Consider the following 221,528-nt stretch of genomic DNA (forward strand, 5'->3'; position numbering starts at 1 on the left):
GCGCTGGCATGGCTGTGGTCGGTGGACGGCGTGCGCCCAAGCAGCTGGGATGTGGCGGGCGTGGCCGTGACCTTGGCGGGCATGGCAATCATTGCGTACCAACCACGAACATGAGACCCGATACGATGCGACCGCCAGGGCGGCCATTCTGAAACGCCTTTCGCCTTTCGCCTTTCGCCTTTCACCTTTGGCCATTTGACATGTTGGGGAATTACGCATGACGCGCCGTCACCTTGTTTTTTTGTCGGCACTGGCTGCCCTCGCGGTATTTGCCGCCGCCGTCTTCCTGTACCAGCGACACATCCTGCAGCTTGCGACCGTTCAGGCCTCGGAGCAGGCCGGAGCAATGGTTCGGCCGCACTCGCCCATCATTGGTCCGGTGGCAGCGCCGGTCACGATCGTGGAGTTTTTTGACCCTGCATGCGAAGCTTGCAAGGCGTTCCATCCCCGGGTCTACGACATTCTCGCGGCATTTCCGCGCGAAACGCGCCTGGTGATTCGGTACACGCCGTTTCACAGGAAGGCTTCCGTGGAAGCGGTGAAGATTCTTGAGGCGGCGCGTGCGCAAGGAAAGTTCGAACCCGTGCTCAAAGCGTTGCTGGATGGTCAACGCGCGTGGACGGGTCAAGGCGCAAACGCATCACCGCGTGCATGGGCAATTGCGCAATCGGTGGGTCTCAATGTTGAGGAGGCACGCAGGTACACCGCCGCTGGTTCGGTGGACGTTCTGCTGGCGCAGGACGTGATTGACTTGAAGACGATCGGGGTTCGAGCCACCCCGACCTTCTTCGTCAATGGGAAACCACTCGCTTCGACGGACCCGGACCTGCTCTACGAGATGGTCAAGAGCGAGGTGGAGCGGTTTCGAAAGTAGAGATGGCTCTGGGTGTTACCGGTCCTGTCCGATGTCTCGTACATCCGGCGCTGCACCCGTGGCCAGTGATCGTCGTCGCTTTGAACCTCAATTGCTGTGTCCCTTGTTCAACAGAGAACTCAGACGCGCAACTTCGTTGCCCATCGTCGTGATGCTTTTGCCATCGGCGGTCTGGACGACTTGACCCTTGCTAAGGTGAGTCACGCTTCCAAACTTGCTTTCCTTGGCCATCAGTCCGTCCTTGAAGACGTAGAGCGTCTCACCGTTCTGCAGTGCGATGACCTGCTTGGCCTCGGACCTGGCTGCGTCCATTGCGAATGCCGGGGCCAATGCTGCCAATGAGAGGACGAGGATGCTGAGCTTGCGAATCATGGGGTGTCTCCTTCAAGAACAAATCACATTGTTCGACTGAATCAATGCGGTACGAGGTACAAGTTCAATGTAGTGAGATGCCCATGACCGGCAGCTTGCGAATGCATTACATCTTGGTCAGCGCAAAGTCAGCAGACCCTCTCGCAACCCGATTGGTCTCCTCCTTGAATCGGTGGACATGGCACCGTTCCGTAACTGCAGAACACGCAGCAGTCACCCGTCTTCGGCCGAAGTACCACGTGGCATGCTTTGCACTCATAGAACCATTGGCAAGCATCGGTGGGCATGACTTCAGCCCTGCCGTGTCCACACTCAGGACAGGTCAGCACCGACGTCAGGAGCACTTCGGTCAAGGCTTGACTCCCGTGACGGTTGACGGGAAGCCAGCGTCCTTGGTCGCCCGGGTCAGAGCGTCCAATGAAACCTGGGTGTCGTCATAAACCACCGAGGTCTCCCGCCTGCCCAGATTGGACTTCACGTCGACCACGCCACCCAGTTTCGTCAACGCCTTCTTGACCGTGATCGGGCAAGTGGCGCAGGACATACCGGGGATAGATAGAGTGACGGTTTTCTGCGCTGCCCATGCAAGCGGACTCAGCACAAATCCGACAGCAATCAAGATGTGTTTCACACCCAGGCCTTTCATCAATAGAACCAGTGAGCTATCAGCGGGAATGCCATTGCGGTGGTGAGCAGCAGCACCACGACACCGAACAGCAGTTTGTAGATGCGGTTGATGCGGGGAATCGCACACACCTGACCTGGTTCGCAGGCAGCCGCTGGCCTCCAGATGCTTCTTGCCGCAAAGAACAGCGCCGCCAGCGATACACCCATGAACAGCGGTTGATAGGGCTCCAAGGCCGTGAGATGGCTGATCCAGGCGCCCGAGATGCCCACCAGGATCAACACCAGTGGGCCCAGACAGCAGGCCGATGCAAAGAGGGCTGCAAGACCACCGGCCAGCAGGGCTTTGCCGCCCTGTTCGGTAGCGGGACTGGGGGTGGGTGTGTTCGGGGTGGTGGAGTGCGCTGACATGAGATAACCTTAACGCCGTACCCAAGTACGGAGTCAAGCGACATGAGCGATATCCACACACCTTCCGACCCCAACATGACGATTGGCGGATTGGCCAAGGCAGCCGAAGTCAATGTGGAGACCATCCGCTTCTACCAGCGAAAGGGATTGATGCCTGAGCCGCTCCGCCCATCCGGCGGGATTCGGCGCTACGCAGAAGCTGACCGTTTTCGTATTCATTTCATCAAGTCGGCGCAGCGACTCGGATTCAGCCTGGACGAGATAGCCGAGCTGCTGCAACTCGACGATGGCACCAGCTGTGTTCAAGCCCGAACCAAAGCACAGGCCAAGCTTGCGGATGTGAAGAGCAGGCTTGAGGACCTGCACCGGATTGAAGGAGTGCTTGAGGGATTGATTCGACTCTGCGGAGCATCCAGTGGCAAGGTGCGATGCCCGCTGATTGCAGCCTTGAAGACCGACGCTTCGTTGAGTGCCTGAGCCAGCGCTTATGCCTATGTCAGCAGCACCGCCGCTTTGCCCTTGCCACACAGATCACTTCTGCTTTGCAAGCCACTTGTCGAACTGAGCGATCTCTTTCTTCTGCGCCACGATGATCTGCTTTGCCATGGCCTTCATCTCGGGTGACTTGCCGGTCTTGAGCTGCATCTCGGCCATGTTCAAAGCTTGCTGGTGGTGAATCTTCATCATCATCGCGAAGTCCTTGTCGGTGTTGCCCGACATGGGCATCTTTTGCATTTCCTCCATGCCCATCATCATGGAACCTTTCATGTCGTGTGCACCTGTGGCGCCTTTGTGCATATCGGACATGGGCACCGTCGCTGGGCCTGTGGCTGGCGTGGACTGAGCATGCGCCGACATCGACATGAGCACAGTCAGCGAAACGGCGCACAGAGCCTTGACAGGGACAGTGGTGAAGCGTTTTGTGGTGGATTGATGATTCATGTGACTTCCTAGAAGCTACCCGAAGGCGGGTTCATCATCATCGACAACGATGCTCGGATTGACTGTGCGCCAACGTACGCCTGCCCATGGGTTGCGAGACTGTGTCGGATCTGTTTCACACAGCAGGGAGGACGTCACCCATGCAAAAAAGGGATCGGTCATCACAACCGATCCCTTGACCACAACCGACCCATAGGGTCCGATTGGCTAAATCACTTCATCGCTTTGATATCGGTGACCACCATCTTGCCGGCGTCCTGAATGACGATGAACTGGATCTTCTCGCCCACCTGGACTTTGTCCAGCATGGCCTTGTCCTTGACGTTGAACACCATAGACATCGGAGGCATGTCCATGTGCTTGATCTCGCCATGCTTGATCGTGACCTTGCCGTTCTCCTTGTCTATCTTGCGAATTTCGCCGTCGGTCATGCTGGGTGTCGCCGCCATGCCCATCTTGCCCTGATCCATTCCCATCTTTCCTTGGTCCATGGTCATTTGAGCCAGCGCGGGTCCAGCGAAGGCAAAGGAAAGGGCGACCGCTGATGCGGCCAGACTCAGGTTCAGTGTTTTCATGAAATATTCCTTCAATCAGGTGTGTCTGTGGGTTGCAAGAATGGTGGTTTGTCAGCTTATTTGGTGGTCACTTTGATCTGCCCCTTCATGCCGGCGTCGTAGTGCCCGGGGTGAAGGCAGGCGAAATCAACGACGCCTCCTTTGGTGAAACGCCAGATGACCTCACCCTTTTGCCCTGGCTTCAAGGAAATCTTGTTGGCCTCATCGTGTTCCATGCCGGGAAACTTTTTCATCACTTCGTAGTGCTCCTTCAACTCCTTCTCCGTGCCGAGGCTGAACTCGTGCGGCACCTTGCCGGAGTTGGTGACGACGAAACGGACGGTTTCCCCCCTCTTGACGTCCACCAGTGCTGGCGTGAACCGCATGCTGTCGGCAGCGTCTACCTGAATGGTGCGGGAAGCTTTACTGGCGACGCCGGGCTCACCGATGGGCGATTCGTTGTGGCCGCCGCCGTGCGTGCCCGCCGCTGTGGCGGCCGAGGCGGCCAGAAGGGCGGCAACGAACAAAAGGCTCGAACGCTTGGAAAGAGGGGAATGGGTGAAGATCATGTGAACTCTCTGGTTTGGTGGGTTGAGAAAGCAAGCGGGGAAAAAAGTGTGTTCAGACGCACGGTTCAGTGCTGCATGCCCTTGCCCATGGGTTTGACCGCTGTGCCTATCGCCGGGGTTGTGTCTGCACTTGCCTTGGGCCTGACGGCGGGCAACGGCGCACCGGTCCATTCGTGCGCAACTGTGCCTTCGGGGAACTTGTAGGGGCCAGGGTCCTTGTAGTCGCCTGGCTTCTGGTCCTTGCGAACCTTGAAAACGGTGAACATGCCACCCATCTCCAGAGGGCCAAACTGCCCGGTGCCGGTCATCATGGGCGCTGTGTTGTCGGGGATGGGCATCTGCATTTCGCCCATGTCGGCCATGCCGCGCTCGCCCATCAGCATGTAGTCGGGTACCACTTTCTGGATCTTGTTGACCAGGCCTCGGTGGTCCACACCGATCATGGTGGGCACATCGTGGCCCATGGCGTTCATGGTGTGGTGGCTCTTGTGGCAGTGCATGGCCCAGTCGCCTTCCTCGTCGGCAATCAGCTCGATCTGGCGCATCTGTCCCACGGCTACGTCGGTGGTCACTTCATACCAGCGCGTGCTCGGTGGTGTCGGGCCACCGTCGGTGCCAGTCACCAGAAACTCGTGTCCGTGAAGGTGGATCGGGTGGTTGGTCATGGTGAGGTTGCCCACACGAATGCGCACGCGATCGTTCAGTCGCACGTTCAGCGTGTCGATGGCAGGGAACACCCGGCTGTTCCAGCACCAGATGTTGAAGTCGGTCATCGTGGCGATCTTGGGCGTCTTGCTGCCCGGCTCGATGTCGAACGCGTTGAGCAGGAAGCAGAAGTCGCGATCCACCTCGCTGATGTGGGGATGCTTGCCCTTGGGGTGGGTGACCCACATGCCCATCATGCCCATGGCCATCTGGACCATTTCGTCCGCGTGCGGGTGGTACATGAAGGTACCCGGACGGCGCGCTTCAAATTCGTAGACGAAGGTCTTGCCCACGGGGATGGCGGGTTGGTTCAGACCACCCACACCGTCCATGCCGCTGGGCAGGCGCTGGCCGTGCCAGTGGATGGTGGTGTGCTCGGGCAGCTTGTTGGTGACAAAGATGCGCACGCGGTCGCCTTCGACCACCTCGATGGTTGGGCCAGGACTCTGGCCGTTGTAGCCCCACATGTTGACCTTGAAGCCCGGCGAGACCTCGCGCACCACGGGTTCTGCCACCAGGTGGAATTCCTTGACACCGTTGTTCATCTTCCAGGGCAGGGTCCAGCCGTTGAGCGTGACCACCGGGTTATAAGGGCGACCGGTGGTGGGCACCAATGGAGGCGCTGTGTCCACCGAGGTTTGGTACACCGGCTCAGGCAGGGCGGCCATGGCGGAGCGCGCAACCGCCAGCCCGGCCACCGAAGCGGCAGCACCCGCGAAAAACTGACGACGTGAATTGAGGAGACTCATGTTGGTTTTCTTTCTATGCGTTCGATGCGATCAGTGGCCAGCGGCAGCTGCGGGCTCACCGCCTCCACCACCCAGAGAGACAAAGCTGTCGGGCGCACCTCCTTGGAGGACCCACTGCAGATCGGTCTCTGCGATCCAGAAGTCGCGCTGCGCTTCGATGGCGCTGGCCACCGCTTGTGACTGGCTGGAAACCTCACCCAACAAGTCCCACACACTCTTGAGCATGCCGTTGTAGTGAAGAACGGTTTCTTCGGTGATGAACTCTCGAACCTTCAGCACTTCTTCGCGCGCACTCACGGCCAGTGCGTGGCTGGAGAGGTAGGCCTGGCGAGCGAGGCGGGCGTTGGCGCCATTGCGCATGCCCTCGGCGCGCGGCAGTTGTGCAGCAATGGCCGCAGCGCGCTCGTCCAGCACTTGTTGCGACAAGGCTTGGACCGGCACATCGGGCAAACGGTCAGGCAGCGCAACAGCGCTGTGCATGCCGGTGAGGCCCAACGTTTTGACGAGTGAGGCTTCGGCCTGCGTGGCGGTGTTCTGTGCGCGTCGCACGTTCATCTTGGCGGATGACTGAGCCAGTTGAACCTGGGCCTGCTGGAGCTTGCTCCAATTGCCCACACTCACCATGCGGCGACCCAGCTCGTTGCCGGCCTCGGCGGCGTCCAGCGCATCGCGGTGCTGTTTGAGAACCTGTCGCGCAGCCACTGCCTGAAGCCACGCCTTGCGACCTTGAGCGGCGACTTCCAGCAGCTCGTCCATGTCGTCTACCTTGCGCTGATGGATGGGATCAAGCTCGGCCCATTGGCCTTTGGCAATCAAATCCACGTTGGCCGTACCGATCCTGTTCATGGGTTTGACCAAATCCAGGTGGGCCCGCCAGGCCTGGCGAACGGCGTCTTCAGCGGTCATGAGGCTCAAGCTGGGAGATGCCAACTCCTGACCTGCTGCAGCGGGAACGTTCTCTTTTTCCCACTTGAGGATGTCGGCATGGCCGCGTTTGAACTGCCCCACGGCGTCGTTGGCTTCGCGCCAGTTCTTTTCGGCAGGGGCCGGTGCGATCTGGGCGGAAACGACCATGGGGAGCGCCAACACGCCCAGAACAATGGCCCGCAGTGCAGAGGAAGGGTAACGTCGATGAATCACTGATTTGCTCCTGTTCAACTGTTTCAAGCTGGGGGCAGTGTGCAAAAGGCCACCCGTCACGAACCTGTCGGTTTCATTACAAAGTTGTCAGGTTCGGTTGCAATGGGCCGCTGGCAGTGAAAATCGCCGCAGGAGTGAACGTGAAAATCTTAATTGTTGAAGACGAACGCAAAACGGGTGAGTACCTGTGCATGGGACTGCGCGAGGCGGGCTACGCGGTTGAGCTGCTCAACAACGGCGTGGACGGATTGCACCAGGCCCTGGAGGGCGACCACGATCTCGTCATTCTGGACGTCATGCTGCCCGGCATGGACGGTTGGCAAGTTCTCAAGGGTCTGCGTGCCCAGGGTCGAGAGATGCCGGTGCTCTTCCTGACCGCTAATGATCATGTGGACGACCGCGTCAAGGGTCTGGAGCTCGGAGCGGACGACTATCTGGTCAAGCCGTTTTCGTTCTCCGAGCTGTTGGCCAGGGTGCGCACCATCTTGCGCCGTGGGCGCTCGGGTATGGAGCCAACCACCCTGCAGGTCGCGGATTTGGAGCTGGACCTGCTGCGCCGTCGGGTCACCCGCGCGGGCAAGCGCATCGACCTGACCGCCAAGGAGTTCGGATTGCTCGAATTGCTGATGCGCCGCAAGGGTGAGGTGTTGCCACGCTCGCTGATCGCCTCCCAGGTGTGGGACGTCAACTTCGACAGCGACACCAACGTCATCGAGGTGGCCATGCGAAGGCTTCGTGTGAAGGTGGACGACGGGTTTGAGTGCCGCCTGTTGCAGACGGTGCGAGGCATGGGTTACGTGCTGGAAGTGCCGGAGCACTCCTGATGATCCGGCGCTTGACCCTCACGGCACGGCTCACCTTTCTGTACACCCTGGTATCGGCTGCGGTGCTTCTGGGCCTTGGCGTCTTGGTTGCGTGGGCCACCCATCTGCACTTCATCGACCTTGACCGCGACTACCTGCTGGACAAGGTTCAGCTCATCGAGAAGATCGTCGATGAAACGCCAGAGCCAGCCGAGCTGTCTGCCAAGCTGGACGAATCGCTCAACAGCCATCAAGGCCTTTTCATCTCAATTACGCGCGGTGACGAACAGCTGTTTGGAAAAGGCGGCATCACATTTCCAACAGAACTCGCTGCACGAAGCGCCGCAGATCAGCCCTTGGACTGGACCGATGGTGAGCGGCAACTGCGAGGCATGGGCACAGAGCTCTCCAAAGCGCAGATGCCCGGCGGATTGACCAGTCCTGGTCAGAGCATGCGCCTGACGCTCGCGCTGGACACGCAACACCACACCCATTTCATGCAGATGCTGCGCCAGCAGTTGGCGATCTATGTTGTCCTGGCCACCCTGCTCAGCGGCCTGCTGGGGTGGTGGGCAGCACGCAGCGGTCTGGCCCCGCTGCGGACCATGAAGGAGCGAGCGCTCAAGGTCACGGCCCACAAGCTCGACGAGCGCATGCCGATCGACGCCGTGCCCGTGGAGATGGCGGAGCTGGCCAATAGCCTCAACACCATGCTGGAGCGGCTGCAGCAGGATTTTGCGAAGCTGATGGAATTCTCAAGCGATATAGCCCACGAACTGCGCACCCCTATCAGCAACCTGCTGACACAGACCCAGGTGTCGCTTTCGCAGCATCGCGATCCAGACACCTACCGCGACATCCTCGCCTCCAACGCCGAGGAGTTCCAGCGCCTGGCGCGCATGGTGGCCGACATGCTGTTTCTGGCGAAGACGGACCACGGTATCCAACTTCCGAATCGCGAAGATGTCGCGCTGGAAGACGAGGTGAGGAGTCTTCTGGATTTTTATGATGCGGTGGCTGAAGACAAAGAGCTTCGTCTTCGGGTGGTGGGGGCGGGCACCGTGGTGGGTGATCGCCTGATGCTTCGGCGGGCCATCAGCAACTTGCTGTCCAACGCGCTGCGGCACGCACACCCTCGCACCGAGGTTGCGCTGACCGTCGAGTCTCAGGGAGATGGCATCAACCTGTGTGTCACAAACATCGGCGACCCGGTTGATGCTGTCGATCTGCCGCGTCTGTTTGACCGGTTCTATCGCGTGGACAAGGCACGCGCGCACCCCTCATCCGATGGCGCGGGCTTGGGTCTGGCCATCACCAAGGCCATCATGCTCGCTCATGGCGGCAGCGTTGCTGTCACATCGGTGGCAGGAAGGACGCAGTTCTGTTTGCACTTCGTATCTCAGCCGTGACCTTTCTGGCTGCAGCGCTGTAGCACTTCGAGGTAGGTTTTTCCCAGGCCAGTTCTCAGCTCAAGTGTTCAGTGCGATTCGATACACCGAGGCGGGTGGCAAGTTGAGAAGCGAGCTTCCGATGCGTTCTGCCCTCAGGTTCATTCGGGTCAGTATCTCGGGTGCAATCGGGCATCGGGTCATGTAGGTGAACTGGTACAGCGCTGCCCCAGCTTGCAAGCTTTGCATGCAGGCGCCGACCACGTTCCACTGTGCGCGCATACCCATGGTCAGCAGTGGCAAGCCGGAAATCACGGCCTGCGCCTGCATCGACTGCCATGGGTCTCGCCGCCTCCGCATGCGTGTCACATCCATGTCGAGCAGGCGTGCTGCGGGGAATCGTTGGCGCAGCAACGCCGTGAATTCTGGGCAGTTCTCCACCAGCGTGAGATCGCACTCGGGTACTCCCTTGGCGAGGATGCAACGTGTGAAGGCCCCGGTTCCCGGGCCCAGTTCGATCACGGGTCCTGCGTTTGGGAGGATGTCGCGCGTAATGAGACGCGCCAACGCGTTGCTGGAGGGTGCGACTGCTCCGGTCCTCATGGGTCGTTTGAGCCAACTCTTGAGGAAGACGCTTTGGTCGGTAGATAAAGACACAGCTGGCTCCGTTTGTTTGGACATCAACCACCCTCAGTTCCTACATTGCTCGGAACAGTGGGTGAGTGAACGCATTCTGGTGAGCCACTTGCAGGGCGTCTTGTACAGAGGCGCCATTTCGCGATGGGTCGCGCGGTTCTGCAGGTGGCCCGATTGCAGGGGAGCTGCCGAGGCGCTGCAGCTCCCCGCTTCAGGTCACTGAACCTGTTTGATATCGATGTACTGGCCGCGTGTCCGGAGCACGACCTTCACATCCGATTGACCACGGTTGCGCCAGTACCAGCCATGGTTGCCGGTGAACGCTGCCACCAGCTCACCATCGTCGGTTGGCACGCTGCGGCCTTTCTCGTAGCTGATGGAACGCCCGCCACCGTCGCCGTGCGTGTCGTAGTTGACCGAACCGCCATTGACGATCCACTGGAATTCGGCCTTTTCGCCCTCAGCCATGCGCAATTTGATTTCTTTGCCTTCGCCCGGGGTCAGGGTGAACGTCAATTCGTCGCGCCAGTTTGACTGGGCTGCAGGCGTTACCGCAGCCTTCGGGATCACGGTGGGTGCGCCGGGGGTGCTCGAGACTGCCGCACTTGCCTTCGCCGGGACGGCTGCAGCCGGTGACGCGGGACTGCCAGTGGGCGCAGCAGTTGCGTCCGCAGCGGCCTCCGCCGCCAGCTGCTGCTTGATCTCGCCCATCTCGGTCATTCGCAAGACCCGGCCGATGCCGGTGGGATCGACGCCGTATTCGGCCGGCAGCACAACGGCAACGAGGAGGACGACGGCCGAGATTGCGGCCAGAACGGTGGAGCGGAAAAGCTGCTTCGAAGAGGGCAGTTCTGCGCGGATGGGGGAATCGCTGTTGTACATGTTGAATATTCCTTGGGTGTTCACGACACGAAGTAGCCGGTGAGCTGCATGCCCACCAGAATGAAGCCCGCGCTCATCATGGCGACGTTGGCTGTGTAGGCATGGCGAATGAAACTGGGTGTGCGACGCCAGTAGCTCATGCCGATGAGGATGACGGCCAGCGCCAGCAGCTGCCCGATTTCCACACCGACGTTGAAGGCCAGCAGGTTGGGCACCAGGCCGTCGGGCGAGATCTCGTACTCGATGATCTTGGTGGCCAGGCCAAAGCCGTGGAACAGACCAAACACGAGGGTGGCGACCTTGGTGTTGGGCTGGAACCCCAGCCAGCGCTGGAAAGCGCCGATGTTGTCCAGCGCCTTGTAGACCACCGAGAGACCAATGATCGCGTCGATCAGGTAGCTGTTGATCCCGACGTTGAAGTACACGCCCAGGATCATGGTGGTGGAGTGACCCAGCGCAAACAAGCTCACATAGATGCCGATGTGTTTGATGCGGTAGAGAAAGAAGATCACGCCGAACAAAAACAGGATGTGGTCGTAGCCCGTCATCATGTGTTTGGCGCCCAGGTACACAAAGGGCAGCAGGTTGACGCCCGAGATTTCCTGGATGTAGCCCTTGTCACCCTCGGTGACGGCGTGGGCAAAGACCTCTGTCGTGCCCAGGAGCAGGCACAAGAAGAAGGCAAAGAGCAAGAAGAGACGGGGATGCCCGATCGCCCATGGCGAACGTGGCAGCCTGTCGTGAACATGGCTGTGCATGAAGACTCCGATGGTCTGAAAGAAATGAAGCGCTGCTTGGCGCAGCGAGAGATTCAAGGCGAGAGAGGGATCAGCCCATGGGAGGGCGTTCCAGCCGAGACACCCGAATCATTTCAATCAATTGCCGCACATGCCCAAACCAAGCCGGTAACTGCGGCGTAGCCATGCGCCATGTAGTGGGCAGGGCATGGGCTTTGTCGTGCGAATGGTCAACTCCGTGGTGAGGGTGGTCGCTAGCTGCACCATGACTCACCATCACAACCCCGTCGACTCCATCCTCGTGCTCGTGTCCCAAGTCACGCTGCGTGTCCGGGGTCGTTGGACTTGAGTGAAGCGCCTTCGCAATTACGGCAATCCCGTGGGAGTTGATGCCGCCCACCGACGAGGTGATCGTCCCGAACATGATCACCAACAAAACCAACCATCGCATACCCAATGTTGCCCGGTCAGGGCGTAGGGAATGTGAGAGGCGCGAGGTCATGGGAGGTTTTTTTCGTTCGGTGCGGTTGCACAGATTATAGTAACCTCCCTAGGGGATACGAACACCATGACACAACCGCACACACATGAATCCCATCCCGCCATCATCAAACGTCTGCGCCGAGCGGGTGGGCATCTGAACAGCACGATAGACATGGTGGTCCAGGGGCGTAGTTGCTTGGACATAGCGCAGCAGTTGCAGGCGGTGGAGAAGGCGATCCAACAGGCCAAAAAGGCCCTGATTCAGAGTCACCTTGATCACTGCCTGGAAGACCTCGTGGGACCGCTGGGAGCAGGCCAGCGTCACGCGATGGACGATTTCAGAGAAATCACCCGCTACCTCTGAGCCTTGCGCCCACGGATGCCAGGCCATTGACGCCAAGAACAACATGCTGGACATCCTCTCCCACCGCACCTACCGTCACCTGTTCGCCGCGCAGGTGATCGCCCTGATCGGGACCGGGCTGGCCACGGTGGCGCTGGGCCTGCTGGCGTTTGAGCTCGCTGGCGACAACGCGGGCATGGTGTTGGGCACGGCCCTGGCCATCAAGATGATCGCGTACGTGGGGGTGGCGCCGGTGGCTGCGGCGTTTGCCGATCGCCTGCCCCGGCGCACCATGCTGGTCGCGCTGGATCTGGTGCGCGCGGTGGTGGCGCTGCTGCTGCCGTTTGTCTCCCAGATCTGGGAGGTGTACGTGTTGATTTTTGTGCTGCAGGCGGCCTCGGCCGCGTTCACGCCCACCTTCCAGGCGACCATCCCAGATGTGTTGCCGCTGGAGAAGGACTACACCAAAGCCCTGTCGCTCTCGCGCCTGGCCTACGACATGGAGAGCCTGGTCAGCCCGATGCTGGCGGCCGCCCTGCTCACGGTGATCGGGATTCACGATCTGTTTGCCGGCACGGTGGTGGGCTTCCTGGCCTCGGCTGCGCTGGTGGTCTCTGTGGTGTTGCCCGCGCATCCGGCGCCGCAGCGCCGGGGTATCTACGACCGAACCACACGCGGGCTGCGCATCTACCTGGCCACGCCGCGGCTGCGTGGTCTGCTGGCGATCAGCGCGGCCGTGGCGGCGGCGGGCTCCATGGTGTTTGTGAACACGGTGGTCATCGTTCAGGCCGGCATGGGACTGGGCCAGAGCGCCGTCGCCCTGGTCTTGGCCAGTTTCGGCGCAGGCTCCATGGTTGCCGCGCTGGCCCTGCCTCGGTTACTGGAGAAGCTGCCCGATCGCACCGCGATGCTCGGCGGCATCGGGCTGATGGTGGTGGGCTTGCTGGCGGGCACCTGGGTGTCGGGACACGCTTCACTGATGATCTTGTGGTTCGTGCTCGGCCTGGGCTACTCGACTGCGCAGACGCCTTCCGGGCGCCTGTTGCGGCGATCCTCGAACCCGGAGGATCGCCCGGCGCTGTTCGCTGCTCAGTTCGCGCTGTCGCACGTCTGCTGGTTGCTGTTTTATCCCCTGGCGGGATGGCTGGGCACGCGCTTCGGCATGCCGGCTAGCTTTGTGGTCCTCGGTGTTGCAGGTGCACTGGCTGCATGGGCGGCTTGCAAAGTCTGGCCATCACAAGATCCCGACGTGGTGGAGCACGAACATCCCTACTTGCCGGTCGGTCACGCCCACACGAAGGCGGTTGTCGGTGGTGGTGATGGAGTTCGTCATGCACACGCTTTTGTGGTGGATGACCAGCACCCCCATTGGCCCAGTGTGGGCTGCTAACGGCGATGTCGTTTCGCTGGATCAAGTCGCTTTCCTGCAGGTCTGCATCAGCAGATCGAAGACAAATGGCGAGAACCGTTGGCACACCCTGTTTGGGCAAAGCTCCAGCAACCACCCGTTTCTTGACAGAGCAATGACAGCCAGCAACCTACGAAACAGTTCGCAAGGTTGCACGCATATTCGCGTAGGCAGAGTTGATCGTTGCGTGAGACGCAGCCTAAGGTCCGGTGTGGCGCCTAGGTGATGCCTAAGTCATGGGCGGAATGGTTCACCGTCGGTTGGCAATACCGCCCTGTCGCAACTGGTGGCCATTGGCGGCATTCCGACCCAGCCCGAGACCGGGCGCGCCAAACGCGAGCTGGACCGCGTGGACGCATCCTTGGTGGCGCTGGATGGCTACGCCGGCCAGGTGCTGGGCTAGTGGCGGCTGGACGATCCGCGCCTGAGCATCCGGCACCTGGCGTGGTACACGGTGTCCGGGAGCGTGGGGATTGCCTTGCAGGCCGAGCACGAGACGACGCGCAGTCGCGGCAGGCCGCGCCGGTGTTGGTGGTTTGGGACTGCCGCAGCCTGCAGGTCGCGCGAGCAGCCTGAGTTTGCCGGCTGCGGTGGCGACATCTGCGCACGACCAGGCGGTGGTTTTCTGGTGAGCTGCACGCGAGCCCACCACGTGGCCTGGTTTGATGCGCGCGGCGCCTGGCAGCGCAGCGAGCCGCTGTAGGAAGCCTGCGCGCTGGGCAACGCGGACACTGGCTGGTGGGTGGCCGGCTGTGCCCATGCGCTGAGCAACACCACAACCGACCCGCTCGGCCTGCCCGACGGGGTTCGGCTGGACAACCACTGGCTGGTGGTCAATGCTCGCAACTGACTCTCCTTTACGACAATGAATTGGTGGTCAGAATCTTCATCGCCGCAGGCGCACACCCCCTAGAATCGAGCCATGCGTTGTCTGCTCGTCCTCGTCCTGTGTCTGCTGCTGCCCCTGCAGGGCTTTGCGGCGTGGCAGGTGCCTGCGTCACCATGCCCCATGCAGGGCATGATGGCCATGGCGGACGAAGCCGGCGAGATGGAAGAATCCCTGGCCGAGGCCATGGACGATTGCTGCAACGACATGGCCACCTTTGAGCGCACGGGCCAGCCCTGCAAGAGCGTTCAGAGTTGCGTCGCATCCGCCGTAGGCTTGCCGTCTTTCCCATCCCTCGTGGCCCAGACCCCGGTCACCCAGGACCCTCAAGCGCCAGCCTGGCGCAGCCTTCCTCCGGGCGCGACTTCGCGCCTCTGGCGCCCTCCAACTTCCGTCTGATTCCCCGCAAAGCGCAGCCCACCCGCCGGTGGCGCTGCTGTCGCGCGCTGTCAGGGCTTTTGCGCCCGGGCGTGCCTGCTCCGGAGCTCAGAGATGGAACACCCTTCGCTTTTTCTTGCACGCGCCGTGCTCGCCCTCGCTGGCCTGCTCGCGCTGATCACACCCGCTGCCGCCGATGAACCCCTGAGCCTGGGCGCTGCGGTGAGCGCCGCCGTGGCACGCTCGCGCAGCCTCGACGCATCGACCGCCGCTGCGCAGGGCGCGCGAGAGATGGCGGTGGCGGCCGCGCAGCGACCCGACCCGGTGCTGCGCCTGTCGCTGGACAACCTGCCGGTGAATGGGCCTGAGCGCTTCAGTACCACGCGCGATTTCATGACCATGCGCTCCATCGGGCTCATGCAGACGCTGCCTGGTGCAGACAAGCGCCGCGCGCGGGGCGAACGCTTCGAGCGCGAGGCCGAGGCGGCGCTGAGCGAACGCGCGCAGCGCGTGGCCATGTTGCAGACCGAGGTGGCGCAGGCCTGGCTGGAGCGGCGCATGCAGGAGCAGCGTTGGTTGTTGCTGCAGGCGCAGATCACCGAGGCGCGTGTGCTGGTGCAGACCCTGGATGCCGCTCTTCGCGGCGGTCGCGCTTCTATTGCCGATGTCTTCAGCGCGCGCGAGGCGCTGGCCCAGCTGGAGCAAGGTTTGATCGGCGCGCAGGCCGAGCGCACCAACGCCCGCCTCACGCTGGCGCGCTTCACCGGTGGGCCGCCCGACCAGCCGCTGGCCGATCCACCGCCGATGCGGCAGACCACCGCAGCGGTGGGTGAAGCGGACCCATGGCGCAACCTGCCCGATCTCGTTGCGCTGCAGGCCCGCGAGGCCGTGGCCCGGGCCGAGGCCGAAGTGGCCCGCCAGGAGCTCAAGCCCGACTGGAGCGCGGAGATCATGTTCAGCCAGCGCGGCTCGCAGTTCTCCAACATGGTGTCGGTCGGCGTGTCGGTGCCGCTGCAATGGGACCGGCCGCAGCGCCAGCAACGCGAACTCGCCGCGCGCCTGGCGCGTGTGAACGAACTGGAGGCCGAGCGCGAGGAGCAGACCCGTGAGCGGACGCTGCAGGTGCAGCGCTGGCAGCAGGACTGGCGCGCCGGGCGGGACCGGTTGGTCTACCTGGATGCGCAGCGCCAGCCGCTGGCCACGCAGCGCGTGGATGCCGCGCTGGCCGCCTATCGGGGCGGGCGCGAAGGCCTGGGCGCCGTGCTGCAGGCGCGCCGCGATGCGCTGAACCTGGCACTGGAGCGTCTGGCGCTGGAGCGTGAAACCGCCGGCCTGTGGGCGCAACTTGAATACCTCATCCCCGACAGCTCGACCGGAGTGAAACCATGAACAAAAAAACATCCTTCGTCGCGCTGGCCGCTGTGGCCCTGCTCGTTGCCGTGGGCGCGGGTGCCTGGTGGCTGGGCATGCAGCAGGGCATGGGCCACACCACAGGGACGCCTCAGTCGGTTGCGGCCACCACCGCCAGCGACGACCCGTCGCTCTGGACCATCCCGCAAGGCGAAGACGCCACGCGCCGGCACATCCGCGAATCGCTCAAGGCCGGCGACGTGGACCCGGTCACGGGCCGGCGCATCCTGAACTATCACGACCCGATGGTGCCGGGCAAAAACTTCGAGGCACCGGCCAAGTCGCCCTTCATGGACATGATGCTGGTGCCGCGCTACGCCGGCAGCGACGCGGCCGATGCCAGTAGCGTCACGGTGAGCCCGCGCATCCAGCAGAACCTGGGGCTGCGCACAGCGCCGGTGGTGGAGGGCTCGCTGGTGTCGGAAGTGACGGCGGTGGGCAACGTGGCCTGGAACGAGCGTGAGCGGGTGGAGCTGAGTTCGCGCGCCATGGGGTTTGTGGAGAAACTGCATGTGAAAGCGGCGCTGGACCGCGTGGCCGCTGGCGCACCACTCGCAGAGCTCTACGTGCCCGACTGGGTGGCCGCGCAAGAGGAATACCTGGCGCTGGCCCGCCTGAGCGGCGAAGGCACCGACGCATTGAAGGATGCCGCACGACAGCGTATGCGCCAGGCGGGCATGACACCGGCGCACATCCAGCGCGTGGTGAGCTCGGGCGTGGTGCAGCCTCGCTTCACGCTGACCGCTCCGATCGCCGGCATCGTGAGCGAACTCATGGTGCGCGAGGGTGCGACCGTGATGCCAGGCATGACGCTGATGCGCCTGCAGGGCACACGCACCGTGTGGGCCGAGGGGGCCGTGCCCGAGAGCCAGGCCGCGCTGCTGCAGCCGGGTGCGCGGGTGCGCACCACCAGCCCCGGCGCGCCGGGCCAGACGTTCGAGGGCCAGGTGCAGGCGCTGCTGCCCGAGGTGGACGCGGTCACGCGCACCATCCGCGCTCGGGTGGAGCTGGCCAACCCGCAAGGCCGGCTGGTGCCCGGCATGCTGGTGAGCATGCGGCTGGACCGGCCCAAGGCCGCAGCCACGCTGCTGGTGCCCAGCGACGCCGTGATCCACACCGGGCGGCGCAGCGTGGTGATGGTGGCCGAAGACGGCGGGCGCTTTCGCCCGGTGCAGGTGACCGCGGGCCTGGAAGTGGGTGGCCAGACCGAGATCAGCGCTGGCCTGCAGATGGGGCAGCGCGTGGTGCTCTCGGGTCAGTTTTTGATCGACTCCGAAGCCAGCTTGCGTGGGCTGGAGGCGCGTCTCAACCAGGAGCCTGCGCCCACAGCTCAGCGTTACACCACCGATGCAGTGATCGACGCACTCAGCGGAGACACCGTCACGCTCACACACCCGCCCATTGCGGCGCTGAAGTGGCCGCAGATGCAGATGGACTTCAAATTGCCGCCGCGCGCGCAGCAACCCCGCGATCTGGCAGCCGGCGACCGGCTGCAGATCGAGTTTGAAATGCAGGACGGCGATGTACCGCGCATCACCAGCCTGCAGCGCGTGGCACCGGAGCCGCGCCAATGATCGCCGGGCTGATCCGCTGGAGCATCGCGAACCGCTTTCTCGTGCTGCTGGCCACCGCGCTGCTCAGCGCCTGGGGCGTGGTGGCCCTGCAGCGCACGCCGCTGGACGCTTTGCCCGACCTCTCCGACACGCAGGTCATCATCCGCACCACCTGGCCCGGGCAGGCGCCGCAGATCGTGGAAAACCAGGTCACCTACCCGCTGACGACCACCATGCTCTCGGTGCCGGGGGCCCGCGCGGTGCGCGGCTTCTCGATGTTCGGCGACAGCTTCGTGTACGTGTTGTTTGAAGACGCGGTGGACCCGTACTGGGCGCGCTCGCGCGTGCTGGAGTACCTCAACCAGGTGCAGGCGCGCCTGCCGCGCGGCGCCTCCTCATCCATTGGACCCGACGCCACGGGCGTGGGCTGGATCTACCAGTACGCGCTGGTCGACCGCACCGGTGGGCAGGACGTGGCGCAACTGCGCGCCCTGCAGGACTGGTTCGTGCGCTTCGAGCTCAAGACCGTGCCGGACGTGGCCGAGGTCGCCAGCGTGGGCGGCATGGTCAAGCAGTACCAGATCGTGCTCGACCCCGACAAGATGGCCGCCTACCGCGTGACGCAGGCCATGGTGGCCGAGGCGGTGGCGCGGGGCAACCAGGAGGCCGGGGGCTCGGTGCTGGAGCTGGGCGAGGCCGAGTACGCGGTGCGCGCCAGTGGCTACCTGAAGACGCTGGACGACTTTCGCGCCATCCCCCTGATCACCAGCGCCAGCGGTGTGTCGGTGCGCCTGGGCGATGTGGCGCGGGTGCAGACCGGGCCCGAGATGCGGCGCGGCATCGGTGAGCTCAACGGCGATGGCGAGGCCGTGGGCGGTGTGGTGGTGATGCGCTCGGGCAAGAACGCGCTGCAGACCATCGAAGCGGTGAAGGCCCGCCTGACCGAGCTGCAGCGCAGCCTGCCCGCCGGTGTGGAGATCGTGCCGGTGTACGACCGCTCGGGCCTGATCGAGCGCGCGGTGAAAAACCTCGGCGAGAAGCTGCTCGAGGAGTTCATCGTGGTGGCACTGGTGTGTCTGGCCTTTTTGTTCCACCTGCGCAGCGCGCTGGTGGCCAGCGTGTCGCTGCCGTTGGGCGTGCTGATGGCTTTCATCGTGATGCAGCAGCAGGGCATCAACGCGAATGTGATGTCGCTCGGCGGCATTGCGATTGCCATCGGCGCCATGGTGGACGCGGCCATCGTGATGATCGAGAACGCCCACAAGCACCTGGAGCGCTGGGCCCACCATCACCCGGGCGAAACGCTGCAGGGCGAGCCGCGCTGGCGCGTGATCGGCGACGCTGCGGCCGAGGTGGGGCCGGCGCTGTTCTTCTCGCTGCTCATCATCACGTTGAGCTTCATCCCGGTGTTCACGCTGGAGGCGCAGGAAGGCCGGTTGTTTGCACCGCTGGCTTTCACCAAGACCTATGCCATGGCGGCGTCCGCTGGCTTGGCGGTCACGCTGATCCCGGTGTTGATGGGCTATCTGATTCGCGGGCGCATTCCGGCCGAGACCGCCAACCCGCTGAACCGCGCGCTCATTGCGCTGTACCGCCCGGTGCTCGACGCGGTGCTCAAGGCGCCCAGGCTCACGCTGGTGGTGGCGGCGCTGGTGCTGGTGGTCAGCATCTGGCCGCTGCGCCAGCTGGGCAGCGAGTTCATGCCGCCGCTGGACGAAGGCGATCTGCTCTACATGCCCACGGCACTGCCTGGCCTCTCGGCGGCCAAGGCGGCCGAGCTGCTGCAGCAGACCGACCGGCTCATCAAGACCATTCCCGAGGTGCAGAGCGTGTACGGCAAGGCTGGGCGCGCCGAGACCGCCACCGACCCGGCACCGCTGGAGATGTTCGAGACCACGATCCAGTTCAAGCCGCGCAACGAATGGCGCGCCGGCTTGACACCCGAGGCGTTGATCGAAGAGCTCGACCGCACCGTGCGCGTGCCGGGCCTGTCCAACATCTGGGTGCCACCGATCCGCAACCGCATCGACATGCTGGCCACCGGCATCAAGAGCCCCGTGGGCGTGAAGGTGGCCGGGCCGGATCTCGCCACCATCGACCGCCTCACCGGCGAGATCGAGCGCGCGGTGAAAGACGTGCCCGGTGTGAGCAGCGCACTGGCCGAGCGGTTGACGGGCGGGCGTTACATCGACGTGGACATCCGCCGCAGTGACGCCGCGCGCTACGGCCTGAACATCGCCGATGTGCAGGATATCGTGGCCGGCAGCGTGGGTGGCATGAACATCGGCGAGACGGTGGAGGGCCTGCAGCGTTTCCCGATCAACCTGCGCTACCCACGCGAGCTGCGCGACTCGCTGCCCGAGCTGCGCGCGTTGCCCATCGTGGCGCCGGGCGGTCAGCGCCTGGTGTTGTCCGACGTGGCCGACCTGCGCATTTCCGAGGGGCCGCCCATGCTGCGCAGCGAAAACGCGCGCTTGGCCGGCTTTGTGTACGTGGACATTCGCGGGCGCGACCTGCGTGGTGCGGTGCTGGACATGCAGCGCGCGGTGTCCGAGCAGGTGGCGTTGCCCGCCGGGTACTCGGTGTCGTGGTCGGGGCAATTCGAGTTCCTGGAACGGGCCACGGCCAAGCTCGAGCTGGTGGTCCCGGTCACGCTGCTGATCATCTTCGTGCTGCTGTACCTGATCTTCCGCCGCTTCGACGAAGCCTTGCTGATCATGTCCACGCTTCCGTTCGCGCTGGTGGGTGGGGTGTGGTTCCTCTGGCTGCTCGGGCACAACCTGTCGGTGGCCAGCGTGGTGGGCTTCATTGCGCTGGCGGGTGTGGCGGCCGAGTTCGGCGTGATCATGCTGATCTACCTCAAGCAGGCCTGGCAGGAGCGGCTGGACGCCGGGCGCACCGATGAACTGTCGTTGCTGGAAGCCATCCGCGAAGGCGCGGTGTTGCGGGTGCGGCCCAAGGCCATGACGGTGGCCACCATCGTGGCCGGCTTGCTGCCGCTGTTCTGGGGCATGGGCACCGGCAGCGAGGTGATGCAGCGCATCGCAGCACCCATGATCGGCGGGATGATCAGCGCGCCGTTGCTCTCGCTGCTGGTGGTGCCCGTGATTTACCGGTTGATGCGGCGTCCGCGTTGAGGCGCCACAACCTAAGAGTCAGCTTGATGCACTGAAAATCCAGTGGAATGGCCCGCCATTTACGACTGCTTTGTACGTAAGCAGCCGTCTAGGAGACGCTGATGAGCGACCGCCTTTGACCTGACATGTATTTGAAACCGGATGAACCCAAAGGCTGCAATCGCTGCACAACGGACTCACACTGGCTAGGCAGCGTCACGACTAGACGCCCCTTATGGCCGTCTCCGAATAGCTGGCAAAGCTCTGGTTCCGTTGATGAGTGCTGAGTGACGGCTCGGCGCGTCGATCACCCAGTCCTTAAGCTTCTTCGGGTTTTCCGCACCAGTCGGATCGGGAAACGCTTTGGTCATGTGGAGCCAACATCCAGGTGTTGGCTCGGAGTCGCATGCTGCCGACTACGACTCGGTTGAATCATCGACGAATTCAAACAGCTGCCCCACGTCGACATCGAAGAACTTGCACAGTGAGTTGATCGCGTCGAGATCAACTCGCGTTGCAGTCTCTTGGTACAGCAGCGTAACGGTGTTGCGGTGGAGGCCGGTGTCGCGCGCCACATCGCTGATCTTGAGCTTTCGCTCTCCCATCAGGCGGGACAGGTGGCACTTGATCAAGACATGCTCCGAAGAAAAAAATCATTCAAGATGACAAAAAACACTTGAAGGTGGCATTTATTCCTTCATAATGCCATTCAGGATGACAAAAAAGACGTTTGGATGCTCTTTTGTTGTTCTGATTGTCCCATTAACCTGAAGGAGTGAGAAGTGTCCACATGCACCTACCTGACAACTGATGAGTTGTCGTCCCGCATCAAGTACGACAGCAGAACCATCCGAGATCGACTGAAGGACAGCGTATTGCTTGAAGGCCGTCATTACATCCGTCCATTCGGTGGACGCAAGACGCTCTACATCTGGGAGCACATCGAGACTGATATGGCGCACCACTCGGCCATGGGCTCCGAGGCGATTCCTTTGGCCAATGGGGGTGTGCTCCATGGGTAGCATTCGCCGGCATGAGAGCAAAGGCACGCTCTTCATGGACTTTCGTCATGCGGGACAGCGACTGCGCGAGTACACATCGCTTGCGGACAATGCGGCCAACCGCAAGCGCTTGCAGAAGGCTCTCGATCGCGTCGAGGCGGAGATCGCCCTCGGCACCTTTGACTACCAGAAGACCTTCGGAAAACCGCTGCCATCCAGCCAGCCGGTGTCTGAGGCCGCAGCAGATGAGGGCACGCCTGAACTACAGCGCAACCCCATGTCCCGCACCGGCACACCCACATTCAAGGAGTTTGCCGACATGTGGTTCTCGGAGTCGGAAGTCTCCTGGCGCCGCAGCTACAAGGTGACGCAACGTGGGTCGATCGACCAGTACCTCATCCCCTACTTCGGGGAGAAGGAGGTCGGCCAGATCACCAAGGCAGACGTACTGGCATTTCGGGCAACACTCGCCAAAGTAACCACCCGAAAATCCCAGAGCACATTGTCCAACCGTCGCATCAACTCCGTGATGAAGCCGTTGCGCCAGATCCTTAACGAAGCGGCCGACCGCCTTGAGTTTACTTCTGCGTTTCGCAACATCAAGCCGCTCAAAATGAAGCGCAGTGACGTGATGCCGTTCACCCTGGACGAGGTGCAGCAGATCCTCACCACCGTGCGGGCGGACTATCGTCAGTACTTCACCGTGCGCTTCTTCACCGGCATGCGAACGGGTGAGGCCCACGGACTCAAGTGGAAGTACATCGACTTCGAGCGCCGGTTGATCCTGGTGCGCGAGGCCATCGTGCTCAAAGAAGAGGACGAGCTCAAGACCGACGGCAGTGTGCGCGACATCCAGATGAACGACCTGGTGTTCGATGCGCTGCAGGCGCAGTTCAAGGTGACGGGCAAGACCTCCGAGTTCGTCTTCTGCAACCGCAACGGCACGCCCATCGACAACCAGAATTTTCTGAACCGGGTGTGGTCACCGCTCTTGCGACACCTGGACATCCCGCACCGCCGGGCCTACCAGATGCGCCACACCGCGGCCACCTTGTGGCTGGCCTCGGGCGAAGCGCCGGAGTGGATCGCACGCCAGCTCGGCCACACCAGCACTGAGATGCTGTTCCGCGTCTACAGCCGCTACGTGCCCAACCTGACGAGGCGCGACGGCTCGGCGATGGAGCGCCTGCTCAAGCAGCACATCTCGGTGACACCGGTGCAGGGGAACGTTATCCGCTTGCCCGAAGAAGCTCAGACAGTGGAATTGGTGGAGCACGAATGTGCGGAAGCTGTTCAACCCGACAAGAGTGCCGCGTCTCAGGGGGTGGACCACGCAAGTGCACCGTACGCCCCTACCGCGTCGCATCAGCACGCAGATGACACAGCAAAGGGTGAGGCGCGCAGCAACGAGCAACTCGTTGAGGTCTTGTTCCCCCGGTCAACTGCGCGCCGAAAGCACACGCCCAAGGCGCAATCACTGAGTCCGCTGTCCTTCCTGCGTTCAGCCACATCCGCCGAACGTTCTCCGCAGGACTAGCAAACCCAACCACGCAGATCCCCCCAACTGCCGCAGCCCGAACGTTCGCTCGGGTAAGCAGGAGAGGCGGAGCTTTGCCCAGACCTTTTCAGAAGTTGACGTCTTGACCCTAATTCGCGATGCCTGCGGGCATCCACCTCAAGGACCACACCATGCAAGTTCGCACCCTCATTTTCTCGAGCAAACCTCCGCTGATCCGTGTCAACGGCAAGCCTCGCCTGATTTGGCGCAAGCACCCCACGCCCAAGACCCGCCGCTTGATTCCCGGCCGAGTCCACCGTGTGTCGACTTTCGCCTTTGTCGCGCTCCCCGAGGCCGCCACGCAAAGCCTCAAACCCTCAGCGCGCGCCGCCCTGGTGGACTGGTTCAGCAAGGAGCGCATTCAGGTGGTCATGGACCACAAGGGCCACCACTTCAACGTGACCTTGCGCTCGACCGTCCTGATCGACCGCAAGGACGCCCACACCGAACAGAAGCCCGCTGCGGGGAATCCGCAAGAACCCTCTGGCCGAGCGTGAAGCCTTCGCAAGTGGTCTCAGCCGGCTGAGCCAGCTTGTTCGTCGGTGCAGCAGGCCGCGTCCGTGCACCGAGGCCTCGCCGCCACATCCGTCTCCTCCCGATCCGAATCGCAGTCCCACACAACGCAGGATTTCAAATGAACAAACCTACCCGCAACCGCATCGTCACCACTTCCTTCAACCAGGCCGAGTTCGCCGCGTTCATGAAGAATTCCCCCAGGGAGGTGACCTCGCAGCGCCTGAGCCTGGGCCGTCTGTTCGACCCGAACTGGGCCAACGCCGATCTGTGCGCTTCGGTGCACGCGCAGTTGCCCCTGCACATGCCGCCGATGCTGATCGAATTCATCAAGACCGCGCTCAGCGACGCGACGGTCCGCCGTGCCTACCTCCAGCCGCGTCTGCATGCGAGCCAGCTGGAGTTGCTCACGCCGTGGAAGGGTGCTCTAGACGCAGGCGTTCGTGCCTACCTCTCGCCCATGCTGTCTCCGAGCGAGGCAGACATGGCATTCACCGCTGCGTTCGTGGCGCCCGTCTCGCGCTTCACCGTGCTGCTCCCCGTCGCCGAGTCGGGCGGTGGAGAGCGGGGCGCTCAGGGCGGCGCTAAACATGCCATCGACCAAGGGATTGACCAAGGCGCTGATGAAAACACTGATGAAGGCACCGGCGAAGACGGAGAGGGTGATCGTCCCGTGGTGCTGCCGGCGGATCCGAACGCCTTGCGTGCCGACCTGCTGCACGACGCTCTGCGCCAGCTCGCCCGCCGCAGCACCGGCATGGCCGACACCCTCAGCGCGGTGCTGAATCTGGACCGCGCCGCCTTTGAGGTTGATCCCGAACAGGTGGCGCGCCTGACCGGCGTCGTGGCGCTGGCCGTCACCCCGTTGCACAACCTGTGGCCCGTCACCGTCCAGGAGCGCGCGCTGTCGGTCAAGTACCTGCGCCCCTGAATCGCAAGGCCGGGCCCGGCCGGAAGAACCTCAAAAAATCCTCGCGCCGCGCCCTTGACACGGAGCTCTTTCGTGAGATTTTGGATACGCGACCTCGCACATCACGAGGTCTCAGTACGGCATCAGAACGGCATCACGAAGAAATCGCAAGGAAATCACATGACTGAAACGACACCACCCAATCCGGACGGCGCGACGGAGCAAATCAAGACGATCGTCCAAGAATTGTGGCGAGGAAACATCCGCATCGAGCTGACCGGACATCTGAACATCTTTATCGGGCACAACCTAGAGCACATCACGCCGGCCATGCTGGCCTTGAAATCCGGCGTGCGTCCTGAGAAGGTCATCTGGGAAGCGTTTCCCAACTGGCAAACACAGCATTGGGGGCAAACAGTCCCTTTGACTACTCCACCCACCCCCATGTTGGCGGGTCCCGACGGCTCTCACATCCTGCTGCGTCCGGCGCAAGGCGAGTCGACTAGAAAGATTGATCTGATCAAAGCCTTTCACGATTGGATGCTGGCCTGGAAGGCGGAGGAACAAGCGATGGCATGCGCCGAGGAGGACGCGTTTGAAGACGAGGAGGAAGACGCGGCGCCAGACCCAGTGGAAACTCCTCGCCCCAAATCGAGCCGGTTCGGCTTGGGGTCCCTCGTGATCACCGCTGGGCTGCTGTTCCTGGCCTATGACGCATTCAAGATCTTCATTCCGGCGGACATCACCAAACGGGAGTCGATCGGCGTCCTGGTGTCTGCTCACTCCTCGAGCGACTGGAGTTATCCGTGGCTGTTGGAGACCGATCGTGGTGTCTATCCAGTGGCCAAGGTGCTGATGATTGACAAGGGTGCACCGCTCACGTTGATTGCACTGAGCAACGGCAGACGCGTGATCTGCGAAGAGCGGCTGGTCGTGTGTGCCCGCACCGTCGGGGAGGAGCGGCAGATTTCTGTCAAGGCGGAAGGGCAATGAAGGAGCTGAATATTCATACGCTGTACAGCGTATGAATGTTTTTTAGCGTATCAATGGTTCCGTCTCCCCCCGCGTCCTGATAAACGTCGCGGCGGCGCGACTTCCCACCCCCGCACCATGCTGGTAATGAGTCCTGTGAGTCGCGGCCATTTTTCATAAAGTTTGCGCGACACCGCATGCTCGTCGCTGTCCTATAGATGTGGGGGAGGAAATGAATGGCTTCGCGACGGAAGTTGCCAATGCCTGCTGCGAACACTGAAAACCGCAATGGGCCTTTCTGGGATTTTGAGAGGGATTGGTGCCGAGCCGAAAAGGCCGAGCTGGCATGGACTCTCGACTGCCACAATTCCGCCCCAATCCAGAATCGGCAAAGCCTGCCCAAGGCGGCGGCAAACGACACTCCAGGCGCGCACCTCGATCCAGGGGATGCAGGCAATCTGGTAGGCCTGTCGCTTGGACGTAGAGACCGCATGCGTGTGCCAGACTTCAATGGCCAAAACGAGCCTACCCGTGGTTCGGCAACGCACCACCAAGTCTGGGATGTACCGGCGGCCAGCCATCTTCAAGGGCTCCTCGGCCCGAACAGTGACCGACAGCCCTTCAGCAAACAATGGCTGCAGCGCTCGCCATTCCACCCCGCCATGGAATCGCCCGATGGTCACTTTCCCCGCCAGAAGCTCCTGCTGAATCAGGTCGATCGCCTTGCGGTGAATGCTGATCGTCTTGCGCGAACGCATTCTTTGCCGCGCGTTGTGCCGCCTTCGCGCATTACGCTTGGATCTGAAACGGCCCTTTTCCTGCTTGCCCATGTCGCACTCCTTGAATTGGTGTCGGTACGGGTAAGCTGACAGGCATGAACCTCGATGTGCAGTCCGCAAACATCCTCGTACCGTCCGAATCGGCAGAGCCGGAGCTTGTTCAGGCAGGTAAGGTGGCGCTTACATTCTTGGAAGAGACCGGCCAGTCATCCAGGAACCAGGCGGCTCAGATCTTTCATCTCATGGCCAAACTCGCTGTCGAGAGGGGGGACCGTCTGCCCTACATCGAATACGAGACTGGGCCGTTGAAGGATTTGGTGGCTCCCGCTTCGGCGAAAGGCGCCAGTGCATGGATGAGCCCCCTGTGGAAACAACTGGAGAAACTGCAGAGCGAGTGGGAGCCAGGCCTGAAGGCCACTGCGATTCAGCGTGGGTTTGCCTTCATGCCAAGACTCCAGAAGCTGCAGGGATCGCCCGTCAGATATCAGCTGGTTGCAGAACTCATTGGTGCGGACGAGGGTGAACTCCATCAGACACCTGCGCCTGAGGGCGGGCTGCGATACACGCCAGCTGCTGTGGCGGCTCCAGGGGCGCTGCTTTTGGCCGGGTTGCGCAACGGTGTCCTGCGCAACACACTTCCGCTGGTCATTTCGGCGGGAATTTCTGTTCTGCTGGTCCTGGCATTTGTCGTGCTGAGCGGTTGGTGGATATTTGTCTTGGGCCTGCGCTGGAACGCACCGCTCACCACTGCGCACATCTCGATCTTGGCCCTGTGGTGCTTCGCGGCATGGACGGTCATGCGCCTTTTCAATTTTCTGGGTCAACTAGCCGATCTGGGGATCGTGATGGCCCCGGAGTTCCTCGTGCCGTTCAAGGCAGATCACGTCACCTTGGAACTGCGCCCAAAACAAGGCGACAAGAAAGGTGAGTTCGCTTTCGTTCGCTACACCGCCTCATGTCCCTTGTGCGCTGGGCTCGTGTTGCTGCAGGACGGAGGTGATGAGTTCAAAGGCCGCATCGTTGGACGTTGTGACAATTCACCGAGGGAGCACGTTTACTCGTTTGATCAGAAGCTGCACGTCGGACGTTCCATGCGTGGACAATGAACGGAAAGCCTGCGTGTTGCGGCCGATGCGCCACACTCAGTTCGGTCTCTCTTGTATAGCGGAAACCGGTGCTAAACACGCAAACGCCATGGCCACATTGACTTCCCCTTTTCCTGTCGCCTTTGACTCGGTCAAACCACGCTGCTCAAGCAAGGCAGACCCCTACGCCAGTGAGGCGCAGACCAGTGCACTGTTGCACCGTGGTGCCGAATACAGGCTCCACCGAATCAATGCCTCGGACATGATCACAACCGGCGAAGCGGTTTTGCTGAGCGGCATAAGCCGCGTGACGATCAATGCTTGGATCAAGAGCGGCCGATGCATTGGAGTGAAGCATTTGCGCAGCAGCATCAAGATCCCGAAATGGCAGTTTGAGCCATACGTGTTCCCAGTGCTTCAGACGGTGTCCGAGGCCTTGGCCACCACAGACGGATGGCAGATGCTGTCGTTTCTGGAAACCCCGCACGTGGCGCTAGGAGGACTGGCACCACGTATCGCCTTAGAGCAGGGCGTGACGCGACAGCGCATCGTTGAACTTGCAGCGGCACAAGGGCATTGAGCTCGGCTGCATATGAAACTTAAAGATCTCGGGTTAGACAAAGCCCATCGTCATTCGACCTCGGTGATGAGAGCCAATGCCTCACGTTTGCCCAAGGAAAGCCGCTGGAGAATCTGAGGGACCCGTGAAGCCCGCGGCGCTGCACCGCCGGATTCCCACTTCCAGATCGACAGTGCAGAGACCTCCAGCAATCTGGCCATTTGGTCTTGCGTGAACCCCAGGCGAGCGCGGTTGGTTTTGAGGCGCTCGGCCGTGAAGACCGCCTTGCGGCCAGGTCTTCCTTTTTGTTCTGTACTGACAGGGAGCGCCTTCGAAGTCAGTGTCTTCAAGGGTTGCGTGCCCTGCACCTTCGACAACTTCTTGACCTGTGACTGCAGGGCGCTGAGCTGCTTCTTCAATACGGAAATGTCCGCGCGTTGAACCGCAGAATTCTTGCGAATGGCTGCGATTTCGTCGCGCAGCTCTTTCCGAGCCACACGTGCAATCTCACGTTTGAAGGAGTTTGCGAATGTAGTCATTGTGCAATGGTATGCGAACGGATCAATCTCACGCCCGCGTCCCTTATGCAAAGACGTCATACTGTTGCAGACCAACAATCACCAGCTGTTTCAAATAGCCAGAAGGGTGAAGTGCTACGTTGCAAGTGATCTTAAGCCATTGATTCTTCTGCATCGCCGCACACAAACGATCGTAAAAATCTGGATCTACCAGTGGTATCCAAGTCCCCTCAACTTCGGAATCGCGCAGCAGCAAACTCATACCCTTGGGGTGAGCGAGACGAAAATCCGCGCGATCATTGCCCACTTTGACGGGCAAGGCAACCAACTCCTGAATCTCATTGCTGGCGAGGCGAGGGCTGAGGGACCGAAGGTCGGCAGACCATGCAGTGCCGCAAGCGCCTTGAATTTTTGCTTTGTTGTCGTTGGCCGCAAGCTTCTTGCAAACTCTCATGAGCTCGCCCACGCTCAGGGTCCGGTTACCCACATCCTCAGCGACAAAGTTTGAAGCGGCTACACCGCTGAATTGTCGATTGACTTGTGTCAACAAATCCTGAAAACGTTCAAGAACCAACTTGACTTCGGCATCCACGTAGTTCGACGGGAGTGTCGGATCCATCTGTTTGAGGAAGTTGCGCTGCTTGGCTTCTTTCAACCAGATAGACAGCCCAAACTTGTTTCTCGAAGCATCGCATTCCGGACGAATCTCCACGTCTGACTGGAGCCCCAAGGTATCGAGCACCCGCTGTACGCTGCTTTCTAATGCCAAGAGGCGTTTTACAAAACTGCCCAGCTCTTGGTGCCCATCCACATCAAGTGAACACACAGAGAACGCTTTCTTTTCGATCATTGCATAGCCTTTATGTCTTTGAGCTGGTGAGTGACTGCCAAACAAAAGAAGAACCCGTGAAGCCCGCCCATGGGGGTGGATGCAGGAGATGCCGCCTCGCGGCCGCCGTGAGGGCGTGTCTTCAGAACCAAGTATTTCTCGGGACGCCCATAGCGTTTTTTTACCCATTCGACGGGACATTCGAATCCCATGACGTTGATCCATTCAGACGTGAATCGATCGAGCTCACCTTGCCATATCGCTTGGTCAGTGCCACACTTTTGGAGTCTTGCGATAAAGCACGAAGCGGGAATTTGGGTTGCCAACAAAAACTTGACGATGGGAGCCGCAAGATGGAGTTTCTCCAGAGAAATGCTCCCCGCACGTTTGCATCGTTGCCATGCCGCAGCGGCATCGGCAGTCATGGCGTCCATTGCACTTGAAGAAGCTTGCTTCACCAGGTTGATCACCCGTGGTGACTTGCCGAGATCCAACTGCAGTGCGTGTCTTGCCACAACCGCTCGTATCCATGTCGCACTCGCATTGGCGTCGGCACCCGGCGAGAGCGATGTCTTGATCAAGCTAGCGGTCAGTGGATCGAGCGACTCGGCAACAGCAGCAACAGCGCGACCGAGCTGCTCGATGTGTTGCGGCAAACACGACATCCGACTGCAGACGACATCGAGCTCATCGGTCAGCACGATGTTTTTCAGCGCCTGGATTACCCATTTCAAGGTGAAGTCAACGTTGACGGCGAGCGTCTGAACCTCCATCGATGGCGTCAGCTTGACGGCGTGTCCAGGTTCATGGCGCCAACTTGTAGAGCCGATTGCAAGCTGCTGTACCGTGTTGAAGTAGTAGCGAGCGCCGGCCTCTTCACCCAACACTATGGTGGCGCGGGATTTTGCCTTCCGCAGTGCTCCCGTTGAGCCATCGGTCCAGAATTCCGCTTCCCTCTCTTCCATCAGGTGCACGGCATGGGCGGCATCGATTGCATGCCGAATCGCGTACTCTGGGAAGTGGAAATAGGTGGCCCACTGTGTCCTTCGTGTGCGGTGTCCCATGGCGTTTTGAGACACATCGAGAGGTGAGATCGCGCACGATTTCTGTTCATTGCACATGGCAATACCGCTATCGCTGGCGCGTGTGTGCCGCAAAGTGTGGAACGACACAGAATCGTCACCTGTAACTTGCTTGAGCAGGCGATTGACGAGCAAGTTGCAATGTGCGAACCGGTAGAGACGATCCGGTTGATTGGGATCGCCAAATAGCAGTTCTTGGTCATCAAAGGACTCCTTGCGTCTCACTGTGAGCCAGGACTTGATGAGTTCGCACTCCCAGCCAGCAGGGATGTGGACGGATCTTCGCGCTCCTTTGCCTTTGCCCTTGTGCCACTTAGGTCCCGGGTTACAGGTCACCTGCAGGCCTGATGAAAGCGGAACGATCTGTGAGATACGCATCGGCATCAAGTCGCCGATGCGGAAGGTTCCCCCGCTTCCAAGTGCTGCCATCACCTGAACTTGCTGGTTCACTCGGTGGTCCAGCGATGCTGTCCCCGCTTTGATGAGCAGTGCCTCACGTTCATGGGGCCAGATCACGTTGGCGTGAACCTGGATCTCTTCCACCTTGTTGAAAATGATGCCGGGCATCGGATCGCAGCCATAGGTCTCAACTACCCAGAGGTGGAAAGTCGCCAGTGCAGGTCCGAAGACCTGGGAGCCTGAGTGCGCCGCGAGCTTGTTGAAGAACCGGTACCAATCCCTTGAGTCGAGCGCCACCAACGGCCTGTCCAATGCCACAAGGGTTTTGGCCAAGGGATCGATCAGAGCGTTGATGTAGGCCGAGATGGTTGAAATCGCCGGGTTGGCGCGCTGCAAGCTCCCCGCCGTGAAAAGGTGCATGACCCATCCCACCAGAACCGCGGCGACATGCCCCTCGTCTCGTATGACGTCAACAATGCCCACCAAGCGCTGACGCGCGTGGGCCCGCGCGATGTGGTCGGCCACCCGTATTGTCTGACCCTCTCGGCGCACGGTGGCAACACCTTTCAGCGATGCAATCGTCCTCGTGGGCATGCCTGCTGATGTTTTCTCAGAAGGCGCCAGCATCTGGTCCAGTGCATGCTCCGCAATGAGCGTGAATGTCCCATCACCTTCGGCGTCGATCTCGGTGTCGGCGCCAAGGCGGGTATCGGTGGACGTGTGTAGTGGGTTCAGCCGGTTGATCACGCCGGTGGGAAGCGCCTGTATGGGGAGTTCCTCTCGAATGTGGCTGTAACCAGCACTGGGCAAGCACGTGTAGAGCCAGGCGCTGGCATCCTGCAGAACCTTCTCCAGTATGGAGTCATCGACGAAATCGCTTGATGCAGGGTAGTGAGCGGACAACCAGTCTGAGACCCGCTTCGTGACCTTCGTGGGCTCGAAGGGCGCATTGAGACAGTGCAAGGACCGCAGCGTGCGAGCTGACAGCAACCGGATCTGGTTTCTCCCGGGCCGTTTGTCGTGGTCAGGTAGTACGACTCTTTTGCCCCCGGGCGCAGGTTCGGCGGCCAAGATCACGTTCAATAGCCCGTCATATTGATGCCGAGAACAGATGCCTTCGTAGGCCAAACCACACAGCGCCACTCGCAGAGACGGCTCCATCGCTGCCAACCTGGGCCCCAGGCTTCTCAAGAATTCATCAAACCGGTGTGCCTCAAGGGAAGACTGCGTACTCAGCGTGAAGACGGAGGTCGATCTCCTGCTGAGATGGCCGCGCGCAGCGTCTTTCACCGAGCCGCGCAACGTTATTGAATCGCCTGGAGGCTGCTTGCTCATTTGGATCCTTTCGAGAGACCCTTGACGGCAAAGACGCCGGTGCGAGTTGTGATCTTGTCGCAGGCTTGGCAAAGGCGGTCCATTCGACCTTGATGCGTCTCATGACCCAAGGAGCACTGCGAATTGATGTGGTTTCCCTGGTGCCGCAAAAAGCCTTGAACGTCCGCGAGGGTCTCGCCCGCGATGCAAAGCTCGGACGCAAAAAAGTGACGACCGAAATCGCGATTGATCGGCTGCGCACGATCGCAAAAAATGGCATCAGCAGTGATTTCTTCTGGCACACCTTCGCCGGAGAGGAAGAAGAGGGCGTTCACTTCGCGCTTGTCCAGAATGGAGTGGATGCGCGCAACGGCCGCTTTTGCCCGCGTTCCCAGCAACGTTTCAAGCCGCAACGACAAACTCTGCAGATGTGCCTCCCAGAGCTGCAGCTGAAAGTGGGTCATTGGGCTGATGTGCACGGGCGTTCTGCCACCAGCTATTCCGACATCCTTGTCATCGATATAGCCAAAGATGGATTTCGAGAACCACGAGCTGGCAAGGAAAGTGATCCGACTTGTTCGCCTCGCACCAGATACGAACTGGAGAAACAAGGCGACGTAGCTTGCATACATGTTGTGAAAGGTGATGAGCGCCTGAAGTGAGGAGCGTCGCTGAACTCGATGTGTGTCCACGAGCGTGCGCCGCTCATCAAAGATGGCGCACACACTCTCCGTAGTGGGGCAACGTTTCGATCCCACGTACTCGCCAGATTCATCCATCCGTTCACTGGGACCAAGGCCGAGGTCTTCGAAAACGTCGGACCGCAGGTGCCAGATCAAAGACTCGGGCAGTGCGATGTAGTGCAGGTCTGAAGCGTCCATGAGTTCAAAGGACAGAAAGGCGTACGCGGCGACCGCGCGTTGTTCCGACTTTCGCGCAGCGTGGGCACCCATCGACCGAATCAACGTGGCACGGTCCGATCTCTGGTTGAAATCACGTGCTTCAGAGCGTTGACCCGCGGTGTGCAGATCTCCCAGCTTGGCTGCCTGCGGACAATCGTGAATGGCTTGCCGCAATAGTCCCGAGAGTTTCAGGGGAAGGCAGAGTCGAAGTAAGGTCCTGTTCGGATGCGCGCCAGGAACAGCCTGTCCCAGGTCCCTCAACACGGGTTTCAGATCCACGAAAAGAACCCCCTGCCCAACATCCAACCAGAACATCCCATCAGACTGGTGTGCACCGTGGGCCAAGGGCATGTCCTGGGCGATGTTCCAAGGCAAACCTGTGGCCATGGCGATCAGAGTCGTGAGACTTTCCCATTGGCCGTCTTCGACCAATGCCAGATGTTCTGCGATCCGCTGTGAAAGCAGATCTGCAACCAAAAACATTCTGCCGTCCGCGGCTTGCTGCTGCGCAGGATGATCGCTGTAGATGGTCCCGCGCAGGTGGCTGCACATCCGCGCGCCTGTCAGGAACGAATCGTCGCTTTTTGATCTCTCTTTCAAGTCAAGCAGGGCGAGCAACTGAGAAGTGCTGTCCTTGAACAACTTGTCCAGTTGGTCGTTTTGTTCCGGAGACAAAGCTGGCTGCTTCTCAAGCGCGCGTTGCAAGACGAGCAGCTTGGACAACTTCCCCTTGTGCATCGGCTCTTGCCGCAACAACGTGCACATGATGAAGTTGCCCGCTACGGTGGTAACGCGTTGATCCCGTGCTTCCGTTGCTCGTAGAAAAAATTTCAGGGTGTCCGACCCAGTGTGTGTGAGCCTCGCATCAATGGGTGCTGTGCGGTCGTACTCGGCAAGCGCTGCATCGATGCGCTCTCGGTGGACTGAAAAGTGGCTTTTCAATCGGGCACTGTCGCCCATGGCAGCGCTCAGACACACTTGCACTGCCTTCATCACCCGGGTGAGGTCGACCTGAGAGGGCTGAATGCCCAGGAGCTGAAAAGTCGTGGCAATGCTCTCCGCAGCTTGTTCGGAGAGGGGACTTGTAATCATTGCAAATCTGGGGTGGAACGCGACTGTTGGCATGTCATTGCCCGGTGGTTGGTTTAGCGCTTGCCCGTTCAAGCGCCAACAGCGGCCAGAAGGACGCCACGAATGCGGGAATGTTTGTGAGCGCGGCAAAGGCACTCGAAGTCGATGCGCGCCGAGATCGGTCGCGATCAGATCAGCGCAGCCGGTGGTGGGCGCTGTGCAGCGGCGGGTGTGCTCAAGCTCGAAACGCCCGCATTCGCGGGGATTCGGCACGAGTGGCCACTGAAGTTTTCCTGGTCGTATAGATCAGGTGGATTTGAGGCTGCAGCCTGGGGGCTGAGGTGCACAAATCGTTGGGTCAAGTCTGACACTGGGTCAGAACGCACTCCAAATGAAGTGCGGTATGGGGGCTATGTTCTGCGAACTTGGGGAGCCGCGCAAGCGTTGGCGACCAGTCCGCTTCTGAGCCTAAAAACGAAACTGTTTGCTTCAGCTGATGTGAGCCTCACGGGAAGGAGTCCGGATCGTTGTGTCAAAAAGGTTGCCGTGGTCGCTTTCCAAGCGTGGATTTCGCACGATTCCCCCATCACCCAGCTTGCTATATACAATCGCCATATACATTGCGCTTGAAGGAGCCACCATGTCCATAGGTACCGTCTTCATCAACAACCGCACCCAGGCGGTTCGTTTGCCAATTGATGTGCGCCTGCCCGACGGGGTGCGCAAGGTCGAGGTGCGCGCCAAGGGCAACGAGAGGATCATCGCGCCGGTCGGCCAAACGTGGGACAGCTTCTTCTTGGATGGCCCGACTGTCAGCGAAGACTTCATGTCCGAGCGAGCATCTCAGCAACAGGCGGAACGGGAAAGCCTCTGATGCTGCGTTACCTGCTGGACACCAACATCGTTATCTACGTCCTCAAACGACGCCCCCCGGAAGTTCTATCTGTCTTCAACGCCAACGCCAGTCGCATGGGGATCTCGTCGATCACACTGGCCGAACTCATTCACGGCGCTGAGAAAAGCACGCGAATCAGTGAGAACCTTTCCGTCGTTGAGGATTTTTGTAGCCGCCTCGAGGTGTTGCCTTACACCAGCAAAGCCGCCCAGCATTACGGAGCTATCCGCGCTGGCCTGGAGAAGCTGGGGCAGCCGATTGGTGTGAACGATATCCACATCGCTGCGCACGCCCGAAGTGAGGGATTGGTGCTGGTCACCAATAACGTGTCAGAGTTCAAAAGGGTGCCAGCGCTTGAGATTGAGAACTGGGTGGGGTCGGTGGGGTGATCTGGGGAGGATCGATCGAGCGGCGTTCCAAAAAGCCAACTCCAACTCCAAACTCAACCAGCACCGTGGGATGTTCGTAACCCTCAAAGACGATGAGATCGTGCTGGCCTGCGCTTCAAACAAGCTTCAGGGTGGGGCTATGGTCACTTGGGCATTGATTGACCCACGAGGCACTTTTCGCCATCGACTTGCGGTTGGCTGTGACTTTCGGCGGCAATGGTCGCAAAGTGAATGTGATGAATAGTCACAGGCCACTTCAGAGAACTCTTTGTACATCAATGACTTATGGACAAATGCCGCCACTTGCTAGCTTGTGCTGGCTGATGCTGCATGCAGATGTGGAACGTCATCTCTGGCCTCCGAAGCCATCGTGGGTTCGATCCCCGCCAGCCGCACCAACACCTCATCGCCCCTGGCCCCTTCGCGCGGCCACCATCGGCGAATACCGCCCTCCGTGATCTGAAAAGTAGCCCGAAAAGCGGGCTGTCTGTCGTCGGCCTGGCCGAAGTTCAGGCTGTAAAAGCGGTGGTCGGTTCTCATGGCGATGCAATTCGTCAAGTCGTTCTACGTGCTCCAGGCCGAAGGAAAGAATGCTGAAAAACAGCAGGCACTTCTTTCCTTCAACCTCATGCCAGGAGACGCCATGGACCGGTCAGCAACACGCAGATTCGCGCAACAAAGACGCAGTGCCTCAAGCCCTTTCGCCGCCCGGCAGGCCGGCTTCACGCTGGTGGAAATGGCGGTGGTGCTGGTCATCATCGGCGTGATTCTCGGCGCCGTCATGATCGGGCGGGATGCGCAGCGCAACGCGGAGTACCTGCGCATTCGCCAGACGTTTGTAAACCAGTGGGCGGTGGCCTACAACTCCTATGTGCAACGGACGGGGGTGCCGCCTGGGGACGATGTTGGCGCGCCCCGGTTGATGGTGAACGGGGCTGCCATCCTAAATCCGCCGGGGGGGGATCTCTCCGCTTTCGTGGGTCCAGGCGCACTTTGTGGAGCCAATGCTTCCCCAGGGCTGGCCGCCGGCGCGCCTGCTCAAAATTCAACCATGCGCAATGTCTTTCTCACAGTGGGCATCGAATTGCCCAGTGGGCGGGGGTTGAATATGGAGGATCGCTATGTCTATCTGGACACGAATGGCATTCCCCAGGAACTCCAGGTGTGCTTCCAGTGGAATGCGCCCGGAACATTGTCAGGAGCCGGCAATGTCATGGTGATCTCCGGCTTGACCCCCGACTTGGCGCAGTCGCTGGATGCTGCCATTGATGGTCAGGGGGCCGCCAACAGAGGAAGCTTTCGACAGGCCAATGTCGCAATGGTCGCAGGGACTGCCGGCTGCAGTCGTCAAATCATCTTCGTAAGCCACGCTTGGCAGTAGGAAGGGCATCAAATGGCTGCTTGGTGCCATGAGTTGCTGGGCCAGCGGTGTCGGATGCGATTTCCCGGTACTTCAGGCCTCAAGTTTTTGAAGGGCGATTCATCCGGCTTTTGCGGCGTGGCGCGCCACCCCCCGGGCCACTCGTGCGACGAGGCGCGCGGCCACGCGGGCGGTCAGGCCATCGCGGTCGAAGGATGGGTTGAGTTCGGCGATGTCGGCGGCCACGAGGCGGCCAGACGCGAGCACCTCATCGACCAGCGTTTGCACCGCAGCCAGCGGTACCCCCAGCGGGGCCGGCGCCGACACGCCGGGTGCCTGGCCTCCCGGCAGCACGTCCAGACACACCGTGAGGTACACCGCGTCGCAGGCTTGCAGGTCGGTGGCCAGGGCCTGACGCGCGGCCTCCAGGCCAGCGGGGTGCTGCAGCTCGTCGTCGAGCCAGTGGCGAACGCCCATGGATTGCGCCCGCTCGAACAGCGCTTGTGTGTTGGCGTACTCGCTGATGCCGAAGACCCGGTAGTTGAAGGGCCTTGCGTGGGCGGTGCACCACGCATGCATCTGGCGGAAGGGCGTGCCGGAATTGCCCTGTGAGGCCTCGCGCAGGTCGAAGTGCGCGTCCAGATTCACGATGAGCAGGCGCTTGTGCGCGGGCAGTGCGCGCACGACACCCTGGAAGGTGCCCCAGGCCATTTCGTGGCCGCCGCCCAGCACCAGGGGCAGGCTCTGGCGCTCGAGGGCGCTGGCTACTCGCGTGGCCAGCGCTTCTTGCGCCGCTTCGAGCGCGCCGTTTTCGCAGTGCACATCACCCGCGTCGTGCAGCTCGGGTTCGCCCAGCACCGGCAGGTTGGCCAGGGCAGCACGCAGTGCGTGGGGACCTTCTGCGGCGCCGGTGCGGGCGGCGTTGCGGCGCACGCCTTCGTCCACCGCGAAGCCGATGAGGGTGACGCCTCCGTGCGAATCGACGGCGAGCGGGCGCACGTGTTGGTGCCATCGGGGGGTGGGCCCGCTGTCTTCGGCGTCGATGCGCCCCTGCCATTGAAATGCGGACGTGGTGTGTTGCGGGGTCATGCGCGCTCCTGTGCGCCGTGAATGGTGCGCATCACCGCATGATGACCGAACCAGTAGGCGAGTTCGTTGGGGTGGTCAAGGTTCCAGGCGACGAAATCGGCGCGCTGGCCGGGGGCGAGTTGCCCCCGATCGTGCAGGCCCAGGGCGCGGGCAGCATTCAGCGTGATGCCTTGCACGGCCTCCAGCGGTGTGAGCCGGAACAGCGTGCACGCCATGCTCGCCATGAGCAGGAGCGACAGGCTGGGCGAAGTGCCCGGGTTGTGGTCGGTGGCCACGGCCATGGGCACGCCGGCAGCGCGCAGCGCAGCCACCGGCGGCAGCTGGGTTTCGCGCAGGAAATAGAAGGCACCGGGCAAGAGCACGGCCACCGTGCCGCCGTGGCGCAGGAGCGGAATGTCGGCTTCGCTCAGGTGTTCGAGGTGATCGCACGACAGCGCACCCAGCGAGGCGGCCATGGCGGCGCCGTGCTGGTTGGAGAGTTGTTCGGCGTGCAGCTTGATCGGCAGTCCGAGCGCGCGGGCGGCGTCGAACACGCGGCGCGTGTTGGCCGGTGAGAAACCGACGTTGTCGCAAAAGGCATCCACCGCATCGACCAACCCTTGGGCGTGCAGGTCAGGCATCCAGGCGCACACCGCGTCGATGTAGTCGTCCGCGCGGCCCTCGAATTCAGGCGGCACCGAGTGGGCGCCCAGAAAGGTGGTGCGCACGCTCAGGGGCAGCTCGCGCCCCAGGCGGCGGGCCACGCGCAGGCACCGCGCCTCGGCTTCGAGCGACAGGCCGTAGCCCGATTTGATTTCCAGCGTGGTCACACCCTCGGCCATCAGCCGCCGGGCCCGTTGCCCAGCCAGCGCGAACAAAGCTTCTTCGCTCGCGGCGCGGGTGGCCGCCACGGTGGAGCGGATGCCGCCGCCCGCCTGCGCAATGGCTTCGTAGCTCGAGCCGTTCAGGCGCAGTTCGAATTCATTCGCGCGGTTGCCCGCGTAGACCAGGTGGGTGTGGCAGTCCACCAGCCCCGGCGTGATCAAGGTCTGGCCGAGGTCGTGCTCGGTGCCCACGCGCTGGCGGAACTCCACTGACATCTCGCTCGCTGGCCCCACCCATTCGATTTGCTCGCCCTGCGTGAGCAGGGCGCCGTTTTCGATCAGGCCCCAGCTGTTGTTTGCCAGGGTGGCCATGCGGGCGCTGCGCCAGAGCACCAGGTTTTTCATGCGGTCCACACGGCGTCGAACAGGTCGGCACAACCGGCGCTGGCCGCGCCCTGCATCACCAGCCGCCGCGCGGCCTCGATGTCGGGTGCGAAGAGGCGATCGCATGCGTAGAAGGGCACTTGCTCGCGCAGCGTGCCGTGGGCGCGTGCCAGCGTGGGCGAGGTGGCGAGCGGGCGGTGGAAATCGACGCCCTGCGCGGCGGCCAGCCATTCGATGCCGAGGATGGTGGCGGTGTTCTGCGCCATTTCGCCGAGCCGGCGGCCCGCGAAAGTGGCCATGCTCACGTGGTCCTCCTGGTTGGCCGAGGTGGGCAGGCTGTCCACGCTGGCCGGGTGCGCGTGCGACTTGTTTTCGGACGCGAGCGCGGCGGCGGTCACGTGCGCGATCATGAAGCCCGAGTTCAGCCCCGGGTTGTCGACCAGGAACGGCGGCAGGCCAGACAGGCTGGCGTCGATCAGCAGCGCGATGCGGCGTTCGGCCAGCGCACCGATCTCGGCAATGGCCAGGGCCAGCGTGTCAGCGGCAAACGCCACCGGCTCCGCGTGGAAGTTGCCACCCGAAAGCACTTCACCGGTGTCGGTGAACACCAGCGGGTTGTCGGTGACGGCGTTGGCTTCGATCAGCAGCGTGCGCGCGGCCTGCACGATGAGGTCGCGGCACGCGCCCATCACCTGGGGCTGGCAGCGCAGGCTGTAGGGGTCCTGCACGCGTTCGTCGTTTTCGAGGTGCGAGAGCCGGATGGCGCTGCCGTGCAGCAAGCGGCGCATCACGGCGGCCAGCGCGATCTGGCCCGGCTGGCCGCGCACCGCGTGGATGCGCGGATCAAACGGCGCGTCGCTGCCCTTGGCGGCGTCCACGCACAGCGCACCGGTGACGGTGCCGGCCTCCAGCAGCCGCTCGGCCATGAAGAGACCGTGCAAGGCAAGCGCGGTGGACACCTGCGTGCCGTTGATAAGCGCCAGGCCTTCCTTGGCGGCCAGCGTGAGCGGTGCGATGCCGGCTTGTCGCAAGGCCTGTGCCGCAGGCATCACCTCGCCATTCACGCGCGCATCGCCTTCGCCCATGAGGGTGAGCGTCATGTGCGAAAGCGGTGCCAGGTCGCCAGACGCACCCACCGAACCCTTGACGGGAATGAGGGGCACGATACCGGCGTTGAACACCGCCAGCAGCGTGTCGATGACGACCGGGCGCACGCCCGAGTAACCACGCGCCAGGCTGGTCGCCTTCATCGCCATGACCAGGCGCACCGTGGCATCCGACATGGGCTCGCCCGTGCCCACCGAGTGCGACAGGATCAGGTTGCGTTGCAGCAGCTCGAGCTGGTCGTCGGGGATGCGCGTGCGAGCGAGTTTGCCAAAGCCGGTGTTGATGCCGTAGGCCGCATCGCCTTGATCCACGATGCGCTGGATGGTGGACGCCGACGCGTCGATGCCGGCTCGGGCGCTCGCGGGCAGTGCGATCGGGAGCGCGTGCGTCCAGAGCAGGCGCAGGTCGGCCAGGGTCATATGGCCAGGGTTCAGGGTGAGTGGATTCTTGTTCATCGCTGTGGATTTTTCTTCAGGCCACCATGGGCAGTTTCAGACCGTGCTTCTTCGCCGTGGCCACCGCCAGTTCGTAGCCGGCATCGGCGTGGCGCATCACGCCCGAGCCGCAGTCGTTCACCAGCACGCGCGCCAGCCGCTCGGCGGCGGCGTCGGTGCCGTCGGCCACGATCACCATGCCCGAGTGTTGCGAGTAACCCATGCCCACGCCACCGCCGTGGTGCAGGCTGACCCAGCTGGCACCGCCTGCGGTGTTGAGCAAGGCGTTGAGCAAAGGCCAGTCGCTCACTGCGTCGGTGCCGTCTTTCATGGCTTCGGTTTCGCGGTTCGGGCTGGCCACCGAGCCGGTGTCCAGGTGGTCGCGGCCGATGACGATCGGCGCCTTGAGCTCACCGCTCCTCACCATCTCGTTGAACGCAAGGCCGGCCACATGGCGCTCGCCCAGGCCGAGCCAGCAGATGCGCGCGGGCAGGCCCTGGAAAGCGATGCGCTCGCGCGCCATTTCCAGCCAGCGGTGCGTGTGCGTGTTGTTGGGAAACAGCTCCTTGATCTTCGCGTCGGACTTGTAGATGTCTTCTGGATCGCCCGAAAGCGCCACCCAGCGAAACGGTCCCTTGCCTTCGCAGAACATCGGGCGGATATAGGCCGGCACGAAACCGGGGAAGTCGAACGCGTTCTTCACCCCCTGGTCGAACGCCACCTGCCGGATGTTGTTGCCGTAGTCGACCGTGGGTACGCCCATGGCCTGGAAATCGAGCATGGCCTGCACGTGCTGCGCGCAGCTGTGTGCAGCGGCGTCGGTCAGGGCCGGGTGCTGGGCCGGGTCGCGTTGCGCCGCGCGCCACTGCTCCAGCGTCCAGCCGGCGGGCAGGTAACCGTTGATGAGATCGTGGGCAGAGGTCTGGTCGGTCACGAGGCCGGGCTTGAAGCCGCTGGCCTGGCATCGGCGCACCAGCTCGGGCATGACTTCGGCGGCGTTGCCCAGCAACGCGATCGACATCACTTCTTTGCGGTCGGTGTGCTGCCGCACCAGCGCGAGCGCCTCGTCGATGTCTCGCGCCTGTTTGTCCACATAACGGGTGCGCAGGCGAAAGTCGATGCTGCTCTGCTGGCATTCGATGTTGAGCGACACAGCGCCGGCCAGCGTGGCCGCCAGGGGTTGGGCACCGCCCATGCCGCCCAGGCCGGCGGTGAGGATCCAGCGGCCTGCCCAGTCGTTGCCGTGGTGCTGGCGCCCAGCCTCCACGAAGGTTTCAAACGTGCCCTGCACGATGCCCTGGCTGCCGATGTAGATCCAGCTGCCGGCGGTCATCTGGCCGTACATGAACAGGCCCTTGCGGTCGAGCTCGTTGAAGTGTTCCCAGTTGGCCCACTTGGGCACCAGGTTGGAGTTGGCGATCAGCACGCGCGGCGCATTGGGGTGAGTCTTGAACACGCCCACCGGCTTGCCGGACTGAACCAGCAAGGTTTCGTCTTCTTCCAGCTCGCGCAGCGAAGCCAGGATCTGATCGAAGCAGGCCCAGTCGCGCGCCGCACGGCCAATGCCACCGTACACCACCAGGTGCTGCGGGTTCTCGGCCACTTCGGCGTCCAGGTTGTTCTGCAGCATGCGGTAAGCCGCCTCCGTGATCCAGTTCTTGCACGACAGCGTGCTGCCTCGGGGGGCGCGGATCACGCGGGTCGGGTCCAGGCGGGGGTCTGTGGGGGTGTTCATGGTGGAATTCAAAAAGCTGTACAAATGTATGGATAACAAACAAAGTTATCTATACATTATGCAGACCGGTGCATCGCCCCGTAAATACAATGGGGGGCATTTTTCACTGGTGGAAACCCTGCACGCCCGCCCAAGGAGCCGTTTTGTCCCGTACCCAAGAGCCTGCCTACCAGCGCATCAAGGCGCACGTGCTTGCCCACATTCACAGCGGGCACTGGAAAGAGGGCGACCTGATTCCAGGTGAAGAGGCGCTCGCGCGCGAGTTCGGTGTGTCGCGCATGACCGTGAACCGGGCCATCCGCGAACTCAGCGACGAACAGACGGTGGAGCGTGTGCAGGGCTCGGGCACGTATGTGGCGCAGCAGAAATACCAGTCCACATTGGTGGCCATCCGCAACATCGCCGAAGAAATCGCCGCACGCGGTCATGCGCACCGCAGCGATCTGCAGCGCCTGGAGCGGGTCAAGGCCACAGAGGCGCTGGCTCAGCAGTTCCGCCTGCCGCCGGAGCACCTGCTGTTCCATTCGGTGGTGGTGCATCTGGAAAACGAGAAACCCATTCAGGTGGAAGACCGATACGTGAATCCAACGGTAGCAGCCGAGTACATGCAGCAGGATTTTTCTTGCCTCACGCCCAATGCCTACCTGATGCGCGTTGCGCCTCTGCAGGGGGTGCAGTTTTCCATCGAGGCCCGCCTGCCGCCAGCCGACGTGCGCGAGATGCTTCAGATGTCGCGCGAGGAACCCTGCCTCGTGCTGCATCGGCAGACGCAGTCGCAAGGGCAGGTGGCCGCCGTCGCCACGCTGTGGCATCCGGCTTCGCGGTATCAGTTCACCGGCAGCTTCTGAGCGTTGCCCGAGGTGTGCAGCATTTCCCGGATGATTTCGCGCAAGCGAACCGGGCGCAGCGGCTTGTATTCGAGCCGAACTCCTTCAGCCAGACAGCGCGCCTGCAGGCTGTTCGCGAGGTCGCCGGTGAGGAGAAGTGCTGGTGCCTGGGCTGCTCCTGAGGTCTTGCGCAGCGTTTCGATGGCTTTCAAGCCGTTCTCCGTGCCCAGATGAAAATCCGCAATGATCAACTTCGGCTCCCAATCCATCGTTGTCAGCATGGATTGAACCTTGTGGGACGACGCGCCGGTCACGGGGTTGCAGCCCCAGGCACGCAGCATTTCCTCCATGCCGTTCAGAATTGCGACGTCGTTCTCGACCACGGCCACCACACCCAGCAGCGGATCGGCGTTCTCGGCACACTGAGCCATGGCCGGGGAGGCCACCACGGCTCGACCGAGGTGAACAGAAAAGCAGCTGCCTCGCCCGATTTCGGAACGCACCGACAGCTTGTGACCCATGAGTTCGACGCCTCGTCGCACAATGCCCAGCCCGAGACCGATGCCCTGGTCAAATTGCGAGGCTTTGGGGTCCGCAGTGACAAAGTCGTTGAAGACTTCGTCCAGTCGTTCTGGCGCAATGCCCACGCCAGTGTCCCGCACATGCAGCACCACTTCGTCGTCCAGTCTTTCCACCTCAATGTCGATCTCACCCTTGGCGGTGTACTTGATGGCGTTGGACACCAGGTTGAACAGCAGGCGACGCAGCAGGTAGGGGTCGGTGTGCACACAGACCATGGGAGCGGTGGCGTGCAGCTGCAGGCCCTTCTGTTGTGCCAGCGGCGCGTACATCCGGGCGGATTCTTCGATCAGGTCCTGCAAGGGTGTGGCTTGCATCCGGATTGGCAGCGATGCATTTTCCATGCGTGTGAAGTCCAGCAGATTGGTCATCATCTCGGAAAGCACAGCGACGTTCTCTGCCGCAAGCGTGTGAAACCTGCGCAGGCTGCGCGGATTCCTGGTCTGCTTGATGGCCTCCATGAGCAAACCCAATGCGTGCATGGGCTGGCGCAAATCGTGGCTGGCGGTGGCGAGCAGCATGGTTCTGGAGAGGGCCATTTGCTCCAGCGACTGGTTGCGCCTGGCCAGCTCCTCGACCAGTTGTTCGTTGCTCACCTGAAGTCTGAATTTTTCGCGCCGGTCAAGGTGAAAGTGTCTGGTCAAGAGGCCGAACGGGATCGTGAGTGCAACCAGGGTGGCCGCCACCGGAGGGCCCAGTGAGTCGTCGACCATCAACCACGCGTCGCAGAGAAGAAGCAGGGTCGGGGTCGCCAGTGCAACGACCTGGTGCATGGTGACCAGCCGCGGCGCCGCAGCGACCACCATGGCCAGGATCAAGGTCCAGAGCAACCGGAGCTCCAGCGGGGATTCGGGAAAGGCCATCAGCGCGGCGATGCCCACCAGACTCCCATAGATGAAGGCATTGGCGACCGCGGCGCGTCGCCAATGGTGCGCATCGGCCTTTCGCTCGGCCACGCTGAGCCGGGCGTACTGCGCGTTCATCAGCACGCGTGCGGCGAGGAAAAGGGCAAAGCCACCCGCCCACAGCACACAGCCCCACAACGGTGAATACGGCAGCATCAAACCGAGAAACGCAACCAGAATGAAGAAGTGAGGAGCGATAACCCCTCTGGAGAGGCTCATGGCCTGATCAATATCCAGGTACTCCAGTTCCAGTTCAAACGCTGTCCCTCTGTCGACAACAGCGGCGGGTTCTTCGGCTTCGTCAGCAGGGCTGGACGATGCATTGCGAGCGCTGATAGGCATTTGCCTTCTCGTGCCACCAGAGGCTGCCTCACTTTTCCGTGAGGTCACTCTGAAAACTATCACCCTTGCGTGGCAATGTAGTGCCGATTCTTCTCCGGGCCTAGTGGGGTAACACCTCACGGAGGCATCGACCGTGCAATAGGTCCATCCTCCATCGTCCCGTGTGGAGGTCGGCGCCTCAGGTGAGTTCGGCCAATTCCGGGTGGGTGCGTTGCTGGCCCGCCGCTGCACGGTCGGCGGAGACAGGGCTGACCGAAGCACCCAGCCTGGCAAGCAGGCGGCTCCATAGCCGCGCCGACGGCGTACCCTGAATCGACTCCGGGGCAGGGCGCCGGCGCAGCAGGCGGACTTCGAGCACGACATCGAGCGCATCACCCGCCGGCACCAGCAGGCCTTGTTCCAGCTCGCGGTGGATGTGGCTTTCTGGAAGGAATGCGATACCCGCGCCGGCCAGTGCCATGGCCTTCAGCGTGTCGAGCGAGTCGCATTCAAACACCCGGTGCAGGTGCGTGGTGTGTGATTGCCGCCGCAGTGCAGACTCCACGGTGCGCGCCAGTTCTGTGTCGGTCGCATGGGCCAGGTAGGCCTGGGGCTGGCGGGAATGCCCGGGCAGGGAATGGAGCGGCGCTCCGCTGGCCTGCGGACGTGAGCACGGCAGAAGCCGTTCATGGCCGAGTGAGAGAAATTCGCAGGCGGCTGCTTCGCGGGCCAGGGGCAGGTCGTCGCAGGCATGCACCAGGAGCAGGTCGCAGTGGCCGTCCACCAGGTGCTGCAGCCCTGCCCGAGGTTCGAGCACGGTCATGCGGGTACTGGTGGGGTTCAGCGTGTCGGACAGGTCGGTGATCCAGCCAGGAAAGAAGCCGCTGGCGAGCCAGGGCGATGCCGCGAAGGCAAGGGTGTCGTGGCTGGAGGGCGTGTGGCTTCGCAACATGGCGTGCGTGCGCTGGATGGATGCAATCAGCCCGGGCACCCGGGCGAGCAGCAGATCCCCTGCCGGCGTGAGCTGGGTCGGGTGGCAGCTGCGGTCCACCAGCGTGGCCTCGGCCCAGTCTTCCAGCGAGCGTATGCGCCGCGAGAACGCCGGCTGGGTGATGTGGCGCAGCCGCGCCGCGCGGCTGAAATTGCGCGTTTCGGCCAGCGTCCTGAAGTCAATCAACCAGTCGGTCTGCATGGGCTGGCCAGCTTATCGAGGCCCCTTCGCGTGCGGCCGCCGGTTCATGAGCTGCACACTGGAGTCCCCGAGGCAATGCTTTCGGGTCATGCGCCGTGGCCGGTCGGCCCACACGCGTCTGCCAGAATCGCCGTCTACCCATGACGACCTCCACATCCCTTCCCCAGGCCTCCCACGGGCCCCTCATCGCCAATCTGCTTGCCCAGCTGGCCTTCGGCCTGGTGGCCATGACGATCTGCATTCCTTCCATGCAGGAGTGGGGCGCCCAGTTTGGCTCCAGTCAGGCCGCGGTGCAGCTCACCTTCAGTGGCTACGTGGCGGCCTACGGCGGGTTTCAGCTGCTCTATGGCCCGTTGTCGGACCGGTTGGGGCGCAAGAAGATTCTGTTGTTCGGGCTGGCGCTGGCGGGCCTGGGCTCGGCGCTTGGCGCGCTGGCCACCGACCTCACCCAGCTCACCGCGGCCCGTGTGCTGCAGGGTGCGGGCAGCGCGGCGGGCATGGTGGTGGGCCGGGCCATGGTGCAGGACCTTTTCCACGGACCCGAGCGCACGCGTGTCATGGCGTACATCGGCATGGCCATGGGCTTGTGCCCGCCGCTGGCCACCATCATCGGCGGGCAGCTTCACGTGCAGCTGGGCTGGCAGGCCAACTTCGTGCTCATGACCGTGTTCGCTCTGCTGCTGCTGGTGGCGGCGTGGCGCGGCCTGCCCGACCATACGCCCGCCACCACCGTGCAACCGCACTGGCTGCGCGTCATGTTCTCTTCTTATGCGCGGCTGGCGCGCGAGCCTGCCTTTCTGCTGTACGTGACCATCCTGGCCATGACCACCGCCACGTTCTATGCCTTCCTGGCGGGCGCGCCGATCGTGCTGGGCAGCTACGGCGTTGGCCCGGACCGCATCGGCTACTACATCATGTGCGTGCCGCTCTCCTACATCGTGGGCAACTACCTCATCACCCACATGGCGCACCGCGCGGGCGACCGCACCATGATGCGGCTCGGCCAGGCGGCCACCGTGAGCGGGCTCTCGCTCATGCTCGTGCTGGGCATCGCCGGGGTGGATACACCGCTGGCGTTTTCGTTGCCGCTCATCCTGCTGGGATTGGGCCACGGCCTGCTGGTGCCGGCCGCGCTGGTGGGCACCGTGGGTCTGCTGCCCGCGCTGGCGGGCTCGGCCGCCGCTGTGGCCGGTCTGGCGCAGCAGGTGCTCGGCGCTTTCAGCGGTTATGCGGTGGGGCTGGTGCCGCACCACGGTGCGGTCAACCTGGGCTGGATCATGCTGGGCTTTGCACTGTGCGCGGCAGCGGCCCAGATCGCGCTGCACAGCCGGTCGGCGAGGCCTTAGCTCACTGCCATTCCAAGTCGAGCAGCTTCCAGTCGTCGCCTTCTCGGCGCCAGCGCAATGTGATGGCGTAAGGCGCGACGCGTTCGGGAATCAAGCCCTGCGCGCCCGAGAGCAGCACCTGCGCCTCGGTCTGCCCCGACAGGGGCGTGGCGGGATCCACCTGGCTGCGGCGTGTGACCGCCACCACCTTCACGTTCGGGTACCGCAGGAACAGCAGCGTCATGGTTTTCTGAGCCCATTCGCGGTCGAGCTCGGCCTGGGCGCGAAAGCGCGAGTGCAGCATGTCCATCACCGCGCTGGTTTTTTTTGCTTCGATGCGATCCTGCAATTGCTGCACCGCCGCTTCCAGCGAAACCTGCGGATCGTCTTTGGCGCAGGCAGCGAGAAGGAACGAGCTGCTCAAGGTCAACAAGGCGGATCGGCGGGTCAACGTCATCGAAGTCTCTTTCAGATTCAGCGGATGGCGGCGTGGCGTTGTTCCATTTCCTGCCGCATGGCTCGCCGCAACTCGGCCGCCGAGTGGCGGCGCTGCTCATCGGGCGTGGTCGGCTGCCGCTTGGGCACGGGCGTGGGCTTGCCCTGCGCATCCACCGCGACCATGGTGAAGAAGCAGCTGTTCACGTGGCGCTTGGCCTGCGTGCGGATGTTCTCCGCAATCACCTTGATGCCCACCTCCATCGACGACGTACCGGTGTGGTTGACCGAGGCCAGGAAGGTCACGAGCTCGCCCACGTGGATGGGCTGGCGGAACATCACCTGGTCTACGCTGAGCGTGACGACGTACGCGGCGGCGTAGCGGCTGGCGCAGGCGTAGGCCACCTGATCGAGCAGCTTCAAGATGGTGCCGCCGTGCACATTGCCGGAGAAGTTGGCGGTGTCGGGCGTCATCAGCACCGTCATGCTGAGCTGGTGGGTGGGCAGTTCCATGGCCGCTATTGTGTCGAGACCTGCGAGGTTAAGAATTCGTGGTTGCGAATATCGGCATTGTTCTTGCTAAATTACGGGCTCCCTTCCACCCTCTCTTTCAGGAGAACGCCATCAAACTCCGTCTACTTTCCCTCGCCGCCGTCGCGCTCATCAGCACCGCTGCTCTGGCTGGCCCGCAGGATCCGTCGCCCTTCGATGGCACCAAGTACGCGCCCCAGAAAGCGCTGTACGACTTCAACTTCGCCAAGCCGCTTGAAGGCAAGGCTGCGTTCGGGTACGTCAAGAACCACCTGCGTGCGATCAAGGAATACGGCGACCCGGCCAAGTCGCACATCGTGATCGTGGCGCACGGCAACGAGCTGCATGCGTTCTCCCGCCTCAACCGCGCGGCGTATCCCGACATGTACGAAGAGCTGAAGGCGCTGAAGGACGCGGGCGTCACCATCCGTGTGTGCAGCAACGCGGCCCGTTCGCGCGGCTACAAGCCCGATGAGTTCTACGACGTCATCACCGTGGTGCCCGCAGCCGTGATCGATCTCGCCAAGTGGCAGAACGAAGGCTACAGCTACATGTACGCCGAGATGTTCCCGCGCCTCACGCGCGAAGAACTGGTCAAGCAGACCATCGAGCTGCAGTAAGCCTGGCCGCTGGTTCAGGCTGGTTCAGCCTGGGCCAGCGCGTCGGTGGCGCGCAGTGCCTCGGCCTCGGTGCGGTACAGATGCAGCCGGGGGCTTTCGTCCAGGTGCCCGGCCAGCTTCAGCACGTTTTCCACCGGCAGCTTGATGCCCACCAGGTGCAGCTCGATGCGCTGATCGTCGAGTTGCTGGCGCAGCCGGCCGAAGGCTTCGGCGCCAGTGGCGTCGATCCAGTTGATCGGGTGGGCGATCAACATCACGTGGCGCGTGTCGGGGTGCGTGGCCACGTGTTCGGCCACCGCGCGCTCGAAGCCGGCGGCGGTGGCGAAATCGAGCGCGGCGTCCATGCGCAGCGCGTAGAGATGTGGCGCCAGTGGCGGCAGCTTCCACAGGTGGCGGTCGCGCAGGCTGCCGTCGGCGTGCAGGCCCACTTCAATGATGCGTGGGTGCAACCGCAAATACAGGAAGTGCGAGAGCGCCATGAGCACGCCCGCGATCACGCCCCAGTACAGGCGCGGCGCGGCGAGCACCGTCACGCCGAAGGTGATGGCGGCAATCACCGCCTCCACGCGCGAGAGCTTCCAGAGGAGCGTGAACGAACGCGGCTTGATCAGCCCCATCACCGCCACCAGCACGATGGCCGCGAGCACCGCCAGCGGCACGTGGTGCAGCAGCGGCGTGAGCAGCAGCAGCGCGAGAAGCACCACCCCCACCGAGAACACCGTGGCCCAGCCGGTCTTTGCACCGGCGTAAAGATTGAGCGCCGAGCGCGAGAACGACGAGCTGGTGGGAAACGCGCCACTGAAGCCCGAGGCCAGCTTGGCCAGCCCCTGGCCGATCAGGTCCTGGTCCTGGTCCCAGCGCTGGCCGCGCTGGCTGTTGTCCACCTTGGCGCTGGAGGCCGTCTCCAGAAAGCTCACCAACGTGATCACAAGCGTGGGCACCACCAGCTGGCCCAGCGTGGCCCACCCCGGCCAGCTCGGCAGGTAGGGCATGGGCAGACCCTGTGGCAGGGTGCCGATGACCGCGCCGCCCCGCGCCTCGAAACCCACCGCGTAGCTGATGGCCGCACTCCCGACCACCACGGTGAGCACGGTGGGAAACCCCGGGCGCAAGCGGCGCGCCAGAATCAGCAGGGCCAGGCTCGCCACACCGAACGCCAGAGCCGGCCAGTGCACCTGGGGCTGCGTGAACAGCGTGTCCCATTCCGAGAAGCCCAGCAGCGCCGGCAACTGCGAGGCGATGATGAGCACAGCGGCCGCTTGCGTGAACGCCATGAGCACGGGCGAATTCACCAGATTGAGCAGCCAGCCGAAGCGCGCGAACCCCAGCACGATCTGTAGCAGGCCACTGAGCAGGGCCAGCCACACCGCGAGCGCAATCCACTGCGCACTGCCCGGCGCGGCCAGCCCGCTGAGCGACGCGCTCACCAGCAGGCAGGTGAGCGCCGTGGGCCCCACCGAGAGGCGCGGTGAAGCGCTGAAAAGCACCGCGATGAGTGCCGGCAGCAGCGAGGCATAGATGCCCGTGATGAGCGGCATGCCGGCCAGCGCGGCGTAGGCCACGCCCTGCGGAATCACCATCAGGCCGACCGTGAGGCCGGCCATGGCCTCGCCTCGCAACAGGGTCGCGTCGGGGCGAGGCCAGGAGAGGAACGGGAACAGGCGTTGCAGGCGCGACATGCCTTGATCGTACCGGCAGGCGCTGCGTGCTCAGCGCTGGGGCATGTCCTTGGCGCCGTAGCCGAGGCTCACGGTGGCATCGGCGGGAATCGGCGGCACGCTCTCGTTCCACGCCAGCCATTGCGCGCGCATGCGTTCCAGCCGCTCGGGCTCGCGGCCGGCCAGGTTGGCGCGTTCGCGCTCGTCCTTCGCAATGTTGAACAGGTACTCGTGGCCGTCCACCTGCAGGTATTTCCAGTCGCCCTCGCGCAGCGCGCGTTGGCCGCGGTGGTTCATGCGCCAGTAGAGTGGCCGCTCGAAGCGCTGCGCCGGGTCGCGCAGCACCTCGAGCAGACTCACGCCGTCCAGCGGCCAGTCCGGGTCGGCCTGGCCGCCGCCGGCGTCCAGCAGCGTGGCCGACCAGTCCATCGTCATGCAGTGCTGGGTGCTCACCGTGCCGGGCTGAATGGCGGCGGGCCAGTGGGCGATCCACGGCACACGAATGCCGCCTTCGGTCAGGTCCATCTTGCCGCCCACCAGCGGCCAGCTGTCGGAGAAGCGCTCCCCGCCGTTGTCGCTGGTGAACACGATCAGCGTGTTCTCTTCCAGCCCATGAATTCGCAGCGCCGCCATGAGCTTGCCGATGCCTTCGTCCATGTGGTGAATCATGCGGCGGTAGGTGTGGATGTCGCCGCCGTGCAGATGGAACAGATTCTTCGCCACGTCGGGTGCCACGTGAGCATCGTCGCGCGTCTCCCACGGCCAGTGCGGCGCGGTGTAGTGCAGGCTGAGCAGAAAGGGCTTGCCGGCCTTCGCGTCGGCCGCGCGCTGGTGCACATGGTCCACCGCGCGATGCGACAGCACGTCGGTGAGGTAGCCCACCTCGTGGTGTTCGTTCTCGTCGATGTAGAGGTCGTGTTCGCCGCTGGAGGAGCAGTGCGTGAAGTAGTCGACCCCGCCGGCCATGATGCCGAAAAACTCGTCGTAACCCGAGCGGCGTGGCCCGAACGAGGGCGGGTAGCCCAGGTGCCACTTGCCGATGAGCGCGGTGTGGTAACCCGCCTTCTTCAGCAGCGAAGGCAGCGTGGGCACCTCGGGCGGCAGGCCCAGCGTGGTGCTGCCCTTGCTGCGGCTGTTGATGGGTTCTTCCATGGCGCCGCGCAGCCGGTACTGGTAGCGCATGGTAATGAGCGCGAAACGTGTGGGCGAGCACACCGGCGAGTTCGAATAGCCCTGCGTGAACTTCATGCCACCGGCGGCCAGGCGATCGATGTTCGGCGACACCGCACCGAAGTTCGCCTCGCGCCCGCCGTAGCAGCCGAGGTCGGCGTAGCCCAGGTCGTCGCAGACGATGTAGATGATGTTGGGGCGCTGGTCGGACATGATCGCGCTCATTCCACCTTCATGCCTGTGGCCTTCACGATCGGTCCGTAGCGGTTGTAGAGCGCGTCCATGCGCTGGGTGGCGGCGGCTCCGGTGAGGCCCTCGTAGAACAGGTCGAGCGTGGCCATGCGGGTCTGCAGGTCGGGCCGCTTGAGCGCGTCCACGATGCCCTTCTGCAGCGTCTGCACCACCGCGTCGGGCGTGGCGGCCGGCACCATCACGAGGTAGAGCACCTCCTGCTCGAGACTTTTCAGTCCGGCTTCGGCCACCGTCGGCAAATCGGGCGCCAGGCGCGAGCGCTGGCGGCTGGTCACGGCCAGCGCGGTGATCTTGCCGGTCTGCACGTGGGGCAGCATGCCCGGCGTGGCGAGCACGCCGCCATCCACTTCACCTGAAAGCACCGCGGTGACGGCAGGCGTGTTGCCCCGGTAGGGCACGTGCGTGATCTTCGCCTGCGTCGATTCCTTGATCACTTCCACCGCGAGATGCCCCGGACTGCCGCTGCCGGCTGAGCTGAAGTTGAGCCCTTTGCCTTTGGCGGCCTCCACCATGCCCGCCAGGTTCTTGATGCCGGTGCCCGGGTTCACGCCCACCAGCAGTCCCGAAGACGCCATCACCACCACCGGCTTGAAGTCGGTCCGCTTGAATGGCATGGCCGGGTACAGGTGCGGATTCACGGTGAACGTGGTGTCGATGCCGAACAGCACCGTGTAGCCATCGGGCGCGCTCTTGGCCACGTCGGCTGCGCCAATGTTGCCGCTGGCGCCGGCCTTGTTTTCCACCACGAATGGCTGCTTCAGGGTGTCCTGCAGCACGGCGGCCACCGAGCGCGCCAGCAGATCAGACGGGCCACCGGCCGGGAAGTTGTTGACGAAGCGCACCGGCTTGGACGGGTACGCGTCCTGCGCGGCGGCGAAGGGCACCACGGTGGCGGCGAGCAGGGCAACGGCGAGGCGGAGAGCGGAAATCTTCATGGAATAGTTCGATAGAAAGGAAAAGGGTCAGGGCTGATAGCCCGATTTCTGCACCACCGGTGCCCACTGCGCGCGGTAGGCCGCGAGCGAGGTGCGGGTCTGGGCCGGCGTGCTGGCCACCGGGCGCATGCGGGCTTCGTTGAAGCGCTGCACGGTTTGCGGGTCCTGCATCACCTCGCGAATGGCCTGGCCCAGTTGTTCCACGCGCGCAGCCGGTGTGCTGGCCGGCGCGAAGAAGGTGTTCCAGCCGTCGGCGCTCAGGTTCAGGCCGGCTTCCACAAAGGTGGGTATGGCCGGCGCAAAGGGTGAGCGTTTGGCGCTCGACACCGCGAGGATGCGGATCTTGCCGGCTTCGTGTTGCGGCAGCAACGTGTCGAAGGTGTCGAAGGCCACCGGCACCTGCCCACCCATGAGGTCGGTCAGCAGCGGGCCCGAACCCCGGTAGCCAATCACCTGCGCTTTCACGCCGGCCTTTTCGCCCACCATCAGGCCAAAGAAGTGCGGCAGGCTGCCGGTGGCCGGTACGCCGAAGTTGGCCTGCTCGGGGTTGGCGCGCAGCCAGGCCAGCAGGTGGTTGAGCTCGCGCACCGGCACGCCCGCGCCCACCGCCACGCCGAATTCGTAGGCGTTGGCCTGCGACACGGCCTGGAAGTCTTTCTCGGGGTCGTAGCCCGCGTCCTTGAACACCAGCGGCGCCACCACCATCACCGCCGGGTTGGCCATCAGCAGCACGTTCTGGCTGGCGGGTGCGCCGCGCAATTGCTGGGCGGCCAGGCGCCCACCAGCGCCGGTGCGGTTCTCCACCACCACCGTGGTGCCCAGTTTGGGGCCGAGCTTGTCGGCCACCAGCCGCGCCACGCGGTCGGTGGAGCCGCCCGGTGCATAGGGCACCACGATGCGCAAGGGACCATCCTGCGCCTGGGCGCGCAGGGGCAGGGCGGTGGTGGCGGCCATCGCGGCGGTGAGCGTGATCCACTGGCGGCGGGTTGTCATGGTGTCTCCTTGGAGGGACCGGGGTTTCCCGGTGCAGCCCACCATGCTATGCACGCACAATCAATTGCAGAAATCAATCATTGCGGGTGTTTTCCCCTACATGCCTGACCCAAGCCCCCACGACCGCCTGGCCGATCCGCGCCATCAGGCCGATCTGCTGCTCTACCGCCTCTACCGCATCCATGTCACGGCGGGGCGCATGGTGGTGCATATGTGCGAGACCGACTACGGCATCACCCGGCGCGAGTGGCGCATCCTGTCGTTCCTGGCCGAGCGGGAGGGCGCTCTCTCTTCGCAGCTCGCCGAGCACGCCATGCTGGACCGAGCCCGCACCTCGCGCACGCTGACCTCGCTGGCGGCCAAAAAGCTGGTGTCGCGCCAGCCGCGTCCCTCGGACCGGCGCGAGGTGCATGTGTTCCTCACCGACGAAGGCCGGCGGCTGTACGCCGAGATCTACCCGCGCGTGGCCGCCATCAACCGGGAGATCGTGTCCACGCTGAGCGCGAAGGAGCGTGAAATGCTCGATACGACGGTGGACATCTTGCAGGCCGAGGCCAGCCGGATGGTGGCGGCCCAGAAGGATTTGCCCCCGCCGGTGGACGGCGCGGAGTGACACGGGCGATAATGCATACCCTCATCGACGGCATGGCTGGCGCACCTTCAAGGCGCTGGTGGTGCCGGCCCTTGCTGACAGACCCGCTCCATTGCGGGGACACCTGACACATCGGGCCACCGCCGCCGTCGTTTCCCTCACCACCGATCCGGTGCACCCGCCTTCAGCTCGCGCCCTCGCAGGCCGGGGTGATCTTGACCGCTCACAAAAAGCGGCACATGGTGCTGGGCACCCCATTCCTGGAGGAGTCATCTCATGCAACTCATCGTCTCGGCCAGCCTCATCCTGGCCATCGTCATCTGGGGCGTTCTCGCCCCGGACTCATTGGCCTCGGTGTTCGACACCGCGCTGGCCGCCACCACGCGCGACTTCGGCTGGTTCTACCTCTGGGTGGTGCTCGGCCTCGTGGTCTTCGCGCTCATCCTGGCGTTCAGCCGCTATGGCGACCTCAAGCTCGGCGGCGAGGACGACGAGCCCGAGTTCTCGCTCGGCTCGTGGTTCTCCATGCTGTTCGCCGCCGGCATGGGCATTGGCCTGGTGTTCTGGGGCGTGGCCGAGCCGATCTCGCACTACGGCGGGCCGCCGCCCGGCATCGCGCCCAACACACCCGAGGCCGCCAACGCCGCCATGCGCTACAGCTTCTTCCATTGGGGCCTGCACCCCTGGGCGGTCTACAGCGTGGTGGCGCTCGCCATCGCGTTCTTCCAGTTTCGCAAGGGCGGCTCCGCGCTAGTGAGCACCTCGGTGCAGAGTCTGCCCTGGGCGCCCATGAAGAAGCTGGGCCCGGTGGTGAATGTGCTGGCGGTGATTGCCACCGCTTTCGGCGTGGCCGCCTCGCTGGGCATGGGCGCGCTCCAGATCAACAGCGGCCTCAACGCGATGTTCGGCCTGCCTGTGGGTGACGCGTCGCAAGTCGGCATCATCGTGGTGACCACCGTGCTGTTCCTCGCGTCGGCTGTCACCGGCGTCACCCGGGGCATCAAATGGCTTTCCAACATCAACCTCATGCTCGCCTCGCTGCTGGCGCTGGCAGTGTTCGCCTTCGGCCCCACCGTGGCCATCATCGATACCTTCACCACCACACTGGGCAGCTATGTGAGCGAGTTCGTGCGCATGAGCCTGCGCATGACGCCGTTCCGTGACAGCGGCTGGGTGAGCGGCTGGACCATCTTCTACTGGGCCTGGTGGGTGAGCTGGTCGCCCTTTGTGGGGCTGTTCATCGCGCGCGTCTCGCGCGGGCGCACCATCCGTGAATTCGTGCTGGGCACCATGCTCGCGCCCACGCTGGCAGCGTTCATCTGGTTCTCGGTGTTCGGCGGCACCGCGCTCCACCTGCAGATCATGCAGGGACTTCCGATCGCCGACGCGGTGAGCGCCGATGTGTCCACCGCGCTGTTCACCTTGTTCGACGCGCTGCCCATGGCGGGTCTGATGTCCGGCATCGCCACTATCCTCGTCATGCTCTTCTTCGTCACGTCGGGAGACTCAGCCACGCTGGTGCTGGGCATGATGAGCTCCGGCGGCAACGAGAACCCGAGCGCGCGCGTGAAGATCGTCTGGGGTGTGCTGATCTCGGGCATTGCCATCAGCCTGCTGCTGGCCGGTGGCCTGAAGGCCGTGCAGACCGCCACCATCGTGTTCGCTTTGCCGTTCACCGTGGTGATCGTGCTCATGGCCGTGGCCCTGTGGCGCGGCGTGCGCGACGACCACGCCGAAGACCAGCGCCGCGAGCGTGAGCTGCGCCGTCGCATGCGCAGCATGGTGGAACCTCCGCCCGCTGCATGACCATCGAACTGCTCCTCGCGCTGGGCAAGAGCTTTCTGTTCGTGTTTGCCGCGCTGCTGCCGATCCTGAACCCGGCGGCCACGGCGCCCATCTTTCTCGGCCTTACCGAGGGCGCGTCGGCATCCACGCGAGCTCTGCTGGCCCGGCGAATCGCCCGCAACATGATCTTCCTCATGGTGGGGTCCATGCTGGTGGGCAGCTACGTGCTGGATTTCTTCGGCATTTCGCTGCCCATCGTGCGCGTGGGTGGTGGGCTGATCGTGGCGTCGGCGGCGTGGCGCCTGCTCAACACCAGCCATGCCAGCGACGATCGTCGCACTGCGCTGGCCGAGGCCTTTACTCCCGATCAGGCGCGCAGACAGGCGTTCTACCCGCTCACCTTTCCCATCAGTTGTGGACCCGGCTCCATCGCAGCGGCCATCACGGTGGGCGTGGCCCTGCACGACCAGAAACTCGGCCTGTCCCTCGCCCGCATTGGCGGCGGCGTGCTCGCGGTGCTGGCCATCGGCGTCGTGCTGTACCTGGCCTTTCGCTACGCCCAGCGCCTGCTGCGGCCGCTGGGCGAGGCGGGCACGGTGATTTTCCTGCGCCTGTCGGCCTTCATCCTGCTGTGCCTGGGCGTGCAGATCGTGTGGGACGGCTTGAGTGAATTGCTCCGTGGTTTGCTGGTGATTCAGCACACGCCCCCACTTCCGGTGCGCGATGTCTCCCCCTAGACTGGGGGCTCGTTCCACCCAGGAAGGCCCGCATGAGAAGGCGAACCCGGTTGTTGCTCGCGCTCGTGGCGCTGATGACCTTGCTCTCGGCCAGTTTCCTCTGGTGGCAGTCGGAGCGCTCGCGCCACCTGCAGCGCAATCAGTTGCTCGCGCAGGCGGACCAGCGCAGCCTGCAGCTGGCCGATGCCATGGCCAACCAGGTGGGCGCGCTCATCAGCGTGCTCGACCTTGAACTGGGTGGCTTGCGCCGCGAGTGGGCGCGTGCCCCCGCGACCATCGACGTCGAGGCGCAAGCCCTGCTGGCCGCGCTGCCCACGGGCTTCGTCACGCACATCTCGCTGACCGACGCGCAGGGCTTCGTGGTCTACAACAGCCGCGGCGTGCCTGAACGGCCTTACGTGGGCGACCGCGAGCACTTTCAGTTGCTGCAGAAAACCGGTGTCGACCGGCTGGTGATCGGCAAGCCGGTGTATTCGCGGGTGGTCAACGAATGGGCTTTCGTGGTGAGCCGGCCGCTGCTGCGCGATGGCCGCTTCGACGGCACGGTGCAGTTCCTGGTGTCGACAGACTATGTATCCCGTCGGCTCGCCGCCTTGCAACTCACGCCTAAAGACGTGGTGGCCCTGGTCCACACCGACGGCACCTTCATGGCGCGCAGCCGCGACAACGCCGCCGCCATGGGCCAGCGTGTGCCGGCAGAACGGCCGTACCTTGCAACGGGCAGCAGCGAGCAGGCCGGCATCTTTCATGTGGACGGTCTGCTCGATGGCACGCCGCGCACCTACGGCTGGCGCCGCATACCCGACCATGGCCTCGTGGTGGCGATCGGGCTGGAGCGCGCTTCGGTGCTGGAGCCGGTGGAGGCGGGCCTGGCGCGCTCGCAGGCGATCACCGCCGCGCTCGCCTTGCTGCTGTTGCTGTGCGGCGGCTGTATCGTGTGGCTGCTGCTGCGGGCCGAGCGCTCGCAGGTGGCGCTGAAAGAGAGCGAAGCGCGCCTGAAGGAAGCGCAGAAACTCGCCCGGCTGGGCAGCTGGCAACTGGACCTGCACGACAACCGCCTGAACTGGTCCGACGAGATCTTTCGCATTCTCGAAGTCGACCCGACCGAGTCGCCTTCCTACAAGCACTTCATCGAGGCGGTCCATCCGGACGATCGCGCGCTCATCAACCGCACCTACAAGACCTCGGTGGAGGGCCGCCAGCCGTACGAGGTGGTGCACCGCCTCCTGATGCGGGATGGCCGGGTGAAACACGTGCGCGAGGCCGGCTTCACCCAGTTCGATAGCGAGAAGCCCGCGCGCAGCGTGGGCACCGTGCAGGACATCACCGAGGTGCACCTGGCCGAAGAGGCCCTGCGCAAGCTCAATGAAGAGCTGGAGACCCGCGTGGCCGAGCGCACGCGCGAGCTCTCGGTGGTCAACCGCGAACTCGAAGCCTTCACCTACAGCGTCTCCCACGACCTGCGCACGCCGCTGCGCACCATCGACGGTTTTGCCCGCCTCGTGGAAGAAGACGATGGCGACCGGCTGAGCGCGCAGGGGCGCAGCCACTTGCGCCGCATCATCACCGCCGTGCACCGCATGAGCCAGCTCACCTCGGACCTGCTGGCGCTGGCGCAGATCAGCCGCGCCGAGTTGCACCGCGAGCCGGTGGACTTGAGCGCCATGGCCCGCACGGTGGCCGACGAACTGGCGCGCAGCGATGCCGGTCGCACCGTGGCGTGGCACATCGAAGCGGGCCTGCAGGTGACGGCCGACCCCGGCCTGATGCGCGTGGTGCTGGAGAACCTGCTGGGCAATGCGTGGAAGTACACCAGCCAGACCGCGCAGGCCCGCATCGAATTCGTGCGCAGCTCGCGCACCGAAGTTGGCGGGCAGGAAGAATTCTGCGTGCGCGACAACGGCGCCGGATTCGACATGACCTACGCCGCCCAGCTCTTTGAACCCTTCAAGCGGCTGCACCGCCAGCATGAGTTTGATGAAGGCACGGGCTTTGGCCTGGCCACCGTCCACCGCGTCATCGAACGCCACGGCGGGCGCGTGCGCGGCGAAGGTGTGGTGGGGCAGGGCGCGGCGTTTTACTTCAGTGTGGCCGCGCCCGGCCGCTGAGGTTCACCTCAGGTCGTAGCGGTCCAGGTTCATCACCTTGGTGAAGGCTGCCGCGAAATCGCGCACGAAGTCCTTCTGCGCATCGCTGGCGGCGTACACCTCGGCGAGCGCCCGCAGCACCGAGTTCGAGCCGAACACCAGGTCCACGGCGGTGCCGGTCCATTTGAGCGAGCCATTGGCGCGGTCGCGGCCTTCGAGCACGCCGGGTGTGGTGGCGGATTTCGTCCACACCGTGCGCATGTCCAGCAGGTTCACGAAGAAGTCGTTCGTCAGCGTGCCGGGCTGGTGGGTGAACACGCCGTGCGCGGTCTGGCCGGCGTTTGCGTTGAGCGCGCGCAAGCCACCGATGAGCACCGTCATCTCGGGGGCGGTCAGCGTCAGCAGGTTGGCCTTGTCGAGCAGGCGCTCGGCCACCGAGCCTTCGAGCCCGGCCTTGGCGAAGTTGCGGAAGCCGTCGGTGGTGGGCTCCATCACGGCAAAGGCCTCCACATCGGTCTGCTCCTGCGAAGCATCGGTGCGCCCGGGCGAGAACGGCACCACCACCGCGTGCCCTGCCTTCTTCGCCGCTTCTTCCACCGCAGCGGAGCCGGCCAGCACGATCAGGTCGGCCAGAGAAATCTTCTTGCCACCCGACTGCGCGCCGTTGAACTCCTGTTGAATCGCCTCCAGTTTCTGCAGCACTTTGGCCAGCTCGGCCGGCTGGTTCACTTCCCAGTCTTTCTGCGGCGCCAGGCGGATGCGCGCGCCGTTGGCGCCACCGCGTTTGTCCGATCCCCGGAAGGTGGAGGCCGATGCCCACGCCGTGATGACCAGTTGAGAAACCGACAGGCCCGAGGCCAGCACCTTGGCCTTCAGCGCAGCCACATCGGCGTCGTTCACCAGCGCGTGGTCCACCGCCGGCACCGGGTCTTGCCAGATCAGCTCTTCCTTCGGCACCAGCGGGCCGAGGTAGCGGGAGAGCGGTCCCATGTCGCGGTGCGTGAGCTTGAACCAGGCGCGCGCGAACGCGTCGGCAAACTCCTGCGGGTTCTGGTGGAAATGGCGCGAGATTTTTTCGTACGCGGGGTCCATGCGCAGCGCCAGGTCTGCGGTGGTCATCATCGGCGCGTGGCGCTTCGATGGGTCGTGCGCGTCGGGCACCAGCGTGGCGGCCGCAGGATCTTTGGGTTTCCACTGGTGGGCGCCGGCAGGGCTCTTCGTGAGTTCCCATTCGTGGCCGAACAGGGTGTCGAAGTAGCTCATGTCCCACTGGGTCGGGGTGGGCGTCCACGCGCCCTCGATGCCGCTGGTGATGGTGTTCACGCCATGGCCGGCGCCAAAGCTGTTCTTCCAGCCCAGGCCCTGTTCTTCCAGCGTGGCGCCTTCGGGTTCCTTGCCCATGTACTGGCCCGGGTCGCCGGCGCCGTGGCTCTTGCCGAAAGTGTGGCCACCGGCCACCAGCGCCACGGTTTCATAGTCGTCCATCGCCATGCGGGCAAACGTGTCGCGAATGTCGCGCGCCGAGCCCAGCGGGTCCGGCCTGGCGTTGGGGCCTTCCGGGTTCACGTAAATCAGGCCCATCTGCACCGCGCCCAGCGGGTTCTCCAGATCGCGGTCGCCGGTGTAGCGTTTGTCGCCCATCCATTCGGCTTCGGGACCCCAGTAGATGTCTTCGGGTTCCCACACGTCGGGCCTGCCACCGGCGAAGCCGAAGGTCTTGAAGCCCATCGAATCCAGCGCCACGTTGCCGGTCAGGATCATCAGGTCGGCCCACGATAGCTTGCGCCCGTATTTCTGCTTGATCGGCCACAGCAGGCGGCGCGCCTTGTCCAGGTTGCCGTTGTCTGGCCAGCTGTTGAGCGGCGCGAAACGCTGCGTGCCCGAGCCCGCGCCGCCACGCCCATCGGCAATGCGGTAGGTGCCGGCGCTGTGCCACGCCATGCGGATGAAGAACGGCCCGTAGTGCCCGTAGTCGGCCGGCCACCAGTCCTGCGAATCGGTCATCAGCGCGTGCAAGTCCTTGATCACCGCGTCCAGGTCCAGCGTCTTGAATTCTTTGGCGTAGTCGAATTCATCCCCCATGGGGTCGTTCAGCGGCGAGTGCTGGTTGAGCAGCTTCACGTTGAGCTGGTTGGGCCACCAGGTGGCGTTGGTGGAAGCACCGCCGATGGTGTTGCGGGGGGCGCCCGAAAAGGGGCACTTGGCTTCGGTGGACATGGGTTTCTCCATTGAGGTTGTTGTTGATCGACAGGTGAACAGGCAGTCTAGGCGCTGCTCACGCATCGTTCAATGAAGTTTTCCCAATGGCGGCCATAGCCAGAGGGTGCGCCAGCACTGCCTCTCGGGGTTCAGTCGCGCAGCACGTCGCGGATCGAAGGGTCCTTGTCGAACTGTGACTTGGCAAACGGGCAGAGCGCGATCACCTTGGTCTTCGACTCGCGGGCCCAGGTCACCAGCGCATCCAGCAATTGGCGCCCCACACCCTGGCCCTTCAGGCTTTCGTCCACCTCGGTGTGGTCGATCACGATCAACGATTCGTTGACGCGGCTGTAGGTCATCTCGGCCAGGCGCTTTCCTTCGTGCTGGAACACGAACGCGCCTTTTGATCCTGTTTCCTGTTGCTGAATGGGATGGGTCACGGAGGGTCTCCTGGGTCAGGCCAGCACGTCGCGAATGGAGGCATCGCGATCGAACTGCACTTTCACATACGAGCAGACGGGCACCACCTTGGTGTGGTTCTCGCGCGCCCACGCCACCATCGCGTCCTGCAGCTGGCGCGCCACGCCCTGGCCGCGCAGGCTCGGGTCCACGAAGGTGTGGTCCACCACCACCAGTGAAGGATTGGTTCGGGTGTAGGTCATTTCGGCAATGCGCCGGCCGTCGCGCTGAATGACGAAAGCGCCGCGCGACGCGCTCTCCTGATGCTGGATGGGGAGTGTCATGGGGGTAGTTTGCCTCAGCAGAATGCATCGCACCTGCGCTCGCGCACGAGCCCTGTCAACGGGCCTGGGCTTTCTTGCGTGAGGCGCGCGGAGCCGCCTCGGCAGGCAACGACACCGTGTCAAAAAATGCCTTCACCATGCGCATGGTCCGCCGCTCCGCCAGGCACACCACGTGCGCGTAGGTGAAGATGTCCGAGTCGCTGATGCTCACCATGTGCAGGCCCGGGCCGGGCACGAACTCCACCGTGGACACCGCCGCGATGCCGATGCCTTGCGACACGGCTTCGCGGATCACCTCGCGGCTGCTGATCTCCATCACCACCTCGGCCTCCACGCCGGCCTTCTGCATCGCCAGCTCCAGCGCCTTGCGCGTGGTGGAACCGTGTTCGCGCAGGATCATGCGCTCGCCCTCCAGCTCTGCCAGGCGGATGCTGCGGCGGCGCGCGAAGCGGTGGCTGGTGGAGGTGAAGATGCCCACGGGGTGGCGGCTGAACGGCACCGAGAGGAAACGGTCGTCCTTCACCAGTTGCGCGAGCACGCCCACGTCGGCGCGGTAGTCGAGCAGGCGGTCCAGCACGTCCTGCGAGTTGCCGGTGCTCACGCTCACCTTGATGTCGGGGTAGTGCTGGCTGAAGTCGGCCAGCATCTGCGTGACGTGAAACGGCCCCACCGCCGCCACCCGCAGCAGGCCGGTGCGCAGCTCGCCCGCATCGCCCAGCAGGCTCACTGCATCCGATTCCAGACTGAAGATCTGCTGTGCCAGCTGCATCAGTTGTTCACCGAGTTGCGTGAGCTGCACGCGCCGACCGCTGCGGTGAAACAGCTCCACCTTGTAGGCCTCCTCGAGAAACCGAACCTGCGTGGTGATGGTGGGCTGGCTCACGTGCAGATGCTCTGCCGCCTTCGTGAAACTGCCCATGCGGGCCACCGCATAGAACGATCGGAGCTGGGTGAGTCGCATATAAAAAATGAATGGAAGTGGCGAAATCTTTGAATTGGTCGAATTGTGAATGAGGTGGTTTACTGCGTCCAGAGCGGTGCAGGAGTCATAAGAACCACCGTCCGCTCGTGGATTTTCATCAATGTCACAGGCGTGTCATGTCCGGCTGAAAAACTCCAAGCCGGGCAATTCCGCCCAGCCAAAGATGGAGAAATTTCATGACAGTACAACGCACTGGAGACAAGCTCATGATGAATCGCAGAAAGGTGCTGCTAGGCACCGCCGCCGCCGTGGCAGGCTCGCTGACCTTCCCGGTCCGCGCACAGCAAGTCCTCACCGTGGGGCTCATCCCCTCTGAAGACTCCCGCGCCATGATCGCCAACAGCCAGAAGATGATGGACATGCTCGCCAACGCGCTGGGCATGCCGGTGAAGCCCTTCGTGGCGGCCGACTACAACGGCGTCATCGAGGCCCTGCGCTCCAAGCGCCTGGATGTGGCCTACCTGGGGCCGTTCTCGTATGTGCTCGGCGCCACCATCGCCCCCATCGAGGCGTTCGCCGTGGCCGAGACCAAGAAGGCCGGGCGCACCTTCTACCACAGCCAGATCATTGCCCACAAGGACAGCGGCATCAAGACGGTGGCCGATCTCAAGGGCAAGAACTTCGCCTTTGTCGATCCCAGCTCCACCTCCGGCCACCTCTTCCCCAAGGCCGGCCTCATGAAAGCCGGGTTCGATTCCGACAAGGATTTCGGCCGTGTCATTTTCTCGGGCTCGCACGACTCCAGCGCGATTGCCGTGCAGAACAAGAAGATCGACGCTGCCGCAATCGCCGACCGCATCCTGGACGCCGCCATCAACAAGGGGCTGGCGAAACGCGAGGACCTGGTCGAGGTGTGGAAGTCCGATCCGATCCCCGAGTCGCCCACCGTGTGGCGCACCGACCTGCCGGCCGATCTGAAGAAGCGCGTGCAGGCCGCCTTCCTGCAGGTGAAGGACATCCCGTGGTCGGATCAAGGTCTGCTCAACGGTTTCCACCCCACCAACGACGCCGCCTACAACGTGATTCGCGACACGGCCAAGCTGCTCAATCTCGATCTGAGGAAGATGAAATGATCGAGATCCGCAACCTGACCAAGCGCTACGGCGATTTCGTCGCGCTGCACGACGTGAGCCTGACCGTTGCCAAGGGGGAGTTCGTCGTCATCCTCGGCGCCTCGGGCGCGGGCAAGTCCACGCTGCTGCGCTGCATCAACCACCTCGCCGAACCATCGGCCGGCGAAATCCGCGTGGACGGTGAACTCTCGCGTGGTGACCGCTCAGGCTTGCGGAAAGTGCGCCGGGATGTGGCCATGATCTTTCAGCACTACAACGTGGTGCCACGCCTCTCGGTGCTGAAGAACGTGCTCACCGGTCGCCTGGGCTCCATGCCGGCGCTGCTCTCGTGGTTCCAGCTCTTTCCGCGCGAAGACATCGACGCCGCGCGCGAGTGCCTGCGCCGCGTGGAGCTGGAGCACAAGGCCGATGTGCGCACCGACACGCTCTCGGGCGGTCAGAAGCAGCGGGTGGGCATTGCCCGCGCGCTGGCGCAACGGCCCAAGGTGATCCTGGCCGACGAGCCCGTGGCCAGCCTTGACCCCAAGACCTCGCGCAAGGTGCTGCGTTACCTGCAGCAAGCCAGCCAGGAATCGGGCATCACCGTCATCTGCAACCTGCACCAGGTGGACTACGCCTGCGAGTTCGCCCAGCGCGTCATCGGCGTGTCGGCGGGTCGTATTGTGTTTGAAGGCCGGCCCGAAGAACTCACCGAAGAGGTGTTGCAGCGCATCTACCCCGGCGGCTTCGAAGCACCCAACTGCGCCGTGCCCGGCGCCGCGCCTGCGGACACGAGCGCCACCGCCGCCATCGAGTCCACCCCTGTCGCCAGGCGACCCACCCCTGAACTGGCTCTGGAGCAATCATGATCGCCATCGGACGCTACAACCTTCTCGTCGCCAAGAGCGGCGGCAACGACGGCTGGTGGAAATACGTGGCCAGCGCCGTGGCGCTGGTGGGCGTGATCTGGTGGGCCGCCATCGGCAGCCAGGTCAGCTTCAACGAACTCGCCAAAGGCGCGCCCTGGATCGGCGACTTCCTCTCGCGCATGTTCCCGCCCAACTGGGAGTTCGCGAGCAAGCTGGTGAAGCCGGCCATCGAAACCGTGCAGATCGCCATCTGGGGCACGTTGCTGGCCATCGTGCTGGCGGTGCCCATGTGTTTCCTGGCCGCGCGCAACATCTCGCCCAACATCGCGGTGTTCCACTTCATGCGGCAGGTGCTCAACATCATGCGCGGCATCAACGAGATCATCCTCGCGCTGATCTTCGTGGCGGCGGTGGGTCTGGGTCCTTTCCCCGGTGTGCTGGCCCTCGCGCTGCACGGTGCCGGCATGCTGGGAAAGTTCTTTGCCGAGTCCATCGAAGACATCGATCAGGGCCCGATCGAGGCGCTGCGCTCCACCGGCGCCGGACCGATCCAGATCATCATCTTCGGCGTGCTGCCGCAGGTGGTCACCGCGTGGATCGCCGTCATTCTCTACCGCTTCGAAACCAACCTGCGCCAGGCCACCGTGCTGGGCATGGTGGGCGCGGGCGGCATCGGCTTTGAACTGGTGGGCAGCATGAAGCTGTTCCAGTACCAGGACACGGCCACCTGCATTCTGGTGATTGTGGCCATGGTCATGACCGCCGACTACGTTTCCAGCAAGCTGCGCGCCTGGATCCAACAAGGAGCTCGTTGATATGGCACCGGACAATTTCAAGCTCAAGGTCAACGACCGCGAGTACAGCAAACCCACCCAGCCCGTGGTGGTGGTTTGCGTCGATGGCTGCGAGCCCGACTACATCACCCAGGCCATCCAGGCGGGTGTGGCGCCCTTCATGCAGAAGATGCTGGCCAAAGGCACCTCGCTGGTGGGCGACTGTGTGGTGCCCAGCTTCACCAACCCCAACAACCTGTCCATCGTGACCGGTGCGCCGCCTTCGGTGCATGGCATCTGCGGCAACTACTTTCTGGACATGGCGCTGGGCAAGGAAGTGATGATGAACGACCCGGCCTACCTGCGCGCCGAAACCCTGCTGGCCGCGTTCTCCCGCGCCGGGGCCAGCGTGGCGGTGGTCACGGCCAAGGACAAACTGCGCACGCTGCTGGGCCACCAGCTGCAGGGCGGCATCTGCTTCTCGGCCGAGAAGGCCGACAAGGCCACCGTGGCCGACAGCGGCATCGACCAGGTGCTGGAGATGGTGGGCAAGCCCGTGCCCTCGGTGTACAGCGCTGATTTGAGCGAGTTCGTGTTTGCGGCTGGCGTGAAGCTGCTGGAAACGCGACGCCCCGATCTGATGTACCTCTCCACCACCGACTACGTGCAGCACAAGTGCGCACCCGGAACGCAGGGCGCCAACGACTTCTACGCCATGATGGACGGCTACCTGGCGCAACTCGATGCGCTGGGCGCGGTGATCGCACTCACCGCCGACCACGGCATGAGCCCCAAGACCGACGCCGCCGGCCAGCCCCGCGTGGTTTACCTGCAGGAGGTGATGGACGCCACCGCGGGTGGCGACGGCAGCCGCGTCATTCTGCCCATCACCGATCCCTATGTGGTGCACCATGGCGCGCTGGGTTCGTTTGCCACCGTGTACCTGGCCCCGGGCGTGAACGCACGCGCCGTGGCCAGCGCGCTCATGACGCACGACGGCATCGAGACCGTGCTCACGCGCGAGGAGGCCGCCGAACGCTTCGAGTTGCCGCCCGACCGCATCGGTGACCTCGTGGTGGTGTCGGACCACCTCACGGTGCTGGGGACCCGCGCCGCCGAGCACGACCTGAGCGGCCTCACCGTGCCGCTGCGCTCGCACGGTGGCCTGTCCGAACAGAAGGTGCCGCTGCTGTTCAACCGCCAGCTGCAGGGTTTGATTCCTGGGCGTCGCTTGCGCAATTTCGACATCTTCGACCTGGCGCTCAACCACGCCATGGCCAATACCACCGCCTAGAGGCACTCCATGACCGCGAACTACTTCAACCCCGTGCAGAGCGTGTACGGGCCGGGAGCCCTGCTGTCCCTGCCGAAGCTGCTGGCTGGCCGCAAGGCCGCGCTGGTGACGTTTCCCGAGGCACGACAACTCGGCTTGCTGACGCGCATCGAAAGTGTGCTGGGTGCCCAACTGGCGTGCGTGATTGACCAGGTGCTGCCCAACCCGGACGTGGCCGAACTCGCCCACACCTATGAAAGTTTCTGGCGCGACCACGCCGATGTGGAGGTGATCGTGGCCGTGGGTGGCGGCAGCGCCATCGACACCGCCAAGGCGCTGATGGTGGGCACGGCCAGTGGACGCTTCAACGAACTCGTGGACCTGCTCGCCACCGGCGCCGCCTTTGTGCCGCACGCCACCAAAGCGCTGATCGCCGTGCCCACCACGGCCGGCACCGGCAGCGAGGTGACGCCCTGGGCCACCATCTGGGACCGCGGGCGGCAAAAGAAATATTCGTTGCACCTGCCGCAGACCTGGCCCAGCGTGGCGCTGATCGATCCCGAGTTGATGCTCTCGCTACCCGCCTCGGTGACGCTGCAGAGCGGGCTCGACGCGCTCTCGCACGCGCTCGAATCGATCTGGAACGTCAACGCCAACCCGATGTCGGACACGCTGGCCATCTCGGCCGTGCAGGACATCCTGGACGTGTTGCCGCGCCTCATGCGCGAGCTGGGCAGCGTGGAGCTGCGCGGGCGCATGGCGCTGGCCGCGCTCAAGGCCGGTATGGCGTTCTCCAACACCAAGACGGCGCTGGCGCATTCGATCTCGTATGAAATGACGCTGCGCTATGGCATTCCGCACGGCATTGCGTGCTCGTTCTCGCTGCCCATGGTGCTGGAGCGCGCCATTGGCCACCGCGCCGACCGCGATGCCGTGCTCACCCAGGCACTGGGCCTGCCGCTGGCCGACGCACCCGCGCGCCTCGAGCGCTTCATCGAAAACCTCGGAGTGAAGACGCGATTCAGCGACTACGGAGTGAGCGACGAAGAAGCCGAACAGATGGTGCTGCACGCCCAGGGCGGCGCACGCGGCAAGAACTTCATTGGCACCGCCGAGGAGATCCTGGCATGAACGCACGCAACCCCCTGCGCGACAGCGAACACTTTCGAGCCGAGTCGCTGCGCATCGGCGGCGAGCGCATCGCCCGCGACCGCCACCTCGATGTGATCAGTCCATTCAGCCGCGAGCGCGTGGGCACCGTGCCCCTGGCCACGCTCGACGACGTGAAGAGCGCCTACCGCATCGGCAACGCCTACCAGGCCACGCTCACGCGCTACGAGCGTTCCAGCATCCTGCAGAAAGCTTCTGCGTTGTTGCGTGCGCGCGCCGAAGAAGCGTCCACCCTCATCACGCTCGAATCGGGCTTGTGCAAGAAGGATTCGATGTACGAGATCGGCCGCGTGGCCGACGTGATGGTGTTCGGCGCCAACGAGGCGCTGCGCGACGACGGGCAGGTGTTCAGCTGCGACCTGACGCCGCACGGCAAGAAGCGCAAGGTGATCACCATGCGCGAACCGCTGCAAGGCGTGATCACCGCCATCACCCCGTTCAACCACCCCATGAACCAGGTGGCGCACAAGGTGGTGCCCAGCATCGCCACCAACAACCGCATGGTGCTCAAGCCGTCGGAAAAAGTGCCGCTGTCAGCCTACTTTCTCGCCGACATCCTCTACGAGGCGGGCCTGCCGCCCGAGATGTTCCAGGTGATCACCGGCGACCCGCGCGAGATTGCCGACGAGATGCTGACCAACGAGCACGTGGACCTGATCACCTTCACCGGCGGCGTGCCCATCGGCAAATACATCGCGTCCAAAGCCGGCTACCGCCGCATCGTTCTGGAACTCGGTGGCAACGACCCGCTGATCGTGATGGAAGACGCCGATCTGGACAAGGCTTCAGACCTGGCGGTGCAGGGCTCGTACAAGAATTCCGGCCAGCGCTGCACGGCCGTGAAACGCATGCTCGTGCACGAAGCCGTGGCGGCCGACTTCACCGAGCTCGTGGTGGAAAAAACCCGCCGCTGGAAACACGGCGACCCCATGGATGCCACCATGGACATGGGCACCGTGATCGACGCGCAGGCCGCCGCACGCTTTGAAGAACTGGTGAATGAAGCCGTGAGTCAGGGCGCCCGCGTGCTCACCGGCAACCAGCGCGACGGCGCACTCTATTCGCCCACCGTGCTCGACCGTGTGCGGCCCGAGATGACCCTGGTGCGCGAAGAAACCTTCGGCCCCGTCTCGCCCATCGTCACGTTCAAGAACATCGACGAAGCCATCACCATCTCCAACGGCACGGCGTACGGCCTCTCGTCCGGCATCTGCACCAACCGCATGGACTACGCCACCCGGTTCGCACACGAGCTGAAGGTGGGCACCGTGAACCTGTGGGAAGTGCCCGGCTACCGCATCGAACTCACCCCCTTCGGCGGCATCAAGGACTCGGGCCTGGGCTACAAGGAAGGCGTGCAGGAAGCGATGAAATCGTTCTGCAACGGGAAGACGTTCACGCTGCCCTGGTGACGCCGCAGGATCGCCTGTTCACGGGGCGGGAGGTTTTTTCCGAAGCTTGAACCTCTCGGGGTCGATCGGTCGCATCACCTTGAAGTACTGCGGCGAATCATCGCGCGGCGCTGCCGGCTCTACCCGCGCACGTTGCCATGTCTTGCCCGTGGGTGTGGGCACGTCGGCGAAGGTCCTGTTTCTGGGCACGGTGCAATCTGTCTGCCAGGGCAGCGGGCTTACGCCGAGTTCGACCTGCAGGCGTTGATCCAGCACCTCGGTGTGCTCGTCCACTTTCGCGAACAGCGACCGCAGGCCGCTGTGCAGGCCGTTGTAGGGATCTTGCGGGGGATCCTGCACGGGACGCTGGCGAAGGCGCTGAATGGCGATCTCGTGCAGCCGGTGGCTCGTCATGTCGTTCGCCACGGTGGCGGCGGTGGGCAGTCCACGCAGCAGCTTGCGCATGCCGATGCCTGTGTACCGGAACCCTTTCCCAGCCTCGTGGTGAATGTTCCAGAGCGCGGCACGGTGAGGCGTGCGCGATGGATGGAGCTCCACCAGCAAGCCCAGTTTCGCCGCCTCGCACGCCATCCACTCCAGCGCCAGGTCTGACAGGTCGCTCTCATGGGCCGGGTAGCTCCCGCCCACGTCGGAATGTGCGCCCGGGAACCACACCTGCAGCAGCGACTGGTACCCATGGCACTTGTCGGCGAACAGGAGCGGCTCGAAGAGTTTGCGCACTTCGTGCAGGGCCAGCGCGTGGCGCACATGGGATACGTAGTCGGGCACGCGCGTGTCGTGAAAGGTCGTGTCCAGCGACGGGTGCAGCCATTGCACGCTGCGGTGCACGCCGTGCATGGCCACCGTGTCCCATACCCCGATCATGTGGATGGAAAGATCGGTGCCGCGCTCGCGGTCTGCCGGGCTCGGATGCCCCAGCCTGCGCATCACCCGCTGCAGGTTGCCGCCGTGTTCATAGGCGTGAAAGGCTTCTTCCACATGGGCGATGTCGCGTTGCAGAAGAATGCCCACCTTCTGCAGGAACCCGGCCAGCGAACGCACCGCGTAGGCGCCCCGGCTGAAGCCGAACAGGTAGACGTTGTCGCCGCGTTCGTAGTGCTGCACCAGGAAGGCGTAGGCCTCCTTGATGCGCCGGGCAATGCCATAGCCCAGCGCCGCACCGGCCAGGTTGCCCAGCTTGCGGTGCAGCAGCTTCGGCGGGTGCTTCAGGCGCGCGGCGACCAGCCAGGACGGTGGAAGCCGGTGCGGCTTGTCGGTGCCCACGCCCTCGATGTAGTGCTGCTCCTGCGCCCGCCGGGCCTGCGGGTCATCTGCCGCGGCCTTCGTCATTCTGGAAAGCAGCAACACGTTCGACGCGTCTTTCGCGCTGTCGTCGTTGCCCGATCCATCGATGAAGAGCACGATGTTTCTGGCCATGTTCAACGCTTGCGCACGGCGCCTGGCGTGTCTCCGTATTGCTGTCTGAAGCGCCGGTAGAAGGTGGAGGTTTCCCGAAACCCCACCGCAAAGCCGATTTCTGCCGTGCCCACATGGCGCGAACCGGGGTCGCGCAGCAGCGCGTGGGCGCGAGCCAGGCGGGTGCGGGTCAGGAATTCGTGGAAGCTGTGATCGGAGAGTTCGAACAATTGGTGCAGCGCGCGCAGCGACAGGCCGAATTCGGTGGCCACCCGTTCGGGTGTGAGCGCCATGTCGGAACAGCGCAGTTCCACATCCCGCATCACCCGCTGCAGCAGAGCGCGGCGTCGCGCCAGTCGCGCGGGCTCGCGGGTGCTGGCAGCTGGGCCTGCGGCTTCTGCCACCAGGGCAGACAAGGTTCCGCAGGCCAGTGCCAGCGCGTCGGGTGAAAGGCCGGCGTGGTGGCGCAGCAGCGCATCGAGCCAGCTGGCGATCAGCGAGCGCGCTGGCAGCTCACGGCCGATCCGCCGCATCGGCAGCTCGCCGTGGTGCGGCGCCAGCCAGGGCTGCAGGCTCGCGCGATCGATGCGCCAGAGACGGAAGTCGAACGGACCGTCGGTGCCGGTGCTGAACGCAATGTTGGGGTCGGCGATCACGATGTCGCCAGGCTCGGCCACGCAGCGCTGGCCCTTCTGTTCAAACCAGGCCCGGCCGCGCCGCTGCAGATAGACGTAGTAGGTGTCGCTCGGCCGCTCGCCGATGTCCTGATCGCGCCGCTGTACCAGATGGCCCTCGCACACGATGTCGGTCACGTCCAGGGAGCCCAGTTGCCGCCGGGCAATGGCGCCTTGAAAAGGCGTTCGCGTGCGGCGTTGCGGAGTCAGTGCGTACACATGCTGGCGGCACGCCTCGCGCCAGAGATCGAAACGCTGAGCGGGCGGCGCGTTTTCGGTGGACCACTCCATGACCATGGCGGATACCTCTTGTTGGGGGCGCGGCTGGAGGGCGGCCCCATCGCGCACGGGAGTATCGAATATTCCGTTGAAACGAACAAGTTCGCGTGAATAGTTACGTAAAACGAATGCTTACGAATTTGCGCTGGTTGCCAAGGCCCTTTGCGCTCGCTGCGAAGACGGCGGCGATCGGGCGATTGAAGATGCAAGGGTGTTCAACGAATCCCCCCCGACCGTCCTGATCGCGGACGACCACGCACTCGTGCGCGACGGCATGCGCGGGCTGGTCGCTGCCTGGCTGGGCGATGCGCACTGCATCGAGGTCGGCGATGGCGACGCGCTGATGCGTGCGGCAGCGGCGCATCCTGCGGCACGACTGGCGCTGGTGGATCTGAACATGCCCGGCATGGAGCGTGGATTCCGGCTGGCCGAGCTGGCGCACCGGCATCCGGGTCTGCCGCTGGTGGTGATCTCGGCGCTGACCTCGCCCGATGTGGTGCGCCGCTCGCTGGACATGGCCACGGTGCATGCGTTCGTGCCCAAGAGTGCGCCCTCCGAGCAGATCGGTGCCGCGATCGACGCCGCCCTGGAGGGCCGCAAGCTGCCCTATGCGCACCGCGCACCCGAGGCGCGGCGGCCCGATGTGGTGCTCACACCGCGCATGGAAGAGGTGCGCCAGTTGTTGCGCCAGGGCATGAGCAACAAGCTGATTGCGCGCACGCTGGGCATCAGCGAAGGCACGGTGAAGAACCACATGAGCGAAATCTTCAAGGCGCTGCAGGTCTCCAACCGGACGCAGGCGGCGCAGCTCGACGCCGATACCCTGTGACGCCCGTTCGGGACGAGCAACCCGACCCCGAGGACAGCGCCCACACGGTGGCCTCGCTGTGGGCGCTGCGCGCCTGCGAGCTGTTGTGCTTCTTCATGTTCGCCACCGCGCTGCCCTGGCAGCAGCCGGCGGCGTGGTTCGCCATCATTGCCAGCATGGGCGTGCTCCGCTGGTGGCATGTGAACCGGCCCGCGTTCCGTGCGCGACCCAAGGCACATCGCCAGCGCGTCTACCGCATCTACATGTGGGTGCTGATGTCCTTCGTGGGCAGCTCCTGCTACTTCCTGTATGTGCCGGACAACGTGCCCATCCTTGCGGTCCTCGTGAGCTACCTGCTGGGCAATGCCACCCTGATCGCAGTTCGGCTGACGGGCGATGCCGTGCGCACCACCATCGCGCTGTGCCTGGCGGTGTTGCCCACCTCCGTTCGCCTGATCGTGGATGGCCTGGGCGGCAACTCGTTGCTGGCACTGATGGGGGTGGGTGGTTTCCTCATGACCATCACCATGGTGTTTCTCTCGCGCGCGCAAGAATTCGGCGTGATGCGGCAGGTCGAGCAGCGGCGGCGCGCCGAAGCGGCGGCCGACACCGTCGCCGCCCTGGGCCTGGCGAAATCCCGTTTTTTTGCGGCAGTCAGCCACGACCTGCGCCAGCCAGTGCATGCCATCGGCCTCTACCTCACGCCGCTGGCCAACCTCGCTGAACGAGCGCAGGACGCCGCTGCGCAACGTGCCATCGAAGGCATCACGCAATCGTGGCGCGCGCTTGACGATCTGCTGTCTCAGGTGCTGGACCTCACCCGCATGGACTCCGGCGCCGTGCAGGCCGAGCTGCGGTCGACCGAAATTGCGCCGCTGGTGGACAGCCTGCTGCGCCAGCACAGCGCGGTGGCCGAGGCGGCGGGCGTGCGCATCGTCACCCTGGTGCGCCCCGATGCCTTTGCGATGGCCGATGGACTGATGCTGTTTCGCGTGCTCTCCAACCTGCTGGACAACGCCATCAAGTTCTCGCCGCCAGGTACCACCGTGCTGGTGGCGCTGCGATCGGGTGGCAAGCGCTGGCGGCTGCAGGTGCGCGACGCGGGCATGGGCATGGCGGCCGATGCGCAGGTCCGCATCTTCGAGGAGTTCGTTCAGATACACAACGAAGCCCGCGACCGCCGACAGGGTCTCGGGCTGGGGCTGGCGATTGCGCGGCGCCTGGCCTTGTTGATGAATGGCGACATTGCGGTGCGCTCAGCGCTGGGACGCGGAACGAGCATGACGGTGTCGCTGCCACGCGCCTTGCCGCCGCCCGACGCCGAACCCGCGCCGGTGCAGGCTTCCACCGTGTCAGGGGGCCTCTTGCCCTTGCTGGGGCCGGCCTCGCCGAGGCCTGTGTTCAACATGGAGCGCGTGCTGCTGGTCGAGGACGATGCGCTGGTGGCCGAGGCGACGCGCGATCAGCTGGCGCACTGGGGTCTGCAGGTGCTGCATGTGGAGACCGCCGACGCGGCGATGGCGCAAGCGGCGTTTGGTCAGGTGGCCATTTGCGATGTGCGCCTGCCGCATGCGGCGTCGGGTCTGGCGCTCGCGCTGAACCTGCGTGAGCTGGGTCAGAAGGTGCTGCTCATCAGTGGTGAAACACACGCCACGCTGCGCGAAGCGGCGTCGCGCCATGGGCTGCCGCTGCTGATCAAGCCGGTGTCGGGGGCGCAACTGCTCTCGGCCTTGCAGAGCCTGTAATTGTTCTTTGGTCAGTGCGTGGCAACGCGCTGGACATGACCAATTTCACATGGTCGTGCGAGGCACCCGTCGGTAGATTCCTTATCACCCCACACACGCCGTGCGCGGGGCCGATCCCAAGGAATCTTCATGAGGCACCAGTTCTCACCCGATCTCGAATCTCCCCATGCCGCCACGGTGGCGGCGTGCCTGCGGCCGCCGCGTGCAGGGCGATTCGCCGACACCAGCGCGTCGACTGCAATGCGCCGCATCTACCGCTGGCTGTGCCGCTTTGCGCCCACGCTGGCCGCTCACCTCGCCTTCAAGCAACTCGCCACCCCGCCGCGAAGCGCGCCTGGCCAGTGGCCCGTGGCCATTCGCGACATCACGCGGACGCGGCGCCTGAGCGCTGGCGGGAATGGGCTCGCCGTGTACGAATGGGGGCAGGGCCCGGCGGTGCTGCTGGTGCATGGCTGGGGCTCCAACGCCACCCACCTGGGGCGCCTGGTGCAACCGCTGTTGAACGCAGGTTTCAAGGTCATTGCTTTCGACGCACCAGCGCATGGGCGGTCCACCGGCCGCTCGACCGACATGGTGGCTTACGCCAACGCGGTGGCGGTCGTGGCGCGCGATGCGGGCCGGCTGCACGCGGTGATCGGCCATTCTTTCGGTGCCGCGATGGCGATGTACGCCGCGCGAGACTGGGGCATCACCGCCGGGCGACTCGTGCTCGTGAGCTCGTTCAACGACTGCAACTGGTTCCTGGAGATGTTCGCGCGGCATGTCGGCCTCACGCCCGAGGTGTTGCGGCGCACGCGCGAGCTGCTCACGCAGCGTTACGGCGGCCGCCTCGACTGGGCGCGCATGTCGGTGACCGAGATGCTGCGCCAGGCGCATCTGCCCACGCTGGTGGTGCACGACGAGAACGACGAGGAGATTCCCTTCGAGCACGGTCTTGGCATGGCGACCGCACTGCAGACCACCCAGCTCAAGGCCACGCGCGGGCTGGGGCACCACCGCGTCCTGCGGCACCCCGAGGTGCTTCGCCGCATCACCGCGTTTCTGGTGGACTGACCCCATGCACGACACCACCCTCTCAACGCGGGGCGCGCGGCGTCCCCGGCTCGCCCTGGTGCTGGGCAGCGGCGGCGTGCGCAGCATCGCGGCGCTGGGCATCGCCGAGCGACTGGCGCGCGAAGGCATCCGCCCCGACCTCATCGTGGGCTGCAGTTCGGGTGCGCTTTTCGGCGCGCAGGTGGCCAAAGGCATGCATGGCCAGAGTGCCGTGAGCCTGGCCACCACCCTGTGGTCGGCCGAGCTCACGCAGCAGCGCCGCTGGCTCGCTTACCTGCAACTCATTGCCCCCAGGCTGGCTGGCTTCGGCGCTGGGTTTGCGTTGCGCGACAGTCGCTTGATCACGCAGCGCATCACGCACGCGTTTGGCGACGTGCGACTCGAGCATCTGCCCACGCCGCTGCGCGTGGTGGCCACCGAGGCCGCCACAGGCTTGCCCGTGGTGCTCTCGCAAGGGAGCCTTGTGGACGCGCTGCGGGCGAGCATGGCGGTGCCGATTCTTTTTCCCAGTGTGGTCATCGATGGTCGGGCGCTGGTGGACGGGGTGCTCTCCGATCCCTTGCCAATTTCGGCCGCGAGCGATGCCGGCGTGGTGATTTCGCTCGGGTTTCGCGGCAGCATGCCGCGCCGTGTCGACCGCCTCTCTCGTCTGGTGGCGCAGACCAGCACCACGCTGATCAACAACCTGATGCAGGCCCGCATCGATGCGGCACAAGCGCGTGGACAGAAGGTGATCGCCATCGAGCTGGATCTGGATCGCCACGTCGGTCTGTGGGAGACCTCGGCCATGCCCGAGCTCTTCGAGGCCGGCTGGCGCGCCACTGAGGAGCGCCTGCTCGACATCGTGGCCGCGCTCGACGAGGCGCATGCGCCGGCCTTCCAGCCCGTTTTCATCGATTGATCCAGAACACAACACCATGGAGCTGAAAAGAATGACCCTGACCACCATCCACACCGAACGTTACGCCCGCTGCATCGAGGCCTCCAAGCGCGTGCGCTGGGACATCGACCGGGACGTGATCCGCGCACGCCGCTTCGATTTTTCAAAGCCCTTTCTGCCCGAAGGCCTCGCGCGCACAGGTCGGCTGGAGTTTCTCTCGCCCGCCGAGCGCTTGCGCCTGAGCCAGGTGCAGGGCCGCACCTACGCCAACATGTTCGGCCTGGTCGAACGCTTCATCGGTATCCAGATGCTGTCGTGCAGCCGGGACCACTGGTTCGGCGACCAGGTGGCCCTGGAAGCTCTGGTGCGGTTCTCGGATGAAGAGCTCAAGCACCAGGAGCTGTTTCGCCGCATCGAACGCCTGGCGGCCGACGGCATGGCTGAAGGTTATGAGTTTCTGCCCACGCCCAACGCCGTCGCCTCACAGGTGCTGGAGTGTTCCACCTGGGCGGTGCTGGCGCTCACCTGCCACATCGAGCTGTTCACCCAGGTGCACTACCGGGAGAGCATCGAGCCTGCGGGCGACCTCTCCGATCTCTACAAGGACGTGTTTCTTTTTCACTGGAAAGAGGAATCGCAGCACGCGGTGCTGGACGAACTGGAATGGGAACGGGAGAACGCGCGCCTCACGCCCGGGCAGCGCGATGCGGCGGTGGACGACCTGATTGCGCTGGTCGGCGCGATCGACGGCATCCTGCAGCAGCAGGCGGCTGCGGACGCCAGCTATTTCCTGCGCACCAGCCCGGACACCTTCACCCCGGCACAGGCCGAGCGCGTGCAGGCGGGTCTGCTCGACGCCTACCGCTGGCAGTACATCGTGTGTGGTGTGAAAGCGCCGCGCTTTCGCCAGTCGCTCATCGGCATGACCACGCCCGACCAGTGGCAACGCATCCAGGGCGCGCTGGCGCCGCTGATGAATTGACACCTTGCTCCCTTTCAACCCATCTCAACCCATCTCAACCCATCTCAACCCCTCACCACAGGTAGTCACCATGTCACACACCCACGCTCGAGTTCTTTGCACCCTGCTGCTCGCCGCCGCAAGCGTCGCCCATGCAGAACCCTCCGCCAGCATGGAAGCTGCCCACCAGGCTTACCACTGGGGCCAGTTCGATCGCTCGCTCGCCATGTACGAACAGCTCGCTGCCCAAGGCAACGCCGAGGCGGCCGAGCGCGCCGGCTACATGCTGATGCAGGGGCCGGGCGTGTATGGCTCGAAGGTGCTGCGCGATGAAGTGCGCGCTGCTGCGCTGCTGGAGCAGGCCGCTGGCGCGGGGCGCCCTCATGCGCTCTTCGTGCTGGGCATGGCTGCCAGTGCAGACTGAACGCTCCCGCGCTCAGCTTCAGCGCACCGCCAGTGCCGCCTTCGCCCGCCGGACGATGCTGTCGGCATCCACCTGGAAGTGCGCGCGCAGCGCCGCACGCGTGTCGCTGCGGCCGAAACCATCGGTGCCCAGCGTGTGAAACGTGCGACCTTCCGGCACGAAGGCGCGCACGCTCTCCGGCAGCGCACGCACGTAGTCGGTGGCGGCCACCACCGGGCCGGCGCTCATTGCCAGCAGGCGCGTGAGGTGCGCCTCGGCGGCGTGCGCCACACCGTCGCGCGCGAGTTCGCTCCAGCTGGTAATGCTGAACACATCGGCGCCGATGCCGTCGTCGGCCAGTTGCGCGGCGGCCTTGAGCACTTCGGTGAGGATGGCGCCAGAGCCGAGCAAAGTGACGCGTGTCGTTGCCGGGTGGGGGCCGAACCGACCGAAGTGGTAGCCGCCCTTGAGCACATCAGCGGCCACACCCTCGGGCAGGTCCGGCTGGGCGTAGTTCTCGTTCATGAGCGTGACGTAATAGAACACGTCCTGCTGCTCCACCAGCATCTCGCGCATGCCGGCATCCACAATCACCGCCAGTTCGCCAGCGAAGGCGGGGTCGTAGGCCTTGCAGTTCGGAATGGTCGCGGCCACCAGGTGGCTGCTGCCGTCCTGGTGCTGCAGGCCTTCGCCACCCAGCGTGGTGCGCCCTGAGGTGGCACCCAGCAGAAAGCCGCGCGAGCGCTGGTCGGCGGCGGCCCATATCGCGTCGCCCACGCGCTGGAAGCCGAACATGGAGTAGTAGATGTAGAACGGCAGCATGGCCAGGCCGTGCACGCTGTAGCTGGTGGCTGCCGCCGTCCAGCTGGCCAGCGCGCCGGCTTCGCTGATGCCTTCCTCCAGGATCTGGCCTTCCAGCGCTTCGCGGTAGCTGAGCACGGAGCCAATGTCTTCGGGTGCGTAGCGCTGGCCCACGCTGCTGTAGATGCCGATCTGCTTGAACAGGTTGGCCATGCCAAAGGTGCGCGCTTCGTCGGCCACGATGGGCACGATGCGCGGACCGAGTTGTGCGTCCTTGAGCAGGCCACCGAGCATGCGCACGAAGGCCATGGTGGTGCTCATCTCCTTGCCGTCGGCCTTCAGGGCAAAGGTGGCGTAGGCGTCGATCGGGGGCACGGGCACCACCTCACAAGCTGTCTCGCGCCGAGGCAGGGCGCCACCGAGCCGCTCCCGGTGCTCGCGCAGGTAACGCATCTCGGCGCTGTCGTCGGCGGGCTTAAAGAATTCCAGACCGGTGGCCTGCGCGTCGGAGAGTGGCAGATTGAAGCGATTGCGGAACTCGATGAGATCGGCGCCGTCGAATTTTTTCTGGCTGTGCGTGGTCATCTTGCCTTGGCCGGCGCTGCCCATGCCGTAGCCCTTCTTGGTGTGCGCCAGGATCACCGTGGGCTGCCCGGTGTGTGCGGCAGCAGCGGCGTACGCGGCGTGAATTTTCACCAGGTCGTGGCCACCGCGTTTCAATCGATCGATCTGCTCGTCGGTCATGCCCTGCGCGAGCCTGGCGAGTTCTTCGTTCTGGCCGAAGAAGTTGTCGCGGTTGAAGCGGCCGTCCTTGGCGGCGAAGGTCTGCATCTGGCCGTCCACCGTGTGGGCGAAGGCGCGCACCAGCGCGCCGCTGGTGTCGCGTGCAAAGAGGCCGTCCCAGTCGCTGCCCCACACCAGCTTGATCACGTTCCAGCCGGCGCCGGCAAAGAGTTTTTCCAGCTCGTCGATGATGCGGCCGTTGCCGCGCACCGGGCCGTCGAGGCGCTGCAGGTTGCAGTTGACCACCCACACCAGGTTGTCGAGCTTCTCGCGCGCGGCCAGCGTGAGCGCGCACATGCTCTCGGGCTCGTCCATCTCGCCGTCCCCGAACACGCCCCACACCTTGCGGCCTTCGCAGTTCTGCAGGTTGCGGTGCGTGAGGTAGCGCATGAAGCGCGCGTGGTAGATCGAGCTGATGGGCCCGATGCCCATGGAGCCGGTGGGGAACTGCCAGAAATCCGGCATCAACCAAGGGTGCGGGTAGCTGGAGAGACCGCGCGCGCCGCTGGCCGGGGCCGTGAGCTCCTGTCGGTAGTGCAGCAGGTCGGCCTCGCTCAGGCGGCCTTCAAGGAACGCCCGGGCGTACACGCCGGGTGCGCTGTGGGGCTGAAAGAAAACAAGATCGCCCTGGCGGCCTGCGCGAAAGAAATGGTTGAACCCGGTCTCGAACAAGTCGGCCGCGCTGGCGTAGCTGGCGATGTGACCACCGAGTTCACCGTAAGCCTGGTTGGCGCGCACCACCATGGCCAGCGCGTTCCAGCGCATCAGCGAAGCCAGACGCTCTTCCACCGCCAGGTCGCCGGGAAAGGCCGGCTGGTCTTCCACCGCGATGGTGTTCATGTAGGGTGTGTTGAGCTCGGGCTGCCAGCCAATGCGCTGCTGGCGCGCCAGCCGAGCCAGCTCGTCGAGAATCTGCCGCGCGCGCGCCGGGCCCTGGCTCGACGCCAGCGACAACAGCGCTTCGCGCCACTCCGCCGTTTCGCCGGGGTCCGGATCGGCTGGTGCGGGCTCGATGAAATGCAACTGCTTCGAAACGTCGTTCATGGTCTGGGCTCCTGGACCGGACACTGTAGGCGCACTGGCGAGGCAAGTGCTGTGGATGCCCCCGAAGAAGTTCAATTCATGAGGCATAACAGGTGCGGGTGCGAGGCGCTGGATGCGTCTCCCGGCTGGTTGAGACCCCGCAACCAGCGCGCCTGCCTCAGATGCCCGTCATTTCGGCGTAGGCGCGCCGCGTGGCCGGTGACACGGCGGCCAGCACCTGCGCATGGCTGACCTGATGGCGCTTCAGCAGGCGGGCCGAGGCCACGGTGCGGGAGCGGCAAAACCAGTGGCAGGTGTGTTGCATGAGGAAGAGTTCGGCCGACAGCGTGAAGGCCTTGTCGCGCGGTGAACGCTGCTCTGCGGGAGACACCGCATCGGCGATGCCGCGTGAATGAATGCGAAAGGCCTCGCGCAGATCGAACGCGGCGCGGGGGAACAGGCGTGCCGCCCAGGGCAGAGCGATCTTGCTCACGCGGGCGGCGGTCTCATCGACGCGTGAAAACTCCGAAGTGAACCGGGTGAACTGGTCCGCGATGGCGTTCTCGGAACCCGCCAGCAGGCTCCAGATCTGCTCGCGGCGCTGCGGGTCGTTTTCTCCCAGCGCTCGCAGGTAGCCCTGAGCCAGTTCTTCCATCAGGGCTTCGATGCGGTAGCGGCCCAGGTGCTGGCCGAGCAGCGCAATGCGCCGCTTCTGGTCTTGGGTGTTGAGGAAAACAACGACCGCAAAGGTCACCAGCGTGAAGATCAGGATGTCCATGGGCGGCTTTGGGGCGACTACGGGAAAGCCCGCAGTGTAGTGACAGGATGGGCCGGGAGGTCGGCGGGGTGCGAGAATCAATTCCTTTTGCCGATTTGCTTCTGCGCCGAACAAGGCGCCAACCCTGCCCATCATGTCGCGCTATCTGCCCCTGTTCGCCCTGGCCTCACTGGCGCTGGCCATCTGCCTGCTGGGTTTGTCCTGGCTCGCCGAGGTCTTGCTGGACCGCGCGCTCGGCGTGGGGGAATGGGTGCTGCTGGGGCTCGTGCTCATCGCGATCACGGCCGTGGCGGTGCGGCGCTACCGACTGCGCCACCGGCGCCGGCTGCAGGACATGCGCGACTCGGCGCTCTGGTAGCGCAGCAGCGTCAAGCGTGGCGGCGTGCCAGCACGGCCAGGGCAAGCGCCGCGCCCAACGCTGGTACCCAGCCTTCCGCGGTGCCCATGGTCCACAACGTGGCCGCGCTGACTGCGCACCAGATCAGTGCCACCCCCCATGTCGCGGCCAGCAGGCTGCGCACGGCGCGGTGGCTCGATGTGACGCAGAGCAACACGCCCAAGGTGCCGATGGCTGTTGGGTCCGGTGCGAGGCCAAAGAACTCCGCCTGCGACCCCGGTCGGCCCGTGATGGCGGCCAGCCAGGGGTGCAGGAACTCGGCCCAGGCCACAAGGGCCAGCCCCGTTCGCTGGCGCGCCACGTCGTTCACAACGCGAAGGCTGCCCGCCAGGGACAGCACAAGAATGGCGACGGCCTGTAACGCAAAGCCCATGGCGAAGGCGCCCGCAGCCGGGTTGATGGGCGCGTAGCGTTGCCAGAGGAAGGTCCACGCCACCAGCGCCCAGCACGCGGCCAGCAGGGCCATGCCGGCACGCACCGCGCCCATTCGGCCGGTCCAGAGTGCGACCGCCAGAAAAATGGTGAACAGCGCCGTCAGCACCTGTATGGGCCAGAGCGATTCGTTGTGCAGTTCGAACAGGCGCCAGTAGGTGCGCGGCGCGAACATGAGCAGGTCCGAGGGGCGGTAGGTCCACCACTCGCTCATCTCGCGCCTCGCTGGGCGGGGGTCTTCACAGGGCGGCCACGTCGCGCGCCACGCGGGCGCGCAGCGCCGCGTCTGGCATGCGGCCGCGTGCGGCGCCCATGTTCTGCCGCACATGCGCCACCTGGCTGGTGGCGGGAATGGCGCAGGTCACGGCCGGATGAGACACCGCGAACTTGAGCGCCACCTGCGCCCAGCCATCGCAATCGATCTCGCGCGCCCAGCCCGGCAGCGGGTGGCGGCTCAGTTGATCCAGCAAGGCGCCTTCGCGAAACGGGCGGTTGACCATGACGGCGATGCGCCGTTCCTGCGCCAGTGGCAACAGGCGTTGCTCCACCTCCCGGTCGAGCAGGTTGTAGGTGAGCTGCACGAAGTCGATCGGCTGCGTGCGCATGATGTCTTCCAGCTCGGCATGCCGCCGGCCTTCCGAGGTGCTGATGCCCACGTACCGCAGTTGCCCGGCCGCCTTCATGGCCAGCAGACGCGGCAGGTGCTCGCGCCAGCCCAGCAGGTTGTGCACCTGCATCAGGTCGAAGCGCGGCACGCCCCAGTGCGCGCGTGAGGTTTCCATCTGCGCGGCACCGCGCGCCACATCGCCCACCCACACCTTCTCGGCCGAAAACAGCGTGGCGGGCATGCCGAGTTGCGCCAGTGCGTGACCAATGGTGGTCTGCGAAGACCCGTACATGGGCGAGCTGTCGATCAGGCGGCCACCCGCTGCAAAGAAGGCGCGCACCACCTGCGCGCAGGCGTCGCGCGCCACCGGGTCCTGGCCCACGTTGAAGGTGATCCAGGTGCCGAGCCCGACCACCGGCACCGCTTCGCCACTGGAAGGAATGCGGCGCGTGATGACGGGGCTGGTTGATTGCGCCAAGGACAGTCGCGGCAGCGCGGCCATCAGCGCGGCACCAGCGAGCCAGCGACGGCGCTGCGTCGATGCGGGGTCGGCGGGTGGGATGCGGCTCATGCGTTGGTGCAAAAGCCGTGGGAGCAACCCGGGCGCGCTTAAGTTCCGGGATCGTCCGGCACCACGGCAGTGACTTCGATCTCCACCTTGGCCCGCGCTTCCACCAGGGCGCTCACTTCCACGCAGGTCATGGCCGGGAAGTGGCGGCCCATCACCTCGCGGTACGCCTCGCCGAGCTCGCGCAGGCGCGCGTTGTATTCCACGCGGTCGACGATGTACCAGGTCATGCGCACCATGTGCTCGGGCCCGGCGCCGGCGCAGCCCAGCACGTCGCGAATGTTCCGCAAGGCCTGGCGCGTCTGATCGATGAAGTCGTCGCTGGCGAACACCTGCGCGCCATCCCAGCCGATCTGTCCACCGACAAACACATGGGTGCCGCGCGCGGCGATGCCGTTGGCGTAGCCTTTGGGCGCAGCCCAGCCGGGCGGTTGCAGGTGCTTCATCATGGGGTCGGGTTCCGGGAGAGGGTTTGCGTGGCCTGCTGGCGCAGCGCGAAGCGCTGCAGCTTGCCGGTTTCGGTGCGCGGGAGCTGCGCCACAAACACGACCTCGCGCGGGTATTTGTAGGGCGCCAGCGACTGCTTCACATGCTCCTGCAATGCTTTCACCAGCGGCGCGCCAGCGGCCTCGCCGGGTTTGAGCACCACGTAGGCGAGCACGATCTGGCCGCGTTCTTCGTCGGGGCGGCCAATCACGCCGCATTCGGCCACGGCCGGGTGTTGCAGCAAGGCGGCTTCCACCTCCGGGCCGGCCACGTTGTAGCCGGCGGTGATGATCATGTCGTCGGTGCGCGCCTGGTAGAAGAAGTAACCGTCGGCGTCCTGGCTGAAGGCGTCGCCGGGGTAGTTCCAGCCGGCCTTCACGTACTGCGTCTGGCGCGGCTCGTCGAGGTACTTGCAGCCGGTGGGGCCGATCACCGCGAGCTTGCCCACCTCGCCATGGGGCAGCTCGTGCCCCTGTTCGTCCACCACGTGGGCTTCGTAGCCCGGCACCACCTGGCCAATGGCTCCCCGGCGCACGGAATCGGGCGGGGAAGAAATGAAGATGTGGAACATCTCGGTGGCGCCGATGCCGTCGAGCATCTCCAGCCCGGTGGCCTGCTTCCAGAGCTGTCGAGTGGCGTCGGGCAAACCTTCGCCCGCGCTCACGCTGATGCGCAACTTGCCAATGCCGTGCTGCTGCGCGAACGCGGCCATCTGCCGGTAAAAGGTGGGCGCGGTGTAGCAGATGGTGGCGCCCACGCGGCCGATGAGCTGCACCATGGCCTCGGGCGTGTAGGGAATGGAAGGGAAATACACCGAGGCGCCCGCCCACATGGGAAACACCAGCAGCCCACCCAGGCCGAAGGTGAAGGCCAGCGGTGGCGAACCCATGACGATGTCGTCGGGCGTGGCACGCAGCACGTGGCGCGGCCAGGTCTCGCAGGCGGCAAGCACGTCGCGGTGGGTGTGCACAGCGGCTTTGGGCGTGCCGGTGGTGCCCGAGGTGAAAGCCAGCAGGGCGATGTCGGTGGCGGCCGTGGGGCAGGGTGCGCTGTGCTCGCACTGGCGCGCCGCCAGTTTCTCCAGCGAATTCGGCGCATCGGCGGTGCCGGTGTTGAACACCAGCAGCCGCATGCCGGCTGCAGCGGGGTCGGCCGCCAGGGCCGCCTTGAGTTCGTCCTGCAGCTTCACATCGCACAGGGCCAGCGCGGGCTGCGACTTCGAGACGATGGCCGCAAGCTCTTTCGCGCGCAGCAGCGGCATGGTGGCCACCGCCACCAGCCCGGCCTGCACCGTGGCCAGCCACGTCAGCGCCATGGCCACCGAGTTGCCGCCGCGCAGCAGCACGCGGTTGCCAGGCACAAGGCCGAGGTCCACCGTGAGCACGTTGGCGATGCGGTTCACCTCCGACTGTGCCTGCGCGTAGCTCAGCGTGCGTTCATCGCTGCGCAGAAAGGGCCGTTCGGCATGACCGGCCTGCACCGCGCGCTGGAACAGGGCCTGCACCGCGTTGACCTGTGCCGGCAACTGCAGCTCGGGTCGGTCGAAGCGCAGCTCGGGCCACTGCTCGGGGGGCGGCAGGCGGTCGTGCACGAATTGATCGGGCTGAGCGCTGGGAACGGTGCTGGTCATGGACATTTCCCCATGGTTCACGGGCCGGTGCCGCGCAAGGTGTGCTTGCCGAGGATGAGCAGCTGCACTTCGCTGGCGCCTTCGTAGATGCGCAGCGAGCGGATGTCGCGGTAGAGGCTTTCGATCTTCTGGCCCACCTGCACGCCGCGCCCGCCGAACATCTGCAGCGCCATGTCGATCACACGCTGCGCGTTCTCGGTGGCGGTCAGCTTGGCGCTGGCGGCGGCCGCGGTGTAGGCCGGCGTGCCCGCTCCGCTGGTGGGGCTGCAGTCGCGCAGCCAGGCCGCGCGGTAGGTGAGCAGGGCGGCGGCGTCGATGAGGGCACTCATCTCGCCCAGCTTCGCCTGTGTGAGCTGGAAGTCGGCCAGGGTCTGGCCGAACATCTTGCGGTGTTTCGCGTGCGCCACCGCTTCAGCCAGCGCGCGCCGCGCCATGCCCAGCGCCGCAGCGGCCACCGAGGCGCGGAAGATGTCCAGCGTCTGCATGGCCAGCTTGAAGCCGCCGTGCAGCGGGCCCAGCAGGGCGTCGGCGCCGAGACCGCAGGCGTTGAAGTGCAAGGTGGCCAGTGGGTGCGGGGCCATCACGTGGATGTGCGCGCTGCTGTCCAGACCGGGTTCGTGCGCGTCGACGATAAAGGCACTGATGCCGCGCGCGCCGGCGTCGGGGTTGGTCTTGGCGAACACCACATAGAAGTCGGCCAGGTCGCCGTTGCTAATCCAGGTTTTGCTGCCATCGAGCGTCCAGCCCTGCGCTGCGGGTGTGGCGCGCGTGGCCATGGCCGCCACATCGGAGCCGGCTTCGGGTTCGCTGAGCGCAAAGGCGGCAATCTTCTGGCCCGTGGCCACGGCCCCCAGGTACCTGGCCTGCTGTTCCGCTGTGCCCGCGAGCGTGATGGCGCCGCTGCCCAGGCCCTGCATGGCGAAGGCGAAGTCGGCCAGTGGGGAATGGAAGGCCAGCGTTTCCCGCAGGATCACGAGCGAGCGCGAATCGAGCGCGGGCAGCGCGCCACCATGTGCCGCGCTCACGCAGTAGCGAAGCCAGCCATCGCGGCCCAGGCGCGCCACCCAGTCCTTGCAGGCGGCGCGGTCGTCGGTTTCGTCCACGTGTTGCAGCGCGGCCCAGTCGGCCAGGCGTGGCGCCATCTCGCGGTGGTGCGCGTCGAAGAAGGGCAGTTCCCACTGGCCTTGTGGCGGGTGCATGCCGTGCGGGTGTTCAAAGGCGACCATGGCGGCTATTCCTCTCAATCGCCTTCAAACACCGGGCGCTGCTTCGCCGCGAACGCTTCATAGGCGCGCTTGAAGTCCTGCGTCTGCATGCAGATCGCCTGCGCCTGCGCTTCGGCTTCGATGGCCTGGTCGAGTGTCATGGCCCATTCCTGGTGCAGCATGGTCTTGGTCATGCCATGCGCAAAAGTGGGGCCCTGCGCGAGTTGGGCGGCGAGCTTGTGCGCGGCGGGCAGCAGCGCAGCGCTGTCGTGCAGGGCATTGAAGAAGCCCCAGGCGTGACCTTCCTGCGCGTTCATGGCGCGGCCGGTGAACAGCAGCTCGCTGGCGCGACCCTGCCCGATCATGCGCGGCAGCAGGGCGCAGGCGCCCATGTCGGCACCGGCCAGGCCCACGCGGGTAAACAGGAACGCGGTGTTGGCCTGTGGCGTGCCCAGTCGCATATCGGAGGCCAACGCCATCATGGCGCCGGCACCGGCGCACACGCCATCGATGGCGGCCACGATGGGCTGCGGGCAGGCGCGCATGGCGCTCACCAGCGCTCCAGTCATGCGCGTGAAAGCGAGCAGTTCGGGCATGGTCATCTTCGTGAGCGGCCCGATGATCTCGTGAACGTCCCCGCCCGAGCAGAAGTTGTCGCCCGCGCCGGTGAGCACCACGGCGCGAACGTCCGTGGCGGTCTGCAGGCCCAGAAACCAGTCGCGCAGCTCGGCATAGGAATCAAAGGTGAGCGGGTTCTTGCGTTCGGGCCGGTTGAGCGTGACGGTGGCCACGCCTTCGGTCACGTTCAACGCGAAGTGACTGGGCGCCTTCGCGGCCATGGGGCCGTACTGGCCGCGCATCGGGTTGTGGTCGGGGATGGGGTGTTTCATTCGTCCAGTTTCCGATTGAGTTCGAGTTGGTGCTGCTTGACCTTGCCCAGCAGTTTGTGCAGGCTGTCCAGGTCGCGTGCGTTCAGGCCCTCGAAGGCCTCCACGATCCACTGCTCGTGCTGCTGCGCCATGTCGACAAAGCTGGCGCGACCGCGGTCGGTGAGGCGCACGCGAAAGGCGCGCCGGTCTCCGTCCACGCCCATGCGCTCCACCAGGCCTTCGGTGACGAGCTGGTCGGTGATGCCGGTGACGTTGCCGCCGGTGACCATGAGTCGGTGCGAGAGCTCCTTCATCTTCAGGCCCTCGGGGTGGCGCTCGAGCTGGGCCATGAGGTCGAAGCGCGGCAGCGTGGTGTCGAACTGTTCACGCAGGCAGGCGCGTACGCGTTTCTCGATCAATTGCGAGCAGGTCAGCAGCCGCAACCACAGGCGCAGTTCCTGCGCGTGCTCGCTGTGGGCACGGGCTTCGAGGTCGAGAGAGGGGGTTGTCATGACGTGCTGGCGTTGAGGGCCTGTTGGCGTGCGATTTCGCGGTAGAGCTGATCGCGCCCGCTCTCGTAGGGGCGCGGCCACTCGATTGCACGGGTCTGCAGTTTCGCAGCTTCGTGCAGGGTCCAGGCCGGATCGGCGAGGTGCGGACGGGCCACGGCGCACAGGTCGGCGCGGCCGGCCGCAATGATGCTGTTGGCGTGGTCGGCCTCGCTGATGGCGCCGACCGCCATGGTGAGGATGCCGGCCTCGTTGCGCACACGGTCGGCAAACGGCGTCTGGTACATGCGGCCGTACACGGGCTTCGCGGCGCGCGTGGTCTGGCCCGAAGACACATCGATCACATCACAGCCAGCGGCCTTGAACAGGCGCGCGATCTGCACCGCGTCATCGGGCGTGTTGCCGCCGGGCGCCCAGTCGTGCGCGGAAATGCGCACGCTGAATGGTCTGTCGGCGGGCCACACGGCGCGCATGGCCGCGAACACCTCCAGCGGATAACGGCAGCGGTTTTCCAGCGAGCCACCAAATTCATCGGTGCGCAGGTTGGTGAGCGGGCAGATGAAAGCCGAAAGCAGGTAGCCGTGGGCGCAGTGGAGCTCCAGCCAGTCGAAGCCGGCGTCTGCGGCTCGCTTCGTGGTGGCCACGAAGGCGGCGGTGAGTACGTCCATGTCGGCGCGCGTCATGGCGCGGGGCACCTGGTTCTGTTCGCCATAGGGCACGGCGCTGGCCGACATCAGCGGCCAGTTGCCCGCAGCCAGCGGTTCGTCAATCTGCTCCCAGCCAAGTTGCGTGGAGCCCTTGGCCCCACTGTGACCGAGTTGAAGACCGATCTTCGCGGTGCTGCTGCCGTGCACGAAATCCACGATGCGCTGCAGGCCGACCTGTTGTGCGTCGGTCCACAGACCCGGACAGCCAGGCGTGATGCGGCCTTCGGGTGTGGGGCTGGTCATTTCCACCATCACCAGCGCGGCACCGCCGAGCGCGCGTGCGCCCAGGTGCACCAGGTGGTAATCACCCACCACGCCGTCGACCGCGCTGTACTGCGCCATGGGCGAAACCACAATGCGGTTCTTGAGCGTGAGGCCGCGCACGGTGAGCGGCAGCAGCATCGGCGGCGTCGGGTGTTTCCTCACTGGTTTTTCTGGTTGGGCCTGCGTTTGAAGCCAGGTCTCATACCCTTCCAGCCATGCCGCGTCTCGCAGGCGCAGGTTCTCGTGGCTGATGCGCTGGCTGCGCGTCAGCAGCGAGTACGCGAACTGCTCGACCTCCATGCCGGTGTAGCGGTCCACGTTCTCGAACCACTCGGTGGAGTTGCGCGCGGCGTTCTGGATCTTGAGCACTTCCACGCTGCGGCGCGCCTCGTAGCTGCGCAGCACCTCGGCCACGTCGGCGTTGGCGTGGCGCGTGAATTCATCGGCCAGATCGATCGCGTCTTCCAGCGCCAGCTTGGTGCCACTGCCGATGGAAAAGTGCGCGGTATGGGCGGCGTCGCCCATCAGCACGATGGGGGTCTGGCGACCTGCGATGTCTTGCCAATGCACCCAGGTTTCGCAGATCACGCGCGGAAAACGGATCCAGTTGGCCGAGCCGCGCAAGTGTGAGGCGTTGCTGATGAGCGCATGGTCGTCAAGCCAGGGGGCAAACAGCTTCTCGCAGAAGGCCACGCCATCTTCCTGGCTCATGGCATCGATGCCGTGGGCCTTCCACACTTCCTCGGGCGTTTCCACGATGAAGGTCGAAGTTTCGCCGTCGAACTTGTAGGCGTGCGCCTGAAACCACCCGTGTTCGGTCTGCACGAAGGCGAAGGTGAAGGCATCGAAGGTCTTCTTTGTGCCGAGCCAGACGAAGCGGCACTGGCGCGTGTCGATGTCGGGCTGGAAGGTCTCGGCGTAACGCGTGCGAATGCGGCTGTTGAGCCCGTCGCTGGCGATCACGAGGTCGGCCTCGTACTGCGCGGCCAGGGCCTGGTCGTCGCTCACGTCGGTCTCAAAGACGAGGTTCACGCCCAGTGCCAGGCAGCGTTCCTGCAGGATGTTCAGCAGCCGCTTGCGGCCGATGCCGCAGAAGCCGTGGCCGCCGGAGCGCACGCGGCGGCCCTTGAAGAAGACGTCGATGTCGTCCCAGTGGTTGAACGCCTCGCCGATCAGCGTGGCGGATTCGGGGTCGGCCACGCGCAGGTTGCCCAGCGTCTGGTCGGAGAGCACCACGCCCCAGCCGAAGGTGTCAAACGGGCGGTTGCGCTCCACCACGGTGACGGTCAGTGTCGGGTCGCGCCGCTTCATGAGAAGGGCGAAATACAGCCCGGCCGGCCCGCCGCCGATGCACAGGATGCGCTTGAGAGCCGGATGGGGGGTATTCATGTCTAATTAGTTTAGACTTAAAATATCTCAGGCCAACCGGGGAAACCCTAGGCCACCGCCGTTGAATCAGCTTGCTGGATGGGCGGCACTCCGCGTCGGTGCTATGGTGGTGAATTACATTCGAGTTTCAAAGGAGGCTACCCATGTCTGTCTACAGATTCAAATCCCGCGAAACGGGTGAGCTGGTGATGCTGGAGCCACACGGCAAGCGCCTGCTGCAGATCATGGGCAAGGACCCATCGGGCGCGGGCGTCCTGCTGCCCGATCAGATGCCGGCGGCTGTGGAAGCGCTGCGCGCAGCGGCAGTAGAAGAAGACGCCACGCGCAGTCGCCAGAAGGAAGAGGCGCAGGCCCGCGGCGATGTCGCGCCTGAGTTCGACCCGGTGAGCCTGCGCATGCGCTCGGCGCCGTTCATCGAGATGATTCAGCGCGCGGAAAAGGCCGGCGTGGAAGTGGTGTGGGGCGTCTGAGGCGCTCAGTCCACCCGGGCGCCTGAGGCCTTTACCACGGCCGCCCACTTCACGATTTCATCGTTGATCAGCTTGGTGAATTCCTGCGGTGTGTTGCCGCTCGGGATCGCACCCTGCGCCAGCAAACGTTCCTTCACCGCCGGCAGGCCCAGCGCCTTGGCCGACTCCTGCTGAAGGCGGTTGACCACCTCGGGCGGTGTTCCGGCCGGTGCCAGCAAGCCAAACCACGAACTGGCCTCGAAGCCCGGCAGGTTCCCCGCCTCGGCCACGGTGGGCACGTCGGGCAGGGCGGCCGAGCGCACCGCACTGGTGACGGCGAACGCCTTCAGGCTGCCCGACTGGATGTGCGGCATCGCCGAAGGCAGGTTGTCGAACATCACGTCCATCGAGCCGGCCAGCATGTCGGCCATGGCGGGGCCGGAGCCCCGGTAGGGGATGTGCGTCATGAAAATGCCGGTGCGCGACTTGAACAGCTCGCCCGCCAGGTGAATCGAGGTGCCGTTGCCGCTGGAGGCCATGTTGAGCTTGCCCGGGTTGGCCTTGGCGTACTTCACGAAGTCGGCCACGGTGTTGATGCCCAGTGCCTGCGCCCGCTTCGTGTTCATCACCATCACGTTGGGCACGCCCGCCACCAGCGTGATCGGTGCGAACTCCTTCTGCGGGTCGTAGGGCAGCTTCGCGTACAGCGACTTGTTGATGCCGTGCGTGCCCACCGTGCCCATCAGCAGCGTGTAGCCGTCAGCCGGCGACTTGGCCACCACCTCGGCGCCGATGTTGCCACCCGCACCCGCGCGGTTGTCGACCACGAAGCTCTGCCCGAACACCTTGCTGAGCTCGGGTGCGAGCACGCGGGCCAGGATGTCGGTGGTGCCGCCCGGCGCAAAGGGCACCACGATGCGGACGGGTTTGGAGGGCCACGCGGTCTGCGCGGTGGCCAGGCCCGGCATGGCAGCGATGGCAGCAACACTCAAGGCGACGAGGGTGCGACGGGATAGTTTCATGTGTGTCTCCTGCTCAGGTTGTCCATCTGCGGCTGCAAGGGCTGCTGGAGCCGGATGCCCAGGGCCAGCGCCGCATCGTTGGCGCAGCTCACCACGCCATCGCCGAATGTACTGGCGGCTTGCCCGATGCGCGCACTCTTGTGCGACACCGCGCAGGCCGCCAGCCCGTGCGTTTGAAGCAGCGCCAGCCCGGCGATGCCCGCGTCGTCCAGCCCGATGCCGGCATCGTTGAACACCGACAGCAGGGGCCGCACCGCCAGCGCATAACGCGCCGAACTCAAACCGCCATGCGAGCCGCTCAAAGCGATGCAGCCCGCATCGGCGGGCTGCAGTTCGGTGATCGAATCAATGACCCGAATCGCGATCAAGCTTCAGTCTGCAAACTGGCCGGCAGCGTCGATCGCGGTTTTGAGCTTGGTGATCTCGCTCGCCACGAAAGCCTTGTGACCGGCGGGCGTGATGCGGTTGTCGGTTGCCACAATGGCGCCCAGGTCTTCCTGGCTCTTGATGAACTCCGGGTCCTTCAGGGCAACCTGCAGCGCATCGTTGAGCTTCTTGGTCACGTCGGCCGGCGTGCCCTTGGGCGCGTAGAGGCCGTGCCAGATGGTGAGGTTGAATCCCTTGAGGCCCATTTCCTGCAGCGACGGGTAGTCCTTCAGCAGCTTGTGGCTGGACAGCGGCTTGGCCGTGGTCACTGCAAAGGCCTTCACGCGGCCGGCCTCGATCTGGCCGGTGGTGTTGGTGGTCTGGTCGCACATCACGTCGACCTGGCCGCCGATGAGGTCGTTCATGGCCGGGCCCGTGCCGCGGTAGGCGATGGTGGTCATGGACTTGTCCAGCTTCACGGCCGATTGCCACATCAGGCCGCAGATGTGCGAAGCCGAACCCAGGCCCGCGTGCGCCAGGTTCAGCTTGCCGCCGTTGGCGCGGATGTAGGACTCGAAGTCGCGGTAGGTGTTGGCGTTGAGCTTGTTGGTGCCCAGCAGCGTCATGGGCACGTCGTTGATGATGCCGAGGAACTCGAAGTCTTCGAGGGGCTTGAAGGTCTGCTTGCGGTACAGGCTGGTGGTGGCGGCCATGCCGATGTGCCAGACCAGGAGCGTGTAGCCGTCGGCGGGGGCGCGTGCCACTTTGGTGCCGGCAATGGTGCCGCCGGCGCCGGCCGCGTTCTCCACCACGATGTTGGCGCCGCCCAAAGGCTTGCGCATGGCCTCGGCCAGACGACGCGCCACGAGGTCGGTGGGGCCGCCGGCTGCGAAGGGCACCACGAAGGTGATGGGCTTGCTGGGGAAGGCCTGCGCAAAGGCGCCGGTGGACACGGCGGCCGTGAGTGCCGCGAGGGCAAGAATCTTCTTCATCTGGAGCTCCAAGGGTTGATCAACCGCTGGATGTTAGCCCTTGTCCCGAAGTCGGAAATCGCGGTAATTACTTAGCTCTTCACCGGGGAAAACCCTCGCTCCTCACTGATAGCTGCGGGCGTCCTCGATCACTTTGCCGTCGTTGGGCAAGCTGCCCGGCTGCACCAGCTGGACCTGCGCGCGCAGCTTGGTGATGTCGCGCACCGCAGACTCGATGCGTTCGGCCAGGTCATCGTGCGCACCGCTGGCCTCCACCTGCAGGCACATCTGGTCGTTGGCCATCTCGCCGCTGACGACCAGGCGCGCCTTGTGAACCTGGGGAAAGCGCCGGGCGATGTCGGCCACCTGCGACGGGTGCACGAACATGCCGCGGACCTTGGTGGTCTGGTCGGCACGCCCCATCCAGCCTTTGATGCGCGGCGCGGTGCGCCCCGTGGGGCAAGCGCCTGGCAGCACCGCCGAGAGGTCGCCCGTGCCAAAGCGCACCAGCGGGTAGGCCGGGTTCAGTGAAGTCACCACCAGCTCGCCCACCTCGCCCTCGGCCACGGGATCGCCGGTGCCCGGGCGCACAATCTCCACGATCACGCCTTCATCCACCACCAGCCCCTCGCGTGCGGAGGTCTCAAAAGCCACCAGGCCCAGGTCGGCGGTGGCGTAGGTCTGGTACACCGCCACGCCCTGCTCGGCAAACCAGGCCGTCAGGCTGGGCGGACACGCCTCGCCGCCGACCGAAGCCTTGCGAATGCTGGAGACATCCACACCCGCCTCAGCGGCCTTCTCCAGCAGGATGCGCAGGAAGCTCGGTGTGCCGGTGTAGGCATCCGGGCGCAGTTCGGCAATGGCCTGCAGCTGTTGTTCGGTCTGCCCGGTGCCGGCCGGGAACACGGTGCAGCCCACCGCGTGCGCGCCCGACTCGAGGATGAACGCGCCCGGCGTCATGTGGTAACTGAAGGCGTTGTGCACCAGCTCGCCGGAACGAAAGCCCGCCGCAAACAGGGCACGCCCGGCACGCCAGTAGTCGCGCGTGGCACCCTCGGGTTCGTAGATCGGGCCGGGCGAGGCAAACACGCGCGTCATCTGCGGGCCGCGCACCAGGCCGGAGAACCCGCCAAACGGATCGCTGGCGCGCTGCGCCTTCTGCCGTTCGAGCAACTCGCTCTTGCGCGTCACGGGCAGGCGCGCGAGCGCCGCACGGCTGTTCACCGATGAAGCGTTCACCCCGCGCAGGATCTCGGCAAAGGCCGCACTTCGCGATTGCGCGTGGGCCACGTGAGCGGCCAGCGCAGCCATCTGCTCGGCCTCGCGTTGTTCCGGTTTTCGGGTTTCGAGGGCGTCGAAGAATTCGTTCATGGCAATGTCTGGCGTGAGGAGGTGAAGGGAGGTCAGGCGAGCCAGCGCTTGCGCCGCTTGTAGCTTTTGACATCCTTGAACGATTTCCGCTCGCTGCCGCCCATGCCGAGGTAGAACTCCTTCACGTCCTCGTTGTTGCGCAGGTCGCTGGCCAGTCCGTCCATCACGATGCGACCGGACTCCATGATGTAGCCGTAATCGGCGTATTTCAGCGCCATGTTGGTGTTCTGCTCGGCCAGCAGGAAGGTGACCTTCTCCTTCTGGTTCAGGTCCTTCACGATCTCGAACACCTCCTCGACGATCTGCGGGGCCAGGCCCATGGAGGGCTCGTCGAGCAGCATCACGCTGGGGTTGGTCATGAGCGCGCGGCCGATCGCGCACATCTGCTGCTCACCGCCCGAGGTGTAAGCCGCCTGGCTGGTGCGCCGCGTCTTGAGGCGCGGAAAGTAGTTGTAGACCTTCTCCAGGTTGGCCGCCACCTCGCCCTTGTCCTTGCGCGTGTAGGAGCCGGTGAGCAGGTTTTCTTCGATGGTGAGGTGGGCAAAACAGTGGCGGCCCTCCATCACCTGCACCACCCCGCGCTGCACCAGGTCGGCTGGCGTCAGGTTCTCGATGCGCTCGCCACGCAACTCGATGCTGCCCTTGGTGACCTCACCGCGCTCGGCCTTCAACAAGTTGGAAATGGCGCGCAAGGTGGTGGTCTTGCCCGCTCCGTTGCCCCCCAGCACCGCTGCAATCTTGCCATCGGGCACATTGAGGGAAACGCCCTTGAGCACCAGGATCACATGGTTGTAGATGACCTCGATGCCGCTGACGTTGAGAACGATGTTGGGTGTGCTCATGTAGATTTCCTTGGAGACCATTCGCAAAGCCCGAAGACGAGCCTTGCGAATGGCGCCGCGCTGTTCGAACGAAGACCCCTGGTCGAGAGACACCGAGGAACCGGCTTTGCCGGGCCTCTGGTGTCGCCCCCTTGAGGGGGTCGCGCGCAGCGCGGCGGGGGTGCTTCTTAGCTCTGGCAGTCGGCTGGCGTGCGCGGCGTCAGCTTTTTCTCGGCCGCGTACTTCGAGGCGGTGGCCTTCACCATCGGCCGGATGATCTGCTGGTCGGACTCGATCCAGTCGGAAGAGAACTCCCACTTCGCGCCGTCCCAGGTGTGGATGCGTGCAGCGCCCGCGCCCACGTGGTCGGCGCACGAGGTGCTGATGGGTGCGCGCAGCACGCCCTTGAAGCCCAGCGCATCCAGCTTGGCCTGCGTCAGGTTCAGGTTCTCCAGGCCCCAGCGCACTTGCTCACCGGTCATGACCTTGCCCTTGCCGAAGCGTTCCTGTGCGGCACGGATGCCTTCCACGCCCATGGCCGCGCTCACCACGCCACGCAGGTACAGGGTTTCGCCGACTTCGTCGCGCGGGCCGGTGCCCTGGCCCTTGTCGTGCAGCTTGGCCAGGATCTCCTTGACCACCGGTGCGTTCTTGTCGGTACCGTGTTGCAGCGTCACGGCGTTGTAGCCCTTCGCGCCCTGGCCCACGTCCTTCACATCGGGTTCTGCGCCCGACCACCACACGCCGTACATCTTCTCGCGCGGGTAGCCGGTGGCTTGCGCTTCCTTCAATGCGGTGGAGTTCATCACGCCCCAGCCCCAGAGCAGTGTGTAGTCCGGGCGCGACTGCCGCACCTGCAACCAGGTGGCTTTCTGTTCCACGCCAGGCGCGGTCACGGGCAGCAGCTGCAGCTCGAAGCCGTGCATCTTGGCGCGCTCCTGCAGCAGCGGAATGGGCTCCTTGCCGAACGGGCTGTCGTGATAGACCAGTGCAATCTTCTTGCCCTTGAGCTTGTCGAGCCCGCCTTCCTTCTTGGCGATGGCCTGGATGATTGCGTCTGCCGCCACCCAGTAGGTGCCCAGCAGCGGGAAGTTCCACTTGAAGACCGTGCCGTCCGCGCTCTCGCTGCGGCCATAGCCGGTGGTGATGAGCGGAATCTTGTCGATCGGGGCCTTCTCGGTCAGCGCGAAGGTGGCGCCGGTGGACCACGGGTGGATCAGCGCTGCGCCGCCGTTCTTGCCCTTCAGGCGCTCGTAGCACTCCACGCTGCGCGCCGTGTCGTACATGGTTTCGCACTCTTCCACCAGCAGCTTCACGCCGTTGATGCCGCCGCGCGCATTGACCAGCTTGTAGTAATCCACGATGCCGTTGGCCGTGGGCGTGCCGTTGGGCGCGTAGGCGCCGGTGCGGTAAGACAACACGGGCAGGTATTGCTCCTTGACCTGCGCCAGGGCTGCGGTGGATACCAGCGAGGCAGTGCCCGCGATGGCCAGTGTGGCCGCGACCACGATCTTGCGAAGTTTCATCTTTGTCTCCTACTAGGTTTCAGGGGTTGGAAAACGCTCTGTCAGTAAACGCGCAAACACATCGGAAAACATCGGTAATTGCGAGCACTCGCCCACACGGTCAGTGAGGGAATGGCCACAGGCGCAACTTCTGTTTCCCGATGGACCACAGCCGCGCCAGCCCGTGCGGTTCCACGATCAGGAACCACACGATCAACCCACCAAAGATCATCAGCTCGGCGTGCGAGACGGTGGTGGTGGAGATTTCGACACCGAACAGCCCGGCCACAAACGGCAGGAACTGGCTCAGCGCAATGGGGAGCACGACGATGAAGGCCGCGCCGAAGAAGCTGCCCATGATGGAGCCGAGGCCGCCGATGATCACCATGAAGAGCAGGCGGAAGGAGTAGTCCACCGAGAAGGCCGAGGGCTCCCACGCGCCCAGGTAGACGAAGGCCCACAGCGCGCCGGCCACGCCGATGATGAAGCTGCTGACGGCAAAGGCACTCAGCTTGGCGTACATCGGCCGGATGCCGATCACCGCAGCGGCCACGTCCATGTCACGAATGGCCATCCACTCGCGGCCAATGGCGCTGCGCACCAGGTTTTTCGCCAGCAGTGCGATCACCGCGAGCAGCGCCAGGCAGAACACGTATTTGCTGGCCGCGCTTTCCAGTGGCATGCCAAACACCTGCAGGTTGGACACCGCCACAGAACCCGAAGGCGTGTCCAGCGTGAACCATTTGATGCGCAGGAACATCCAGTCGGCAAAGAACTGGGCGGCCAGGGTGGCCACCGCCAGATACAGCCCGCGCACCCGCAGGCTGGGCAGGCCAAACAGGATGCCGAAGGCCGTGGCGCACAGGCCACCCAGGATGAGCGCGGGAATGAGCGGCATGCCCGGCACGCGCACGAAGAAGTTGTAGGCGCCGTAAGCTCCCACCGCCATGAAGGCGCCCGAACCCAGCGAGATCTGCCCGCAGTACCCCACCAGGATGTTCACGCCCACCGCGGCGAGCGAGAAGATCAGGAACGGGATCAGGATCGCGCGCATCAGGTAGTCGCTGGCCAGCATCGGCACTGCGATGAACGCGAGCAACACCAGCGCCACGACGAACCACCGGTCCTGCGCGATCGGGAAGATCTGCTGGTCGGTGCTGTAGGTGGTCTTGAACTGACCGTTTTCTCTGTAGAACATGGTGTCTCTCAATCAGTTGGGGTCAGAGCACATTTGCTGCGCAAATCGTGGTCTGACCCACAAGGCATTCAAACTCGATCGATGATCTTCTCGCCGAACAAACCTTGCGGGCGGAAGAGAAGGAAAACCAGGGCCAGCACGTAGGCGAACCAGATCTCGATGCCGCCGCCGACGAAGGGACCGAGGTACACCTCGGAGAGCTTCTCGCCGACGCCGATGATCAGCCCGCCGATGATGGCGCCGGGCACCGAAGTGAGGCCACCGAGAATCACCACCGGCAGCGCACGCAGCGCAATGGTGGTGAGCGAGAACTGCACACCGAGCTTGGAGCCCCAGATCATGCCGGCCACCAGTGCCACGAGACCCGCCACGCACCACACGATCACCCAGATGCGGTTGAGCGGGATGCCCACGGACTGCGCGGCCTGGTGGTCGTCGGCCACCGCGCGAAGTGCGCGCCCGGTGGCGGTCTTCTGAAAGAACAGGCTGAGTGCAATCACCATCGCCGCAGCAATCACCGCCGCAATCACGTCTTCCTGGTTGAGCAGCAGACCGCCCGGGAACACCGAGTCCAGCACGAACACCGGGTCCTTGGGCATGCCGATGTCGATCTTGTAGATGTTGCTGCCAAAGAGCGTCTGGCCGAGGCCGTCGATGAAGTAGGTGATGCCCAGCGTGGCCATGAGCAGCGTGGCGCCTTCCTGGTTGACCAGGTGGCGCAGCACCAGCCGCTCGATGAGCCAGGCCATGGCAAACATGAGCAGGCCCGCGATGACGAATGCGCCCACATTGGCCACCAGCTTGTTCTCGATGCCGATCCACTGCGGGATCCATTCGGCGAAACGCGCCATGGCCAGGGCCGCGAACAGCACCATGGCACCCTGCGCGAAGTTGAAGACGCCCGAGGCCTTGAAGATGAGCACGAAGCCCAGCGCCACCAGCGAATACAGCATGCCCACCATGAGGCCGCCGAACAATGTTTCTAGAAAGAATGCCATGGGGTGTCTCCGGCCTTCAGTGGGAAGTTCCGAGGTAGGCGCTGATGACCTCCTCGTTGTTGCGCACCTCTTCGGGGGTACCGTCGCCGATCTTCTTGCCGTAGTCGAGCACCACCACGCGGTCGGAGATGTCCATCACCACGCCCATGTCGTGCTCGATCAGAACGATGGTGGTGCCGAACTCGTCGTTCACATCCAGAATGAAGCGGCTCATGTCCTGCTTCTCTTCCATGTTCATGCCCGCCATGGGCTCATCGAGCAGCAGCACCTGGGGCTCCATGGCGAGTGCCCGGCCCAGGTCCACGCGTTTCTGCAGGCCGTAGGGCAACTGGCCGACCGGCGTCTTGCGGTGCGCCTGGATCTCCAGAAAGTCGATGATGTGTTCGACGAACTCGCGGTGCTCTTCTTCTTCCTTCTGCGCGCCGCCAATGCCAAAGGGATTGCGGATCGCCTGCATCAACAGGTTGCTCTTGATGCGCAGGTTGCGACCGGTCATGAGGTTGTCGATCACGCTCATGCCCTTGAACAACGCCAGGTTCTGGAACGTGCGCGCGATGCCCATTTCGGCCACCTGGCGGCTGTTCATGTGCTTGAAGGTCTGGCCCCGGAAGCTGATGGAGCCTTCCTGCGGCTGGTACACGCCATTGATGCAGTTGAGCATGGAGCTCTTGCCCGCGCCGTTGGGCCCGATGATGGCGCGCACCTCGTGCTCCTTCACGTTGAAGGAGATGTCGGAGAGGGCCTTTACCCCACCAAAGCGCAGGCTGATGTTGTGCACGTCGAGGATGACCTCGCCGATCTTCTTCTGTGTCATGCGGCCGCCTTCACGGGGGAGAACACCTTGGCGTCCTGAATCTTCAGCGTGGCGCTGACCGAGCCTGTGCGTCCGTCCTCGAACTTCACCTGGGTCTCGATGTACTGCTCGGTCTTGCCGCCGTAGAGCGCGTCCACCAGCACGTTGTAGCGGTCGGCGATGAAGCCGCGGCGGACCTTGTTGGTGCGCGTGAGTTCGCCGTCGTCGGCGTCCAGTTCCTTGTGCAGCACCAGAAAGCGGCTGATCTGGCTGCCGGCGAGCAACTCGTCGCGGCTGAGGTCGGCATTCACTTTTTCCACGCACTCGCGAATGAGTTCGTACACCTCCGGCTTCTGTGCCAGATCGGTGTAGCCCGCGTAGGGCAGGTTGCGCCGCTCGGCCCAGTTGCCCACGGCATCGAAGTCGATGTTGATCAGCACACACACCTTCTCGCGCTGGTCGCCGTAGGCCACGGCCTCCTTGATGTGCGAGAAGAACTTGAGCTTGTTCTCCACGTACTTGGGCGCGAACATGGCGCCATCGAAGCCACCGCCCTTGAGGCGGCCCACGTCCTTCACGCGGTCGATGATCTTCAGGTGCCCCGAGGCGTCGATGAAGCCCGCGTCGCTGGTGTGGTACCAGCCGTCGGCCGTGAGCACTTCGGCGGTGGCCTGCGGATTCTTGTAATAGCCTTTGAGCAGGCCCGGCGACTTCACCAGAATTTCGCCACTCTCCGAAAGCTTGATCTCCACACCCTCGCAAGGCACGCCCACGGTGTCGGCGCGCGCCTGGTTGTCGGGCTGCAGGCACACGAACACGGCGGTTTCGGTGGAGCCGTAGAGCTGCTTCAGGTTGATGCCGATGGAGCGGTAGAAACTGAAGAGGTCGGGCCCGATGGCTTCCCCGGCGGTGTAGGCCACGCGCACGCGGCTCATGCCCAGGTTGTTGCGCAGCGGGCCGTACACCAGCGCATCGCCCACGGCGTACCAGAGTCGATCGAACAAGCCCACCGGCTTGCCGTCCATGCGGTCGGGGCCGACACGGCGCGCCAGGTTCATGAAGTGGTGGAACATGCCGCGCTTGATGGCGCCGGCGTCTTCCATGCGGATCATCACGCTGGTGAGCAGGCCCTCGAACACGCGCGGTGGTGCGAAGTAGTAGGTAGGACCGACTTCCTTCAGATCGATGGTCACCGTGGCCGAAGACTCGGGGCAGTTCACAACAAACCCGCAAGCCAGCCACTGCGCATAGCTGAAGATGTTCTGTCCGACCCACGCCGGTGGCAGGTAGGCCAGCACCTCTTCGTCGGCGGTGAGCTTGTCGAACTTCGCGCCCACCGAGGCGCGGTCGATCAGCGTGTTGTGGGTGTGCACCACACCCTTGGGGTTGCCGGTGGTGCCACTGGTGAAGAACATGGCGGCCACGTCGTCGGGCTGGCCCAGTGCGATCTGATCCTTGAAGAGCTGGGGGTGCGCCTTTGCATGGGCCTGACCCGCCGCCACCAGTTCCTCCACGCCGCCCAGGCCGGGCTGGTCGTAGTTGCGCAGGCCGCGCGGATCGTCGTAATAGATGTGGGCGAGTTGCGGGCAGCTCTCGCGGATCTCCAGCATCTTGTCAACCTGCTCCTGGTCTTCCACCACCACAAAACGCACTTCGGCGTTGTTGATCGGGAAGACGCATTCAGATCCCACCGCGTCCTGGTACAGCGGCACAGGAATGGCGCCCAGCGCCTGGGCGGCCAGCATGGTGGCAGAGAGGCGAGGGCGGTTGGCGCCGATCACCACCATGTGTTCGCCGCGCTGAAGCCCGGCCTGGTGCAGGCCGCAGGCCAGTGCTTCCACCAGCGCGGCCATCTCTGCCCAGGTGGTGGTTTGCCAGATGCCGTATTCCTTCTCGCGCATGGCCGCAGCCTGCGGGCGGCGTTGCGCGTGGTCCAGCAACAGCCGGGGGAAAGTCGTTTGCATGCGTGTCTCCTGTGCCTGGTGACCGGTCGGTGCCTTTGGGGAGCACAGCCACGGGCCGATCACTGTTTTGCGGATGGTAGGCCTTCGTTTGACGCTATGTTGTCGGTTCGACGACAATTGCGGGTCTGCCCTCCTAGGACTTTCCCTAGGGCTTGCTGGCGGCTGAACAATTGGGCTGCACAGGCTCTAGCCTGTGGGTTCTTTCCTTGGGGGTCCACCATGAGCCCTTTCACGCCACACCGATCCGGCAACGTTCTGCGCGATCGCGCGCGGCCGCCCACCGAGGCCGAACTGGCCGAAATTCCCTGGCTGGAGCGCTTGAGCGAGGCCGAGCGCGAGCGTGCGGTGGCCGCGCTGGTGGTGGGCGAAGCGCAAGCTGGCGACTACGTGTGCCGCTTCGGGCGGCCCGTCACTTACTGGTTCGGCCTGGTCGATGGCCTGCTCAAGATGAGCAACGACGACTCGCAAGGCCCGGTGATCACCTTCACCGGTGTCGCGCCCGGCGGCTGGTTCGGCGAGGGCACCGTGCTCAAGCACGAGCAGTACCGCTACAACATCCTCGCCCTGCGAAAAAGCCGTGTGGCGGGGTTGCCGGTGGACACCTTCGACTGGTTGCTCGACCACTCCATCGGGTTCAACCGCTTCGTGATGCACCAGCTCAACGAGCGCCTGGGCCAGTTCATCGCCGCACGCGAGATCGACCGCTTGAACAACCCCGACCTTCGCGTCGCGCGCAACCTTGCTGCGCTGTTCCACCCGCTGCTCTCGCCCAACGTGGGCGGCGTGCTGCGCATCACGCAGCAGGAGCTGGCGTATCTGGTCGGTCTCTCGCGCCAGCGGGTCAATGAGGCGCTGACCACGCTGGCCGCCAAGGGGTGGATTCGGGTGGAGTACGGAGGCCTGCGGGTGCTGGACCTGGCGGCGCTGAGGTCGGGCGTTCTTGATGAGGGATGATCGCCCCATGACAACCGACAAACCCGCCCGCACACTGAAGCTGAAACCTGGTGCTCCCAGCAAACCCGCCGACCCCTACGCCCCGCGCCGCGCCCCCGTGCGCCCACCCGGCCCGGCGCGCGCCAAGAGCGTGTCGGCTTCGGCACCCAAGCCGCCGCGCGCGCCTTCTCCGGGCTACGGCCCCCAGCGTGCCCGGCCCGAGGGCGAGCGCACGGAGCGGCCGCGCCGCACAGACCCGCCCTATGCCCCGGCGGAGCGCGCGCCGCGCGGTCCGTCGGCGGCACCCCGCCCGGCGCATCAGCCGCATCGGCCAGACCTCGCTCGAGTCGGCAACGTTCGCGGTGAAGTCCGCCTCAACAAACGCATGGCCGACCTCGGCCTGTGTTCGCGCCGCGAGGCCGATGAGTGGATCGCGCGTGGCTGGGTGCTGGTCAACGGTGAACCTGCCGTCATGGGCATGCCGGTGGCGCCCGATGCCCAGGTGGAGGTGCTGCCCCAGGCGCGCCACCAGCAGGCAGGGCAGGTCACCATCCTGCTGCACAAGCCGGTGGGTTATGTGAGTGGCCAACCCGAGGACGGCCACGAAGCCGCTGCCACGCTGATCGGCGCGCCCAGCCAGTGGCGCGGCGACGCGCGCATGCCGGGCGATGGCCGCCGCTTCGCGCCCGAGCACACCCGTGGGCTTGCGCCCGCTGGCCGGCTCGACATCGATTCCACTGGTTTGCTGGTGCTTACTCAGGACGGCCGCGTGGCGCGCACGCTGATCGGCGAGAACAGCGGCGTGGAGAAGGAATACCTGGTGCGCGTGCAGTACGCCCCCAACGGCCCGCATGGCGAAGGCGTGGTGGCGCAGAACGTGCAGGCCATCTACCCGCCGCAACAGATGGCCTTGCTGCGCCATGGCCTGAGCCTGGATGGCCAGGCACTCAAGCCCGCGCAGGTGGACTGGCAGAACCCCGAGCAACTGCGCTTCGTCCTCGTCGAAGGCAAGAAGCGTCAGATCCGCCGCATGTGCGAACAGGTGGGTCTGCATGTGGTGGGCTTGAAGCGCATTCGCATTGGTGGCGTGCTGCTGGGCAATCTGCCGGTGGGGCAGTGGCGCTACCTGGGGACCGACGAGCGGTTCTGAGCGCTCTGGCCTCGCTGGCGGGTCGCGGCCACAATGGTCCATGGCCCTCTCTCGACCCAATTCCACTCAACTGGCGCTGCTGCGCCACCTGCGCCCGACCGACCTGCGCGCTGCGGTTCAGCTGGCGACCGAGGCCACCGCTGGTGTGATCGGCATCACCGAAGGGGTGCACCAGTCGGTGCGCCGGCGCATCGGGCTGCCCGCCGGCACCGCGATCGACCGCACCGGTGGTCTCACGGGTCAGATCTACCGGGGCATTCGTGGCGTGACCCAGCTGGTGGGCCATGGGCTGGACGGTGCACTCGCCAGCCTGTTGCCGCTGGTGGACGAGCCCAGCCTGCACCCCGCACCCTCACCCGGTCGCGAGGCCGTGATCGCGGCGCTGAATGGCGTGCTCGGTGACCGTCTGCAGGCCAGCGCCAATCCGCTGGCCCAGGTCATGGAGCTTCGTTACCAGGGCGAGCGGCTGCCGCTGGACCGCGCACCGCTGTTGCACGAACGGCTGGTTGGCGCCACGCCGCATCTGCTGGTGCTGCTGCACGGCCTTTGCATGAACGACACGCAGTGGCAACGCGGTGGGCACGACCATGGTGCCTGGCTGGCGAAGGCCTTGGGCTGTACCCCGGTCTACCTGCGCTACAACAGCGGCCTGCACACGTCGACCAATGGCCGTGAACTGGCGCGGCAACTCGAAGCGCTGGCCGCGTTGTGGCCGGTGCCGCTGCAAACGATCACGCTGCTCGGCCACAGCATGGGCGGGCTGGTGGCGCGCGCTGCCTGCTTCGAGGCGCAGGGTGCGGGCCTGCGCTGGCCGGCCCTGCTGCGAAACCTCGTGTTCCTGGGCACGCCGCACCATGGTGCCCCCCTGGAGCGCGCCGGCCATGGCATCGACGTGCTGCTGGCCGCTTCCCCTTTCACCGCGCCTTTCACCCGGCTCGGGCAGCTGCGCAGTGCCGGCATCACCGACCTGCGCCATGGCCATGTGCGCGAGTCCGACTGGCACGGCCGCGACCGATTTGGTTCTGCCGCCGACCACCGCGATCCCCTGCCGCTGCCCGAGGGCGTGGCCTGCTTCACCGCCGCCGGCACGCTGGCGCCTCAGCGCGGTTTGCTGGCCGAGCGGCTCACGGGCGACGGGCTGGTGCCGTTGCACAGCGCCCTGGGCCAGCACGACGACCCGCAGCGGCGCCTGGTGTTCGCGCGCGACAGCCAGCGCACCTTCTACCGCACCGGGCATCTGGAGCTGCTGTCCAGCGTGGCGGTGGCGCAGCAGCTGGTGCAGTGGCTCGCGCCCGCTGCGCCGCCCGCAGACGCTTGAATTCCGGGCGCCCGCCCATAATTCCGCTTCGCGCCGCGCTGGCGGCGGCGGATTCGATTCCTGTTTTCATTTCTGCAAACTCCCATGAGCAAACAAACCCTGTCCTTCCAGGCCGAGGTGGCGCAACTGCTGCACCTCGTCACGCACTCGCTGTACTCCAACCCCGACATCTTCTTGCGCGAGCTGGTGTCCAACGCATCGGACGCCTGCGACAAGCTGCGCTTTGAAGCGCTCAACAACGCGGCGCTGTTTGAAGACGCGCCCAACCTGGACGTGCGCGTGGGCTTCGATCGGGAGGCCCGCACCATCACGATCACCGACAACGGCATTGGCATGAGCGAACAGGAGGCCATTGAGCACCTGGGGACCATCGCCAAGAGCGGCACCAAGGATTTCATGAACCGGCTCTCGGGTGACCAGAAGCAGGACGCCCAGCTGATCGGCCAGTTCGGTGTGGGCTTTTATTCGGGCTTCATCGTGGCCGACACCATCACCGTGGAATCGCGCCGCGCGGGCCTGCCAGCGGCCGAAGGTGTGCGCTGGACCAGCGGTGGCACCGGCGAGTTCGAGGTCGAGGCCATCGAGCGCGCCGCGCGCGGCACCAGCGTGACGCTGCACCTGAGGGAAGACGCCAGCGACTACCTCGACCACTGGCGTCTGAAATCGATCATCGGCAAGTACTCGGACCACATCAGCCTGCCCATCCTGATGGAGAAGGAAGAATGGGACGCCGAGAAGAGCGAGTACGTGCGCAAGGGCGAATGGGAGGCCGTGAACTCGGCCAACGCGCTCTGGGCTCGCAGCAAGAAGGACATCAGCGACGAGCAGTACGCCGAGTTCTACAAGAACCTGAGCTACGACACGCAGGCGCCGCTGGCCTGGAGCCACAACCGCGTGGAGGGCAGCACCGAGTACACGCAGTTGCTCTACATCCCGGGCAAGGCGCCCCAAGACCTGTGGAACCGCGACCGCAAGGCCGGCATCAAGCTGTATGTGAAGCGCGTCTTCATCATGGATGAGGCCGAAGCACTCATGCCTTCGTACCTGCGCTGGGTGAAGGGCGTGGTCGACTCGGCCGACCTGCCGCTCAATGTGAGCCGCGAGCTGCTGCAGGAAAGCCGCGACGTGAAGGCGATCCGCGAAGGCAACACCCGCCGCGTGCTGGCCATGCTCGACGACCTGAGCAAGGACAACGAAAAGTACACCCGCTTCTACGCCGAATTCGGCAGCGTGCTGAAGGAAGGCCTGGGCGAAGACTTCGCCAACCGCGACAAGCTGGCCAGGCTGCTGCGCTTTGCCAGCACGTCCGAAGCAGATCTCACATCGCTGGCCGATTACAAGGCCCGCATGAAGGAAGGCCAGACCGCGATCTACTACATCACGGCCGACAACCTGTCCGCAGCAAAGAACAGCCCGCAGCTCGAGGTGTTCCGCAAGAAGGGCATCGAGGTGTTGCTGATGACCGACCGCGTGGACGAGTGGGCGCTTTCGTTCCTCACCGAGTTCGACGGCACGCCGCTGCAGAGCGTGGCCAAGGGCGCAGTTGACCTGGGCTCGCTGCAGGACGAGGAAGAGAAAAAAGCCGCCGAGGCCGCCGCCGAAGTCTTCAAGCCGGTGCTGGAACGCCTGAAGGAAAGCCTGAAGGACAAGGCCAAGGACGTTCGCGTGACCTCGCGTCTGGTCGACTCGCCGGCTTGCCTGGTGGTGGAAGACGGCGACTACTCCACGCAGCTCGCGCGCATGCTCAAGCAGTCCGGCCAGCCGGCCCCACAGGTGAAACCCATTCTGGAGGTGAACGCCGAACACGCGCTGGTGAAGAAGCTCGAAGCCAGCGAACATTTCGACGACCTGGCCCACATCCTGTTCGACCAGGCGCTGCTGGCCGAAGGCGGTTTGCCCGACGACCCGGCGGCCTACGTGAAGCGGGTGAATGCGCTGTTGATCTGATCTGAATACCCTGTGGCTGACCGGTCAAACCGGTTGACTACACTCGGACGCGGGGAGTCCTTCAAGGCGCAGGGCACCGCACCTGCCCCGCCATCCGATCAACCGGCCACACCGTGTACCTACAGCGACCCTTCGATCACGTCGTCACGTTCCGCAACAGCCAGGGAGACAGCGCGCGCGGAACCTTGACCAGCCTGCAGCGGCGCTCGCTGGTGATGGAGATCTACAACCCTTACTCGATCGTCCAGGTGAGCGAGGTGCTCAACGAGCTGACCATCCGCTCGGGGGACCGCAACATCTACAAGGGCAAGGCGGTGGTGGTCAGCCTGCTCAACACCGGCCTGATGGCGGTGGTGTCGGTCACGCTGATCGACGAGTGGAACGACCTGGCCGGTATCGGCCACGACACCCGCACGGTTTCCGAGGCCGTGGGCCGCTTCATCCAGGACTGGGAGTCGCGCTACCAGGTCGGGCAGGCTTACCAGGTGGTGGTCAATGAGATGCGGGCCTATTTCTCGGAAGTGACGCGCTGGCTGGACCAGGCCGACATCACGGCCGGCCTGCCGCGCGACGCTCAGGGGCGCGTGCGCGACGACATCTTTTTCGAGATCGGTCGCCCCCTGCTGGAGAAGGGGCGGGAGTACCTGCTGCGTTTCGAAGCCGAGGCCTCGCGCGTGGAACCGGAATTCGAGCCCGTGCACCGAGCTTTCGCTCAGGCTGCCATCCACCCGCTGGTGCTGCGAGCGCCCTTTGTGTACCGCACCTTCGCCAAGCCGCTGGGCTATGCCGGCGACTACCAGATGGTGAACCAGATCCTTGGCAATCCCCGGGAGGGACCGAGCACCTATTTCGAGCTCGTCAATTACATGTTCCTGCAGGCCGGGGTGGCCCAGGCGCACCGCAATCGGGTCGACATCCTGCACACGCGGCTGCAGGAACTGGTGGGCGAGGCGCGCGCTGCGGGCCGATCGCTGCGGGTGCTCAACGTGGGTTGCGGCCCGGCGGTGGAGCTGCAGCGCCTGGTGGCGGGTCCGCAGGACCTCGGTCAGATGGAGGTGGTGCTCATGGACTTCAGCGAAGAAACGCTGCAGTACGCCAAAGAGCGCATCGACGAGGTGGCGCGCGTGGCCGGGCGCTGCCCACCCCGCATCGAGCTGCGGCACGAGTCGGTGCACCAGTTGCTCAAGCGCTCTGCGCGAGACGAGGCGGTGGCCCCGCATGAGCAGTTTGACTACATCTACTGCGCCGGCCTGTTCGACTACCTCGCCGACAAGGCTTGCGCGCGCCTGAACAGCTATTTCGAGAGCCGCCTCAAGCCTGGCGGCTCGCTGCTCGTCACCAACGTGCACTCCTACAACCCCGAGCGCTACTGGATGGAGCACTTCATGGAGTGGTACCTGATCTACCGCAACGAGGCGGGCATCCAGCGCCTGTTCCCGTCGAACCTGGCCACGGTCCGGACCTACACCGACGCGACCCACGTCAATCTGTTCGCCGAAGCCCTCAAGCCCGCCTGATCCCGCCATGCCCGTGGCCACCACCACCTCCACCCAACTGCCCGCGACCTTCGAGGACGCGCTGAAGGAACACCTGAAGTTCTACAGCCGGGTGACCTGCAAGGTGGCCATTCTGCTGATCGTGGGTGGCGTGGGGCTGGACGCCGCCTTCTACCCGCAGCACATGGTGGAGTTCGCCGTGGTTCGCGTGCTGGTGGCGTTGCTGATCCTGCTGACGCTGCTGACTTACAGCACGCCTTTCGGCGATCACAACATTCGCCGGCTCACCTACTTCTGGATTGCCCTGCCGCAGCTGATGATCGCCTGGATGATTTTCCACGCGGATGGCGAGAACTCCATCTATTTCGTGGGGCTGACATTTGCCATCTCCGGCATCGGCTTCTTCCTGCCGCTGACGATCGTGGAGGCCTTTCTCTTCAGCTCGTTCACGCTGCTGGTGTACGTGCTCGCCTGCGTGCTGCGCCCAGAAGGCGTGCAGGACGCGCACCTCTTTCAAGGCCAGATCATCTTCATCGTGTTCTACGCCGTGATTTCGGTGGTGATTTCCATCTACAGTGGCAGGTGGCGCAAACAAGCCTACGCACTTCAATCCGAAGTGCAATCGAAGAACAGGGAGCTGATGGAAACAAACCGGACCCTGGCCGAAGTCAAGGGCCAGTTGCTGCAGCGCGAGAAGATGGCGGCCATCGGCACGCTGTCGGCCGGGCTGCTGCACGAGCTCAACAACCCGGTCAACTACAGCCTCATGGCGATCAACATGGGGCTCACCTCGCCGGCCACCGAGAGCGATGCCATGCTCAAGGAAAGCCTGGTCGATGCGCGTGAAGGCATGCAGCGCATCCAGAACATCGTCTCCGACCTCAAGACCTTCGCCTACCAGAAGCCCGGACAGGACAGCCAGCGCCTGTTCCTGCTGGAGAACGCGATCCGCTCGGCCCAGCGTCTGGCCGGCCACGAACTCAAAAGCATCAAGGTGTCGGTCGAGCTCCCGCAGGACACGCACGTCCTCGGCGACGAGCCCGCCATCATCGGCGTGCTGATCAACCTGTTCAGCAACGCCGCGCACGCGGTGCAGGCGGCCCGGCGTGCGGAGCCGGAGATCGCCGTGCGTGTGGCTGCGCGAGGCGGTCGGCTGGGCATTTCGATGCGCGACAACGGCCAGGGCATTGCGCCCGAGAACCTGGCGCGCGTGTTCGAGCCTTTTTTCACCACGCGCGATGTGGGTGCCGGCCTGGGCCTTGGCCTGAGCGTGAGCTACGGCATCGTGCAACGGCATGGCGGCACGCTGGCCGTGGAGAGCGAGCAGGGCGCCTGGACCGAGTTCACCTTTGATTTGCCCATGCCGCAATGACGCAGCCAGACGACAACACCACACGCACACCGCTGGGCCCCCACGCGGTGCTGATGGTCGACGACGAGCCGCAGGCCTGCAAGTGGTTCGCCCGGTTGTACGGCACCGAGTTCGTTGTGCTCACTGCCGGCGGTGTCGACGAGGCGCTGGCCTTGCTGGCGCAGCGCGGGCCCGAAGTGGCCGTGCTCATGACCGACTACGCCATGCCAGGGCGCGACGGTGTGGCCCTGCTCAGCGAAGTGCGGCGCCTCTATCCCCATGTGTCTCGCGTGCTGGTGTCGGCCTATGCCGACAAGGACGTGGCGATGTCGGCGGTGAACCAGGGCCAGGTGGAGAAGATCCTGGAGAAACCGCTGGACGAAACGCTGACGCGGCAGATTCTGCGCGAGGCGCTGGCCACCAGCCTGGAGCGCGCACGGCAGCAACAACTGGTGGAGCGGCGCGCCACGGCCCTGCGCGAGACGCTCGGCTTCCTGGCCCACGAAGTCACCTCGCCGCTGGCTACAGTGCGCGGCTACCTGGAAGCCATGCGGGACCGGCACCGCGCTCCGCCCGACGGGCAGGCTGGCATGGCCCACATCGAACAGCAGAAACCCGGTGACGTGCTGTTCATGATCGAAGCCGCGCAACGGCGCGCCATCTACGCGCAGTCGCTGGTGTCCACCTTCGTGCAGAGCGCGCGCGACGCCAGCCGGGGCGACGCCTCGGCCAGCCTGCTGGCCAGCGACCTGGTGCGCGCCGTGCAGGAGGAGTACCCCTTCGAGCCCGGCGAGGCCGACTGGCTCTCGACCGACGCGGCCGCCGACTTCACGCTGCCCGGTCGCCGGGACCTGCTCTACCTCGTGCTGTGCACGCTGGTGAAGAACGCCTTGATCGCCATGCGGACGAGTCCGCCGGTGAAGCCCGCGCTGCGCATTCAGCTGGCCCGTGCCGCTCCCGCGCCGGGTTTGCCCCTGCAGGCCACCCTGGTGGTGAGCGACAACGGGCCTGGCATCGCGCCCGACGTGTTGCGGCGCCTGATGGTCGAGCCCGTGACGACCCGAGCCGATTCGGGTGGCAGTGGCATGGGTGTGCTGTTCTGCCACCGCGTGATCAGCTCGCTGAGCGGCTCGATCGATATCCGCTCGAGCCTTGGCGAGGGCACCACCGTCACGCTGTATTTCCCCTTCGCAAAAAAAGACACCCCGGTCGAGGACACCCGATGACGCCCGCAAAGATTCTGTATGTGGACGATGAGGCCATGGCGCTGAAGTATTTCGAGCGCCTGGTCAATCCCCTGGCACCCGTGATCACCGCTGGCTCGGTCGAAGAGGGGCGCGGTCTGCTCAAGGCCCACGGCGCCGAGGTGGCGGTGCTGGTGTGCGACCAGCGCATGCCCGGCGAACAGGGCAACGAGCTGCTGCGCCACGCCCGCGAGTACTACCCGCACGTGGTGCGGATGCTGACCACCGCCTACTCCGACATCGGCGACGCCATCGAGGCCATCAACACCGGCGAGATCTACCGCTACATCAACAAGCCGTGGGAAATCGAGAGCCTGCGCGCGGACCTGAAAAACGCGCTCGACCTGGCGCAACTGCGCAGCGAGCGCGACAGCCTGATGCGCGACAAATTGCTGGCGCGGCAGAACCAGCTTCGCTCCAACCGTCTGGCCGCGCTGCTCATGGTGGCATCGGGCGTGCAGCCCGAAAACCACGAGCTGGCGCTGTACCGCTACGGGCAGGCCGCGCTGCTCGCCGGTTGCACCGAGCCGCAGGTGGATTGGCACCGTTGGGACCACGCAGACCTGATGCAGGCCGAAGCACGACGGGGCGCGGCCATGGCGGCGCACCTGCGCCAATGGCTGGAGGCGTTCGGTGCTGGCAGAACGGGTGCCACGCCGCTTGAGCTGCTGGCGAGAGCGGTGGGGGGTGAAGTCCGGGGTACCGAGCTGCACCTGCCGAGCGGCGAGCCCTTCAGCGCATTGCTCTCGGGGGCTGTGGACGAAGCGCCCACAGCGGCGCAGTGTGCCTGGCCGGCCTGGTTGCTTTGGCAACGTGGCCTCGCCGAGGTGCAGGCGATCGCGGGCGGTGGCCTGCTCGTGAAGCCCGCCGAGTCCGTGTCGCCGCGCACAGACTGGCTGGCCGATCTCATGGAGCGTCTGGGCCAGCCGGCGCATTGAGCCCGCCGGTGCGCAACTTCGCGTAACGGGCGGGCACTTCCGCGCGTCTCTGCACTCACAATGAAAGCCTGGCGCGCCCCATTGCCTTGCGCATCCGGTCCATTTCAAAGGTCATTGCCATGAACACTCCAGCCGCTTCTGTCACCTTCCGCCGCTCTCGCGCCTGCGCGGGCGTGTTGCTGAGCGCAGGGTTTCTGCTGGCCGGTTGTAACTCCATCGGCGTCGGCATCGGGGTGCCGCTCGGCCCGTTTTCCATCGGCGTGGGCGTGGGTTCGGGCGGCGTCAGCGCCGGCGTGGGCACCGGGGTGGGCCCGGTCGGTGTGGGTGTGGGTGTGAACCAGCGTGGCCAGGTCAGCGCAGGTGCCGGGGTGGGCGTCGGCACCCAGATCGGGAACAGCAACGCCCGTGTGGGCGTGGGTGTAGGCACGAGCAGCGTGATCTACGACCCCAACGACCCGAAGCAAAAGCGGGCTGGCGGCGAAGTCGCGCCCTGACAGACGAGGGGGCGTTGGCCCAGGAACACCGCGGAACCGGCTTTGCCGGGCCGCAGGTGTTGCCCCCTGGAGGGGGTGGCGCGAAGCGCCGCGGGGGTGTACTCAGACCAAAGTGATAGTGACATCAATGTTGCCACGCGTGGCATTGGAGTACGGGCAGACCTTGTGTGCGGTGTCCACCAGGTCTTGTGCCACAGCGCGGTCCATGCCCGGCAGGCTCACGGCCAGGCGAGCAGCAATGCCGAATCCGGCCGGGATCGGGCCAATGTCCACTTCCGCGTCGATGGACGCATCGGCGGGAACAGCCACCTTTTTCATGCCCGCCACGTGCTTGAGCGCACCCATGAAGCATGCCGAATAACCGGCGGCGAACAGTTGCTCGGGGTTGGTCGCGTTGCCGGCGCCGCCCATCACCTTGGGTGGGGACAGCTTCACGTCGAGCAGGCCGTCGTCGGTGCGCGAAGTGCCTTCGCGGCCACCGGTGGTGTGGGCGCGGGCGGTGTAGACAACTTTTTCGAGGGAAGTGGGCATGGTGTGGCTCCTTGGGTTGAACGCTTGCGAACAAGCGGGGTGAAAAACGGGGTGAAAAAACGGGGTTGAAATCAGGCGGTGAGGCGGTCGCGCAATGCCTGCACCTGGCGGGTCAGGTTCAGCACTTCCGACAGATCGCATTGCGTGGCCTGCAGCACGCAGCCAGGGATGCGGGCGGCGCGTGCCTTGAGCTTGCGGCCGGTGGCGGTGAGGCGGATCAGCACACGCCGCTCGTCCTGCACATCGCGAAGGCGGGTTACCAGTTCAGCGGATTCGAGCCGCTTGAGCAGGGGCGTGAGGGTGCCGGAATCGAGGTGCAGGCGGTCTCCCAGCTCGGAGACCGTCACACCATCGGTTTCCCAGAGCACCAGCATGGCCAGGTACTGCGGGTAGGTCAGGCCAAGGTCTTCCAGCAGGGGCTTGTAGAGCTTGGTCATGGCCAGCGAGGCTGAGTACAGCGCGAAGCACAACTGGTGGTCGAGCTGCAGGGCCTGATCGGTGGAGATGCGTGGCGTGTTCATGAGGCTGAACTTTAGCCAACAATTAAATTGTTCACAATTTAATCGCTAACAACCTTGTTGGCGTGCGGGGCTTTCATGCGCCTTTCACAATCAAGCCACCAGAGGCGATCCCTGCATTTCCTCGATCTGCTCCACCAGCATGTCCACCTGACCTTGCCAGTAGTCACGCGTGCCAAACCAGGGGAAGTTGATGGGGAAGGCGGGGTCGTCCCATCGGCGCGCGATCCACGCGCTGTAGTGGATCAGGCGCAAGGTGCGGAGCGGTTCGATGAGTGCGAGTTCGCGCCGGTCGAAAGGTCGGAACTGTTCGTAGCCGTCGATCAGCGCGCCCAGTTGCTGGTTCTGCTGACGGCGATCGCCGGACAGCAGCATCCAGATGTCCTGCACGGCCGGGCCAGTGCGCGCGTCGTCCAGGTCCACGAAATGCGGGCCAGCGCCAGGCTGACCTTCGGGCGTCCAGAGGATGTTGCCGGGGTGGCAGTCGCCGTGCAGGCGGATACGCGCAATGCCGTCTTCTTCCAGCGGCGCACCAGGTCTCAGCGTGGCATGGGCTTCAATCAGGGCCAGCGCTTCGTCCAGTGCGGCGGTCCATGCCGTGCGCACCTCGGGAGCAACGGCGGCGTGGTCCAGAAGCCAGTCGCGAGGTTCGCGTGCGAAGCTCGCGGTATCCAGCGCCGGGCGCTGGGCAAACGGCCGCGCGGCACCCACGCTGTGAATGCGCGCGAGGAAGCGGCCGATCCATTCCAGCACCTCGAAATTGTCGAGCTCGGGCCGGCGCCCGCCACGGCGGGGGCTGACCGAAAAGGCGAAGCCACCGAAGTGGTGCAGGGTCTCGCCGTTCAGGCGCAAGGGCGGCACGGCAGGAATCTCGGCCGCCACCAGTTCCTCGGCAAAAGCGTGCTCCTCGGCAATCTGGGCATCGCTCCAGCGATCGGGTCGGTAGAACTTGGCCACCACCTGCTCATGACCCTCCACCGGCGATTCCAGATGAATCTGGTACACGCGGTTCTCGAAGCTGTTGAGAGCGGCCATGCGCCCGTCGCCCCACAGCCCCACATGGGCCAGTGCGTCCTGCACCACGTCGGGGGTGAGGAGGCTGTAGGGATGTGTGCGGTGCGGGTCGGAGGTCATGCGCGATTGTCGCTGCTGGCCCCGAGGCCCCTCCCCTATGATTGGCCCATGGTGAAACACAAGGTGAACGCGCGACCCGCGCCCACGCTGCAGGAACAGTTGCCCGAACTTCGGGCGGGCCAGTCGGTGGCGCTGTTGCAGGAGCTGCACATCCTCACCCGCGAGGGCAAGCTCAACCAGGACACGCGGCGCAAACTCAAACAGGTGAATCACCTGGTGCAGTTCATCGAGCCGCTGCTGGCCGAGGTGCTCGCCGCGCGCGGCGATGTGACGCTGGCCGATCACGGCGCGGGCAAGTCGTACCTCGGCTTCATCCTCTACGACCTGTTCTTCAAGGACAAGACCACCGGGCGTGTGACGGGTGTGGAAACGCGCGCCGAACTGGTGGAAAAATCGCGCGAACTGGCGGCGCGCCTGGGCTTCGAGCGCATGGACTTTCTGGCCACCACCGTGCAGCAGGCGCTGAGCCATCCCGATCTGCCTGCGCGCATCGACGTGGTGACCGCGCTGCATGCCTGCGACACCGCGACCGACGATGCGATTGCCTTCGGTCTGGCCAAGGACGCCAGCCACCTGGTGCTGGTGCCGTGTTGCCAGGCCGAGGTGGCCGGCGTCATGAAGAAACACAAGGCGCTGAGCCTGGCGCGCACGCCGCTGGCCGAGCTGTGGCGCCATCCGCTGCACACGCGCGAGTTTGGGAGCCAGATCACCAATGTGCTGCGCTGTCTTCAGCTCGAGGCACATGGTTACAGTGTCACGGTGACGGAGCTCGTGGGGTGGGAGCATTCCATGAAGAACGAGTTGATTCTGGCCCGTAGAATGGCCGAAGATCGAACCGGCGCCCGCGAGCGGGCCCGGCAGCGGTTGCAGCAGGTGCTCGAAGAACTGAACCTTCAGGAACTCTCGCAGCGCTTCGCCGTTTGACTGTGTGGCGGCAAGGTCCGCTCTGTTCACAGCCAATCGGCGCAACACCCCCATAACCATTCCAGGAGCACCCGCCCATGGTTACCGATTTCGATTTCCTGCTGCAGTCCATTGCATGGCCGCTGGTGCTGCTGCTGGCGTGGTTCGTGGCAGAACGCGTTCACGCAACCTGGCACCTGCCACGCGTCACCAGTTATGTGGCTGTGGGGCTGGTGGGCAGCCTCGTCAACCTGCCCGGGCTCACCGTGGCCGTGCCCGGGCTGGACTTTCTGGCCAACGTGGCGCTCTCGCTGGTGCTGTTTGAACTCGGCTACCGCATCAATCTTCGCTGGTTCCGCCACAACCCGTGGGTGCTGGTGCTCGGCGTGGTGGAGTCCCTGATCACCTTTGGCGCCATCTACTGGGTCACCGGCTGGTTCGATCTGGAGACCGACATGCGCCTCATCATCGCGGCCCTGTCGGTATCGGCGTCGCCCGCCGGCGTGCTGCGCGTGGCCAACGAACTGCGCAGCGCCGGCCAGGTGACCGAGCGCGTGCTGCACCTTTGCGCCATCAACTGCATGGTCTCGGTGTTGCTGCTGAAAATGGTGGTGGGCTACTGGTACCTCAACAACTCGGGCGATCTGGTGCTCGCAGCCTTTGGCAGCATCCATGTGGTGGGCACGTCGGTGGCGGTGGGAGCCTTGCTGGGTGTGGCAGTGCCCTGGCTGCTGAGCCGCGCCAGCACGCACGAACGCGGCGTCACGGTGGTGTTTGCGCTCTCCGTGCTGCTGCTCACCACGGCGGCCTATGGCCTCAAGCTCTCGCCGCTTCTCGCCGCGCTCACGTTCGGCATCGTGGCGCGCGAGCGCCGTGTGCACCTCACCAATGCCCAGCGCGACTTCGGCACCGCCGGTGACCTGCTTTCCATCTTCCTGTTCGTCTACATCGCCTCGCTGCTGGACTGGGCCGATGTGGGAACCGGCATGTTGCTCGGTCTTGTGCTCATCGCCGTGCGCGCGGCTTCCAAGGTGGGCTGCAACCTGTTTGCCGCACGCCTGTCGGGCATCACCGAACGCAAGGGCTTGCTCACTGGCCTCGCCCTCACACCGATGTCGGCCTTTGCGATTCTGCTGCTGGAGCAGAGCCGGCTCTACGGGTTTGCGCCGGCGGTGCAGGTGCTTTCCATCATGGCCGGCATGATGCTGCTGCAGGAGCTGCTCGGCCCCCTGGTGACGCAGCGCGCGCTGATGGCCGCGCATGAAACCCATGTGACCAAGGAGTAAGCCATGCCTTTGGAAACCTTCAAGTCCTCCGACTCGCTCACCATGGGCGTCGAGCTCGAGCTGCAGCTCGTCAACACCTACGACCTCGACCTCTCCAGCAGCGCCAATGACCTGCTCGAGCTGCTGCGCCGCAAGCCCTTCCCGGGGGTGGTCACACCCGAGATGACGCAGAGCATGATCGAGATCGCCACCGACGTGCAGCGCGAGCATGGCCCGCTGCTGGCTCAGCTGCAGCAGATCCGCGACACGCTGGTGACCGCCGGCGACCGCCTCAACATCGAGATTGCGGGCGGTGGCACGCACCCTTTCCAGCGCTGGTTCGAGCAGCGCATTTTCTCCAAGCCGCGATTCCAGGAGCTGTCGGGGCTGTACGGTTACCTGGCCAAGCAGTTCACCGTGTTCGGCCAGCACGTGCACATCGGCTGCTCCAGCGCAGACGAAGCGCTGTTCCTGCTGCATTCGCTCAACCGCTACGTGCCGCACTTCATTGCGCTGTCGGCGTCCTCGCCGTTTTCGCAAGGCGTGGACACGCTGTTCGACTCCGCTCGCCTGAATTCGGTGTTCGCCTTCCCGCTCAGCGGCCGCGCGCCCTTTGTGCTGAGCTGGGAGGAGTTCGCCAACGTCTACTTCACCAAGATGGAATCCACCGGCGTGGTGAAGTCCATGAAGGACTTTTACTGGGACATCCGGCCCAAGCCTGAGTACGGCACCATCGAGCTGCGGGTGTGCGACACGCCGCTGACGGTGGAGCGCGCCGCGGGCCTCGCGTGTTATCTGCAGGCGCTGTGCCGGCACCTGCTGGAGCGCAGGGAACTACCGCCCGAAGAAGACGACTACCTCGTCTACACCTACAACCGTTTTCAAGCCTGTCGCTTTGGGCTGGACGGCATGATGGTCAACCCCAAGACACGCGAGCAGATCAGCATCCGGGAAGACATCCTGGCCACGCTGCGGCACCTGGGGCACCACGGCCAGGCACTGAACTCCATGGCCGCGCTGGACGAGATCGAGCGCACCGCGGCGCGCGTGGGTAACCACGCCACGTTCCTGCGCAATCGGTACAAGGAAAGCGGCAGCGTGCAGTCGGTGGTGCGGGCGAGTGTGGAGGCCCTGCGGCTCGGCCCGTGATGGATGTCACGAACCGGGCGTAGGGCAATCGCACGGGGTGTCAGCGAAGTTCCTACAGCGTGAATGGGGGTGCGCCGACTTAACGTCGACGAAGGCGGCGAATACAGTTTGTTTCATCGAGACCGACTTGTTTCACACCTTCAGGAAGCCCACCATGTCCACCACCGCCACCCGCCTCAACCCCTTCGTCCTGATGCTCGATCCCGAAGCCGTGATCAGCGCCATGGAAACCAGCGCCACCCTGCGCGGTATTCGCAGCCGCATCTGCCGCCCGCTGGACAAGCCCCTCATTCCCAAGATCTTCGATACGGACGCACGTGAATTCGACGCCGTGATCGAGGCCGAAGACTTCATGGATTCGGGCAGCGAGCTGTATTGCGAGGCGCAGCCTGCGCTCGCAGCGGTTCACTGAAACCTAGCGCGAAAATCTCTTGCGTGTAAGCGCGAGCGCCAGCCAGAACCCTCCTGCGGTGTAGACCAGCAGCACGGCCCCATGCAGCCAGGGCTGCGCAGGCCACTGGTCCATGAACAGAGGTCGCACCAGTTCCACCGCGCTGGTCAATGGCAGCCAGTCCGAAAGGTGGCGCACCACCGCTGGCAACTGTTCACGCGGAAAGAACACACCCGAGAGAAACATCATGGGCGTGAGGAACAGCGTGAAGTAGTAGGTGAAGAAGTCGTAGCCCTTGGCCAGGGCATTGAACACCAGGGCGATGCACGAGAACGTGATGCCCACCCCCAGCAGCACCGGCCAGGCCAGGAACAGCTTGGGTGAATGGCTGATGCCCAGCGCAAGCATCACCACCATGATGGCCGTCACCGAAAACAAGGCCTTGAACCCGGCCCACAACATTTCGGCCAGCACCACGTCGTCCAGGCTCACCGGCGCGTTCATGATGCCGTCCCAGGTTTTCTGCACGTGCATGCGCGAGAAGGCGGAGTACAGCGCTTCAAAGGTGGCGGCGTTCATGGCGCTCATGCAGATGCTGCCACTGGCCAGGAACAGGATGTAGGGCACGGCCACGTTGCCTTGCGGCGTGCTCATGCTCACCTGCCCGACCAGCGCACCCATGCCATAGCCAAACGCGATCAGCCACATCAGCGGCTCGGCGATGTTGCCCACCAGGCTCGGGATGGCAAGCTTCTTCCAGACCAGCAGGTTGCGCAGGAACACGGGCCACCAGCGCATGGACAAACGCGGTGGCGAAAAGTGAGAGGGGGAGCGGGGCAGTGTGGTGGTCGTGTTCATGGTCTATCCGTCCTCCCGAATCTGCCGGCCGGTGAGCTTCAGGAACAGATCTTCCAGGTTGGCTGGGCGGTGCAGGGCACGCAGGTGGTGGTGGTGCTCGCCCAGCGCCGCCAGCAGTGGCATAGCCTGCGCGGTGTAGAAGAACACGGTTTCGCCGCTCACCTCCACGCGGGCCGCCAGCGCGCGCAGCGCGGCGTGTTCATCGGCCTGGGCCAGCGCGAGCGCGCCGTTGCCATAGACCTCCACCACGTCGGGTTCCAGGTGCTGCGCGATCAGCTCGCGCGGCCGGCCTTCGGCGATCTTGCGGCCGTGGTCCAGCACCAGCAGTCGCGAGCACAGGCGTTCGGCCTCGTCCATGAAGTGCGTGGTCAGCAGGATGCTCTTGCCCTGCTGCAACAGCAGTTGCAGCCGCTCCCACATCAGGTGGCGCGCCTGCGGGTCCAGGCCGGTGGTGGGCTCGTCGAGCATGAGCAGCCTGGGGTCGTTCACCAGCGCGCGCGCCAGCGAAAGGCGCCGTTTCATGCCGCCCGAAAGCTCACCGGGTTTCGCATCGGCCTTGTGAGAGAGCGCGGCGAATTCCAGCAATTTCGGAATGCGCGACTGGATCAAGGCCTTGGGCAGACCGAAGTAGCGGCCGTAGACCAGCAGGTTCTCGGCGCAGGAAAAGTCGGGGTCCAGCGTGTCCATCTGGCTCACCACACCAAGCTGGGCCTTGATGGTGAGGGCATCGCGCGGCATGTCCATGCCGAAGGCGGTGATGCTGCCGGCGTCGGGCGCGGTCAGACCCAGGCACATGCGGATGGTGGTGGTCTTGCCCGCGCCATTGGGGCCGATCACGCCCAGGCATTCGCCGGGTTCGATGGAGAAGCTCAGGTCGTCCACCACGGTGTTGTCGCCGTAGCGTTTGACCAGGTGGTGGCTCTCGAACAGGGTGGGATTCATGTGCCGGCATTGTGCCCTCACGCCCGGTGCCCGCAAGGACCGGCCCCTACAATGCGGGGCTGCCCGCCAGGGTCTTGTCACACCGTCCAGTTTGCCCATGTCCTTCGCCGTTTCCCTGCAATACGTTTTCCCGAAGCGCGCGCTCACTGTGTTCGGTGGCTGGGTCGCCAATGGCCGCTGGGGCGCCATCACACAGTGGATCATCCGGCGCTTCATCCGCAAGTACCGGGTGAACATGGCCGAGGCTGCGAACCCGGACCCCAAGGCCTACGGCAGCTTCAACGAGTTCTTCACCCGGGCCCTGCGCACCGATGCGCGCCCTGTGGCTAATGTGGCCTTCGTGTGCCCGGTGGATGGCGCCATCAGCCAGTTTGGCGTCATCGCACGCGACCAGATCTACCAGGCCAAGGGCCACACCTACAGCACGCGTGCGCTGGTGGGTGGCGACGCCGATCTGGCCGCGTTGTTCGACGACGGCGCCTTCGCCACCATCTACCTCAGCCCCAAGGACTACCACCGCATCCACATGCCTATGGATGCCACGCTGCGCCGCATGATCCACGTGCCGGGCGATCTGTTCTCGGTGAACCCGGCCACAGCGCAGGGCGTGCCCGGGCTGTTTGCGCGCAACGAGCGCGTGGTGTGCGTGTTTGACATGAAGGTGGGCGAGACCACGCTGCCTTTTGTGCAGGTGCTGGTGGGCGCCACCATCGTCGGCAGCATGGCCACCACCTGGCATGGCGTGGTGAATCCGCCGCGGCCCGATGACGTGCGCGAGTGGAGCTACGACGACGCGCCGGTGCACCTGCAGCAAGGCGAAGAAATGGGCCGCTTCCTGCTGGGCTCTACCGTGGTGCTGCTCTGGCCGCGCGACACCATCGCCTTCAATCCCGACTGGGCGCCCGAAGCCGCCGTGAAGATGGGCGAGCCCATGGGCGACGCCTTGTAAAACACTTTCAGGAACCTCCATGACCACGCTCGGAACCCCGCTCTCTCCCTCCGCCACCCGCGTCATGTTGCTCGGCTCGGGTGAGCTGGGCAAGGAAGTGCTGATTGCGCTGCAGCGCCTGGGGGTGGAGACCATTGCGGTGGACCGCTACGAGAACGCGCCGGGTCACCAGGTGGCGCACCACGCGCGCACCATCACCATGAGTGACCCGGCGCAGTTGAAGGCCCTCATCGAGGCCGAGCGCCCGCACCTGGTGGTGCCCGAGATCGAGGCCATCGCCACGCCCATGCTGCAGGAGCTCGAAGCCGCTGGCGTGGTGCGCGTGATCCCCACCGCCCGCGCCGCGCGCCTCACCATGGACCGCGAAGGCATCCGCCGGCTGGCGGCAGAAACGCTGGGGCTGCCGACCAGCCCCTACAAATTCTGCGATTCGCTGGACGAACTGCAGGCGGCCATCGACTCCGGCATTGGCTATCCCTGCATCGTGAAGCCGGTCATGAGCAGCAGCGGCAAAGGCCAGAGCAAGATCGACGGCCCGGCGGACGTTAAGAAGGCTTGGGACTACGCCATGTCGGGCGGCCGCGTTGGGCCGGGCCGGATCATCGTGGAAGGCTTCATCGATTTCGATTACGAGATCACGCAGCTCACCGTGCGCGCGCTCGGCGCCGATGGTCAGGTGGAAACGCACTTCTGCGATCCCATCGGCCATGTGCAGGTGAGCGGCGACTATGTGGAGAGCTGGCAGCCGCACCCCATGACGCCGGCCGCGCTGCAGAAATCGCGCGACATCGCCAAGGCCGTCACCGACGACCTGGGTGGCCAGGGGCTCTTCGGCGTGGAACTGTTCGTCAATGGCGATCAGGTGTGGTTCAGCGAAGTGAGCCCGCGCCCGCACGACACCGGCATGGTGACCATGATCACCCAGTGGCAGAACGAATTCGAGCTGCACGCGCGCGCCATTCTGGGCCTGCCGGTCTCTACCGCGCTCAAGAGCCCGGGCGCCAGCGCCGTCATCTACGGCGGCGTGGAAGCGCGCGGCATTGCCTTCGACGGGGTGGACGAGGCCGTGCGCGTGCCGCAGACCGAGATCCGCCTGTTCGGCAAGCCCGAGAGTTTCACCAAGCGCCGCATGGGCGTGGCCCTGGCCTTTGATGCCGACGTGGAAAAGGCGCGCACGCAGGCCAAGCTGGCGGCCTCGAAGGTGAAGCCGCGCCGGGCTTGAACGCCTGGGGCTGGGTTTTTTTGCATCCGGCTGCATCCAAACGCCACGCTGGGGCGTAGTGGAAGCAGTGGCGCTGTTTTTGCGCCGCTGCCCACAACCCACCATCGAGGAGCTTCCCCATGATCTTCAAGACCACCCTGGCCGCCGCTGCGGCGCTCGCCCTGACCGCCTGTGCCTCCCAAATGGGCTCCAATATGAGCAGTTCCACCAGGAACACCCCCTCCATGGGCAGCCCCACCACGGGCATGCCCGCCATGATGTATTCGCAGGCCAGCCTGCCCGATGCCGTGAAGGTTCCCGCAGGCAACCGCGTGGCCATGGAAACCGTCGGTGTGGGCCAGATCACTTACGAATGCCGCGTCAAGGCCAACATGCCCGGCCAGTTTGAATGGGTGTTCGTTGGCCCCGATGCCAAGCTGATGGACCGCAGCGGCAAGCAGGTGGGCAAGTACTATGGCCCGCCCGCCACCTGGGAAGCGATGGACGGCTCCAAGTTCACCGCCACCCAGCTGGCTGTGGCACCCGGCGGCGACGGCAACATCCCCCTGCAACTTGTGAAGGCCAACCCCGCCATGGGCATGGGCGCCATGAGCGGCGTGACCTACACCCAGCGCGTGGCCACCAAGGGCGGCGTTGCACCGGCCATGGCCTGCGGCGCCTCCAACATGGGTGCGAAGCAGATCGTGCAATACCAGGCCGACTACATCTTCTACAAGGCTTCCTGATCGGTCTTCGGCTAGTATGGCCGGCAGTCCCGGGGCCTGGCGCCACATGGCGCCGGGCCCCGCTTCTTCCGCCCTGCTGGTCCTAGCCGCCCTTGCCGCCCACCGCCTCCGAACCGTTCGATCACGATGCCGCCCTGGCCGCCTGCGCGCGGGGCGATCGTGCGGCCTTGCGCAGCCTTTACGAGCGCGAAGGCCGCTACCTGTTGGGCGTGGCCTTGCGCATCGTGCGCGACCGCGCCACTGCCGAAGACGTGTTGCACGACGCATTCATGAACATCTGGACCCAGGCCGCCAGCTTCGATGCCAGCCGCGGCGCGGGCCGTGGCTGGATGTACGGCATCGTGCGCCACCGTGCGCTCGATGCGGTGCGTGCCGGTGCCCGCAACGTGTCGGCCGATGAAGACGACATGGACGCGCTGCAGACCGAAGATGCCCCTGCAGCACCCGACATGGCCGAAGCCTTCGCCCTGCACGCCGACCTCGGCCGGCTCGACGACTGCCTGGCCCGCCTGGACACGCCCAAGCGCAACTGCGTGCTCTACGCCTACCTCGACGGCTGCACCCACCCCGAAATCGCCGAGCGCCTGGGCGCGCCGCTGGGCTCGGTGAAGGCCTGGATTCGCCGCGGGCTGGCCTCGCTGCGGGAGTGTCTGGCATGAGCACGCGGGATCACGACGACATCGACGCGCTGGCCTCGGCGTATGTGCTCGGAACGCTGTCGTCCGCGCGTCGTCGTGAGGTGCAGGATCGTCTGCCGAACGACGCCATGCTGCGCACCGCCGTCGACGCATGGGAAGCCCGCCTGCTGCCGCTCACCGCGCTGGTCGAACCGGTGGAGCCCACGGCCGCGCTGTGGTCGAGAATCGAGCAATCGCTGCCGCCCGCCGCGTCACGTGCACAGGTTCACACCAGCGCGTGGCAGAACTGGTGGCGCAGCATCAACTTCTGGCGCGCCGTGGCCGCCACTGGCTTTGTGGCCGCTTCCGTGGCGGTGCTGCTGCCGTCCACCGGCTTGTTCGCGCCCGCCGCACCGCAATACATGGTGGTGCTCGTGGCGCCCAACGGCACCGCGCCGGGCTGGGTGGTGCAGACCAGCGGGCGCGACACGCTGCGCCTGGTGCCGCTGGGGACCACGGCCGTGCCCGAGCAGCGATCGCTGCAGTTCTGGACCAAGGCCGACGACTGGAATGCCCCGGTTTCCCTGGGCCTGGTGCAACCCGGCCAGCCGCTCGAGGTGAAGCTCGACCAGCTGCCGCCACTCGTGCCCAACCAGTTGTTCGAGATCACCCTGGAGCCTTACGCCGGCTCGCCGACCGGGCGGCCGACCGGGCCCATTCTTTACATCGGGCGTGCGGTCAAGCTGACGTGAGCCCGGGGGCGCTCACTGGAACGCCACCTCCGCAAAACTCCGCAGCTTGCGGCTGTGCAGCTGGTCGGTGCCGCCTTCGCGCAGGATGTCGATGGCGCGGATGCCGATGCGCAGGTGCTGGTCGACCCGTTCGCGGTAGAAGTGGTTGGCCATGCCGGGCAGCTTGATCTCGCCGTGAAGGGGTTTGTCGCTCACGCAGAGCAGGGTGCCGTAGGGCACGCGGAAGCGGAAGCCATTGGCCGCGATGGTGGCGCTTTCCATGTCGAGCGCCACGGCGCGCGATTGCGAGAAGCGGCGCTGGGGCATGTTGTCGGGCAGCAGTTCCCAGTTGCGGTTGTCGGTGCTGGCCACGGTGCCGGTGCGCATGATGCGCTTGAGCTCGGCCGGCGGCACGCCCGTCACGTCGGCCACGGCGCCTTCCAGTGCGAGCTGGATCTCGGCCAGTGCGGGGATTGGCACCCACAGCGGCAGCTCTTCGTCGAGCACGTGGTCTTCGCGCACATAGGCGTGGGCCAGCACGTAGTCGCCCAGCTGCTGCGCGGTGCGCAGGCCGGCGCAGTGGCCAAGCATGAGCCAGGCGTGCGGGCGCAGCACGGCAATGTGGTCGGTGATGGTCTTGGCGTTGGCCGGGCCCACGCCGATGTTGACCATGGTGATGCCGCTGCGGTCGGCGCGCATGAGGTGGTAGGCGGGCATCTGAGGCAGGCGCGGAGGCGCATGGCCCAGGGCGTCGATGGGTTCGGCGGCGAGGCCTGTGCGGCGCATCACCACGTTGCCGGGCTCCACGAAGGCGATGTACTCGCTGTCGGGGTTGGCCATTTCCGCGTGGCCGAGCTTGATGAATTCGTCGATGTAGAACTGGTAGTTCGTGAACAGGACGAAGTTCTGGAACCACTCGGGCGCCGTGCCGGTGTAGTGGCGCAGGCGCTGCAGCGAGTAGTCGACGCGCGGGGCGGTGAACAGCGACAGCGGGTGTGCTTCCCCGGCCTTGGGCGCGTGCGTGCCGTTGGCAATGCCGTCGTCCATGGCGGTGAGGTCGGGCAGGTCGAACACATCGCGCATGAGGGCGCGGCGCGCCACATCCATGGCGCCTTCCACGTGGTCGTGTTCGGCAAACGAGAAGTGGATGGGGATGGGCTGGGTGCTGGTGCCCACCTCCAGCTCGCCACCGTGGTTGGCCAGCAGCAGGCTGAACTGCTGCAGGTAGTAGTCGTCGTACAGATCCGGGCGGGTGAGCGTGGTCTCGAAGCGGCCCGGGCCGGCCACGAAGCCGTAGCTCAGTTTCTTGATGGCGGGGCTGTCGGGGGCGGCGCCGCGCCGTGTGTTGCTGTGGGTGTGCAGCCGCACATACGGGTAGCAGGCGCGCACATGGGTGCTGGAGAAATCGCCGCCGGCCACGTAGTCGCGCATGGCCTGGCGCAAAAACTCGACGTTGTCCTGGTAAATCCGCTGGACCTGGGCCAGGGCCTGGGCGGGATCGGTGAAGACGAGGGGGGCGGTAAAGTCGGGCGTCTTGTGCATGGCGCTATTGTCACCTTGTGGTGTGACGCCTGCATCCACCCGCCCCGATCCGAATGCCCGAATTCACCACCCCCACGCTGATCTCGGCCGCCACCACGCTGGCGGCGGCATTGGGCTGCGGGTTGTTGATCGGCGTGGAGCGCGAGCGCCGCAAGGGCGAAGGCCCAGGCCGCGCTCTGGCGGGGCTGCGCAGTTTTGCGCTGGTCTGCGTCACTGGCGCTGCCGCAGCGCTCACCCGGATCGATGGCCTGGTGGTGGCGGGCGCGGTGTTCGTGGCGGCGCTGGGTGTGGCGGCCTACTGGCGCGATCGCTCGGACGACCCTGGCATCACCACCGAGGTGGCGCTGCTGCTCACTTACCTGATCGGTGTGCTCTGCACCTGGAGCCTGCCGCTGGCTGCCGCGCTGGCCGCCGGGCTCACGGCCGTGCTGGCCGGGCGCGAGCGCATGCACCGTTTCGTGAGCCAATGGCTCAGGCCGGCGGAAGTGCGCGATGGCATCGTGCTGGCCGCGCTGGTGCTGCTGGCCTTGCCGCTCATGCCGGACCGCCCGCTGTGGGGGCCGGTGCTCAACCCGCACGTGATGGTGCAACTGCTGGCCTTGTTGCTGGCGGTGCAGTCGCTCGCACACCTGGGCCGGCGCTTGCTGCAGGCGCGCCATGCGGTGGCGTTGTCCTCGCTCGCCTCGGGCTTCGTGTCCAGCACGGCCACCATCGCCACGCTGGGGCTGGCGGTGCGCGAAGGCCGCTCGGGTGCGCGGCTGATGGCGGGAGGCGGCCTGCTGTCCTGCGTGTCCACCCAGATGCAATTGCTGTTGGTGGCCGCTGCCGTGCAGCCCGCCTGGCTCTCGCTGCTGTGGATGCCCGCGCTGGCGGGCGCTGCGCTGGCCGCGCTCTGGGGCGCCTGGCTGGTGCGAGGCGCGCCCGCCGACGGCGAACTCGGCGCCGTGTCGACACCGCGCGTGGAAGGCATGCCGGGTGCTGGCGATGAACGCATGTTCAGCCTGAAAGGGGCGGCGGCTGTGGCTGCGTTGCTCACCGGCATTCAGGTGCTGGTGCATGCCATGGAACTTTGGCTGGGCGCGGCTGGGTTGCTGGCGGGCACCTTGATGGGTGCGCTTGCCGATCTGCATGCCGCACTGGCGGCGGTGTTCGCGTCGAGCGCCCCAGGCAGTGGGGCCGAGCTGGCGGTGATGCTGGCGCTGGCGGTACACGCGTTCAGCAAGAGCGTCACGGCAGGGCTGGTGGGTGGCGCGCGGTATCTGGCCTGGCTGGCGCCGGGATTGTGGGCGCACACCTTGCTGGGTGTGGCGCTGATTGCGCTGATCAGGACTTGACGGGTTCGCGCATCGTGACGAATTCTTCTGCCGCCGTCGGGTGGATGCCGATGGTGCTGTCGAACACCGCCTTGGTGGCGCCGGCCTTCATGGCCACGGCAAAGCCCTGCACGATCTCGCCAGCTTCGGCGCCCACCATGTGCAGGCCCACCACGCGGTCGCTCTTCGTGTCCACCACCAGCTTCATCAGCGTGCGTTCGGTGCTGCCCGAGAGGGTGTGCTTGAGCGCCTTGAACTCGCTGCGAAAAATCGTCACGTCGCCGAATTTCTCGCGTGCCTGCGCTTCGCTGTAGCCCACGGTGCCGATGCTGGGGTGCGTGAACACGGCGGTGGGCACGAACTCGTAGCCCATGCTGCGCGGCGCCTTGCCGGCGGCCGGGCCAAAGAGCTGGTCCACCACCACCATCGCTTCGCCCAGGGCCACCGGCGTGAGCTGCAGCCGGTTGGTCACGTCGCCCAGCGCGAAGATGGAAGGCACGTTGGTCTGGTAGTGCTCGTTGACAATGACCTCGCCCCTGGCACCCAGGGCCACGCCCACGGTTTCCAGCCCCATGTCGGCCACGTTCGGCACGCGGCCCGTGGCGTACAGCACCGCGTCGGCCATCACCAGGGCGCCACCCTCGCACTCCACGCGCAGGCCGGCGTCGGTCTGGCGGACGTCCACCACGCCGGCATTCAGGTGCAGGTCCACGCCTGCCTTGACCATCTCGGCCGAGACGAAATGGCGAATCTCGTCGTCGAAGCCGCGCAGGATCTGCTCGCCCCGGTAGAGCTGCGTGACCTTCGACCCCAGGCCGTTGAAGATGGAGGCGAACTCGCTGGCAATGTAGCCGCCACCCACCACCACCAGCCGCTGCGGGAAGGGTTCCAGGTCGAACACTTCGTTGGACGTGATGACGTGCTCGCGTCCAACGAAGTGCGGCACGTGTGGCGTGCCGCCGGTCGCGATCAGGATGTGTTTTGCGGTGAACTCCTGGTGCCCGGGCGAGCCATCGGCATTCAGCGTGGACAGCGCAACGCGGTTCGCACCGGTCACGCGCGCAAAAGCCTCGAACACCGTTACGCCCGAGCCGCGCAGCAGGTTGCCGTAAACCCCGTTCAGGCGGCTGATCTCCCGTGCCCGGTTGGCTTTGAGCGTGGCCCAGTTGAACGTGGGGCGCCAAGGCTTCTCCGCCGGGCCGCCCCAAGGAGAAGCAGCCCCCTCGGGGGGCAGCGAACCACGCGAAGCGGGGAGCGTGGGGGCATTGAACTCCCATCCGAAGCCCTGCGATTCCTCGAAGGCCTCGCCATAGTGCGCGGCGTAGCTGTAGAGCTTCTTCGGAATGCAGCCAACGTTCACGCAGGTGCCACCCAGTCCATCGTTGCCCAGCACCTCGGCCAGCCCCACCCGGGCGCCGCGCTGGGCGGCCATGCGCGCCGCGCGTACGCCACCACTGCCGCCACCGATGACGAAGAGGTCGAAGTCGAATGAAGTCATGCGGAACTGTCCTGATGTGGAGCGACGATGGTAGGCCTGTGCGAATGCCACTGCCGGCACGGGTTCAATTCAATAGGTGTACACGCCCCGCCCGGTCTTGCGGCCCAGCCAGCCGGCCGCCACCATCTCCTTCAACAGTGGGGCGGGGCGGTATTTGCTGTCGTTGAACTCGGCGATGTAGACGTTCATCACCGCCAGACAGACATCGAGGCCGATCATGTCGGCCAGCGCCAGTGGCCCGATGGGCTGGTTGGTCCCGAGCTTCATGCCGGCGTCGATGTCCTCGGCGCTGGCGATGCCTTCGGCCAGCACGAAGAAGGCCTCGTTGATCATGGGAACGAGGATGCGGTTGACCACGAATCCCGGCGCGTTTTTCACCGTGATGGGCGACTTGCCCAGCGCCTCGGCCAGCGCCTTCACCGCATCGTGCGTGGCGTCGCTGGTCTGCAGGCCACGGATGATCTCCACCAGCGCCATCATCGGCACCGGGTTGAAGAAATGCATGCCAATGAAGCGGTCGGGCCGCTGCGTGGCGGCGGCCAGCTTGGTGATGCTGATCGAGCTCGTGTTGGTGGCCACGATCACGTCGGGTGCGAGCAGGGTGTCGAGCTGCTGCAGGATCTTGACCTTCAGGCCTTCGTTTTCCGTCGCCGCCTCAATGACGAGTTGCGCGCCCTTGAGGTCTTCATAGTTCGTCGAACCCTGAATCAGCGCGAGCGCGTTGTCCTTGTCGGCGGCGCTGATCTTCTCTTTCTTGATCAGCCGGTCGAGGCTGCCGGCCACCGTGGCCAGGCCCTTGTCGACCGCGGCCTGTGCGATGTCGACCATGACCACGCGGATGCCGCGGGTGGCGCAGGCCTGCGCGATGCCGTTGCCCATGGTGCCCGAGCCGATGATGCCGACGGTCTGGATCGTGTTCATGAATGCCAACTCCTGAAAAATGAATGCGGTGGTTTGTGGGGTTTTCCCGGCGTCGCGGTGGCGTCTTTCCTAGGCGGCAGTGCCTACTGGTGACGGGGCGCCTGTGCTAACTTGCCTCACGGATTGTCGCGCACCGGCTTCGGCGCGCGGCCCACACGGAGACACCCATGTTTGACTACATCATCGTTGGCGGCGGATCGGCCGGCTGCGTGCTGGCCTCCCGCCTGAGCGAAGACCCGGCGGTTCGCGTCGCCCTCATCGAAGCCGGTCCGAGCGACCGCAGCGTGCTGATTCACTGCCCCGCCGGCCTGGCCGCCATGGCGCGGTTCGAGCTCAACGGCTGGGGTTATGGCACCGTGCCGCAACCCGGCCTGAATGGCCGGCGTGGCTACCAGCCGCGCGGCAAGGTGCTGGGCGGATCCAGCTCCATCAACGCCATGATCTACGCGCGCGGCCACACCAGCGACTACGACAGCTGGGCCGCGCAAGGCAACCCAGGCTGGTCGTTTGCGGACGTGCTGCCGTACTTCAAGCGCGCCGAGCACAACGAGCGCGGTGCCGACGCGCTGCACGGCCAGGGCGGACCACTCAACGTGATGGATCTGCGAAGTCCCAATGCCTTCCTGCCCTCGTTCGTCGAGGCGGGCGTGCAGGCGGGCTACCCGCACAACCGCGACTTCAACGGCCCCGAGCAAGAGGGTGTGGGGGTCTATCAGGTCACGCACAAGAACGGTGAGCGCTGCAGCGCTGCCAAGGCCTACCTCACCCCGCACCTGGAGCGCACCAACCTGCAGGTGATCACCAACGCGCTCACCACCCGGGTGGTGATGGATGAAGAGGAAACCCCACCGCGTGCGGTGGGCGTGGAGTACCGGGGCAACGGCGGGCGCGGCCCCCTTCAGATCTTGCGGTTGCGCGAGGGCGGCGAAGTGGTTTTGAGCGCTGGCGCCTTCGGCTCGCCCCAGTTGCTCATGCTCTCGGGCATCGGCCCTGCCGATCACCTGGCAGAGCATGGCATTCGCTGTGTGCACGAGCTGCCAGGCGTGGGCCAGAACCTGCACGACCATGTGGACGTGGTGCTGGTGGTCAATGCGCCGCAGGTGAAAGACCTGTTCGGCCTGTCGTTCGGTGGGGTGGCGCGCATGCTGCGCGGCATCTTTGAATGGCGGCGCCAGCGCAGCGGCATGCTCACCACCAACTTCGCAGAGGCTGGTGGGTTCATCAAGAGTTCACCGGACGAACCCATTCCCGACCTGCAACTGCACTTCGTCGTGGGCAAGCTGGTGGACCATGGCCGCAAGACCGTTTTCGGGCACGGCTACTCCTGCCATGTGTGCCTGCTTCGCCCGAAAAGCCGGGGCGCGCTGCGCCTCTCCAGCGCCGATCCTCAAGCCTCACCGCTCATCGATCCGGCCTTCCTGAAGGACCCGGACGACATGGCGCGCCTCCTGCGCGGTTTCAAGCTCATGCGCAACCTGCTCCAGCAACCCGCGCTCACGCGCCACGGCGGCACGGAGTCGGCTTCGTCGGCACAGGCGCAGAGCGATGCACAGATCGAGCAGTTCATCCGCAACCACGCCGACACCATCTACCACCCGGTGGGCACCTGTCGCATGGGGCCGGGGCCGATGGATGTGGTCGATGCGCAGCTGCGCGTGCACGGCGTGGCCGGGCTGCGGGTAGTGGACGCGTCGGTGATGCCCACAGTGGTGGGAGGCAACACCAATGCACCCGTGATCATGATGGCCGAGAAGGCCGTGGACATGATCAGGGGGCGGTCACTTTTTCCTCATGAGGGTCGACTTGCCGAACAGGCTCTCGATCAGGTCGACGGCCAGTTCGGCGGTGCGGTTGCGCACGTCCAGCGCGGGGTTGAGCTCCATCACGTCCAGTGAGGCCAGGCGCCCGGTGTCGGCGATCATTTCCATGCACAGCTGCGCTTCCCGGTAGGTAGGCCCGCCAAGCACCGTGGTGCCCACGCCGGGTGCAATCTCGGGATCGAGAAAATCCACATCAAAACTCACGTGCAGGTGGGTGTTCTCGTCCACATCCTTGAGCGCCTGCTGCATCGTGTGGCGCATGCCCATCTCGTCGATGTAGCGCATGTCAAACACCTCCAGGCCGGCCTGGTGCACCAGGCGCTTCTCGCCCGCATCCACGCTGCGGATGCCGATCTGCCGCACCTGGCTGGCCTCGATGGCGGGCGTGTGGCCGCCGATGCCGGTGAGGCGCGCCGGGCCGTAGCCGCACAGCAACGCCACTGGCATGCCGTGGATGTTGCCGCTGGGCGTGAGGTCGGCGGTGTTGAAATCGGCGTGGGCATCGAGCCAGAGCACGCGCAGTTTTTTGCCCGATGCGCGGCAGTGGCGCGCCACGGCGCTGATAGAACCCAGCCCCAGGCAGTGGTCGCCGCCCAGCACGATCGGCAGACGCCCCAGCGCCAGTTCGGCGTGCACCGCCTCGTGCAGGCGCTCATTCCACACGACCACTTCTTCGAGGTGCCGGTAGCCTGAGGTGGGTGGCAGCCACGGGTTGGAAGGCCCGGCCAGGTTGCCGCGGTCGATCACGCGCAATCCCTGGCCCTCGAGCACGGTGGCCAGGTTGGCCACGCGCAAGGCTTCTGGCCCCATGGAAGCGCCACGCGCGCCGGCGCCGATGTCGGTGGGCACGCCGATGAGGCTGATGTCTTGTTGCATGGCGACATTGTGGTGGAACTCGACGCCGTTGCGGCGTGGACGACAATTCCTCACCCTTGGCTGTGCAAATTCCTCATGTCCGATCCCTCCCTTGTTTTCTGGTCTTCCTGCGGTCACCACCATCTCGCACGCAGCGCCCGTGGCTGGCTGGTGCCGACCGCCGACTACTGGCGCTTCTGGTTGTCGCGGCCCGAACTGGCGCTGGTCGAGGAATCGTGCAACGCCGAAATAGCACTGCACACCAGCCTGATGCAGCAACCCGAACGCCACGTGCCCGCGCACGAGCTCGATGCGCTGGAAGACGAAGATGTGCGCGCCAACCACCGCATGTTCCTCGGCTGGCGCGACGCAGTGGTCGGCGCTGGTTCGCTGGAAGCGGCGTACGCTGGTTTTTTCAAGGATGGCGCTATTCAGGTTCCGCCGCTGTTTCTGGACCTCATGGTGCAGGCCATGGTGTGCCAGCTGCTGGCCGACGAGACCGATCCCTGGCGGTGGCGTGCGGCCGAGCTGCTGTTTCGTCGTCAGCGCGTGAGCGTGCAGGACGGGCGGGTGCTCAGCGGCGACAGCGAGGTGCTGGACCTGCTCAACGAGACCGGGGGGCTGGGTGAGGTGGGCCGATTGCTGCTGCAGGGCGGCGCCGCCTTGCCGCAGACGCAGATCGAGGTGCTGGGCGACGACAGCGCCGACCGCTACCTGCGCAGCCGCCACGGGGCTGGCCGGTTCAATTTCGTCCTCGACCTCACGCATGAAGTCCAGAACGAGCTGCCGCACGGCCTCACGCTCACCATGACCCGCGCTCGCTCAGGGCTCAAGGCGTTGGCAGTCGTGCTGGAAATGTGGGTGCAGCACTTCCATGGGGTGGCGGTGAAGATTCAGCCCGAGGCGCGGGTCGAAGACCCGTCGTGGCGCTGGCACCTGGGGCTGGACGTGGAATCGAGCGCGCTGCTGAACGACCTCTACCTTGGCAACGAGGTGGAGCCCGAGCGGCAGCAGCGGCTCATCAGCCTGTTTCGCCTGACGTTCGCCGACCCACTGCACATGCAGGCCGACGTGCGCGGCAAACCGGTGTACCTGGGCCTGGCCATGACGGCAGGCGGCCTGCTCAAGCTCAAGCCGCAGAACCTGCTGCTGAACCTGCCGCTGACGCAGCCGGCCTGAACAGGCCCTACATGTTGCGGCGGTACTGGCCGCCCACCTCGAACAGCGCGTTGGTGATCTGCCCCAGCGAGCAGACGCGCACCGCGTCCATCAGCACCTCGAACACGTTGCCGTTTTCAATCACGGCCTGCCGCAGGCGCTGCAGCATGGCGGGCGATTCGCTGGCGTGGCGCGTGTGGAAATCGGCGAGGCGCTGCAACTGGTTCTGCTTTTCCTCGTCGGTCGAGCGCGCGAGTTCCAGCGTCTCGGGCGTGAGATCGCCGTGCGGATTGCGGAAGGTGTTCACGCCCACGATCGGGTACTCGCCGGTGTGCTTGAGCATCTCGTAGTGCATGGACTCGTCCTGGATCTTGCCGCGCTGGTAGCCGGTTTCCATCGCGCCCAGCACGCCGCCGCGCTCGGCAATCTTCTCGAACTCCTGCAGCACGGCTTCTTCTACCAGCTCAGTGAGCTCGTCGATGATGAACGCGCCCTGGTTGGGATTCTCGTTCTTCGCCAGGCCCCATTCGCGGTTGATGATGAGCTGGATCGCCATCGCGCGGCGCACCGAGTCTTCGGTGGGCGTGGTGATCGCCTCGTCGAACGCGTTGGTGTGCAGGCTGTTGCAGTTGTCGTAGATGGCGATCAGCGCCTGCAGCGTGGTGCGGATGTCGTTGAACTGGATCTCCTGCGCGTGCAGGCTGCGGCCGCTCGTCTGCACGTGGTACTTCAGCTTCTGGCTGCGCTCGTTGGCGCCGTAGCGGTCGCGCAGGGCCACGGCCCAGATCCTTCGGGCCACCCGACCGAGCACCGTGTACTCCGGGTCCATGCCGTTGCTGAAGAAGAAGCTGAGGTTGGGCGCGAAATCATCGATATGCATGCCGCGCGCCAGATACGCCTCCACAAACGTGAAGCCGTTGGAGAGCGTGAACGCAAGCTGGCTGATCGGGTTCGCGCCGGCCTCGGCGATGTGGTAACCGCTGATGGACACCGAGTAGAAGTTGCGCACGTCGTGGTGGACGAAATACTCGGCGATGTCGCCCATCACCTTGAGCGAAAACTCGGTGGAGAAGATGCAGGTGTTCTGGCCCTGGTCTTCCTTCAGGATGTCGGCCTGCACCGTGCCGCGCACATTGGCCAGCACCCATTCGCGGATCTTGGCGGCTTCGGTGGCGGTGGGCTGGCGGCCGTTCTCGGCTTCAAACTTTTCAAGATTCTGGTCGATGGCGGTGTTCATGAACATCGCCAGAATGCTGGGCGCCGGGCCGTTGATGGTCATGGACACCGAGGTGGCCGGGTGGCACAGGTCGAAGCCACCGTAGAGCACCTTCATGTCGTCCAGCGTGGCGATGGACACGCCCGAGTTGCCCACCTTGCCGTAGATGTCGGGTCGCGGGTCGGGGTCGTTGCCGTAGAGCGTGACCGAATCGAACGCGGTGGACAGGCGCTTGGCCGGCGTGCCCGCCGAGAGCAGCTTGAAGCGGCGGTTGGTGCGGAACGGATCACCTTCACCGGCGAACATTCGCGTGGGATCTTCGCCTTCGCGCTTGAACGCAAAGGTGCCGGCGGTGTAGGGGAAGCTGCCGGGCACGTTGTCCAGCATCAGCCACTTCAGGATCTCGCCGTGGTCTTCGTACTTCGGCAGCGCGACCTTGCGAATGACCGTGCCCGAGAGGCTCCTGGTCGTGAGCGCGGTGCGAATTTCCTTGTCGCGGATCTTCACCACGTACTCGTCACCGGCATAGGCCTTCTGCATGTCGGGCCACTGCACCAGCAGCTTTCGTGCAGCGGGGTCCTGGTCGAGTTCGCGCACCTGGGCCAGGTCGATCACGGCTTCGGCGGCGCGTGAGCGCTCGGGCTTTTCCACGCGCAGCATGCGGGCGCTCTCGTTGAGCTGCTGGATCTCGCGCGCCAGGCGCGCCTGCTCGACCGCTCTCTTCTTGTAGCCGCGCACCGTGTCGCTGATGTCGGCCAGGTAGCGCGTGCGTGCGGGCGGCACGATGGGCGTCTGGTTGGTGCTGTGGCGCACGGTCACGCGGGGCAACAGGCCCTCCTGAAGCGGCAGGCCCAGCTCGCCCAGACGGACCTTCAGGGCCTGGTAGAGCGCGGTCACGCCGTCGTCGTTGAAGCGCGCGGCCATGGTGCCGAACACCGGCATCTGATCGGGCGGCGTGCTCCAGGCTTCCTGGTTGCGCTGCACCTGTTTGGACACGTCGCGCAGGGCGTCGAGCGAGCCTTTGCGATCGAACTTGTTGATCGCCACGAAGGCCGCGAAGTCGAGCATGTCGATCTTCTCGAGCTGGCTGGCCGCGCCGAACTCGGGCGTCATCACGTACATGGGCACGTCCACATGCGGCACGATGGCCGCATCGCCCTGGCCGATGCCGGAGGTCTCCACCACGATCAGGTCGAACCCCGCGCACTTGCAGGCCGCGATCACATCGGGCAGGGCGGCGCTGATTTCGCTGCCGAAATCGCGCGTGGCCAGGCTGCGCATGTACACACGCTGACCCTGGCTCCAGGGGTTGATGGCGTTCATGCGGATGCGGTCGCCGAGCAGGGCGCCGCCGCTTTTTCGGCGCGATGGGTCGATGGAGATGACCGCCACGCGCAGGCTGTCGCTCTGATCGAGACGCAGGCGGCGGATGAGTTCGTCGGTGAGCGAGGACTTGCCCGCGCCACCCGTGCCGGTGATGCCGAGCACGGGCACCTTCTTCGATGCGGCCTGCTCGCGCAGGGCGGACACCAACGAAGCGTCGGCACTGCCGTTTTCGAGCGCGGTGATGAGCTGGGCGAGGGCGCGCCAGTTCATTTCACTCTGGCCCTCGATGGCCGCCAGCGCCGTCGGCGCGAAAGGGCTTAGGTCGCGGTCGCAGCGCATCACCATCTCGCCGATCATGCCGGCCAGGCCCATCTTCTGGCCGTCTTCCGGGCTGTAGATGCGCGTCACACCGTAGTCCTGCAGCTCGCGGATTTCAGCCGGCACGATCACGCCGCCGCCGCCGCCGAACACCTGGATGTGCTCGCCGCCCCGGCTCTTGAGCAGGTCCACCATGTACTTGAAGTACTCCACATGGCCGCCCTGGTAGGAGCTGATGGCGATGCCCTGCGCGTCTTCCTGCAATGCGGCGGTCACCACCTCGTCCACCGAGCGGTTGTGCCCCAGGTGAATCACCTCGGCGCCCATGCCCTGCAGGATGCGCCGCATGATGTTGATGGCGGCGTCGTGCCCGTCGAACAGGCTCGCGGCGGTGACGAAGCGCACCTTGTGCGTGGGGCGGTAGTTGGCCAGGGCCTGGAATTCAGCGGCGAGGTTGCTCATGTGGTCTCTCTCAGTCGTCTTGCGTGAAAAGCTCAGTCGATGCGCAGGCCGGTCAGCGCCGGGTCTTCGGGGGGATAGCGCAGTTTCAATGCCTTGAGGGTGTCGCGCACCACCGTGGCAATCATCAGGTTGCGGTGCGTCTTGGAGTCTGCCGGCACCACGGTCCACGGCGCCCACCTTGTGCTGGTGGCGTTGAGCAGGGCTTCGTAGGCCGCCTGGTAGTCGTCCCACTGCTTGCGCACTTCCAGGTCGCCGAGGCTGAATTTCCAGTGCTTGGTGGGATCGTCCACGCGTTCCTGCAGGCGCTGACGCTGCTCATCTTTGCCGATGTGCAGCATGAACTTGAGGATCACCGTGCCGGTCTCGGCGAGCAGGCGCTCGAAATTCTTGATGTGCTCGTAGCGCTGCTGGGTCTGCTCGGGCGAGATCCAGCCATTGACCGTGGGCACGAGCACGTCTTCGTAGTGGCTGCGGTTGAACACCGTTATCTCGCCGGCACCGGGTACCTTCTGGTGGATGCGCCAGAGGTAATCGTGATCGCGCTCGACTTCGCTGGGTGCTTTCCAGCCCACGGTGTGAACGCCCAGCGGGCTGGTGCGCGCGAACACCCCCCGCACCGTGCCGTCCTTGCCCGAGGTGTCGGTGCCCTGCAGCACCACAAGAAGCTTGAAGCGACGGTCCGCATAGAACAGGTTCTGCAGTTCATCGAGTTCGGCGGAGAGGGTCGCCACGGCTTCCTGGTCAGCGGCCTTGTTGCCGCCGGAGAACGGCTTGGCGTCGGTCTTGAAGGATTTGAGCGACACGCCCCGCGCTTTGCCAGGGGCGACCTGCCAGTCGCGCCAGATTGCGCCTTTTCCGGCCAGCACGGCGGAAGCAGGGAAGGGCAGGTTCACGTCGTTCTGGCTGGGCATGGGCGTCGAGTGAAGTGGGAGATTGAGGGAGTCGAGCATTGACGTTTACGTAAACGTCAACAAGGCAAGATATTAACCCGATCGGGCGAAAAAAGGGGCGCCGAAGCGCCCCCTGCAGGGATTTGCCGGAAGCGTCCGGATCAGCGGTAGAGCACCTGTGGCAGCCACATGCCGATGGCGGGGAACTGGTACAGCAGCACGATGGCCAGGATCTGGATGCCCATGAAGGGGAGCATGCCGGCGAAGATCTGGTTCAGCGTCACGTGCGGCGGACTCACCCCCTTCAGGTAGAACGCACTCATGGCCACCGGCGGGCTCAGGAAAGCGGTCTGCAGGTTCAGCGCCACGAGCAGGCCGAAGAACAGCGGATCCACGCCGAAGTTGTCCAGCAGCGGGATGAAGATGGGCATGAAGATCACGATGATCTCGGTCCATTCCAGCGGCCAACCCAGGATGAAGATGATCACCTGCGAAAGGATCAGGAACTCGGTCTTGCTCAGGTTCATGCCCAGCACCCAGTTCTCCACCAGTTCCTGCCCCCCCAGCAGCGCGAACGCCGCCGAGAAAATGGCCGAGCCGACGAAGAGCCAGCACACCATGGCACTGGTTTTGGCGGTGAGGAACACACTTTCCTTCACCACACTGAAGGTGAGCTGCCGATAGGCCGCCGCCAGCAGGAAGCCGCCAAACGCGCCGACCGCAGCCGCCTCCGTGGGCGTGGCGAGGCCGAAGACAATGGAGCCGAGCACCGACAGAATCAGCACGAGCAACGGGAAGAAGCTCGAGAGCAGCATCTTGAACACCTCCAGCCGCGTGAAGCTCAGGATGGCGTAGAAGATCACCATGGCCAGCGCGCCCACGGCAAGCCCGATCCAGAAACTCATGGAAGCGGGTTTGGTGGTGGCCGCCGCCTCGCCAGGGGCCGCAGGAGCTGGCGCCGTGGTGGTGGCAGTGCCAGGCTCGGCCACCGCACCAGCCGGCTGCCCGGCAGCGGGGGCTTCCTTTTCGGCGCCGGGCGGTTCAGCCACGGCCTCGGCCTCTGCTCCCGGCGGTTCGGCCACGGCATCGTCGGAGGGCGGCTCGGCCAGCCCGCCTTCTTCGGCGGGTGGCTCGGCCAGGCCGCCTTCGCTGCTGCCGCTGTCTTCATCCACGTTGGAGCCCGCGCCCATGGGCTGCAGCTCTTCGTAGGTTTCCACCGGCACCACCGTGGTCGCGCTCTGGTAGCTGGCCACGGCCACCGCCGCAAACAGAATGGCGGGCAGCAACGCGATGCCCAGCTGACCCAGCAGGTAGCCGGTGGACACGCTCTGGTTGCGCTTGCCCTTCAAGGCCTTGATCAGGTTGGAGACGGCCCAGCCATCACCCGTGGCGCCGATGGCCGTCAACGGTGCAGGCAGCGGCACGAAGCGCTGCGCTGCGGTGAGCGGCGGCGCCCAGGCGGGCTTGATCTTGGCCATGATGATCACGTACAGGATGTACAGGCCCGCCAGCATGATGCCGGGGAAGAAGGCGCCCGCGTACAGCTGCACCACCGACACGCCAGCCGTGGCGCCGTACACGATCAGCAGCACCGATGGCGGGATCAGGATGCCCAGGCAGCCACCGGCGGTAATGACGCCTGCGGACAGGCGCACGTCGTAGCCCGCCCGCAGCATCTGCGGCAGGGCCAGCAGCCCCATGAGCGTGACCACCGCACCGACGATGCCGGTGGCGGTGGCGAACACCGCGCAGGTCACCAGCGTGGCCACGCCGAGCGAGCCAGGCACCCGAGCCAGCGCCAGATGCAGGCTGCGGAACAGCTTGTCGATCAGGTTGGCGCGCTCCACGAGGTAGCCCATGAACACGAACAGCGGAATCGAGATCAGCACGTCATTGCCCATCACCGAGAACGCGCGCTGCACCATCAGGTCCAGTGTCTGCTTCATGGCGCCGCCCGCGGTCTGGTCCCCCGAGTGGTAGGCGAAGAACGCGAACATCATGCCCATGCCCATGAGGGTGAAGGCAGTGGGGAAGCCCAGCATGATGGCCACGACCACCAGGGAGAGCATGAGCAGGCCGTAGTGCCCATTGGTCATGGTGTCCACGCTGAACACCATCGTGAGGGCCGCGGCGCCAATCAGCGCCATCAGCGAGAAGCCGAACCAGAGTTCCTTGCGTATCCGCATCACTGGCCGCCTTTCTTGATCACGAGGCTGTCCAGTGCTTCTATGTCGGCGTCTTTCACGTTCACCATTTCCTTGAGTTTGTCCACATCCACTTCTTCCACGTCCTCCTCGCGCTTGGGCCATTCGCCGGTCTGCAAACACATGATGCAGCGGATGATTTCCACGATGCCCTGCAGCAACAGGAAGGCGCCAGCGATCGGCACCACGAACTTGAACGGGTAGATCGGCAGCGGGTCCGCGTTGAAGGTCTGTTCGCGAATGGCGAGCGATTCGTTGGCGAAGAACCAGCCCGCGTAGGTCAGGGCGATGATGCCGGGCAGGAAAAACACGATGTACAGGGCGAGATCCCAGCCGGCCTGGGTGCGTGGGCTGAAAAACCCGTAGAGCACGTCACCGCGCACGTGGCCGCTCTTGGCCAGCGTGTACGCACCAGCGGTCATGAAGAGCACGCCGTACAACATGATCTGGGCGTCCAGCACCCAGGCATGAGGGTTGTTGAGCACGTAACGGGAGAACACCTCCCAGGTGATGAGCAGCGTGAGTGCGATGACGCTCCAGGCGCACGCCTTCCCGAACCAGGTCGACAACCGGTCAACGGCCAGCAGTAGTTTTTGCATTTGAATTTCCAGAAACAGAAAGGGGCGCCCGCAGGCGCCCCGAGCGATGGGAAGCCCGGATCAGGACTTCTTCGCGCCCTTGCCGAAGTAGTGGTTGTACGCCATCTTGAAGTCGACCATGTAGTCGTTCTGCCATTGGCCGGCGCGCTGCGCGAAAGCCTTCTGCGAGTCGAGCACCTTCTGGAAGATCGGATTGGTCTTGGCCTTCTCGGCAATCGTCTCGTCCCACGCAGCGAGCTGCGCGCGAAGGATCGGATCGGGCGTCTTGTAGAACTTCACGCCGGCCTTCTTCAGCTCGATGTAGTCCTGCGAGTTGCGCTGAATCGCCTTCCAGCTCATGTCGGCGCTGGCGGCTTGCACCGCGTAGTCGACGATGGCCTTGACTTCAGCGGGCAGCGCATTGAGCTTGGTCTTGTTGAACAGGATCTCGAACTGCTCACCGCTCTGGTGGAAGCTTTGCAGCATGCAGTTCTTGGCCACGTCGGGGAAGCCCAGCACGCGGTCAGAAGACGCGTTGTTGAACTCGGCTGCGTCGATCAGGCCGCGGTCCAGCGCGGGCACGATCTCACCGCCCGGCAGCGGGTTCACGGCAGTGCCCATCTTGGTGAACACGTCGACCGCGAGGCCCACGGTGCGGAACTTCAGGCCCTTCATGTCGGCGACCTTGGCCACCGGCTTCTTGAACCAGCCCAGCGGCTGCGTGGGCATGGGACCGTACAGGTAGGAGGTCACGTCCAGGTTCAGGCTGGCGTAGATCTCGTCCAGCAGCGCCTTGCCGCCGCCATAGTTGTGCCAGGCCAGCACCATGTTGGGGTCCATGCCATAGGCCGGGCCAGAGCCCCAGAGCGCCAGGGCGGAGTTTTTGCCGTAGTGGTACGCCACCACACCATGGCCGCCGTCGAGCGTGCCCTTGGCCACGGCTTCGAGCAGCTGGAATGCGGGCACCACGGCACCAGCAGGCAGCACTTCGATCTTCAGCTTGCCGCCGGCCATGTCGTTGACCTTCTTGGCGAAGTCCTGGGCGTACTCGTGGAAGATGTCCTTGGAGGGCCAGGTGCTCTGAAAGCGCAGCGAGGTGGTCTGTGCGGTTGCGATCATCGGCACGGACATGGCGCCAGCCGCGACGGCGGCACCCTTAAGCATGCCGCGGCGCGAAGTGACGGTCTTTTTCTCTGACATCGATTGTCTCCAGTACAGGTTGGTGAGCAGTGAATGATGCGCCCTTGGCCCCTCGACACCGCGCAGGGTTTTCACCGACCAGCGGTCAATTTGATGACCTCGCCTGCGCGAACCTCCGGGGATACCCGCGCATCGTCTTGAAGAATCTGTCTATCTGATATTGAATCCCGGCATTTCCAATGCTCCTGCCCAGCCCCACGGCACCGAGTTGCCGATATGCTGGTCGCCCCGCCCCTTGCTCAAGCGCACCATGAAACCCATTCAGTTGTTCGACCCCGCGTCGAGTACTTACACCTATGTGTTGTTCGACCAGCTCAGTCGCGAGGCGGTCATCATCGACCCCGTCGACGAGCAGCTCGAACGCGATCTGGCCACGCTTCAGGAATACGGGCTCAAGCTGGTCTGGACCGTGGAAACGCACGCCCATGCCGACCACATCACCAGCGCTGGCCGGCTGGCCGAGCTGGCGGGTGCGCGCACCGCCGCGCCGCTGGGCTGCGGCATCGGCACCGCTGGTGTGCAGCTTCAGCATGGCGACACCCTGAAATTCGGCGCCGAGGTCCTGCAAGCGCTGCACACACCGGGCCACACCGCCGGCAGCATGAGCTTCCTGTGGCGGGAGCATGTGTTCACCGGCGACACCCTGCTCATCAACGGCTGCGGGCGAACCGACTTCCAGTCCGGCGACGCGAAAGACCTCTACCGCAGCCTCACACAGGTGCTGTTCGCCTTGCCAGAGGCCACCACCGTGTGGCCCGGTCACGACTACCAGGGCCGCAGCTTCTCAACCATAGGACAGGAGAAAGCGGGCAATGCCAGGATCGCGGGCAAGACGGAGGCCGAGTTCGTGACCATCATGGACTCGCTGCAGTTGCCCAAGCCGCGCCGCATTGATGAAGCTGTGCCCGCCAACCTGAGTTCAGGCTTGCGCCAGGACGCCGATGGCGTGCTCCAGATGTTGCCCAGCCCGGCTGTGGGTGCTCACCAGGGCAGCTACGCCGGTGATGTGTCACCCGAGCTGGCCTGGCAGTGGGTGCAGGCAGGCGAGGCGGTGCTGGTGGATGTGCGCACCGATGCCGAGCGGGAGTGGGTGGGCTTTGTGCCCGGCGCGGTGCCGGTGGCCTGGAAACAATGGCCCGGCATGGCCATGAACCCGGAATTCGACCGCCAGGTCCGGGAGGCCGCGGCAGGAAAGAAGCTGGTGTTGCTGTGCCGCAGCGGCGTGCGGTCCATAGCGGCGGCCAAGCGGGCCACCGAGCTCGGACTGGAGGCCTACAACATCCTGGAAGGCTTCGAAGGCGACCCAGATTCCAACGCCCAGCGAGGTCACAAAGGGGGCTGGCGTCGGCGCGGACTGTCATGGCGGCAGAACTGAGACATATGTCACGCGCGCGTTGTTGCGGCTTTGCGTCACCGCCTGTCGGCTGAAACAGCCGAAACTTGAGTCGAAAGCGTCACAACCCCTGTCAATCCTGACAGGGTCTGTGCGATTTTTCACGGATTTCTTTTTTCAATGGGGTTTTCTAATCGTTAGGGGAACTCCATGGGAACGCTGGAATTGGTCAGAGAAGCCATTTCAAAAGAACCGCCGCTTGCCAAATCTTTGCTGCAACGCATCGAAAAGGACTTCAAGCCGCGCTGGAATGGTCCATGGGGCGGCAAATTTGTGCTTCACGGCTCCTCCCCGGGCCCCAACGCTGTGCGTCTGGACGGAAACGACTACCTCAGCGTGACGGGCCATCCCAGCATCGTGGCGGCGCAGGTGGAGGCCATCACGCGCAGCAGCGAATTCGTGGTGCAGTCCGGCGTGTTTCTCTTGCAGCAGCACCCCACGCGTGCCCTGGAAATGTCGCTGGCTGAGTGGGTGGGCAAGGAAGACGCCTTCGTCTGCCAGTCGGGCTATTCGGCCAACGTCGGCCTGCTGCAGTCCATCGCCGACGCCAACACCCCCGTTTACCTCGATACCCAGGCCCACGCCTCGCTTTGGGAAGGCGCTCACGCGGCGCGCGCACCCGCCCACGCGTTCCGCCACAACGACCCCGCCCACCTGGACAAAATGATGACCAAGAACGGTCCCGGCGTGGTGGTCGTGGACTCGGTCTACAGCACCACCGGCTCGGTGTGCCCGCTGGAAGAAATGCTGGAGGTGGTGGAAAAGCACGGCAGCATGATCCTGGTCGACGAATCCCACTCTTTGGGAACCCATGGCCCGTCGGGCGCCGGCCTGTGTGCCGAACTCGGCGTCACCGATCGCGTGCACTTCATTTCTGCCAGCCTGGCCAAATCGGTGGCAGGCCGCGCGGGGTTTTTCACCGCGCCCGCCAGCATGCGCTACTACATCCTGAGCTCCAGTTTCCCCAACATCTTCAGCTCCTGCCTGCTGCCCCACGAAATCGCCGGTCTCAAGGCCACGGTCGAGGTGCTGCAGAAGGCCGACGTGGAGCGCGCGCGCCTCAAGACCATCACGGCCCGCGTGCGAGACACCCTGAGTGGCCTGGGTTACCCCATCCACCACGGTACCGAGCAGATCATTGCGCTGGAAGCCGGCACCGAGCCCGACACCATGCGCTTGCGAGACGAACTGGAAACCCGCGGGGTGTTTGGCGCCATCTTCTGTGCGCCCGCCACCAGCAGCAAACGCGCCCTGGTTCGCCTGACCCTCAATTCGGCCCTCACCGAGGCCGAGCTGTTGCACCTGGAGGCGGTGGCGCGCGAGGTGGCGCCGATTGTCAAGCCCTGGGACTGGCCGTGCGCGCGCCGCGCTCGGGCTCAGGCGGGTCCGCTGGAAATGGCGGCCTAAGTGTCGTGAACCGCTCGACCGCCCTGGGCTTCCAGAAAATGCCGGTAGGCATAAATGGGCTGGGGCAGGTCGTCGGCGTTCAATGAGAAAACAGCGGCGGTGAGCACGCCATCGTCGCCGATCGGGAACGACACGGCGGTGCGCACCGGCCCTCTCAATCCCATCTGCTGGTGAAGCTCGACAGCGGCCAGGCGCTGACCGGCGCGCACCGCGCGCACCGCGTCGAAGCCCAGCCCGGCCGAGCCAGCGAGTTCGGCAAGATCGGGCAGGCTGGACGTGGGTTCGAGCTGCAGCCAGTGGCACTGGCCCGTGGAGTCGAGGCCGATCAAGCCAAATGGCTCGCCCAGCACCACGTATTCCACCCAGTGCTGCTCGGTGTAGGCGCGCAGGGCCTGCGCCACCGAAGGAATCTGCAGCATGGACTGCTGCGCCGGCCGCAGCGCGGCGCGCCACAAGGTGTTCAGGCGCGGATGTGGCGTTTGCGACAGCTTGCGCAGCACCCCCAGCAAATGGCGGGTGATGTCGGTGGTCTGCTTGGGCACGAACTGGTCGATCAGACCGTTGTTGAACGCCTGGATGGCGATCTGTTCATCGGCCTGGCCGGTGAGCAGCACGCGTGAGCCCGGCCAGTCCAGCAAAGTATTGAGGACCTTCAGTCCGTCGGTGCCCGGCATGGCGTAGTCGACCACGCAGGTCTGGGCGAGTTCGTAGCGCGAGGCATTGATGGCCCAGTAGCGCAGCACCTGGGGCAACAGCGGCTGTCCCTGGCGCCAGCGTTCAATCATCTGCAGCTGCGCCATCGCATCTGCCTCCCATCGCGCGGGTTCGTTCTGCATCCGCGTGAAGAAGCCGGAAGGACGGGAGTACAGCTCGACCTGCCAGTGGGCTGGAATGACCATCCCAAGCATTTCGAGGTAGTCGGTGTCGTCGTCCAGGAAGAGAATTCCCCCCGGTCGGTGAAAAAGTGAAATCGTGAGTGCCATGTTGTCGTCAGCCTGGTGCAACCTCGGTCGGGTCGGCGGGGTTGTTGAGCGGCAGGTCGATCATGAAGACCGCGCCGAGTCCGGGTTCTGAGTGCACGCTGAGCCGGCCATGGGCCGTCTCCACCACGTTTTTGCAGAAGGTCAGGCCCAGGCCATTCCCGGCGCCCGCCTGGGTTGAGAAGAAGGGTTCAAATATCCGCTGCTGCTGTTCGTGCGTGATGCCGATGCCGTCGTCCGACACCGCGATCCGGCCTTTGCCGTGATGGATGCCCACATCAACGCGCAAGTCGCCCGGGCTGGGCGCGTTGCTGGCGGCAGCAAGGGCATGCAGCGCGTTCTTCATGAGGTTGGTCAGCACTTGGGCGAACAACGGACGCGAAGCAAGAAAGCAGAAATCGTGCTGTATGTGCACCTGCACGCAGTCGCGCTCGCGAGAAGAGCGGTAAGGGTACTGGTTCACCACCTCCTGAACGAGTTCGGCCGCCATGATGGCGGACTGCTCTCGCGGCAGCCGCATGAGCTGCGCGTTGGAGATCTGCGTGTCGATCTGCCGGTTCATGCTGCGAACCAGGTTCTGCAGCCGCGTGGCCAGTTCGTCGAGTTTTTTGCGCTTGGCCTCCGGCACATCGTGCTGCACCAGGTTGCGCAGCACGTCGCCCATGAGGTTGACCGTGGCCAGCGGTGTGCGCAGTTCATGGGCCATCACGCCCATGGTGCTCAGGGTGTTGAGCAGGCGAGCGCGGCGCAGGTTGGCACTGGAGAAGCCGAGCATCAGACCCATCAGCCAGGCGAAGACGATCACCACGGTATTGGCCAGGGGTTGTTCGATGGCGTGTGTCGAGCCACTGAGGAATTCAGCGGATACCCATCCCGCTGTACCACCCGATATCAACCCGAGCGTGGCCAGCCGCCAATCGGTAGCGTGGTAATAGATCAGGATCATGGCCGCCACGCTGGCCACCCAGGCCGCGTTGCCGCCATTCATCCAGTACATCCAGGTGAAGAACCACGGCAGCTGAATCCAGGTGGCAATGGTGAACAGACGGCCGCTTTCGGTGGAGGTGGGGTCTCTGCAGGTCTTCGGCAGAACGTAAATCAGGGCCAGGAATGCCATAAGAAGGCGAGCCCATACGTTTTCATAAGGTTGTGGAACCCAGTGCCCCCAGATGCCGTAGATGATGAGGTGGCCGGTGAACGTGAATGCGCCGATCCACAACAACCGATTCCTGGAAGGGTGCAGAATAGGCTCCATGGGGGCGTGGACAACTTCGTCCAGCAGCCACCGCCATAGTCGGGCTCTGGCGCTGACCATCCACAACCGGTCCAAAGACAATATGCACTCCTTCGTTCGTCGGACACCTGCCGCGTATAGAAACTCCCATCCTGACCCAGATGGCATTGTCTATGCAACAGGGTGTTGCAAACCATGACCTTGCCTGTCAACTTTGACAGTGTGGGCCTCGATGGCATTCTGGCCGACTGGCTGTGTGCGCTTCGGGAGCAGGGCGTGGAAGCGGTGCTGGTGCTCGGGCCCGATCCGCTCGGTGGCCGCGACCAGCGAGAAGTGCTGGCGGTGCACCCACCACGCTTGCTGGGCCCGGCTCAGGCACTTGCCGAGAGCGTTGATTTCGGTGCCGGCTGGCGCGACAGCGATGCCCCCCTCGTGGCCTGGCAGGATATTTCCAAATCGGCTTTCGAACAATCGAGCCGCTGGCGCCGCTTGTGGCTGGCCCACGGTTACCAGACGCTGGTGCGCGTGGCCTTCAGCCTGCCGGCCGGTCGAGCTTTTGAATGTTTCATGTTCAGTCCACGGGCGTTTGCCGATCGCTCCGAGGCCGCGGCACTGGCCTGGTCCGCATTCAACGTGTGGCCCATGCTGCGCCGTTCTATCGCCGAACAGCGCGTGGCGCTCAGTCCGCGCGAACTCGAAAGCCTCAACCTTTCTTTTGAAGGGTTGACCGCGCGCGAAACGGCGCAGCGCATGGATTGCTCCGAGCGCACGGTGAATTACCACCTGGCCAATGCCATGGCCAAGCTGCAGACAGACAACAAACTGGCCGCCGTTCAACGGGCCTGCTGGATCGGCCTCATCTAAGGACAGGTGCCCCCACGCTCCGCCGCTGCGCGGGTCGCTGCCCCCCGGGGGGCTGGGCCTGCCTTGGGGGCGGCCCGGCGGCTGGCCTTTGCCCACATTCCGCTGCTGTCCTCCAGAGAGATTCATGTTGCACCGCGTCAAAGGCGCGGTCACCCCATGGTCATAATCCGCGCATGACTTTTTTGGCCCTCGATGTAGGGAACACCCGCCTCAAGTGGGCCCTGTATGACTCTCCCCGCGTGGGAGCTTCACTGCTTGCCAGCGGCGCGCAGTTTCTTGAAAACATCGAATCCCTGCAGGAGGGTGACTGGCACGACCTGCCCGCGCCCGACAAGGTGCTGGGCTGCGTGGTGGCGGGTGATGCGGTCAAGCGCCGGGTCGAAGAGCAGCTCGAGTTGTGGGACGTGGTGCCGCAGTGGGTCGTTTCCAGCAGCGCAGAGGCCGGGCTGACCAATGGCTACGACCATCCGGCCCGCCTGGGCTCAGACCGTTGGGTGGCCATGATCGGTGCACGTCAGCGCCTGCTGGCCAAAGGGCTGGCGCGACCCTGCATTGTGGTCATGGTGGGCACGGCTGTGACGGTGGAAGCCATCGACACCGAAGGACGCTTCCTGGGCGGCATCATCCTGCCGGGACACGGCATCATGCTGCGGGCACTCGAATCGGGCACCGCAGGCCTGCACGTGCCGACCGGCGAGGTGTGCGATTTCCCCACCAACACCAGCGACGCGCTGACCAGCGGCGGTACCTTTGCCATTGCGGGCGCGGTCGAACGCATGGCCGACAACCTGCGCCGTCACTGTGGCCAGGAGCCGGTGTGCTTCATGACCGGTGGCGCCGGCTGGAAGATGGCGCCGAGCATGTCCACGCCCGTGGAACTGGTGGAGAGCCTGATCTTCGACGGCTTGCTGGAGATCGCCGACCGCCGTCTCGCGATGGCCTGAGGAATCAGGTCCTGGCCCCAGCTTCACCCCACGGCAGCATCAAGGTCACGGTCAGCAGCCTTGCAAACTCCGGCTCGAACTGATCGATGATCTTTTGCGGGTCCGGGCACAGCGTGGTGTCGGCGATCACGCCGAACTGCACGCCACCGCCGTAGCTCAGGATCGACACGCCCAGGCCAACGGTGCCGGTCTGTGGCACCCAGAACATGGTCTGTTCCAGCGTGGACCCGCAGACCTTGAGCTTGGTGGCCGGCCCTGGCACGTTGGTCATGACGGCTGTGGTCTTGCGCCCGAACAGGGCGAGCATGGCATCTTGCGCGGGCTTGATCAGCAGCCCGGCCACGGACAGCAGCCCGAAGGTCAGCAGCGGTTGCAGGCTGCCCTTGAGATTGTTCATGCGGGAGCGCACGGTGAACACGCGCTCGATCGGGTTGTCCACCCCGATGGGCAGCACCAGCGGCACCAGGCCAAAGCGGTTACCCAGCTTCCAGGCGTCTTCCATCGGTCGCAGGTTGATGGGCACCATGGCGCGAATTTCCTTGCCTTGGGTGTCGTCGCCCAGGTCGCGCAGGTAGGCGCCGATGGCCCCCGCCACGCAGCCCAGCAGCACGTCGTTGACCGAGCAGTTGAGCGCCTTCCCGATGGCTTTGACCTCGTCAAGCGGAATGGGCTGGCACCAGGCCACGCGCTTGGCGGTGCCCGGCTGGCCTTTCAGACGGGTGGGGGAGTCGTCTGGCATGAGCGCGAGCGCAGCCAGATCGCTCGCGAGCTGGCCGCCCATGCGCGCCAGTTCCATCGCCTGGCCCAGCGTGCTGCCCATGCTTTGCTGCGGGGCGGCCAGCATGGCGAGCGATTTTGCAGCCCCACCGCCCGCCGCTTCCAACGCCTTGGCCGTGATGTCGCCGAACGGGCGGATCAGGGTGTCGGCCAGCCAGTCTTCCGCGCCCTCCAGCCCCGACTTGGCCGCCGGACGGCTCTTGCGCTGGGGCGGCGCACCCCCGCCATCGACCAGACTCATCATGACGCTGATGAGTGCAATGCCGTCGGCAATGCAATGGTGGATGCGCGCGACCAGCGCCGAGCCACCGCCGTACTGTTCGATGAGTTCAAAGCGCCAGAGTGGGTGGGCGTGGTCCAGCGGCTGCATGGCCAGTTCGGCCACCCGCTCCTGGAGCGCCTCTTGTTCGCTCTGACCCTTGCGTCGATGCAGCTGGTAAGTGGCCACATGGCGCTCAAGCTGAAAGTCGGTGTCGTCTGCCCAATGCGCGCCAGCGGCGTCTTCGCGGGCAATTTGCACGAAACGCCGGTAGGGCAGCAGCCGCTCGCGCACGCGCTCGCTGAGGGCGGCTTCACTGATGCCGGGGCGCAGAATCCACACGCCCACGATCATCATGAGGTTGGAAGGGGAGTCCATGCGCAGCCAGGCCGTGTCGACCTTGCTCATGCGCTCGCCTTCCAGTCCGAGCGTGGTGGCGAGTGTCTGCTTGACCAGGGGCAGGGGGCCCGAGCGGGCTGGGCGAGGTGCGGTCTTGCGCACGGAAATGCCGCCGCCGGCGGCAACGCGTTGAACCATGAATGCTCCTCGGGTGCGTGAACCGGCTGGCTGGCCGGTGCCGCTGGTCTTGGGGTTGTGGGGCTATTGTGCAGACAGACCAGCCCGTAAGATAGCGGGACAGCCCTAAGCCCGGCGGCGATGAGCCGGGCGTTTCACTTCAAACCAGGAGCAACCTTCATGGCCGATCTCAAGTCCCGTTTCGAAGCCGCCGTGGCGAATTCCAAGAACCTGAGCGAGCGGCCCGACAACGCCACCTTGCTGAAGATCTACGCGCTCTACAAGCAGGCCACCGCCGGCGACAACGCTGAGAAGAAGCCGGGTTTTGGCGACATGGTGGGCCGCGCGAAGTGGGACGCCTGGAACGGCTTGAAGGGCACGGACAAGGACGGCGCCATGCAACAGTACGTCGACCTGATTGAATCGTTGAGCTGATCTGCCTGCGCGCAGGCCCGAGCCGGCTGTTCAGCCGGCTTTCTTCTTTTTCGCCGCCGGTTTCTTCTTCGCCAGCAGATCGTCCAGGTTCTTCACGATTTCGCTTTCGATTCGGTCCTTGAACGCGCCGAGCAGAAAGCCCAACCGGGCGTCGAGCTCGAAACGCTCGGCCGACACCTTGAGCGTGCCACTGACGCCCGAGCGGGTGAACTGCACCTCGTCGCAGTCGTCGCCCTCTTCGTAGGTGCAACTCATGTCGAACTCGTTTTCGGCCTGTTCGGCCCAACGCCAGGCCAGCTTGCGCGCGCCGCTCATGCCCAGCTGGTGATCGCGCTCGATGTGGATGTCTGCCATGTTGTCTCGTCCTCTTGGTTCAGGGTCGCTCGGCCTCGCTGCTCGCCACGGCGGTGCCGGCCAGTCCGTGCAAAGTTCGTTGGCGTTCTTCCTTGGGCCGCTCGGCCAGCACACGCACCGCATCATAGAACCGCGCAAAGTCGCGGCCTTCGCGTTCGAACAGGGCCATGAAGCCCGGCACCAGTTCGTCGTAGGCGGCCTGAGCGGCAAAGCTGGCGTTGTTGGCGCGGGCCACGAAGCTGTCGTAACCCGCAAAGCCGTCCCATTGGCTGCGAAGGCGCGCATAGTCGCCGCGGAAATCGCTCATCACCGTCGCCTTGCGTTGCAGTTTGGTCGCGTTGTCGAGCGTGGCGTCGCGGTAGAGCGCCTGCAGACGCAGGCGCACCGTGCCGGTAAGGGCCCGGAAGGCGCGGCGGCGCTCGTCGAATCGGGTGTATTCGGCCTGCGCCTGTGGGCCCGCGCGGGTCTGCAGCCAGCGCGCGCCACCCAGCCGCTCGACCGCGGTGGCGAAGGATTCGTTGAACACCGTGTCGTTGCGCACATAGACCACCTGGTGGGCGAGTTCGTGGAACACGAGGCGTGCGAGCTCGCCTTCCGGGTAGCCGATGAAAGTGTTGAGCAGCGGGTCGCCACCTGCCCAGTTCATCCAGCCCAGCGTGGAGTACGCCGGTACCGGGTAGACGTTGACTTCCAGCGAAGCGTCCAGGCTGCGGGCGAAGTCTTGCGCGTCTTCTTCGCTGAAATAGCCGCGGTAGCCCACGCAGCCGGCCACCGGGAAGCACCAGGTCTGCAACGTGAGCGAGAGTGCAGGCGCGGCCACCACGTTGTAGACCGCAGCGCGGCGCTGCAGATCGGCGTACTGGTGGTAGCTGGCGTTGTCGGGCAGCGCCAGGTCGCTGACCGCGAAAGCCCGGATTCGCTGCGCCAGCGCGAGGCGTTCCTTCAGCGCGGCTGGTGTCTGCGCATCGCCCAACCAGTGGGCCACGGGTCGCGCGGCTTGCATCATGCGCAGGTGCCCGGTGACCGATTGCCAGTAGTAGCCCACACCCGTGGTGCTGGCGCAACCCGCTGCCAGCAGCGCCATGGTGAGCAACGCGAGGCGAGCGCGCATCAGGCGGCCGCCACCTCGACCAGGCAGTCATAGAACACCGGCCCACGGCCCATGTCGGTGAGCTTCTGGCTGGTGAGCTGATTCACGTTGGTGCCGTCAAAGCCCAGCTTGCGCCACCAGATGCCCAAACCATTGACCACACCGGGCCGGGCCCGGCGCGACACGCTGGCCTTGCAACGGTACTCACCACGGTCGTTGAACACCCGCACCATCTGCCCGCTCAGAATGCCGCGCGGTGCGGCGTCATCGGCGTGGATTTCCAGCAAGGGCTCGCCCTCGATGTCGCGCAGGCTTTGCACATTGACGAAGCTGGAGTTGAGGAAATTCCGCGCTGGCGGCGAAATCATGGCCAGCGGGAAGTGCGCGGAGCTGCCGGGGGTCTCGAAGTTGGGCAGGTGGTCGGGCAGGCCGTCCTGACCCTGCGCGACCAGCCGGGCGCTGTGGAATTCACACCGGCCCGAGGGCGTGGGAAAACCGCCCTGCGCGAACGGCGCCTCGGGGACCGACAGGGTTGCAAATCCCTGGTCCAGCAGCTGCTGGAAATCCACCGCCTTGCCAAAAGCAGCGCGGCACAGTGTGAGGTCGTCGTCGGCGAAACAGGGATCGTTGAACCCCATGCGCGCGGCCAGCGCCCGAAAGATGTCGGTGTTGGTGCGGGCCTGGCCCACCGGGGCAATCGCGGGCCGATTGAGCAGCACGTCGGTGTGGCCGTAGCTGGTGTGAATGTCCCAGTGCTCGAGCTGCGTGGTCGCCGGCAGGATGTAGTCGGCGTGGTCGGCGGTGTCGGTCTGGAAGTGTTCGAGCACCACGGTGAACAGGTCCTCGCGCAAAAAACCCTGCACCACCTTGCCCGACTCGGGCGCCACTGCCACGGGGTTGCTGTTGTAGACGATCAAGGCCTCGATCTTCGGGCCGAATTCGGGCGAGGACTCCCGCAGCAAGTCGTCACCCACCGTGATCATGTTGAGGGTGCGGGGGCGGTGCTCGCCCAGCAGGTCGGGGCGCTGCAGCGCCGCGCGGTCCACCGGGAAATGCCCCGAAGCCGACAGCAGCAAGCCTCCCGCGGGATGTCGCCAGGCGCCAACCAGCGCCGGCAGGCAGGCGATGGCCCGCACCGCGTTGCCGCCGCCTCGCACGCGCTGCATGCCGTAGTTCAGGCGGATGGCGGCCGGCTGGGTGGTGCCGTAGTCGCGCGCCAGGTCCACGATCTGCTGCACCGGCACGCCACAGATTTCGGCTGCGCGCTCGGGCGGCCACTGCAGCGCTCGCTCGCGCAGGCCTTCCCAGCCCAGCGTGTAGCGCTCAATGTAGTCGGGGTCGAGCCAGTCGTGCGTGATGAGCTGGTGCATCAGCGCGAGTGCGAGCGCCGCGTCAGTACCGGGGCGCAGCGCGATGTGTTCGTGGCACTTGTCGGCGGTTTCGGTGCGTCGCGGATCGATGCACACCAGCCGCGCGCCGTCGCGCTTGGCCTGTTGCGCCAGGCGCCAGAAGTGCAGGTTGCTGCCGATGGAATTGCTGCCCCAGATCAGGATGAGTTTCGATTGTGCGAAATGCTCCACCTTCATGCCCAGCTTGCCGCCCAGCGTCTGCAGCAGAGCCTCGCCCCCGGCCGAAGAGCAGATGGTGCGGTCGAGGAACGAGGCCCCGAGCCGGTGGAAGAACCGACCCGCCATGGCCTCGCCCTGCACCTGCCCCATGGTGCCGGCGTAGCTGTAGGGCACGATGGCCTGCGGCTCGCGCGCCGCGATGGAGGTGAGTCGAGCGGCAATGTCGTCCAGCGCCGTGTCCCAGTCCACCGGCTCGAAACGACCACTGCCTTTGGGGCCGCTGCGCCGCAGCGGTTGCACCAGGCGCTCGGGGTGGTAGGTGCGCTCGGTGTAGCGCGAAACCTTGGTGCACAGAGCGCCATCGGTGTGCCGGTGATCGGGGTTGCCTTGCACGCGAACCGCCACGCCGTCTTCCACCGTGGTGATGAAAGCGCAGGTGTCGGGGCAGTCGTGCGGACAGGCGCCACGCACCTGGAGAGCGGCTTCGATCGCGGTCGCGGAGTTCATGGTGTCAAGGTCTGATGTGGGGTGTGAAGGAGATGATACGGACACCTGAAAACGGACCCAGGCGACGGACGGATTCTTTGCGGGGATGAGCGTCGGGACCTGCGCGATTTGTGAGCAGAAATACCTTTGCCGATAGGAGGGAAATCGCATACGCTGCCCATCAGCCCAAGACAACACCACACGGAGTGACCCAACGATGCGACGCAGAGACCTACTCGGATACGCGGGCCAGATTGCCGGCCTGCACGCATTGGCCAGCGTGGCGACATCTGCCCACGCGCAATCGGCCGGCGTGAGCGACAACCGCATTCTGCTGGGGCAATCTGCTCCCTTCAGCGGCGCAGCCGAACAACTGGGCCTGCAATTCCATCTGGGCGCGCAGCTGTACTTCGAGGCGCTGAACCAGCGAGGTGGTGTCAACGGCCGGCGCATCGAGTTGCGGCGGCTGGACGATGGCTACGAACCCGAGCGCTGCGCGGCCAACACGAAACAGCTGATCGGCGAGGGCGTGTTCGCGCTCTTCGGGTACATCGGCACGCCCACCAGCGTGGTCGCCCTGCCGCTGGCCACCGAAGCCAAGGTGCCGTTCTTCGCCCCCTTCACGGGCGCCGAGGTGCTGCGCGACCCCTTCAACCGCTATGCCATTCATGTGCGCGCGTCCTACTACGACGAGACCGCCGCCATCGTGCGACAGACCACCTCCACCGGCATCAAGAAAATCGCCGTGTTCTACCAGAACGATGCGTATGGCAAGGCCGGTCTGGAGGGGGTGAGCCGTGCGCTCAAGGCCTTGAGCCTGGAGCCAGCGGCGCTGGGGACCGTGGAGCGCAACACCGTGGACGTGGCCAAGGCGGTCAACGACATCATGGCCCAGCGCCCCGAGGCCATCGTGCAGATCAGCGCTTACAAATCCTGTGCGGCCTTCATCCGCGAGGCGCGCAAGCGCGGCTTCGTCGGCAACTTCTACAACGTGTCCTTCGTCGGCACACAGGCCCTGCTTGACGAACTCGGTCCCGACGCCAGGGGCGTGGTGGTCAGCCAGGTGATGCCTTTCCCCTACACGCCGGTCACCGGCATCTCGGGCGAGTACCTCGCCGCGGTCCGGGCCAAGCAGGGGCGTGCCGCCAACTATTCGGGCATGGAAGGTTTCGTGGCGGCGAAGGTGTTCACCGAGGCGGTCGGCCGCGCGGGGCGCAGCCTCACTCGAGATGCCTTCATCTCGGCCATCCAGAGCATGCGCAACATGGACCTGGGCGGTTTCCCGGTGGACTTTGGTCCCAACAAACACACCGGCTCGAAGTTCGTCGAGCTCACCCTGCTGACCGAGGACGGCCGCATCCGTCGCTGAATCCCCTCGGGCGTGTCGGGTAAAGCCCCTGCCCGCCCCTGGTTGTCGCCCGTGAGGCCGTTGCGCCAGCGGGTCTTCGCTACCATGGACCCTTTGAAATTGCTGTGCCCGGCCAGGGCGCTCAGAGGTGCCCATGAAACTGATCGACTCCATCCTCACCCAGGCCGCGGGCATTGCCGCCGTGCGCCGCGACATCCACGCCCACCCCGAGCTGTGCTTTCAGGAAGTGCGCACCGCCGATGTGGTGGCGCAAAAACTCACCGACTGGGGCATTCCCGTGCACCGTGGCATGGGCACCACCGGTGTGGTGGGCATCGTGCACGGCCGCGATGGGGGCGCCTGTGGCCGCGCGATCGGGCTGCGTGCCGACATGGATGCGCTGCCCATGCAGGAGTACAACACCTTCGACCATGCCAGCAAGCACGCCGGCAAGATGCACGCCTGCGGGCACGATGGGCACACCGCCATGCTGCTCGCGGCGGGCCAGCACTTCGCGAAGCACCGCAACTTCGACGGCACGGTTTACCTCATCTTCCAGCCGGCTGAAGAAGGTGGCGGTGGCGCGCGCGAAATGATCAAGGACGGCCTGTTCGAGAAATTCCCTGTGGAAGCCGCCTTCGGTATGCACAACTGGCCCGGCATGGCGGTGGGTACGTTTGCCGCCAGCGCGGGCCCGGTGATGGCGTCGAGCAACGAATTCCACATCACCATTCGCGGCAAGGGTTCGCACGCCGCGCTGCCGCACAACGGGATCGATCCCGTGCCGGTGGCCTGCCAGATGGTGATGGCCTTCCAGACCATCATCTCGCGCAACAAGAAGCCGGTGGATGCGGGCGTGGTGTCGGTCACGATGATTCACACCGGTGAAGCCACCAACGTGGTGCCCGACAGTTGCGAAATCCAGGGCACGGTGCGCACGTTCACCTACGAGGTGCTCGACCTGATCGAACGCCGCATGCAGGAGATCGCCGAACACACCTGCGCCGCCTTCGGCGCCACGGTCGAATTCAAGTTCAAGCGCAACTACCCACCCACCATCAACCACGCCGCTGAAACCGCGTTTGCGCGCGAGGTGATGGCCGAGATTGTGGGCGCCGATCGCGTGGTGGAGCAGGAACCCACCATGGGCGCCGAGGACTTCGCCTACATGCTGCAAGCACGGCCCGGTTGCTACGCCTTCATCGCCAACGGCGACGGCGCCCACCGCGAAATGGGCCACGGCGACGGCCCCTGCATGCTGCACAACCCCAGCTACGACTTCAACGACGACCTGATCCCGCTGGGTGCCACCTACTGGGTGCGGCTGGCCGAGAAATGGCTCGGCCAGCCGCGCACCGGGGGCGCGGCATGATCTCGCCACAGGCTGCTTTTTCTTCTTCCTACGCCAGCGCCCGGATCAAGTTTCTCGAAGGCGCCGCTGCGGCCGGCATGGCCATTTCCAGTCACAACCACCCGCTGCCCGGGCGCGATGGCGAGACCCTGGCGATGGACGTTGCGCTCGACGGATCGCCCGATGCCGAGCGCCTGCTCGTCGTCAGCAGCGCCTGTCACGGGGTCGAGGGTTACTGCGGCTCTGGCGTGCAGGTGTTTGCCGCGCACGACGCGGATTGGCGCGAGCACGCTCGCAGCGCGGGCGTGGCCGTGCTCTACATCCATGCGCTCAACCCGCACGGCTTTTCGTGGGTGCGCCGCGTCACGAACGAAAACGTGGACCTGAACCGCAACTTTCAGGACTTCAGCCAGCCGCTGCCTGGCAACCCCGCCTACGCCGAAATCCACCACCTGTTGCTGCCCGACCAGTGGCCGCCCGGTGCGGAGAACCAGGCCGCCATTGATGCCTACATCCAGACGCATGGCCTGCAGCGCTACCAGGCGGCGGTGTCGCAAGGCCAGCACTCGCACGCCGATGGCCTGTTCTTCGGCGGCACGGCGCCCACCTGGAGCAACCAGACCCTGCGCAAGGTGCTGCGTCAGCACGGGCAGGCGGCGCGCCAGCTGGCCTGGATCGACCTGCACACAGGTCTGGGTGCAAGCGGCGTGGGCGAACGCATCTGCGCCTGTCGCGACGACAAGGTGGCGCTGGCACGGGCTCGCGCCTGGTGGGGTGGCGGCGGCAAGACACCCGTCACCTCCATCTACGACGGCTCGTCGACATCGGCCCTGTTGACCGGCCTCATGTGGAGCGCGGCTTACGAAGAATGCCCGCAGGCCGAATACACCGGCATCGCCATGGAATACGGCACCGTGCCGATCACCGAAGTGATTGATGCCTTGCGCGCCGACCATTGGCTGCACCTGCATCCTGAGGCGCCGTCCGAATTGCGCACCGCCATCAAGCAGCGCATTCTGGCGGCGTTCTACACCGACACCGACGAATGGAAGGCGCAGATCGTGACGCAGGCGCGCCAGTCGATGTTCCAGGCCATCGACGGCCTGGCCGCTCAGCCCTCCAGCGCGACCCGGGCCGAGGCCACGTAGAGCCGTTCCATCGCGTCCAGCGGCTCCATCGCCGCGGCGCGGTCCAGCAGAGCCGTGGCTTCTGCCAGGCGCTTCTCGCCCTCCAGCATCACCAGGCCATTGGCGTACTCGGTCAGCGTCACGGCCGAGTCCGGGTTCAGGGACATGGCCGTTTCGTACAGGGCGAGCCCGGTCGTCTTGTTCGCGCCGTAGGTCATGCCGCCGACCATGTGGCCCACCTTGTCGATCACTTCGGCGTGGAAGGAGGCCAGTGCCAGATGAGCGTCGGCGTGTTGCGGGCATCGCTGTATGGTGGTTTCCAGCGCGGTCTTGATGCGCACGCCGAGCCCCTGCGTGAGCGCCTTGGCCACGCTGATGCCCTGGCTGTAGCGGCCCAGTGCGTAGGCCTGCCAGAACCACGCGCCAGGGTTGTCCGGCTGGTGGTGTTGCAGCTTCTCGGCGCGTGCAGCGGTTTCCAGCAGCAGGTCATGGCGTGCGGCCTCGCGGCGCTCGACGTAGTTGGCGTGAATGGCGGTGGCCTTGTTCGCCACGTTCTGGCCTGCATCGCCCAGCGCGAGGCCCGCTTCAGCGGCGCGCTGGAACTCGCCGTTGTGGAACAGCACCCAGGCCTGTTGCAGCGCGGGGTCCTCGGGCCAGGGCTCGGCGTCACCCTTGTGCAGCCGGCCCCACAGCGCCTGGAGGCGCGCGGTATCAAACGGTTTGTTGCCCAGGGAAGCGTAGGCGGTCCACTCGGTCATCATGTCTCCTCATGGTTCCGGCTCAGGGTGGGGAGCCATAGGCTCCGGTGATTTTCTGCAGGTGCTGTCGCTGCGCCGCTTCCAGGTAGGGCGTGAGCAGGTTCAGCACATGCCACGCGCCACGCATCAGGGCTTGCTGCGCGTTTTCGGGTTCGAGCGCATGGCGCGGGTCCCGTACGTACTCGAAGCTCAGCCAGTAGGTGAGCACCACCACCATGCTGGTGGCTGTGGGCTCCACTTCGCGGCTGTCGATGTTCACCGCGCCATGGCGGCTCATGCCGTCGAGTACATGGCGGATCGCACGCGTCTTGTTCTTCAGCACCGCCTGGAAGCGTGTCTCCAGCAGTCGGTTCTTCGACAGCAGGTCGTTCAGATCGCGGTACAGAAAGCGGTATTGCCAGATCAGCTCGAACAGCGAATGCAGGAAGAACCACGCGTCCTCGACGTTGCGCACCCCCTCGCTCGCGCCCAGCAGTTCGCCCAGCGCGCGCTCGTAGCGTTCAAAGAGCGAGTTGATCAACTCGTCCTTGGCCGGGTAGTGGTAGTACAGGTTGCCGGGACTGATGCCGAGCTCGGCCGAGATCAACGTGGTCGACACATTGGGTTCGCCGAAGCGGTTGAACAGCTCCAGCGTCACCTCGAGGATGCGCTCTGCAGTGCGACGAGGGGCTTTCTTGGCCATTCGCTGTGCTCAGCGGCGGGCCGGGCCTGGCACAGGGCGTGCGGCGCGTTCCAGTTGGTGTTGCAGCTGGTCCAGCGTGGCGTGCACGCGGTTCGCGAGCGCGCTGTGCACCGGCGTGGGTCGGTTCTGCAGCAGGTGCCGCTCGGGGTCCTGCAGCGCTTGCACGTCGAGCGCGACGCCGTGGCGCGCCAGCATGGGCGCCAGCTCTTGCTGGCGCGCCAGCAGCATGCGCCGCGTCTCCTGGTAGGCGTGCTCGGCGATCTCGCGGCGCTGGCGGTAGCTGAAGGTGTTCGCGAAGAACAGGGTGGCGTCGCGCTGGTCGGGTTCGAGCAACAGAATGTCGCTGCCCGGGTAGGCGCGTTCGTAGTGCTTGAGACCCAGCGCCAGGCGCGAGTGGATCATGGAGCGGAAGGTCTGGCTCATGACCGCCGGAAAACCGCCATCGACCAGCGACGGAATGCGCCGGCCATCGCGCAGGCTCGGGCTGGTGTGAAACGGCACCAGCGGGTTCAGGCACAGAAGCAGTTCGGCTCCATCGTCCAGGGCCACCGTGGCGTGCAGCGTTTTCTTGAGTGCGCCGTCCACATAGTGCTGGCCTCGGATCTCCACCGGCGGGAAAAGACCGGGCAATGCCGCGCTGGCCTGAATGGCGCGCGAGATCGGCACGTGGTCCCAACCGGGACGGCCGAAGGGCGCGGCCTCGCCGGTGTCGAGCTGCGTGGCCACCAGGGTGAGGCGGGTGCGCAGCTCGCGAAAATCGTTGGTGCGCCCGGGCTGGCTGAACAGGCGCTCGATCTGTCGATGAATGCCCTCGTTGTCCAGCACACCGGTGGGCAGTGCCGCGCCCATGCGCTCGAAGGCGTTGGTGAAGGTTTTGCCTTTCACCGCCCAGTCCCAGGTGGCATCGCGCAGCAAGCCGGGCAGGCGGCGCAGCCGCGAGCCAAATTCACCCCAGGCTGGTTTGAGCAACCAAGAAGGATCGAAGTTGTCTTCGCTCGGGCGGTCTTCAATGAAGGCTTCGCACAGCTGGCGCGGCCGGATGCCATTGGCCAGGCCCGCGGCAATGAAGCCACCCGCGGACACGCCGACATAGTGGTCGCAATCGTTGAGGTCGAGGCCGACCAGACCGTCGTCGAGCGCGCACAGCGCGCCGATTTCGTAGATCGCACCGAGAGGCCCGCCGCCCGCCAGCGCGAGCGCAATGCGGGGGCGGCCCGTTTTCCGTGCGCGTGGGCTGGAAGCGGCCTTGCGGCCCGAGGATCGGGACATGGTCATGCGATCGAGTGTAGACGGCGGAGGTCTGAAAACATGCTGCGTTGCAGCATGTGGAGCGGGCGCAAAAAAGGGGCGTCAAGCGCCCCTTTTTTTCATGCCTGCCAGGGCTTGATTCCGGTCACGCAGCCTTGGTGCTGCGGCTGGTCTTGCGCGCGGCCTTCGCGGGCGCCTTCTTCGCCGGTGCGGCCTTGCGGGGCGCGCTCTTGGCGGGCGCTTTGGTGCTGCCCTTGGTGCTCAGGCGTTGCACGTGCTGGTTGAGCGCGTCGATGCGCTCGATCAGTGCTTCCACATCGCGCGCGGACGGCACGCCCAGCTTGTTCAGCGCCTTGGCCACGCGCTCTTCAAAGATGTTCTCCAGCTTGTCCCACTGGCCAGCGGCCTTGGACGAAATGTCGGTGGCCATGCTGGTGACGCGGCTGGTGGCTTCGGAAATGCGCTCTTCGGCCACGGCCTGGGTCTTGCGCTGGATCGACATGCCTTCCTTGACCAGCGACTCGAATGCCTTGCCGCCTTCTTCCTGGGCCTTGGAGAATGCGCCCAGGCCGGCCAGCCAGATCTGTTGTGCGGAGTCCTTGATGGCGCCCGAGAGGGGCGAGCCGGATGCGGAAGAAGAGGTGCTGCTACTGCCGGATTTCTGGATTTTCTTGACCATGGAGGCTCCTGAGAGGGGACGGGTGAAGGGGAGTGGCAGTGCCACGGCGTTCGGGCACTGTACGGCCCGTGTTGTGCGCCTGTGTAGGGGCGCGCGACTAAACGATCTCGTTGTGGGTCTCGCCTCACGCGGGTTTTTGCGGAAGGCAGCGCTGGGCTCATGGTGAAGAATGGCGGGCTGTTGTCAGCCTTTCGTTCAGAACCTTCAACGCTCAGGAGATCCCCCATGCATTATTTCGTCACCGGTGCCACCGGCTTCATTGGCAAGCGGCTCGTGGGCAAGCTGCTGCAGCGCAAGGGGGCGGTGGTGCACTTCCTGATCCGCAGGGAAAGCGAAGGCAAGGTGGCGGCGTTGCGCGAGTACTGGGGCGTGAGCGCGGCGCGAGCGGTACCGGTGTTCGGTGACCTCACCAGCAAGAAGCTGGGTGTGTCGGCCGAGGACACGAAAGCACTCAAGGGGCAGATCGATCATTTCCACCACCTCGCGGCCGTCTATGACCTGGAGGCCGACGAGGAAAGCCAGATCGCGGTGAATGTGGACGGCACGCGCAACACGGTGGAGTTCGCCAAAGCCATCGGTGCGGGCCACTTCCACCATGTCTCCTCCATCGCTGCGGCGGGCCTCTACGAAGGCGTGTTCCGCGAAGACATGTTTGACGAGGCCGAGAACTACGAGCACCCGTACTTCATGACCAAGCACGAGAGCGAAAAGATCGTGCGCGAGGAATGCAAGGTGCCCTGGAGCGTGTACCGGCCGGCTGCCGTGGTTGGCGATTCGGCCACCGGCGAGATGGACAAGATCGACGGGCCTTACTACTTCTTCAAGCTGATCCAGCGCATGCGCCAGATCCTGCCGCCGTGGATGCCGAGTGTGGGCCTGGAGGGTGGCCGCATCAACATCGTGCCGGTCGATTTCGTGGTCGATTCGCTGGACCACATCAGCCACCAGAAGCGCAGCAGCGGCGCCTGCTTCCACCTGGTCGACCCCATGGGCTACCGCGTGGGCGACGTGCTCGACATCCTCAGCAAGGCAGCCCACGCGCCCAAGATGAACCTCTTCGTCAACGCTGCGCTGATGGGCTTCATTCCGAAGAGCGTGAAAAAGGGTCTGATGGCGCTCGCACCGGTGCGTCGCGTCTACAAGGCCATCATGCAGGACCTCGGGCTGCCCGAGGACATGATGACCTTCGTCAACTACCCCACGCGCTTCGACTGCCGTGAGACGCTGGCCGCACTCAAGGGCAGCGGCATCGCCTGCCCGAATTTCAAGGATTACGCCTGGCGCCTGTGGGACTACTGGGAGCGACACCTCGACCCCGACCTGCACATTGATCGCAGCCTGAAGGGCACTGTAGCGGGCAAGGTGGTGCTCGTCACTGGTGGCAGCTCGGGCATTGGCCTGGCGGCAGCGCACAAGTTCGCGGAGGCGGGGGCCATCACCCTCATCTGCGGTCGCGACCAGGACAAGCTCGACGAAGCCTGCAAGGAGGCGAAGGAGAAGGGCTACCAGTTCATCGCTTATCCGGCCGACATCGCCGACATGGCCGATGCCGACCGCTTCGTTCAGGTGCTGATCCAGAACCACGGCGGTGTCGATTTCCTTATCAACAACGCGGGCCGCTCGATCCGCCGCGCCATTGAAGGCAGCTACGACCGCTTCCACGATTTCGAGCGCACCATGCAGCTCAACTACTTCGGTTGCCTGCGTGTGACCATGGGCTTGCTGCCCGGCATGGTGGCCAAGCGCAAGGGCCATGTGGTGAACATCAGCTCCATCGGCGTGCTGACAAACGCACCGCGATTCTCGGCCTACGTGGCCAGCAAGGCGGCGCTCGACGCGTGGACGCGATGTGCCAGCAGTGAGTTTGCCGACCAGGGCATCAGCTTCACCACCATCAACATGCCGCTGGTGCGCACGCCCATGATCGCGCCCACCAAGATCTACCAGAACGTGCCCACGCTCGCGCCCGAGGAGGCCGCCGACATGATTGCGCAGGCCTGCATCTTCAAGCCCGTGCGCATCGCCACCCGCCTGGGTGTGACGGGCCAGATGATGCACGCCATGGTGCCGCGCGTGGCGCAGATCGTGATGAACACCAGCTTCCGCATGTTCCCCGACTCTTCGGCGGCCAAGGGCGAGAAGGGCGCCAAGCCACAGTTGTCGGCCGAAGCGGTGGCGATGCAGCAGATGATGCGGGGCATTCACTTCTGACGGGTGGCGGGCGCGGGCGCCTAGAATTTCCCTTTTGCCCGCTTCGCAGGAACCCGCATGACCACGCCCGCCGACATCACCTCCATTCCGCCACGCGACAAGGCCGAGATCCTTGCGCAGGCGTTGCCGTACATCCGCAAGTACCACGGCAAGACCATGGTCATCAAGTACGGCGGCAACGCCATGACCGACCCCGCTCTGCAGCAGGACTTTGCCGAAGACGTGGTGCTGCTCAAGCTGGTCGGCATCAATCCGGTGGTGGTGCACGGTGGCGGCCCGCAGATCGAGACGCTGCTCAAGCGGCTGGGCAAGCAGGGCCAGTTCATTCAGGGCATGCGCGTGACCGACCCTGAAACCATGGAGGTGGTGGAGTGGGTGCTGGCCGGCGAGGTGCAGCAGGACATCGTGGGCCTGATCAACCAGGCCGGTGGCAAGGCGGTGGGCCTCACCGGGCGCGATGGCGCCATGATCCGCGCGCGCAAACTGCGCATGACCGATCAGAAGGACCCCAAGCTGGAACACGATGTGGGGCAGGTGGGTGACATCGTGAGCATCGACCCCGCGGTGGTGAAGGCCCTGCAGGACGACCAGTTCATCCCGGTGGTCAGCCCGATCGGATTCGGTGAACAGAACGAGAGCTACAACATCAACGCCGACGTGGTGGCCGCCAAACTGGCCACCGTGTTGCAGGCCGAGAAGCTGCTCATGCTCACCAACATCCGGGGTGTGCTCGACAAGGACGGCCAGTTGCTCACCGAACTCACGCCGCGCCGCATCGACGAACTGGTGGAAGACGGCACCATCTCCGGCGGCATGATCCCCAAGATCGCGGGCGCGCTGGACGCGGCCAAGAGCGGCGTGAACGCGGTGCACATCATCGATGGTCGGGTACCCCATGCGCTGCTTCTGGAGGTTCTTGGCAATGAACCCTTCGGAACCATGATCCGTTCGCACTGACATGGCGACCCCCACGCTCCACCGCTTCGCGGGTCGCTGCCCCCCATGGGGGCGCCTTTCGCCTTGGGGCGGCCTGGCGGCGAAACACTGACCATGCGCCTTCTCCTGGTCGAAGACGACGTGATGGTGGCCAGCGGGATCAAGCTGGGCCTGTGCGACGCCGGCTACACGGTGGACTGGGTGGGCAGTGCCGAGCGCGCCGCGCAAGCCATGCAGAGCGACACGTTCGATCTGGCCATCGTCGACATTGGCCTGCCCGGCATTGATGGCCTGGAGCTTACGCGGCGGCTGCGCGTGGGCGGCGTGCAGATGCCGGTGCTGATCCTCACCGCACGCGATGCCTTGCACGACCGCGTGCAGGGACTGGACCTCGGCGCCGACGACTACATGGTCAAGCCCTTCGAGCTGCCCGAGCTGCTGGCCCGCCTGCGCGCGCTGCTGCGCCGCTCGCAGGCCGCCACGTCGGCCGTGCTGGGCTTTGGTCCGCTGGAGATGGACACCGCGCACCGGCGTGTCACGCTGGTCGGGCAGCCGATGGAGCTGGGTCCACGCGAATGGACGGTATTGGAATACCTGCTCATGCAGGTCCCCAAGCCCGCAGCCAAAGACAAGCTGCTGCAGGTGCTGACCGGCTGGGACAAGGAAATCACGCCCAACGCAATCGAGGTCTATGTCTCGCGCCTTCGCGCCAAGCTTGAGCCCGCGGGCATCTGCTTGCGCGCCATCCGGGGGTTCGGCTACCGGCTCGAGCTGGCCGAGCACCCGGGACATGCGACCACCGCCTGAAGCCGTCGCGCCGCGCGGCATGATCTGGGGACTGCAACGGCGCCTGCTGGTGCTGTTGTTGATCACCGTTGGCCTGATCGTTTCGGTCAGCGTCTTCTTTCACTACCAGAGCGCGGGCACCGCAGCCTTGCAGCAAGATCAGCGGCTGCTGAGGCTGGTGCCCTTGCTGGCGGATTCGGTGGTAGTGAGGAATCTGGGCGCCGATGGGAGTGTGGACCTGGACGAGCCGCTGCAGCGCGCGGCCGATCTGTTGAACTCCCCCGGGTTGTCCATGCTGCTCGCGCCGGCCGTGGCCGAGTTCCTGTCGGAGCGGCGTGGCTTTGCGGCGTTCGGTGTGTTCAACGATCTGGGCAGCCAGATGCTCGGCGAGCGCTGGCTGCCCACGGTGCTGCCCGCCACGCGCGACGCGGAGTTCCTCAGCGTGGTCGAGGCCGGTGTCACCTACCGCGTGGTGGCGCAGCGCGTCACCACGGACGCAGGTGAACTCATCGTGATGCTCGCCGATGGTTCCGACGCTCGCCAGCAATGGTTCAGCAACGTGCTGCTGCGGGTGCTGCTGCCCAACCTCATCCTGTTCGCCGTGGCTGCTGCGGTGATTTCGTGGGGGGTCGCGCGGGCCCTGCAGCCGCTCATCGAACTCAAGCAGGCGGTGGAGAACCGCTCGCCGCGCGACCTCAACCCGATTGACGCCGCCGGCGTGCCGGCCGAAGTCCGGCCACTGGTGGTTTCTCTCAACCGGCTGTTTTTTCTGGTGAATGCGCAGACCGAGGCCCAGCGCCGCTTCGTGGCCGATGCCGCGCACCAGTTGCGCACGCCGCTGGCCGGCCTGCAGGCGCAGGTGGAAGCCTGGGCGCAGGCCGCGCGCAGCATGGACGGAGGCGACTTGCTCAGCCTGCGCGCCGGCCAGGTGCTGCGCCTGCGCGACGCCACGCGGCGCACCTCGCAACTCGCCAACCAGTTGCTCGCGCTCTCGCGCGCCGATGCGGTGAGCGCCGATGCGCAGCCCATGCAGCGCGTCGACCTGATGGCGCTGTGTGAAAACATGCTGGCCCTTTACCTCGATGCGGCGGCGGCCAAGCGAATCGACCTCGGGCTGGAGACCCGACCCGCGCAGACCCTGGGGCACGCGTGGTTGCTGCGCGAGATGTTGCTCAACCTGGTGGACAACGCCATCAAGTACACCCCGCAGGGTGGCCGCATCACCTTGCGTTGTGGCCTGGACCAGGGGCTCACGGGGACGCAGGCCTGGCTGGAAGTGGAAGACGACGGGCCGGGGATTCCGCCCGACGAGCGCTTGCGCGTGTTGCAGCGGTTCTACCGGGTGCCCGGCACGACCGGCGAGGGCAATGGCCTGGGCCTGGCCATTGCCGATGAGATTGCCCGCGCGCACAGCACCCATCTGCAACTCGATGCGGGTGCGCAAGGGTTCGGCCTGCGCGTGCGAGTGGCCTTTGAGGCGGTCACTTACTGACCTCGCACGGGGCTGCCACGCTGATCGAAGTGCCCTGCAACCGTGTGCGAGAATCGCCGAACGGAAGACACACCAGGGCCGGGTACACGGTCCAGCAGCTCATCACGAACGGATCGATCACCCATGACCTCCAACGTCCCTGAGTCCCCGTCCCCCGCCGATGATGCGGCGCAGGAGGCCGCCAACGCCATCGAGGCCGCGGCCCACCCGGACGGTGCCGGGCGCAAACGCCCCAAGCCCGGCGAACGCCGCGTGCAGATCCTGCAGGCCCTGGCCACCATGCTGGAACAACCCGGGGCCGAGCGCATCACCACCGCCGCCCTCGCGGCCCGGCTCGACGTGAGCGAGGCGGCGCTCTACCGCCACTTCGCCAGCAAGGCCCAGATGTTCGAGGGGCTCATCGATTTCATCGAGCAGTCGGTGTTCGGTCTGGTCAATCAGCTGGCCGATCGCGAGCCCGACGCCAACGCCCGCTCGCGCAAGCTCGTCACGCTGCTGCTGCAGTTCGGGGAAAAGAATCCCGGCATGGCGCGCGTGATGGTCGGCGACGCACTGGTGTTCGAAAACGATCGCCTGCAGCAACGCATGAACCTCTTCTTTGACAAGATCGAGTCCACCTTGCGCCAGAACCTGCGCGAGACCTCGGTGGTGGCCGGTGCGGCCACGCCCACGGTGGACGCACAGGCCGATGCCTCGGTGGTCACGTCTTTCTGTGTCGGGCGGCTGCAACGCTTTACGCGCAGTGGCTTCAAGCGCTCACCGTGCGAGAGCCTCGATCACAGCCTCAACCTGCTGCTTCCCGACGGCAGGCTCTGAGTTCCCGTGGGCCGGGGCGTGATTTAGGGCGCAGCCCCTAAACAAACCTCCCCACAAACGCCTGCTGGTTTGCGCCAACCGGTGGTTTTGCGGTAAAAATAGAACGACCGTTCGATTTATTCGAGCGGTTTCTTCTTTTTGCCCCGATCCACCGAGGACCGAAACCATGAGCGTCACCCCCATCGCCCGCCGAGTGCGTGCCGATGTCTCGGCCCAGAAGCCCTTGCAGAAGGGCCAGCAGACCAAGGCCGCCATCGTCGACGCCGCGCTCGGTCTGGCCACGCAGATCGGCCTGGAAGGCCTGTCCATCGGCGCACTGGCCGAGGTCATGCAGATGAGCAAGTCCGGCGTGTTCGCCCATTTCGGCTCGCGCGAGGAACTGCAGATTTCAGTGGTGCGCGAGTACCACACGCGCTTTGAAGAAGAGGTGTTCTACCCCGCGCTGGACACGCCGCGCGGCCTGCCCCGCCTGCGCAAGCTGTTCGACAACTGGATGAAGCGCACCTCGGTCGAGATCGACTCGGGCTGCATCTACATCAGCGGTGCGGTGGAATTCGACGACCGGCCCGGCCCGGTGCGCGATGCCCTGGCCAGCTCGGTGAACACCTGGCTCACGGCCATGCGCCGAGCCATCGAGATGGCCGTTCAGGAAAACCACCTCGATGCCGGCACCGACGCGGCGCAGATGGCTTTCGAGGTGCACGCGCTGATTCTGGCCCTGCACTACGAGGCGCGCTTCCTGCGCACGCCCGGCTCGGTGCAGCGCGCGCTCACGGCGTTCGAGGGCATCGTGCAACGCTACGGCGGCTTGCCACCTGCCGATGCGACGACCCGCAAATCCCCAGCCGCCGCACGCACGCAGCGCTGATCCGTTTTTTCAGTTTTCACAAACCCAGCACAGGAGTTTCCCCATGCCCGTTTACAACCCACCCCTGCGAGACATGCAGTTTGTGATGCACGAAGTGCTCAAGGTTACCGATGAATTCAAGGCCATCCCGCAGCACGCCGACACCGATGCAGACACCATCAACGCGGTGCTGGAAGAAGGCGGCAAGTTCGCCTCACAGGTGATCTTTCCGCTGAACATCAGCGGCGACACCGAGGGCTGCAAGCTCGACCAGAAGACGCATGAAGTGACCACACCCAAGGGCTTCAAGGAAGCCTACAAAACTTACGTGGAGGGCGGCTGGGCTGCGCTTTCATGCGACCCCGAGTTTGGCGGCCAGGGCCTGCCGCTGGTGGTGAACCAGTGCCTGTACGAAATGATGAACTCGGCCAACCAGGCCTGGACCATGTACCCCGGCCTCACCCACGGTGCCTATGCCGCGCTGCACACCTACGGCACCGACGAGCAGAAGAAGACCTACCTGCCGAAGATGACCAGCGGCGAGTGGACCGGCACCATGTGCCTGACCGAACCGCACTGCGGCACCGACCTGGGCCTCATGCGCACCAAGGCCGAGCCGCAGCCCGACGGCACCTACAAACTCACCGGCAACAAGATCTTCATCAGCGCCGGTGAGCACGACATGACCGACAACATCGTTCACCTGGTGCTGGCACGCCTGCCCGATGCGCCTCCCGGCATCAAGGGCGTGAGCCTGTTCATCGTGCCCAAGTACAACGTGAAGGCCGATGGCTCGATCGGCGAGCGCAACGCCATTCATTGCGGCGGCCTGGAACACAAGATGGGCATTCACGGCAACGCCACCGCGCAGATCGTGATCGACGGTGCCATCGGCACCATCGTGGGCCAGCCGAACAAGGGCATGCAGGCCATGTTCGTGATGATGAACGCCGCCCGCCTGGGTGTGGGTAACCAGTCGCTCGGCCTCACCGAAGTGGCCTATCAGAACGCGCTGGCCTACGCCAAGGATCGCATCCAGATGCGCAGCCTGACCGGCCCGAAGGCCAAGGACAAGCCGGCCGACCCGATCATCGTGCACCCCGACGTGCGCCGCATGCTGCTCACCGCCAAGGCCTATGCCGAAGGGGGCCGTGCGCTGGCCATTTACTGCTCGGTGCTGCTGGAGAAGGTGCACCACCACCCGGACGAAAAAGTGCGCAAGGACAGCGACGACATGCTCTCGCTGCTCACGCCCATCACCAAGGCCTTCCTGACCGACAACGGCTACAACGCCGCGACGCAGTGCCAACAGGTCTTCGGTGGCCACGGCTACATCAAGGAATGGGGCATGGAGCAGTACGTGCGCGATGCCCGCATCAACATGATCTACGAGGGCACCAACACCATCCAGAGTCTGGACCTGCTGGGCCGAAAAGTGCTGGGCAACAACGGCGCCACGCTCAAAAAATTCGGCAAGCTGGTGGGCGCGCTGGTGATGGAAGAGGGCGTCAACGAAAAGATGGCCGAGTTCATCAACCCGCTGGCGGTGCTGGGCGAGCAGATCACCAAGTTCACCACCGAAATCGGCTTCAAGGGCCTGCAGAACGCCGACGAGGTGGGTGCCGCTGCGGTGGATTATTTGCGCGTGGCCGGTCACCTGGTGTTCGGCTACTTCTGGGCCCGCATGGCGCAGGTGGCCTTGCGCGAGATCGCCGCCGGAAACGCCGACCCGTTCTACACCGCCAAGCTGCAGACCGCACGCTTCTACTTCGCCAAGCTGTTCCCCGAGACCGCGACGCTGATGCGCACCGCGCGTGCCGGCAGCAAGGTGTTGATGGACACCGACGCTGCTCTCGCGTAAACACAGGTTTCGTTCCACAAAACCACCAGGAGACAGACATGATCAAGACCGCACTGACCGCCATGGCCCTTTCGATGGCTTCCCTGTCTGCGTTCGCGCAGATGTCGCCCGTGGGGGTCTGGAAGACCATCGACGACGACACCAAGAAGGAGAAGTCGCTGGTCCGGATCACGGAGAACAACGGCGTCTACAGCGGGAAGATCGAGAAGTTTCTTGATCCGGACAGCAAGCCCGATGCGGTGTGCGACAAGTGCACCGACGAGCGCAAGGACAAGCCCATTCTGGGCATGACCATCCTGCGCAACCTCAAGCAGAGCACCGGCGACAAGACCGTCTATGACGGCGGCGACATCGTCGATCCCAACAACGGCAAGGTCTACCGCAGCCGCCTCAAGCCGATCGAAGACGGCAAGAAGCTGGAAATGCGCGGCTACATCGGCCCGTTCTACCGAACCCAGGTCTGGCTGCGAGTCGAGTGAACGTGCGCCTCATCCCTCTCATGGATATCCAATGAACCGATTTCAAGTGAAAAAAGTCGCCGTGCTCGGCGCGGGCGTGATGGGCGCGCAGATCGCTGCGCACCTGGTCAACGTCAAGGTGCCGGTGGTGCTCTTTGATCTTCCTGCGAAGGAAGGTCCGAAGAACGGCATCGTCACCCGCGCGGTGGAAGGCCTCAAGAAACTCAAGCCCTCGCCGCTGGGCGTGGTGGCGGATGCCGACCTGATCGGCCAGGCCAACTACGAAGAGCACATGGAGCAGTTGAAGGACTGCGACCTGATCATCGAGGCCATCGCCGAGCGCATGGACTGGAAGCTCGACCTGTACACGAAGATCGCGCCCTTCATCGCGCCGCATGCCATCGTCGCATCCAACACCTCGGGCCTGTCGATCACCAAGCTCAGCGAGGCGCTGCCCGAGGCGATCAAACCGCGCTTCTGTGGCATCCACTTCTTCAACCCGCCGCGCTACATGACGCTGGTGGAACTGATCGCCACGCCCACCACCGAGCCGCAGATCCTGAACGACCTGGAGACCTTCGTCACCAGCGGGCTGGGCAAGGGCGTGGTGCGCGCCAAAGACACGCCCAACTTCGTCGCCAACCGAATCGGTATTGCCGGCATGCTGGCCACCATGAAAGAGGTGGAGAACTTCGGCCTCACTGTGGATGTGGTCGACGACCTCACCGGCAAGCGCCTGGGCCGCGCCAGCAGCGGCACCTTCCGCACCGCCGACGTGGTGGGCCTGGACACCATGGCCCATGTGGTGAAGACGCTGCAGGACAACCTGAGCATCGACACCGATCCGTTCTACGGCAGTTTCGATACACCGCCTGTGCTGAAGAAACTGCTGGAACTCAAGAACCTGGGCCAGAAAAGCGGCGCCGGTTTCTACAAGAAGGTGGGCCGCGACATTTTGCGTTTCGACCTGGAGAGCGGTGACTATGTGCCCGGTGGCGAGAAGGCCGACGAGGTGTACGGCCGCATGCTCAAGCGCCCGGCCGCCGAGCGGCTCAAGTTGCTGCGCAGCGCCGAAGGTCCGCAGGGCCAGTTTTTGTGGGCGATTCTGCGCAACAGCTTTCACTACGCCGCCGTGCACCTGGCCACCATTGCCGAGACCGCGCGCGATGTGGATCAGGCCATGCGCTGGGGCTTCGGCATGAAGCAGGGCCCGTTCGAGCTCTGGCAGGAAGCCGGCTGGCTTGAGGTGGCGAAGATGATCCAGGAAGACATCGATGCGGGCAAGGCGCTGAGCAAGGCGCCGCTGCCCGACTGGGTGTTCAAGGGCCCGGTGGCCGAGGCCGGTGGCGTGCACACCGCGCAGGGTTCGTGGAACCCCACCAAGGGCGAATTCGAAGGTCGCCTGCAACTGCCGGTGTACCAGCGCCAGCATTTCCCCGAGCTGCTGCTCGGCGAAGCTGGGGCGAAGTTCGAGACTGCGGGCGACACGATTGAAGAGAACGACTCGATCCGCGTGTGGACGCTGGACGGGCAGGTGCTGATCGCCAGCATCAAGACCAAGATGCATGCCATCAGCCCCGAGGTGTGCGAAGGCCTGATGGCCGCCGTGGATCTGGCCGAGAAGGAATACCAGGGCCTGGTGATCTGGTCGGGCGACGAACCGTTCAGCGCCGGCGCCGATCTGCAGGCCATGCTGCCGGCGTTCATGGCCGTCGGTGTGAGCGCCATTGAAGACGCCGAAGGCTTCATGCAGCAGACCATGCTGCGCCTGCGCTACGCCAACGTGCCAGTGGTCTCGGCCGTGCGCGGCCTGGCGCTGGGCGGGGGCTGCGAAATGGCGGTGTACAGCGCACGACGCGTGGTGCACATGGAGAGCTACATCGGGCTCGTGGAGGTGGGCGTGGGCCTGGTACCTGGCGCGGGTGGCCTCACCTACATCGCCCGCCGCGCGGCCGAGAACGCCGAAACCTCGACTGGCAAGGACCTGCTGCCCTTCCTCACCGAAGGCTTCACCGCCGCGGCCATGGCCAAGGTGGGGACCAGCGCGCTGGAATCCCGAAAGCTCGGCTACGTGCTGCACTCCGACGTGATCGTGCCGCACAAGGACGAGCTGTTGTTCGTGGCCATCAACGAGGCGAAGGCCTTGTTCACTGGTGGCTACCGCGCGCCGCACAAACGCCTGTTCCCCGTGGCCGGCCGCGACGGCAAGGCCACCATCCTGGGCAGCCTGGTCAACATGCGCGACGGCGGCTTCATCAGCCAGCATGATTTCCACATCGCATCGCTGATAGCAAACGTGGTGACCGGTGGCGACGTGGAGCCCGGCACGCTGGTGAGCGAGGAGTACCTGATGACGCTCGAGCGCCGCGCGTTCTGCTCGTTGATCGTGCATCCCAAAACGCAGGAGCGGATTCTGGGGATGCTGAACACCGGCAAGCCGGTGCGCAACTGAAGTGATGATTTTGGTGTGCCTGCCCCCATCCCAGCCTTCCCCCAGAGGGGGTAGGGGTGTTGCACCTTCCCCCTCTGGGGGAAGGTGGGGATGGGGGCTCTCCGCCAGCCAATAACCATGCAGAACCAGGCCACCCCCAACGCCAGACTCCATGCCCGCGCCCTGCGCCGGGACATGACCGACGCCGAACGAAAGCTCTGGTCGGGGCTCAGGGGCGAGCAGCTGGGTTTCAAACTCCGCCGCCAACACCCGCTGGGTAACTTCATCGCTGATTTCGCCTGCCTTGAACCGAAGCTCATCGTCGAGCTGGATGGCTCGCAGCACGCGGACCAACAGGCTTACGACAGCGCAAGGGATGCTTTCTTCAAGGCGCAGGGCTTTGACGTGTTGCGTTTTCCTTCCAACGCACCGTTTCAGAACTTCGATGGTGTGCTGAGCACCATCCTTCATCAACTCAACATTTGGGCGGGCGCTGCCCCCATCCCGACCTTCCCCCAGAGGGGGAAGGAGGAAGACATCGCACAAGGAGCGAATTCATGAGCAAACAGATCCAGGACGCCTACATCGTCGCCGCCACCCGAACTCCCATCGGCCGTTCGCACAAAGGCTCCTTCAAGAACCTGCGGCCAGACGACATGCTCGCTCTCGCGCTGCGCTCTGCGCTCAGCCAGGTGCCGGGGCTCGACCCGAAAGCGATCGAAGACGTGATCTGCGGATGCGCCATTCCGGAAGGGCAGCAAGGCCTGAACGTGGCGCGCATCGGTGCCATCCTGGCCGGCCTGCCCAACAGCGTGGGCGGCATCACCGTCAACCGTTTTTGCGCCTCCGGCCTGTCGGCTGTGCAGATGGCGGCCGACCGCATTCGTGTGGGTGAGGCGGACGTGATGATTGCGGCGGGTACGGAGAGCATGAGCATGGTGCCCATGATGGGCAACTCGCCCAGCCTCTCGCCCACCATCTTCACGAACACCGATGACGTGGAAAGCTACGGCATCGCTTACGGCATGGGGCTCACGGCGGAGAAGGTCGCGCAGAAGTGGATGGTGTCGCGCGATGCGCAGGATGCTTTCGCGCTGCAATCGCACCAGCGCGCCCTGGTGGCCATGAAGAACGGTGAATTCACCGACGAGATCACGCCGGTGGAAGTGACCGAGCGCAGTGTGGACCTGGACAGTGCTGAGGTCACCACCAGCACCCGCACCGTGAGCCTGGACGAAGGCGCTCGCCCCGACACGTCCATCGAAGGCCTTGCGAAGTTGCGCACCGTGTTCGCGGCGCGCGGTTCGGTTACCGCCGGCAACAGCTCGCAGACCAGCGACGGCGCGGGCGCGCTCATCCTGGCCAGCGAATCGGCCATCAAGCGTTTCGGTCTCACGCCGCTCGCGCGCTTCGTCAGCTACGCCTCGCGCGGTGTGCCTCCGCACCTCATGGGCATCGGCCCCATCGAAGCGATTCCTGCCGCGCTGAAATACGCCGGCCTCACGCAAGACGCGATCGACTGGATCGAGCTCAACGAGGCCTTTGCCGCGCAGTCGCTCGCCGTCATCAACACGCTGGGCCTGGACCCGAGCAAGGTGAACCCCATGGGTGGAGCCATTGCGCTCGGTCACCCGCTGGGCGCCACCGGCGCCATTCGCTCGGCCACCTTGGTGCATGCGCTCAAGCGCCACAACAAGAAGTACGGCATGGTGACCATGTGCGTCGGCATGGGCCAGGGCGCCGCAGGCATCTTTGAGCGGGTCTAGAAGGACTCCCCCCGCGCCGCCTGCGGCGTCACCCCCCGGGGGGCAATGCCTGTGGCCCGGCAAAGCCGGTTCCACGGCATTTCTGGATCGGGCACATCACGCCGCGGCGGGGGCGGCTACGGCCTGCCCAGGAAGAGGTAGAGCCCGGTGTAGCCGCGTGGCGCGCTCACGATGCTCAGGTAAAGCGGCCCGATGCCGGTGTCTGCCCCTACGAAAAGGCTGCTGCCTGCTCGCATGCCGCGCAGGGTGATGTCGCTGCGGTCTGTCCAGGCATTGCCAGCTTCGAGTGAACCGCCCACGAAAAGCGCCCGCGCCACGCCGGTGCTGTAGGGCAGACGCTGGTAGTAGGTGAGGCGGCCGAACACCAGATAGTTGCCGGCCACCTGGCCCACGCGATAGCCCGAGAGTTGCTGGAAGCCGCCGAGCGCATATTCGTCCACGGCGCCGATCGGAATCTGGCTGGCGTAGGCAAATCGCGCACCGGCGTTGATCGTGTGCAAGCCCCAGGTTTTCACGCCAGTGGCCGTGCCTTCGAGCCGGGTGAAGCTGCTGCTGCCGCTGGCCACGCCGCTGAACGAGCGCCGCCCCAGCACCACTTCGCCCTTGGCTCGGTAGCCGCGTGAGGGGAAGTTGGCGTAGTCCAGCTGATCGGCAATGACGGCGCCTCGCACGCCGGCTTCGGTCCAGCGCAAGGTGCCCACCAGGTCCTCCGGCTGCACGCCGGCAATTAGCTCGGGCGTGACCTTGCGGTGCCCCGCCACCACACCCACGCGCATGTCGCCCACGTTGCCCAGCAAGCCCATGGGCCAGCCCACGTCCAGGCCGACCTGCAAGCCCTGGCGCCGCACCAGCGCCACCGAGCGGCCGACATCGTCGTAGAGCTCCACACGCCGCAGGTTGGCATCGGCGTAGCCCGCCACGAAGCGGTCGCTCCTGAGCGTCAGCGGTTGGTAGAGCTCGGAATACAGGCCCAGCGTCTCGCCCACCTGCACGCGGTTGCGCCACTCGGCGCCGCTTTCGTTGAGCCAGTGCCGGTTGTGGCTGAGGCGCAGGTTGAAGGCGCCCTGGCCCTGGAAGTCGGTGCGCAGGTCCAGGCCCACGCGCAGGTAGTTCGGTCCCCAGGTGTTCTCATTCAGACGCAGCGTCAGGTCCTCAGCGCCGTCGTCGCGCCGCGTCAGGCTGTAGTCCACCCGCTCATAGTCGCCTGTGGCCGCCAGCTTCTGCAGGTCGCGCTCCAGTTGCGGCACATCCAGCCGCTGGCCTTCGGCGGTGTCGAGCACGGACGCCAGGCGCGCCGCGTGCGCTTCGTTCACGCCCTCGAACTTCACCGAGGCCACCGCGCCGATGCGTGCGGCATTGAACTTCACCTTCGCTTGCCGCGATTCGGCCCATTGCCGGTACGCCGGAGCGTCCACGGCGAAGCGCGACAGGGCCTGACCCACGGTCTTGCCGTAGTCGTTGCCCAGCTTCACCAGCTCGGCCACCTTGCCGAAGTCGGCCGAGGTCAGCTGGCCCAGGGGTGGTTGCAACAGCAAGTCGTTGGGGGTGAGCGTGGCAATGCTGGCGCGCACGTTCTGTTCGGTCAGGATGTGCACCATCTGCATCGTCACGCCGAACAGCGTGCCCAGCGTGGCGCGCCCTCCGAGCGGTGTGCCGATGTCCACGGCGATCACCACGTCCGCGCCCATGCGGCGCGCCACGTCCACCGGCAGGTTGTTCACCAGCCCACCGTCGCCCAGCAGCCGGCCTTCCAGATCCAGCGGGGCGAACACTCCGGGTACCGACATGCTGGCGCGCAGCGCGGCCGCGAGGTCGCCATGGTCCAGCACCACCGGCTGGCCGTTTTCCATGTCGGTCGCCACGGCGCGAAACGGTGTAGGCAGGCCATCGAAGGTGGCGAGATGGCGTGTGGACAGCGTGTAGCGCCGCAGCAGCATCTCCAGCGAGCGCGACGATACCGCGCCACTGGGCAGGATGAACTGACCATCGCGAAAGCCGAGCGTGAGCACCGGCGACAGTTCAAAGTCTTCTTCCTTGCGGCGCTGCGAAAGCAACTGGCGCGGCTCGCGGCGGTCAAACAGATCGCCCCATTCCACCGCCTGAATCTCTCGTTCGAGTTCGTCCGCGCTCATGCCGCTGGCGTACAGCCCACCGACGATCGCGCCCATCGACGTGCCCACGATCACGTCCACCGGCACGCGCGCGGCTTCCAGTGCCTTGATGACCCCCACGTGGGCAAAACCGCGTGCGCCACCACCCGAGAGCACGAGGCCGATGCGAGGGCGTTCCACCCCCGGGGTGGACGCCGGCGCCTGGGCCATCGCGGGCGCGGGCACCGTCAGCAAGGCCAGCGCGCTGGCCAGGGCGTGGACGAGAAAAATCGTGAATCGGGACGGCATGAGGAGGCAAGTGTAGAGGGCTGTTTCCTCAAAAAAGCACGCCCGTTCGTGGTAATTTCCGGGTCTCTTCCATGCACACCCAGAGACCACCATGAGCGACATCCTCGTCCACACCGAAGCCGGCGTCTGCACCATCACGTTCAACCGGCCCGACAAGAAAAACTCCATTACCGCCGCCATGTATGGCGCCATGGCCGATGCCCTGGTTGCCGCGCAGGAAGACGCTGCCGTGCGCTGCGTGGTGATCCAGGGCAGCGAGACCATGTTCTCGGCCGGCAACGACATCGCCGATTTTCTGAACAACCCGCCCGCCGGCACGGGGTCACCGGTGTTCCGCTTCCTGCGCGGCATTGCGCAGTTCCCCAAGCCGCTCATTGCCGCCGTTTGTGGCCCGGCTGTGGGCGTGGGCACCACCCTGCTGTTCCATTGCGATCTGGTTTATGCCGGCGACAACGCCGCCTTCTCCATGCCATTCGTCAACCTCGGCTTGTGCCCCGAGGCGGCTTCCAGCCTGCTGGTGCCACAGATGCTGGGCTACCACCGCGCTGCCGAGGCGCTGCTGCTGGGCGAACCCTTCATGGCCGAGGCCGCGCTGGAAGTGGGCCTGGTCAATCGCGTGCTGCCGCCCACCGAAGCCGCTGGCTACGCGCAGTCCGTGGCGCGCAAGATGGCCGCCAAACCCATCAGCTCGCTGGTGGAGACCAAGCGCCTCATGAAAAAGAACCACACCGAGCAGGTGCTGGCCGTGATGGACGAAGAAGGCGCAAGCTTCGGCCGCATGCTGCGCGAGCCGGCGGCCAAAGAAGCGTTTGGCGCCTTCATGGAACGGCGTAAGCCAGACTTCTCGAAGCTGTGAGGTTCAGGCCGGCGCGCTCTGCTCCGGATCGAAGAAGCGCCGGGCCAGCCCCGCCCGCCCGGGATAGAACTTGAACCACGGCCGCGCCTGGTCCACGGCGCTGGCCACGGCCGGATGGGCCATCAGGCGCTCGAAGTAGGCAGCCAGGTGCGCGTGTTCTGACGGCACCGGCGCGTAGGTCACCGCGTAGAAAAGGGCGGGCGCAGCGGCGCAGTCGGCCAGGGTGAACGAGTCCCCCACCAGCCACGTGCCTGGCCCTTGCAATTGCTGGTCGATCAGCGCGTAACTCGACAGCAACCGCTCTCGCGCCTGGGCCACACCCAGCGGATCGCGCGCGTCCTCCGGCCGCAGCAGATCGGCCGTGAAGCCCTGCATTGGCGTCATCACGTACTGGTCCATCACGCGGTCCCACAGGCGCACCTGCAGGGCGATGTCCGCGTCGTCCAGCGGGATCAGCGAGCGCCCGCGGCGCGCGTGGTGAAGCTGCAGGTGTTCGATGATCACGCTGGTCTCGGGGATCGCCCGGCTCTGGTCGATCAGCAGCGGCATCTTGCCCACGGGCCAAAGGGCCAGGAATGCCGCGCGTTCGGTTGCATCGCCAAGGTTCAGCAAGCGCATATCGCACTCGACGCCCAACACCTCGAGCGCAATCAGGACCTTGTGGCAGTACGAGGAAAGCGGATGGTAGTGAAGCGTGAGTGCGCTCATGGGACTCCTGGCGGTTGCGCGACTGGGCGACTTGGCAAGATGATGTCAGATCACGAAAGGGCGGGCACGCCGTCTGCCACACGTTGCGCCGGGGTTGGCACGCAGATGCCCATGCCCTCATCGCTCTGCAGGTCGGCCTGGCGGTGATGAACATCCGTGGAGCGGTGAAGAACAACGCCGATACCCATACAGAATGACGGGTTGTTGTCCTACAAAAGCTGCTGCGGGCCGGGGCCAGAATTTCTTTCATGAGTTCCGACCACACTCCCCCCGCAGCCCTCTTGGCGCCACCACTCCACAAGACCGGCGTACCCGGTCTCGACGACGTCCTGGGTGGCGGCCTCACCCGAGGACGGCTGTACCTGATCGAAGGCAACCCAGGCTCCGGCAAGACCACGCTCGCCATGCAATTCCTGGCGGAAGGCGCTCGTCTGGGCGAGAGGGTTCTCTACATCACCCTTTCCGAAACAGCCGAAGAACTCCACGGCGTGGCGGAGTCGCACGGGTGGGACCTCAGCGGTATTGACTTGCGCGAAATGTTGCCGGGAACCGATGCGCTCTCACCGGACGAGCAATACACCATCTTTCATCCGTCCGAGGTGGAACTGGGTGAAACCACGGTGCGCATCCTGGAGGACGTGACCCGCATCAACCCCGCCCGCGTGGTGTTCGATTCGCTTTCGGAACTGCGTCTGCTGGCGGGCAGTTCGCTGCGCTACCGGCGCCAGATTCTGGCGCTCAAGCAGTTCTTTGCCGGACGCAACTGCACCGTGCTGTTGCTCGACGACATGACCGCCGTGGAACACGACCTTCAGGTGCAGAGCATCTCGCACGCCGTGGTGCGACTCGAGCAGGTCCATCCCGATTACGGCAGTTCGCGCAAGCGGCTCATCGTTCTCAAGTACCGGGGCCATTCTTTTCGCGGTGGTTACCACGACTACAAGATCGTGCGCGGAGGTCTGGTGGTGTTTCCGCGTCTCGTGGCGGCGGAGCATGTGGAACCGGTCCACCACCGCAAGCTGCCCAGTGGGATCAAGGAGCTCGACGATCTGTTGGGCGGCGGCATCGAGCGGGGCACCAGCACCCTGATGGTTGGCGCGCCGGGCACAGGAAAGTCGAGCGTGGCCGTGCAGTTCGCCGTGGCCGCTGCCGAGCGCGGCGAATGCGCGGCGTTGTTCATCTTCGACGAAAGCATCGCCACCTTGCGTTCGCGTTCGGCAGGGATGGGATTGCCGCTGGACCAGCACATCGAATCCGGACACATCCGGCTTCGCCAGGTCGATCCGGCTGAACTCTCGCCCGGCGAGTTTGTGCACGAGATTCGGCAGGCCGTCACAGAACACCATGCCAGGGTGGTGGTGATCGACAGCCTGAATGGTTACCTCAACGCGATGCCAGACGAACGTTTCCTGGTGATCCAGCTGCACGAGTTGCTCACCTTCCTCGGTCAGTCGGGAGTGGCGTCCATCCTCATCGGCGCTCAGCACGGCCTGATCGGCACACAGATGACGTCGCCCGTCGACGCGAGCTATCTGGCCGACGCGGTGCTGCTCATGCGTTACTACGAAGCTCAGGGTGAAGTGCGGCAGGCGATCTCGGTGGTGAAGAAGCGCAGCGGTGCGCACGAGCGCAGCATTCGAAGTTTCAAAATCAGGTCTGATGGCATTTCACTGGGTCCTCCCTTGCGTGAACTTCGCGGCATCCTGACGGGTGTTCCGGTGCCGCTGGGCGAGACCGGCGACGCCCTCGACCTGATGACCACATGAAGGGTACCGCTTCGCAGACCAGCGAGTTGCGCGTGCTGCTCCGGATGATCACCTCCATGGACGCATCCATGGTCATCCGTCTCCTCGCTCGTTCAGGCATTGAAGCCGAGTCGTGTGCAGATGCGGCGCACCTGGCCTCCGAAATGTCGGCCGGCGCTGGCGCTGTCGTCATTGCGGAAGAGGTGCTGGCCGACCAGGGGTTCGGGCGCGTCATGCTGGCCCTGCGCGCTCAACCCGCGTGGTCCGATGTGCCGGTGATCGTGGTGGCGCGCACCGGCCTGGACTCCATCGCCATCACCGAAGCGGTAGAGCAACTCGCCAACCTCACGGTGCTCGAGCGGCCCATGCGCGCTTCTTCGCTGGTGAGTTCGGTGCGCACCGCACTGGCCGCCAGAAAGCGGCAATACCAGTTGCGCGCCACGATGGAGGGTCTGCACGAGGCCGACCAGCGCAAGACCGAGTTTCTGGCCACGCTGGCACACGAATTGCGCAACCCGCTGGCTCCGCTGCGCACCGGCCTCACCATCCTCTCGAAGATGCAGCCGGACGCGGACAAAGCGCAGTCGCTCTACGCCATGATGGAACGACAGCTCAGCCACATGGTCCGCCTCATCGACGACCTCATGGAGGTTTCCCGCATCACCCGCGGCAAGATTGAGCTGCAGCCTTCCTCCGTGGCGCTGGACCGCGTGGTGCTCGATGCGGTGGAGGTGAGCAAGCCCCTTTTTGTGGCGGCGGAGCAGGAACTGGTGCTCGACCTGCACTGCGCGCCTTGCGACGTCAGTGGCGACGCCGTGCGCCTCACGCAGGTGTTTTCCAACCTGCTCAACAACGCGTCCAAGTACACGCCACCCAAAGGCCGCATCGTGGTGACCATGAGAACAGAAGGTCAGTCCGTGCTGGTGCGCGTCTCAGACACCGGCATCGGCATACCGCCCCACATGCTGGAGTCCGTGTTCGACATGTTTGTTCAGGTCAGCGGCACATCGCGTGCCGCGCAAGGCGGGCTGGGCATTGGCCTGACGCTGGTGCGCAGCCTGGTGGAGCTGCACGGTGGACGCGTGATGGCCGCCAGCGGGGGCGCTGGCTCCGGCACCACCATGACGGTGGAACTGCCACTGGTGGCGACAACGGAAGTGGCGAGCCTGCCTGCTTCGCCCGCCGTTGCGCCCCACGCGGCCCGCGGGCACCGGATCTTCGTGGTGGACGACAACCGCGACGCCGCCGATTCACTGGCTCACCTGCTCCGCCTGATGGGCGCGAGTGCGTCGGTGGCGTACGGCGCACGGGAAGCGCTGGCTGCCATGTCGGCCGATCCGCCCACCATCGCGTTCATCGACATCGGCATGCCGGTGATGGATGGGTACGAGCTGGCTGGCCGCATCCGCGCGACCCATGCGCTCGGCGGGGCCGTGCTGATTGCTCTCACCGGCTGGGGCCAGGCCACCGACAAGGAACGCATCATGGCGGCTGGGTTCGATCACCACCTTCTGAAGCCGGCCGACATTCATGAACTGTCCCGGGTGCTGCAGACGGTGGAATGAACCGTGGCACGACCCTGCGGGCTTTAGAATCCGTCCACCATGCGCCGCTGGCTCCTTGCCCTTTTTGCCCTGCAGTTTTTCTGCAGCGTCACTGCTTTCGCGTACGCCAGCGTGGATCGACTCGAGCCCGCATCCCAGGCAGCGGGCGTGGTGGCCGAAGCATCGAAGTGCTCGCTCGACACGACGCTGAAGGGCGCCGCCTCGGCGCTCGATCCCACGCATGGCCTGCTGGACGATATTCCCGAGTTGCCTGAGTGCCTCGACGTGGCGATGGGTGAAGTGGCCGTTGCTACTCCCTGGGCACTCCCCCACGAGCGCCTGATCACCGAGTGGACGCCGCCCGCGCTCGACGGGCCGCAGCGTCCCCCTCGAAGCCTTAGCGCCCTCGCCTGAGGGCTTGCCCGGCCATGGCGCCGGGCACCGCTTCCGACGGTGCACACCGTCTTCCGTGCCCGCTCCTGGCACACGAACCCGCCCTCTCCACCATGATGGAACTGCTCTCCGACCCCAATGTCTGGATCGCTTTTGCGATGCTGACCGCCCTTGAAATCGTTCTGGGCATCGACAACATCATCTTCATCTCTATCCTGGTGGGGCGACTGCCGCCCGAGCTGCGCGACAAGGCCAGGCGCCTGGGACTGGGTTTCGCCATGGTCTCGCGGCTGATGCTGCTGTTCACCCTGAGCTGGGTCATGGGCCTCACGGCCGACCTCTTCACCGTGGTGGGCCAGGGCATCAGTGGCCGCGACATCGTGCTGCTGCTCGGGGGCCTGTTCCTGCTCTACAAGGCTTCGCACGAAATCTTCGTAGAGGTGGAAGCGCGTGAACAGCACGCCCCCGCGCAGACCGATGCCGAGCTGATGCGCGCCTCGGGTTCGCGCCTGTTCTGGGGAATCATCGGCCAGATCGCCATCATCGACATCGTGTTCTCGCTCGACTCGGTGATCACCGCCGTGGGCATGGTCGACCACATCAGCGTGATGGTGGCCGCCGTGGTCATTTCTGTCGGCGTGATGCTGGTCGCCGCCAAGCCCATTGGCGAATTCGTCGATCGCCATCCTTCGGTGAAGGTGCTGGCGCTGGCGTTCCTCGTCATGGTGGGCATGGCGCTGACCGCCGAAGCTTTCGACCAGGAAGTGCCCAAGGGCTACATCTACGCCGCCATGGCTTTCTCGCTCGTGGTCGAAGCGCTCAACATCCGCGCCCGCGCCAAGCGCCAGAAGGCCGCTGCGCATTGAAATTTTTTCTTCATCCTTTCATCCTTTCATCCACTGAACCCACCGAACCCCAGAACCACCATGAACACACCGCTCAACACCTACGCCCCGTCCGCTTCAACGCTCGACACCACCGCGCGCAACCGAGTGCTGCGCAATACCTACTGGCTGCTCGCGCTCTCCATGCTGCCCACCGTGCTGGGCGCCTGGGTCGGCGTAGCCACCGGCATCACCGCCGGGCTCACCGGCTTCGTGGGCCTGATCGTGTTCCTTGGCGGCGCCTTCGGCTTCATGTTCGCCATTGAAAAAACCAAGAACTCGGCCGCGGGCGTGCCGGTGTTGCTGGCCTTCACCTTCTTCATGGGCCTCATGCTCTCGCGGCTGGTGGCAACGGTGCTCGGCTTTTCCAACGGCGCGAGTCTGATCATGACGGCCTTCGGCGGCACGGCCGCCATCTTCTTCGGCATGGCCTCGCTCTCCAGCATCGTCAAGCGCGACCTCAGCAACATGGGCAAGTTCCTGTTCATCGGCATGATCATGTTGCTGGTGGCGGGCATTGCCAACGTGTTCATCCAGTCCAGCGCGCTGATGATCACGCTCTCGGTGCTGGCCATCGGCATCTTCTCGGCCTTCATCCTGTACGACCTCAAGCGCGTGCAGGACGGCGAGGAAACCAACTACATCACCGCCACCCTGGGCGTGTACCTCAGCCTGTTCAACGTGTTCCAGGCCCTGCTGTCCCTGCTGGGCCTGGCCGGCGGCCGCGACGAATAACCTGCTGGGTGGCGTGAAGAACACAAGGAGGCTTCAACAGACCTTGCACCTTGGAGGACGGATTTGGGTCCACGGATGAAGTAGTGGTTATTTCATCCGACGTAGGCTACATTTCAAACATGTGGTCCGTCCTGTTTCTCACCCTGCCCACCCAGCCCACGGCGGTGCGGCTGCGCGTCTGGCGCGCGCTCAAGGCATTGGGCTGCCCGCTTCTGCGAGATGGCGCCTATCTGCTCCCGCAGGAAGAGCAGGAAAGCTTCGAGCCTCTGGTTGATGAGGTGCGCCAGCACGGCGGCGCAGCCCAGGTGATGTGGCTGACACCCATCGACGATGCGCAGCGTGAAGAAGTGCTGGCCCTGTTCGATCGCAGCGCGGCCTACGCGCAATGGCGCAACACGCTGGACGACTGGCTGGCCGCGTTGCCCGCCGCCGGTGAAACGGAAGCGAGACGGCAGTGGCGCGCCATCGAGCAGGCGCAGCGCGACATTCAAGCCATCGACTACTACCCCGGCGAAGCCGCGCTGCAGGCCGACGCTGCGCTGGCCGACGCACGCGCGGCGCTGGACGCCCGCTTCTCACACAACGAGCCCCGCGCGGTGGCCGACCACGGCATCGCCAGGCTGGACACGCGCAAATTCAAGGGAAAGCGCTGGGCCACCCGGGCACGACCCTGGGTGGACCGGCTCGCAAGCGCCTGGCTGATTCGACGTTTCATCGATCCGCAGGCGCAGTTCACCTGGATGGACGAGGTCAAGGCGCTGCCACGTGGTGCGGTGGGTTTCGATTTCGACGGAGCGCGCTTCAGCCACGTCGGCGCGCGCGTCACGTTCGAGGTGCTGCTGGCCAGTTTCGGGCTGGAGCAAGACACCCGCCTGAGCCGATTGGGCGCGGCCGTGCATTTTCTGGACGCAGGCGGCATGCCCACGCCCGAAGCCAGCGGCCTCGAAGCCGTGCTGGCCGGCCTGCGTGCGTTGCACCCCGATGACGACACTTTGCTGGACGCGGCCTGCACCGTGTTCGACGCTCTCTTCGCCAACCCGGCCCAGCCGGCAAGACCATGAACCGCCCAGATCCTGTTTCTTTCGCCGAGGCGCTGCGCTTCTGGCTCAAGCTCGGCTTCATCAGCTTCGGTGGCCCGGCGGGGCAGATCGCCATCATGCACACCGAGCTGGTCGAGCGCCGTCGCTGGATCAGCGAGAACCGCTTCCTGCACGCGCTGAATTACTGCATGCTGCTGCCCGGCCCCGAGGCGCAGCAGCTGGCCACCTACATCGGCTGGCTCATGCACCGCAGCTGGGGCGGCATCGTGGCCGGCGCCTTGTTCGTGTTGCCATCCCTGTTCATCCTCATTGCGCTGTCGTGGATTTACCTCGCCTTTGGCGACGTGCCTGTGGTCGCCGGACTCTTCTACGGCATCAAGCCCGCCGTCACGGCGCTGGTGCTGCACGCGGCCCACCGCATCGGCATGCGGGCGCTCAAGAACGGCTGGATGTGGGCCATCGCCGCCGCTTCATTCGTCGCCATCTTCGCGTTTGACACCCCGTTTCCCGCCATCGTGGCGGCGGCCGGGCTCATCGGCTGGCTGGGGTCCCGGCGCTGGCCGCAGGTGTTCACGCTGGGTGGCGGGCACAGTGCCGTCAAGGGTTACGGACCCGCGCTGATCGACGATGACACGCCCACCCCATCGCATGCGGTGTTCTCCTATGGCCGGCTGGCGCGCGTGCTGGCGGTGGGGCTCGCGCTCTGGCTGCTGGCCATGGGTGCGCTGGTGGCCTGGCAGGGCTGGAGCGCGACGCTTTCGCAGATGGGCTGGTTCTTCACCAAGGCCGCGCTGCTGACCTTCGGTGGCGCCTACGCGGTGCTGCCCTACGTGTACCAGGGCGCTGTTGAAACCTTTCAGTGGCTCAGCGGCCCGCAAATGATCGACGGCCTGGCACTCGGTGAAACCACGCCCGGCCCGCTGATCATGGTGGTGGCGTTTGTGGGCTACGTGGGTGGCTGGAATCAGGCCGTGCTGGGGCCGGACGCCTTGTTCCTCGGCGCCGCACTGGCCGCCACGGCGGTCACTTTTTTCACCTTCCTGCCGTCCTTCGTGTTCATCCTGGCGGGCGGCCCTCTTGTGGAATCCACTCACGGCAAACTCGGCTTCACCGCGCCGCTGTCGGCCATCACCGCCGCGGTCGTGGGCGTCATCCTCAACCTCGCCCTGTTCTTTGCGTACCACGTGTGGTGGCCGCAGGGCTTCCAGGGCGCGTTCGACGCCGTGTCGGCCGCGATCACGGTGGCGGCTGCGGTGGCGCTGTTCCGTTTCAAGGTCGGCGTTCTCCCCTTGCTCGGCGCATGCGCGGCGGTCGGGCTGGCTTTCACCCTGCTGCGCTGAGGAACTCTGCATGGATACCCATACGCCTGAACCCGCCGACGAGGCCATGGTGGCGGAACACGCCAATGTGGCCGGCAGCCTGGTGCTGGACGTGCGGCGCACTGGCGCCTTCGAACAAGCCACTACCCAATTGCCCGGCGCCACCTGGCGCGACCCCGCCCAGGTGACGCAGTGGGCGGCCTTCGTGCCGCGCGATCGGCCTGTCACGGTCTACTGCGTCCACGGCCACGAGGTCAGCCGCAACACCGCGCAGCAACTGCGCGGCTTGGGTGTGAGCGCGCGCTACCTGCGTGGCGGCATTGAAGGCTGGAGCCAGGCCGGCATGCCGGTCGTGGACAAGGAATAGGGTCGAAGAACCGCCAATCCACAGCCGAACCACAACCGGATGGGTGGCCGAAGGCGGTTACGTTGCCGTCGTGGCAACACCCGCAACTGCGGGGCGCAGCGCAAGGCGCCAGAGGCGTGCGGCGCGGCCAACAAAGACGCCGGTGAACGCGCCGTACAGCCCCGCGACGCACAGCACATACGGTGAGTTCTGCGCCAGCTGCGGCTCCATGGCGAGATCCACCCCCACCACGTACTTCACCAGGAAGATGCCCAGGATCAGCAGCAGGGGAACCACGCTGCCTGGCAAGCGGTACACCCCGCGCGCGGGGTCGTATTGCGCTGTGCTCTGGCCACGGGAGAGCAGCACAAAGGCGAGCGCCGCCGCCGCGAGCCAGGCCAGGATGGCAATGGCCCGATGAGGCGTTGAGCCCAGGGCCGAGAACGTGCCCGACACCGAGAGGGTGGTCATGATCAGCGGCAGCAGCGACACCCGCGCCAGGCTGGCGGTGCGGTCGCGCAGCTGGCTGACGCCCAACGCAACCAGACCCACGAGCAGGCCCCACACCCACAGGGGTGTGCCGCGCAGGATCGGTACCACGGCCTCGGGATGGTGGGAGACGAGTGAGAGCAGCATGGGGGTTTTCCTGGACAGATGGGTTGAAGCGGAGTGCGAGGCCGCACTGTGCATGGGGCTCCCTCAGCTGGAAAGGCCGTTGAGACGAAACCCGGGTATCGGGCCGCGAACGGTGTCCAGGGCGGGGTGAGTTGCGCCATGCCTCTGCCCCGGTTGCAGGCCTCCATATCCGTGGCGCTGCCGTGGTCATTCAATTTGTCAAATCCATCACGCTCCCGCGCACGTACTGGGTAGGCAGATCGCTGCAACCACAACCCAGGAGCACCCCATGAAACTGAAACCCGCATCCATCGCCAAAGGATGTCTGTTGATGGCTGTCGCCGGCGCGGCGATTGCGTCGAGCCACCGCGAAGCCCCCTTCATCACCACCTCACCCAAGGTGGACGGTACCGATTTCTACATGTTTCGCAGCTACGAAGGTGTGGCGAGCAATGGCACGGGCGGGCGATCCGAGTTCGTGACCCTCATTGCCAACTACCAGCCACTGCAAGGTCCCTACGGTGGCCCCAATTACTTCTCCATGGACCCCAACGCGCTGTATGAAATCCACGTGGACAACAACGGTGACGCAAGGGAAGACGTCACCTTCCAGTTCCGCTTCCAGAACAAGCTCAACAGTGTGGCCCTGCCGATCGGCAACCAGAGTGTGCAGATTCCGCTGATTCAGGCGGGCACCGTGTCCACCGTCAACGACCCCAACCTCAACCTCAACGAAAGCTACAGCCTGACCGTGGTGCGGGGCGACCGCCGCAAGGGCAGCGTGCAGACCGTGGCGGCCTCTCTGCCCAAACCGGTCGACTACATCGGCGAGAAAACGCTGGGCAACGCCGCTGCTTACAAAGCCTACGCCGACCGGCACATCAACACGGTCAACATCCCCGGCTGCAATGTGCCCGCCAAAGTGTTCGTGGGCCAGCGCCAGGAAGGCTTCGCGGTCAACCTCGGTCGCATCTTCGACCTGGTCAATGCCCCGGTCGATCTGTTGCTCAACCCCGCAGCCCGCGACGCCGAAGGCGCCAACGGCAACCACTACATCCAGAAGCAGAACGTGACCTCGCTGGCACTCGAAGTGCATGCCAGTTGCCTCACCGCAGGCAGCGAGACCGTCATTGGCGGCTGGACCACGGCCAGCCTGCGCCAGGCGCGCCTGCTCAATGGCAGCCCGGCGGCGGGCCACCAGGCCAGCGAGAAAGCCGGTGGCGCGTGGACGCAGGTGTCTCGCCTGGGCAACCCGCTGGTCAACGAAGTGGTGATTGGCCTGGGTGACAAGGACAAGTTCAACGCGTCGGCGCCCAGGGACGATGGCCAGTTTCTGGGTTACGTGACCAACCCCACACTGCCGGCCCTGCTGGGCCTCGTGCTGGCCGGCAACCCAGCGGCCGTGGCGCCCACCAACCTGCCGCGCACCGACCTCGCCACCACCTTCCTGACCGGCATCACCGGCGTGAACAAGCCCGCCAACCCGACGCCGTCGGAAATGCTGCGCCTGAACACCGCGGTGCCGCCCGTGCCGTTCGCCAGCCAGAACCGCCTGGGCGTGGCCGGCAACGCGCTCAACACCGACCCCAACAAGGTCAACGACAACGCCGGCTTTCCCAACGGCCGTCGTCCCAAAGACGACGTGGTCGACATTGCTCTGGTGGCGGTGCTGGGCGGTCTGTGCGTGATCAATGGCGACAGCAACGCGCTGGGGCTCAACAGTGTGCCGGGCGTGCCTTCGCTGACGTCCGCCTGCCGAGCCTCCAGCGTGCCGCTGGGTGCCCGATCGGCCAACATCCACGACGCCGTGGACCAGGCCGTGGTGCCATTTCAGGACGCGTTCCCCTACCTGAACACGCCCAACGCCGGCGCCTCGAACCTGTGATGTCCATCCACGACACCAAGGACACACCATGCCAAAAAATCCTGCAAGAAGTCTGCTGATCGTTGCCGCTGCCACCGCAGCGCTCGCCGGCTGTGGTGGCGGTGGCGGCGACGCTGCCGCACCGGCACAGCCAGCGCCCGCCGCGCCTTTCATGGGCACCACGGTGCAATCGTTGCTGGACTACATGAACCAGCTGATCGCGCAGACCGACGAATCCAGCGAACCACAGCCGCTGGACAACACCCCGCTGCCGGTCGACGACACCGTCTGACAGCGGATCCTCGACATCCAACCGGAAGGGTCGGCGCAGCGCTTGCGTCGACCCGCTTCTCACATGAAAAAATGGATCTTCTCAAGCCTGCTTGTGCTGGTTTCAACCGCGCAGGCGCACGAATTCTGGATGACGCCGGACCGTTTCTCGCCGGCCGCGAATGCGCCCGTGAAGCTCTCGCTCCGAGTGGGTGAAGGCTTCCTGGGTGAGCCCGTGGGTTTCGGACAACCCATGGCGATTTCACTGCGCTGGCACAGCCTGCGCGGGACAAAGGACCTCACGCGCCAGCTGCCCGCCACCGAGCAGGGCGCCGTGGCCCTCGCGTTCGATCGGCCCGGTGCGCAAATCGTCGCGCTGGACACACAGCCGGTCACCACCGAGCTTTCCGCCGACAAGTTCACCGCCTACCTCCGTGAGGACGGTCTTGAACATGTGATTGCCCTGCGCGAAGCCAGCGGACAGAGCGCGGCTCCCGGGCGCGAGCGGTACCGCCGCCACGTGAAGACGTTGCTGAACGTGGGGGGCAAGACCGACAAGGTGTTTGCCAAGCGCACGGGCCAGACGCTGGAGATCGTGCCGCTGAAAAATCCGCAACGGTTGAAAGCGGGTGAAGCCCTCCCTGTGGAGGTTCTGTTCAAGGGCGCACCGTTGCCCGGTGCGCTGGTGAAGCTGTGGAGCCGGCGCGGGGAGCAATTTGACATGCTGACCACCCGCACCGACGCCTCCGGCAAGAGCATCACCACCCTGCCGTGGACCGGCACCTGGATGGTCAGCGTGGTGCACATGGTGCCCAACACGGAGGGGCACGGCCAGGAGTGGGACAGCCACTGGGCGAACCTCACTTTTGCGCTTCCCGCGGTGCCCTGACATCTGCGCAAAGGTGTCGTTGCGGTGTGGATTTTGAGTATCCCCCTGTGCCTCCCGCCCATGGTTTCCCACGCACCCCTCTCCTAGCATTGGCCGCACTCGAACACCGGGTTCGGGGCTACAACCAATCAGGAGACAAAGAGCATGGAACTGAAACTGTGGGCAGCCGCAACGGTTGTCGCCGCGGCCAGCGTGGGCGTGGCTCAGGCGCAAACGCCGGCGCCGGCCAATCAACAACAGGGCAAACTTTCCAACGACGTGCTGCGCATCGGCGTGTTGACGGACATCTCCGGCGTGTACGCCGACATCTCGGGCAAGGGCGCGGTCGAGGCCGTGAAGATGGCCGTGGAAGACTTCGGCGGCAAGATGTTCGGCAAGACCATCGAGGTGGTTTCTGCCGACCACCAGAATAAGGCCGACGTGGGCGCGGCCAAGGCGCGTGAGTGGTACGACGGCGGCGTGGACATGATCAACGACCTGGCCAACTCGGGCGTGGCGCTGGCCGTGGCCGGCGTGGCCAAAGAGAAGAAGCGCCACGCCATCGTGAACAACGCGTCCAACGTGGGCGTGACCAACGCGCAGTGTTCGCCCTACACCGTGCACTACGCCTACGACGCGTACTCGCTCGCCAACGGCACCGGCCGCGCGGTGGTGGAAGCCGGCGGCGACACCTGGTTCTTCCTCACGGTGGACTTCGCCTTCGGCATCGGCCTGGAACAGCAGGTGGGCGACGTGGTGCGCGCCAGCAAGGGCCGCGTGGTGGGCGCTGCGCGCCATCCGCTGGGCACCACCGACTTCTCTTCGTATGTGCTGCAGGCGCAGGCCTCCAAGGCCAAGATCGTGGGCCTGGCGTCCACCGGCAACGACACCATCAACGCCATCAAGGCGGCCAACGAGTTCGGCCTCACCAAGAACCAGAAGCTGGCCGCGCTGCTGCTGTGGATTCAGGACGTGCACGCGCTCGGCCTGCCCACCGCGCAAGGCCTGCAGCTCACCAACGCCTGGTACTGGGACATGAACGACGACTCGCGCGCGTTTGCCAGACGCTTCCAGCAGCGCGTGGGCGGCCAGATGCCGAACATGGCGCACGCGGGTGACTACTCGTCGACCATGCACTACCTGAAGGCCGTGCAGGCCGCGGGCTCGGACGACCCGGATGCCGTGTCGGCCAAGATGCGCGAGATGCCCATCAGCGACATGTTCACCAAGGCCGGCAAGATCCGCGAAGACGGCCGCATGGTGCACGACATGTATTTGTGGCAAGTGAAGACGCCGGCTGAGTCCAAGGGTCCGTGGGATTACCTGAAAGCCGTGAAGACCATCCCCGCCGATCAAGCCTTCATGCCGCTCGCACAAAGCACCTGCTACCTGGTCAAGAAGTAGACGCTTCTGCGACCATGACCGCCATTCTGCAAACGCAGGGGCTCTCCCGCACCTTCCACGGGTTTCACGCGGTATCCAATGTGAACCTGTCGGTGCAGGAGGGCAGCATCCACGCCCTGATCGGCCCCAACGGAGCCGGCAAGACGACCTGCTTCAACCTGCTCACGCGTTTCATCGACGCCACCGCCGGGCGCATCCACTTCCAGGGCAGCGACATCACGCGCACGCCGGCCGATGCCGTGGCGCGCCTGGGGCTGGTGCGCTCGTTCCAGATCTCGGCCGTGTTCGGGCAACTCAGCGTGTTTGAAAACGTGCGCCTGGCGGTGCAGCGCCGGCGGGGACATTCCATGGACTGGTGGCGCAGCGACAAGGCGCTGTCGATGTACGACGACCGCACCCGCGAACTGCTGGCCGAAGCTGGCCTCTCCGAATGGGCCGACCACTTGGCCGGTGAGCTGCCTTACGGCCGCAAACGCGCGCTGGAACTGGCCACCACGCTCGCGCTGGAGCCGCGCGTGCTGCTGCTCGACGAACCCATGGCCGGCATGGGCGCTGAAGACATTGCCCAGGCCGCCGCGCTCATTCGCCAGGCGGCGCGCGGCCGCACCGTGCTCATGGTGGAGCACAACCTTTCGGTGGTGGCCGACCTGTGCGACCGCATCACCGTGCTCGCACGCGGCGAGGTGCTGGCCGAGGGCGACTACGCCACCGTATCGAAAGACCCGCGCGTAGTGGAGGCCTACCTGGGTCATGGGCATGCGGGGCAGCGCAAGCACCACACGGGTGCTGTTGCGGAGTCGAACCATGGCTGAGCCCTTGCTGAAAGTGCAAGACCTGCGCGCCTGGTATGGCCCCAGCCAGGCGCTGCACGGCGCCAGCCTGGAGGTGCGCGAAGGCGAACTCATCACCTTGCTGGGGCGCAATGGCGCTGGCAAGTCCACGCTGCTGAAATCCATCATGGGGATGATGGACAAGCGCCAGGGTTCCATCCGCTTCAAAGGCAAGGAACTCATCGGCCTCGCGCCGCACCACATCGGGCGGCTGGGCATTGCCTTCTGTCCGGACGACCGGGGCATCTACGCATCGCTCACCGTGCGGGAAAACCTGCGCCTGCCACCGGTGGTGGCCGAAGGCGGCATGAGCGAGGCCGAACTGTTCGAGTTGTTCCCCAACCTCGCCCAGCGCGCGGGCTCGGCGGGCACACACCTCTCTGGCGGCGAGCAGCAGATGCTGGCGATTGCGCGTATTCTGCGCACCGGCGCGCGCGTGCTGTTGCTCGACGAGCCCACCGAGGGTCTCGCCCCCGTCATCGTCGACCGCATCGGCGATCTGATTCGCCGGCTGAAGGCGAGTGGCTACACCATCGTGCTGGTGGAGCAGAACGTGCACTTCGCCGCCGAGCTGGCGGACCGCCATTGCCTCATGGAGTCGGGTCGCATCACCGACACCTTCGACGCGGCCACGCTGTTGCGCGACTTCGACGCCATCACTTCAAGGATCGGGGTCTAGAGATGGCGCAATCTGTAGTCCGACGGGCGAAATCCCGTCAAGCGTTTGAAGGTGTTGGAAAACGCAAACGGGTTCACATACCCCACCGCGTGCGCAATGGCTTCGATCTTCTCGGTGGTGGTGGCCAGCAGGTGCGCGGCGTGCGCAATGCGCAGCGTGGTCAGCTGCTTGCCGGGGCTGCGGCCCAGGTTCTTCTGGCACAGGCGGCGCAGGTGTTCTTCGCTGGTGTTGGCCAGTGCCGCCAGGTCGGCCAGCGTCCAGTCGCGCGCCAGGTCGTGCTTCACCGCGTTCCACACCGGCACCAGGCGCGGCTCGCGTTGCAGCGGCTCCAGAATGCGCGCCACATAGCGCTCGATCACATCCACCCACACCACGCAGGTGCCGGGGTCGGCGGCGCCTTCCATCTCGGCGGCCAGACCCAGAATGGCGTTCTGCAGCACGCGGCCGTCGAACGCGGTCATGGTGGGCGCCATGGCGCCGTCCACCGAGCGCACCGAGTCGGGCTTGAAGCGCACCCACGCCAGTTGCCAGCGTTTGCCGGGCACGCAATGGAAGGCATGCAGCACGTGCGCGGGTGCAAACGTGACGCTGCCGGGCTTGTGCGTGTACCAGCGGCCGTCCAGCAGCGTCTGCCCCTCGCCGCCCAGGCACACCTGCATGAAGGCGCCACTCAGGTTGGTTCGCACCACGGTGTAGGGCGCGGCGGCGTCGAGCACCGACACGTGGGCAATGTGGCGCGCAGCCAATGCGTCGCACTGCTCGGCACGCACCACCGTCTGCACGGTGTCATCACCCAGCACCAGGGTTTCACGGGAGAGATCGGGATGTTTCGACGGCATGGCCTGCGCATCATAGGGACCGCACATGATTGAGGTATTCGGTCTTCCCCTGCCCGTGCTGGCGGGGCAGCTCATGCTGGGTCTGGTCAACGGCTGTTTCTACGCCGTGCTCAGTCTGGGGCTGGCGGTCATCTTCGGCCTGCTGCGCATCGTCAATTTCGCGCACGGCGCTTTCTTCATGGTGGGTGCGTTCGGCGCGTGGATGCTGCAGCTCTACCTGGGCTGGGGTTACTGGGCGGCGATCGTGCTGGTGCCGCTCATCGTGGGCGCGCTCGGTGGCCTGTTCGAGCGCGGGCTGCTGCGCCGCCTCTACGGCCTGGACCCGATCTACGGCTTGCTGCTCACCTTTGGCCTGGTGCTGGTGCTCGAAGGCGGCTTTCGGGTGGCCTACGGCACCTCGGGTCAGCCCTACCCCGTGCCCGCCAACCTGCAGGGTGTGTTCAACCTCGGCTTCATGGTGCTGCCGATCTACCGCGCCTGGGTCATCTTTGCGGCGCTGGGCGCCTGCCTGCTCACCTGGTGGTTGATCGAGCGCACTCCGCTGGGCGCGCGCCTGCGCGCAGCCACCGAGAAAGCGCAGCTCACGCAATCGTTCGGCGTCAACGTGCCGCTGCTGCTGACCTTCACCTACGCCGGCGGCATTGCGCTGGCGGCATTCACCGGCGTGCTGGCCGCGCCCATCCTGCATGTGAACTCGGGCATGGGCTCCAACCTCGTCATCATCGTGTTTGCCATCGTGGTCATTGGCGGCATGGGCTCGGTGCTGGGGTCCATCGTCACCGCGCTGGGCATCGGCGTGATCGAAGGGCTCACCAAGGTCTTCTACTCCGAAGCCTCCACCACGGTGATCTTCGTGGTGATGGCGCTGGTGCTGCTGTTCCGGCCACGCGGTCTCTTTGGCAAGGAAGGTGCGGCATGAACAAGACGATGCCGACCTGGCAGAAAGTCTTGATGGCCGTGGTGGTGCTGGCGCTGCTGGTCGTGCCTTGGGCGCCGCAGCTGGTCTACCCGGTGTTCGTGATGAAGCTGCTGTGCATGGCGCTGTTTGCCTGTGCCTACAGCCTGTTGCTGGGCTTCGGCGGCATGATGTCGTTCGGCCACGCGGCATTCTTCGGCAGCGCGGCCTACGTCACCGGCCTCGCCGCCAAACACTGGGGCCTGCCGCCCGAGCTGGCCTTGCTCCTGGGCACGGGCGCGGCGGCGGTGCTGGGCGCGGTGGTGGGCGGCCTGGCCATACACCGCCAGGGCATCTACCTCGCCATGATCACGCTGGCGCTGGCGCAGATGGTGTATTTCATCTTTCTGCAACTGCCGTTCACCGGCGCAGAAGACGGCATGCAGCAGATTCCGCGCGGCACGCTGCTGGGCTTCATCGACCTGCGCAGCGACTTCACCATGTACCACCTGGTGCTGTTCCTCACCATCGCAGGCCTGTGGCTCATTCATCGCGTAGTGCATTCACCGTTTGGTCATGTGGTGGTGGCCATCCGCGAGCACGAGCCGCGTGCGCGCTCGCTCGGCTACCCCGTGGAGCGCTACAAGCTCATGCTGTTCGTGCTCTCGGCCGCGCTCTCCGGCCTGGCGGGCTCCATGAAGGCGCTGGTGTTCCAGCTGGCTGCGCTGTCCGACGTGCACTGGCACCTCTCGGGGGACGTGGTGCTGATGGCGCTGCTCGGCGGCATGCACACCGTGTTCGGCCCCGCCATCGGTGCGGCGCTGGTGGTGGGCCTGCAGTACTACCTCGATGCCTTTGGCGGCTGGGTCACGCTGGTCACCGGCCTGATCTTCATGGTGTGCGTGCTCTCCTTCCGCAGTGGCATTGCCGGCGCGGTGGCGGCGCTGCGCCCGCATCCGCGCAGCGGTCCCTGATCGTTTCAACCAGACAACCCCGTTTTCCATTTCAAGGAGACCCCCATGCCGCGTTTCGAACGCTCAGCCCTGATGGCGAAGTTCCAGGACATGGTGCAACGCCGTGTGCCCATCATTGGTGGCGGCGCCGGCACCGGCATATCCGCCAAGTGCGAAGAGGCCGCCGGCATCGACCTCATCGTCATCTACAACTCGGGCCGCTACCGCATGGCCGGGCGTGCGTCGTCGGCGGGTCTGCTGGCCTATGGCAACGCCAACGACATCGTGCTGGAGATGGCCGGCGAGGTGCTGCCGGTGGCGAAGAAGACGCCGGTGATCGCCGGCGTGAACGGCACCGACCCTTTTGTCATCATGCCGGTGTTCCTCCGGAAGCTGAAAGACCTCGGGTTTTCCGGCGTGCAGAACTTCCCCACCGTGGGCATCATCGACGGCACCTTCCGCCAGAGCCTCGAGGAGACCGGCATCAACTACGCCACCGAGGTCGAGATGATCGGCGAAGCCCATGCGCTCGATCTGCTGACCACGCCGTATGTGTTCTCCGCCGAGGAGGCCGTGGCCATGACCGAAGCCGGTGCCGATTTCGTGGTGCCGCACCTGGGCGTGACCACGGGCGGCACCATCGGTGCCACGTCGGCCAGATCGCTCGCCGAATCGGTGAAGCTCATCGACGAATGGGGCGAAGCCGCGCGCCGGGTGCGCAAGGACGTGATCGTGATCGCGCACGGCGGGCCCATATCGTCGCCCGAAGATGTGGACTACGTGTTCAAGCACAGCAGACATTGCAACGGCTTTTATGGCGCGAGCAGCATGGAGCGCCTGCCCACCGAGATAGCGATCAAGTCGCACGTGGAACGCTACAAGAACCTGAATTTCTGAAACCCCAACGAGAGGAGACACACACATGGCCCGGGTATATGTGAGCGCGGTGATGAACGCCACCATCGATCAGGCATGGTCGTACTTGCGCGACTTCGGTGCGCTCGGCAACTACCACCCCTACTTCGAGAAGTCCTACATCGAAGACGGCAAGCCGTCGGACCAGATCGGCTGCGTGCGCCACTTCACCGTGCGCGAAGACGGCGGGTACCTGCGCGAGCAGTTGCTCGCGCTCTCCGACGACACCCACCGCTGCCGCTACAAAATCCTGCACATCGACGCGCCGTGGACCAATTACGTGGCCGAGATGCACCTGCTGCCCATCACCGAAGGCAACCGATGCTTCGGTGAATGGTGGGCCGAATGGGACGTGCCCGCCGACCAGGAAGCCGAGGCGCAGGAGCGCGTGAAAGGCACCTTTCGCACCTTCTTCGAGTGTGTGAACACGCATTACGAGAAACGGAAATGAGCAGGAAGCCACCCACCGCCTGGGTGGTGGGCACCTTCGACACCAAGGCCGCCGAGCTGAACTACCTGGCGGGCCTGCTGCGCGCGGCCGGCCTGCGCGTGGTCACGGTAGACATCGGCACGCGCAGCGCACCGGGTGTGGCCGACATCGAAGCCCGCGCCGTGGCCAGCCACCACCCGCGCGGCGCAGCGGCGGTGTTTGAACCCAGCGACCGGGGCGAGGCCGTGATCGCCATGGGCGATGCGCTGGCTGCGCTGGTGCGCCAGCGCCTGGCGGCTGGCGAAATCCAAGGCATGCTGGGCGTGGGCGGCTCAGGCGGCAGCTCGATGATCGCGCCGGCCATGCGCCTGCTGCCCATCGGTGTGCCCAAACTGCTGGTGTCCACCATGGCGGCGGGCGATGTGTCGGCCTACGTGGGCGTAGTCGACATGACGCTGATGTACCCGGTGACCGACATCGCCGGGCTCAACCGCCTCTCGCGCACCATCCTGGCCAACGCGGCGCACGCCCTTGCCGGCATGCTGCTGCATCGCGCGCCCGTGGACCACGCAGACGACAAACCCTCCATCGGCCTCACCATGTTCGGCGTGACCACGCCCTGCGTGCAGGCCGTGCGCGAAATGCTGATCAACGAATTCGATGCGCAGGTGTTTCATGCCAACGGCGCGGGTGGCCGCACGCTGGAAGCGCTGGCCGCCGCCGGCATGCTGCGCGCCGTGGTCGATCTCACCACCACCGAAGTGGGCCAGCACCTGGCCGGTGGTGTGTGCGACGCCGGCCCGAACCGGCTCGACGCTGCCGCCCGCCACGGCCTGCCGTGGGTGGGTTCGGTCGGTGCGCTGGACATGATCAACTGGGGCGCGCCCAGCACCATCCCCGAACGGCACAAAGGCCGCACCTTTCATGTGCATAACGCCAACGTGACGCTGATGCGCAGCAACGCGCAGGAGCTGGCCGCGGCCGCACAACGCATCGCCGAGCAGCTCAACCGCGCCGGTGGCCCGGTGCGCCTGCTGTTGCCCCTGGGCGGTTTGTCGATGATCGACGCGCCCGGCCAGCCGTTTCACGACCCCGCTGCCGATGCGGTGTTGTTCAACACGCTGGAGCGCCTGTTCACCGTCACCGACACGCACCGGTTGATCCAGCTGCCGCACCACATCAACGATCCCGCCTTTGCGGTGGCCGTGGCCGAGCAGGTGAGGGCGGTGGTGGTGTAAGGTGTCGCGCCATGAGCGACGACACCCCAGGCACCACCACCGAACAGGCCAGAACCCGATTTTTTGAAGGCAACGAGCACTTCGGTGCCGGACGCCTCGCCGAAGCCCGCGCCAGCTACCAGGCCGCGCTGGCGCTGGTGCCCGGCAGGCCGTCGGTGCTGGCCAACCTGGGCGTCACCGAATGCCGGCTTGGCCTCTGGGCCGAATCGATCGATCACCTGAAGCAGGCCACCGCAGCCGACCCCGAACACCGCGACGCGTGGGTGGCGCTCGGCCTGTCCAGCGAAGCCCTGGGCCAGTGGGAACCCGCCGCGCAGGCGCTGCAGCAGGGCATGCGGCTGGGCGCGGCCACTGCGCAACTGTGGCTCTCGCTCGCGCTGTGCCAGTTGCACCTGGAGCGCCCCGCGGAAGCGCTGCAATCGCTGGACGAAGCGCTGGCGCTCGACGCCACGCTGGCCGACGCCTGGAGCCAGCGCGGCAGCCTGCTGCGCGACGCTGGTCGCCACGCCGAAGCCGCCCTGTGTTTCGAGCAGGCACTCACCCACGGGGCCGACGAATCCCTGCACCGCTTCTACCTGGCCTCGGTGCGCGGTGGCGATGCCACGCCACCGCAACCACCACGCGCTTACGTGGAGACGCTGTTCAACGAGTACGCCGACGATTTCCAGACGCACCTCGTGGAGCAATTGCGATACCAGGCCCACCAGACGCTGCTGGCGCCGCTGCGCGAATCGGGCCGACGCTATCCGCTAGTGCTCGACCTGGGCTGCGGCACTGGTCTGTGCGGCCAGCTCATTCGCGAGCAGGCCGATGCGGTGGACGGCGTGGACCTGGCCGAGGCCATGGTGAAGCAGGCACGCGCCACAGGCGCCTACCGCCGCGTGGTGCATGGCGACCTGCTGGGTTTTTTGCGCGAAGAATCCACGCCCGCCGACCTCGTGATCGCCGCCGACGTCTTCATCTACGTGGGCGCACTCGACGAAGTCTTTGCCGCCATCAGCCAGCGTTTGCGGCGTGGCGGCTGTTTCGCCTTCTCGGTGGAGCTGGCCCGCGGCAACGCCGAACTGCAACTGCTGCCCAGCCTGCGCTACGCACACTCACCCGGCTACGTGGAGAGGCTCGCCCTGGCCCATGGATTTCGCGTGCAGAAGACCTGGCAGGCACCGCTGCGCGAGGACCAGCGCAAGCCGGTGATGGGGATTTATGTGTTGCTGGAGCCGGTGGGCTGAAGACGACTGGTCTCACCTTGGCTCTGGAGGATTCGCAACTGCTCCAGCAACTGCGGAATGTCGGATTGCACGATGCTCCACAGCACATCGTTGTCGATGCCGAGGTAGCCATGGATCAGCCGGTTGCGTGTGGCGATGATCTTTCGCCAGGCAATTTCCGGGTGTGCGCGCCGAATTTTCTCTGGAATATGGGTCGCGGCTTCACCCACCAGCTCGATGTTTCGCAAAGTTGCGTCGTAATGGATGCCGCTGCCCGCAAATGAACTGGCATCAAGATCCTGGGTGTAGCTCAGGACCTTGCTGCAGAAACCAACCATGTCCTCGACGTAAAACCGCCACTCCCGTTCCAGTGGCTCAGACATGCAGCCGGTCCCGTTCAATGAAAGGACGCAATTCTGCCCGCAGCGCCTTGTCTGTGACCAGATCGACAGAGCAACCCAACAGGTCTTCCAGATAAAACTGCACGCCAAAGTAGCGCTCGGAGTTGGCAGGTCCGTCAAAGGAGACAAGCACGTCCACATCGCTGTCGGATCTGGCGGTGCCTCGGGCCGTCGAACCAAACAACGACAGCTCGCGCACGGCGAACCGTCGGGCGAGTTCGTCCTTGTTTTGCTTCAGCAGAGAGAGGGTCAGAGAGCGGTCCACGGGCAAACTGTACTGGAAATGCGCAAGTTCGGCTCGGTGTTGCAGCCCCTCAATCGTTGCGCCGCGCCACCCAGTAAGCTGCGCCTTCCTTGCCATAGCGTTCGGCGTGCAGCACGTCGCGGCCCACTTCGAAGGCGTCGCCCGGGCGGAGCTGGCGGGTGAGGTCCCCCACCGTGAGCCACATCTCGCCGCGTGTCACCAGCGCTTTCACCGCAAACGGGTGCGAGTGCATGTCCAGCAGAGTCAGGGGGTCCCACTGGCGTTCCAGGACTTCGTCGAATCCCTCGGTCAAGGCCTGGATGCGGAAGGTGTCGAAGTTGAGATTGGGCATGGCTTGGCATTGTGGGGGTTTGTGGTGAGCGGTCAAGCGGTAGCATGTCGCCCTCGCTCCGTGTACATCGAAAGGATGGTGGTGCATGTCCCACATGTTGTTGATCATTGAACCCGTCGGCCAGCGTGCTACGCGCACCGAAGCCCAGGGCCGCGAGGTCTATGCGCGCATGGTGCGCTTTGGGGATGAGCTGCGCGAACGCGGCAAATTGCTGGCGGTGGAGTCGCTGGCGTCCGAAGCGGGCGCGGTGCGTGTGAGCAAGGCCGGCGGCCCCAAGGCCCAGGTGCTCGACGGCCCCTTCGCCGAAGCCAAGGAAATGATCGGCGGCTTCTTCCTGCTGAATTGCGACAGCATGGCGGAAGCGGTGGCAATTGCGCACGAATGCCCGGCGGCAGAATGGGCCACGGTGGAGGTGCGGGCTCTGGGACCTTGTTACGACTGAACGTCACGCCTAGGGTTTTTACTTAGCTCTCGGGGTCGAAGTTGAGCCGCCTGTTTCGTCGTACCGGTTGAGTCCTCGCCGTTACAAGTCACAGGAGCACACCATGATGAATCCCGTCGTCCATTTCGAGATGCCCTACCGCGACCGCGAGCGCGCGGTGCGCTTCTACTCCAGCGCATTCGGCTGGCAGTGCCAGATGCTGGGCGAGGAAATGGGCCACTACGTGACCGTGGTCACCGCCCTTTCCGACGCCAAGCCCGGCGCCCCTGCAGGAGCCATTGGCGGCGGCTTGTTCCCGTTCAAGCCCGACTGGCCCGCGCAGTACCCTGGGGTTGTGATCGGCGTGGAAGACATCCAGGCGGCGATGGCACGCGTGCGCAAGGCCGGTGGCGAAGTGCTGGGTGAACCCATGTCCATCCCCGGCGTGGGCGAGTACGTGGCCTTCCTCGACACCGAAGGCAACCGCCACAGCCTGATGCAACCCCTGGCCATGTGATTTCCCGTCTGCAAGGAGAACGCCATGCGATTCATGATCATCGTCAAATCCTGCGACGAATTCGAGGCCGAAACCAGCCCCGCGCCCGACGAAGCACTGATGGCGGAGATGGTCCGCTACCACGAGGAACTGGCCCAGGCCGGTGTGTTGCTCGATGGCTCGGGCCTGCATCCCAGTCGCAAGGGCTGGCGCGTGCACTACAGCGCCGACGGCAAGAAGCGCGTGGTTGACGGCCCGTTTGCCGAGGCCAAGGAACTCATTGCCGGCTACACCCTGATCCAGGTGCGTTCGCGAGAAGAGGCGCTGGAATGGAGCCGGCGCTTTCCGAATCCTGCCGGTCGCGGCAAGGAAGCCGTGATCGAGCTGCGCCAGCTGTACGAGATGGAAGATTTCCCGCCCAGCCAGCCGCTGGAGGATTTCAAGAAGCTCGACGCCCGCACCCGTTGAACCACTTCAAAGGAGAGAACCCATGAAGCAACACTTCGACATCTTCATCCGGGCGCCGCGCCAGCGTGTGTGGGCCACCATGCTGGAAGCACCCACCTACGAACAATGGACCAGCGCCTTCTGCGAAGGCTCGCGTTTCGAGGGTTCCTGGGACCCAGGCGCTCGCATCCGTTTCCTGGACCCGGCCGGCCACGGCATGGTGTCCGAAATCGCCGAGCACCGCCCGGCCGAGTTCGTGTCCATCCGGCACCTCGGTTTCATCGAGAACGGCAAGGAAGACACCACCAGCGAAGCCGTGCGGGCGTGGGCTCCCTGCTACGAAAACTACACCTTCACCGAAGAGGCTGGTGGCACCCGAGTGAACGTGGTCATCGACAGTTTCACGGGGTACGAAGCGATGATGGCCGACACCTGGCCGCGCGCGCTCGCGTCACTCAAGTCCCTGTGCGAACGCACGAACTGAACCCACCCCAGGAGAACCCACCATGCTTCGCGAAATCTTCGTCAACCTGCCCATCAAGGACATGGGCAAGAGCCAGGCCTTCTTCAAGGCCCTGGGCCTCACGTTCAACCAGCAGTTCACCAACGAGCAGGGCGCCTGCCTGGAGATTGCGCCTCACATCTACGCCATGCTGCTGGTCGAGCCGTTCTTCAAAGGCTTCACCCAGTTGCCGATCTCGGACGCCAAGAAGGCCACCGAGGTGCTGATTGCCCTCTCGTGCGACAGCCGCGACGAGGTGGACCAGATTGTGGCCAAGGCCGTGGCCGCTGGCGGCACCACGCCCAACGCGCCGCAGGACCACGGCTTCATGTACCAGCACGGCTTTGCCGATCTCGACGGCCACCAGTGGGAGGTGTTCTGGATGGACATGAGCGCTGCGCCGGCACAGATGTAGACGATGTAGATTCCTGCGCATGCATTCCAGTGTCCACCAGGCCATTGCCACCGTCTGGCGCCTCGAATCCGCGCGCGTCACGGCGGCCGTGGCGCGCATGGTGCGCGACATCGGTGTGGCCGAAGAACTGGCGCAGGATGCACTGGTGGCCGCGCTCGAACACTGGCCTGCCGACGGCGTCCCCGACAACCCGGGTGCCTGGCTCATGACCACCGCCAAGCGCCGCGCGCTCGATCACATTCGCCACCGGCAGATGGCCGATGCGCGGCACGAAGACATTGCGGCCGACATGGAAGCGCTCGGCACCACGCACGTGCCCGATTTCGTGGACGCCCTGGACGAGGCCCGGCAGGACGACATTGGCGACGACCTGCTGCGCCTGGTCTTCACCGCCTGCCATCCCGTGCTGTCCACCGACGCGCGCGTGGCGCTCACGCTCAAGCTGCTGGGTGGCCTCACCACGCACGAGATCGCGCGTGCCTTCCTGGTGCCCGAGGCCACCATTGCCCAGCGCATCGTGCGCGCCAAGCGCAGCCTGAGCGAGGCCGGCGTGCCTTTCGAGGTGCCGCGCGCTGGTGCCTTGGGCGAGCGCCTGGCCTCGGTGCTGGAGGTGGTGTACCTGGTGTTCAACGAGGGCTACACGGCCACCAGCGGGAGCGACTGGATGCGCCCCGCGCTGTGCGATGAGGCGCTGCGCCTGGGGCGCATGCTGGCGCAGATTGCGCCGCAGCAACCGGAGGTGCACGGCCTGCTGGCACTCATGGAAATACAGGCCTCGCGCACCACAGCGCGCACCGACGCCGAGGGGCGCCCCGTGCTGCTGGCCGAACAGGACCGTGCGCGCTGGGACCCCCTGCTCATTCGCCGTGGGCTGGCCGCGCTCGACCGTGCCGACCTGCTCACCAGCGCGCCGGGCCCCTACCACCTGCAGGCGGCCATCGCCGCCTGCCACGCACGCGCGCGGCGCGCGAGCGACACCGACTGGTCCCGCATCGCCACGCTGTATGGCGAACTCGCCCGCGTGGCGCCCTCGCCTGTGGTGGAACTCAACCGCGCGGTGGCTGTGGCCATGCACGCCGGCCCGGCGGCTGGCCTCGTGCTGGTGGACGCGCTCATGAAAGAAAAAGCCCTGCAGCGATACCAGTGGCTGCCCAGCGTACGCGGTGATCTGCTCGAAAAACTGGGCCGGCGCGAAGAGGCACGCGCCGAGTTCGAGCGCGCTGCCGATCTCGCGGGCAATCAGCGCGAGAAGGCCTTTCTGCTGGAACGGGCGGCGGCGCTGGGTTGACGAAGCCGGCCCCGGTGAAACCCCCATGGCCCTCCCACTGATGGAGGGCCACACTGGGGCCACACCAGGCCCCTATGGATCCCACAACAAAAACCACCTTCCACGACGTCCTGGTCATTGGCGCGGGGCCGGCGGGTCTGGCGACCGCCGCCTGCCTGGCACCGCTGGGGCTGGACGTGAAGCTCGTTGACCGTGCGCTCGAACAGGCTTCATCCTGGCGCCACCACTACGAGCGCCTGCACCTGCACACCGTCAAGTCGCACTCGGCGCTGCCTGGCCTGCCGTTTCCCGACAGCGCGCCGCGCTATGTGCCGCGCGAGGGCGTGGTGGAGTACCTGATGGCCTACGCCGAGCACCATGACCTTCGGCCCGAGCTGGGGCAAGAGGTGGTCGCGATCGAGCCTGCGCCAGCCGGTACCCTGGCGCGCTGGAGCGCCACCACCGCCGGAGGAGGGCAGCGCCTGGCCGCGCGCCACGTGGTGCTGGCCACCGGCGCCAACCGCAAGCCGAGCTCGCCCGAGTTTCCGGGGCAGGCTGATTTCGGCGGGCGCATCCTGCACAGCCGCAGCTACCGCAACGCCGCGCCTTTCGCTGGCCAGCGCGTGCTGGTGGTGGGCATGGGCAACACCGGGGCCGAGATCGCGCTGGATCTGGTGGAGCACGGCGTGCGCGCCGCGCTCTCCGTGCGTTCACCGGTCAACATCGTGCTGCGCGATGTGCTGGGCCGGCCCACCCAGCTCTCGAGCATCGCGCTGAGCAAGCTGCCCGCGGCCTGGGGCGATGCGCTCGCCGTGGTGCTGCGCAACCTCACTGTGGGCGATCTCAGCCGTTACGGCCTGCACACCGCGTCGATCTCGCCGCTGCGCCAGTTGCGCGAAGAAGGTCGCACACCCGTCATCGACGTGGGCACCGTGCGGCGCATCAAGGCCGGTGACATCCAGATCTATCCCGGCATCCAGACGCTCACCCCCGGTGGCGTGCGGTTCATCGGTGGCGAAGAACACCCCTTCGACGTGGTGCTGCTGGCCACCGGCTACGACGCCGCGCTGCGCGAGCTGTTTCCCCGCACGAGCTTGCCGCTGGATGCGCGTGGCATGCCACCGGACACGGTGGGCCATGGTGCGCTGGAAGGCGTGTACTTCGTGGGCTTCGACGTGCGCCAGCCGGGCGGGTTGTTGCGCTCCATCGGGCCGCAGGCGAAAGCGGTGGCCGAGCACGTGCGCCGCAGCTAGGTCGGCGGGCGCGCGGCGTCCACGGGGTTCGACGCCTCGATGCTGTGCAGCCACTCACGCCAGATCGCCACCAGCAGCGCCATCAGCACCGGTCCCACGAACAGGCCGACAAAGCCCATGGTGGTGACGCCGCCCACGAGGCCGAAGAAGGTGGGCAGAAAAGGTAGTTTCACCGGTCCGCCCACCAGACGCGGGCGCAGCGTCTTGTCGACGATGAAAAGTTCGACCGCGCCCCAGACGAACAGTGCCACACCGGCAGCGGGGTGACCCGAGCCCACCAGGTAGAGCGAGACCAGCGTGAACGACAGCGGCGCGCCGCCCGGCACCAGCGCCATGAACCCCGTGATGACGCCGAGCAGCACGGGCGAAGGCACACCGGCGATCCAGTAGGCCACTCCCAGCACCACGCCTTCGCCCACCGCGATCACGCCCATGCCGATCACGGTGGCGCTCACCGTGGCCGGCACCACGCGAGAGAACCGCTGCCAGCGCTGGTGCAGCACGCGCTCGCCCACCACGTCGAGCTGCGCCGCGATGCGCGTGCCGTCCTTGTAGATGAAGAACAGCGTGATCAGCATGAAGAGGATGGTGAGCGCCAGGTTGAACAGGTTGCCCGTGGCGGCCAGCGCCATGCGGTAGATGTTGCCCACGTGCTGGCCACTCAGCAGCTGGATCCATTCGCCCAGCGCGCCTGGTGCGCCCAGGTGTTCGCGCCAGTAGATGGCCAGTTGCTCGCCCACGAAGGGCAGCGCGGCGATCCACGCGGGCACGGCGGCACCGTTGCGGTTGGCCGCCAGCAGCCAGTTCACCAGCAGCGTGGCCTCCTGCAGGGCGTAGTGCAGCGCCAGCATGAGCGGCGCCACCAGCACCGCCAGCACCACCAGCAGCGCCAGGCTGGCCGCCAGCGTGGTGCTGCCCCGGCAGCGTGCCACCAGGCGTTCGTACAGCGGCCAGCTGGCAAAACCGACGATCAGCGCCGCGAGCACGGGCACCACGAAGCCCCGGAAGAAAAAGACACCGGCGGCCAGCAACAGGAGCAGAAGACCACGGGCGACGAGAGAGGCGGGAAGAACTGGGGGCATGCGGAAATTCTGACACGCCCCGCCGGAGCCGATAAAGTGCGTCATGGACCGCATCACCACCCTTCACATCGGCGAACAGTCCACCCGACTGACCGCCACCACCGATCCCGGCGTCGACACGCTGTTGTACCTGGGCACCCGCGAACTCGGCTCAGGGCCATGGCGCAACGAGCCACCTTCCCCGCTCGAGCTGGAGAACGCCATCGCGTTCGTCGAAGACATCCTGATGCCGGTCGCGAAAACCTTGCCGCCGGGCACCAAGCTGGTGACGCACGACGCCGAGGCGCGCCATCTTGTGGTGCTGTCGCGGCCCGGCGAAGACCCGGCGCCGCCCTTGTCGGTCGAACACGTCGAGCGCGTGTTCAACGACCTCGTCGCGATCGCTCAGGGCCGGCCCACCGCATCGAGCGGCCTGCCGACCGATGCGGGGTTCACCGCCTGGGTGCTGATCCTGCGCGAGCTCATGCAGCACCTGGGTTTCGACTCGATCACCGTGAAGGAGCCCATCGAATGAACGACGCCAAGGAGCCCGGCGAGTACCTCGTCATCTCGCGTGGCCAGTGGGACGCCGATGCGTCTCCGCAAGATATCCAGACCGCCATCGATCAGTTCTACGACTGGCACGAAGACCTTGTGGCCAAGGGTCAGATGAGGCCCGGCCAGCGGCTGGCGCGGGAGGCCCGGCTCGTCACCCGCGAACGGATCATCGACGGGCCGTTTGCCGAAGCCAAGGAAGTGGTGGGGGGCTACTGGTGGATTCTGGCGCACAGCCTGGACGAAGCCGCGCGCATTGCGGCCGACAACCCCTGTCTGGCCTATGGCCTGTCTTTCGAGGTGCGGCCGATCGAGGGCGTGCGCGCGAGTGCGTTCGCGGTGACCAGCGAAACGCCGGCTGCTGCAACGGCTCCTACAACACGGTGAAGCAGGCAATCTCCACGCGGTCGGGCAGCCGCGTGCCGCTGCCGATGAACATCCGCTCGTTGATCCAGCCGAGCGAGGCCGAAGCCGTCTCGAACGTGGGCGCGCAGCGGAAATAAACCAGCGCCGGGTCCACCGGCTCGCCTTTCACCAGCCGGGCGGTGACGTCCTTTGAAGCCACGCGGATTGCGCGGTTGCACACGTAGATCAGATCGCCAGCGTCGGTTTCGAGCACGTAGCGCGCGTCGAGCTGGGCCAGCGTGGGCGTGACGATGGCCTGGAAATCGGCGCCACCGGGCAACACCCGCGCGGTCCAGCCGTCGCCCTGCACATCCCCACCGAGGATGGGTATGACGCGCCGGTTGCCAGCGGCCGTCTGGCCGACTTCGTGGGCCGGGGCAACTTGAATCGAGAGCGTGGCGAAGAACGAAAGCGGAGGTGGGGCGGGATGGTTCATGCGGCCATTGTCCCGTTCATTCGTTGGCCCGGAAACCCGTGGCCTTCACCACCTGTGCCCAGCGGGCGGTCTCGCCAGCGATGGTGGCGGCGAATTCGTCGCCGCTTTCCTGCGGCACATCGAAGCCCTGTGCTTCGAGCTTGGCCTTGTAGTCGGCGTTGCCCTGTGCCTTCACGGTGGCGGTCTGAATTTGCTCGAGCACGGCCCGGGGTGTGGCCGAGGGCGCCATGAGCCCGAACCACACGGTGGAGCTGAGGTCCGGGTGGCCGAGCTCGGCCAGGCTCGGCACCTGCGGCATGAACTTCGTGCGTTCCTTCGATGTCACGGCGATGGCGTTGAGTTTGCCGCTTTGCACATGCGGCAGCGCCGCCTGCAGCTGCGTGAAGCCGAGCAGCACCTGACCGCCGAGCAGGTCGGCGATCTGCGGCGCGCTGCCCTTGTAGGCCACATGGACCATGTCCAGCTTGAAGCGCTCGTTGAGCTGGAAGCCGAGGAAGTGCGACGGTGTGCCGGGGCTGAACGAGGCGTAGCTCACCTTGCCGGGATTGGCCGACACCCACTTCACCAGATCTGGCAGCGTCTTCGCTGGTACAGAAGGGTGGGTCACCAATACCAGCGGGCTCTCGATGCCCTTGGCGATGGGCTTGAAGTCGGCCTGCTTCCAGCGCATCGCGGGGTAGACCGATGGGTTGATGGTGAACATGGCCTGCGTGCTGATCCACAGCGTGTGTCCGTCGGCGGCCGCATTCTTCACCTGCTCCGCGCTCAGGTTGCCGTTGGCGCCGCCCTTGTTCTCCACCAGAAACGTGCCACCGGTCTGCCGCGCGAGCTGGTCGGCCAGTGCCCGACCATAGGCGTCGACCGAGCCGCCCGCTGGCGTGCCCACCACCAGCGTGACCGGTTTGGCGGGCCAGGCCTGAGCGCTGACCAGCGAGGTGGTGAAAGCAGCCACCAGCGCGAGCAGCGCCATGCGGGTCTTGCGGGGGCGTGTGAGGGGTGCGTGTGGGTTGGTCATGGGGTGTCTCCTGGGCATGGGTTCGTGGGCAGACCGAGAATCTATGCCCGGAGTGGGTGGTTGACCAATACAACTATCCTCAGGGTATTCACCCAGTGGAGTCGAATCGATGACCGAGCTGTTTCTCTACCGCCTGAGTCGACTGCAGGCGGTGGCCGTGGCGCCTGTGGGGCGGCTGTGCCAGGCCCGCTACGGCATTTCTCGGCGCGAATGGCGCCTGCTCGTGGTGCTGGCACGGCACGGCGCCATGCTGTCGTCCGAACTGGCCGACCAGGCCCAGCTGGACCGCGCTCGCACCTCGCGCATCGTCACCACACTGGCCGACATGAAGCTGATCGTGCGGGAAGTGATACCCAGCGATCGCCGGCAGGCCCGGGTGTCGCTCACACCCGAGGGCCAGGCCCTCTACGACGAGTTCCTGCCGGTGGTGATCGAACTCAACCGCCAGCTCTTGCTGGAGCTCGAACGCGATGAGATCCGCCAGCTCGATGGTTTGATGGATCGCCTGGCCGACCGCGCGAAGCGCAACCTGGCCGCGCTCGATCTGCCGAAGATGCCGCGCTCGAAACCCAGCCGGCAGTAGGTGAAGGGCAAGGCGGCTTCAGGCCGCCGGCGCCACCTGCTGCGCCATGTACACCTGGTGCAGCGTGATCTTGCGCACCTCGACCTGGCTGGCCTGGATGTGCGAGCGCAGCAGCAGGTCGGCGCGGTCCGCCTTGCGGGCGAGGATGGCGCGCAGGATCTTGGCGTGTTCGTCGTAGGTGGCGTCGATGCGCATCTGCTTCAGAAAATCGAGCCGGCGGATGATGCGGATGCGCTCGGTCACCTCGTGGTGCACGCGCGCCAGTTCGGCGTTGCCCGCCGCGCTCACCAGGGTTTCATGAAAAGCTTCGTCCCACGCGGCCACCTGCGTGGCGTCGCTGCTGCGCTCGGCCACCGGCACCAGCCAGCGTTCCTTCAGTTCCTGCAGCAGCGGTTCGGAGGTTGTCGGGTCCTGCAGGCACAGGCGCTGCACCGCGGTGGTCTCCAGCACCATGCGCAGGTCGTAGAGCTGGTCGAACTTGTCGAAATCGAACGGCAGCACGCGCCAGCCGCTGCGAAACATCACCTCCACCAGCCCTTCCTGCTGCAGGCGGAACAGCGCCTGGCGCACCGGCGTGCGAGACACCTCCAGCCGCGCGCACAGCTCGTGCTCGGTGAAACGGTCGCCCGGCACCAGGCGAAAGTCGGCGATGTCGCGCTTGAGCTGTTCGTAGACTTCGTTGGCGCGTGAGGGATGGGGTGTCTTCTGCACGGGGAAACTCTATCTCATCGCGCTGGCAGCGCCGCGATCAGCTGCGCACTGGTCGCGGTCCAGCCGATGATGGCCCCCTGCGCGCGCAGCATTTCCACCGCCGCCGCCTTGAAATGCGGGAAGTAGCTCTCCGTGCAATCCTCCAGCAGCAGGCAGTCGTAGCCCCGGTCGTTGGCCTCGCGCATGCTGGTCTGTACGCACACCTCGGTGGTCACGCCCATGAACAGCAGGTGTGTGATGCCGGCCTGCTGGAACTGTGCGTGCAGCGGGGTGCCGTAGAACATGCCCTTGCCCGGCTTGTCCACCACCGTCTCGCCGGCCATTGGCGCCAGCGCTGGAATGATCTGGTTGCCGGGTTCGCCCGCCACCAGGATGCGGCCCATGGGCCCCACATCACCAATGCGCAGCGTGGGATTGCCGCGCAGGCGCTTGGCGGGCGGGCAATCTGAGAGGTCGGCGGCGTGCGCCTCGCGCGTGTGCACCACCAGTCCCCCCGCCGCGCGCCAGGCCTTCAGCACCGCCTGGCAGGCCGGCACGATGGCTTCGAGCAGCGCCACGTTGTTGCCCAGCGTTTCGCCGAAGCCACCGGGCTCGATGAAGTCGCGCTGCATGTCGATGATGACCAGCGCGGTGTGCGCCACGTCGAACTCGTAGGGGAACGGCAGGGCCTGGACTTGCATGGCCGTGCTCACACCATCAGGCTCACGTGCGCTGCCACCACGCGCCAGCCCTCGGGTGTGAGCATCCAGGTCTGGCTCTGGCGGCCGACGCGGTCGCTGCCTGCGCGGTGGAATTCGGTGTTGGCGGTGGCGAAGGCGCGGCCGTAGGTGGTGATCACGGTGCGGCCGAGCGTGCGCTCCAGTCCGGCCGATGGGCGAGCGGCGCGAAACGCACGAATCGCGTCGGCGCCGTAGAGGTTTTCGGTGGCACCGTAGCGCAGCGTGTGCGGGCTGTCCCAGAACAGCTCGTCGAGCACGGCCACGTCGTTGGTGGTCAGCGCCTTCTCGTACCGCTCGAAGGCCTCGGTCACTTCGGCCAGCACATCCGGAATGTTCACTTCGATCACAGGCCAGGCTCCTTCACATGCGCCACACCCGCCTGCGCCAGCGCCCAGCCCGCGCGCAGTGCCAGGTCTTCGCGCCAGGGCGCTGCAATCAGCTGCACGCCGATCGGCAAGCCCTCGGTGCCCGATGGCCACAGCGGTGCGGCCACCACCGGGCAGCCGGCGAACGAGATCGGTTGCGTGAGCAGGCCGATGGAAGGCCGGCAGGGAAAACGCTGGCCGTTGATGTCGATCCACTCGGTGCCGATGGCGGGCGCGGCCACGGGTGTGGCGGGCGCGATCAACACGTCCCAGTCGCGGAACAGCGCGTTCACCTTGTCGCGGTAGACGCGGCGAAAGCGCTGCGCGCGCAGGTACCAGGCGGCGGGCTGCAGCGCGCCCGAAATGAAGCGGTCCACCGAGAGCGGCTCGAAATCGGCGGCCTGTGTGCGCAGGCGCTGGAGGTGCAGGGCGCCGCCTTCGCTGGCGCTGGTGATGAAGGCGGCGGCACGGGCCTGCGCCGGATCGGGCCAGGCCACCGTGGCGCTGGCGCCCAGCGCAGAGGCGGCGCGGGCCACGGCCTGTTGCGCGGGCGGGCTGGCCAGTTCGGCGAACCAGCCGCCGAGCACGCCCACGCGCAGACCTTGTGCGCCCAGACCGAGCGAACGCGTGACCGGCTGCACGCTGGTGGCAAAACAACCTGGGTCGAGCGGGTCCGGTCCCTGCAGTGCGTTGTAGGCCAGGGCGAGGCCGGCCACATCGTCGGCAAACGGACCGAGGTGGTCGATGCTGTTCACGAACGGGTAGGTGCCGCGCCGCGAGAGCCGACCGAAGGTGGGCTTCAGGCCCCACACGCCGCAGAAGGAAGAGGGCACGCGGATCGAACCGTTGGTGTCCGAGCCGAGCGTGAGCGGCACCTGGCCAGCCGCCACCGCCGCGCCCGATCCACCCGACGATCCGCCCGCCACATGCCCGAGCTTGTGCGGGTTGTGGCAGGGGCCGTAGTGCGTGTTCTCGGTGGTGAAACCGTAGGCGTACTCGTCCATGTTCAGCGAGCCCACCAGCACCGCGCCAGCGGCCTGCAGGCGCTGCACCAGCACCGCATCGGCGGTGGCGGGCGGGTTCGCGCGGTTGACCTTCGAGCCTGCCAGCGTCACCTCGCCTTCGATATCGAACAGGTTCTTCACCGCGAACGGCACACCGGCCAGCGGGCCCAGCGTTTCGCCGCGCGCGCGCTGCGCATCGACCCGCGCCGCCTGGGCACGGGCGGCGGCTAAGCGCATGCCGGTGAAGGCGTTGATGCGGGCATCGGTGGCTTCGATGCGGGCGATGCAGGTGTCCAGCACCTCGGCCGCACTCTGCTGGCCGTTGGCCACCGCCTGCGCGGTCTGGCTGAGATTCAGGGGCATGGGCATGTCAGTGCGGCGAGGGAATGTAGGGCGCAGGGCAGAACACTTCCACCACCTCGTCGTCGTCCAGCAGCGGAAAGGCATCGAGCAGTTCGGCCATGGCGGCGGTGCGCTGCAGGTGCGTGGCCACGCGCGTGGTCTGTTCGTCGTCCAGCGGCAGGCCGAGCAACCGGGCGCTGGTCTTCACGTACTCGCGAACATCCTGTTCTTCCATCAGTGACCTTTGTAGGGTTGGGTGAGTGAGGCCGGCGCGATCTGGCGACCCACCAGGCCGCCCACGGCGAGCAGCGCCAGCACGTAGGGCAGCATGATGAGCAGCGCATTGGGAATGTCCACACCCATCGCCGGCAACTGGAACTGCAGCGCCGTGGCGCCGCCGAACAGCACGCAGGCCAGCAGTGTGCGGCCCAGGAGCCAGTTGCCGAAGATCACGGCCGCAATCGCCAGGTAACCGGCGCCGCTGGTCATGCCTTCGGTGAAGGTGTGAATGTCGCCGATGGAGAGGAAGCAGCCCGCCAGCGCCGACATGAAGCCGGTGAACAGCACCGCGCCGTAGCGGATGCGGTTGACGTGCAGGCCCGAGTTGGCGGCCGCGTGCGGCGCTGTGCCGGCCGAGTGGATGGCCAGGCCCAGCGACGTGGACCGCATGACCCAGGCCACACCGACGATGAGCACGATGGCGGCGTACAGCAGCCAGGTCTGGCGGAACACGTGTTCGCCCAGCACGGGCAGATCGGCCAGGCCGGGCGGCGCCCATTTGTCCAGCCCGGGAATTTCGGTGCGGGAGCGGCTGCCGAAGATCGCGCGGTAGCCCAGCGTGGTGGCGCCCAGCACCAGAATGTTGATGCCGATGCCGGTGACGATCTGGTTGGCGCGCAGCGTGATGCTCAGAAAAGCCTGCAGCCACGCCACCGGCAGCACACACAGCACGCCGATTGCCAGGCCCAGCACCGGTGAACCGGTGGCCCACGAGCCCACGGCGCCGGCAAAGGCACCGGTGAGCATCATGCCTTCCACGCTCATGTTGAGCACGCCGGCACGCTCGCTCACCAGCTCGCCGGTGGCGGCCAGCAGCAGCGGTGCCGCCAGGCGAATGGTGGAGCCAATGAAGACGGCGGCGAGTTCGGGTTCGATCATGCGGAGCGTCCTTCCATGCGCTGGATGGCGAGCGCAGCGCCAGCCAGCGTGATGATGATCAGGCCCTGGATCACCACCACCAGGGCGGTGGGCACCTGTGCCACCATCTCCATGTTGATGCCGCCCGAGCGCAGGAAACCAAACAGCAGCGAACCGGCAATGACGCCCGGCACCGAGCCGCGCGCCAGCAGGCCCACCACCAGACCATCGAAACCGTAGCCCGACGAGAACCCGGCCTTCAGCGTGTACTGCTCGCCCTGCAGCATGCAGGCGCCCGCGAGCCCGCCCAGCGCGCCCGCCGCGCACAACACGCCGATGGTGAGGCGGTCGATCGCCATGCCGGCGCGGCGCGCGGCGCGCGGGTTGAGGCCGGCGGCGCGCAGCTTCAGGCCCAGTACGGTGAAGCCCAGCACCACAGCCACCACCACCGCCAGCACCAGTCCGATGGGCAGACCCGCGTGCAGCGGCACCGACGCATCGCCCAGCAGCAGCGGCAGTTGCGTGGCGACCGGAATCTCCAGCGATTCCGGCAGCGTGGCCGAGGTCGTCATGGGTCGGCGCAGCAGGTTCTCCGACTGCACGCTGCCGTAAACCATCCAGATCGCAATGAACGAGAGCAGCAGCGTGGCGATCACTTCGTTGGTGCCGGCCTTGACTTTGAGCACCCCCGCAATACCGCCCCAGAACGCGCCAGCCACGCAGGCCCCGAGCATCGGCACGATGAAGGCCAGCCCGAACGGCAGACCTGCCACCGCCGGCCACAAGCAAAGCGCGATGGCGGCGATGCCGCCCACGGCGATCTGGCCTTCGCCGCCCACGTTGGTGAGGTTGGCGCGTTCGGCGAGCACGAAACCCAGACCCACCAGCATCAGCACCAGCGCGCGGTTGATCGAAGCGGCCAGCGCATACGGCGAGCCCCAGGCACCGTCGGCAAACGCCGCCACCGCTTCCAGCACGGGCACGCCCATCAGGGCGACCAGACCCATGCCCGCGAGCAGCGAACCGGCGACGGCCGCCACCGACACCCAGAGAGCAGGGCCGGGTCGCAGGGTCTTGAGTGTGAGTGCGGTGCTCATGCGGTTTGTTCCTGTTGACCCGCCATCCAGGCGCCAATGCGTTCCCGCTCGGACCGGTCGGCGCGGCAGATGCCCATCACACGGCCCCGGTACAGCACCACCACGCGGTGCGCCACCGAGAGCAGTTCATCGAGTTCGGACGAAATCAGCAGCACACCGACCCCGCGCGCGGCGACCGCGCGGATGTGGTTGTAGATCGCCTCCACCGCGCCCACGTCCAGACCGCGCGTGGGTTGGGCGGCGAGCAGAAACCGCAGGGCATCGAGCGTGAGCTCGCGCGCCAGCACGGCCTTCTGCTGGTTGCCGCCGGAGAGGCCGCCGAACGCCACGTCGGGGCTCGCGGCGCGCACGTCGAAGTGCGTCATCAGTTCCTGCGCGGCGCTGCGCAGGGCCGCGCGGTCGAGCAGGCCGAAGCGGCGAAAGCGGTTCAGGCGGTCCAGCATCATGTTCTCGGCCACGCTCATGCCCGTCACGCAGGCCAGCGCGTGGCGGTCTTCCGGCACCACGCCGCAGCCGGCCTGCGTGAGCACGCGCGGTGGCTGGCCTGTCATTTCTTCGCCATGCAGGAAGAAGCGCCCTTCGGTGGGCGCGAGCATGCCCGAGAGCACGGCGCCCAGCTCGCTCTGGCCGTTGCCCTCCACACCCGCCACGGCCACGATCTCGCCGGGCGCCACCATCAGCGTGAACTGGTCCAGCCGCAGCACGCCGTCGGCATCGCGCACGGTCAGGCCGTCGGCCATCAAGGCGGGTTCGGATTCCCGCGATCCGGGCGACGCCACCGGCACATCGGCGAGCGTGGAGGTGGCCGCCGGCTCCGCCAGGTCGCGCTGGATCATGGCGCGCACCAGCAGATCAATCTCCTGTGTGGGCGCATCGGAGTGTGCCGCCACACGCCCACCGCGCAGCACCGTGGCGCGCCGCGCCACCTGGCGAATTTCCGCCAGTTTGTGCGTGACCAGCGCCACGCCGCAACCTTGCGCGGCCACGCGCTCGCACACGGCGAGCAGCGCGGCGATTTCGGCTGGCAGCAGCACGGCCGTGGGTTCATCCAGCACCAGCAGGCGCGGCTCGCGGATCAGGCATTTCACGATCTCCACCCGCTGGCGCTCACCGACCGAAAGATCCTGAATGAGCGCCCACGGGTCCAGCGCCAGCCCGTAGCGCTCGCGCATGGTGTCGAGCCTGGCGGCCCAGGCCTTGCGGTCGAGCACGCCGCTGGCCTGGCCGAGCAGCAGGTTGTCGACCACGCTGAGGTCGGGCACCAGGCTGAAGTGCTGGTGCACCATGGCAATGCCACGAGAAAGCGCTTCGGCCGGCGAGCGCGGTCGCCAGGGCTGGCCATCAAAGCTCATGCTGCCGGCGTCGGGCGCGTACACACCGAACACCAGGTTGCACAGGGTGGATTTGCCGGCGCCGTTCTCCCCCAGCAGGCAATGCACTTCGCCGGGCCAGAGTTCGAGCGAGACGTCCTGCAGCGCCTGCAGCGTGCCGAAGCGCTTGCACAGCCCTTCGATGCGCAGCAGCGGCGCACCGGCCGGCGCCCGCGCGCCTGCCGTGCCCTCTCCCGTGTCCGGCGTCGCGCGCATGGGGATCAGCCTTCCAGCACCTTGATCTTGCCGCTGAGAATGTCCTTCTTGATGTCCTCGAGCTTCTTCTTCACTTCCGGCGTGGCGCCGCACACCACCATGTCGGAAGCCTTGGAACCCATGGCCAGGCCGAACGGCTTGTAGCCCGCCTTCCAGGTGCCCTTCACCGCTTCGTCAATGGCGTACTGCACCTGGTAACCCACACCTGTGATGCTGTAGGCGGGGTACAGGGCGTCGGTGCCGCAACGGTCGGTGTAGCTGCCCACCACCTTGGTGCCTTTTTCCTTCGCCGCCTGCTCCATGCCGCGCAGGCCCAGATTCAGGATGTGGTAGTGCACATCGGCACCCTGCGCGATGGCCGCCAGCGTGGCTTCCTTGGACTTGGCCACGTTGTCGAAATCGCCGGTGTAGTTCTCGAAATACTTGATCTTCGGGTTCACGTACTTCGCGCCGTTGCCGAACTCCTTGCCGGCGTTCACGATGGACGGAATCTCCATGCCGCCCACGTAGCTCACCGCGCCATTCTTCGACAGCATGGCAGCTGCCGCACCCGCCACGAAAGCGATCTCGGCCTGCTTCACGTCGTAGCCGGCCACGTTTGGCATGTCTTCGGCCTTGTTGCCACCCACGATGGAGAAGCGGGTGTTCGGGAAGCGCTTGGCCACCTTCATCACCGCCGCCTGCGTCTGCCCGCCCACGCCGATCACCAGCTTGTTCTTGCTGGCCAGGTTGGTCAGCGCCTGCTCCATGTCGGCGTAGTTGATGTTCTCGATCATCTGCACCTTGACCTTGTCGCCGTGCGCCTTCTGCGCCGCCACCAGACCGTCGTAGCCCGACTCCATCCAGCCCTTGTCGGACTTGGAGCCGGGAATCAGGATGCCGACCGCCAGCGGGTCGGCGGCCTGCGCCAGCGGCGCGAGCGCACTGGTCGACAACAGCAGTGCAGACGCGATGCCGCTGAACGCGAACCCACGGCGGGATGTGGAAGATTTGAGGAAAGAAGATTTCATGGCATGCCTTTCGCTTGGGGTGGGGGAGGGAAGTAAATAACTGATTACTTATCGCCATGTCCTGCAATAACAGTGCCAGTGTTGAGCGTGGATTTCTGCCCCAGATGGGTGCGCCGGAACCTCGGTGCACCAGCCTGTAGCGACCGCGACCCATCGCCGCCCTTGACCGCTGCACCCAACCGGAGCTTTTCATGAAACGCCATCCCTACCTGCCCGATGCCCGCACCGAAGGCGCTCTTGGCCTGGGCCACCACTACCACTGGATCGCCACGCCCGACGAGGTGGACATGGCCATGCCGGCGCCCGAGCCGGTGCGCGCGCGCATCGAGGCCGCGCCGCAGAACGTGGTGCTCGACCTGCGGCGCACCGCCATCGTCGTGATCGATCTGCAGAACGACTTCTGCACCAAAGACGGCTGGGTCGATTCGCTGGGCTTCGACTGCACAGTGGATCGCACACCCATCGAGCCTTTGCAGAAACTGTTGCCCGCACTGCGCACCGCCGGCGTGCCGGTGATCTGGGTCAACTGGGGCAACCGGCCCGATCTGGCCAACATGCCGCCGAACCAGATTCACCTGTACGACAACGGCGGCCAAGGCGTGGGCCTGGGCTACCCGCTGCCCAGCGGCAAGGGCAATGTGCTGGAGAAAGACTCGTGGGCGGCCGCAGTTGTTGACGAACTCGCCCCCGTGCCGGGCGACATTCAGGTGGACAAGTACCGCATCAGCGGTTTCTGGGACACCCCGCTGGACAGCATCTTGAAGAACCTCGGCATCAAGAGCATCCTGTTCGCCGGCTGCAACACCGACCAGTGCGTGCTGCACACACTCACCGACGCCAACTTTCTGGGTTACGGCTGCGTGATGCTGGAAGACTGTTGCGCCACCAGCTCCCCCGCCTTCTGCACCGAGGCCACGGTGTGGAACGTGAAGAAGTGCTTCGGCTTCGTCACCGGCTCGCAGCAGGTGCTCGACGCTCTGCCTGTGCGATGACGGCTTCATGGGCGTCCGGGGGTTTTGTCCCCGGTGTGAATGGCGAACGCGAGCCCACGAGCCCGGGTGTGCTCGATGGCCTTCGGCTCGCGGTGAAAGACCTCATCGATGTGGCCGGTGCACCCACCGGTGCCGGCAACCCGGATTGGGCCGCCAGCCATGCCGTACCCGATGCCGACGCCGCCTGCGTGGCCCGGCTGCGCGCCGCCGGTGCGTGCGTGGTCGGCAAGACCCTCACCGACGAACTGGCCTTCAGCCTCGAAGGCGAGAACGCGTTTTACGGCACACCACGCCACCCGGTGGACGAGGGCCGCCTGCCCGGTGGTTCGTCCAGTGGCTCGGCCGCTGCCGTGGCCTGGGGCGATGCCGACATCGCGCTCGGCACCGACACCGGTGGCTCGGTGCGCGTGCCGGCTTCGTTCTGCGGCGTGGCGGCCATGCGGCCCACCCACGGGCGCGTTTCGCTGCAGGGTGTGGTGCCGTTCGCCCCGAGCTTTGACACCGTGGGCTGGTTCGCGCGCGATGTGCCCACACTGCGCGCAGTGGGGCACGTGCTGCTCGGCAGCGACCCCGCTGCGGTGCGCCCCGCGCTGCGGCTCTGCGTGGCGCTCGACGCGCTCGCGCTGGCCGACGCAGACGTTCGGCAAGCGCTGCTCGACTGGGCCGCGCAGGCCGGCGTCAGCGCTCCCCGCGAGGCCTTCGCAGGCGCGTGGCAACCCTGGGGAGCGGCTTACTCGGCCTTGCAGGGGCACGAGATCGCAGACCAGCTGGGCCCGTGGATCCGGCGGCAACGGCCGAACTTCGGCGCGGCCATTGCGCCGCGCTTCGAGCAGGCGATGGCGCTCGACGCCAGCCTGCGCCCGCATTGGCAAGCCTGGCGCAAAGCAGCCGCCCGCGCGCTGGTGGATCGCATCGGCCCCGACGAAGCCTGGCTGGTGCCAGCCGCGCCTTGCGTCGCGCTGCGGCGCGCAGCCGATGGCGACGAACGATCGCGTTTCTACACGCAGGCGCTTGCGCTGGGCGCCATCGCCGGACACGCCGGGTTGCCCCAGATCGTGCTGCCGCTCACCCGTGCCCAGGGCTTGCCCGTGGGCGTATCCTTCATCGCTGCCCCGGGCCAGGACGAGCGTCTGCTGGACCTTGCACTGGCCTTGTCGACGTCCGGGAGTTCCCTTTGACACTTGAATCACCTTCGCGCCGTGACCCGGCCCGCACGCGCGCCCGTCTGCTGGAAGCGGCGGTGGCCGAGTTTGGCGACCACGGTTTCAGCGGCGCACGCACCGACCGCATCGCGCGCCACGCGGGCACCAACATCCGCATGCTCTACCACTACTTCGGCAGCAAGGACGACCTCTACGTCGCCGTGCTCGAGGCGGTGCTGGCCGACCTGCGCCACGACGAACTGCAGATCGACGTGGACACCATGGAGCCGCTGGAAGGGCTGATGGGCATCTTCGATTTTGTGGAGAACCATTTCGCCGCGCACCCGCGCCTGCGCAAGCTTCTGGCGTTCGAGAACCTCAACGAGGCGCGCCACCTGGCGATCTCCACGCGCATTCCCGAAATGGCCACGCCGGTGCTCAGCCGCATTCGCAAGCTGCTCACGCGTGGCGTGGCCAATGGCGAGGTGCGCGCGGGTGTGGACGCGCTGCACCTTTATGTGGCCATGGTCAGCCTGTCGTATTACGGGCGTGCGCATGCCTTCACCCTCTCCCGCATCTTCCACAAGGACCTGCACAAACCGTCGTGGCAGAAGGCGCACCTGAAAATGGTGCGGCAGATGCTGGCCGCCTTCCTCGCGCCCGAGCCCGGGTGAACGGCCTCACCGGCGCACCTCGCGCTGAAAGATCTCCAGGCTCAGCTTCTTCGCATCGATGAAGCTGGGTTCGGACAGCGTGGCGGTGGTGCGCGGGCGCGGGTCGTTGTAGGGCAGGATCTCGGCCACTTTGGTGGGCCGCTTGGTCAGCAGCAGCACCTGGTCGGCCAGGTACACCGCTTCTTCCAGGTCGTGCGAGACCAGCATCATGGTGGTGCCGGTCTGCATGAACACTTCCTGCAGTTTCTCGCGGATGAACAGCGTCATCTCGAAGTCGAGCGCCGAGAACGGTTCGTCGAGAAACAGCACCTCGGGGTTGGGTGCGAGCGCCCGCATGATGGATGCGGTCTGCTGCTGCCCGCCCGAGAGTTCGTAGGGGTAGCGGTTCAGGTCGAACTTCACGTCGAACGAAGCCACCAGCTCGGCCATGCGCCGGTCCACCTCGGCCTTGCTCTTGCCTTCGAGCTTCAGCGGGTAGGCGATGTTGTCGATGGTGCGCATCCACGGGAACATCGCTTCGCGGTAGTTCTGGAACA

General features: G+C 65.2%; 216 protein-coding genes and 2 pseudogenes (1 of these 218 running past the window's edge). 118 read left to right on the plus strand and 100 right to left on the minus strand.

Features of this window, described 5'->3' with window-relative positions:
• Positions 1-114 (plus strand): annotated as a pseudogene (locus tag CAP37_RS14740) (hypothetical protein); the annotation flags it as partial.
• A 103-nt stretch (positions 115-217) separates the two neighbouring features.
• Positions 218-874, plus strand: a complete 657-nt coding sequence (locus CAP37_RS14745) for a thioredoxin domain-containing protein (protein ID WP_086125008.1) — start codon at positions 218-220, stop codon at positions 872-874.
• 87 nt (positions 875-961) lie between these two features.
• On the opposite strand, the gene CAP37_RS14750 is transcribed toward CAP37_RS14745, so the two are convergent.
• The 4 genes from CAP37_RS14750 to merT all read right to left on the minus strand — a co-directional run bounded on the left by CAP37_RS14750 (position 962) and on the right by merT (position 2,281).
• Positions 962-1,246 (minus strand): CopK family periplasmic copper-binding protein, encoded by a 285-nt coding sequence (locus CAP37_RS14750; RefSeq protein WP_086125009.1) that lies wholly within the window; start codon positions 1,244-1,246, stop codon positions 962-964.
• Between the two features lie 128 nt (positions 1,247-1,374).
• The gene (locus CAP37_RS22065; protein ID WP_086125010.1) at positions 1,375-1,599 is read right to left on the minus strand and encodes a GDCCVxC domain-containing (seleno)protein; all 225 of its coding nucleotides are present in this window, start codon (positions 1,597-1,599) and stop codon (positions 1,375-1,377) included.
• Positions 1,596-1,892, minus strand: a complete 297-nt coding sequence (gene merP, locus CAP37_RS14760) for a mercury resistance system periplasmic binding protein MerP (protein ID WP_086125011.1) — start codon at positions 1,890-1,892, stop codon at positions 1,596-1,598. The genes CAP37_RS22065 and merP overlap by 4 nt, the downstream gene beginning before the upstream one ends.
• Positions 1,892-2,281 (minus strand): mercuric ion transporter MerT, encoded by a 390-nt coding sequence (gene merT, locus CAP37_RS14765; protein ID WP_086125012.1) that lies wholly within the window; start codon positions 2,279-2,281, stop codon positions 1,892-1,894. Before merT ends, merP begins: the two co-directional genes overlap by 1 nt.
• Positions 2,282-2,323: 42 nt before the next feature.
• Between merT and merR the strand changes: the two genes are divergently transcribed.
• The gene (gene merR / locus CAP37_RS14770) at positions 2,324-2,758 is read left to right on the plus strand and encodes an Hg(II)-responsive transcriptional regulator (protein ID WP_086125013.1); all 435 of its coding nucleotides are present in this window, start codon (positions 2,324-2,326) and stop codon (positions 2,756-2,758) included.
• A gap of 54 nt (positions 2,759-2,812) precedes the next feature.
• Here merR and CAP37_RS14775 read toward each other — a convergent pair whose 3' ends face one another.
• From CAP37_RS14775 to CAP37_RS14795, 5 genes are all read right to left on the minus strand, one after another.
• Positions 2,813-3,223 carry a DUF305 domain-containing protein gene (locus CAP37_RS14775; protein WP_306297833.1) on the minus strand — a complete coding sequence of 137 codons (411 nt, stop codon included), beginning with the start codon at positions 3,221-3,223 and terminating at the stop codon, positions 2,813-2,815.
• 212 nt (positions 3,224-3,435) lie between these two features.
• On the minus strand, positions 3,436-3,798 hold the full coding sequence (locus CAP37_RS14780; RefSeq protein WP_086125014.1) for a copper-binding protein: 363 nt from the start codon (positions 3,796-3,798) through the stop codon (positions 3,436-3,438).
• 56 nt (positions 3,799-3,854) lie between these two features.
• Positions 3,855-4,346 carry a plastocyanin/azurin family copper-binding protein gene (locus CAP37_RS14785; protein WP_086125015.1) on the minus strand — a complete coding sequence of 164 codons (492 nt, stop codon included), beginning with the start codon at positions 4,344-4,346 and terminating at the stop codon, positions 3,855-3,857.
• Positions 4,347-4,411: 65 nt separating this feature from the next.
• Positions 4,412-5,800, minus strand: coding sequence for a multicopper oxidase family protein (locus CAP37_RS14790; RefSeq protein ID WP_256927012.1), 1,389 nt, complete (start codon positions 5,798-5,800; stop codon positions 4,412-4,414).
• A gap of 30 nt (positions 5,801-5,830) precedes the next feature.
• Complete coding sequence (locus CAP37_RS14795) at positions 5,831-6,874, minus strand: hypothetical protein (protein ID WP_086125016.1); 1,044 nt, start codon at positions 6,872-6,874, stop codon at positions 5,831-5,833.
• 206 nt (positions 6,875-7,080) lie between these two features.
• Here CAP37_RS14795 and CAP37_RS14800 point away from each other — a divergent pair, with 206 nt between their 5' ends.
• Both CAP37_RS14800 and CAP37_RS14805 read left to right on the plus strand, forming a co-directional pair.
• Positions 7,081-7,764 carry a heavy metal response regulator transcription factor gene (locus CAP37_RS14800; protein ID WP_086125537.1) on the plus strand — a complete coding sequence of 228 codons (684 nt, stop codon included), beginning with the start codon at positions 7,081-7,083 and terminating at the stop codon, positions 7,762-7,764.
• Positions 7,764-9,152: a heavy metal sensor histidine kinase gene (locus tag CAP37_RS14805; RefSeq protein WP_086125017.1), complete on the plus strand. Its 1,389-nt coding sequence runs from the start codon at positions 7,764-7,766 to the stop codon at positions 9,150-9,152. The genes CAP37_RS14800 and CAP37_RS14805 overlap by 1 nt, the downstream gene beginning before the upstream one ends.
• Positions 9,153-9,212: 60 nt before the next feature.
• Here CAP37_RS14805 and CAP37_RS14810 read toward each other — a convergent pair whose 3' ends face one another.
• From CAP37_RS14810 to CAP37_RS14820, 3 genes are all read right to left on the minus strand, one after another.
• A complete protein-coding gene (locus tag CAP37_RS14810) occupies positions 9,213-9,653 on the minus strand; it encodes a class I SAM-dependent methyltransferase (protein WP_143435947.1) in 441 nt (146 codons plus the stop codon).
• Between the two features lie 330 nt (positions 9,654-9,983).
• Positions 9,984-10,649: a transmembrane anchor protein gene (locus CAP37_RS14815; protein ID WP_086125019.1), complete on the minus strand. Its 666-nt coding sequence runs from the start codon at positions 10,647-10,649 to the stop codon at positions 9,984-9,986.
• Between the two features lie 20 nt (positions 10,650-10,669).
• On the minus strand, positions 10,670-11,407 hold the full coding sequence (locus CAP37_RS14820) for a HupE/UreJ family protein (protein WP_086125538.1): 738 nt from the start codon (positions 11,405-11,407) through the stop codon (positions 10,670-10,672).
• Between the two features lie 547 nt (positions 11,408-11,954).
• On the opposite strand from CAP37_RS14820, the gene CAP37_RS14830 reads away from it, so the two are divergent.
• The 7 genes from CAP37_RS14830 to CAP37_RS14860 all read left to right on the plus strand — a co-directional run bounded on the left by CAP37_RS14830 (position 11,955) and on the right by CAP37_RS14860 (position 20,984).
• Positions 11,955-12,233 carry a metal-sensing transcriptional repressor gene (locus CAP37_RS14830; protein ID WP_086125021.1) on the plus strand — a complete coding sequence of 93 codons (279 nt, stop codon included), beginning with the start codon at positions 11,955-11,957 and terminating at the stop codon, positions 12,231-12,233.
• Between the two features lie 43 nt (positions 12,234-12,276).
• On the plus strand, positions 12,277-13,602 hold the full coding sequence (locus tag CAP37_RS14835; protein WP_086125022.1) for an MFS transporter: 1,326 nt from the start codon (positions 12,277-12,279) through the stop codon (positions 13,600-13,602).
• 304 nt (positions 13,603-13,906) lie between these two features.
• Positions 13,907-14,023, plus strand: a complete 117-nt coding sequence (locus CAP37_RS22190; protein WP_179190242.1) for a DUF1513 domain-containing protein — start codon at positions 13,907-13,909, stop codon at positions 14,021-14,023.
• Positions 14,024-14,542: 519 nt separating this feature from the next.
• Complete coding sequence (locus CAP37_RS14845) at positions 14,543-14,905, plus strand: hypothetical protein (protein ID WP_086125024.1); 363 nt, start codon at positions 14,543-14,545, stop codon at positions 14,903-14,905.
• Between the two features lie 93 nt (positions 14,906-14,998).
• Positions 14,999-16,273, plus strand: coding sequence for a TolC family protein (locus tag CAP37_RS14850; RefSeq protein ID WP_086125025.1), 1,275 nt, complete (start codon positions 14,999-15,001; stop codon positions 16,271-16,273).
• Complete coding sequence (locus CAP37_RS14855; RefSeq protein ID WP_086125026.1) at positions 16,270-17,868, plus strand: efflux RND transporter periplasmic adaptor subunit; 1,599 nt, start codon at positions 16,270-16,272, stop codon at positions 17,866-17,868. Before CAP37_RS14850 ends, CAP37_RS14855 begins: the two co-directional genes overlap by 4 nt.
• Positions 17,865-20,984, plus strand: coding sequence for an efflux RND transporter permease subunit (locus CAP37_RS14860; RefSeq protein ID WP_086125027.1), 3,120 nt, complete (start codon positions 17,865-17,867; stop codon positions 20,982-20,984). The genes CAP37_RS14855 and CAP37_RS14860 overlap by 4 nt, the downstream gene beginning before the upstream one ends.
• Before the next feature lie 395 nt (positions 20,985-21,379).
• On the opposite strand, the gene CAP37_RS14865 is transcribed toward CAP37_RS14860, so the two are convergent.
• Positions 21,380-21,595, minus strand: a complete 216-nt coding sequence (locus CAP37_RS14865; RefSeq protein ID WP_086125028.1) for a helix-turn-helix transcriptional regulator — start codon at positions 21,593-21,595, stop codon at positions 21,380-21,382.
• 150 nt (positions 21,596-21,745) lie between these two features.
• Between CAP37_RS14865 and CAP37_RS22070 the strand changes: the two genes are divergently transcribed.
• The 5 genes from CAP37_RS22070 (at position 21,746) to CAP37_RS14890 (ending at position 25,938) form a co-directional block, all read left to right on the plus strand.
• Complete coding sequence (locus CAP37_RS22070) at positions 21,746-21,985, plus strand: hypothetical protein (RefSeq protein ID WP_086125029.1); 240 nt, start codon at positions 21,746-21,748, stop codon at positions 21,983-21,985.
• A 34-nt stretch (positions 21,986-22,019) separates the two neighbouring features.
• Positions 22,020-23,501 carry a site-specific integrase gene (locus CAP37_RS14875; RefSeq protein WP_256927014.1) on the plus strand — a complete coding sequence of 494 codons (1,482 nt, stop codon included), beginning with the start codon at positions 22,020-22,022 and terminating at the stop codon, positions 23,499-23,501.
• Between the two features lie 152 nt (positions 23,502-23,653).
• Complete coding sequence (locus CAP37_RS14880; RefSeq protein ID WP_143435948.1) at positions 23,654-24,019, plus strand: hypothetical protein; 366 nt, start codon at positions 23,654-23,656, stop codon at positions 24,017-24,019.
• Between the two features lie 137 nt (positions 24,020-24,156).
• Positions 24,157-24,966, plus strand: a complete 810-nt coding sequence (locus tag CAP37_RS14885) for a hypothetical protein (protein WP_086125031.1) — start codon at positions 24,157-24,159, stop codon at positions 24,964-24,966.
• Positions 24,967-25,125: 159 nt separating this feature from the next.
• Entirely contained in the window at positions 25,126-25,938 is an 813-nt protein-coding gene (locus tag CAP37_RS14890) for a hypothetical protein (RefSeq protein WP_086125032.1), read from the plus strand.
• Positions 25,939-26,129: 191 nt separating this feature from the next.
• On the opposite strand, the gene CAP37_RS14895 is transcribed toward CAP37_RS14890, so the two are convergent.
• Positions 26,130-26,747 (minus strand): hypothetical protein, encoded by a 618-nt coding sequence (locus CAP37_RS14895; protein ID WP_086125033.1) that lies wholly within the window; start codon positions 26,745-26,747, stop codon positions 26,130-26,132.
• A 44-nt stretch (positions 26,748-26,791) separates the two neighbouring features.
• On the opposite strand from CAP37_RS14895, the gene CAP37_RS14900 reads away from it, so the two are divergent.
• Together CAP37_RS14900 and CAP37_RS14905 are read left to right on the plus strand one after the other, a co-directional pair.
• Positions 26,792-27,802: a hypothetical protein gene (locus CAP37_RS14900; RefSeq protein WP_086125034.1), complete on the plus strand. Its 1,011-nt coding sequence runs from the start codon at positions 26,792-26,794 to the stop codon at positions 27,800-27,802.
• Positions 27,803-27,890: 88 nt separating this feature from the next.
• Positions 27,891-28,361, plus strand: a complete 471-nt coding sequence (locus CAP37_RS14905; protein WP_086125035.1) for a helix-turn-helix domain-containing protein — start codon at positions 27,891-27,893, stop codon at positions 28,359-28,361.
• 50 nt (positions 28,362-28,411) lie between these two features.
• On the opposite strand, the gene CAP37_RS14910 is transcribed toward CAP37_RS14905, so the two are convergent.
• The 4 genes from CAP37_RS14910 to CAP37_RS14925 are packed head-to-tail and all read right to left on the minus strand — an operon-like array spanning position 28,412 to position 34,509.
• Positions 28,412-28,879, minus strand: coding sequence for a helix-turn-helix domain-containing protein (locus CAP37_RS14910; RefSeq protein ID WP_086125036.1), 468 nt, complete (start codon positions 28,877-28,879; stop codon positions 28,412-28,414).
• Positions 28,880-28,922: 43 nt separating this feature from the next.
• Positions 28,923-29,708: a hypothetical protein gene (locus CAP37_RS14915; protein WP_086125037.1), complete on the minus strand. Its 786-nt coding sequence runs from the start codon at positions 29,706-29,708 to the stop codon at positions 28,923-28,925.
• Positions 29,705-32,503, minus strand: coding sequence for a site-specific integrase (locus CAP37_RS14920; protein WP_143435950.1), 2,799 nt, complete (start codon positions 32,501-32,503; stop codon positions 29,705-29,707). The genes CAP37_RS14915 and CAP37_RS14920 overlap by 4 nt, the downstream gene beginning before the upstream one ends.
• Entirely contained in the window at positions 32,500-34,509 is a 2,010-nt protein-coding gene (locus CAP37_RS14925) for a hypothetical protein (RefSeq protein ID WP_179190243.1), read from the minus strand. The genes CAP37_RS14920 and CAP37_RS14925 overlap by 4 nt, the downstream gene beginning before the upstream one ends.
• A gap of 586 nt (positions 34,510-35,095) precedes the next feature.
• On the opposite strand from CAP37_RS14925, the gene vapB reads away from it, so the two are divergent.
• From vapB to CAP37_RS14945, 3 genes are all read left to right on the plus strand, one after another.
• A complete protein-coding gene (vapB, locus tag CAP37_RS14930; RefSeq protein WP_086125040.1) occupies positions 35,096-35,329 on the plus strand; it encodes a type II toxin-antitoxin system VapB family antitoxin in 234 nt (77 codons plus the stop codon).
• Positions 35,329-35,739, plus strand: a complete 411-nt coding sequence (locus tag CAP37_RS14935; RefSeq protein WP_086125041.1) for a type II toxin-antitoxin system VapC family toxin — start codon at positions 35,329-35,331, stop codon at positions 35,737-35,739. Before vapB ends, CAP37_RS14935 begins: the two co-directional genes overlap by 1 nt.
• Before the next feature lie 538 nt (positions 35,740-36,277).
• Positions 36,278-37,120, plus strand: a complete 843-nt coding sequence (locus CAP37_RS14945) for a type II secretion system protein (RefSeq protein ID WP_256927015.1) — start codon at positions 36,278-36,280, stop codon at positions 37,118-37,120.
• 99 nt (positions 37,121-37,219) lie between these two features.
• Here the strand turns inward: CAP37_RS14945 and hutG are convergent, their stop codons facing one another.
• The 4 genes from hutG to hutU are packed head-to-tail and all read right to left on the minus strand — an operon-like array spanning position 37,220 to position 42,651.
• Positions 37,220-38,188 (minus strand): formimidoylglutamase, encoded by a 969-nt coding sequence (hutG, locus tag CAP37_RS14950; RefSeq protein ID WP_086125043.1) that lies wholly within the window; start codon positions 38,186-38,188, stop codon positions 37,220-37,222.
• On the minus strand, positions 38,185-39,396 hold the full coding sequence (gene hutI, locus CAP37_RS14955; protein ID WP_086125044.1) for an imidazolonepropionase: 1,212 nt from the start codon (positions 39,394-39,396) through the stop codon (positions 38,185-38,187). The genes hutG and hutI overlap by 4 nt, the downstream gene beginning before the upstream one ends.
• Positions 39,393-40,937: a histidine ammonia-lyase gene (hutH, locus tag CAP37_RS14960; RefSeq protein WP_086125045.1), complete on the minus strand. Its 1,545-nt coding sequence runs from the start codon at positions 40,935-40,937 to the stop codon at positions 39,393-39,395. Before hutH ends, hutI begins: the two co-directional genes overlap by 4 nt.
• Before the next feature lie 16 nt (positions 40,938-40,953).
• Positions 40,954-42,651 (minus strand): urocanate hydratase, encoded by a 1,698-nt coding sequence (gene hutU / locus CAP37_RS14965; RefSeq protein ID WP_086125046.1) that lies wholly within the window; start codon positions 42,649-42,651, stop codon positions 40,954-40,956.
• Positions 42,652-42,794: 143 nt separating this feature from the next.
• On the opposite strand from hutU, the gene hutC reads away from it, so the two are divergent.
• On the plus strand, positions 42,795-43,499 hold the full coding sequence (gene hutC, locus CAP37_RS14970) for a histidine utilization repressor (protein WP_256927016.1): 705 nt from the start codon (positions 42,795-42,797) through the stop codon (positions 43,497-43,499).
• Here the strand turns inward: hutC and CAP37_RS14975 are convergent.
• The gene (locus tag CAP37_RS14975; protein WP_179190244.1) at positions 43,478-45,304 is read right to left on the minus strand and encodes an ATP-binding protein; all 1,827 of its coding nucleotides are present in this window, start codon (positions 45,302-45,304) and stop codon (positions 43,478-43,480) included. The genes hutC and CAP37_RS14975 overlap by 22 nt on opposite strands.
• Before the next feature lie 178 nt (positions 45,305-45,482).
• Positions 45,483-46,475, minus strand: coding sequence for a LysR family transcriptional regulator (locus tag CAP37_RS14980; protein WP_086125049.1), 993 nt, complete (start codon positions 46,473-46,475; stop codon positions 45,483-45,485).
• A gap of 140 nt (positions 46,476-46,615) precedes the next feature.
• Between CAP37_RS14980 and CAP37_RS14985 the strand changes: the two genes are divergently transcribed.
• Positions 46,616-47,821 (plus strand): Bcr/CflA family efflux MFS transporter, encoded by a 1,206-nt coding sequence (locus tag CAP37_RS14985; protein ID WP_086125050.1) that lies wholly within the window; start codon positions 46,616-46,618, stop codon positions 47,819-47,821.
• A gap of 1 nt (position 47,822) precedes the next feature.
• On the opposite strand, the gene CAP37_RS14990 is transcribed toward CAP37_RS14985, so the two are convergent.
• The gene (locus tag CAP37_RS14990; protein ID WP_086125051.1) at positions 47,823-48,257 is read right to left on the minus strand and encodes a hypothetical protein; all 435 of its coding nucleotides are present in this window, start codon (positions 48,255-48,257) and stop codon (positions 47,823-47,825) included.
• Positions 48,258-48,274: 17 nt separating this feature from the next.
• Positions 48,275-48,748 (minus strand): acyl-CoA thioesterase, encoded by a 474-nt coding sequence (locus CAP37_RS14995; RefSeq protein ID WP_086125052.1) that lies wholly within the window; start codon positions 48,746-48,748, stop codon positions 48,275-48,277.
• A gap of 38 nt (positions 48,749-48,786) precedes the next feature.
• On the opposite strand from CAP37_RS14995, the gene CAP37_RS15000 reads away from it, so the two are divergent.
• A complete protein-coding gene (locus CAP37_RS15000) occupies positions 48,787-49,386 on the plus strand; it encodes a DsrE family protein (RefSeq protein ID WP_256927017.1) in 600 nt (199 codons plus the stop codon).
• A gap of 14 nt (positions 49,387-49,400) precedes the next feature.
• Here CAP37_RS15000 and CAP37_RS15005 read toward each other — a convergent pair whose 3' ends face one another.
• From CAP37_RS15005 to CAP37_RS15020, 4 genes are read right to left on the minus strand one after another with little or no spacing between them, the layout of a single operon-like run.
• Positions 49,401-51,065 carry a SulP family inorganic anion transporter gene (locus tag CAP37_RS15005; RefSeq protein ID WP_086125053.1) on the minus strand — a complete coding sequence of 555 codons (1,665 nt, stop codon included), beginning with the start codon at positions 51,063-51,065 and terminating at the stop codon, positions 49,401-49,403.
• Positions 51,066-51,095: 30 nt separating this feature from the next.
• Positions 51,096-52,427: a sulfatase gene (locus tag CAP37_RS15010; protein ID WP_256927018.1), complete on the minus strand. Its 1,332-nt coding sequence runs from the start codon at positions 52,425-52,427 to the stop codon at positions 51,096-51,098.
• Between the two features lie 8 nt (positions 52,428-52,435).
• Positions 52,436-53,401, minus strand: a complete 966-nt coding sequence (locus CAP37_RS15015; protein ID WP_086125055.1) for a tripartite tricarboxylate transporter substrate binding protein — start codon at positions 53,399-53,401, stop codon at positions 52,436-52,438.
• A 27-nt stretch (positions 53,402-53,428) separates the two neighbouring features.
• Positions 53,429-54,394 (minus strand): Bug family tripartite tricarboxylate transporter substrate binding protein, encoded by a 966-nt coding sequence (locus CAP37_RS15020; RefSeq protein WP_179190245.1) that lies wholly within the window; start codon positions 54,392-54,394, stop codon positions 53,429-53,431.
• A gap of 100 nt (positions 54,395-54,494) precedes the next feature.
• Between CAP37_RS15020 and CAP37_RS15025 the strand changes: the two genes are divergently transcribed.
• The 4 genes from CAP37_RS15025 (at position 54,495) to CAP37_RS15040 (ending at position 59,616) form a co-directional block, all read left to right on the plus strand.
• Positions 54,495-55,007: a MarR family winged helix-turn-helix transcriptional regulator gene (locus CAP37_RS15025; RefSeq protein ID WP_086125056.1), complete on the plus strand. Its 513-nt coding sequence runs from the start codon at positions 54,495-54,497 to the stop codon at positions 55,005-55,007.
• A gap of 255 nt (positions 55,008-55,262) precedes the next feature.
• The gene (locus CAP37_RS15030) at positions 55,263-56,792 is read left to right on the plus strand and encodes a BCCT family transporter (protein ID WP_086125057.1); all 1,530 of its coding nucleotides are present in this window, start codon (positions 55,263-55,265) and stop codon (positions 56,790-56,792) included.
• On the plus strand, positions 56,789-57,508 hold the full coding sequence (locus CAP37_RS15035) for a MarC family protein (RefSeq protein WP_086125058.1): 720 nt from the start codon (positions 56,789-56,791) through the stop codon (positions 57,506-57,508). The genes CAP37_RS15030 and CAP37_RS15035 overlap by 4 nt, the downstream gene beginning before the upstream one ends.
• 32 nt (positions 57,509-57,540) lie before the next feature.
• On the plus strand, positions 57,541-59,616 hold the full coding sequence (locus CAP37_RS15040) for a sensor histidine kinase (protein WP_086125059.1): 2,076 nt from the start codon (positions 57,541-57,543) through the stop codon (positions 59,614-59,616).
• A 3-nt stretch (positions 59,617-59,619) separates the two neighbouring features.
• Here the strand turns inward: CAP37_RS15040 and katG are convergent, their stop codons facing one another.
• The 4 genes from katG to CAP37_RS15060 form a co-directional block, all read right to left on the minus strand.
• Positions 59,620-61,812: a catalase/peroxidase HPI gene (gene katG / locus CAP37_RS15045; RefSeq protein ID WP_086125060.1), complete on the minus strand. Its 2,193-nt coding sequence runs from the start codon at positions 61,810-61,812 to the stop codon at positions 59,620-59,622.
• A 131-nt stretch (positions 61,813-61,943) separates the two neighbouring features.
• Entirely contained in the window at positions 61,944-62,234 is a 291-nt protein-coding gene (locus CAP37_RS15050; RefSeq protein WP_086125061.1) for a GNAT family N-acetyltransferase, read from the minus strand.
• A gap of 15 nt (positions 62,235-62,249) precedes the next feature.
• Positions 62,250-62,537, minus strand: a complete 288-nt coding sequence (locus CAP37_RS15055) for a GNAT family N-acetyltransferase (protein ID WP_086125062.1) — start codon at positions 62,535-62,537, stop codon at positions 62,250-62,252.
• Positions 62,538-62,592: 55 nt separating this feature from the next.
• Complete coding sequence (locus CAP37_RS15060) at positions 62,593-63,498, minus strand: LysR substrate-binding domain-containing protein (RefSeq protein WP_086125063.1); 906 nt, start codon at positions 63,496-63,498, stop codon at positions 62,593-62,595.
• Positions 63,499-63,728: 230 nt separating this feature from the next.
• Here CAP37_RS15060 and phnD point away from each other — a divergent pair, with 230 nt between their 5' ends.
• From phnD to phnY, 6 genes are read left to right on the plus strand one after another with little or no spacing between them, the layout of a single operon-like run.
• Positions 63,729-64,592: a phosphonate ABC transporter substrate-binding protein gene (phnD, locus tag CAP37_RS15065; RefSeq protein ID WP_086125542.1), complete on the plus strand. Its 864-nt coding sequence runs from the start codon at positions 63,729-63,731 to the stop codon at positions 64,590-64,592.
• On the plus strand, positions 64,589-65,440 hold the full coding sequence (phnC, locus tag CAP37_RS15070) for a phosphonate ABC transporter ATP-binding protein (RefSeq protein WP_086125064.1): 852 nt from the start codon (positions 64,589-64,591) through the stop codon (positions 65,438-65,440). The genes phnD and phnC overlap by 4 nt, the downstream gene beginning before the upstream one ends.
• Entirely contained in the window at positions 65,437-66,255 is an 819-nt protein-coding gene (gene phnE / locus CAP37_RS15075; protein WP_086125065.1) for a phosphonate ABC transporter, permease protein PhnE, read from the plus strand. The genes phnC and phnE overlap by 4 nt, the downstream gene beginning before the upstream one ends.
• 1 nt (position 66,256) lies before the next feature.
• Positions 66,257-67,507, plus strand: coding sequence for a phosphonoacetate hydrolase (gene phnA, locus CAP37_RS15080; protein WP_086125066.1), 1,251 nt, complete (start codon positions 66,257-66,259; stop codon positions 67,505-67,507).
• Between the two features lie 9 nt (positions 67,508-67,516).
• Positions 67,517-68,617: an iron-containing alcohol dehydrogenase PsrA gene (psrA, locus tag CAP37_RS15085; protein WP_086125067.1), complete on the plus strand. Its 1,101-nt coding sequence runs from the start codon at positions 67,517-67,519 to the stop codon at positions 68,615-68,617.
• On the plus strand, positions 68,614-70,068 hold the full coding sequence (phnY, locus tag CAP37_RS15090) for a phosphonoacetaldehyde dehydrogenase (RefSeq protein WP_086125068.1): 1,455 nt from the start codon (positions 68,614-68,616) through the stop codon (positions 70,066-70,068). The genes psrA and phnY overlap by 4 nt, the downstream gene beginning before the upstream one ends.
• Before the next feature lie 18 nt (positions 70,069-70,086).
• Here phnY and CAP37_RS15095 read toward each other — a convergent pair whose 3' ends face one another.
• On the minus strand, positions 70,087-71,484 hold the full coding sequence (locus tag CAP37_RS15095; RefSeq protein WP_086125069.1) for a DUF2235 domain-containing protein: 1,398 nt from the start codon (positions 71,482-71,484) through the stop codon (positions 70,087-70,089).
• 2 nt (positions 71,485-71,486) lie between these two features.
• Entirely contained in the window at positions 71,487-72,434 is a 948-nt protein-coding gene (locus CAP37_RS15100; protein ID WP_086125070.1) for a helix-turn-helix domain-containing protein, read from the minus strand.
• Positions 72,435-72,627: 193 nt separating this feature from the next.
• On the opposite strand from CAP37_RS15100, the gene CAP37_RS15105 reads away from it, so the two are divergent.
• From CAP37_RS15105 to CAP37_RS15130, 6 genes are all read left to right on the plus strand, one after another.
• Positions 72,628-73,245 carry a response regulator transcription factor gene (locus CAP37_RS15105; protein ID WP_086125071.1) on the plus strand — a complete coding sequence of 206 codons (618 nt, stop codon included), beginning with the start codon at positions 72,628-72,630 and terminating at the stop codon, positions 73,243-73,245.
• Positions 73,242-74,969 (plus strand): hybrid sensor histidine kinase/response regulator, encoded by a 1,728-nt coding sequence (locus CAP37_RS15110; protein ID WP_086125072.1) that lies wholly within the window; start codon positions 73,242-73,244, stop codon positions 74,967-74,969. Before CAP37_RS15105 ends, CAP37_RS15110 begins: the two co-directional genes overlap by 4 nt.
• Positions 74,970-75,098: 129 nt before the next feature.
• Positions 75,099-76,022, plus strand: coding sequence for an alpha/beta fold hydrolase (locus CAP37_RS15115; RefSeq protein WP_086125073.1), 924 nt, complete (start codon positions 75,099-75,101; stop codon positions 76,020-76,022).
• A 4-nt stretch (positions 76,023-76,026) separates the two neighbouring features.
• Positions 76,027-76,923, plus strand: coding sequence for a patatin-like phospholipase family protein (locus CAP37_RS15120; RefSeq protein WP_086125074.1), 897 nt, complete (start codon positions 76,027-76,029; stop codon positions 76,921-76,923).
• A gap of 16 nt (positions 76,924-76,939) precedes the next feature.
• Positions 76,940-77,884, plus strand: coding sequence for a hypothetical protein (locus tag CAP37_RS15125; protein ID WP_256927019.1), 945 nt, complete (start codon positions 76,940-76,942; stop codon positions 77,882-77,884).
• A gap of 70 nt (positions 77,885-77,954) precedes the next feature.
• Complete coding sequence (locus CAP37_RS15130) at positions 77,955-78,287, plus strand: hypothetical protein (RefSeq protein WP_143435952.1); 333 nt, start codon at positions 77,955-77,957, stop codon at positions 78,285-78,287.
• 18 nt (positions 78,288-78,305) lie between these two features.
• Here CAP37_RS15130 and mdeB read toward each other — a convergent pair whose 3' ends face one another.
• Together mdeB and CAP37_RS15140 are read right to left on the minus strand one after the other, a co-directional pair.
• Positions 78,306-80,894 carry an alpha-ketoglutarate dehydrogenase gene (gene mdeB / locus CAP37_RS15135; RefSeq protein ID WP_086125077.1) on the minus strand — a complete coding sequence of 863 codons (2,589 nt, stop codon included), beginning with the start codon at positions 80,892-80,894 and terminating at the stop codon, positions 78,306-78,308.
• A 157-nt stretch (positions 80,895-81,051) separates the two neighbouring features.
• Positions 81,052-81,651, minus strand: a complete 600-nt coding sequence (locus CAP37_RS15140; protein WP_086125078.1) for a hypothetical protein — start codon at positions 81,649-81,651, stop codon at positions 81,052-81,054.
• A 133-nt stretch (positions 81,652-81,784) separates the two neighbouring features.
• Here CAP37_RS15140 and CAP37_RS15145 point away from each other — a divergent pair, with 133 nt between their 5' ends.
• On the plus strand, positions 81,785-82,009 hold the full coding sequence (locus CAP37_RS15145) for a hypothetical protein (protein WP_086125079.1): 225 nt from the start codon (positions 81,785-81,787) through the stop codon (positions 82,007-82,009).
• A 10-nt stretch (positions 82,010-82,019) separates the two neighbouring features.
• Here the strand turns inward: CAP37_RS15145 and CAP37_RS15150 are convergent, their stop codons facing one another.
• Genes CAP37_RS15150 through CAP37_RS15185 form a run of 8 tightly spaced genes read right to left on the minus strand, consistent with a single transcriptional unit; the run spans position 82,020 to position 90,714 of the window.
• Entirely contained in the window at positions 82,020-82,694 is a 675-nt protein-coding gene (locus CAP37_RS15150) for a DUF6064 family protein (RefSeq protein ID WP_086125080.1), read from the minus strand.
• Positions 82,695-82,719: 25 nt separating this feature from the next.
• On the minus strand, positions 82,720-83,658 hold the full coding sequence (locus tag CAP37_RS15155) for an aldo/keto reductase (RefSeq protein WP_086125081.1): 939 nt from the start codon (positions 83,656-83,658) through the stop codon (positions 82,720-82,722).
• Between the two features lie 38 nt (positions 83,659-83,696).
• Positions 83,697-84,104 (minus strand): RidA family protein, encoded by a 408-nt coding sequence (locus CAP37_RS15160; protein WP_086125082.1) that lies wholly within the window; start codon positions 84,102-84,104, stop codon positions 83,697-83,699.
• Complete coding sequence (locus CAP37_RS15165) at positions 84,101-85,771, minus strand: AMP-binding protein (RefSeq protein ID WP_373271093.1); 1,671 nt, start codon at positions 85,769-85,771, stop codon at positions 84,101-84,103. The genes CAP37_RS15160 and CAP37_RS15165 overlap by 4 nt, the downstream gene beginning before the upstream one ends.
• Before the next feature lie 17 nt (positions 85,772-85,788).
• Positions 85,789-86,997 (minus strand): acyl-CoA dehydrogenase family protein, encoded by a 1,209-nt coding sequence (locus CAP37_RS15170; protein ID WP_086125084.1) that lies wholly within the window; start codon positions 86,995-86,997, stop codon positions 85,789-85,791.
• A 14-nt stretch (positions 86,998-87,011) separates the two neighbouring features.
• The gene (locus tag CAP37_RS15175; protein WP_086125085.1) at positions 87,012-87,866 is read right to left on the minus strand and encodes an enoyl-CoA hydratase family protein; all 855 of its coding nucleotides are present in this window, start codon (positions 87,864-87,866) and stop codon (positions 87,012-87,014) included.
• Positions 87,863-88,357, minus strand: coding sequence for a MarR family winged helix-turn-helix transcriptional regulator (locus CAP37_RS15180; RefSeq protein WP_086125086.1), 495 nt, complete (start codon positions 88,355-88,357; stop codon positions 87,863-87,865). The genes CAP37_RS15175 and CAP37_RS15180 overlap by 4 nt, the downstream gene beginning before the upstream one ends.
• The gene (locus CAP37_RS15185; RefSeq protein WP_086125087.1) at positions 88,354-90,714 is read right to left on the minus strand and encodes a bifunctional salicylyl-CoA 5-hydroxylase/oxidoreductase; all 2,361 of its coding nucleotides are present in this window, start codon (positions 90,712-90,714) and stop codon (positions 88,354-88,356) included. Before CAP37_RS15185 ends, CAP37_RS15180 begins: the two co-directional genes overlap by 4 nt.
• Positions 90,715-90,857: 143 nt before the next feature.
• Between CAP37_RS15185 and CAP37_RS15190 the strand changes: the two genes are divergently transcribed.
• Positions 90,858-91,184 (plus strand): DUF1840 domain-containing protein, encoded by a 327-nt coding sequence (locus tag CAP37_RS15190; protein WP_086125088.1) that lies wholly within the window; start codon positions 90,858-90,860, stop codon positions 91,182-91,184.
• A gap of 5 nt (positions 91,185-91,189) precedes the next feature.
• Here CAP37_RS15190 and CAP37_RS15195 read toward each other — a convergent pair whose 3' ends face one another.
• The 10 genes from CAP37_RS15195 to CAP37_RS15240 all read right to left on the minus strand — a co-directional run bounded on the left by CAP37_RS15195 (position 91,190) and on the right by CAP37_RS15240 (position 102,172).
• The gene (locus CAP37_RS15195) at positions 91,190-92,185 is read right to left on the minus strand and encodes a tripartite tricarboxylate transporter substrate binding protein (protein WP_086125089.1); all 996 of its coding nucleotides are present in this window, start codon (positions 92,183-92,185) and stop codon (positions 91,190-91,192) included.
• Positions 92,182-92,553: a hypothetical protein gene (locus tag CAP37_RS15200; RefSeq protein WP_086125090.1), complete on the minus strand. Its 372-nt coding sequence runs from the start codon at positions 92,551-92,553 to the stop codon at positions 92,182-92,184. Before CAP37_RS15200 ends, CAP37_RS15195 begins: the two co-directional genes overlap by 4 nt.
• Positions 92,554-92,556: 3 nt before the next feature.
• The gene (locus CAP37_RS15205; RefSeq protein WP_086125091.1) at positions 92,557-93,543 is read right to left on the minus strand and encodes a tripartite tricarboxylate transporter substrate-binding protein; all 987 of its coding nucleotides are present in this window, start codon (positions 93,541-93,543) and stop codon (positions 92,557-92,559) included.
• A 102-nt stretch (positions 93,544-93,645) separates the two neighbouring features.
• Positions 93,646-94,893 carry a phenylacetate--CoA ligase family protein gene (locus tag CAP37_RS15210; protein WP_086125092.1) on the minus strand — a complete coding sequence of 416 codons (1,248 nt, stop codon included), beginning with the start codon at positions 94,891-94,893 and terminating at the stop codon, positions 93,646-93,648.
• A gap of 32 nt (positions 94,894-94,925) precedes the next feature.
• A complete protein-coding gene (locus CAP37_RS15215; RefSeq protein WP_086125093.1) occupies positions 94,926-95,735 on the minus strand; it encodes an ABC transporter ATP-binding protein in 810 nt (269 codons plus the stop codon).
• Positions 95,736-95,902: 167 nt separating this feature from the next.
• Complete coding sequence (locus CAP37_RS15220) at positions 95,903-97,240, minus strand: ABC transporter substrate-binding protein (protein ID WP_086125094.1); 1,338 nt, start codon at positions 97,238-97,240, stop codon at positions 95,903-95,905.
• A gap of 100 nt (positions 97,241-97,340) precedes the next feature.
• A complete protein-coding gene (locus CAP37_RS15225; protein WP_086125095.1) occupies positions 97,341-98,417 on the minus strand; it encodes a branched-chain amino acid ABC transporter permease in 1,077 nt (358 codons plus the stop codon).
• Positions 98,418-98,485: 68 nt separating this feature from the next.
• Entirely contained in the window at positions 98,486-99,415 is a 930-nt protein-coding gene (locus CAP37_RS15230) for a branched-chain amino acid ABC transporter permease (protein ID WP_086125096.1), read from the minus strand.
• A 16-nt stretch (positions 99,416-99,431) separates the two neighbouring features.
• Positions 99,432-100,229 (minus strand): ABC transporter ATP-binding protein, encoded by a 798-nt coding sequence (locus CAP37_RS15235; protein ID WP_086125097.1) that lies wholly within the window; start codon positions 100,227-100,229, stop codon positions 99,432-99,434.
• Positions 100,226-102,172, minus strand: a complete 1,947-nt coding sequence (locus CAP37_RS15240) for a long-chain fatty acid--CoA ligase (protein WP_086125098.1) — start codon at positions 102,170-102,172, stop codon at positions 100,226-100,228. Before CAP37_RS15240 ends, CAP37_RS15235 begins: the two co-directional genes overlap by 4 nt.
• Positions 102,173-102,391: 219 nt before the next feature.
• Here CAP37_RS15240 and CAP37_RS15245 point away from each other — a divergent pair, with 219 nt between their 5' ends.
• From CAP37_RS15245 to CAP37_RS15285, 9 genes are all read left to right on the plus strand, one after another.
• Positions 102,392-103,126: a Crp/Fnr family transcriptional regulator gene (locus CAP37_RS15245; RefSeq protein WP_086125099.1), complete on the plus strand. Its 735-nt coding sequence runs from the start codon at positions 102,392-102,394 to the stop codon at positions 103,124-103,126.
• Between the two features lie 7 nt (positions 103,127-103,133).
• Positions 103,134-104,255: a pseudouridine synthase gene (locus CAP37_RS15250; protein ID WP_306297834.1), complete on the plus strand. Its 1,122-nt coding sequence runs from the start codon at positions 103,134-103,136 to the stop codon at positions 104,253-104,255.
• Positions 104,256-104,295: 40 nt separating this feature from the next.
• Complete coding sequence (locus tag CAP37_RS15255) at positions 104,296-105,573, plus strand: triacylglycerol lipase (RefSeq protein WP_086125101.1); 1,278 nt, start codon at positions 104,296-104,298, stop codon at positions 105,571-105,573.
• Between the two features lie 84 nt (positions 105,574-105,657).
• Positions 105,658-107,520: a molecular chaperone HtpG gene (gene htpG / locus CAP37_RS15260; RefSeq protein WP_086125102.1), complete on the plus strand. Its 1,863-nt coding sequence runs from the start codon at positions 105,658-105,660 to the stop codon at positions 107,518-107,520.
• 113 nt (positions 107,521-107,633) lie between these two features.
• Complete coding sequence (locus tag CAP37_RS15265) at positions 107,634-109,037, plus strand: bifunctional 2-polyprenyl-6-hydroxyphenol methylase/3-demethylubiquinol 3-O-methyltransferase UbiG (RefSeq protein WP_256927020.1); 1,404 nt, start codon at positions 107,634-107,636, stop codon at positions 109,035-109,037.
• A 13-nt stretch (positions 109,038-109,050) separates the two neighbouring features.
• Complete coding sequence (locus CAP37_RS15270) at positions 109,051-110,388, plus strand: sensor histidine kinase (protein WP_256927021.1); 1,338 nt, start codon at positions 109,051-109,053, stop codon at positions 110,386-110,388.
• Entirely contained in the window at positions 110,385-111,593 is a 1,209-nt protein-coding gene (locus tag CAP37_RS15275) for a hybrid sensor histidine kinase/response regulator (protein ID WP_086125104.1), read from the plus strand. Before CAP37_RS15270 ends, CAP37_RS15275 begins: the two co-directional genes overlap by 4 nt.
• Positions 111,590-112,549, plus strand: coding sequence for a response regulator (locus CAP37_RS15280; RefSeq protein ID WP_086125105.1), 960 nt, complete (start codon positions 111,590-111,592; stop codon positions 112,547-112,549). The genes CAP37_RS15275 and CAP37_RS15280 overlap by 4 nt, the downstream gene beginning before the upstream one ends.
• A gap of 119 nt (positions 112,550-112,668) precedes the next feature.
• The gene (locus CAP37_RS15285) at positions 112,669-113,043 is read left to right on the plus strand and encodes a hypothetical protein (protein WP_143435953.1); all 375 of its coding nucleotides are present in this window, start codon (positions 112,669-112,671) and stop codon (positions 113,041-113,043) included.
• Between the two features lie 102 nt (positions 113,044-113,145).
• Here the strand turns inward: CAP37_RS15285 and CAP37_RS15290 are convergent, their stop codons facing one another.
• The 3 genes from CAP37_RS15290 to CAP37_RS15300 all read right to left on the minus strand — a co-directional run bounded on the left by CAP37_RS15290 (position 113,146) and on the right by CAP37_RS15300 (position 115,226).
• Complete coding sequence (locus CAP37_RS15290) at positions 113,146-113,574, minus strand: organic hydroperoxide resistance protein (protein WP_086125106.1); 429 nt, start codon at positions 113,572-113,574, stop codon at positions 113,146-113,148.
• 71 nt (positions 113,575-113,645) lie between these two features.
• Complete coding sequence (locus tag CAP37_RS15295) at positions 113,646-114,095, minus strand: MarR family winged helix-turn-helix transcriptional regulator (RefSeq protein ID WP_086125107.1); 450 nt, start codon at positions 114,093-114,095, stop codon at positions 113,646-113,648.
• A gap of 90 nt (positions 114,096-114,185) precedes the next feature.
• A complete protein-coding gene (locus CAP37_RS15300; protein ID WP_086125108.1) occupies positions 114,186-115,226 on the minus strand; it encodes a serine/threonine protein kinase in 1,041 nt (346 codons plus the stop codon).
• A 48-nt stretch (positions 115,227-115,274) separates the two neighbouring features.
• Here CAP37_RS15300 and CAP37_RS15305 point away from each other — a divergent pair, with 48 nt between their 5' ends.
• The 4 genes from CAP37_RS15305 to CAP37_RS15320 all read left to right on the plus strand — a co-directional run bounded on the left by CAP37_RS15305 (position 115,275) and on the right by CAP37_RS15320 (position 118,955).
• Positions 115,275-116,150: an SAM-dependent methyltransferase gene (locus CAP37_RS15305; RefSeq protein ID WP_086125109.1), complete on the plus strand. Its 876-nt coding sequence runs from the start codon at positions 115,275-115,277 to the stop codon at positions 116,148-116,150.
• 77 nt (positions 116,151-116,227) lie between these two features.
• Entirely contained in the window at positions 116,228-117,415 is a 1,188-nt protein-coding gene (locus tag CAP37_RS15310; RefSeq protein ID WP_086125110.1) for a cation:proton antiporter, read from the plus strand.
• Between the two features lie 3 nt (positions 117,416-117,418).
• On the plus strand, positions 117,419-118,543 hold the full coding sequence (locus CAP37_RS15315; RefSeq protein ID WP_086125111.1) for a YbdK family carboxylate-amine ligase: 1,125 nt from the start codon (positions 117,419-117,421) through the stop codon (positions 118,541-118,543).
• A 154-nt stretch (positions 118,544-118,697) separates the two neighbouring features.
• Positions 118,698-118,955 carry a hypothetical protein gene (locus tag CAP37_RS15320; RefSeq protein WP_179190246.1) on the plus strand — a complete coding sequence of 86 codons (258 nt, stop codon included), beginning with the start codon at positions 118,698-118,700 and terminating at the stop codon, positions 118,953-118,955.
• Between the two features lie 3 nt (positions 118,956-118,958).
• Here the strand turns inward: CAP37_RS15320 and CAP37_RS15325 are convergent, their stop codons facing one another.
• Positions 118,959-119,792, minus strand: coding sequence for an ABC transporter permease (locus tag CAP37_RS15325; RefSeq protein WP_086125112.1), 834 nt, complete (start codon positions 119,790-119,792; stop codon positions 118,959-118,961).
• Positions 119,793-119,795: 3 nt separating this feature from the next.
• Entirely contained in the window at positions 119,796-120,734 is a 939-nt protein-coding gene (locus CAP37_RS15330) for an ATP-binding cassette domain-containing protein (RefSeq protein WP_086125113.1), read from the minus strand.
• A 97-nt stretch (positions 120,735-120,831) separates the two neighbouring features.
• Here CAP37_RS15330 and asd point away from each other — a divergent pair, with 97 nt between their 5' ends.
• The 5 genes from asd to CAP37_RS15355 all read left to right on the plus strand — a co-directional run bounded on the left by asd (position 120,832) and on the right by CAP37_RS15355 (position 124,999).
• Positions 120,832-121,683 carry an archaetidylserine decarboxylase gene (asd, locus tag CAP37_RS15335; protein ID WP_086125114.1) on the plus strand — a complete coding sequence of 284 codons (852 nt, stop codon included), beginning with the start codon at positions 120,832-120,834 and terminating at the stop codon, positions 121,681-121,683.
• A 19-nt stretch (positions 121,684-121,702) separates the two neighbouring features.
• Positions 121,703-122,905 carry a formate-dependent phosphoribosylglycinamide formyltransferase gene (gene purT / locus CAP37_RS15340; protein ID WP_086125115.1) on the plus strand — a complete coding sequence of 401 codons (1,203 nt, stop codon included), beginning with the start codon at positions 121,703-121,705 and terminating at the stop codon, positions 122,903-122,905.
• 119 nt (positions 122,906-123,024) lie between these two features.
• Complete coding sequence (locus CAP37_RS15345) at positions 123,025-123,630, plus strand: DUF3455 domain-containing protein (protein WP_086125116.1); 606 nt, start codon at positions 123,025-123,027, stop codon at positions 123,628-123,630.
• 92 nt (positions 123,631-123,722) lie between these two features.
• Entirely contained in the window at positions 123,723-124,289 is a 567-nt protein-coding gene (locus CAP37_RS15350) for a sigma-70 family RNA polymerase sigma factor (protein ID WP_086125117.1), read from the plus strand.
• A complete protein-coding gene (locus CAP37_RS15355) occupies positions 124,286-124,999 on the plus strand; it encodes an anti-sigma factor domain-containing protein (protein ID WP_086125118.1) in 714 nt (237 codons plus the stop codon). The genes CAP37_RS15350 and CAP37_RS15355 overlap by 4 nt, the downstream gene beginning before the upstream one ends.
• Positions 125,000-125,011: 12 nt before the next feature.
• Here the strand turns inward: CAP37_RS15355 and CAP37_RS15360 are convergent, their stop codons facing one another.
• A complete protein-coding gene (locus CAP37_RS15360; protein ID WP_086125119.1) occupies positions 125,012-126,520 on the minus strand; it encodes an AMP nucleosidase in 1,509 nt (502 codons plus the stop codon).
• A gap of 53 nt (positions 126,521-126,573) precedes the next feature.
• Here CAP37_RS15360 and CAP37_RS15365 point away from each other — a divergent pair, with 53 nt between their 5' ends.
• Positions 126,574-127,854: a DUF4010 domain-containing protein gene (locus CAP37_RS15365; protein ID WP_086125120.1), complete on the plus strand. Its 1,281-nt coding sequence runs from the start codon at positions 126,574-126,576 to the stop codon at positions 127,852-127,854.
• On the opposite strand, the gene CAP37_RS15370 is transcribed toward CAP37_RS15365, so the two are convergent.
• Positions 127,844-129,331 (minus strand): FAD-dependent oxidoreductase, encoded by a 1,488-nt coding sequence (locus tag CAP37_RS15370; protein WP_086125121.1) that lies wholly within the window; start codon positions 129,329-129,331, stop codon positions 127,844-127,846. The two genes, CAP37_RS15365 and CAP37_RS15370, sit on opposite strands and share 11 nt — an antisense overlap.
• 69 nt (positions 129,332-129,400) lie before the next feature.
• Positions 129,401-130,252: a 3-hydroxybutyryl-CoA dehydrogenase gene (locus tag CAP37_RS15375; RefSeq protein WP_086125122.1), complete on the minus strand. Its 852-nt coding sequence runs from the start codon at positions 130,250-130,252 to the stop codon at positions 129,401-129,403.
• Between the two features lie 167 nt (positions 130,253-130,419).
• Between CAP37_RS15375 and CAP37_RS15380 the strand changes: the two genes are divergently transcribed.
• Complete coding sequence (locus CAP37_RS15380; RefSeq protein WP_086125123.1) at positions 130,420-132,147, plus strand: GMC family oxidoreductase; 1,728 nt, start codon at positions 130,420-130,422, stop codon at positions 132,145-132,147.
• Here CAP37_RS15380 and rocF read toward each other — a convergent pair.
• Positions 132,031-132,948 (minus strand): arginase, encoded by a 918-nt coding sequence (gene rocF / locus CAP37_RS15385; protein WP_143435955.1) that lies wholly within the window; start codon positions 132,946-132,948, stop codon positions 132,031-132,033. The two genes, CAP37_RS15380 and rocF, sit on opposite strands and share 117 nt — an antisense overlap.
• 75 nt (positions 132,949-133,023) lie before the next feature.
• Here rocF and CAP37_RS15390 point away from each other — a divergent pair, with 75 nt between their 5' ends.
• Complete coding sequence (locus tag CAP37_RS15390; protein WP_086125124.1) at positions 133,024-134,106, plus strand: DUF6352 family protein; 1,083 nt, start codon at positions 133,024-133,026, stop codon at positions 134,104-134,106.
• A 7-nt stretch (positions 134,107-134,113) separates the two neighbouring features.
• Here CAP37_RS15390 and icmF read toward each other — a convergent pair whose 3' ends face one another.
• The 5 genes from icmF to CAP37_RS15415 all read right to left on the minus strand — a co-directional run bounded on the left by icmF (position 134,114) and on the right by CAP37_RS15415 (position 142,279).
• Positions 134,114-137,407 carry a fused isobutyryl-CoA mutase/GTPase IcmF gene (gene icmF, locus CAP37_RS15395; protein ID WP_086125125.1) on the minus strand — a complete coding sequence of 1,098 codons (3,294 nt, stop codon included), beginning with the start codon at positions 137,405-137,407 and terminating at the stop codon, positions 134,114-134,116.
• Between the two features lie 32 nt (positions 137,408-137,439).
• A complete protein-coding gene (locus CAP37_RS15400) occupies positions 137,440-138,318 on the minus strand; it encodes a PPK2 family polyphosphate kinase (RefSeq protein WP_086125126.1) in 879 nt (292 codons plus the stop codon).
• A gap of 140 nt (positions 138,319-138,458) precedes the next feature.
• Complete coding sequence (locus CAP37_RS15405) at positions 138,459-140,483, minus strand: TRAP transporter large permease subunit (protein WP_086125127.1); 2,025 nt, start codon at positions 140,481-140,483, stop codon at positions 138,459-138,461.
• The gene (locus CAP37_RS15410; RefSeq protein WP_086125128.1) at positions 140,483-141,100 is read right to left on the minus strand and encodes a TRAP transporter small permease subunit; all 618 of its coding nucleotides are present in this window, start codon (positions 141,098-141,100) and stop codon (positions 140,483-140,485) included. The genes CAP37_RS15405 and CAP37_RS15410 overlap by 1 nt, the downstream gene beginning before the upstream one ends.
• Positions 141,101-141,160: 60 nt before the next feature.
• Positions 141,161-142,279 carry a TRAP transporter substrate-binding protein gene (locus CAP37_RS15415; protein WP_086125129.1) on the minus strand — a complete coding sequence of 373 codons (1,119 nt, stop codon included), beginning with the start codon at positions 142,277-142,279 and terminating at the stop codon, positions 141,161-141,163.
• Between the two features lie 250 nt (positions 142,280-142,529).
• Here CAP37_RS15415 and CAP37_RS22195 point away from each other — a divergent pair.
• The 3 genes and pseudogenes from CAP37_RS22195 to cqsA all read left to right on the plus strand — a co-directional run.
• Positions 142,530-143,030 (plus strand): annotated as a pseudogene (locus CAP37_RS22195) (MBL fold metallo-hydrolase); the annotation flags it as partial.
• 204 nt (positions 143,031-143,234) lie between these two features.
• Positions 143,235-143,654, plus strand: a complete 420-nt coding sequence (locus CAP37_RS22075; RefSeq protein ID WP_256927042.1) for a rhodanese-like domain-containing protein — start codon at positions 143,235-143,237, stop codon at positions 143,652-143,654.
• 168 nt (positions 143,655-143,822) lie between these two features.
• On the plus strand, positions 143,823-145,079 hold the full coding sequence (cqsA, locus tag CAP37_RS15425; RefSeq protein WP_086125130.1) for an alpha-hydroxyketone-type quorum-sensing autoinducer synthase: 1,257 nt from the start codon (positions 143,823-143,825) through the stop codon (positions 145,077-145,079).
• Here cqsA and CAP37_RS15430 read toward each other — a convergent pair.
• Positions 145,076-146,062 (minus strand): response regulator, encoded by a 987-nt coding sequence (locus CAP37_RS15430; RefSeq protein ID WP_143435956.1) that lies wholly within the window; start codon positions 146,060-146,062, stop codon positions 145,076-145,078. The genes cqsA and CAP37_RS15430 overlap by 4 nt on opposite strands.
• A 7-nt stretch (positions 146,063-146,069) precedes the next feature.
• Complete coding sequence (locus CAP37_RS15435; protein ID WP_256927022.1) at positions 146,070-147,176, minus strand: sensor histidine kinase KdpD; 1,107 nt, start codon at positions 147,174-147,176, stop codon at positions 146,070-146,072.
• A gap of 312 nt (positions 147,177-147,488) precedes the next feature.
• On the opposite strand from CAP37_RS15435, the gene CAP37_RS15440 reads away from it, so the two are divergent.
• Together CAP37_RS15440 and CAP37_RS15445 are read left to right on the plus strand one after the other, a co-directional pair.
• Complete coding sequence (locus CAP37_RS15440; RefSeq protein ID WP_086125133.1) at positions 147,489-148,157, plus strand: helix-turn-helix transcriptional regulator; 669 nt, start codon at positions 147,489-147,491, stop codon at positions 148,155-148,157.
• A gap of 173 nt (positions 148,158-148,330) precedes the next feature.
• Positions 148,331-149,101, plus strand: a complete 771-nt coding sequence (locus tag CAP37_RS15445; RefSeq protein ID WP_086125134.1) for a type III pantothenate kinase — start codon at positions 148,331-148,333, stop codon at positions 149,099-149,101.
• 4 nt (positions 149,102-149,105) lie between these two features.
• Here the strand turns inward: CAP37_RS15445 and CAP37_RS15450 are convergent, their stop codons facing one another.
• Positions 149,106-150,545 carry a wax ester/triacylglycerol synthase family O-acyltransferase gene (locus tag CAP37_RS15450; RefSeq protein WP_086125546.1) on the minus strand — a complete coding sequence of 480 codons (1,440 nt, stop codon included), beginning with the start codon at positions 150,543-150,545 and terminating at the stop codon, positions 149,106-149,108.
• Positions 150,546-150,833: 288 nt separating this feature from the next.
• Between CAP37_RS15450 and CAP37_RS15455 the strand changes: the two genes are divergently transcribed.
• Complete coding sequence (locus CAP37_RS15455) at positions 150,834-151,088, plus strand: acyl-CoA-binding protein (protein WP_086125135.1); 255 nt, start codon at positions 150,834-150,836, stop codon at positions 151,086-151,088.
• 30 nt (positions 151,089-151,118) lie between these two features.
• On the opposite strand, the gene CAP37_RS15460 is transcribed toward CAP37_RS15455, so the two are convergent.
• Genes CAP37_RS15460 through CAP37_RS15470 form a run of 3 tightly spaced genes read right to left on the minus strand, consistent with a single transcriptional unit; the run spans position 151,119 to position 154,607 of the window.
• Positions 151,119-151,442, minus strand: a complete 324-nt coding sequence (locus tag CAP37_RS15460) for a polyhydroxyalkanoic acid system family protein (protein ID WP_086125136.1) — start codon at positions 151,440-151,442, stop codon at positions 151,119-151,121.
• A gap of 19 nt (positions 151,443-151,461) precedes the next feature.
• Positions 151,462-152,553: an aminopeptidase gene (locus tag CAP37_RS15465; protein WP_086125137.1), complete on the minus strand. Its 1,092-nt coding sequence runs from the start codon at positions 152,551-152,553 to the stop codon at positions 151,462-151,464.
• Positions 152,553-154,607 (minus strand): molybdopterin-dependent oxidoreductase, encoded by a 2,055-nt coding sequence (locus CAP37_RS15470; RefSeq protein ID WP_086125138.1) that lies wholly within the window; start codon positions 154,605-154,607, stop codon positions 152,553-152,555. The genes CAP37_RS15465 and CAP37_RS15470 overlap by 1 nt, the downstream gene beginning before the upstream one ends.
• 196 nt (positions 154,608-154,803) lie before the next feature.
• Here CAP37_RS15470 and CAP37_RS15475 point away from each other — a divergent pair, with 196 nt between their 5' ends.
• The 3 genes from CAP37_RS15475 (at position 154,804) to CAP37_RS15485 (ending at position 158,433) form a co-directional block, all read left to right on the plus strand.
• Entirely contained in the window at positions 154,804-155,955 is a 1,152-nt protein-coding gene (locus CAP37_RS15475; RefSeq protein ID WP_086125139.1) for an ABC transporter substrate-binding protein, read from the plus strand.
• Between the two features lie 133 nt (positions 155,956-156,088).
• Positions 156,089-157,306: a M20 aminoacylase family protein gene (locus tag CAP37_RS15480; protein WP_086125140.1), complete on the plus strand. Its 1,218-nt coding sequence runs from the start codon at positions 156,089-156,091 to the stop codon at positions 157,304-157,306.
• The gene (locus CAP37_RS15485; RefSeq protein WP_086125547.1) at positions 157,303-158,433 is read left to right on the plus strand and encodes a M14 family metallopeptidase; all 1,131 of its coding nucleotides are present in this window, start codon (positions 157,303-157,305) and stop codon (positions 158,431-158,433) included. Before CAP37_RS15480 ends, CAP37_RS15485 begins: the two co-directional genes overlap by 4 nt.
• Here CAP37_RS15485 and CAP37_RS15490 read toward each other — a convergent pair.
• The 4 genes from CAP37_RS15490 to CAP37_RS15505 form a co-directional block, all read right to left on the minus strand.
• Positions 158,397-159,170: a hypothetical protein gene (locus tag CAP37_RS15490; protein WP_086125141.1), complete on the minus strand. Its 774-nt coding sequence runs from the start codon at positions 159,168-159,170 to the stop codon at positions 158,397-158,399. The two genes, CAP37_RS15485 and CAP37_RS15490, sit on opposite strands and share 37 nt — an antisense overlap.
• 22 nt (positions 159,171-159,192) lie before the next feature.
• Positions 159,193-159,852, minus strand: coding sequence for a TetR/AcrR family transcriptional regulator (locus CAP37_RS15495; protein ID WP_086125142.1), 660 nt, complete (start codon positions 159,850-159,852; stop codon positions 159,193-159,195).
• Positions 159,853-159,861: 9 nt separating this feature from the next.
• Positions 159,862-161,127 carry a patatin-like phospholipase family protein gene (locus CAP37_RS15500; protein ID WP_306297835.1) on the minus strand — a complete coding sequence of 422 codons (1,266 nt, stop codon included), beginning with the start codon at positions 161,125-161,127 and terminating at the stop codon, positions 159,862-159,864.
• A 118-nt stretch (positions 161,128-161,245) separates the two neighbouring features.
• The gene (locus tag CAP37_RS15505; RefSeq protein ID WP_086125143.1) at positions 161,246-161,779 is read right to left on the minus strand and encodes a phasin family protein; all 534 of its coding nucleotides are present in this window, start codon (positions 161,777-161,779) and stop codon (positions 161,246-161,248) included.
• Between the two features lie 225 nt (positions 161,780-162,004).
• Here CAP37_RS15505 and CAP37_RS15510 point away from each other — a divergent pair, with 225 nt between their 5' ends.
• From CAP37_RS15510 to CAP37_RS15560, 11 genes are all read left to right on the plus strand, one after another.
• A complete protein-coding gene (locus CAP37_RS15510; RefSeq protein WP_086125144.1) occupies positions 162,005-163,990 on the plus strand; it encodes an SDR family oxidoreductase in 1,986 nt (661 codons plus the stop codon).
• A gap of 57 nt (positions 163,991-164,047) precedes the next feature.
• On the plus strand, positions 164,048-164,947 hold the full coding sequence (argB, locus tag CAP37_RS15515) for an acetylglutamate kinase (RefSeq protein ID WP_086125145.1): 900 nt from the start codon (positions 164,048-164,050) through the stop codon (positions 164,945-164,947).
• Between the two features lie 93 nt (positions 164,948-165,040).
• Entirely contained in the window at positions 165,041-165,733 is a 693-nt protein-coding gene (locus CAP37_RS15520; protein WP_086125146.1) for a response regulator transcription factor, read from the plus strand.
• Positions 165,717-167,204 carry an ATP-binding protein gene (locus CAP37_RS15525; protein ID WP_373271094.1) on the plus strand — a complete coding sequence of 496 codons (1,488 nt, stop codon included), beginning with the start codon at positions 165,717-165,719 and terminating at the stop codon, positions 167,202-167,204. The genes CAP37_RS15520 and CAP37_RS15525 overlap by 17 nt, the downstream gene beginning before the upstream one ends.
• Positions 167,205-167,327: 123 nt before the next feature.
• Entirely contained in the window at positions 167,328-168,020 is a 693-nt protein-coding gene (gene slmA / locus CAP37_RS15530; RefSeq protein ID WP_086125148.1) for a nucleoid occlusion factor SlmA, read from the plus strand.
• Between the two features lie 166 nt (positions 168,021-168,186).
• Positions 168,187-168,888, plus strand: coding sequence for a TetR/AcrR family transcriptional regulator (locus tag CAP37_RS15535; protein ID WP_086125149.1), 702 nt, complete (start codon positions 168,187-168,189; stop codon positions 168,886-168,888).
• A 43-nt stretch (positions 168,889-168,931) separates the two neighbouring features.
• Positions 168,932-170,728 carry an acyl-CoA dehydrogenase C-terminal domain-containing protein gene (locus tag CAP37_RS15540; RefSeq protein ID WP_086125150.1) on the plus strand — a complete coding sequence of 599 codons (1,797 nt, stop codon included), beginning with the start codon at positions 168,932-168,934 and terminating at the stop codon, positions 170,726-170,728.
• A 38-nt stretch (positions 170,729-170,766) separates the two neighbouring features.
• Entirely contained in the window at positions 170,767-171,207 is a 441-nt protein-coding gene (locus tag CAP37_RS15545; RefSeq protein WP_179190247.1) for a DUF2147 domain-containing protein, read from the plus strand.
• Positions 171,208-171,238: 31 nt separating this feature from the next.
• A complete protein-coding gene (locus CAP37_RS15550) occupies positions 171,239-173,638 on the plus strand; it encodes a 3-hydroxyacyl-CoA dehydrogenase/enoyl-CoA hydratase family protein (RefSeq protein ID WP_086125151.1) in 2,400 nt (799 codons plus the stop codon).
• A gap of 117 nt (positions 173,639-173,755) precedes the next feature.
• Complete coding sequence (locus tag CAP37_RS15555; protein ID WP_086125550.1) at positions 173,756-174,178, plus strand: endonuclease domain-containing protein; 423 nt, start codon at positions 173,756-173,758, stop codon at positions 174,176-174,178.
• On the plus strand, positions 174,175-175,383 hold the full coding sequence (locus CAP37_RS15560; RefSeq protein ID WP_086125152.1) for an acetyl-CoA C-acyltransferase: 1,209 nt from the start codon (positions 174,175-174,177) through the stop codon (positions 175,381-175,383). The genes CAP37_RS15555 and CAP37_RS15560 overlap by 4 nt, the downstream gene beginning before the upstream one ends.
• A 116-nt stretch (positions 175,384-175,499) precedes the next feature.
• On the opposite strand, the gene CAP37_RS15565 is transcribed toward CAP37_RS15560, so the two are convergent.
• Positions 175,500-177,782, minus strand: coding sequence for a patatin-like phospholipase family protein (locus CAP37_RS15565; RefSeq protein WP_086125153.1), 2,283 nt, complete (start codon positions 177,780-177,782; stop codon positions 175,500-175,502).
• A gap of 91 nt (positions 177,783-177,873) precedes the next feature.
• Here CAP37_RS15565 and CAP37_RS15570 point away from each other — a divergent pair, with 91 nt between their 5' ends.
• Positions 177,874-178,638 carry an enoyl-CoA hydratase gene (locus tag CAP37_RS15570; RefSeq protein ID WP_086125154.1) on the plus strand — a complete coding sequence of 255 codons (765 nt, stop codon included), beginning with the start codon at positions 177,874-177,876 and terminating at the stop codon, positions 178,636-178,638.
• Positions 178,639-178,641: 3 nt separating this feature from the next.
• On the opposite strand, the gene CAP37_RS15575 is transcribed toward CAP37_RS15570, so the two are convergent.
• Positions 178,642-179,346 carry a glutathione S-transferase family protein gene (locus CAP37_RS15575; RefSeq protein ID WP_086125155.1) on the minus strand — a complete coding sequence of 235 codons (705 nt, stop codon included), beginning with the start codon at positions 179,344-179,346 and terminating at the stop codon, positions 178,642-178,644.
• Between the two features lie 248 nt (positions 179,347-179,594).
• On the opposite strand from CAP37_RS15575, the gene CAP37_RS15580 reads away from it, so the two are divergent.
• From CAP37_RS15580 to CAP37_RS15615, 8 genes are all read left to right on the plus strand, one after another.
• Complete coding sequence (locus tag CAP37_RS15580; protein ID WP_086125156.1) at positions 179,595-181,112, plus strand: ATPase domain-containing protein; 1,518 nt, start codon at positions 179,595-179,597, stop codon at positions 181,110-181,112.
• Entirely contained in the window at positions 181,109-182,656 is a 1,548-nt protein-coding gene (locus CAP37_RS15585) for an ATP-binding protein (protein ID WP_256927023.1), read from the plus strand. The genes CAP37_RS15580 and CAP37_RS15585 overlap by 4 nt, the downstream gene beginning before the upstream one ends.
• A gap of 39 nt (positions 182,657-182,695) precedes the next feature.
• Positions 182,696-183,049, plus strand: coding sequence for a hypothetical protein (locus tag CAP37_RS15590; RefSeq protein ID WP_086125157.1), 354 nt, complete (start codon positions 182,696-182,698; stop codon positions 183,047-183,049).
• Between the two features lie 92 nt (positions 183,050-183,141).
• Positions 183,142-183,894, plus strand: coding sequence for a TerC family protein (locus CAP37_RS15595; RefSeq protein WP_179190248.1), 753 nt, complete (start codon positions 183,142-183,144; stop codon positions 183,892-183,894).
• Between the two features lie 60 nt (positions 183,895-183,954).
• The gene (locus CAP37_RS15600) at positions 183,955-184,647 is read left to right on the plus strand and encodes a Bax inhibitor-1 family protein (protein WP_086125158.1); all 693 of its coding nucleotides are present in this window, start codon (positions 183,955-183,957) and stop codon (positions 184,645-184,647) included.
• A 119-nt stretch (positions 184,648-184,766) separates the two neighbouring features.
• Complete coding sequence (locus tag CAP37_RS15605; protein ID WP_086125159.1) at positions 184,767-185,708, plus strand: chromate resistance protein ChrB domain-containing protein; 942 nt, start codon at positions 184,767-184,769, stop codon at positions 185,706-185,708.
• Positions 185,705-187,027, plus strand: a complete 1,323-nt coding sequence (gene chrA, locus CAP37_RS15610; protein WP_086125160.1) for a chromate efflux transporter — start codon at positions 185,705-185,707, stop codon at positions 187,025-187,027. The genes CAP37_RS15605 and chrA overlap by 4 nt, the downstream gene beginning before the upstream one ends.
• Before the next feature lie 10 nt (positions 187,028-187,037).
• Positions 187,038-187,373, plus strand: coding sequence for a rhodanese-like domain-containing protein (locus CAP37_RS15615; RefSeq protein WP_086125161.1), 336 nt, complete (start codon positions 187,038-187,040; stop codon positions 187,371-187,373).
• Between the two features lie 57 nt (positions 187,374-187,430).
• Here CAP37_RS15615 and CAP37_RS15620 read toward each other — a convergent pair whose 3' ends face one another.
• On the minus strand, positions 187,431-187,988 hold the full coding sequence (locus tag CAP37_RS15620; RefSeq protein WP_086125162.1) for a DUF6622 family protein: 558 nt from the start codon (positions 187,986-187,988) through the stop codon (positions 187,431-187,433).
• Positions 187,989-188,256: 268 nt separating this feature from the next.
• On the opposite strand from CAP37_RS15620, the gene CAP37_RS15625 reads away from it, so the two are divergent.
• The 6 genes from CAP37_RS15625 (at position 188,257) to CAP37_RS15650 (ending at position 193,882) form a co-directional block, all read left to right on the plus strand.
• On the plus strand, positions 188,257-189,852 hold the full coding sequence (locus tag CAP37_RS15625; RefSeq protein ID WP_086125163.1) for a DUF4331 domain-containing protein: 1,596 nt from the start codon (positions 188,257-188,259) through the stop codon (positions 189,850-189,852).
• Between the two features lie 28 nt (positions 189,853-189,880).
• Positions 189,881-190,123 carry a hypothetical protein gene (locus CAP37_RS15630; protein WP_086125164.1) on the plus strand — a complete coding sequence of 81 codons (243 nt, stop codon included), beginning with the start codon at positions 189,881-189,883 and terminating at the stop codon, positions 190,121-190,123.
• 63 nt (positions 190,124-190,186) lie between these two features.
• Entirely contained in the window at positions 190,187-190,990 is an 804-nt protein-coding gene (locus CAP37_RS15635; protein ID WP_086125165.1) for a DUF4198 domain-containing protein, read from the plus strand.
• Between the two features lie 144 nt (positions 190,991-191,134).
• Positions 191,135-192,373 carry an ABC transporter substrate-binding protein gene (locus tag CAP37_RS15640; protein ID WP_086125166.1) on the plus strand — a complete coding sequence of 413 codons (1,239 nt, stop codon included), beginning with the start codon at positions 191,135-191,137 and terminating at the stop codon, positions 192,371-192,373.
• A gap of 14 nt (positions 192,374-192,387) precedes the next feature.
• Positions 192,388-193,185, plus strand: a complete 798-nt coding sequence (locus tag CAP37_RS15645; protein WP_086125167.1) for an ABC transporter ATP-binding protein — start codon at positions 192,388-192,390, stop codon at positions 193,183-193,185.
• On the plus strand, positions 193,178-193,882 hold the full coding sequence (locus CAP37_RS15650) for an ABC transporter ATP-binding protein (RefSeq protein WP_086125168.1): 705 nt from the start codon (positions 193,178-193,180) through the stop codon (positions 193,880-193,882). The genes CAP37_RS15645 and CAP37_RS15650 overlap by 8 nt, the downstream gene beginning before the upstream one ends.
• Here CAP37_RS15650 and CAP37_RS15655 read toward each other — a convergent pair.
• The gene (locus CAP37_RS15655) at positions 193,879-194,748 is read right to left on the minus strand and encodes an AraC family transcriptional regulator (RefSeq protein WP_179190249.1); all 870 of its coding nucleotides are present in this window, start codon (positions 194,746-194,748) and stop codon (positions 193,879-193,881) included. The genes CAP37_RS15650 and CAP37_RS15655 overlap by 4 nt on opposite strands.
• Here CAP37_RS15655 and CAP37_RS15660 point away from each other — a divergent pair.
• From CAP37_RS15660 to CAP37_RS15685, 6 genes are read left to right on the plus strand one after another with little or no spacing between them, the layout of a single operon-like run.
• Positions 194,747-195,640: a branched-chain amino acid ABC transporter permease gene (locus CAP37_RS15660; protein ID WP_086125169.1), complete on the plus strand. Its 894-nt coding sequence runs from the start codon at positions 194,747-194,749 to the stop codon at positions 195,638-195,640. The two genes, CAP37_RS15655 and CAP37_RS15660, sit on opposite strands and share 2 nt — an antisense overlap.
• Positions 195,637-196,590, plus strand: a complete 954-nt coding sequence (locus CAP37_RS15665) for a branched-chain amino acid ABC transporter permease (RefSeq protein ID WP_086125170.1) — start codon at positions 195,637-195,639, stop codon at positions 196,588-196,590. The genes CAP37_RS15660 and CAP37_RS15665 overlap by 4 nt, the downstream gene beginning before the upstream one ends.
• A 45-nt stretch (positions 196,591-196,635) precedes the next feature.
• Entirely contained in the window at positions 196,636-197,466 is an 831-nt protein-coding gene (locus CAP37_RS15670) for a phosphoenolpyruvate hydrolase family protein (RefSeq protein ID WP_086125171.1), read from the plus strand.
• A gap of 25 nt (positions 197,467-197,491) precedes the next feature.
• Positions 197,492-197,935 (plus strand): SRPBCC family protein, encoded by a 444-nt coding sequence (locus CAP37_RS15675; protein ID WP_086125172.1) that lies wholly within the window; start codon positions 197,492-197,494, stop codon positions 197,933-197,935.
• The gene (locus CAP37_RS15680) at positions 197,932-199,152 is read left to right on the plus strand and encodes a Tm-1-like ATP-binding domain-containing protein (RefSeq protein ID WP_086125173.1); all 1,221 of its coding nucleotides are present in this window, start codon (positions 197,932-197,934) and stop codon (positions 199,150-199,152) included. Before CAP37_RS15675 ends, CAP37_RS15680 begins: the two co-directional genes overlap by 4 nt.
• Before the next feature lie 11 nt (positions 199,153-199,163).
• Positions 199,164-200,381 carry a tetratricopeptide repeat protein gene (locus CAP37_RS15685; protein WP_086125174.1) on the plus strand — a complete coding sequence of 406 codons (1,218 nt, stop codon included), beginning with the start codon at positions 199,164-199,166 and terminating at the stop codon, positions 200,379-200,381.
• Here CAP37_RS15685 and CAP37_RS15690 read toward each other — a convergent pair.
• The 3 genes from CAP37_RS15690 to CAP37_RS15700 are packed head-to-tail and all read right to left on the minus strand — an operon-like array spanning position 200,354 to position 201,357.
• Entirely contained in the window at positions 200,354-200,743 is a 390-nt protein-coding gene (locus CAP37_RS15690; RefSeq protein WP_086125175.1) for a DUF86 domain-containing protein, read from the minus strand. The genes CAP37_RS15685 and CAP37_RS15690 overlap by 28 nt on opposite strands.
• Positions 200,736-201,026, minus strand: coding sequence for a nucleotidyltransferase family protein (locus CAP37_RS15695; protein ID WP_086125554.1), 291 nt, complete (start codon positions 201,024-201,026; stop codon positions 200,736-200,738). The genes CAP37_RS15690 and CAP37_RS15695 overlap by 8 nt, the downstream gene beginning before the upstream one ends.
• A 49-nt stretch (positions 201,027-201,075) precedes the next feature.
• Positions 201,076-201,357: a cupin domain-containing protein gene (locus CAP37_RS15700; protein ID WP_086125176.1), complete on the minus strand. Its 282-nt coding sequence runs from the start codon at positions 201,355-201,357 to the stop codon at positions 201,076-201,078.
• An 85-nt stretch (positions 201,358-201,442) separates the two neighbouring features.
• Between CAP37_RS15700 and CAP37_RS15705 the strand changes: the two genes are divergently transcribed.
• The 7 genes from CAP37_RS15705 (at position 201,443) to CAP37_RS15735 (ending at position 206,158) form a co-directional block, all read left to right on the plus strand.
• Complete coding sequence (locus tag CAP37_RS15705) at positions 201,443-201,799, plus strand: YciI family protein (protein ID WP_086125177.1); 357 nt, start codon at positions 201,443-201,445, stop codon at positions 201,797-201,799.
• A gap of 103 nt (positions 201,800-201,902) precedes the next feature.
• On the plus strand, positions 201,903-202,295 hold the full coding sequence (locus CAP37_RS15710; protein ID WP_218776870.1) for a VOC family protein: 393 nt from the start codon (positions 201,903-201,905) through the stop codon (positions 202,293-202,295).
• A 24-nt stretch (positions 202,296-202,319) separates the two neighbouring features.
• Positions 202,320-202,742, plus strand: a complete 423-nt coding sequence (locus CAP37_RS15715; protein WP_086125178.1) for a YciI family protein — start codon at positions 202,320-202,322, stop codon at positions 202,740-202,742.
• 22 nt (positions 202,743-202,764) lie between these two features.
• Positions 202,765-203,205, plus strand: coding sequence for an SRPBCC domain-containing protein (locus tag CAP37_RS15720; RefSeq protein ID WP_086125179.1), 441 nt, complete (start codon positions 202,765-202,767; stop codon positions 203,203-203,205).
• Positions 203,206-203,227: 22 nt separating this feature from the next.
• Positions 203,228-203,638: a VOC family protein gene (locus CAP37_RS15725; protein ID WP_086125180.1), complete on the plus strand. Its 411-nt coding sequence runs from the start codon at positions 203,228-203,230 to the stop codon at positions 203,636-203,638.
• A gap of 19 nt (positions 203,639-203,657) precedes the next feature.
• Positions 203,658-204,926: an RNA polymerase sigma factor gene (locus tag CAP37_RS15730; protein ID WP_086125181.1), complete on the plus strand. Its 1,269-nt coding sequence runs from the start codon at positions 203,658-203,660 to the stop codon at positions 204,924-204,926.
• Positions 204,927-205,000: 74 nt separating this feature from the next.
• A complete protein-coding gene (locus CAP37_RS15735; protein ID WP_086125182.1) occupies positions 205,001-206,158 on the plus strand; it encodes an NAD(P)/FAD-dependent oxidoreductase in 1,158 nt (385 codons plus the stop codon).
• Here the strand turns inward: CAP37_RS15735 and CAP37_RS15740 are convergent.
• Positions 206,155-207,240 (minus strand): AI-2E family transporter, encoded by a 1,086-nt coding sequence (locus tag CAP37_RS15740; RefSeq protein WP_086125556.1) that lies wholly within the window; start codon positions 207,238-207,240, stop codon positions 206,155-206,157. The genes CAP37_RS15735 and CAP37_RS15740 overlap by 4 nt on opposite strands.
• Positions 207,241-207,283: 43 nt before the next feature.
• On the opposite strand from CAP37_RS15740, the gene CAP37_RS15745 reads away from it, so the two are divergent.
• Together CAP37_RS15745 and CAP37_RS15750 are read left to right on the plus strand one after the other, a co-directional pair.
• Positions 207,284-207,754, plus strand: a complete 471-nt coding sequence (locus CAP37_RS15745; RefSeq protein WP_086125183.1) for a hypothetical protein — start codon at positions 207,284-207,286, stop codon at positions 207,752-207,754.
• Positions 207,751-208,161 (plus strand): YciI family protein, encoded by a 411-nt coding sequence (locus tag CAP37_RS15750; RefSeq protein ID WP_086125184.1) that lies wholly within the window; start codon positions 207,751-207,753, stop codon positions 208,159-208,161. The genes CAP37_RS15745 and CAP37_RS15750 overlap by 4 nt, the downstream gene beginning before the upstream one ends.
• On the opposite strand, the gene CAP37_RS15755 is transcribed toward CAP37_RS15750, so the two are convergent.
• On the minus strand, positions 208,148-208,615 hold the full coding sequence (locus CAP37_RS15755) for a DUF3237 domain-containing protein (RefSeq protein ID WP_086125185.1): 468 nt from the start codon (positions 208,613-208,615) through the stop codon (positions 208,148-208,150). The genes CAP37_RS15750 and CAP37_RS15755 overlap by 14 nt on opposite strands.
• Before the next feature lie 16 nt (positions 208,616-208,631).
• Positions 208,632-209,630 (minus strand): tripartite tricarboxylate transporter substrate binding protein, encoded by a 999-nt coding sequence (locus CAP37_RS15760; RefSeq protein WP_179190250.1) that lies wholly within the window; start codon positions 209,628-209,630, stop codon positions 208,632-208,634.
• 109 nt (positions 209,631-209,739) lie between these two features.
• Here CAP37_RS15760 and CAP37_RS15765 point away from each other — a divergent pair, with 109 nt between their 5' ends.
• Positions 209,740-210,213, plus strand: a complete 474-nt coding sequence (locus CAP37_RS15765; RefSeq protein WP_086125187.1) for a MarR family winged helix-turn-helix transcriptional regulator — start codon at positions 209,740-209,742, stop codon at positions 210,211-210,213.
• Between the two features lie 18 nt (positions 210,214-210,231).
• On the opposite strand, the gene CAP37_RS15770 is transcribed toward CAP37_RS15765, so the two are convergent.
• The 9 genes from CAP37_RS15770 to CAP37_RS15810 are packed head-to-tail and all read right to left on the minus strand — an operon-like array spanning position 210,232 to position 218,184.
• The gene (locus CAP37_RS15770; protein WP_086125188.1) at positions 210,232-210,924 is read right to left on the minus strand and encodes a GntR family transcriptional regulator; all 693 of its coding nucleotides are present in this window, start codon (positions 210,922-210,924) and stop codon (positions 210,232-210,234) included.
• A gap of 14 nt (positions 210,925-210,938) precedes the next feature.
• Positions 210,939-211,604, minus strand: coding sequence for a cysteine hydrolase family protein (locus CAP37_RS15775; protein ID WP_086125557.1), 666 nt, complete (start codon positions 211,602-211,604; stop codon positions 210,939-210,941).
• A gap of 8 nt (positions 211,605-211,612) precedes the next feature.
• Positions 211,613-211,987: an oxalurate catabolism protein HpxZ gene (hpxZ, locus tag CAP37_RS15780; RefSeq protein ID WP_086125558.1), complete on the minus strand. Its 375-nt coding sequence runs from the start codon at positions 211,985-211,987 to the stop codon at positions 211,613-211,615.
• Positions 211,987-213,381, minus strand: a complete 1,395-nt coding sequence (locus tag CAP37_RS15785; RefSeq protein ID WP_086125189.1) for an AtzE family amidohydrolase — start codon at positions 213,379-213,381, stop codon at positions 211,987-211,989. The genes hpxZ and CAP37_RS15785 overlap by 1 nt, the downstream gene beginning before the upstream one ends.
• Position 213,382: 1 nt before the next feature.
• Complete coding sequence (locus tag CAP37_RS15790; RefSeq protein ID WP_086125190.1) at positions 213,383-213,589, minus strand: DUF4089 domain-containing protein; 207 nt, start codon at positions 213,587-213,589, stop codon at positions 213,383-213,385.
• Positions 213,589-214,512 carry an ABC transporter permease gene (locus CAP37_RS15795; protein ID WP_179190251.1) on the minus strand — a complete coding sequence of 308 codons (924 nt, stop codon included), beginning with the start codon at positions 214,510-214,512 and terminating at the stop codon, positions 213,589-213,591. Before CAP37_RS15795 ends, CAP37_RS15790 begins: the two co-directional genes overlap by 1 nt.
• Positions 214,509-215,588: an ABC transporter permease gene (locus CAP37_RS15800; RefSeq protein WP_086125191.1), complete on the minus strand. Its 1,080-nt coding sequence runs from the start codon at positions 215,586-215,588 to the stop codon at positions 214,509-214,511. Before CAP37_RS15800 ends, CAP37_RS15795 begins: the two co-directional genes overlap by 4 nt.
• Positions 215,585-217,174 carry an ABC transporter ATP-binding protein gene (locus CAP37_RS15805; RefSeq protein WP_086125192.1) on the minus strand — a complete coding sequence of 530 codons (1,590 nt, stop codon included), beginning with the start codon at positions 217,172-217,174 and terminating at the stop codon, positions 215,585-215,587. The genes CAP37_RS15800 and CAP37_RS15805 overlap by 4 nt, the downstream gene beginning before the upstream one ends.
• A 5-nt stretch (positions 217,175-217,179) precedes the next feature.
• Entirely contained in the window at positions 217,180-218,184 is a 1,005-nt protein-coding gene (locus CAP37_RS15810; protein ID WP_179190252.1) for a BMP family protein, read from the minus strand.
• Positions 218,185-218,375: 191 nt separating this feature from the next.
• Here CAP37_RS15810 and CAP37_RS15815 point away from each other — a divergent pair, with 191 nt between their 5' ends.
• From CAP37_RS15815 to CAP37_RS15825, 3 genes are read left to right on the plus strand one after another with little or no spacing between them, the layout of a single operon-like run.
• Positions 218,376-219,176 carry a cysteine hydrolase gene (locus CAP37_RS15815; protein WP_143435958.1) on the plus strand — a complete coding sequence of 267 codons (801 nt, stop codon included), beginning with the start codon at positions 218,376-218,378 and terminating at the stop codon, positions 219,174-219,176.
• Positions 219,173-220,354, plus strand: a complete 1,182-nt coding sequence (locus tag CAP37_RS15820; protein WP_086125193.1) for an amidase — start codon at positions 219,173-219,175, stop codon at positions 220,352-220,354. The genes CAP37_RS15815 and CAP37_RS15820 overlap by 4 nt, the downstream gene beginning before the upstream one ends.
• On the plus strand, positions 220,351-220,992 hold the full coding sequence (locus CAP37_RS15825) for a TetR/AcrR family transcriptional regulator (RefSeq protein WP_086125194.1): 642 nt from the start codon (positions 220,351-220,353) through the stop codon (positions 220,990-220,992). The genes CAP37_RS15820 and CAP37_RS15825 overlap by 4 nt, the downstream gene beginning before the upstream one ends.
• Positions 220,993-220,998: 6 nt before the next feature.
• Here the strand turns inward: CAP37_RS15825 and CAP37_RS15830 are convergent, their stop codons facing one another.
• Positions 220,999-221,528, minus strand: partial view of an ABC transporter ATP-binding protein gene (locus tag CAP37_RS15830; protein ID WP_086125195.1) — the 3' portion only. It continues 295 nt past the right edge of the window; 530 of the gene's 825 nt are visible here — the last part of the coding sequence; its start codon lies off the right edge, out of view; the stop codon is at positions 220,999-221,001.

Origin of the sequence: Hydrogenophaga sp. IBVHS1 (assembly GCF_002127265.1) — a bacterium.
Classification (GTDB): domain Bacteria; phylum Pseudomonadota; class Gammaproteobacteria; order Burkholderiales; family Burkholderiaceae_C; genus Hydrogenophaga.

What these genes read in the sequence shown, in the direction of transcription:
- CAP37_RS15225 (WP_086125095.1), bottom strand. Translation starts at nt 98,417, where the DNA reads ATGTTCTACAGAGAAAACGGTCAGTTCAAGACCACCTACAGCACCGAC.
- CAP37_RS15325 (WP_086125112.1), bottom strand. Translation starts at nt 119,792, where the DNA reads ATGAACACGACCACCACACTGCCCCGCTCCCCCTCTCACTTTTCGCCA.
- rocF (WP_143435955.1), bottom strand. Translation starts at nt 132,948, where the DNA reads ATGCAACAAGACATCAGCCTCATCGGCGTGCCCACCGACATCGGCGCC.
- CAP37_RS14915 (WP_086125037.1), bottom strand. Translation starts at nt 29,708, where the DNA reads ATGATCGAAAAGAAAGCGTTCTCTGTGTGTTCACTTGATGTGGATGGG.
- CAP37_RS15365 (WP_086125120.1), top strand. Translation starts at nt 126,574, where the DNA reads ATGCCCGAATTCACCACCCCCACGCTGATCTCGGCCGCCACCACGCTG.
- CAP37_RS15370 (WP_086125121.1), bottom strand. Translation starts at nt 129,331, where the DNA reads ATGACTTCATTCGACTTCGACCTCTTCGTCATCGGTGGCGGCAGTGGT.
- CAP37_RS15295 (WP_086125107.1), bottom strand. Translation starts at nt 114,095, where the DNA reads ATGAACACGCCACGCATCTCCACCGATCAGGCCCTGCAGCTCGACCAC.
- slmA (WP_086125148.1), top strand. Translation starts at nt 167,328, where the DNA reads ATGACCTCCAACGTCCCTGAGTCCCCGTCCCCCGCCGATGATGCGGCG.
- CAP37_RS14885 (WP_086125031.1), top strand. Translation starts at nt 24,157, where the DNA reads ATGAACAAACCTACCCGCAACCGCATCGTCACCACTTCCTTCAACCAG.
- CAP37_RS15800 (WP_086125191.1), bottom strand. Translation starts at nt 215,588, where the DNA reads ATGAGCACCGCACTCACACTCAAGACCCTGCGACCCGGCCCTGCTCTC.
- CAP37_RS15710 (WP_218776870.1), top strand. Translation starts at nt 201,903, where the DNA reads ATGATGAATCCCGTCGTCCATTTCGAGATGCCCTACCGCGACCGCGAG.
- CAP37_RS15485 (WP_086125547.1), top strand. Translation starts at nt 157,303, where the DNA reads ATGATCTCGCCACAGGCTGCTTTTTCTTCTTCCTACGCCAGCGCCCGG.
- CAP37_RS15650 (WP_086125168.1), top strand. Translation starts at nt 193,178, where the DNA reads ATGGCTGAGCCCTTGCTGAAAGTGCAAGACCTGCGCGCCTGGTATGGC.
- CAP37_RS15190 (WP_086125088.1), top strand. Translation starts at nt 90,858, where the DNA reads ATGTCTGTCTACAGATTCAAATCCCGCGAAACGGGTGAGCTGGTGATG.
- CAP37_RS15410 (WP_086125128.1), bottom strand. Translation starts at nt 141,100, where the DNA reads ATGCAAAAACTACTGCTGGCCGTTGACCGGTTGTCGACCTGGTTCGGG.
- CAP37_RS15805 (WP_086125192.1), bottom strand. Translation starts at nt 217,174, where the DNA reads ATGCGCGCGACGCCGGACACGGGAGAGGGCACGGCAGGCGCGCGGGCG.
- CAP37_RS15095 (WP_086125069.1), bottom strand. Translation starts at nt 71,484, where the DNA reads ATGGCCAGAAACATCGTGCTCTTCATCGATGGATCGGGCAACGACGAC.
- CAP37_RS15590 (WP_086125157.1), top strand. Translation starts at nt 182,696, where the DNA reads ATGCGCCGCTGGCTCCTTGCCCTTTTTGCCCTGCAGTTTTTCTGCAGC.
- CAP37_RS14905 (WP_086125035.1), top strand. Translation starts at nt 27,891, where the DNA reads ATGGCCACATTGACTTCCCCTTTTCCTGTCGCCTTTGACTCGGTCAAA.
- CAP37_RS14790 (WP_256927012.1), bottom strand. Translation starts at nt 5,800, where the DNA reads ATGAGTCTCCTCAATTCACGTCGTCAGTTTTTCGCGGGTGCTGCCGCT.
- CAP37_RS14995 (WP_086125052.1), bottom strand. Translation starts at nt 48,748, where the DNA reads ATGGAACTGCCCACCCACCAGCTCAGCATGACGGTGCTGATGACGCCC.
- CAP37_RS15170 (WP_086125084.1), bottom strand. Translation starts at nt 86,997, where the DNA reads ATGGTCGCCTTTGAACACCCGCACGGCATGCACCCGCCACAAGGCCAG.
- CAP37_RS15455 (WP_086125135.1), top strand. Translation starts at nt 150,834, where the DNA reads ATGGCCGATCTCAAGTCCCGTTTCGAAGCCGCCGTGGCGAATTCCAAG.
- CAP37_RS15380 (WP_086125123.1), top strand. Translation starts at nt 130,420, where the DNA reads ATGTTTGACTACATCATCGTTGGCGGCGGATCGGCCGGCTGCGTGCTG.
- CAP37_RS15505 (WP_086125143.1), bottom strand. Translation starts at nt 161,779, where the DNA reads ATGGTCAAGAAAATCCAGAAATCCGGCAGTAGCAGCACCTCTTCTTCC.
- CAP37_RS15230 (WP_086125096.1), bottom strand. Translation starts at nt 99,415, where the DNA reads ATGGCATTCTTTCTAGAAACATTGTTCGGCGGCCTCATGGTGGGCATG.
- CAP37_RS15130 (WP_143435952.1), top strand. Translation starts at nt 77,955, where the DNA reads ATGTCACACACCCACGCTCGAGTTCTTTGCACCCTGCTGCTCGCCGCC.
- CAP37_RS15605 (WP_086125159.1), top strand. Translation starts at nt 184,767, where the DNA reads ATGTGGTCCGTCCTGTTTCTCACCCTGCCCACCCAGCCCACGGCGGTG.
- CAP37_RS15750 (WP_086125184.1), top strand. Translation starts at nt 207,751, where the DNA reads ATGAACGACGCCAAGGAGCCCGGCGAGTACCTCGTCATCTCGCGTGGC.
- CAP37_RS15210 (WP_086125092.1), bottom strand. Translation starts at nt 94,893, where the DNA reads ATGAACGAATTCTTCGACGCCCTCGAAACCCGAAAACCGGAACAACGC.
- CAP37_RS15550 (WP_086125151.1), top strand. Translation starts at nt 171,239, where the DNA reads ATGAACCGATTTCAAGTGAAAAAAGTCGCCGTGCTCGGCGCGGGCGTG.
- CAP37_RS15240 (WP_086125098.1), bottom strand. Translation starts at nt 102,172, where the DNA reads ATGCAAACGACTTTCCCCCGGCTGTTGCTGGACCACGCGCAACGCCGC.
- CAP37_RS15280 (WP_086125105.1), top strand. Translation starts at nt 111,590, where the DNA reads ATGACGCCCGCAAAGATTCTGTATGTGGACGATGAGGCCATGGCGCTG.
- CAP37_RS15735 (WP_086125182.1), top strand. Translation starts at nt 205,001, where the DNA reads ATGGATCCCACAACAAAAACCACCTTCCACGACGTCCTGGTCATTGGC.
- CAP37_RS15475 (WP_086125139.1), top strand. Translation starts at nt 154,804, where the DNA reads ATGCGACGCAGAGACCTACTCGGATACGCGGGCCAGATTGCCGGCCTG.
- CAP37_RS15310 (WP_086125110.1), top strand. Translation starts at nt 116,228, where the DNA reads ATGGTTACCGATTTCGATTTCCTGCTGCAGTCCATTGCATGGCCGCTG.
- CAP37_RS15790 (WP_086125190.1), bottom strand. Translation starts at nt 213,589, where the DNA reads ATGGAAGAACAGGATGTTCGCGAGTACGTGAAGACCAGCGCCCGGTTG.
- CAP37_RS15700 (WP_086125176.1), bottom strand. Translation starts at nt 201,357, where the DNA reads ATGCCCAATCTCAACTTCGACACCTTCCGCATCCAGGCCTTGACCGAG.
- CAP37_RS15035 (WP_086125058.1), top strand. Translation starts at nt 56,789, where the DNA reads ATGACCATCGAACTGCTCCTCGCGCTGGGCAAGAGCTTTCTGTTCGTG.
- CAP37_RS15555 (WP_086125550.1), top strand. Translation starts at nt 173,756, where the DNA reads ATGCAGAACCAGGCCACCCCCAACGCCAGACTCCATGCCCGCGCCCTG.
- CAP37_RS14920 (WP_143435950.1), bottom strand. Translation starts at nt 32,503, where the DNA reads ATGAGCAAGCAGCCTCCAGGCGATTCAATAACGTTGCGCGGCTCGGTG.
- CAP37_RS15140 (WP_086125078.1), bottom strand. Translation starts at nt 81,651, where the DNA reads ATGGACATCCTGATCTTCACGCTGGTGACCTTTGCGGTCGTTGTTTTC.
- CAP37_RS15160 (WP_086125082.1), bottom strand. Translation starts at nt 84,104, where the DNA reads ATGATGAAGCACCTGCAACCGCCCGGCTGGGCTGCGCCCAAAGGCTAC.
- CAP37_RS14815 (WP_086125019.1), bottom strand. Translation starts at nt 10,649, where the DNA reads ATGTACAACAGCGATTCCCCCATCCGCGCAGAACTGCCCTCTTCGAAG.
- CAP37_RS14985 (WP_086125050.1), top strand. Translation starts at nt 46,616, where the DNA reads ATGACGACCTCCACATCCCTTCCCCAGGCCTCCCACGGGCCCCTCATC.
- hutH (WP_086125045.1), bottom strand. Translation starts at nt 40,937, where the DNA reads ATGAACAAGAATCCACTCACCCTGAACCCTGGCCATATGACCCTGGCC.
- CAP37_RS15645 (WP_086125167.1), top strand. Translation starts at nt 192,388, where the DNA reads ATGACCGCCATTCTGCAAACGCAGGGGCTCTCCCGCACCTTCCACGGG.
- CAP37_RS14780 (WP_086125014.1), bottom strand. Translation starts at nt 3,798, where the DNA reads ATGAAAACACTGAACCTGAGTCTGGCCGCATCAGCGGTCGCCCTTTCC.
- phnE (WP_086125065.1), top strand. Translation starts at nt 65,437, where the DNA reads ATGATCGCCATCGGACGCTACAACCTTCTCGTCGCCAAGAGCGGCGGC.
- CAP37_RS15565 (WP_086125153.1), bottom strand. Translation starts at nt 177,782, where the DNA reads ATGCCGTCCCGATTCACGATTTTTCTCGTCCACGCCCTGGCCAGCGCG.
- CAP37_RS15290 (WP_086125106.1), bottom strand. Translation starts at nt 113,574, where the DNA reads ATGCCCACTTCCCTCGAAAAAGTTGTCTACACCGCCCGCGCCCACACC.
- CAP37_RS15730 (WP_086125181.1), top strand. Translation starts at nt 203,658, where the DNA reads ATGCATTCCAGTGTCCACCAGGCCATTGCCACCGTCTGGCGCCTCGAA.
- CAP37_RS15720 (WP_086125179.1), top strand. Translation starts at nt 202,765, where the DNA reads ATGAAGCAACACTTCGACATCTTCATCCGGGCGCCGCGCCAGCGTGTG.
- CAP37_RS14785 (WP_086125015.1), bottom strand. Translation starts at nt 4,346, where the DNA reads ATGATCTTCACCCATTCCCCTCTTTCCAAGCGTTCGAGCCTTTTGTTC.
- CAP37_RS15215 (WP_086125093.1), bottom strand. Translation starts at nt 95,735, where the DNA reads ATGAGCACACCCAACATCGTTCTCAACGTCAGCGGCATCGAGGTCATC.
- CAP37_RS15155 (WP_086125081.1), bottom strand. Translation starts at nt 83,658, where the DNA reads ATGAGCCGCATCCCACCCGCCGACCCCGCATCGACGCAGCGCCGTCGC.
- CAP37_RS15300 (WP_086125108.1), bottom strand. Translation starts at nt 115,226, where the DNA reads ATGACCTCCGACCCGCACCGCACACATCCCTACAGCCTCCTCACCCCC.
- asd (WP_086125114.1), top strand. Translation starts at nt 120,832, where the DNA reads ATGTCCTTCGCCGTTTCCCTGCAATACGTTTTCCCGAAGCGCGCGCTC.
- merT (WP_086125012.1), bottom strand. Translation starts at nt 2,281, where the DNA reads ATGTCAGCGCACTCCACCACCCCGAACACACCCACCCCCAGTCCCGCT.
- CAP37_RS15255 (WP_086125101.1), top strand. Translation starts at nt 104,296, where the DNA reads ATGGCCCTCTCTCGACCCAATTCCACTCAACTGGCGCTGCTGCGCCAC.
- CAP37_RS15820 (WP_086125193.1), top strand. Translation starts at nt 219,173, where the DNA reads ATGACGGCTTCATGGGCGTCCGGGGGTTTTGTCCCCGGTGTGAATGGC.
- CAP37_RS15665 (WP_086125170.1), top strand. Translation starts at nt 195,637, where the DNA reads ATGAACAAGACGATGCCGACCTGGCAGAAAGTCTTGATGGCCGTGGTG.
- merR (WP_086125013.1), top strand. Translation starts at nt 2,324, where the DNA reads ATGAGCGATATCCACACACCTTCCGACCCCAACATGACGATTGGCGGA.
- CAP37_RS15635 (WP_086125165.1), top strand. Translation starts at nt 190,187, where the DNA reads ATGAAAAAATGGATCTTCTCAAGCCTGCTTGTGCTGGTTTCAACCGCG.
- CAP37_RS15765 (WP_086125187.1), top strand. Translation starts at nt 209,740, where the DNA reads ATGACCGAGCTGTTTCTCTACCGCCTGAGTCGACTGCAGGCGGTGGCC.
- CAP37_RS15740 (WP_086125556.1), bottom strand. Translation starts at nt 207,240, where the DNA reads ATGCCCCCAGTTCTTCCCGCCTCTCTCGTCGCCCGTGGTCTTCTGCTC.
- CAP37_RS15585 (WP_256927023.1), top strand. Translation starts at nt 181,109, where the DNA reads ATGAAGGGTACCGCTTCGCAGACCAGCGAGTTGCGCGTGCTGCTCCGG.
- CAP37_RS14895 (WP_086125033.1), bottom strand. Translation starts at nt 26,747, where the DNA reads ATGGGCAAGCAGGAAAAGGGCCGTTTCAGATCCAAGCGTAATGCGCGA.
- phnD (WP_086125542.1), top strand. Translation starts at nt 63,729, where the DNA reads ATGAATCGCAGAAAGGTGCTGCTAGGCACCGCCGCCGCCGTGGCAGGC.
- CAP37_RS15435 (WP_256927022.1), bottom strand. Translation starts at nt 147,176, where the DNA reads ATGGCATTCCTGGCCCTGATTTACGTTCTGCCGAAGACCTGCAGAGAC.
- CAP37_RS15175 (WP_086125085.1), bottom strand. Translation starts at nt 87,866, where the DNA reads ATGAAACACCCCATCCCCGACCACAACCCGATGCGCGGCCAGTACGGC.
- CAP37_RS15235 (WP_086125097.1), bottom strand. Translation starts at nt 100,229, where the DNA reads ATGACACAGAAGAAGATCGGCGAGGTCATCCTCGACGTGCACAACATC.
- CAP37_RS15715 (WP_086125178.1), top strand. Translation starts at nt 202,320, where the DNA reads ATGCGATTCATGATCATCGTCAAATCCTGCGACGAATTCGAGGCCGAA.
- CAP37_RS14910 (WP_086125036.1), bottom strand. Translation starts at nt 28,879, where the DNA reads ATGACTACATTCGCAAACTCCTTCAAACGTGAGATTGCACGTGTGGCT.
- CAP37_RS15030 (WP_086125057.1), top strand. Translation starts at nt 55,263, where the DNA reads ATGCAACTCATCGTCTCGGCCAGCCTCATCCTGGCCATCGTCATCTGG.
- CAP37_RS15430 (WP_143435956.1), bottom strand. Translation starts at nt 146,062, where the DNA reads ATGGCACTCACGATTTCACTTTTTCACCGACCGGGGGGAATTCTCTTC.
- CAP37_RS15815 (WP_143435958.1), top strand. Translation starts at nt 218,376, where the DNA reads ATGAAACGCCATCCCTACCTGCCCGATGCCCGCACCGAAGGCGCTCTT.
- CAP37_RS15440 (WP_086125133.1), top strand. Translation starts at nt 147,489, where the DNA reads ATGACCTTGCCTGTCAACTTTGACAGTGTGGGCCTCGATGGCATTCTG.
- phnC (WP_086125064.1), top strand. Translation starts at nt 64,589, where the DNA reads ATGATCGAGATCCGCAACCTGACCAAGCGCTACGGCGATTTCGTCGCG.
- CAP37_RS15400 (WP_086125126.1), bottom strand. Translation starts at nt 138,318, where the DNA reads ATGCCCAGCCAGAACGACGTGAACCTGCCCTTCCCTGCTTCCGCCGTG.
- CAP37_RS15705 (WP_086125177.1), top strand. Translation starts at nt 201,443, where the DNA reads ATGTCCCACATGTTGTTGATCATTGAACCCGTCGGCCAGCGTGCTACG.
- CAP37_RS15570 (WP_086125154.1), top strand. Translation starts at nt 177,874, where the DNA reads ATGAGCGACATCCTCGTCCACACCGAAGCCGGCGTCTGCACCATCACG.
- CAP37_RS15465 (WP_086125137.1), bottom strand. Translation starts at nt 152,553, where the DNA reads ATGCGCGCTCGCCTCGCGTTGCTCACCATGGCGCTGCTGGCAGCGGGT.
- CAP37_RS15795 (WP_179190251.1), bottom strand. Translation starts at nt 214,512, where the DNA reads ATGATCGAACCCGAACTCGCCGCCGTCTTCATTGGCTCCACCATTCGC.
- CAP37_RS15150 (WP_086125080.1), bottom strand. Translation starts at nt 82,694, where the DNA reads ATGAGCGAGTGGTGGACCTACCGCCCCTCGGACCTGCTCATGTTCGCG.
- argB (WP_086125145.1), top strand. Translation starts at nt 164,048, where the DNA reads ATGACCACGCCCGCCGACATCACCTCCATTCCGCCACGCGACAAGGCC.
- CAP37_RS14820 (WP_086125538.1), bottom strand. Translation starts at nt 11,407, where the DNA reads ATGCACAGCCATGTTCACGACAGGCTGCCACGTTCGCCATGGGCGATC.
- CAP37_RS14935 (WP_086125041.1), top strand. Translation starts at nt 35,329, where the DNA reads ATGCTGCGTTACCTGCTGGACACCAACATCGTTATCTACGTCCTCAAA.
- CAP37_RS15580 (WP_086125156.1), top strand. Translation starts at nt 179,595, where the DNA reads ATGAGTTCCGACCACACTCCCCCCGCAGCCCTCTTGGCGCCACCACTC.
- CAP37_RS15375 (WP_086125122.1), bottom strand. Translation starts at nt 130,252, where the DNA reads ATGAACACGATCCAGACCGTCGGCATCATCGGCTCGGGCACCATGGGC.
- CAP37_RS15020 (WP_179190245.1), bottom strand. Translation starts at nt 54,394, where the DNA reads ATGACAACCCGCCGCCAGTGGATCACGCTCACCGCCGCGATGGCCGCC.
- CAP37_RS14990 (WP_086125051.1), bottom strand. Translation starts at nt 48,257, where the DNA reads ATGACGTTGACCCGCCGATCCGCCTTGTTGACCTTGAGCAGCTCGTTC.
- CAP37_RS15500 (WP_306297835.1), bottom strand. Translation starts at nt 161,127, where the DNA reads ATGACCATGTCCCGATCCTCGGGCCGCAAGGCCGCTTCCAGCCCACGC.
- CAP37_RS15495 (WP_086125142.1), bottom strand. Translation starts at nt 159,852, where the DNA reads ATGGCCAAGAAAGCCCCTCGTCGCACTGCAGAGCGCATCCTCGAGGTG.
- CAP37_RS15040 (WP_086125059.1), top strand. Translation starts at nt 57,541, where the DNA reads ATGAGAAGGCGAACCCGGTTGTTGCTCGCGCTCGTGGCGCTGATGACC.
- CAP37_RS15595 (WP_179190248.1), top strand. Translation starts at nt 183,142, where the DNA reads ATGATGGAACTGCTCTCCGACCCCAATGTCTGGATCGCTTTTGCGATG.
- htpG (WP_086125102.1), top strand. Translation starts at nt 105,658, where the DNA reads ATGAGCAAACAAACCCTGTCCTTCCAGGCCGAGGTGGCGCAACTGCTG.
- CAP37_RS15015 (WP_086125055.1), bottom strand. Translation starts at nt 53,401, where the DNA reads ATGAAGATTTCCGCTCTCCGCCTCGCCGTTGCCCTGCTCGCCGCCACC.
- CAP37_RS15810 (WP_179190252.1), bottom strand. Translation starts at nt 218,184, where the DNA reads ATGAAATCTTCTTTCCTCAAATCTTCCACATCCCGCCGTGGGTTCGCG.
- CAP37_RS15600 (WP_086125158.1), top strand. Translation starts at nt 183,955, where the DNA reads ATGAACACACCGCTCAACACCTACGCCCCGTCCGCTTCAACGCTCGAC.
- CAP37_RS15640 (WP_086125166.1), top strand. Translation starts at nt 191,135, where the DNA reads ATGGAACTGAAACTGTGGGCAGCCGCAACGGTTGTCGCCGCGGCCAGC.
- CAP37_RS15785 (WP_086125189.1), bottom strand. Translation starts at nt 213,381, where the DNA reads ATGCCCATGCCCCTGAATCTCAGCCAGACCGCGCAGGCGGTGGCCAAC.
- CAP37_RS15655 (WP_179190249.1), bottom strand. Translation starts at nt 194,748, where the DNA reads ATGTGCGGTCCCTATGATGCGCAGGCCATGCCGTCGAAACATCCCGAT.
- CAP37_RS15405 (WP_086125127.1), bottom strand. Translation starts at nt 140,483, where the DNA reads ATGCGGATACGCAAGGAACTCTGGTTCGGCTTCTCGCTGATGGCGCTG.
- CAP37_RS15450 (WP_086125546.1), bottom strand. Translation starts at nt 150,545, where the DNA reads ATGAGCAAGGTCGACACGGCCTGGCTGCGCATGGACTCCCCTTCCAAC.
- CAP37_RS22075 (WP_256927042.1), top strand. Translation starts at nt 143,235, where the DNA reads ATGTTGCCCAGCCCGGCTGTGGGTGCTCACCAGGGCAGCTACGCCGGT.
- CAP37_RS15330 (WP_086125113.1), bottom strand. Translation starts at nt 120,734, where the DNA reads ATGAATCCCACCCTGTTCGAGAGCCACCACCTGGTCAAACGCTACGGC.
- CAP37_RS15195 (WP_086125089.1), bottom strand. Translation starts at nt 92,185, where the DNA reads ATGAAACTATCCCGTCGCACCCTCGTCGCCTTGAGTGTTGCTGCCATC.
- CAP37_RS15245 (WP_086125099.1), top strand. Translation starts at nt 102,392, where the DNA reads ATGAGCCCTTTCACGCCACACCGATCCGGCAACGTTCTGCGCGATCGC.
- CAP37_RS14845 (WP_086125024.1), top strand. Translation starts at nt 14,543, where the DNA reads ATGCGTTGTCTGCTCGTCCTCGTCCTGTGTCTGCTGCTGCCCCTGCAG.
- CAP37_RS14880 (WP_143435948.1), top strand. Translation starts at nt 23,654, where the DNA reads ATGCAAGTTCGCACCCTCATTTTCTCGAGCAAACCTCCGCTGATCCGT.
- CAP37_RS15220 (WP_086125094.1), bottom strand. Translation starts at nt 97,240, where the DNA reads ATGAAACTTCGCAAGATCGTGGTCGCGGCCACACTGGCCATCGCGGGC.
- CAP37_RS15660 (WP_086125169.1), top strand. Translation starts at nt 194,747, where the DNA reads ATGATTGAGGTATTCGGTCTTCCCCTGCCCGTGCTGGCGGGGCAGCTC.
- CAP37_RS14830 (WP_086125021.1), top strand. Translation starts at nt 11,955, where the DNA reads ATGACACAACCGCACACACATGAATCCCATCCCGCCATCATCAAACGT.
- merP (WP_086125011.1), bottom strand. Translation starts at nt 1,892, where the DNA reads ATGAAAGGCCTGGGTGTGAAACACATCTTGATTGCTGTCGGATTTGTG.
- CAP37_RS15460 (WP_086125136.1), bottom strand. Translation starts at nt 151,442, where the DNA reads ATGGCAGACATCCACATCGAGCGCGATCACCAGCTGGGCATGAGCGGC.
- CAP37_RS15010 (WP_256927018.1), bottom strand. Translation starts at nt 52,427, where the DNA reads ATGTCCGACCAGCGCCCCAACATCATCTACATCGTCTGCGACGACCTG.
- CAP37_RS14850 (WP_086125025.1), top strand. Translation starts at nt 14,999, where the DNA reads ATGGAACACCCTTCGCTTTTTCTTGCACGCGCCGTGCTCGCCCTCGCT.
- CAP37_RS15445 (WP_086125134.1), top strand. Translation starts at nt 148,331, where the DNA reads ATGACTTTTTTGGCCCTCGATGTAGGGAACACCCGCCTCAAGTGGGCC.
- CAP37_RS15525 (WP_373271094.1), top strand. Translation starts at nt 165,717, where the DNA reads ATGCGACCACCGCCTGAAGCCGTCGCGCCGCGCGGCATGATCTGGGGA.
- phnA (WP_086125066.1), top strand. Translation starts at nt 66,257, where the DNA reads ATGGCACCGGACAATTTCAAGCTCAAGGTCAACGACCGCGAGTACAGC.
- CAP37_RS14745 (WP_086125008.1), top strand. Translation starts at nt 218, where the DNA reads ATGACGCGCCGTCACCTTGTTTTTTTGTCGGCACTGGCTGCCCTCGCG.
- katG (WP_086125060.1), bottom strand. Translation starts at nt 61,812, where the DNA reads ATGTCCACCGAAGCCAAGTGCCCCTTTTCGGGCGCCCCCCGCAACACC.
- CAP37_RS15690 (WP_086125175.1), bottom strand. Translation starts at nt 200,743, where the DNA reads ATGTCTGAGCCACTGGAACGGGAGTGGCGGTTTTACGTCGAGGACATG.
- CAP37_RS15775 (WP_086125557.1), bottom strand. Translation starts at nt 211,604, where the DNA reads ATGCAAGTCCAGGCCCTGCCGTTCCCCTACGAGTTCGACGTGGCGCAC.
- CAP37_RS15620 (WP_086125162.1), bottom strand. Translation starts at nt 187,988, where the DNA reads ATGCTGCTCTCACTCGTCTCCCACCATCCCGAGGCCGTGGTACCGATC.
- CAP37_RS15390 (WP_086125124.1), top strand. Translation starts at nt 133,024, where the DNA reads ATGTCCGATCCCTCCCTTGTTTTCTGGTCTTCCTGCGGTCACCACCAT.
- CAP37_RS14835 (WP_086125022.1), top strand. Translation starts at nt 12,277, where the DNA reads ATGCTGGACATCCTCTCCCACCGCACCTACCGTCACCTGTTCGCCGCG.
- CAP37_RS14795 (WP_086125016.1), bottom strand. Translation starts at nt 6,874, where the DNA reads ATGGTCGTTTCCGCCCAGATCGCACCGGCCCCTGCCGAAAAGAACTGG.
- CAP37_RS15490 (WP_086125141.1), bottom strand. Translation starts at nt 159,170, where the DNA reads ATGACCGAGTGGACCGCCTACGCTTCCCTGGGCAACAAACCGTTTGAT.
- phnY (WP_086125068.1), top strand. Translation starts at nt 68,614, where the DNA reads ATGAACGCACGCAACCCCCTGCGCGACAGCGAACACTTTCGAGCCGAG.
- CAP37_RS15510 (WP_086125144.1), top strand. Translation starts at nt 162,005, where the DNA reads ATGCATTATTTCGTCACCGGTGCCACCGGCTTCATTGGCAAGCGGCTC.
- CAP37_RS14775 (WP_306297833.1), bottom strand. Translation starts at nt 3,223, where the DNA reads ATGAATCATCAATCCACCACAAAACGCTTCACCACTGTCCCTGTCAAG.
- chrA (WP_086125160.1), top strand. Translation starts at nt 185,705, where the DNA reads ATGAACCGCCCAGATCCTGTTTCTTTCGCCGAGGCGCTGCGCTTCTGG.
- CAP37_RS15520 (WP_086125146.1), top strand. Translation starts at nt 165,041, where the DNA reads ATGCGCCTTCTCCTGGTCGAAGACGACGTGATGGTGGCCAGCGGGATC.
- CAP37_RS15185 (WP_086125087.1), bottom strand. Translation starts at nt 90,714, where the DNA reads ATGAATACCCCCCATCCGGCTCTCAAGCGCATCCTGTGCATCGGCGGC.
- CAP37_RS15560 (WP_086125152.1), top strand. Translation starts at nt 174,175, where the DNA reads ATGAGCAAACAGATCCAGGACGCCTACATCGTCGCCGCCACCCGAACT.
- CAP37_RS15250 (WP_306297834.1), top strand. Translation starts at nt 103,134, where the DNA reads ATGACAACCGACAAACCCGCCCGCACACTGAAGCTGAAACCTGGTGCT.
- CAP37_RS15480 (WP_086125140.1), top strand. Translation starts at nt 156,089, where the DNA reads ATGAAACTGATCGACTCCATCCTCACCCAGGCCGCGGGCATTGCCGCC.
- CAP37_RS15675 (WP_086125172.1), top strand. Translation starts at nt 197,492, where the DNA reads ATGGCCCGGGTATATGTGAGCGCGGTGATGAACGCCACCATCGATCAG.
- CAP37_RS15470 (WP_086125138.1), bottom strand. Translation starts at nt 154,607, where the DNA reads ATGAACTCCGCGACCGCGATCGAAGCCGCTCTCCAGGTGCGTGGCGCC.
- CAP37_RS15320 (WP_179190246.1), top strand. Translation starts at nt 118,698, where the DNA reads ATGTCCACCACCGCCACCCGCCTCAACCCCTTCGTCCTGATGCTCGAT.
- CAP37_RS15115 (WP_086125073.1), top strand. Translation starts at nt 75,099, where the DNA reads ATGAGGCACCAGTTCTCACCCGATCTCGAATCTCCCCATGCCGCCACG.
- CAP37_RS14980 (WP_086125049.1), bottom strand. Translation starts at nt 46,475, where the DNA reads ATGCAGACCGACTGGTTGATTGACTTCAGGACGCTGGCCGAAACGCGC.
- CAP37_RS14925 (WP_179190243.1), bottom strand. Translation starts at nt 34,509, where the DNA reads ATGCCAACAGTCGCGTTCCACCCCAGATTTGCAATGATTACAAGTCCC.
- cqsA (WP_086125130.1), top strand. Translation starts at nt 143,823, where the DNA reads ATGGGAACGCTGGAATTGGTCAGAGAAGCCATTTCAAAAGAACCGCCG.
- CAP37_RS14855 (WP_086125026.1), top strand. Translation starts at nt 16,270, where the DNA reads ATGAACAAAAAAACATCCTTCGTCGCGCTGGCCGCTGTGGCCCTGCTC.
- CAP37_RS15415 (WP_086125129.1), bottom strand. Translation starts at nt 142,279, where the DNA reads ATGTCAGAGAAAAAGACCGTCACTTCGCGCCGCGGCATGCTTAAGGGT.
- CAP37_RS14900 (WP_086125034.1), top strand. Translation starts at nt 26,792, where the DNA reads ATGAACCTCGATGTGCAGTCCGCAAACATCCTCGTACCGTCCGAATCG.
- CAP37_RS15575 (WP_086125155.1), bottom strand. Translation starts at nt 179,346, where the DNA reads ATGAGCGCACTCACGCTTCACTACCATCCGCTTTCCTCGTACTGCCAC.
- CAP37_RS14975 (WP_179190244.1), bottom strand. Translation starts at nt 45,304, where the DNA reads ATGCCTATCAGCGCTCGCAATGCATCGTCCAGCCCTGCTGACGAAGCC.
- CAP37_RS15760 (WP_179190250.1), bottom strand. Translation starts at nt 209,630, where the DNA reads ATGACCAACCCACACGCACCCCTCACACGCCCCCGCAAGACCCGCATG.
- CAP37_RS15145 (WP_086125079.1), top strand. Translation starts at nt 81,785, where the DNA reads ATGTCGCGCTATCTGCCCCTGTTCGCCCTGGCCTCACTGGCGCTGGCC.
- CAP37_RS15205 (WP_086125091.1), bottom strand. Translation starts at nt 93,543, where the DNA reads ATGAAGAAGATTCTTGCCCTCGCGGCACTCACGGCCGCCGTGTCCACC.
- CAP37_RS14875 (WP_256927014.1), top strand. Translation starts at nt 22,020, where the DNA reads ATGGACTTTCGTCATGCGGGACAGCGACTGCGCGAGTACACATCGCTT.
- CAP37_RS15360 (WP_086125119.1), bottom strand. Translation starts at nt 126,520, where the DNA reads ATGCACAAGACGCCCGACTTTACCGCCCCCCTCGTCTTCACCGATCCC.
- CAP37_RS15315 (WP_086125111.1), top strand. Translation starts at nt 117,419, where the DNA reads ATGCCTTTGGAAACCTTCAAGTCCTCCGACTCGCTCACCATGGGCGTC.
- hutU (WP_086125046.1), bottom strand. Translation starts at nt 42,651, where the DNA reads ATGAACACCCCCACAGACCCCCGCCTGGACCCGACCCGCGTGATCCGC.
- hutG (WP_086125043.1), bottom strand. Translation starts at nt 38,188, where the DNA reads ATGACCCCGCAACACACCACGTCCGCATTTCAATGGCAGGGGCGCATC.
- CAP37_RS15100 (WP_086125070.1), bottom strand. Translation starts at nt 72,434, where the DNA reads ATGGTCATGGAGTGGTCCACCGAAAACGCGCCGCCCGCTCAGCGTTTC.
- CAP37_RS15670 (WP_086125171.1), top strand. Translation starts at nt 196,636, where the DNA reads ATGCCGCGTTTCGAACGCTCAGCCCTGATGGCGAAGTTCCAGGACATG.
- CAP37_RS14860 (WP_086125027.1), top strand. Translation starts at nt 17,865, where the DNA reads ATGATCGCCGGGCTGATCCGCTGGAGCATCGCGAACCGCTTTCTCGTG.
- CAP37_RS15745 (WP_086125183.1), top strand. Translation starts at nt 207,284, where the DNA reads ATGGACCGCATCACCACCCTTCACATCGGCGAACAGTCCACCCGACTG.
- CAP37_RS15535 (WP_086125149.1), top strand. Translation starts at nt 168,187, where the DNA reads ATGAGCGTCACCCCCATCGCCCGCCGAGTGCGTGCCGATGTCTCGGCC.
- CAP37_RS15630 (WP_086125164.1), top strand. Translation starts at nt 189,881, where the DNA reads ATGCCAAAAAATCCTGCAAGAAGTCTGCTGATCGTTGCCGCTGCCACC.
- CAP37_RS15685 (WP_086125174.1), top strand. Translation starts at nt 199,164, where the DNA reads ATGAGCGACGACACCCCAGGCACCACCACCGAACAGGCCAGAACCCGA.
- CAP37_RS15755 (WP_086125185.1), bottom strand. Translation starts at nt 208,615, where the DNA reads ATGAACCATCCCGCCCCACCTCCGCTTTCGTTCTTCGCCACGCTCTCG.
- CAP37_RS14750 (WP_086125009.1), bottom strand. Translation starts at nt 1,246, where the DNA reads ATGATTCGCAAGCTCAGCATCCTCGTCCTCTCATTGGCAGCATTGGCC.
- CAP37_RS15275 (WP_086125104.1), top strand. Translation starts at nt 110,385, where the DNA reads ATGACGCAGCCAGACGACAACACCACACGCACACCGCTGGGCCCCCAC.
- vapB (WP_086125040.1), top strand. Translation starts at nt 35,096, where the DNA reads ATGTCCATAGGTACCGTCTTCATCAACAACCGCACCCAGGCGGTTCGT.
- CAP37_RS15625 (WP_086125163.1), top strand. Translation starts at nt 188,257, where the DNA reads ATGAAACTGAAACCCGCATCCATCGCCAAAGGATGTCTGTTGATGGCT.
- CAP37_RS15180 (WP_086125086.1), bottom strand. Translation starts at nt 88,357, where the DNA reads ATGACAACCCCCTCTCTCGACCTCGAAGCCCGTGCCCACAGCGAGCAC.
- psrA (WP_086125067.1), top strand. Translation starts at nt 67,517, where the DNA reads ATGACCGCGAACTACTTCAACCCCGTGCAGAGCGTGTACGGGCCGGGA.
- hutI (WP_086125044.1), bottom strand. Translation starts at nt 39,396, where the DNA reads ATGAAAAACCTGGTGCTCTGGCGCAGCGCCCGCATGGCCACCCTGGCA.
- CAP37_RS15125 (WP_256927019.1), top strand. Translation starts at nt 76,940, where the DNA reads ATGGAGCTGAAAAGAATGACCCTGACCACCATCCACACCGAACGTTAC.
- CAP37_RS15060 (WP_086125063.1), bottom strand. Translation starts at nt 63,498, where the DNA reads ATGCGACTCACCCAGCTCCGATCGTTCTATGCGGTGGCCCGCATGGGC.
- CAP37_RS15680 (WP_086125173.1), top strand. Translation starts at nt 197,932, where the DNA reads ATGAGCAGGAAGCCACCCACCGCCTGGGTGGTGGGCACCTTCGACACC.
- CAP37_RS15285 (WP_143435953.1), top strand. Translation starts at nt 112,669, where the DNA reads ATGAACACTCCAGCCGCTTCTGTCACCTTCCGCCGCTCTCGCGCCTGC.
- CAP37_RS15025 (WP_086125056.1), top strand. Translation starts at nt 54,495, where the DNA reads ATGCCTGACCCAAGCCCCCACGACCGCCTGGCCGATCCGCGCCATCAG.
- CAP37_RS15725 (WP_086125180.1), top strand. Translation starts at nt 203,228, where the DNA reads ATGCTTCGCGAAATCTTCGTCAACCTGCCCATCAAGGACATGGGCAAG.
- CAP37_RS14805 (WP_086125017.1), top strand. Translation starts at nt 7,764, where the DNA reads ATGATCCGGCGCTTGACCCTCACGGCACGGCTCACCTTTCTGTACACC.
- CAP37_RS15055 (WP_086125062.1), bottom strand. Translation starts at nt 62,537, where the DNA reads ATGACACTCCCCATCCAGCATCAGGAGAGCGCGTCGCGCGGCGCTTTC.
- icmF (WP_086125125.1), bottom strand. Translation starts at nt 137,407, where the DNA reads ATGAGCAACCTCGCCGCTGAATTCCAGGCCCTGGCCAACTACCGCCCC.
- CAP37_RS15345 (WP_086125116.1), top strand. Translation starts at nt 123,025, where the DNA reads ATGATCTTCAAGACCACCCTGGCCGCCGCTGCGGCGCTCGCCCTGACC.
- CAP37_RS15120 (WP_086125074.1), top strand. Translation starts at nt 76,027, where the DNA reads ATGCACGACACCACCCTCTCAACGCGGGGCGCGCGGCGTCCCCGGCTC.
- CAP37_RS15165 (WP_373271093.1), bottom strand. Translation starts at nt 85,771, where the DNA reads ATGACCAGCACCGTTCCCAGCGCTCAGCCCGATCAATTCGTGCACGAC.
- purT (WP_086125115.1), top strand. Translation starts at nt 121,703, where the DNA reads ATGACCACGCTCGGAACCCCGCTCTCTCCCTCCGCCACCCGCGTCATG.
- CAP37_RS15305 (WP_086125109.1), top strand. Translation starts at nt 115,275, where the DNA reads ATGGTGAAACACAAGGTGAACGCGCGACCCGCGCCCACGCTGCAGGAA.
- CAP37_RS15540 (WP_086125150.1), top strand. Translation starts at nt 168,932, where the DNA reads ATGCCCGTTTACAACCCACCCCTGCGAGACATGCAGTTTGTGATGCAC.
- CAP37_RS14945 (WP_256927015.1), top strand. Translation starts at nt 36,278, where the DNA reads ATGGCGATGCAATTCGTCAAGTCGTTCTACGTGCTCCAGGCCGAAGGA.
- CAP37_RS15005 (WP_086125053.1), bottom strand. Translation starts at nt 51,065, where the DNA reads ATGTCGCGCCTGCAACGCCTGTTCCCGTTCCTCTCCTGGCCTCGCCCC.
- mdeB (WP_086125077.1), bottom strand. Translation starts at nt 80,894, where the DNA reads ATGAACGACGTTTCGAAGCAGTTGCATTTCATCGAGCCCGCACCAGCC.
- CAP37_RS15355 (WP_086125118.1), top strand. Translation starts at nt 124,286, where the DNA reads ATGAGCACGCGGGATCACGACGACATCGACGCGCTGGCCTCGGCGTAT.
- CAP37_RS14890 (WP_086125032.1), top strand. Translation starts at nt 25,126, where the DNA reads ATGACTGAAACGACACCACCCAATCCGGACGGCGCGACGGAGCAAATC.
- CAP37_RS15545 (WP_179190247.1), top strand. Translation starts at nt 170,767, where the DNA reads ATGATCAAGACCGCACTGACCGCCATGGCCCTTTCGATGGCTTCCCTG.
- CAP37_RS15615 (WP_086125161.1), top strand. Translation starts at nt 187,038, where the DNA reads ATGGATACCCATACGCCTGAACCCGCCGACGAGGCCATGGTGGCGGAA.